At 68.7% G+C, this 230,686-nt stretch carries 198 protein-coding genes and 27 pseudogenes (2 of these 225 only partly in view); 100 read left to right on the top strand and 125 right to left on the bottom strand.

Features of this window, described 5'->3' with window-relative positions; all coding sequences use genetic code 11:
- From OG883_RS16185 to OG883_RS16210, 6 genes are all read left to right on the top strand, one after another.
- Positions 1-459: the 3' portion of an SCO2524 family protein gene (locus OG883_RS16185; protein ID WP_266540647.1), read on the top strand. The gene continues 1,383 nt to the left of window position 1, outside the view; the window shows 459 of its 1,842 coding nt (coding positions 1,384-1,842); its start codon lies beyond the left edge, outside the window; its stop codon occupies positions 457-459.
- Positions 460-462: 3 nt separating this feature from the next.
- Positions 463-1,380 carry an SCO2523 family variant P-loop protein gene (locus OG883_RS16190; protein ID WP_266540648.1) on the top strand — a complete coding sequence of 306 codons (918 nt, stop codon included), beginning with the start codon at positions 463-465 and terminating at the stop codon, positions 1,378-1,380.
- Positions 1,381-1,436: 56 nt separating this feature from the next.
- Positions 1,437-2,393, top strand: coding sequence for an SCO2522 family protein (locus OG883_RS16195; RefSeq protein ID WP_266541605.1), 957 nt, complete (start codon positions 1,437-1,439; stop codon positions 2,391-2,393).
- A 1-nt stretch (position 2,394) separates the two neighbouring features.
- Positions 2,395-3,363, top strand: coding sequence for an SCO2521 family protein (locus OG883_RS16200; protein WP_266540650.1), 969 nt, complete (start codon positions 2,395-2,397; stop codon positions 3,361-3,363).
- Between the two features lie 42 nt (positions 3,364-3,405).
- Positions 3,406-4,344: a DUF6879 family protein gene (locus tag OG883_RS16205; protein WP_266540651.1), complete on the top strand. Its 939-nt coding sequence runs from the start codon at positions 3,406-3,408 to the stop codon at positions 4,342-4,344.
- A gap of 335 nt (positions 4,345-4,679) precedes the next feature.
- Positions 4,680-6,146, top strand: coding sequence for a membrane-associated oxidoreductase (locus OG883_RS16210; protein ID WP_266541608.1), 1,467 nt, complete (start codon positions 4,680-4,682; stop codon positions 6,144-6,146).
- A gap of 346 nt (positions 6,147-6,492) precedes the next feature.
- Here OG883_RS16210 and OG883_RS16215 read toward each other — a convergent pair whose 3' ends face one another.
- Positions 6,493-7,161 (bottom strand): TetR/AcrR family transcriptional regulator, encoded by a 669-nt coding sequence (locus OG883_RS16215; protein ID WP_266540653.1) that lies wholly within the window; start codon positions 7,159-7,161, stop codon positions 6,493-6,495.
- 62 nt (positions 7,162-7,223) lie between these two features.
- Between OG883_RS16215 and OG883_RS16220 the strand changes: the two genes are divergently transcribed.
- The 9 genes from OG883_RS16220 (at position 7,224) to OG883_RS16260 (ending at position 21,308) form a co-directional block, all read left to right on the top strand.
- Complete coding sequence (locus OG883_RS16220; RefSeq protein WP_266540658.1) at positions 7,224-8,747, top strand: monooxygenase; 1,524 nt, start codon at positions 7,224-7,226, stop codon at positions 8,745-8,747.
- A 906-nt stretch (positions 8,748-9,653) separates the two neighbouring features.
- The gene (gene argG / locus OG883_RS16225; RefSeq protein WP_266540660.1) at positions 9,654-11,105 is read left to right on the top strand and encodes an argininosuccinate synthase; all 1,452 of its coding nucleotides are present in this window, start codon (positions 9,654-9,656) and stop codon (positions 11,103-11,105) included.
- A 245-nt stretch (positions 11,106-11,350) separates the two neighbouring features.
- Complete coding sequence (locus OG883_RS16230; protein WP_266540662.1) at positions 11,351-11,962, top strand: hypothetical protein; 612 nt, start codon at positions 11,351-11,353, stop codon at positions 11,960-11,962.
- Positions 11,963-12,178: 216 nt separating this feature from the next.
- A complete protein-coding gene (locus tag OG883_RS16235; RefSeq protein WP_266540664.1) occupies positions 12,179-12,391 on the top strand; it encodes a hypothetical protein in 213 nt (70 codons plus the stop codon).
- 121 nt (positions 12,392-12,512) lie between these two features.
- On the top strand, positions 12,513-14,090 hold the full coding sequence (locus tag OG883_RS16240) for a hypothetical protein (RefSeq protein WP_266540666.1): 1,578 nt from the start codon (positions 12,513-12,515) through the stop codon (positions 14,088-14,090).
- Between the two features lie 194 nt (positions 14,091-14,284).
- Complete coding sequence (locus OG883_RS16245) at positions 14,285-14,689, top strand: CU044_2847 family protein (RefSeq protein WP_266540668.1); 405 nt, start codon at positions 14,285-14,287, stop codon at positions 14,687-14,689.
- A 3-nt stretch (positions 14,690-14,692) separates the two neighbouring features.
- Positions 14,693-16,846, top strand: coding sequence for a trypsin-like peptidase domain-containing protein (locus OG883_RS16250; protein ID WP_266540669.1), 2,154 nt, complete (start codon positions 14,693-14,695; stop codon positions 16,844-16,846).
- Positions 16,843-17,793 carry a MoxR family ATPase gene (locus OG883_RS16255; RefSeq protein WP_266540671.1) on the top strand — a complete coding sequence of 317 codons (951 nt, stop codon included), beginning with the start codon at positions 16,843-16,845 and terminating at the stop codon, positions 17,791-17,793. The genes OG883_RS16250 and OG883_RS16255 overlap by 4 nt, the downstream gene beginning before the upstream one ends.
- A 2-nt stretch (positions 17,794-17,795) precedes the next feature.
- A complete protein-coding gene (locus OG883_RS16260) occupies positions 17,796-21,308 on the top strand; it encodes an SAV_2336 N-terminal domain-related protein (protein WP_266540673.1) in 3,513 nt (1,170 codons plus the stop codon).
- Between the two features lie 384 nt (positions 21,309-21,692).
- On the opposite strand, the gene OG883_RS16265 is transcribed toward OG883_RS16260, so the two are convergent.
- A complete protein-coding gene (locus OG883_RS16265) occupies positions 21,693-22,199 on the bottom strand; it encodes a GNAT family N-acetyltransferase (RefSeq protein ID WP_266540675.1) in 507 nt (168 codons plus the stop codon).
- Between the two features lie 719 nt (positions 22,200-22,918).
- On the opposite strand from OG883_RS16265, the gene OG883_RS16270 reads away from it, so the two are divergent.
- The 3 genes from OG883_RS16270 to OG883_RS16280 all read left to right on the top strand — a co-directional run bounded on the left by OG883_RS16270 (position 22,919) and on the right by OG883_RS16280 (position 28,390).
- Complete coding sequence (locus tag OG883_RS16270; protein ID WP_266540677.1) at positions 22,919-23,851, top strand: hypothetical protein; 933 nt, start codon at positions 22,919-22,921, stop codon at positions 23,849-23,851.
- Between the two features lie 2 nt (positions 23,852-23,853).
- Entirely contained in the window at positions 23,854-26,946 is a 3,093-nt protein-coding gene (locus tag OG883_RS16275; protein WP_266540679.1) for a CHAT domain-containing protein, read from the top strand.
- A gap of 514 nt (positions 26,947-27,460) precedes the next feature.
- Entirely contained in the window at positions 27,461-28,390 is a 930-nt protein-coding gene (locus OG883_RS16280; protein ID WP_266540682.1) for a DUF4344 domain-containing metallopeptidase, read from the top strand.
- 233 nt (positions 28,391-28,623) lie between these two features.
- On the opposite strand, the gene OG883_RS16285 is transcribed toward OG883_RS16280, so the two are convergent.
- Together OG883_RS16285 and OG883_RS16290 are read right to left on the bottom strand one after the other, a co-directional pair.
- Complete coding sequence (locus OG883_RS16285; protein ID WP_266540684.1) at positions 28,624-29,388, bottom strand: SDR family oxidoreductase; 765 nt, start codon at positions 29,386-29,388, stop codon at positions 28,624-28,626.
- A 382-nt stretch (positions 29,389-29,770) separates the two neighbouring features.
- Positions 29,771-30,223 (bottom strand): VOC family protein, encoded by a 453-nt coding sequence (locus tag OG883_RS16290; RefSeq protein ID WP_266540685.1) that lies wholly within the window; start codon positions 30,221-30,223, stop codon positions 29,771-29,773.
- Between the two features lie 663 nt (positions 30,224-30,886).
- On the opposite strand from OG883_RS16290, the gene OG883_RS16295 reads away from it, so the two are divergent.
- From OG883_RS16295 to aac(3), 5 genes and pseudogenes are all read left to right on the top strand, one after another.
- A complete protein-coding gene (locus tag OG883_RS16295) occupies positions 30,887-31,432 on the top strand; it encodes a hypothetical protein (RefSeq protein WP_266540688.1) in 546 nt (181 codons plus the stop codon).
- A gap of 306 nt (positions 31,433-31,738) precedes the next feature.
- A complete protein-coding gene (locus OG883_RS16300; RefSeq protein WP_266540690.1) occupies positions 31,739-33,091 on the top strand; it encodes a S1 family peptidase in 1,353 nt (450 codons plus the stop codon).
- 375 nt (positions 33,092-33,466) lie between these two features.
- Positions 33,467-33,679: a hypothetical protein gene (locus OG883_RS16305; protein WP_266540692.1), complete on the top strand. Its 213-nt coding sequence runs from the start codon at positions 33,467-33,469 to the stop codon at positions 33,677-33,679.
- Between the two features lie 211 nt (positions 33,680-33,890).
- Positions 33,891-34,776 (top strand): annotated as a pseudogene (locus tag OG883_RS16310) (IS5 family transposase).
- A 62-nt stretch (positions 34,777-34,838) separates the two neighbouring features.
- The gene (gene aac(3) / locus OG883_RS16315) at positions 34,839-35,693 is read left to right on the top strand and encodes an aminoglycoside 3-N-acetyltransferase (protein WP_266540694.1); all 855 of its coding nucleotides are present in this window, start codon (positions 34,839-34,841) and stop codon (positions 35,691-35,693) included.
- A gap of 224 nt (positions 35,694-35,917) precedes the next feature.
- Here aac(3) and OG883_RS16320 read toward each other — a convergent pair whose 3' ends face one another.
- Entirely contained in the window at positions 35,918-36,553 is a 636-nt protein-coding gene (locus OG883_RS16320) for a Ku protein (RefSeq protein ID WP_323180911.1), read from the bottom strand.
- Positions 36,554-36,625: 72 nt separating this feature from the next.
- Here OG883_RS16320 and OG883_RS16325 point away from each other — a divergent pair, with 72 nt between their 5' ends.
- On the top strand, positions 36,626-37,240 hold the full coding sequence (locus tag OG883_RS16325; RefSeq protein ID WP_266540698.1) for a dihydrofolate reductase family protein: 615 nt from the start codon (positions 36,626-36,628) through the stop codon (positions 37,238-37,240).
- A gap of 130 nt (positions 37,241-37,370) precedes the next feature.
- Positions 37,371-37,828, top strand: a pseudogene (locus OG883_RS16330) (class I SAM-dependent methyltransferase); the annotation flags it as partial.
- Between the two features lie 321 nt (positions 37,829-38,149).
- Here the strand turns inward: OG883_RS16330 and OG883_RS16335 are convergent.
- From OG883_RS16335 to OG883_RS16355, 5 genes are all read right to left on the bottom strand, one after another.
- Positions 38,150-38,692, bottom strand: a complete 543-nt coding sequence (locus tag OG883_RS16335; protein ID WP_266540700.1) for a DUF6368 family protein — start codon at positions 38,690-38,692, stop codon at positions 38,150-38,152.
- A 206-nt stretch (positions 38,693-38,898) separates the two neighbouring features.
- Positions 38,899-39,570 carry a hypothetical protein gene (locus OG883_RS16340; protein WP_266540702.1) on the bottom strand — a complete coding sequence of 224 codons (672 nt, stop codon included), beginning with the start codon at positions 39,568-39,570 and terminating at the stop codon, positions 38,899-38,901.
- Positions 39,571-39,827: 257 nt separating this feature from the next.
- Positions 39,828-40,334 carry a DinB family protein gene (locus tag OG883_RS16345; RefSeq protein ID WP_266540704.1) on the bottom strand — a complete coding sequence of 169 codons (507 nt, stop codon included), beginning with the start codon at positions 40,332-40,334 and terminating at the stop codon, positions 39,828-39,830.
- Between the two features lie 249 nt (positions 40,335-40,583).
- Positions 40,584-41,141 (bottom strand): N-acetyltransferase, encoded by a 558-nt coding sequence (locus OG883_RS16350; RefSeq protein WP_266540706.1) that lies wholly within the window; start codon positions 41,139-41,141, stop codon positions 40,584-40,586.
- Between the two features lie 439 nt (positions 41,142-41,580).
- Complete coding sequence (locus OG883_RS16355) at positions 41,581-41,907, bottom strand: GYD domain-containing protein (RefSeq protein ID WP_266540708.1); 327 nt, start codon at positions 41,905-41,907, stop codon at positions 41,581-41,583.
- Between the two features lie 716 nt (positions 41,908-42,623).
- Between OG883_RS16355 and OG883_RS16360 the strand changes: the two genes are divergently transcribed.
- Positions 42,624-43,655 carry a hypothetical protein gene (locus tag OG883_RS16360; RefSeq protein WP_266541611.1) on the top strand — a complete coding sequence of 344 codons (1,032 nt, stop codon included), beginning with the start codon at positions 42,624-42,626 and terminating at the stop codon, positions 43,653-43,655.
- A gap of 65 nt (positions 43,656-43,720) precedes the next feature.
- Here OG883_RS16360 and OG883_RS16365 read toward each other — a convergent pair whose 3' ends face one another.
- Positions 43,721-44,800 (bottom strand): IS110 family transposase, encoded by a 1,080-nt coding sequence (locus tag OG883_RS16365; RefSeq protein ID WP_266538647.1) that lies wholly within the window; start codon positions 44,798-44,800, stop codon positions 43,721-43,723.
- A 776-nt stretch (positions 44,801-45,576) separates the two neighbouring features.
- On the opposite strand from OG883_RS16365, the pseudogene OG883_RS16370 reads away from it, so the two are divergent.
- A pseudogene (locus OG883_RS16370) lies at positions 45,577-45,759 on the top strand (ankyrin repeat domain-containing protein); the annotation flags it as partial.
- On the opposite strand, the pseudogene OG883_RS16375 reads toward OG883_RS16370, so the two are convergent.
- The 3 genes and pseudogenes from OG883_RS16375 to OG883_RS16385 form a co-directional block, all read right to left on the bottom strand.
- Positions 45,731-45,937 (bottom strand): annotated as a pseudogene (locus OG883_RS16375) (transposase); the annotation flags it as partial. The pseudogenes OG883_RS16370 and OG883_RS16375 sit on opposite strands and share 29 nt — an antisense overlap.
- 418 nt (positions 45,938-46,355) lie before the next feature.
- A complete protein-coding gene (locus OG883_RS16380) occupies positions 46,356-47,594 on the bottom strand; it encodes a glycosyltransferase (protein ID WP_266540710.1) in 1,239 nt (412 codons plus the stop codon).
- A gap of 240 nt (positions 47,595-47,834) precedes the next feature.
- A pseudogene (locus tag OG883_RS16385) lies at positions 47,835-48,032 on the bottom strand (transposase); the annotation flags it as partial.
- A 578-nt stretch (positions 48,033-48,610) separates the two neighbouring features.
- Here OG883_RS16385 and OG883_RS16390 point away from each other — a divergent pair.
- The 4 genes and pseudogenes from OG883_RS16390 to OG883_RS16405 form a co-directional block, all read left to right on the top strand.
- The gene (locus OG883_RS16390; protein WP_266540712.1) at positions 48,611-49,162 is read left to right on the top strand and encodes an AAA family ATPase; all 552 of its coding nucleotides are present in this window, start codon (positions 48,611-48,613) and stop codon (positions 49,160-49,162) included.
- Between the two features lie 952 nt (positions 49,163-50,114).
- Entirely contained in the window at positions 50,115-51,194 is a 1,080-nt protein-coding gene (locus OG883_RS16395; protein WP_266541613.1) for a PP2C family protein-serine/threonine phosphatase, read from the top strand.
- A gap of 123 nt (positions 51,195-51,317) precedes the next feature.
- Positions 51,318-51,959, top strand: coding sequence for a maleylpyruvate isomerase N-terminal domain-containing protein (locus OG883_RS16400; RefSeq protein ID WP_266540713.1), 642 nt, complete (start codon positions 51,318-51,320; stop codon positions 51,957-51,959).
- A gap of 135 nt (positions 51,960-52,094) precedes the next feature.
- A pseudogene (locus OG883_RS16405) lies at positions 52,095-52,339 on the top strand (IS5/IS1182 family transposase); the annotation flags it as partial.
- Positions 52,340-52,428: 89 nt separating this feature from the next.
- On the opposite strand, the gene OG883_RS16410 reads toward OG883_RS16405, so the two are convergent.
- The 4 genes and pseudogenes from OG883_RS16410 to OG883_RS46780 all read right to left on the bottom strand — a co-directional run.
- On the bottom strand, positions 52,429-53,148 hold the full coding sequence (locus OG883_RS16410; RefSeq protein ID WP_266540715.1) for a spermidine synthase: 720 nt from the start codon (positions 53,146-53,148) through the stop codon (positions 52,429-52,431).
- Between the two features lie 504 nt (positions 53,149-53,652).
- Positions 53,653-54,414: pseudogene (locus OG883_RS16415) on the bottom strand (class I SAM-dependent methyltransferase); the annotation flags it as partial.
- 620 nt (positions 54,415-55,034) lie between these two features.
- Entirely contained in the window at positions 55,035-55,316 is a 282-nt protein-coding gene (locus OG883_RS16425; RefSeq protein WP_266540717.1) for a hypothetical protein, read from the bottom strand.
- 117 nt (positions 55,317-55,433) lie between these two features.
- Positions 55,434-55,622, bottom strand: a pseudogene (locus OG883_RS46780) (IS630 family transposase); the annotation flags it as partial.
- Between the two features lie 177 nt (positions 55,623-55,799).
- Here OG883_RS46780 and OG883_RS16430 point away from each other — a divergent pair.
- The 3 genes and pseudogenes from OG883_RS16430 to OG883_RS16440 all read left to right on the top strand — a co-directional run bounded on the left by OG883_RS16430 (position 55,800) and on the right by OG883_RS16440 (position 56,590).
- Positions 55,800-56,042, top strand: coding sequence for a hypothetical protein (locus tag OG883_RS16430; protein WP_189304925.1), 243 nt, complete (start codon positions 55,800-55,802; stop codon positions 56,040-56,042).
- 2 nt (positions 56,043-56,044) lie between these two features.
- Positions 56,045-56,233 (top strand): annotated as a pseudogene (locus OG883_RS16435) (Clp protease N-terminal domain-containing protein); the annotation flags it as partial.
- 186 nt (positions 56,234-56,419) lie between these two features.
- A complete protein-coding gene (locus OG883_RS16440; RefSeq protein WP_266541616.1) occupies positions 56,420-56,590 on the top strand; it encodes a Clp protease N-terminal domain-containing protein in 171 nt (56 codons plus the stop codon).
- Positions 56,591-56,716: 126 nt separating this feature from the next.
- Here the strand turns inward: OG883_RS16440 and OG883_RS16445 are convergent.
- A pseudogene (locus OG883_RS16445) lies at positions 56,717-56,884 on the bottom strand (transposase); the annotation flags it as partial.
- A 60-nt stretch (positions 56,885-56,944) separates the two neighbouring features.
- Between OG883_RS16445 and OG883_RS16450 the strand changes: the two are divergent.
- Complete coding sequence (locus OG883_RS16450) at positions 56,945-57,283, top strand: YciI family protein (protein ID WP_266540722.1); 339 nt, start codon at positions 56,945-56,947, stop codon at positions 57,281-57,283.
- Between the two features lie 90 nt (positions 57,284-57,373).
- Here the strand turns inward: OG883_RS16450 and OG883_RS16455 are convergent, their stop codons facing one another.
- Positions 57,374-57,685, bottom strand: coding sequence for a hypothetical protein (locus OG883_RS16455; protein ID WP_266540725.1), 312 nt, complete (start codon positions 57,683-57,685; stop codon positions 57,374-57,376).
- A gap of 161 nt (positions 57,686-57,846) precedes the next feature.
- Positions 57,847-58,803, bottom strand: a complete 957-nt coding sequence (locus OG883_RS16460) for an EamA family transporter (protein ID WP_266540728.1) — start codon at positions 58,801-58,803, stop codon at positions 57,847-57,849.
- 78 nt (positions 58,804-58,881) lie between these two features.
- Here OG883_RS16460 and OG883_RS16465 point away from each other — a divergent pair, with 78 nt between their 5' ends.
- A complete protein-coding gene (locus OG883_RS16465; protein WP_266540730.1) occupies positions 58,882-59,772 on the top strand; it encodes a LysR family transcriptional regulator in 891 nt (296 codons plus the stop codon).
- A gap of 129 nt (positions 59,773-59,901) precedes the next feature.
- Here the strand turns inward: OG883_RS16465 and OG883_RS16470 are convergent, their stop codons facing one another.
- The 4 genes from OG883_RS16470 to OG883_RS16485 all read right to left on the bottom strand — a co-directional run bounded on the left by OG883_RS16470 (position 59,902) and on the right by OG883_RS16485 (position 64,457).
- The gene (locus OG883_RS16470) at positions 59,902-60,465 is read right to left on the bottom strand and encodes a hypothetical protein (RefSeq protein WP_266540733.1); all 564 of its coding nucleotides are present in this window, start codon (positions 60,463-60,465) and stop codon (positions 59,902-59,904) included.
- Between the two features lie 636 nt (positions 60,466-61,101).
- A complete protein-coding gene (locus OG883_RS16475; protein ID WP_266540735.1) occupies positions 61,102-62,439 on the bottom strand; it encodes a calcium-binding protein in 1,338 nt (445 codons plus the stop codon).
- 1,101 nt (positions 62,440-63,540) lie between these two features.
- The gene (locus OG883_RS16480) at positions 63,541-64,110 is read right to left on the bottom strand and encodes a hypothetical protein (protein ID WP_266540738.1); all 570 of its coding nucleotides are present in this window, start codon (positions 64,108-64,110) and stop codon (positions 63,541-63,543) included.
- A 53-nt stretch (positions 64,111-64,163) separates the two neighbouring features.
- A complete protein-coding gene (locus tag OG883_RS16485) occupies positions 64,164-64,457 on the bottom strand; it encodes a hypothetical protein (RefSeq protein WP_266540741.1) in 294 nt (97 codons plus the stop codon).
- Between the two features lie 511 nt (positions 64,458-64,968).
- Between OG883_RS16485 and OG883_RS16490 the strand changes: the two genes are divergently transcribed.
- Together OG883_RS16490 and OG883_RS16495 are read left to right on the top strand one after the other, a co-directional pair.
- Positions 64,969-66,858 (top strand): NAD-binding lipoprotein, encoded by a 1,890-nt coding sequence (locus OG883_RS16490; protein WP_266541621.1) that lies wholly within the window; start codon positions 64,969-64,971, stop codon positions 66,856-66,858.
- 317 nt (positions 66,859-67,175) lie between these two features.
- Positions 67,176-67,365, top strand: a pseudogene (locus OG883_RS16495) (hypothetical protein); the annotation flags it as partial.
- 269 nt (positions 67,366-67,634) lie between these two features.
- Here the strand turns inward: OG883_RS16495 and OG883_RS16500 are convergent.
- The 3 genes from OG883_RS16500 to OG883_RS16510 all read right to left on the bottom strand — a co-directional run bounded on the left by OG883_RS16500 (position 67,635) and on the right by OG883_RS16510 (position 71,798).
- Positions 67,635-69,320, bottom strand: coding sequence for a ribonuclease J (locus OG883_RS16500; RefSeq protein ID WP_266540744.1), 1,686 nt, complete (start codon positions 69,318-69,320; stop codon positions 67,635-67,637).
- A 243-nt stretch (positions 69,321-69,563) separates the two neighbouring features.
- The gene (locus OG883_RS16505) at positions 69,564-70,247 is read right to left on the bottom strand and encodes a hypothetical protein (protein WP_266540747.1); all 684 of its coding nucleotides are present in this window, start codon (positions 70,245-70,247) and stop codon (positions 69,564-69,566) included.
- Positions 70,248-71,144: 897 nt separating this feature from the next.
- The gene (locus tag OG883_RS16510) at positions 71,145-71,798 is read right to left on the bottom strand and encodes a hypothetical protein (protein WP_266540748.1); all 654 of its coding nucleotides are present in this window, start codon (positions 71,796-71,798) and stop codon (positions 71,145-71,147) included.
- Positions 71,799-72,207: 409 nt separating this feature from the next.
- On the opposite strand from OG883_RS16510, the gene OG883_RS16515 reads away from it, so the two are divergent.
- Positions 72,208-72,699 (top strand): hypothetical protein, encoded by a 492-nt coding sequence (locus tag OG883_RS16515; protein ID WP_266540750.1) that lies wholly within the window; start codon positions 72,208-72,210, stop codon positions 72,697-72,699.
- Positions 72,700-72,965: 266 nt separating this feature from the next.
- Here OG883_RS16515 and OG883_RS16520 read toward each other — a convergent pair whose 3' ends face one another.
- Positions 72,966-73,073 (bottom strand): helicase, encoded by a 108-nt coding sequence (locus OG883_RS16520; protein ID WP_266540752.1) that lies wholly within the window; start codon positions 73,071-73,073, stop codon positions 72,966-72,968.
- A 313-nt stretch (positions 73,074-73,386) separates the two neighbouring features.
- On the opposite strand from OG883_RS16520, the gene OG883_RS16525 reads away from it, so the two are divergent.
- Positions 73,387-74,457 carry a helix-turn-helix domain-containing protein gene (locus OG883_RS16525; RefSeq protein WP_266540755.1) on the top strand — a complete coding sequence of 357 codons (1,071 nt, stop codon included), beginning with the start codon at positions 73,387-73,389 and terminating at the stop codon, positions 74,455-74,457.
- Positions 74,458-74,687: 230 nt separating this feature from the next.
- Complete coding sequence (locus tag OG883_RS16530) at positions 74,688-75,248, top strand: hypothetical protein (RefSeq protein ID WP_266540758.1); 561 nt, start codon at positions 74,688-74,690, stop codon at positions 75,246-75,248.
- A gap of 254 nt (positions 75,249-75,502) precedes the next feature.
- Here OG883_RS16530 and OG883_RS16535 read toward each other — a convergent pair whose 3' ends face one another.
- The 13 genes from OG883_RS16535 to OG883_RS16595 form a co-directional block, all read right to left on the bottom strand.
- A complete protein-coding gene (locus OG883_RS16535; RefSeq protein ID WP_266540760.1) occupies positions 75,503-76,135 on the bottom strand; it encodes a DUF6193 family natural product biosynthesis protein in 633 nt (210 codons plus the stop codon).
- A 377-nt stretch (positions 76,136-76,512) separates the two neighbouring features.
- The gene (locus OG883_RS16540; protein WP_266540763.1) at positions 76,513-77,406 is read right to left on the bottom strand and encodes a hypothetical protein; all 894 of its coding nucleotides are present in this window, start codon (positions 77,404-77,406) and stop codon (positions 76,513-76,515) included.
- Positions 77,407-77,892: 486 nt separating this feature from the next.
- Positions 77,893-78,078 (bottom strand): DUF1737 domain-containing protein, encoded by a 186-nt coding sequence (locus OG883_RS16545; RefSeq protein WP_266540765.1) that lies wholly within the window; start codon positions 78,076-78,078, stop codon positions 77,893-77,895.
- A gap of 227 nt (positions 78,079-78,305) precedes the next feature.
- Positions 78,306-80,699, bottom strand: coding sequence for a glycoside hydrolase family 65 protein (locus tag OG883_RS16550; protein WP_266540767.1), 2,394 nt, complete (start codon positions 80,697-80,699; stop codon positions 78,306-78,308).
- Positions 80,696-81,439 (bottom strand): HAD family phosphatase, encoded by a 744-nt coding sequence (locus tag OG883_RS16555; protein WP_266540770.1) that lies wholly within the window; start codon positions 81,437-81,439, stop codon positions 80,696-80,698. The genes OG883_RS16550 and OG883_RS16555 overlap by 4 nt, the downstream gene beginning before the upstream one ends.
- 152 nt (positions 81,440-81,591) lie before the next feature.
- The gene (gene zwf / locus OG883_RS16560; RefSeq protein WP_266540772.1) at positions 81,592-83,049 is read right to left on the bottom strand and encodes a glucose-6-phosphate dehydrogenase; all 1,458 of its coding nucleotides are present in this window, start codon (positions 83,047-83,049) and stop codon (positions 81,592-81,594) included.
- Positions 83,050-83,052: 3 nt separating this feature from the next.
- Positions 83,053-84,066: a phosphogluconate dehydrogenase (NAD(+)-dependent, decarboxylating) gene (gene gnd / locus OG883_RS16565; RefSeq protein WP_266541623.1), complete on the bottom strand. Its 1,014-nt coding sequence runs from the start codon at positions 84,064-84,066 to the stop codon at positions 83,053-83,055.
- A gap of 94 nt (positions 84,067-84,160) precedes the next feature.
- Complete coding sequence (gene tkt / locus OG883_RS16570; protein ID WP_266540775.1) at positions 84,161-86,224, bottom strand: transketolase; 2,064 nt, start codon at positions 86,222-86,224, stop codon at positions 84,161-84,163.
- Between the two features lie 158 nt (positions 86,225-86,382).
- The gene (locus tag OG883_RS16575) at positions 86,383-87,267 is read right to left on the bottom strand and encodes a universal stress protein (RefSeq protein ID WP_266540778.1); all 885 of its coding nucleotides are present in this window, start codon (positions 87,265-87,267) and stop codon (positions 86,383-86,385) included.
- Positions 87,268-88,353: 1,086 nt separating this feature from the next.
- The gene (locus OG883_RS16580; protein ID WP_266540781.1) at positions 88,354-90,522 is read right to left on the bottom strand and encodes a permease; all 2,169 of its coding nucleotides are present in this window, start codon (positions 90,520-90,522) and stop codon (positions 88,354-88,356) included.
- Positions 90,522-91,205 (bottom strand): ABC transporter ATP-binding protein, encoded by a 684-nt coding sequence (locus OG883_RS16585; protein ID WP_266540784.1) that lies wholly within the window; start codon positions 91,203-91,205, stop codon positions 90,522-90,524. The genes OG883_RS16580 and OG883_RS16585 overlap by 1 nt, the downstream gene beginning before the upstream one ends.
- Before the next feature lie 85 nt (positions 91,206-91,290).
- The gene (locus tag OG883_RS16590) at positions 91,291-91,638 is read right to left on the bottom strand and encodes a hypothetical protein (protein ID WP_266540787.1); all 348 of its coding nucleotides are present in this window, start codon (positions 91,636-91,638) and stop codon (positions 91,291-91,293) included.
- Between the two features lie 593 nt (positions 91,639-92,231).
- On the bottom strand, positions 92,232-92,357 hold the full coding sequence (locus OG883_RS16595; RefSeq protein ID WP_266540788.1) for a hypothetical protein: 126 nt from the start codon (positions 92,355-92,357) through the stop codon (positions 92,232-92,234).
- Positions 92,358-92,766: 409 nt separating this feature from the next.
- Between OG883_RS16595 and OG883_RS16600 the strand changes: the two genes are divergently transcribed.
- From OG883_RS16600 to OG883_RS16620, 5 genes are all read left to right on the top strand, one after another.
- Positions 92,767-93,492, top strand: a complete 726-nt coding sequence (locus OG883_RS16600) for a ferritin-like domain-containing protein (RefSeq protein WP_266540791.1) — start codon at positions 92,767-92,769, stop codon at positions 93,490-93,492.
- A gap of 44 nt (positions 93,493-93,536) precedes the next feature.
- Positions 93,537-94,205, top strand: coding sequence for a Tn3 family transposase (locus tag OG883_RS16605; RefSeq protein WP_266540793.1), 669 nt, complete (start codon positions 93,537-93,539; stop codon positions 94,203-94,205).
- Between the two features lie 92 nt (positions 94,206-94,297).
- Positions 94,298-95,719, top strand: coding sequence for a hypothetical protein (locus OG883_RS16610; protein ID WP_266540796.1), 1,422 nt, complete (start codon positions 94,298-94,300; stop codon positions 95,717-95,719).
- A gap of 105 nt (positions 95,720-95,824) precedes the next feature.
- Positions 95,825-96,076 carry a hypothetical protein gene (locus OG883_RS16615; RefSeq protein ID WP_266540798.1) on the top strand — a complete coding sequence of 84 codons (252 nt, stop codon included), beginning with the start codon at positions 95,825-95,827 and terminating at the stop codon, positions 96,074-96,076.
- Positions 96,076-97,614: a hypothetical protein gene (locus OG883_RS16620; protein ID WP_266540801.1), complete on the top strand. Its 1,539-nt coding sequence runs from the start codon at positions 96,076-96,078 to the stop codon at positions 97,612-97,614. The genes OG883_RS16615 and OG883_RS16620 overlap by 1 nt, the downstream gene beginning before the upstream one ends.
- Positions 97,615-97,632: 18 nt before the next feature.
- On the opposite strand, the gene OG883_RS16625 is transcribed toward OG883_RS16620, so the two are convergent.
- The 4 genes and pseudogenes from OG883_RS16625 to OG883_RS16640 all read right to left on the bottom strand — a co-directional run bounded on the left by OG883_RS16625 (position 97,633) and on the right by OG883_RS16640 (position 99,815).
- Entirely contained in the window at positions 97,633-98,358 is a 726-nt protein-coding gene (locus tag OG883_RS16625) for a DUF2625 domain-containing protein (RefSeq protein ID WP_266540804.1), read from the bottom strand.
- A 263-nt stretch (positions 98,359-98,621) separates the two neighbouring features.
- Positions 98,622-98,858, bottom strand: a pseudogene (locus OG883_RS16630) (IS701 family transposase); the annotation flags it as partial.
- A gap of 95 nt (positions 98,859-98,953) precedes the next feature.
- Complete coding sequence (locus OG883_RS16635) at positions 98,954-99,274, bottom strand: hypothetical protein (protein ID WP_323180926.1); 321 nt, start codon at positions 99,272-99,274, stop codon at positions 98,954-98,956.
- A 175-nt stretch (positions 99,275-99,449) separates the two neighbouring features.
- Positions 99,450-99,815, bottom strand: a complete 366-nt coding sequence (locus OG883_RS16640) for a hypothetical protein (protein WP_266540809.1) — start codon at positions 99,813-99,815, stop codon at positions 99,450-99,452.
- Positions 99,816-100,157: 342 nt separating this feature from the next.
- Between OG883_RS16640 and OG883_RS16645 the strand changes: the two genes are divergently transcribed.
- From OG883_RS16645 to OG883_RS16655, 3 genes are all read left to right on the top strand, one after another.
- The gene (locus tag OG883_RS16645; protein WP_266540811.1) at positions 100,158-100,355 is read left to right on the top strand and encodes a hypothetical protein; all 198 of its coding nucleotides are present in this window, start codon (positions 100,158-100,160) and stop codon (positions 100,353-100,355) included.
- 155 nt (positions 100,356-100,510) lie between these two features.
- A complete protein-coding gene (locus OG883_RS16650; protein ID WP_266540814.1) occupies positions 100,511-102,061 on the top strand; it encodes a serine/threonine-protein kinase in 1,551 nt (516 codons plus the stop codon).
- Positions 102,062-102,660: 599 nt separating this feature from the next.
- Entirely contained in the window at positions 102,661-103,056 is a 396-nt protein-coding gene (locus OG883_RS16655) for an HAD hydrolase-like protein (RefSeq protein ID WP_266541626.1), read from the top strand.
- A 198-nt stretch (positions 103,057-103,254) separates the two neighbouring features.
- Here OG883_RS16655 and OG883_RS16660 read toward each other — a convergent pair whose 3' ends face one another.
- Positions 103,255-104,148, bottom strand: a complete 894-nt coding sequence (locus OG883_RS16660; RefSeq protein ID WP_266540817.1) for an NAD(P)-dependent oxidoreductase — start codon at positions 104,146-104,148, stop codon at positions 103,255-103,257.
- A gap of 257 nt (positions 104,149-104,405) precedes the next feature.
- Between OG883_RS16660 and OG883_RS16665 the strand changes: the two genes are divergently transcribed.
- From OG883_RS16665 to OG883_RS16680, 4 genes and pseudogenes are all read left to right on the top strand, one after another.
- Positions 104,406-104,582 carry a hypothetical protein gene (locus tag OG883_RS16665; protein WP_266540820.1) on the top strand — a complete coding sequence of 59 codons (177 nt, stop codon included), beginning with the start codon at positions 104,406-104,408 and terminating at the stop codon, positions 104,580-104,582.
- 826 nt (positions 104,583-105,408) lie between these two features.
- Positions 105,409-106,692: a phosphatase PAP2 family protein gene (locus OG883_RS16670; RefSeq protein WP_266541629.1), complete on the top strand. Its 1,284-nt coding sequence runs from the start codon at positions 105,409-105,411 to the stop codon at positions 106,690-106,692.
- 87 nt (positions 106,693-106,779) lie between these two features.
- Positions 106,780-106,923, top strand: a pseudogene (locus OG883_RS16675) (transposase); the annotation flags it as partial.
- 203 nt (positions 106,924-107,126) lie between these two features.
- Complete coding sequence (locus tag OG883_RS16680) at positions 107,127-108,518, top strand: DUF1996 domain-containing protein (RefSeq protein WP_266540821.1); 1,392 nt, start codon at positions 107,127-107,129, stop codon at positions 108,516-108,518.
- A gap of 358 nt (positions 108,519-108,876) precedes the next feature.
- On the opposite strand, the gene OG883_RS16685 is transcribed toward OG883_RS16680, so the two are convergent.
- A complete protein-coding gene (locus OG883_RS16685) occupies positions 108,877-110,109 on the bottom strand; it encodes an FAD-dependent oxidoreductase (RefSeq protein WP_266540824.1) in 1,233 nt (410 codons plus the stop codon).
- A gap of 105 nt (positions 110,110-110,214) precedes the next feature.
- Between OG883_RS16685 and OG883_RS16690 the strand changes: the two genes are divergently transcribed.
- Positions 110,215-111,435: a cytochrome P450 gene (locus OG883_RS16690; protein ID WP_266540827.1), complete on the top strand. Its 1,221-nt coding sequence runs from the start codon at positions 110,215-110,217 to the stop codon at positions 111,433-111,435.
- Here the strand turns inward: OG883_RS16690 and OG883_RS16695 are convergent.
- The 3 genes from OG883_RS16695 to OG883_RS16700 all read right to left on the bottom strand — a co-directional run bounded on the left by OG883_RS16695 (position 111,432) and on the right by OG883_RS16700 (position 113,411).
- Positions 111,432-111,707 (bottom strand): hypothetical protein, encoded by a 276-nt coding sequence (locus tag OG883_RS16695; protein WP_266540830.1) that lies wholly within the window; start codon positions 111,705-111,707, stop codon positions 111,432-111,434. The two genes, OG883_RS16690 and OG883_RS16695, sit on opposite strands and share 4 nt — an antisense overlap.
- Positions 111,708-111,723: 16 nt before the next feature.
- Positions 111,724-111,999, bottom strand: coding sequence for a transposase (locus OG883_RS47015; RefSeq protein ID WP_353963136.1), 276 nt, complete (start codon positions 111,997-111,999; stop codon positions 111,724-111,726).
- A gap of 467 nt (positions 112,000-112,466) precedes the next feature.
- Complete coding sequence (locus tag OG883_RS16700) at positions 112,467-113,411, bottom strand: AraC family transcriptional regulator (protein ID WP_266540832.1); 945 nt, start codon at positions 113,409-113,411, stop codon at positions 112,467-112,469.
- Between the two features lie 182 nt (positions 113,412-113,593).
- Here OG883_RS16700 and OG883_RS16705 point away from each other — a divergent pair, with 182 nt between their 5' ends.
- Positions 113,594-114,193 (top strand): DUF1772 domain-containing protein, encoded by a 600-nt coding sequence (locus tag OG883_RS16705; RefSeq protein WP_266540835.1) that lies wholly within the window; start codon positions 113,594-113,596, stop codon positions 114,191-114,193.
- Positions 114,194-114,352: 159 nt separating this feature from the next.
- Positions 114,353-114,487, top strand: a pseudogene (locus OG883_RS16710) (ParA family protein); the annotation flags it as partial.
- On the opposite strand, the gene OG883_RS16715 reads toward OG883_RS16710, so the two are convergent.
- Positions 114,434-115,027 (bottom strand): Ku protein, encoded by a 594-nt coding sequence (locus tag OG883_RS16715; protein WP_266540838.1) that lies wholly within the window; start codon positions 115,025-115,027, stop codon positions 114,434-114,436. The pseudogene OG883_RS16710 and the gene OG883_RS16715 sit on opposite strands and share 54 nt — an antisense overlap.
- A gap of 53 nt (positions 115,028-115,080) precedes the next feature.
- Here OG883_RS16715 and OG883_RS16720 point away from each other — a divergent pair, with 53 nt between their 5' ends.
- From OG883_RS16720 to OG883_RS16730, 3 genes are all read left to right on the top strand, one after another.
- On the top strand, positions 115,081-115,572 hold the full coding sequence (locus tag OG883_RS16720) for a hypothetical protein (protein ID WP_266540840.1): 492 nt from the start codon (positions 115,081-115,083) through the stop codon (positions 115,570-115,572).
- Positions 115,573-116,090: 518 nt separating this feature from the next.
- Positions 116,091-117,203: an ABC transporter substrate-binding protein gene (locus OG883_RS16725; protein ID WP_266540843.1), complete on the top strand. Its 1,113-nt coding sequence runs from the start codon at positions 116,091-116,093 to the stop codon at positions 117,201-117,203.
- A 332-nt stretch (positions 117,204-117,535) separates the two neighbouring features.
- The gene (locus OG883_RS16730; protein WP_266540847.1) at positions 117,536-117,970 is read left to right on the top strand and encodes a VOC family protein; all 435 of its coding nucleotides are present in this window, start codon (positions 117,536-117,538) and stop codon (positions 117,968-117,970) included.
- Positions 117,971-118,039: 69 nt separating this feature from the next.
- Here OG883_RS16730 and OG883_RS16735 read toward each other — a convergent pair.
- Positions 118,040-118,809: pseudogene (locus OG883_RS16735) on the bottom strand (transposase).
- 55 nt (positions 118,810-118,864) lie between these two features.
- Between OG883_RS16735 and OG883_RS16740 the strand changes: the two are divergent.
- Positions 118,865-119,563 (top strand): hypothetical protein, encoded by a 699-nt coding sequence (locus OG883_RS16740; RefSeq protein WP_266540850.1) that lies wholly within the window; start codon positions 118,865-118,867, stop codon positions 119,561-119,563.
- A gap of 214 nt (positions 119,564-119,777) precedes the next feature.
- Positions 119,778-120,311 (top strand): kinase, encoded by a 534-nt coding sequence (locus OG883_RS16745; protein WP_266540853.1) that lies wholly within the window; start codon positions 119,778-119,780, stop codon positions 120,309-120,311.
- Between the two features lie 226 nt (positions 120,312-120,537).
- Here OG883_RS16745 and OG883_RS16750 read toward each other — a convergent pair whose 3' ends face one another.
- A complete protein-coding gene (locus tag OG883_RS16750; protein WP_266540856.1) occupies positions 120,538-120,813 on the bottom strand; it encodes a helix-turn-helix domain-containing protein in 276 nt (91 codons plus the stop codon).
- Positions 120,814-120,872: 59 nt separating this feature from the next.
- Between OG883_RS16750 and map the strand changes: the two genes are divergently transcribed.
- Positions 120,873-121,640: a type I methionyl aminopeptidase gene (gene map, locus OG883_RS16755; RefSeq protein WP_266540858.1), complete on the top strand. Its 768-nt coding sequence runs from the start codon at positions 120,873-120,875 to the stop codon at positions 121,638-121,640.
- Here the strand turns inward: map and OG883_RS16760 are convergent.
- Together OG883_RS16760 and OG883_RS16765 are read right to left on the bottom strand one after the other, a co-directional pair.
- Positions 121,523-122,089: a gamma carbonic anhydrase family protein gene (locus tag OG883_RS16760; RefSeq protein ID WP_266540861.1), complete on the bottom strand. Its 567-nt coding sequence runs from the start codon at positions 122,087-122,089 to the stop codon at positions 121,523-121,525. The two genes, map and OG883_RS16760, sit on opposite strands and share 118 nt — an antisense overlap.
- Positions 122,090-122,188: 99 nt before the next feature.
- Positions 122,189-123,172, bottom strand: coding sequence for an aldo/keto reductase (locus tag OG883_RS16765; protein WP_266540870.1), 984 nt, complete (start codon positions 123,170-123,172; stop codon positions 122,189-122,191).
- A 105-nt stretch (positions 123,173-123,277) separates the two neighbouring features.
- On the opposite strand from OG883_RS16765, the gene OG883_RS16770 reads away from it, so the two are divergent.
- From OG883_RS16770 to OG883_RS16780, 3 genes are all read left to right on the top strand, one after another.
- Positions 123,278-123,898, top strand: a complete 621-nt coding sequence (locus OG883_RS16770) for a TetR family transcriptional regulator (RefSeq protein WP_266540873.1) — start codon at positions 123,278-123,280, stop codon at positions 123,896-123,898.
- A 215-nt stretch (positions 123,899-124,113) separates the two neighbouring features.
- Complete coding sequence (locus tag OG883_RS16775) at positions 124,114-124,389, top strand: hypothetical protein (protein ID WP_266540875.1); 276 nt, start codon at positions 124,114-124,116, stop codon at positions 124,387-124,389.
- Between the two features lie 690 nt (positions 124,390-125,079).
- Positions 125,080-126,648 carry an FAD-dependent monooxygenase gene (locus OG883_RS16780; protein ID WP_266540877.1) on the top strand — a complete coding sequence of 523 codons (1,569 nt, stop codon included), beginning with the start codon at positions 125,080-125,082 and terminating at the stop codon, positions 126,646-126,648.
- 657 nt (positions 126,649-127,305) lie between these two features.
- On the opposite strand, the gene OG883_RS16785 is transcribed toward OG883_RS16780, so the two are convergent.
- Together OG883_RS16785 and OG883_RS16790 are read right to left on the bottom strand one after the other, a co-directional pair.
- Positions 127,306-127,779: a GNAT family N-acetyltransferase gene (locus tag OG883_RS16785; protein WP_266541631.1), complete on the bottom strand. Its 474-nt coding sequence runs from the start codon at positions 127,777-127,779 to the stop codon at positions 127,306-127,308.
- A gap of 123 nt (positions 127,780-127,902) precedes the next feature.
- Positions 127,903-128,219: pseudogene (locus OG883_RS16790) on the bottom strand (transposase); the annotation flags it as partial.
- Positions 128,220-128,504: 285 nt separating this feature from the next.
- Between OG883_RS16790 and OG883_RS16795 the strand changes: the two are divergent.
- The 3 genes from OG883_RS16795 (at position 128,505) to OG883_RS16800 (ending at position 131,379) form a co-directional block, all read left to right on the top strand.
- Entirely contained in the window at positions 128,505-129,707 is a 1,203-nt protein-coding gene (locus OG883_RS16795; protein ID WP_266537911.1) for an IS110 family transposase, read from the top strand.
- A 237-nt stretch (positions 129,708-129,944) separates the two neighbouring features.
- Positions 129,945-130,334: a transposase gene (locus OG883_RS47020; RefSeq protein ID WP_353963134.1), complete on the top strand. Its 390-nt coding sequence runs from the start codon at positions 129,945-129,947 to the stop codon at positions 130,332-130,334.
- 364 nt (positions 130,335-130,698) lie between these two features.
- On the top strand, positions 130,699-131,379 hold the full coding sequence (locus OG883_RS16800; protein WP_266540879.1) for a phosphatase PAP2 family protein: 681 nt from the start codon (positions 130,699-130,701) through the stop codon (positions 131,377-131,379).
- A 7-nt stretch (positions 131,380-131,386) separates the two neighbouring features.
- Here the strand turns inward: OG883_RS16800 and OG883_RS16805 are convergent, their stop codons facing one another.
- The 24 genes from OG883_RS16805 to kdpB all read right to left on the bottom strand — a co-directional run bounded on the left by OG883_RS16805 (position 131,387) and on the right by kdpB (position 164,459).
- On the bottom strand, positions 131,387-132,712 hold the full coding sequence (locus OG883_RS16805) for a glutamate-1-semialdehyde 2,1-aminomutase (RefSeq protein WP_266540882.1): 1,326 nt from the start codon (positions 132,710-132,712) through the stop codon (positions 131,387-131,389).
- Between the two features lie 7 nt (positions 132,713-132,719).
- On the bottom strand, positions 132,720-133,271 hold the full coding sequence (gene rfbC, locus OG883_RS16810; protein WP_266540885.1) for a dTDP-4-dehydrorhamnose 3,5-epimerase: 552 nt from the start codon (positions 133,269-133,271) through the stop codon (positions 132,720-132,722).
- Complete coding sequence (locus tag OG883_RS16815) at positions 133,268-134,515, bottom strand: polysaccharide pyruvyl transferase family protein (protein WP_266540888.1); 1,248 nt, start codon at positions 134,513-134,515, stop codon at positions 133,268-133,270. Before OG883_RS16815 ends, rfbC begins: the two co-directional genes overlap by 4 nt.
- A complete protein-coding gene (locus tag OG883_RS16820) occupies positions 134,512-135,459 on the bottom strand; it encodes a glycosyltransferase family 2 protein (protein ID WP_266540891.1) in 948 nt (315 codons plus the stop codon). The genes OG883_RS16815 and OG883_RS16820 overlap by 4 nt, the downstream gene beginning before the upstream one ends.
- Positions 135,456-136,754 (bottom strand): hypothetical protein, encoded by a 1,299-nt coding sequence (locus tag OG883_RS16825; protein WP_266540894.1) that lies wholly within the window; start codon positions 136,752-136,754, stop codon positions 135,456-135,458. Before OG883_RS16825 ends, OG883_RS16820 begins: the two co-directional genes overlap by 4 nt.
- Complete coding sequence (locus tag OG883_RS16830) at positions 136,751-138,025, bottom strand: DUF4910 domain-containing protein (RefSeq protein WP_266540897.1); 1,275 nt, start codon at positions 138,023-138,025, stop codon at positions 136,751-136,753. The genes OG883_RS16825 and OG883_RS16830 overlap by 4 nt, the downstream gene beginning before the upstream one ends.
- Positions 138,022-139,056 carry an NAD(P)-dependent oxidoreductase gene (locus OG883_RS16835; protein ID WP_266540900.1) on the bottom strand — a complete coding sequence of 345 codons (1,035 nt, stop codon included), beginning with the start codon at positions 139,054-139,056 and terminating at the stop codon, positions 138,022-138,024. The genes OG883_RS16830 and OG883_RS16835 overlap by 4 nt, the downstream gene beginning before the upstream one ends.
- Before the next feature lie 3 nt (positions 139,057-139,059).
- Positions 139,060-139,707, bottom strand: a complete 648-nt coding sequence (locus tag OG883_RS16840; RefSeq protein ID WP_266540903.1) for a PIG-L deacetylase family protein — start codon at positions 139,705-139,707, stop codon at positions 139,060-139,062.
- Positions 139,704-140,513: a glucose-1-phosphate cytidylyltransferase gene (locus OG883_RS16845; RefSeq protein ID WP_266540906.1), complete on the bottom strand. Its 810-nt coding sequence runs from the start codon at positions 140,511-140,513 to the stop codon at positions 139,704-139,706. Before OG883_RS16845 ends, OG883_RS16840 begins: the two co-directional genes overlap by 4 nt.
- Positions 140,510-141,745, bottom strand: a complete 1,236-nt coding sequence (locus tag OG883_RS16850) for a class I SAM-dependent methyltransferase (protein WP_266540909.1) — start codon at positions 141,743-141,745, stop codon at positions 140,510-140,512. Before OG883_RS16850 ends, OG883_RS16845 begins: the two co-directional genes overlap by 4 nt.
- Positions 141,742-143,013, bottom strand: a complete 1,272-nt coding sequence (locus tag OG883_RS16855) for a glycosyltransferase (protein WP_266541634.1) — start codon at positions 143,011-143,013, stop codon at positions 141,742-141,744. The genes OG883_RS16850 and OG883_RS16855 overlap by 4 nt, the downstream gene beginning before the upstream one ends.
- 11 nt (positions 143,014-143,024) lie before the next feature.
- Complete coding sequence (locus OG883_RS16860; protein WP_266540912.1) at positions 143,025-144,266, bottom strand: O-antigen ligase domain-containing protein; 1,242 nt, start codon at positions 144,264-144,266, stop codon at positions 143,025-143,027.
- 1 nt (position 144,267) lies between these two features.
- Positions 144,268-145,788, bottom strand: a complete 1,521-nt coding sequence (locus OG883_RS16865; RefSeq protein WP_266540916.1) for a right-handed parallel beta-helix repeat-containing protein — start codon at positions 145,786-145,788, stop codon at positions 144,268-144,270.
- A 9-nt stretch (positions 145,789-145,797) separates the two neighbouring features.
- Positions 145,798-147,777: an alginate lyase family protein gene (locus tag OG883_RS16870; protein ID WP_266540919.1), complete on the bottom strand. Its 1,980-nt coding sequence runs from the start codon at positions 147,775-147,777 to the stop codon at positions 145,798-145,800.
- Positions 147,774-149,960 (bottom strand): bi-domain-containing oxidoreductase, encoded by a 2,187-nt coding sequence (locus tag OG883_RS16875; protein ID WP_266540920.1) that lies wholly within the window; start codon positions 149,958-149,960, stop codon positions 147,774-147,776. The genes OG883_RS16870 and OG883_RS16875 overlap by 4 nt, the downstream gene beginning before the upstream one ends.
- A gap of 25 nt (positions 149,961-149,985) precedes the next feature.
- Positions 149,986-151,914: an asparagine synthase (glutamine-hydrolyzing) gene (asnB, locus tag OG883_RS16880; protein ID WP_266540923.1), complete on the bottom strand. Its 1,929-nt coding sequence runs from the start codon at positions 151,912-151,914 to the stop codon at positions 149,986-149,988.
- 3 nt (positions 151,915-151,917) lie between these two features.
- Positions 151,918-153,438, bottom strand: coding sequence for a Wzz/FepE/Etk N-terminal domain-containing protein (locus tag OG883_RS16885; protein ID WP_266540925.1), 1,521 nt, complete (start codon positions 153,436-153,438; stop codon positions 151,918-151,920).
- Positions 153,435-154,802 carry a Wzz/FepE/Etk N-terminal domain-containing protein gene (locus OG883_RS16890; RefSeq protein WP_266540927.1) on the bottom strand — a complete coding sequence of 456 codons (1,368 nt, stop codon included), beginning with the start codon at positions 154,800-154,802 and terminating at the stop codon, positions 153,435-153,437. Before OG883_RS16890 ends, OG883_RS16885 begins: the two co-directional genes overlap by 4 nt.
- Entirely contained in the window at positions 154,799-156,064 is a 1,266-nt protein-coding gene (locus tag OG883_RS16895; protein ID WP_266540929.1) for a glycosyltransferase family 4 protein, read from the bottom strand. Before OG883_RS16895 ends, OG883_RS16890 begins: the two co-directional genes overlap by 4 nt.
- On the bottom strand, positions 156,054-157,370 hold the full coding sequence (locus tag OG883_RS16900) for a nucleotide sugar dehydrogenase (RefSeq protein WP_266540932.1): 1,317 nt from the start codon (positions 157,368-157,370) through the stop codon (positions 156,054-156,056). Before OG883_RS16900 ends, OG883_RS16895 begins: the two co-directional genes overlap by 11 nt.
- An 82-nt stretch (positions 157,371-157,452) precedes the next feature.
- Entirely contained in the window at positions 157,453-158,931 is a 1,479-nt protein-coding gene (locus OG883_RS16905) for a sugar transferase (protein WP_266540935.1), read from the bottom strand.
- 1,281 nt (positions 158,932-160,212) lie between these two features.
- Positions 160,213-160,998 carry a GNAT family N-acetyltransferase gene (locus tag OG883_RS16910; protein ID WP_266540938.1) on the bottom strand — a complete coding sequence of 262 codons (786 nt, stop codon included), beginning with the start codon at positions 160,996-160,998 and terminating at the stop codon, positions 160,213-160,215.
- Positions 160,999-161,166: 168 nt separating this feature from the next.
- A complete protein-coding gene (locus OG883_RS16915) occupies positions 161,167-161,976 on the bottom strand; it encodes an SDR family NAD(P)-dependent oxidoreductase (RefSeq protein ID WP_266540941.1) in 810 nt (269 codons plus the stop codon).
- A 323-nt stretch (positions 161,977-162,299) separates the two neighbouring features.
- Entirely contained in the window at positions 162,300-164,459 is a 2,160-nt protein-coding gene (gene kdpB, locus OG883_RS16920) for a potassium-transporting ATPase subunit KdpB (protein WP_266540943.1), read from the bottom strand.
- Between the two features lie 1,854 nt (positions 164,460-166,313).
- On the opposite strand from kdpB, the gene OG883_RS16925 reads away from it, so the two are divergent.
- Together OG883_RS16925 and OG883_RS16930 are read left to right on the top strand one after the other, a co-directional pair.
- Positions 166,314-167,687, top strand: coding sequence for a DUF2079 domain-containing protein (locus tag OG883_RS16925; RefSeq protein ID WP_266541637.1), 1,374 nt, complete (start codon positions 166,314-166,316; stop codon positions 167,685-167,687).
- Positions 167,688-167,828: 141 nt separating this feature from the next.
- A complete protein-coding gene (locus OG883_RS16930) occupies positions 167,829-168,458 on the top strand; it encodes a peptidylprolyl isomerase (RefSeq protein WP_266540946.1) in 630 nt (209 codons plus the stop codon).
- A gap of 194 nt (positions 168,459-168,652) precedes the next feature.
- Here OG883_RS16930 and OG883_RS16935 read toward each other — a convergent pair whose 3' ends face one another.
- Positions 168,653-169,057: a GtrA family protein gene (locus OG883_RS16935; RefSeq protein ID WP_266540949.1), complete on the bottom strand. Its 405-nt coding sequence runs from the start codon at positions 169,055-169,057 to the stop codon at positions 168,653-168,655.
- A complete protein-coding gene (locus OG883_RS16940) occupies positions 169,054-170,043 on the bottom strand; it encodes a glycosyltransferase family 2 protein (protein WP_266540951.1) in 990 nt (329 codons plus the stop codon). Before OG883_RS16940 ends, OG883_RS16935 begins: the two co-directional genes overlap by 4 nt.
- 451 nt (positions 170,044-170,494) lie before the next feature.
- Here OG883_RS16940 and OG883_RS16945 point away from each other — a divergent pair, with 451 nt between their 5' ends.
- The 3 genes and pseudogenes from OG883_RS16945 to OG883_RS16955 all read left to right on the top strand — a co-directional run.
- On the top strand, positions 170,495-171,325 hold the full coding sequence (locus OG883_RS16945; protein ID WP_266540954.1) for a class I SAM-dependent methyltransferase: 831 nt from the start codon (positions 170,495-170,497) through the stop codon (positions 171,323-171,325).
- 396 nt (positions 171,326-171,721) lie between these two features.
- A complete protein-coding gene (locus tag OG883_RS16950) occupies positions 171,722-172,021 on the top strand; it encodes a hypothetical protein (protein WP_266540957.1) in 300 nt (99 codons plus the stop codon).
- A 125-nt stretch (positions 172,022-172,146) separates the two neighbouring features.
- Positions 172,147-172,248, top strand: a pseudogene (locus OG883_RS16955) (transcriptional regulator); the annotation flags it as partial.
- A gap of 430 nt (positions 172,249-172,678) precedes the next feature.
- Here the strand turns inward: OG883_RS16955 and OG883_RS16960 are convergent.
- The 4 genes and pseudogenes from OG883_RS16960 to OG883_RS16975 form a co-directional block, all read right to left on the bottom strand.
- On the bottom strand, positions 172,679-173,827 hold the full coding sequence (locus tag OG883_RS16960) for a DUF475 domain-containing protein (protein WP_266540960.1): 1,149 nt from the start codon (positions 173,825-173,827) through the stop codon (positions 172,679-172,681).
- A 48-nt stretch (positions 173,828-173,875) separates the two neighbouring features.
- Positions 173,876-174,316 (bottom strand): annotated as a pseudogene (locus tag OG883_RS16965) (TerD family protein); the annotation flags it as partial.
- 240 nt (positions 174,317-174,556) lie between these two features.
- Positions 174,557-174,664: pseudogene (locus tag OG883_RS16970) on the bottom strand (aldo/keto reductase); the annotation flags it as partial.
- A 138-nt stretch (positions 174,665-174,802) separates the two neighbouring features.
- The gene (locus tag OG883_RS16975) at positions 174,803-175,228 is read right to left on the bottom strand and encodes a VOC family protein (protein WP_266540962.1); all 426 of its coding nucleotides are present in this window, start codon (positions 175,226-175,228) and stop codon (positions 174,803-174,805) included.
- 139 nt (positions 175,229-175,367) lie between these two features.
- Between OG883_RS16975 and OG883_RS16980 the strand changes: the two genes are divergently transcribed.
- Complete coding sequence (locus OG883_RS16980) at positions 175,368-176,468, top strand: YafY family protein (protein ID WP_266540965.1); 1,101 nt, start codon at positions 175,368-175,370, stop codon at positions 176,466-176,468.
- Positions 176,469-176,929: 461 nt separating this feature from the next.
- On the opposite strand, the pseudogene OG883_RS16985 reads toward OG883_RS16980, so the two are convergent.
- Both OG883_RS16985 and OG883_RS16990 read right to left on the bottom strand, forming a co-directional pair.
- Positions 176,930-177,485 (bottom strand): annotated as a pseudogene (locus OG883_RS16985) (GNAT family N-acetyltransferase).
- A gap of 443 nt (positions 177,486-177,928) precedes the next feature.
- Complete coding sequence (locus tag OG883_RS16990; RefSeq protein ID WP_257548903.1) at positions 177,929-178,057, bottom strand: hypothetical protein; 129 nt, start codon at positions 178,055-178,057, stop codon at positions 177,929-177,931.
- Between the two features lie 5 nt (positions 178,058-178,062).
- On the opposite strand from OG883_RS16990, the gene OG883_RS16995 reads away from it, so the two are divergent.
- Together OG883_RS16995 and OG883_RS17000 are read left to right on the top strand one after the other, a co-directional pair.
- A complete protein-coding gene (locus tag OG883_RS16995; protein WP_266540970.1) occupies positions 178,063-178,647 on the top strand; it encodes a DinB family protein in 585 nt (194 codons plus the stop codon).
- 59 nt (positions 178,648-178,706) lie between these two features.
- Positions 178,707-179,509 (top strand): IS5 family transposase gene (locus OG883_RS17000; protein ID WP_266541643.1). Its coding sequence is split into 2 segments (ribosomal slippage): positions 178,707-179,034 and positions 179,034-179,509, totalling 804 coding nucleotides; the frame shifts between segments, so codons are not numbered across the junction.
- A 498-nt stretch (positions 179,510-180,007) separates the two neighbouring features.
- Here OG883_RS17000 and OG883_RS17005 read toward each other — a convergent pair.
- The 6 genes from OG883_RS17005 to OG883_RS17030 all read right to left on the bottom strand — a co-directional run bounded on the left by OG883_RS17005 (position 180,008) and on the right by OG883_RS17030 (position 184,949).
- On the bottom strand, positions 180,008-180,844 hold the full coding sequence (locus OG883_RS17005; protein ID WP_266540973.1) for a RimK family alpha-L-glutamate ligase: 837 nt from the start codon (positions 180,842-180,844) through the stop codon (positions 180,008-180,010).
- The gene (locus tag OG883_RS17010; protein WP_266540976.1) at positions 180,841-181,797 is read right to left on the bottom strand and encodes a RimK family alpha-L-glutamate ligase; all 957 of its coding nucleotides are present in this window, start codon (positions 181,795-181,797) and stop codon (positions 180,841-180,843) included. Before OG883_RS17010 ends, OG883_RS17005 begins: the two co-directional genes overlap by 4 nt.
- A 329-nt stretch (positions 181,798-182,126) precedes the next feature.
- Positions 182,127-182,492 carry a hypothetical protein gene (locus OG883_RS17015; protein ID WP_266540979.1) on the bottom strand — a complete coding sequence of 122 codons (366 nt, stop codon included), beginning with the start codon at positions 182,490-182,492 and terminating at the stop codon, positions 182,127-182,129.
- 66 nt (positions 182,493-182,558) lie between these two features.
- A complete protein-coding gene (locus OG883_RS17020) occupies positions 182,559-183,380 on the bottom strand; it encodes a GAF domain-containing protein (RefSeq protein ID WP_266540982.1) in 822 nt (273 codons plus the stop codon).
- Positions 183,381-183,429: 49 nt separating this feature from the next.
- A complete protein-coding gene (locus OG883_RS17025; RefSeq protein WP_266540984.1) occupies positions 183,430-184,542 on the bottom strand; it encodes an IS630 family transposase in 1,113 nt (370 codons plus the stop codon).
- Between the two features lie 125 nt (positions 184,543-184,667).
- On the bottom strand, positions 184,668-184,949 hold the full coding sequence (locus tag OG883_RS17030) for a hypothetical protein (RefSeq protein ID WP_266540987.1): 282 nt from the start codon (positions 184,947-184,949) through the stop codon (positions 184,668-184,670).
- Positions 184,950-185,023: 74 nt separating this feature from the next.
- On the opposite strand from OG883_RS17030, the gene OG883_RS17035 reads away from it, so the two are divergent.
- Positions 185,024-185,350 carry a hypothetical protein gene (locus tag OG883_RS17035; RefSeq protein ID WP_266540989.1) on the top strand — a complete coding sequence of 109 codons (327 nt, stop codon included), beginning with the start codon at positions 185,024-185,026 and terminating at the stop codon, positions 185,348-185,350.
- 62 nt (positions 185,351-185,412) lie between these two features.
- On the opposite strand, the gene OG883_RS46785 is transcribed toward OG883_RS17035, so the two are convergent.
- Positions 185,413-185,493 (bottom strand): hypothetical protein, encoded by an 81-nt coding sequence (locus tag OG883_RS46785; protein ID WP_323180927.1) that lies wholly within the window; start codon positions 185,491-185,493, stop codon positions 185,413-185,415.
- Positions 185,494-185,914: 421 nt separating this feature from the next.
- Here OG883_RS46785 and OG883_RS17040 point away from each other — a divergent pair, with 421 nt between their 5' ends.
- The gene (locus OG883_RS17040) at positions 185,915-186,505 is read left to right on the top strand and encodes a DUF6192 family protein (protein WP_266540992.1); all 591 of its coding nucleotides are present in this window, start codon (positions 185,915-185,917) and stop codon (positions 186,503-186,505) included.
- Between the two features lie 94 nt (positions 186,506-186,599).
- Here OG883_RS17040 and OG883_RS17045 read toward each other — a convergent pair whose 3' ends face one another.
- Positions 186,600-187,304 (bottom strand): TetR/AcrR family transcriptional regulator C-terminal domain-containing protein, encoded by a 705-nt coding sequence (locus OG883_RS17045; RefSeq protein WP_266540995.1) that lies wholly within the window; start codon positions 187,302-187,304, stop codon positions 186,600-186,602.
- 119 nt (positions 187,305-187,423) lie between these two features.
- Here OG883_RS17045 and OG883_RS17050 point away from each other — a divergent pair, with 119 nt between their 5' ends.
- Positions 187,424-188,128 carry a DUF4386 domain-containing protein gene (locus OG883_RS17050; protein WP_266540998.1) on the top strand — a complete coding sequence of 235 codons (705 nt, stop codon included), beginning with the start codon at positions 187,424-187,426 and terminating at the stop codon, positions 188,126-188,128.
- Between the two features lie 337 nt (positions 188,129-188,465).
- Here the strand turns inward: OG883_RS17050 and OG883_RS17055 are convergent, their stop codons facing one another.
- Positions 188,466-189,971 carry an ISL3 family transposase gene (locus OG883_RS17055; RefSeq protein ID WP_266541646.1) on the bottom strand — a complete coding sequence of 502 codons (1,506 nt, stop codon included), beginning with the start codon at positions 189,969-189,971 and terminating at the stop codon, positions 188,466-188,468.
- A gap of 89 nt (positions 189,972-190,060) precedes the next feature.
- Between OG883_RS17055 and OG883_RS17060 the strand changes: the two are divergent.
- Positions 190,061-191,289: pseudogene (locus OG883_RS17060) on the top strand (NF041680 family putative transposase); the annotation flags it as partial.
- A 37-nt stretch (positions 191,290-191,326) separates the two neighbouring features.
- Here OG883_RS17060 and OG883_RS17065 read toward each other — a convergent pair.
- The gene (locus OG883_RS17065) at positions 191,327-192,820 is read right to left on the bottom strand and encodes a transposase (RefSeq protein ID WP_266541001.1); all 1,494 of its coding nucleotides are present in this window, start codon (positions 192,818-192,820) and stop codon (positions 191,327-191,329) included.
- Between the two features lie 139 nt (positions 192,821-192,959).
- Here OG883_RS17065 and OG883_RS46790 point away from each other — a divergent pair.
- Positions 192,960-193,127, top strand: a pseudogene (locus OG883_RS46790) (transposase); the annotation flags it as partial.
- Positions 193,128-193,150: 23 nt separating this feature from the next.
- Here the strand turns inward: OG883_RS46790 and OG883_RS17070 are convergent.
- From OG883_RS17070 to OG883_RS17080, 3 genes are all read right to left on the bottom strand, one after another.
- Positions 193,151-193,519, bottom strand: a complete 369-nt coding sequence (locus OG883_RS17070; RefSeq protein WP_266541004.1) for an RNA polymerase sigma factor — start codon at positions 193,517-193,519, stop codon at positions 193,151-193,153.
- Between the two features lie 236 nt (positions 193,520-193,755).
- The gene (locus OG883_RS17075) at positions 193,756-195,846 is read right to left on the bottom strand and encodes a hypothetical protein (RefSeq protein ID WP_266541007.1); all 2,091 of its coding nucleotides are present in this window, start codon (positions 195,844-195,846) and stop codon (positions 193,756-193,758) included.
- On the bottom strand, positions 195,843-196,277 hold the full coding sequence (locus OG883_RS17080) for a hypothetical protein (protein ID WP_266541010.1): 435 nt from the start codon (positions 196,275-196,277) through the stop codon (positions 195,843-195,845). Before OG883_RS17080 ends, OG883_RS17075 begins: the two co-directional genes overlap by 4 nt.
- Before the next feature lie 540 nt (positions 196,278-196,817).
- On the opposite strand from OG883_RS17080, the gene OG883_RS17085 reads away from it, so the two are divergent.
- On the top strand, positions 196,818-197,501 hold the full coding sequence (locus OG883_RS17085; protein WP_266541013.1) for an isochorismatase family cysteine hydrolase: 684 nt from the start codon (positions 196,818-196,820) through the stop codon (positions 197,499-197,501).
- Between the two features lie 33 nt (positions 197,502-197,534).
- Here the strand turns inward: OG883_RS17085 and OG883_RS17090 are convergent, their stop codons facing one another.
- From OG883_RS17090 to OG883_RS17100, 3 genes are all read right to left on the bottom strand, one after another.
- Positions 197,535-197,729: a hypothetical protein gene (locus tag OG883_RS17090; RefSeq protein ID WP_266541016.1), complete on the bottom strand. Its 195-nt coding sequence runs from the start codon at positions 197,727-197,729 to the stop codon at positions 197,535-197,537.
- 989 nt (positions 197,730-198,718) lie between these two features.
- Positions 198,719-199,732, bottom strand: coding sequence for an RICIN domain-containing protein (locus OG883_RS17095; protein WP_266541649.1), 1,014 nt, complete (start codon positions 199,730-199,732; stop codon positions 198,719-198,721).
- A 376-nt stretch (positions 199,733-200,108) separates the two neighbouring features.
- Entirely contained in the window at positions 200,109-201,269 is a 1,161-nt protein-coding gene (locus tag OG883_RS17100; protein ID WP_266533120.1) for an IS701 family transposase, read from the bottom strand.
- 204 nt (positions 201,270-201,473) lie between these two features.
- Here OG883_RS17100 and OG883_RS17105 point away from each other — a divergent pair.
- A pseudogene (locus tag OG883_RS17105) lies at positions 201,474-202,135 on the top strand (IS5 family transposase); the annotation flags it as partial.
- A gap of 69 nt (positions 202,136-202,204) precedes the next feature.
- Here OG883_RS17105 and OG883_RS17110 read toward each other — a convergent pair.
- Both OG883_RS17110 and OG883_RS17115 read right to left on the bottom strand, forming a co-directional pair.
- Positions 202,205-203,263 (bottom strand): integrase core domain-containing protein, encoded by a 1,059-nt coding sequence (locus OG883_RS17110; protein ID WP_266540380.1) that lies wholly within the window; start codon positions 203,261-203,263, stop codon positions 202,205-202,207.
- Positions 203,254-203,583: a hypothetical protein gene (locus OG883_RS17115; RefSeq protein ID WP_266540382.1), complete on the bottom strand. Its 330-nt coding sequence runs from the start codon at positions 203,581-203,583 to the stop codon at positions 203,254-203,256. Before OG883_RS17115 ends, OG883_RS17110 begins: the two co-directional genes overlap by 10 nt.
- A 93-nt stretch (positions 203,584-203,676) precedes the next feature.
- Here OG883_RS17115 and OG883_RS17120 point away from each other — a divergent pair.
- The 3 genes and pseudogenes from OG883_RS17120 to OG883_RS17130 all read left to right on the top strand — a co-directional run.
- Positions 203,677-203,837 (top strand): annotated as a pseudogene (locus tag OG883_RS17120) (transposase); the annotation flags it as partial.
- A gap of 3 nt (positions 203,838-203,840) precedes the next feature.
- Positions 203,841-204,935 carry a Tn3 family transposase gene (locus OG883_RS17125; protein ID WP_266541019.1) on the top strand — a complete coding sequence of 365 codons (1,095 nt, stop codon included), beginning with the start codon at positions 203,841-203,843 and terminating at the stop codon, positions 204,933-204,935.
- The gene (locus tag OG883_RS17130; RefSeq protein WP_266541658.1) at positions 204,862-205,428 is read left to right on the top strand and encodes a Tn3 family transposase; all 567 of its coding nucleotides are present in this window, start codon (positions 204,862-204,864) and stop codon (positions 205,426-205,428) included. The genes OG883_RS17125 and OG883_RS17130 overlap by 74 nt, the downstream gene beginning before the upstream one ends.
- A gap of 170 nt (positions 205,429-205,598) precedes the next feature.
- Here OG883_RS17130 and OG883_RS17135 read toward each other — a convergent pair whose 3' ends face one another.
- Positions 205,599-206,231 carry an NADPH-dependent F420 reductase gene (locus OG883_RS17135; protein ID WP_266541022.1) on the bottom strand — a complete coding sequence of 211 codons (633 nt, stop codon included), beginning with the start codon at positions 206,229-206,231 and terminating at the stop codon, positions 205,599-205,601.
- 48 nt (positions 206,232-206,279) lie between these two features.
- Positions 206,280-207,071 (bottom strand): inositol monophosphatase family protein, encoded by a 792-nt coding sequence (locus tag OG883_RS17140; RefSeq protein ID WP_266541025.1) that lies wholly within the window; start codon positions 207,069-207,071, stop codon positions 206,280-206,282.
- Between the two features lie 116 nt (positions 207,072-207,187).
- On the opposite strand from OG883_RS17140, the gene OG883_RS17145 reads away from it, so the two are divergent.
- Entirely contained in the window at positions 207,188-208,099 is a 912-nt protein-coding gene (locus tag OG883_RS17145; protein WP_266541028.1) for a LysR family transcriptional regulator, read from the top strand.
- A gap of 133 nt (positions 208,100-208,232) precedes the next feature.
- On the opposite strand, the gene OG883_RS17150 is transcribed toward OG883_RS17145, so the two are convergent.
- On the bottom strand, positions 208,233-209,441 hold the full coding sequence (locus OG883_RS17150) for an IS110 family transposase (protein WP_266534610.1): 1,209 nt from the start codon (positions 209,439-209,441) through the stop codon (positions 208,233-208,235).
- A gap of 469 nt (positions 209,442-209,910) precedes the next feature.
- Positions 209,911-210,504, bottom strand: a complete 594-nt coding sequence (locus OG883_RS17155; protein WP_266541031.1) for a TetR/AcrR family transcriptional regulator — start codon at positions 210,502-210,504, stop codon at positions 209,911-209,913.
- A gap of 111 nt (positions 210,505-210,615) precedes the next feature.
- On the opposite strand from OG883_RS17155, the gene OG883_RS17160 reads away from it, so the two are divergent.
- Positions 210,616-211,626, top strand: coding sequence for an NADP-dependent oxidoreductase (locus OG883_RS17160; protein WP_266541661.1), 1,011 nt, complete (start codon positions 210,616-210,618; stop codon positions 211,624-211,626).
- A 581-nt stretch (positions 211,627-212,207) separates the two neighbouring features.
- A complete protein-coding gene (locus OG883_RS17165; protein ID WP_266541036.1) occupies positions 212,208-212,810 on the top strand; it encodes a hypothetical protein in 603 nt (200 codons plus the stop codon).
- 390 nt (positions 212,811-213,200) lie between these two features.
- On the opposite strand, the pseudogene OG883_RS17170 reads toward OG883_RS17165, so the two are convergent.
- The 7 genes and pseudogenes from OG883_RS17170 to OG883_RS17195 form a co-directional block, all read right to left on the bottom strand.
- A pseudogene (locus OG883_RS17170) lies at positions 213,201-213,317 on the bottom strand (hypothetical protein); the annotation flags it as partial.
- 232 nt (positions 213,318-213,549) lie between these two features.
- A complete protein-coding gene (locus OG883_RS17175; protein WP_266541044.1) occupies positions 213,550-213,699 on the bottom strand; it encodes a hypothetical protein in 150 nt (49 codons plus the stop codon).
- A 153-nt stretch (positions 213,700-213,852) separates the two neighbouring features.
- Positions 213,853-214,461 carry a peptidase gene (locus tag OG883_RS17180; RefSeq protein ID WP_266541047.1) on the bottom strand — a complete coding sequence of 203 codons (609 nt, stop codon included), beginning with the start codon at positions 214,459-214,461 and terminating at the stop codon, positions 213,853-213,855.
- Between the two features lie 654 nt (positions 214,462-215,115).
- Entirely contained in the window at positions 215,116-215,916 is an 801-nt protein-coding gene (locus tag OG883_RS17185; protein ID WP_266541052.1) for a GNAT family N-acetyltransferase, read from the bottom strand.
- Positions 215,917-216,124: 208 nt separating this feature from the next.
- Complete coding sequence (locus OG883_RS47025; RefSeq protein ID WP_353963137.1) at positions 216,125-216,259, bottom strand: helix-turn-helix domain-containing protein; 135 nt, start codon at positions 216,257-216,259, stop codon at positions 216,125-216,127.
- Positions 216,238-216,603, bottom strand: a complete 366-nt coding sequence (locus OG883_RS17190) for a recombinase family protein (RefSeq protein ID WP_266541054.1) — start codon at positions 216,601-216,603, stop codon at positions 216,238-216,240. The genes OG883_RS47025 and OG883_RS17190 overlap by 22 nt, the downstream gene beginning before the upstream one ends.
- On the bottom strand, positions 216,600-217,352 hold the full coding sequence (locus OG883_RS17195; RefSeq protein ID WP_266541056.1) for a DNA-binding domain-containing protein: 753 nt from the start codon (positions 217,350-217,352) through the stop codon (positions 216,600-216,602). The genes OG883_RS17190 and OG883_RS17195 overlap by 4 nt, the downstream gene beginning before the upstream one ends.
- Positions 217,353-217,757: 405 nt before the next feature.
- Between OG883_RS17195 and OG883_RS47030 the strand changes: the two are divergent.
- From OG883_RS47030 to OG883_RS17220, 6 genes and pseudogenes are all read left to right on the top strand, one after another.
- Positions 217,758-218,030: pseudogene (locus OG883_RS47030) on the top strand (recombinase family protein); the annotation flags it as partial.
- The gene (locus OG883_RS17200; RefSeq protein ID WP_266541664.1) at positions 218,008-218,364 is read left to right on the top strand and encodes a recombinase family protein; all 357 of its coding nucleotides are present in this window, start codon (positions 218,008-218,010) and stop codon (positions 218,362-218,364) included. The pseudogene OG883_RS47030 and the gene OG883_RS17200, both read left to right, overlap by 23 nt.
- Positions 218,365-218,619: 255 nt before the next feature.
- Entirely contained in the window at positions 218,620-218,829 is a 210-nt protein-coding gene (locus OG883_RS17205) for a hypothetical protein (RefSeq protein WP_266541058.1), read from the top strand.
- Positions 218,830-218,927: 98 nt separating this feature from the next.
- Positions 218,928-219,347: a hypothetical protein gene (locus OG883_RS17210; protein WP_266541068.1), complete on the top strand. Its 420-nt coding sequence runs from the start codon at positions 218,928-218,930 to the stop codon at positions 219,345-219,347.
- A 53-nt stretch (positions 219,348-219,400) separates the two neighbouring features.
- On the top strand, positions 219,401-219,658 hold the full coding sequence (locus OG883_RS17215; protein ID WP_266541071.1) for a hypothetical protein: 258 nt from the start codon (positions 219,401-219,403) through the stop codon (positions 219,656-219,658).
- Positions 219,659-220,121: 463 nt separating this feature from the next.
- Positions 220,122-220,574, top strand: a pseudogene (locus OG883_RS17220) (IS701 family transposase); the annotation flags it as partial.
- 319 nt (positions 220,575-220,893) lie between these two features.
- Here the strand turns inward: OG883_RS17220 and OG883_RS17225 are convergent.
- Positions 220,894-222,267 (bottom strand): cytochrome P450, encoded by a 1,374-nt coding sequence (locus tag OG883_RS17225; protein WP_323180913.1) that lies wholly within the window; start codon positions 222,265-222,267, stop codon positions 220,894-220,896.
- Positions 222,268-222,558: 291 nt separating this feature from the next.
- On the opposite strand from OG883_RS17225, the gene OG883_RS17230 reads away from it, so the two are divergent.
- Complete coding sequence (locus OG883_RS17230; protein ID WP_266541074.1) at positions 222,559-223,854, top strand: cytochrome P450; 1,296 nt, start codon at positions 222,559-222,561, stop codon at positions 223,852-223,854.
- A gap of 98 nt (positions 223,855-223,952) precedes the next feature.
- On the opposite strand, the gene OG883_RS17235 is transcribed toward OG883_RS17230, so the two are convergent.
- Entirely contained in the window at positions 223,953-224,240 is a 288-nt protein-coding gene (locus OG883_RS17235) for a hypothetical protein (protein ID WP_266541076.1), read from the bottom strand.
- A 302-nt stretch (positions 224,241-224,542) separates the two neighbouring features.
- Positions 224,543-224,986: a hypothetical protein gene (locus tag OG883_RS17240; protein ID WP_266541079.1), complete on the bottom strand. Its 444-nt coding sequence runs from the start codon at positions 224,984-224,986 to the stop codon at positions 224,543-224,545.
- A 249-nt stretch (positions 224,987-225,235) separates the two neighbouring features.
- Between OG883_RS17240 and OG883_RS17245 the strand changes: the two genes are divergently transcribed.
- A complete protein-coding gene (locus OG883_RS17245) occupies positions 225,236-226,348 on the top strand; it encodes a selina-4(15),7(11)-diene synthase (RefSeq protein ID WP_266541081.1) in 1,113 nt (370 codons plus the stop codon).
- A 314-nt stretch (positions 226,349-226,662) separates the two neighbouring features.
- On the opposite strand, the gene OG883_RS17250 is transcribed toward OG883_RS17245, so the two are convergent.
- Both OG883_RS17250 and OG883_RS17255 read right to left on the bottom strand, forming a co-directional pair.
- Positions 226,663-227,295, bottom strand: coding sequence for a hypothetical protein (locus OG883_RS17250; protein ID WP_266541083.1), 633 nt, complete (start codon positions 227,293-227,295; stop codon positions 226,663-226,665).
- A gap of 16 nt (positions 227,296-227,311) precedes the next feature.
- Positions 227,312-227,482: a hypothetical protein gene (locus OG883_RS17255; protein ID WP_266541085.1), complete on the bottom strand. Its 171-nt coding sequence runs from the start codon at positions 227,480-227,482 to the stop codon at positions 227,312-227,314.
- Between the two features lie 583 nt (positions 227,483-228,065).
- On the opposite strand from OG883_RS17255, the gene OG883_RS17260 reads away from it, so the two are divergent.
- Entirely contained in the window at positions 228,066-228,293 is a 228-nt protein-coding gene (locus OG883_RS17260; protein WP_266541088.1) for a hypothetical protein, read from the top strand.
- Here the strand turns inward: OG883_RS17260 and OG883_RS17265 are convergent.
- Entirely contained in the window at positions 228,284-228,742 is a 459-nt protein-coding gene (locus OG883_RS17265) for a hypothetical protein (protein ID WP_266541091.1), read from the bottom strand. The two genes, OG883_RS17260 and OG883_RS17265, sit on opposite strands and share 10 nt — an antisense overlap.
- A 336-nt stretch (positions 228,743-229,078) precedes the next feature.
- On the opposite strand from OG883_RS17265, the gene OG883_RS17270 reads away from it, so the two are divergent.
- Together OG883_RS17270 and OG883_RS17275 are read left to right on the top strand one after the other, a co-directional pair.
- A complete protein-coding gene (locus tag OG883_RS17270) occupies positions 229,079-229,459 on the top strand; it encodes an SH3 domain-containing protein (protein ID WP_266541093.1) in 381 nt (126 codons plus the stop codon).
- A gap of 265 nt (positions 229,460-229,724) precedes the next feature.
- Positions 229,725-230,686: the 5' end (the start) of a hypothetical protein gene (locus OG883_RS17275; RefSeq protein WP_266541095.1), read on the top strand. The gene runs 3,412 nt beyond the window's last position; 962 of the gene's 4,374 nt are visible here — the first part of the coding sequence; it begins with the start codon at positions 229,725-229,727; the stop codon falls past the right edge of the window.

Raw genomic sequence — 230,686 nt, forward strand, 5'->3', positions numbered from 1 at the left:
CTGCTCCGCCTCGCCGAACGGATCTTCGACCACGTCTGGATCCGCCGGATCAGGAACGGCGACGGCGCCGGCCTGTGGGACCACATCCAGGCCGCCTATCCCGAGGCGCCGCCCAACGAGGGCCCGCTGTCGTGGAGCATCACCGAGCGCGTCACTGAGTGCATGGTCGCCGCGCGCCAGCTCTACACCCAGCCGCCGATCCGCAGCGCCGAACTGGCCACCCTCGCCGCCGCCCTGCTGAGCGAGGCCACGCACCTCCTCGGCAACGAACAACTGGAACCCACCTCCCAGGCCGACGGCTCCCACGGCATCGCACTCAAGAGCGTCGAGGTCAAACTCCGCCGTGCCCGGCTCCTTCTCGACGACCAGCCCGGTACGGCCGTCGCGCTGACCCTGGACGTGCTCGGCGAACTGGACACCCTGGCGCTGGCCAGGCATACCGCCTCCCGGGGAGTGTGAACGGTGCTCGTCTTCGCCGCTTCCGACAAGGGAGGCACCGGCCGCTCCGTCACCAGCGCCAATGTCGCCTACCGCAGGGCGCTCGCCGGAGACGATGTCTGCTACCTGGACTTCGACTTCGGATCACCCACCGCCGCCGCGGTCTTCGACGTTCCGAGCGCGCTGCGCGGCATCGAGCAGGGCGGTCTCCACTCGTACCTCCAGGGCAAGGCCACCGAGCCGGTACGGATCGACGTATGGGCCGAGACCGAGCACGAGGTGCTGCGCTACCGGCCGACCGGCTCGGGCAGTCTGGTGCTCCTCCCCGGCGACCGCAGCGGGGGCGAATTCGCCGTCGGCAAGGACGCGTTGAGTCGGTGCGTCGACCTGTTCCTGCGGCTGAACAGCGAGTTTGACCTGGTCGTGGTCGATCTGAGCGCGGGCCGCAGTTATGCGACGGACATGGTGCTCGAAGCCACCTCACGGCCGGAACTGCGGGACGTCGACGCCCGCTGGCTCGTCTACCACCGCTGGACCCGGCAGCATGTGATCGCCGCCGCCGGGCTGGTGTTCGGTACGCGGGGCATCATCGCCGGCGGCGTGGCCCGCGGACATGACGAGGACCGGCTGCGGGGCAGTATCCGCTTCGTACGGGCCGCGGTGCCCGACCCCGAGTCGGCACTGTGGTCCCAGGTGCCGCCCGCGCAGTCCGCGTGGATGCGCAAGTGCGACCAGGACCTCAACAAGCTCGCGGCCGAACTGGACATCGGCTTCAGCCGGGTGCTGGGGGCCGTGCCGCTGGAGCCCGTGCTCCAGTGGCGCGAGCAGCTGATCACCGACGAGGACGTCCTCGCCAGCCGGGTCGCGAACATGGAGACCCGGCAGGCACTCGAAGACCTCGCGACCCGGCTGACCGACGACGACGCGTGGGGGCAGCGATGACGGACACCACGGGCAAAGCCGTGCCGAGTGCCGGTCCGGACGCCCTCTCCGGAGGCATGTCCGCAGCGGTGTTCCGGGAGACCGCCGCGGAACCGCGCACGCAGTCCGTGCCGCTCGCCCATGTCTCCCTCGAACTCGGCCACCTCTACATGGAGGACTTCGAAGCCGGCCCGGAGCGGCTGCGCGAGCACTTCGCCCGGGTACGGCCCTGGGCAGACGCGGTACGCGCGTCCGCCGCGGTGGGCGGCCGGCAGCCCAGGATCAGCACGTGCTTCCTGATCGACGACTACTTCACCCGCTTCTCCTCGCCCGCCGAACTCGTACCGACCCTGCTCGCGGAGGCCGAGAAGGCCGGGCTGACGATCGACTACCTGGCCCGTGAGTCCGGCTGCGCCGTCGCCGACGGTATCGGCGTCGCCGAAGCCGTGGAGCACCGTCTCGTCGAGTCACCGCCCACCGGCAGCGACGGCTCCCGGCCGCCGGCCGGGGAGACCGGCTGGCTCGCCAACGGCGAACGCGGCCCGGACGCCGGGACCTTGGAGGCCATGGCCCAGGTCCCGTCCTGGCGGCCCCCCGCCGAGACCGCGGCCCGCCGCCACTCCGTCTTCGTGGACGTGGAGCTGTGGGACAACCGGAACGACCGCCGCACCTGGTCCTGCCCCTTCCTCGCCGCCGTCTGGCAGCTGGCGCGGCTCGGCCTGCTGCGGCACCACGGCGAGCCCGTGCTGCGGCCCCGGCCCTGGTCCGGAGGTGCGTTCCCGAGCCAGTGGGACGACTTGCCGTCGCTCGTCCAGCTCAACGCCACGGCGGCACCCTTCTCCGCGTACCGCACCGCCTCCGTACTGCCGTCCCGGTTCCTGCCCGTCGAGCACGCCGTCCGGGTCATCCTCGACCAGGTCGACGCCGACCCGGGCGCGCTGCGTCAGGTCGCCGAGCGCTCCGCCCGCGAGGGCATGGCGGTCCCGGACGAGATCGCGGACCGTGCCTCCTACGTCTTCTACGCAGGACCCTGACATGACTGTCCCGGGGGACACCATGGAGTTGGTACTGGCCTGCGGGGAGGTGCGGACCTGTCTGCTCCAGCACTCACAGTCGCTGCCCGGCCGCGCCGCCGCCGACCTGCTGCGGTTGCGCGCCGACGAACGGGTCCGGGTCTCCGAACGCCCCAATCCCTACGCCGTCTCGGCGGACGTGCTCACCGGCGTGGACTGCCGGCTGCCCACCACCTCCGGTGCCAGGATCCGGGCCGTCGGGACCGTCTCGGCCCGTGCCGTGCTCACCGGGGGCCGCGTCCTTCAGTCCGGCGCCCTCTTCCGGTCCCCGGCCTCCGGACCCGACCAGCGGCAGCCATGGGGCCACTACCTGGCCCGGCCGGGAGTGGTCGAACCCTTCGGGAAGCTGTCCGACCGGGCGGTCGCCGACGGATTCCTGATCCCGACCCGGCAGCCCGGCGAACTGGACGTCGGAGCGATCGCCGAACGACTGCTCGGCAAGGTCCTGAGGCATCAACTGCTCGACCAGCGGGCACCCTTCAAGTCCCAGCGCACTCGGCTGCGCTGGGTCGCGTTGGAAGCTCTGGACGGCGAGGGCCCTTCGATCGAACGCTTCACCCTTGCCGAGGACGGGCTGCGCACCTTGGAGCTGCGCCTGCCGGCGGCTACGGGACCCGCCGCCGCGGGACTCTGCGAGGACCTGGCCCTGCACGACTGGCTGCTCACGACCCTCGTACGGATGGTCGAGCGCAGCCGGCTCGGGTCGGTCGACGGACGCGACGCTGTCATAGCGCTGCGTCCGGCCGTCGATCACCTACTGCACCTGTGGATGCCGAAAGCTCGCGTGGACCGGACTCTGGGCCCGCTGTGGGAGGTGTTGGAGCGGGAACCGGGATTCACCCGGCAGTGGCAGACCCTGGTCCAGCGGATCAGGGACCAACTTGCCCTGCAGGCCATTCCCATGCAGCGCGATGCCCTGACAAGCCGCTGACGGGCGGACACGCGCACGATCCCAACGGGGGGATTCAGACATATGGACGGATCGTCGAGAACGCAAGGCTCGGGGAGCACCTCCGGACCGCTGGGCTTACCACCGTTCCTGCTGAAGACGCTGATCACGGCGCTCATCGGCGGGACGGCGTACCTCCTCACGAACATCACCGATCAGCCCGAGGTGTGGAAACTGACCGCTTCCATCTTTCTGGGAGGCGCGGCGCTGATCATCCAGTACATGATCGACTTCGAGCGGCGGCTCGGCGGGGTGGAAGGCACCCTCACCGATCACAACGCCGAGATGCGGCGGCTGGTCGCCCGCGGCTTCGCCCGTATCAACGAGGTCACCGAACTCTTCGGCCTGGTGGACCGGTCGGCGCTGCCGCCGGACGGAGTCACCCGCCTGGTACGCAGTGCGACCCAGGTCGGGTCGAGCGCTCCCGCGATCATGCAGGCCTTCGCGCGGGAGGAGATCAGCAGGCTCACCACGCTGATGGAGAACCTCAACCAGAAGCTCGTCGACTACGAGGGTGAGGACCACGACTGGATCGTGAGCCTCACCCACTGCGCCGCCACGACCATCGACGCCACCAGCACCTCCGTGGACCGCGACTTCTGGCCGAGCGAGCTGGGTCAGCGGTATCTGCGGGCGCAGCGCGACGCGGTCAAGGAGCGGCAGGTGCGGATCCGGCGGCTGTTCATTGTGGAGACGCCCGAGCAGAACAGCCCCGAACTCCAGCAGTTCTGCGACAACCAGCAGAGCCTGGGGATCGAGGTACGCGTCCTCGCGCTGTCGGAACTCTCGCCGATCGCCCGGATGGACGAGACCAACGACTTCATCGTCTTCGACGAGTCGTTGTCGTACGAGATCGGCTTCGACCTGCGCGGCGTGAACACGAAGACGATCATGGACCTGCGTGCCGACCGGGTGTCCAAGCGTGTCCAGCGATTCAAGGCGCTGTGGGAAGCCGGGGAGTAGGCCCCGGCCGTACGAGGAAGGCCCCGACCAGGAGCGCATGCTGTCGGTGAATCGGGAGGCCTGCGTGACGACGGCCTGTACGACCTCGTTGGGGTTGTGCAGGCCGTCGTCGTGTTCAGGGCCGGGGTTCGTGTCGTTGCGTGGGGTTGATCCGGCGGAAATCCCGGAGGAGCCCCGTCATCCCCGAACCGGCGGGAGCGTTGATGAGGCAACGCCTGGACACGATCGACAACCGGCAGCAGCTCGTCCGTGAGACCGCCGAGCGGCTGGGTGCGCAGATCACCCTGCTCACAACGGCAGTTGACAGCTCGAACGCAGCACGTCAGAGTCCCGGCGTGAGCGAGACCAACGATCTGACGCCTGCCGAGGTGCGTGTATGGCGGGCCTTTCCGCGAGGCGAGCCCGTGGACTTCCGCGCCGCCGAGAACGAGGATCCGGCGCTCGGCAACACGTGGGGCGCCGAGCGGACTGTACGGGCGAGTGTGCTGCGGGCGTTGCTGCTCAAGGCTCCGCAGGAGGAGGGGGAGATCGCCGCGCTCAAGATCACGGGGGCGCGGATCACCGGCGTACTGGACCTGAAGTACGCCACGATCGACGCCGCCATCCGGCTGAGCCACTGCCAATTCGACGGTGTTCCCAACCTGTACGGTGCCCAGCTGCGCCAGCTCAATCTGAGCAAGTCCGTTCTGCCGGGCTTGACCTCGGCGACCTTGCGGGTCGAGGGGGTGCTGCGGATGACGGACTGCCGTGTGCGGGGGCCGGTGCGGCTCGGCGGGGCGCAGATCTCCGGGGCGCTTTTCATGGAACGCGCGGAGTTCACGGCGCCGGACGACTCCGAGCCGGTGCTGCAGCTCAACCAGGCCGCGATCGGGGACGACGTGTGGGCGCCAGAGATGCGCGCACACGGACAGGTACGGCTCACCGGCGCCTCCGTCGCCGGGCGGATCAACGTTCAGGACGCCGAGTTCAACAAGCCCGATGGCACCGCGCTGGACGCGCAGAACCTCACCGTGGGAGCCCATGTACGGGCGCGGTGCGTACGAGCGCAGGGCCGGGTCGAGCTCCGAGGTTCGCGCATATCGGGCCGTCTCGACCTGCTCCACGCCCACCTGTCGAATCCGGGCGACACGGCACTGCGTGCGAGCAGTTGTGTCATTGGTGAACTCTGGCTGCGCAGGGGCGATCGCATCGAGGGCGCCCTGAATCTGCGGCGTTCTCACATAGAGATCCTGACCCTTGAACCGGAGATGCTGCCGGACCAGGTGCATCTCAGCAATCTCACGTACACCGTACTCACCCCGCACGAGCCGGCCGAACGCCGCCTTCCGATGCTGGAGCGGGACGGCGACCGGTATGAGCCGTACGGCTATGAGCAACTGACGGCCGCCTACCGTCACGTCGGTGACGACGACGCGGCCCGGCTCGTCCAACTCGCCAAGCAGCGCCGCCGACGCGCCACGCTCACCTGGTACGGGCGGCTGTGGGGGTACGTCCAGGACGCCACCGTCGGCTACGGCTTCCGCCCGTTGCGCGCGGCCGTCTGGCTGCTGTCCCTCATGACGATCGGATCGATCGCGTACGGCCTGGACCACCCACGCCCCATCAAGGCGGACGAGGCCCCTGACTTCAACCCGGTCTTCTACACCCTCGACCTGCTCCTGCCGGTCATCAACTTCGGCCAGGAGTCGGCGTTCGCCCCTGACGGCCGGCACCAGTGGCTGTCGTACACCCTGATCATCACCGGCTGGATCCTGGCGACGACGATCGTCACGGGCGTGACCCGTACGGTCAGCCGCCAATGACCCCCACCAGAACCCGCGAGAACCTCGCTGAACGCCCTCTGAGGACGTCCTTGCGCTGGAGGAGTTCGTCATCGTGCAGCTGGGTCGGGTGTATGGGGAGGTGAGCGAAACCGGTAAGACCTCCTTCGCGGTGCGGTCCCTGCTCACCTGGCTTTCCGCAGCGCTCACGACCGTCACGGGCAGCGCGGCAACGAACTCGGGCGTTGAGCACACCTGCGCCGTCCTCTCAGAGGGGAGCCGTTTGTGCTGGCGATTGACGATCAGCACGCCTCAGTGACCGGATCGTTGGCCTGTCAGCCCTGCGACGGGATCGCAGGAACGCCTGCTCACCCCCGGCCGACGTACGTCAGCCTTGCTGTCGCAGGTCTCGTAGTCCTTGCACGAGCAGGCGAAGACCGAACTCGAAGTGCGCAGCGAAGTCCGAGCCTGTGAGCAGGGGCAGTGTGGCCGTCAGGTGTGGGTACCCTTCGTCGGCCACGGCCTCGCGCAAGCGGTTGGCGTCCGCCGGGGCGCCGTTGTGGTGACCCAGGGCTGCTTGCTCTTCCAAGGTGTGGCCAACAGTGAAGCTGGTCACCGTCAACAGAGTGCGTGCGGCGGCGTCGTCGTCGAAGCCGGCGTCGCGCAGAACGCCGATCACGGTGTCGGCGAAGGTCAAGGTATGGGTGCCGGTCGAGTGCGTTCCGGCGAAGACGCGAGCACCATCGCGTCGCGCGAGGAGCGCCGCGCGCATTCCCCTCGCCAGGGCAGGTAGCCGACTGTCCCAGTCTCCGTCCGTGGAGCCTTCAGGGGCGAGGGCTTCGGCGAGTATCCGCTCCGCCATGGCCGTCAGCAGGTCCTGCTTGGTGGCGAAGTAGCGGTAGAGGGCGCCTGCCTGGACACCCATCGCATCGGCCAGGCGCCGCATGGTCAAGGCATCCAGTCCTGCCTCGTCGAGCAGGTCGAGGGCGGTCTCGACGGTGGCCGCGGGGTCCAGGCGTGCCGGGCGGCCTCGGGCGGGGGTTGACGGATTGCTCATGGGGCCGATTATAGTGAACAGCGTTCACGTGAACGCTGTTCACTAAATGGGAGAGGTTCGGAATGGACACCGATGTGCTGGTCGTCGGAGCTGGTCCGACAGGGCTGATGATCGCCTGCGAGCTGGCGTTGGCCGGCGTACGCACCCGGGTACTGGAGCGCCGCACCGAACGCCGACGGGACTCCCGGGCGTTGACCCTGCACCCGCGCAGCATGGAACTGATGGACATGCGCGGGCTCGCACCGCGCTTCCTCGCACTCGGCAGGCCGGTGCCCGGCTGGCACTTCGCCGGGCTCCCGACCCGGCTGGACTTCACCGCGCTGGACACGCGGCACGGCTACACTCTCTTCCTCGCCCAGGCTCACACCGAGGCATTGCTGGAGCAGCGGGCGGGTGAACTGGGTGTGGAGATCAGCCGTGGGTACGAGACCACCGATCTGCGCCAGGATGACGACGGCGTCGTGTTGCAGGCGCACGGGCCCGCCGGCGCCGAGACTCTGCGGGCACGATACGCGGTCGGGTGCGACGGCGCCCGGAGCACCGTGCGACAGGCGGCCGGTATCGCCTTCCCGGGAACGGGCGAGACACTGACGGGGGTCCTCGGAGACTTCGCCGCTGTCGGAGCGGACCCCGCCGCACTCGAGGCAGCGCGCGCCCAGGGCGTGTTGATCGCGCCTCTGGAGCACGGACTCACCCGATTCGTCTACATCGATCCTGACAGGATGCGGATCCCTTCGAAGGAGCCGGTGACGCTCGAGGAGTTCCGAACCTCACTGGAGCGGATCTGCGGCTCCGACTGCGCCGTGGCGGATCCTCAGTGGCTCTCCCGCTTCGGTAATGCGACCCGCCTCGCCGACACCTACCGTTCAGGCCGTGTCCTTGTCGCCGGGGACGCCGCGCACATCCACTTCCCCGCGGCCGGACAGGGCCTCAACACCGGCCTCCAGGACGCGATGAACCTGGGCTGGAAGCTCGCGGCCACGGCACAGGGCCGGGCCCCGGTCGGGCTGCTCGACACCTACAACACCGAACGCCGCCCCGCTGGACGGGCCGTTACCGAGAACACCGAAGTCCAGACCCTGCTGGCCGAGCTCACCCTCCTGCCGCAGTACCAGCGGCCCGCCGCCGCACTGCGCGCCCTCCTCGACCAACTTCTGCAGCTGGGGGAGGTCAACCATCTGCTCGCGGAACAGATTTCGGCGCTGGGCACCGCCTACCCGCCCGCGGAGCCCTCGGCGGACCCGCTCATAGGGCGGCGGATGCCCGACGTGGGGCTCACCGTCGCCGACTCGGAGGCGGAGCGGGTCCACGAACTGCTGGTCCGAGGCCGCTTCCTCCTGCTGGACCTCACCGGCAGCATCCCTCGTTCGCCGGCCCCTGCTCTCGGCCAGAACTCACACCTCACCGCCCATACCGTCCTGCGACATGACGAACACGCCGACCTCAACGGAGTGACGGAAATCCTCGTCCGTCCCGACGGACACATCGCCTGGGCCACCCGAACGTCCGATGCCCATACGCTCGTCTCGCAGCGGACCACAGCCCTGGCCACCTGGACCGGCGCAACGGCGGAAGCCGACGTCTGACGGCCACGAGGCGGCCCACACCACACGCAGCGCCTCCCCTTCCGACGGCGATTCATTGCCCTGGAAGCCGTCACGAGCACAGGTGATCGTGAAGACGGCTGGGCGTGCAGCCGCTGAACGCCTCTCGGCCGTCACCGCTCACACGTTTCTGGAACACCCCGACGGCATCACGATCGCTGCCCGCCGACCTCACCGGGACCCGGCTGCGCCCCCGACCGGCTACCACGCGCTATCGCCTGGGGCGGGGTCAGGCGTGCTGAGCGGCTGCGCCGCGCTCAAGCTGGGGCGTGCGGTTGCGCGGCTGCGCAGGGGGACCGCATGTGTCGCGTACTGCACGCGGAAGGGACGATGCTGTGCACCGCGGGGGAGATGGCCTGCTCCTTGTCCCACCATCGTCCCAACCGCCTCACTCGGTGCAGGCATCATCGCAGCGTGAAATGCCGGACCTCGGATGCGGTGAGGGCGACGTGCGCCTGTCCCTCACCGGGACGGCCCTCCGGCAGGACGTGGTCGCCATCGCGGCGGCAGCAACAGTGGTCCGGGGCGCTGCGACAGCGATCAGCCTCCTCCTGGGACTGCTCCACGTCTTCCCGGTCGTGGCGCATGCGGTCGACGCCCCCGCGTGGCAGACGCCATCTCCAGCAGATTGCCCCAATGCCGACGGGGCCTGCCGTCCAGGCAACGGCCGGCCTGGAGCGTCTGCCCATCATCCCTGGCCGGTCTCGGCGTCCTGGCTGCCTGGGTCGCGGCCGCCCTGCTGGTGCGCATGCGTGACGTGCGGGTCAGAGACAGGACGCCGGGGCACACCACCGAGAGCCCAGGCCGGCGACCTGGGCCCTCGGCTCCTGTGTGCACACCCACGCCCGCCGTGTTGCATGATCATGCGTTCTAGCGCATACTCTTCCTATGTCTAAGGTTCTTACCTCCCTGCCCACTGGCGAGCGCGTCGGCATCGCCTTCTCCGGCGGCCTCGACACCTCCGTCGCGGTGGCGTGGATGCGCGACAAGGGTGCCGTCCCGTGCACCTACACCGCCGACATCGGCCAGTACGACGAGCCCGACATCGCGTCGGTGCCAGGTCGTGCGGCGGCGTACGGCGCCGAGATCGCGCGCCTGGTCGACTGCCGTGCGGCACTGGTCGAGGAGGGCCTGGCCGCGCTCACGTGCGGCGCGTTCCACATCCGCTCGGGCGGGCGCTCCTACTTCAACACGACGCCGCTCGGCCGTGCCGTCACCGGCACCCTGCTGGTCCGGGCGATGCTCGAGGACGGCGTGCAGATCTGGGGCGACGGCTCGACGTTCAAAGGCAATGACATCGAGCGGTTCTACCGCTACGGCCTGCTCGCCAACCCGCACCTGCGCATCTACAAGCCGTGGCTCGACGCGGACTTCGTCTCCGAGCTCGGCGGCCGCAAGGAGATGTCGGAGTGGCTTCTCGCCCACGACCTCCCCTACCGCGACAGCACCGAAAAGGCCTACTCCACCGACGCCAACATCTGGGGCGCCACCCACGAGGCCAAGACCCTGGAGCACCTCGACACCGGCGTCGAGACCGTCGACCCGATCATGGGCGTGCGGTTTTGGGACTCCGAGGTCGAGATCGCCGCCGAGGACGTGACGATCGGCTTCGACCAGGGCCGCCCGGTGACGATCAACGGCAAGGAGTTCACCACCCCGGTCGACCTGGTGATGGAGGCGAACGCCATCGGCGGCCGCCACGGCATGGGCATGTCCGACCAGATCGAGAACCGGGTGATCGAGGCCAAGAGCCGCGGCATCTACGAGGCCCCGGGCATGGCGCTGCTGCACGCCGCGTACGAGCGCCTGGTCAACGCGATCCACAACGAGGACACCGTCGCGCAGTACCACAACGAGGGCCGGCGGCTCGGTCGCCTCATGTACGAGGGCCGCTGGCTCGACCCGCAGGCGCTGATGATCCGCGAGTCGCTGCAGCGCTGGGTGGGCTCGGCGGTCACCGGAGAAGTGACGCTACGGCTGCGCCGCGGCGAGGACTACTCGGTCATGGACACATCCGGCCCGGCATTCAGCTACCACCCGGACAAGCTGTCCATGGAGCGCACTGAGGACTCGGCGTTCGGCCCGGTGGACCGGATCGGCCAGCTCACCATGCGCAACCTCGATATCGCCGACTCCCGCGCCAAGCTGGAGCAGTACGCCGGTCTTGGCATCGTCGGCAATACGCACGCGACGCTCATCGGTGCCGCCCAGGCCGCCTCGACGGGGCTGATCGGCACGATGCCGCAAGGCGGCGCCGAGGTCATCGCCTCCCGCGGCAAGGTCGAGGGCGACGACGACCAGATGCTCGACCGCGCCGCGATGGAGTTCGGTACCGACTGACCGGGGCGGCGGGCAGCACACCCACATCGGCGAGGTGGATGCCGTCCTGCGACAGAAGCGGTAGTTGTACGAGGTTCGCCCACCGGGCCGGGGTACTTCGCCGATACCCCGCGCCCGCTGTACACCGGCGCCTCCGCCGTCCAGCCCGGATACCGGGGACGGGGGTGACGGAAGGGGCTGTGGAGTGGGGCGGGATCTGGGTCTGGACGGCTGGTGGACCAGGTCGGTGTGCGGTCCGTGGAGCGGTGGCGCCGGTCTTGTTCCTTAGCCGGCCCGTCCAGCCAAGCTCGGCGCCGCACGACACCAATGTCGTCGGCGCCGCGCGCGTCACGCACGCCTTCCTGCCGCTCCTGGAAGCCGGCGACACCCCGGTCGTCGTCAATGTCAGTAGCGGTCTGGGCTCGCTGGCGGCGACCGCCGACCCCAACCGCATCGAGTTCCATGTGGCGCTGCTGGACTACAACTCCTCCCAGACCGCCCTGGTGATGATCACCTCGCAGTACGCCAGGGCTTGTCCCGCCATCACGTTCAACGCCGTCGACCGCGGCTACACCGCCACCGACCTCAACGGCCACCAGGGCACCCAGAGCGTCGAAGAGGGCACGGACGCGATCGTTCGCATGGCCTCCATCGGCGCCGACGGCCCGACCGGCGGCTTCTTCGACAGGACCGGCCCGGGGTGTCTGGTAACCAGACCCACTCCTCCTTCGCCACCGGGGCCGGGGCGAACCTGGCTCTGTTCGAGTACATCGACGGCTTCTGCAACACCAGATGCCTCCAGCAACGCCTTGGCTTCCTCAATCCCATCGGGTTCGAGGAGAGGTAATACGCCGACCAGGCAACGGCCGAACAAGTAGACCTGAAACCCCGTCACCCTGCCCCGACCAGTGATCAGAACTTCCCACGCAGCGGGGAACCCCTCAGCCCGCGTCGGGAGCGGAGGGCAACCGCATAGGGAAGCATGGCCCAAACAGTAATGCGACAGTATGAGTTATGGCTTTAGCATTCCGCTATCTTGCTGGCTGGGTGGATAGTTGACGGGCAATGCTGGAATCCGAATAGGGAGGTTCCTCATGTCCTGTCCCCCACCCGTTGATGCGCGTAAAGCGCTGGATTTCCTGAGGACCAGTGGGCTGGTAGACCTCAGCGTTCCTCTGGAGCGCATCGTCGGCCAGGTCAGCCAGCTCGACGATGTCGCAGGCTACGTGCTGGCCTGGGAACGCTACGTTCTGGTCGTCGCCAACGAGGTAGCGGACGGTTCCGCGCCTACGCCTGCGGACCGCTGACCCACACATCAAGGTGACTGCCGGGAGGACCGAAGTGAAGACAGAGTATCCCGGCGTCCGGTCATCTCGAAGGCGCGCGGTGGAGGACCGGGCAGTCGCCTGGCTCGCTGCGCGCCGGGTCATGCTGGACCCGCGCAACGCCCGGCCGGACACAGTGCTTTTTGCCCGCAAAGCATTGATCGAGACGGCGTTCCTTGTGGGGCTTCGCGCCCGCCTTGACGAGGCTCCTCTTGCCGGCGATTTTGCGGCCATTCTGGAGCAGGTTGAGGACGTCGCCCGGCAGCCCTCCTATCGGGAACTCATCGCACGGGACGAAGCCGCCCTCCTGCTGTATGCAGGAACGTATGCTGCGCTGCGGCTCTGTGGCCGTGACGACCCTGAATTCCGGCGTATCATCCAGCAAGCCGCTGCCGGCGGGTACGCCGCGGCGTTCGAGCGGGTTCCTTACCGGCAGCTGGACCTGCTCCACACGCTGCACCTGTGCGGGATCGAGCATGGTCTGCCTGCTATGGATGACGTTCTGCCTTTCACGGTCCTGTGCCGTCGTCCGAACGTGCTCAAGATGGCCGACCGCGACATCTACGCCATCACCCACACCATCTTCTACGTCACGGACTTCGGTCGGCGCGAGCCTGTATGGCCCCGCGGATACAGCCTCGGTGAGGCTGTCGAACTCCTGGAAGCACTTCTCGTCCTCGCCGAGGCCCGTGCGAACGCCGACCTGGTCGGGGAGCTGCTGTGCTGTCTGCTCTGCCTCGGTGTCACCGACTCCGACGCAGCAGACCAGGCATGGAGGTTCCTGGAATCCGTCCAGGAGGACAACGGCCGCGTGAACGGACCCAAGGGCGTCATTCATCCCGGACTCGAGAGTGAGAACGACGACTTCCGTCACTGGGCGGAGGGATACCACACCACCATCGTCGCCGCCCTGGCCGGTTTGCTGGAACGGAGTCCCCGACGAGTCGCGAAGCCACGCCCAGGCCTGCCGGTAACGGACGTCGTACTGGTGGAGCCGCTCCGGCGCGCCGTCCTGTGGCTGTGCGACAGGAGCATGACGCAAGATCCACGTACCGGACTGCCCGGAGTCACGGCCGCCGCTGTCGGGGCTTCGGCAATCGAGGAACACCGACTTGTCCGGCCGGCGCTCGAACACTACGCAGCGAGCCTTGCTGATGCGGACCCGGAGGTCTGGCAGGAACAAGGCATGGAAATTGCAGGAGAGTTCGCCATGGCTCTCCGTACAGCTGAAGTCAGCTGTCCTTCCCTGGAAGAGTTCCTCAAAGCAACAGCCACGGTGGTCGACTCACTCGACAGCGTCCCCGCCGACGTCATGGACAACGTGCAACGACTCGTCAGCCTCGGCCTCACCCGTCCTTCACCAGGCACGGTCATCCCCGAGCAGCCCCTGACACGCGAGCACCACGCATACCCTCTTCACGCCGCCACCACCCTGTGTGAAGCCAGAGGGACTTACCACCTCGGCCAGCTCGCAGCCACCGTCCGCACCCTTGTCCATGACGGATGGCGGCAGCACCGCATCACCCGAGACGCCATCGCGTTCCTCATCGGACAACAAAGCGCTGACGGAGCCTTCGGCTATCCCGCTTGCGACGACCAGGCACAGCGGGAGAAGGCCCAGTTCTCCTGGACCCGGAGCGTGGTAACAGCCCTGGCCTCCGCGACCAGGAACGGTGAGTGACGTCGATCGGACCCAGCCCGTGGCGGCCCGGTCCGGACGTGGGCGACGGATGGTTCAGCCGCCCGACCAACGAGCGGGAACCATCAGTTTCGGCTCAACAAGCAGGTCCGGACCAAGTGGCGGGACCTGCGCGAGCGGCCGGAGAAATCCGCCGAACCGCGTACTGGTCAATGGATGATCGGCACAATGTGAGGGTGTCCACCTTTACTGAGCTCCAACTCGCCGACGGCACCGCCATCCGCTTCGAACTGGCCCCGGCGCAGGGCGCTCCGTCCGGTGCCGAGCCTGCCGACGGCCGTGCCGCCGATCCGGCGAACGAGCTGCCCGACGGCATGGGGCAGAGCGTGCCCGTGGCCCGCGGCGGGCAGACCGTCTCGGCCTTCGCCGTCGAGACGCTGCGCCGGACCCTGCAGCCGCTGAGCACCCTCCTCGAGGAGGTGCACGACGCAGTTCTCGCCGCGGAGCACCCGCCCCAGGAGGTGAACGTCTCCTTCGGCATCCAGGTAGGCCACGACCTCAAGCTCGGCATCGTCGGCGGGAACGGGCAGGCGCACATCACCGTCTCGGCGACCTGGCAGCCCGCCGCGCCCCGGACCTGACGGATGGGCTGGTTCCACGACACCCACGGGCCGGCGTCCGCGGATCCGCGTCGGTCGGTCGTCACCGTCCTGCGCGTCCACGACGGCAGGACGGCAGGGGCCGGTGTGCTGCTGGCCGCGGACCAGCTGCTGACCTGTGCCCATGTCGTCAACGACGCACTGGGCAGACCCCTGTTCGAGGCCCGGAGCCCCGGCCGCCCGGTTGAGGTGATCCTGCACGGCGCGACCAGCACCACCCGGTACGACGCCACGGTCACCCACTGGGTGCCGCCCCGCCGGATCGACGGAGCGCCGGGTGTTCGCGAACGGGAGGACCAGGAGTGGCTCGGCGACCTCGCCGTCCTGCGGATCGAGTCGCCGCCCGAGGAGCAGGCGCCGGCCCCCCGGTGGCAGCCCATGAGCGAAGGGCAGGCACTGCGCGCCTGGCACAGCACCGGGTTGCGCAGCTCGTTCGCCGACGTACGGGTCAAGTCCTGTGACGAGACCATCGGTTACCTCGACGGCGAGGCGACCGGCATGCCGATTGGCCCTGCGTACAGCGGCGGCCCCCTGTGGGAGGCCACCGGGCACGCCGTCGTGGGCATCGTCGCCGCCCACATCATGCCGCCCGTCGACCCCGCGACGGGCCGCCCCGCGGCGTACAGCACGCAGCACATCGCGCGCCGCAGCTGGGGCATCCCGTGGCAGCGCATCCAGAGCGAGTTACGGGCGGTGGGCGCCGACCGGCTGTTCGACTCGCACGAGGCGGACCCGGACGACCCTGCCCTGCTGCTCCTTGTCGACCTGCTGGAGGCCGTCATGCCCTCGCCGATGCTCAGGGGCGAGCATGCGGCGGCCGTCGCCGAGCGGTGCGGACTCGGACACAGCGGCCACGGGTCGGCACCCACCTTCGAGGAGTTCGCGGAACTGCTGGTGGTCCGCCCGCGCGCACTGGCCGCGCTGACAGAGGTACTGCGCCGGGGGGACCCCGGCGCCGCCGACCAACTGCTCGCCGCCGGGCTGCTGTCCCGGACGCCCAAGCTGCTCTCCCCGCGGGAACACCGCAAGCTGCGGGTCCTGCTGCGCGCCGTCCCCGCACCCGTCACGGCCCGGCTCCCGGAGGCCGTACGGGCGGCGCTGCCGCTGGCCGCCGAGCTCCCGTCGGACGAGACACTCGAGGGCCTCCTCGACCGGCTGGAGAGCCTGCCGGGCGACAGCCGTACCGAAGCGGGCGGGCCACGCGTTCCCGGGCTGCTGCGCGTCATGGAGTACTTCGCCGTTCTGTGCTCCGCAGCGCCCCGGGCCGGGTTTCGGATCTGGGCGGACGCGGTCGCCGGACGGCTCGGCATTCCCCGTTCCGCGCTGGCCGAGCGCCGGTCGGACGCGGAGGACTGGGCGCGGGCGCTCAGCACCCGAACGGCACCCCTGCGCGTCCTGGTGCAGGTTACCGGGGACGACAACGGCCGCTACCGGCTGCGGATGTGGTGCGACGAGGGCGCGGGGCCCCGCCGGCTGTCCGTCGAGGGCGGCGCCACCTACAGCGGAGCCGAGGCGGCGCACGAGCTGCTGAGAGTGCTCGAATCGCTGTACCGGGCCGCACCGGACGACCGCCGGCCGCTGGTCGAGGCGCTGGTGGACCGGGCCGGGCTGAACCTCCCGATCGACGAATGGGACAGCTTCGGTCCCGACGACTTGGTCCCCGGGGTCCTGGGCGCGGAGTACCCGCTCGTGGTCAACTGCCCGGAACTCTTGCGCCGCAACGAGCGTTTCCTCCCTGACTGGCGCCGAAGATGGCGACAGGTCGATTCGGGCACCTCCCTGCGGTTCAGCGACGACGCCGCGAGCCCGCGCGAGGTCTACGGCACGCTGATGGACCAGCGCGACGCCGCCCGGGTCAGCGTCGACGTACCGCCGCGGCTGCGTGACGAGATCGTCCAGGTGTGTCTGGCCGTGGGCGTGCCCGTGGTGGTGTGGGACCGGGGCGCCGACAGGGAGTCGCACGCCGTCGACCACATGACCGAGGTGACCACCCGCGACCTGCCCGAAGGGGTGCGGTCCTACCGCGCCAAGACAGTGCACCGGCCGCACGACTTTCCGGGACGGCCCGTGCTGGCCTGGGCGGACGCGGACCGGACCGTACCGCAGCTGCATCTGTCCGAACCCCAGGAGAGCCTATGAACCCCGCACCGAACGGAAGTTGGCGGATCTTCCGCGGCGACGGCCTGCAACGCCGCGTGACGATGCCACCGTCGCCCCCGTGGCGGCGGTTCACGACCCCGGAACGGGCGGCCGCACCGTTGCCGTATCTGATCTCCCCCGAGCACGCCGACGTGGTCAACGCCGCGCTGCATCTGCGCCGGCCGCTGCTGGTGACCGGACCGGCCGGCACCGGCAAGTCGTCGCTCGCCCGGGCCGTCACCCATGAGCTCGCTCTCGGCGAACTGCTGCGCTGGCCCGTCAACAGCCGCTCCGGCGTCCAGGACGCGCTCTACCAGTACGACGCCATCGGACGGTTGCGGGAGACGACCCTCAACCGGGACCGCGGCGAGACGGAACCCTCCATCGGCAGCTTCATCCGGCTGGGGCCGCTCGGCACCGCGCTGGTGCCCGCAGGGACGCCGCGGGTGCTCCTGGTCGACGAGATGGACAAGGGCGATGTGGACCTGCCCAACGACCTGCTGACGGTCTTCGAGGAGGGCGTCTTCGAGATTCCCGAGCTGGTACGGCTGCCGGCGGACACACCGGTCGTCGACGTCGTGACGGCCGATCACGAGGGGACCGTGAGCGTCGAGCGGGGACGGGTGCAGTGCACCGAGTTCCCGGTCGTCGTCATCACCAGCAACGGTGAGCGGGACTTCCCGCCCGCCTTCCTGCGCCGCTGCATCCGGCTGGACTTCCCGGTGCCGGACGAGGAGCGGCTGCGCGCGATCGTCACCGCGCACCTGGGCCCCGACGCGCTGCTCGACGTCGACGACCTGCTCCAGGCGTTCCTGCGCCGGAGGGCGCCGGGCGAGCTCGCCACCGACCAGTTGCTCAACGCCGTGTTCCTGCGGGCCGGCGGCGTGGACCTGGACGCGGAAGGGCTGCTGGACGCCGTACTGCACCAGTTGACGGGGGCCGTCTGACCATGACGGACCCGGCCCGGCGACTCGGTGCGGTCCTGCGGATCCTCAAGGGCGCGGGCCAGGACCTCGACCCGCACGAGGCACTCGACGTGCTCTGGCTGGCCCGTGTGCTGTCCGCGGACGGCGACGCCGATACGGCAGAGCTGCCACTGACCCGGACGCAGGCCACGGCCACCCCGCGCCGGGAGAGCGGCGGGCCGGGCTCCGGCCGTACGGCCGTGGCGGCCGGACGAGACGGCGGCGGGCCCGGCGGGACCCAGGAGCCCGGTGGGTCCTCGCTCGCCGACCCGGAGCTGCATGCGGCCTCACTGCGCGACCCTCTGCCGGACAGTCCGGGAGCGTACGACTCTCCAGACCCTCCCGAGCCGCCCCAGCAGGACCGCTTCCCCCCGCCCCCGAAGGAGAAGTCGGCGCTGCCGCTGCGGGTGCCCGAGGGCAAGGCCCTGCCGCTGCAACTGGAGATCGGCAGGGCCTTGCGGCGGCTGAAGGTCAAGCAGCCCAGCCGCCGACGCCAGGAGCTGGACGAGCGGGCCACGGCGGCCGCCTTGGCGGAGACGCGGCTGCCGGACGTCGTGATGCGGCCCGCCCGCGAACGGTGGCTCCATCTGGTGATGGTGGTGGACGACGGGCTGTCCATGCTGCTGTGGCACCGGCTCGCCACGGAACTGCGGACGACGATGCAGCGCCTCGGTGCGTTCCGCTCGCTCCGCGTACTCGGCATCGACACCCGCACCGGCGGTGGTACGCCACAACTGCGCGGGCGCCCCTTCGACCCGGGCAGCTCCACGATGTCGCCCTCGGTGCTCACCGACCCTTCCGGTCAGACCCTGGTCCTGGTCCTCAGTGACGGCATGGGCGCGGCCTGGCGGCGGGGCAGCATGCACGACGTACTGCTGCAGTGGGCGGCCGCCGGACCGGCGGCCGTCGTGCACGCCCTGCCGCCCACGCTGTGGGCCGGCTCCGGTATCCAGGCCGACCGCTGGCAGGCCACCACCCGGCGGCCGGGAGGCGCCAATACGTCGTGGGACATCACCGACAGGGTGCTGCCCGCAGCTCTGGTGGACTTCGCAGGGGTGCCGATTCCCGTGCTCGAACCGACCCCGGAAGCGCTGCGCGACTGGGCCGGGCTCATCACCTCACCGGGCACCACCGTGGAGTTGCCGCTGCTTTCCCGTCCTCGCGCGCACGAGGCGGTGGCGAGGCCCCGGACGGCCGGGCGCCTCCAGCACTTCCGGGACGCGGCGTCGCCCGAGGCGTACCGGTTGGCCGCGCATCTGGCCGCCGTGTCGCCCGTCTCCGTACCGGTGATGAGGCTGGTGCAGTCCGCGGTGCCCTGGCAGGCCACTACCGCGCACCTGGCGGAAGTCTTCCTGGGCGGGCTCATCCACCCGTACCCCGCGCCCACGCCCGGGCCACTGCCCGTACAGCACCGGATCTTCGACTTCACAGAGGAGTCGAAGAACGCGCTCCTCGACGCCGTTCCCAGCGCCGAACTACTGCGTACCGGCCACCGGATCGGCCGTCGCCTGGAGCAACTGGCGGGCCGCTCACCGGACTTCCCCGCATGGCTGGCCCACCCGGACGGAGCGGACACCCTGCCCTCGGCGTTCCGCTCCTTCACCGCTGTCGAGCGGCGGCTCATGGCCCGGTTCGGGGTGTCGATGGAGCTGCCCCGCTCGGCCCGGCCGGCGGCACGCCCCGACCGCGCGGCCCAGTGGAGCCCGCTCACCCCGGAGGACCCCCGGCGCCTGGGACAGTTCGACCTGCGCGGCCGCCAAGTCGGCAACCGTACGATCGTCTACCTCGGCCGCGACTCTGCCGGCAGGCAGGCCGCACTGCGTGTGGTCCGGCCCGATCAGCCCGCGTCCACCGGGCAGTTGCTCGTCACCGAGGCGGAGGCGCTGCGGCGGATGGGCGGCCGGTACGCCCCGGAGCTGCTGGCCACCGGGTTGCACGAACGTACGGCCTGGATCGCGATGGGCCTGCTGACCCCGGCCGGCCGCTCGGACGCCCCCCTGCCGCGGCTGAGCGACCTGGTCGGCCCCGATGTGCCGTACGGCAGCGGGTACCTCGACATCATCACCAGCCTCACCCTCGGCTGGCAGCTGGCGAGCGCCCTCAACATATGCCATCTGATGGGACTGGCACCGGCCGATCTCTCCGCCGACTCGGTGTTCGTCCTGAGCCGCCGCTCAGTTGTCCTGGGCGGTCTGTCGGACTGCGCCGTGGACGGGGAGTACGCAGGGCAGGGGCCCCTGCCGACACCGGCCGGCAATGTTGCGTCCCTCGGCCGGCTGCTCCAACTGGTCAGCAGCAAACCGCTCGCCGCGCTGCCCGGCGCGCCGGAGGGGATGCACCTGTGGCAGGGGGACACCTGGCAGCCGCTGCGCGAGCTGGTGCTGAGCTGTCTCGCCCCGGATGCCGAACAGCGGCCCACCCCGAGCGAGGTGGCGGACGTGCTGGCCCGGTACGTGGCGATCGCGCGCGCCCTACAGGGCGGGGCACCGGCATCGTCCGCCCCCCGCCCGGCCGGCGGGAGCACGGCGGCCCCGCCGCGCCCGCCGCTCGCGACGGCGGCCCAGGCCCCGTCCGGTACCGTCCGGCCCGGCCCCGAGCCGTCGCAGTCAGTGCAGGGCGTCCCGACCGCTCAGCCCCGGCCCCCCGCGCCGCGCATCGGCCGGCGGACCATGCTGCGGGGCATCGGGCTGGGCCGGGCCGCCCACCATCACCTCGTCTCCCTCGCCCGGCGCCCCCTCACGTACAGCCGCCGCATCACTCTCACCGGCGTCCAACCGAGCTGTGGCCGGGCCACCACGACCTTGACGCTGGGAGCAGTCCTCGCTGCGTTGCGCGGGGAGCCGGTGCTGGCGCTCGACGGCGCCCCGGCTGGAGGGGACCTTCATCACCGGCTCGGGCTCGACCAGCGGCGGGCGCTGACGAGCAGCGGCCGTTCGCCACTGCGCGAGGTGATGACGCTGCCAGTGGACGCGCCGCACGACGCCATCCGGCGGTTGGCGAGCACCACCCCGTCCGGTCTGGAGGTCCTCACACACGGCGCGATCCACTCCGCCCAGAGCCCGGCGTACGGCGACGAGTACCGGCGGCTCATGGCGATGACGGCGCCGCACTATCCGGCCGTGCTGACCGACTGGGCCGGGCTCCGGCTGGATCCGACCGCCGATGTCGTACTGGATCTGACCGATGTCCTGATCGTCTGCTGCACCACGTCGGAGGAGTCGGTCGAAACCACCAAGCGGCTCCTCGACCGGCTGCGCAACGCGGGCCGGGGGGCTCTGGCGGACAACGCGATCGTGGTGGCCACACGGCTCGGCGGGGTCCTCAGGGACGCGCACATCCGCGACCGCTTCGGCGACCGGCCGGGTCGTTGCCTGACCGTGCCCTTCGACAGCCATCTGGCCGGCGACCGGGAGATCCGTCTCGACCGGATCAAGCCCCACGCCGCGGAGGTGTTCGTGGAGCTCGCGGCGCGGGTCACCGACGATCCGAGCGGGTGACCTCGATGGCATCTCTGCGCCATGCCCGTCGGGCGGTGACAGCCCATACCGTACGGGTGAGATGGCCGCGGGCTCCGGCAGGCGCGGGGCGCGGCGGCCGGGGGTGAGCGAGCCGAGGATGCCCGGCAGGGTCCTGAACGCCTTTGTCCGTGTGGAGCGCGCTGTGTTCACCCCGCCCGTCCCTGAATCTGCGTGGGCCCTGATGAAATTCCGCTTCCCATGAGCGAAGGGCTCAACCAAGGTCCTGGCCGATCGTCTGGGCGTCTCCCGCCCCGCACGGCCGGCTCCGTTCACTTCCCGGAGCAGGTGTTTGTCCGTGACGTCCGCACCAGTGGTCGGAGGCCAACCGCTCCCCGGATCACGGAAGATGACAGCGCTTCTCTGTCACAGGGCTCGGCGCATGCAGGCCCGCGGCCACCTGTCCAAGCCGTGTGCCGCTTCGCGCTCGCGGATCTCCCGCAGGCCAGGAGTAAGCATGGTTTCGTTCATGGGCCGGAAACCGCAGCGCGCGTAATAGGGGGCATTCCACGGGACTTCGGTGAACGTGGTGAGAGTCAGGGCGGGTATCCCGTTGCCTGCGCCGTGAACCGCCAGATGTTCCAGCAGGGACCTTCCGATACCGCGGCGTGCACTGTCCGGGTGCACTGAGACCTGCTCGACGTGGAGGTTGCCGTCGACGAGGTCGGCGATCAGGTAGGCGATGGGGGCATGGGCGTCGTTGGCCGCGACCCAGGCCAGTCCGGCCTTCTGGTATCGGGCGAGTTCGCCGAGCGGGAGCGGCTCGTCGTCGGCGATCTCCGGCATGCCGATGTCTCGGAAGCACCGCCCGGCGGCCCTCTCGATGTCCTGGAGGAAGAGCAGCTCGTCCGGCTGCACTGCTCGAATATGCATGAACACATTGTCCAAGGCCGGCCGGCTGGTGCCACCGGTTTCGACTTCTACGCGGTACTTGGTGCGATCTTCTTGAGCGGATGGATGCTGCTCGGAAGTGTCTGGTGGGAACTGCGTGTCGGGGATCGCCCGCGCGAGGCGAATGTGCGTACGCTCTGCGGCCTGCCTCCTGTCTCATTCCAAGATGTACCGTCGCTTGGGCTTTGTGCCGGCGGGAAGTGCCGTACGCCTGGGCGCACTTGGCGTTGGGGGACACCCGGGACATGAGCGAGCGCCGACTTGGGCCTTCCGCCCACTAGAGGCGCACATGCGAGATATCGTCGCCGCGCAAGAGGCCTGTTGTGCCGAGGCCTTGAGCCGAGATGTCGTTCCTGACGAATTGACCGGTTCTTCCTGGGGGTGGGGTGCATGGACGCGCAGGAGCGTGCAGCGCTTGGCTGGCTGTGTGCAGAGTTACCCGAACTGTCGGACGAATGTGCCCGCCAGCCCGCAGCCCAGCAGGCCCTGTTGGAGCGCATTGAGCAGCGGGCTCGGAACCGCCGGCCTCTGGCGGAACTGTTCGCGGAACTGCTCGGACGGGATCCCGAGAGCGTCCGCGGCCTTCTCGGCTCCGGCCTGCCGGGACAAGGGACGGGGCGAGCCAACGAGGAACGGTTCGGCTGCCCGGACGGCGCCTGCGACCGGAGAGCCGGCACGACCCCGGCCGGGCCACTGCCCCGGTGCCACGTGACTGGTACGCCGATGCGGCGGGTCTGACGGACATGACCGGGTTCTTCCAGGCGCTCGCCTCCCAACTGGCCGCGAAGTGGGTGTCGCTCCTGCTGCTACCCGGGGCTCTGTTCACCGCGACCGCCTGGATCGCCGCGCACCTCGGCCACGCGCACGCCCTGGACGTCGGCCGACTCGACGACACGGTGTCCGTCAACTACCGGTCGCTGTCCCACGGCAGTACCGGCGCCCAGATCCTCACCGTGATCGTGTTCCTGCTGGCGGCCACCGGCGTCGGTCTCGTCGTACAGGCCTTGGCCGGACCGACCAGGGCGCTATGGCTGGGCCGCTGGCCCGGCTGGGCAGCGGCTCGGCTCGTTCGGCACCGGCGGAACCGGTGGAACTCGCTTGTACAACGACGTCGCAGCGCGGCGGGAATCACCGACGCCGTCGCGCGGCAGGCGGCGGTTGACGCGGCAGCGGCTCGAATCAACCGCATGGCATTGGCCGAGCCGGGTCGGCCGACGTGGATGGGTGACCGCATCCACGCCGTCGAACAGGTCAGCTTCGACCGGTACGGGCTGGACTTGACGTTCTGCTGGTCGCGGCTGTGGCTGGTGTTGCCGGACTCGGTCCGGACGGAGATCACCGTCGCCAACAGTGCCTTTGCCGGCGCAGTCGCCGTGGGTGCCTGGACCGTGCCCTACCTGGGGCTGGCGTGCGTATGGTGGCCGGCTGCGGTGGTCGCCGTCTTCGTGGGAGTCACCGGTTGGGCGCGCGGGCGGAGTGCGGTCGCCGACCTGGGTGCCCTCGCCGAGGCCGCCGTCGACCTGCACGGCCGGAGCCTGGCGCAGGCACTCGGCGTGGGCGGGACTGATGCGACGATGCCGCTGGACACCACAGAGGGCAAGGCCGTGACGGACATCGTGCGCAAGGGACGGTGACCGTGCCCCGTCTGCAGGAGCTGATAACCGCCTGGTCCGAGACCGGGGACGAGTCGGCGCTCCTCGAAGCCACTGCCCTGGCCCGGGATCAGTTCGAGACGGAGTCGACGGCCGACCACCGGATCATCTATGGGCAGTTGCTCATTGCGAGGTACCTGGTCGCCGCCAAACGGACGCCGTCCGACAACGTCCGGGACGAAGCGATGCAGGTCCTGGTGACAGGGGCTGCGGACCAGGTGGATCCGCTCGACTCGCTGGCGATCGGTCTGCCACCGGCCGGCCGGGAAACGCCCCGCGATCGGTTCCTCACCACGGCCATCGACGTGCTGGGACCCGACGACGCCGATATTCACCCGGTCCAGGCCGCTGTGCTCGCCTCTGCGCACAGGACGCGTTACGAGGACAGGAACGACCCGGAGGCGCTGCGGCGCAGCCTCGCCGTGCACGAGCGGCTGCTCGCGGACTTCCCCCAGGATCCCGAGCTGCAGTACGGGGTGGCGAGGGACCTGCTCGCGCTCGACGCGTGGACGAACGACTCAGCCGCGCTGAAGCGGGCGGTGACGCTGTCCTACGGGGCCGCGGCCAGTGATGACGACCTCGACCCGGACGTCCGCGTGCTGTTCCTGATCACGTTGACCACTGCATACCGGACCAGCTACGACCGGACGTCCGATCCGGAAGACCTCGCGAGGGCCCAGGACATCATGGCCAGGGTCGTCGCAGCGATCGGCGCAGGGCAGGTGCTCAGCGGCGTGTGCGCGCACCTGCTGGGCACGCTGCTCGTCCGGCGGCACCGGAGGTCCGGTGAGGCCGGGGCGCTGCACGCCGCGATCGTCTGCCTGCGCACGGCAGCCGACGAGGAGGACACGCCGGAGCACTTGGCCGACCTCGCCGACGCGCTGCTGCTGCGGTCGTCGTCGGAGGCGGACGACTCCTCACGCGCCGAGGCGTCCACGGCCACCCACCGCTGCGCCGGACTCACCGGAGCGCAGCAGGCCGACGCTCATCTCGCGCTGTTCGCCCACGGCTGCTCCCTGCTCGCCGCCTACGAGAACGCGGCGGGCGGGACGCCGATTATCGAGACCGCAGTGCTCTTCCTCCGCCTTGCCCTGGGCCGGCTGCCCACCGAGCACCCTGCCAGGGCCGAGTACACCGGGAGACTGGCCGAGGCGTGGCTGTTGAAGTACGACGTCACGCAGACCGATCGCGACCTGGCCGGCGCCCTGGAGGCGACCGCGGCCGCAGCACGGCTGACCCCACGCGACCACCCCGACCGACCACGACGCCTGGACCGGTTCGGTCAAGGCCTGGTCATGTGCTTCTTCGTCACCCACGACGAGGCGTACCTGACGAAGGCAGTTCGGCTCCTCAACGACGCGTGGGAACTCCTGCCGGAGGAGCACCCCTACCGATGCGAGGTGCTGTTCGACCTGGCCCGGACGACGCTACTCCTCGCCGACCACCTCGATGACGACGAACTGCGCGAAGGCGCCCAGGGCATGCTGCGCAAGGTGGTGCTGTCCCACCTCGCAGTGGCGCCGGTGCAGTTGGAGGCGAGCCTCGCCTGGGGCGACTTGGCCGCCGCCCGGAGGAAGTGGCCCGAAGCATCGGTGGCCTACCAGAACGGCATCATGGCCCTTCGCGAGCTGATGATCCTGCAGCTCACCCGGGACGTCCAGGAGACCCGGGCCGCCCAGTTCGCGGGGCTGGCCGGAGATGCGGCGGCCAGCGCACTGCACGCCGGCGCAGTGGGTTTCGCCACGCTGGCGCTGGAGACAGGCCGCGGTGTCATGCTGGGGCGCCAACTGGACCTCACCGCACAACAGAACCTGTTGGCAACCGGCGATCCCCGACAAGCGGCCCGCATGACCGAGCTGCTGCACGAGCGGCGGGAGGCCGCGGCAGTGCTGGACCAGATGCACGCTCGGGGCCGATTCCTGCCCCACCGCGCCGCCGACGCAGCCCGCCGGCTCCGGAACGCCTCCGAACGCCTGACCGGTCTGCTGGCCGAGCAGCGGGACCTGATCACCGGAGACCTCGGCCGCGTGTGGTCGGTCGAGCAGATGATCGCGGCGGCGGAGCAGGGACCACTGGTCCTGGTGAACATCAACCGGTACCGCTCCGACGCAATCATCGTCCGGTCCACCGGGATCACGGTGCTGCCTCTCACGAGCGAGGAGTGCACCCTTGAGAAGGCAGCGTCGTGGGCCGAGGAGCTGACCGGGGCAAGCAGTGGATCGTTGACCGCAAGCCTCAAGCTGCGCCGTGTCGTGCCGCAGATCCAGGCGTGGCTGTGGACGGCTGTGGCGGGACCGGTCCTCGACGAGCTCGGGTATCCGCAGTTACCCGGGGATCTCACCGCGCGGCCGAGGGTCTGGTGGCTGCCCAGTGGCCCGCTGGCGCTGTTGCCGCTCCACGCAGCCGGCCTGCCCGGCGGTCCCAACGCGCTGGACGCAGTGGTGTCGTCGTACACGCCCACGTTCCGATCGCTGCGCGACGCCCGCCGTCCGGGCGGCGGCGGGCGGGTCCAAGCCACCGTGGGAATGCGGCACACCCAAGGCGCCCAGGAGCTGCCGAACACGGTCGCAGAGGCGGAGGCAGTGCAGGCCGGCCAACCGGGCGACCCGCTGGTCGACTCCGACGCCACAGCCGACCGGGTACTCACTGCGTTCTCGGAGTCGACGTGGATCCACCTGGCCTGCCACGGGCTCGTCGATGCGGGCACGCCATCGATGAGTGGTCTGGTGCTCCACGACCGGGTCCTGACAGTGGGAGAGATCGTGCAGGTGCGGTACGAGAAGGCGGCGCTGGCGTATCTGTCGGCGTGCTCGACGGCACGGTCGAGTACGGCACACGCGGACGAGGCGATCCACCTGACGTCGGCTTTCCAGGTGGCGGGCTTCCGGCATGTGATCGGTACGCTGTGGCCGGTGCGCGACGAGGTCGCCGCCGAAGCCGCCCGGCTCTTCTACACCGTCCTGGGCGACGAAGCCCACCACGCGGCCGAGGCCCTGCACCGTGTCACCCGCCGGCTGCGCATGGTCCACCCGGACTCCCCGGAGATCTGGTCGATGCTGGTCCACGGCGGAGCATGATCACCCGGAAACGCCCTGCTGACTGCTGGTTTCAGAATGACTCGTGGTGTCTGCGGGTCCAGGCGAGTTTGGCCTCGTCAGCCCCGGTCTTGCCGTAGACCGGGTGAGCAGCGCCGAGCCCGCATGGGGGACCAAACCTTCGCCGTCCGCCGTGACTTCTACGGTGAATGAGCGGCCATCGCGCTGCATCTTCAAGGTGAATCCTCCTGGGTTCGATCTTCGATCTGGACAACCGAAGAATTGCTGTTCGGGTGGACGAAACGGCGCCTCGGGAGACCCGGGGCGCTTCACCTTGGTGCAAGATCACGGCCAGCCCGAACAAAAGGAACGAAAACCGCCGTAATGGATCATTGCGGACACCGGGTCCGTCGATCATAATCCGCGTGTCAGGTCGAGTCCTGCCTCCGGCATCGGGAAGTGGCTCCGGAGACCACGACAGTGCAACCGCCCGCCCCAACGCCTTGACCAAGGAAAAGAGCTGACCAGGGTGCTGAGCAGTGGTGGGTACTCGGCCGTGTTGAGGACTGCTTTCGCGGGGGCGCTGCTCGTCGCCGGCTTCGCAGTCGTCTCGTGCGGCGGCGACGGCAACAAGGCTGGCGCGAACGGCAAGGTCACGGTCGTCTACGAGGACAATGCGATCAAGCAGGAGGACCGGCAGGCCGTAGCGGTGATCCGGAAGTCCCGCGTGCTCGAGCAGGTCGCCGACTGGGTGAACAAGTCGGTCGCCCTCCCGCATGACCTGGTCGTGAAAGTCACCGGCAAGGTCCCACCGGGGGTTACGGATGCGGTCACCCAGCCGGACGGCAGGACGATCTTTGTGCCCCCGGCGTTCCTGACCCAGATCGAAGGGGTCCTCAGCAACGTGGTCAAGACCGTCGAGCGTCCCGCCCTGTTCCCCGAGGCCATGTTCAACGCCGACGACCTGACCGCGCTGTCGACCCAGTTCATCTTCGGCCACGAGATGGGCCACACTCTGCAGCGTCAGCTTCTGCTTCCGAACCTCGGCCTCGAGGAGGTCGCCGCCGACGGGTTCGCGTCGTTCTACACCGTCAACGAGGTTGGACCGGGTCCGTCGCTGGCAGCCGCAATCCTTTTCGACGAGATCGCCCGCGAGGAGGGCAAGCTGACGCTGGAGGGGCTCTCGAGCGATCACCCCGTCACTCAGCAACGGGTCTTCAACTTCCTTTGCTACCTAGAGGGGAGCGACCCGAAGAGGTTCTACGAGCCCCTGGTCGGTGCCGGCTATCTGCCGAAAACCCGCGCTCCGTTGTGTCCGCAGGCCTGGGCGATGCTGGACTTCGGCTGGTGGACCCAACTCCAGCCACATTTCAGTGGGGCATTCAAGGATCAGGGTGACAAGACGCAGGAGAACGCACGCGACCAGCTGATCGCGGAGACGAAGGCCTTCGAGAAGCAGCTCGACAAACTCCGCAGCGGGCAATGAGCATTCAGGGCCATCGGTCGCATCTCCGGCCGTCCCTCAGCCCGATCGTGCAGCAAGTGCCGCGGAGGCAGGTCGCGTAGGTAGGAGGACACGTGTGTCGCTGGAAGATGCGGCGGTGACTCCACGGAACCCTTGGCCGCGGCGGCGCCCTGGGCTACCTGGCCGCGCGGGTTCACTGCCGGTACTGGCGCCCGCGCGGGCCGCGCGAGCTCGGCGGGCTGCCGGCCGCCCACTCAACCGGAGTGCCTGTCGCCTGTGACGGAGGGACACATGGACTCGAAGTGGAAGGCGTTGATGTAACAGTCGCGTGGCTGCTGGATAGCGAAGGTGATGCAATTGAGCAGTGACTGCGCGGCGAGAGGGTCCTGAGGGCCACGTGGTGTCGTGTCCCATTCCGGGGAAAGGGGGTCGCGGCTGCTGTCGAAGTCCGGCGGGAACAGAGAGATCACGCGTACGCCCTGGGGGCGCAGCCGACGCGAGAGGGCTTCGGTGAAGCCCCGCTGGGCGTGCTTGGCTGCGTAGTAGGCCTCATGTGCCAGGGGGTGCTGGGCGCCCGGCACACCACAGTCGGAGACCATCGTGACCACGTCGGGGCCGTCGGAGGCCAGCAGCAGCGGCAGGAGGTTCTTCGTCACCAGGATGGTGCCGGTGCCGCCCGAGGCGAGGGTATCGGCGACGTCCTCGTCGGATGCCGACAGGAAGTCCGGGCCTTCCAGCCAGCGGGCACCGTTGTTGACGAGGACGTCGATGAGATCGGTGCGTTGGCCAACCGCCTTGGCGAACTCGCGGATCGAGGCGGGGTCGGACAGGTCACAGGCGAAGGCGTGCACCCGGCCGTGCCCGCGGTCGAGGATCTCGCCGCGGGTGCGCTCGGCTGCTTCCAGTGTGCGTGCGGCGAGGAAGACTTCGGCTCCGAGGCCGGCGAAGTGATGGGCGAGGGCCCGGCCGAAGTCGCGGCCAGCACCGGTTATGACCACACGGCGGTCGGTGAGGTTCATGTCGTTCTTTCGATCAAGTGAACGGCCAGGTGAGGCAGCGTTAGGAGGTTAGTCCAGGAGCAAGTCGGGCTCTGACGTCGGGGGATCGGAGCCATGTCCAGGGCAGTTGCGGTTCCCCGATGTCGGCGCTCGCAGCAGCCATCGAAGGTGCAGGCGGCCAGTTTCGAGAGCGCCGATTGGCCAACAGGCTCCCACCGATCAGCGCGGGACCGGCCCCAGATGAAGTACGCACTGGTCAGAGGCTGTGACCGCGCTTCAGCGAACCCTCCGCTCAGCAACGTGTTGGCGGCCATGTGCAGTCTGCGTGCCTACGTGCCTGCATCGGTCTCAGGTCGGCAGCGGTGTCAACGATCCCATTCCTCGCAGCGGGCCGGAGCCGGAGCTACGCCACGCAGAACTCGTTGCCCTCAGGGTCCTGCATGATCCACCAGTGCCCGGCCGGCCCCTTGTTCACTTCGCGGATGCGGGTTGCCCCCAGGTCTTCGAGTCGTGTCATCAGCTTGTCGAGCCCACCGGGCTCACTGTGGACGTCCAGGTGCAGACGGTTCTTGCCCGACTTGCCCTCGGGTACCTCCTGGAAGAGCAGGCGGCGGCCATGGCCGATGCCGCTGATCTCGTCGTACGGGTCCTCGGGATGGCGGATTGCGGCGTAGCCGCGGAACGTCTTGCGGCCGTTGTGCTCAGCGACCGCGTCCTCGCTGATGTGTCCGGCGGTCAGCAGGCGCTCGATGAGGGAACTTGGGTCTTCCACCTCGTAGTCCAGCGCCGCGGCCCAGAAGTCCGCGAGGGCGGGTGCGTTCGTGCTGTCGATGACGAGCTTCCAGTGCAATGCCATGTAACCACTGTCTCTCATAAGCGGTCATCTGTGAGAGTTCTGCGAGAACCCCGGTGATCCGTTTCCGCAGGTGGCCGCTCACAAGAGTCTCCTCAGGTCGGACTTCCGCACCAGCATCCTGCGCCGCCACCTGGGCTCCGCCGTCACTGCCGCCCTCCAGAGCCCAAGCGGGAGGGAAGCGTGAAACGCAAGGTTGTGCGCCGTTACCGGAACCCCGGCCTGGGGGACGCACGCGGACCTTCCTGCCGACCTCTCAGCACCGCAAGCCGGCCCCTATGCCGCGGCTGAGTTCACCCTGAAGGACCTTCGCCCTTGACGTCGGCCAGTCACCCGCGACTGGCCGACGGACACCGTTCGCTGAGGGTGCAAGCTTGGGCACTGCCCGGATTCGTGACACGAGCGGGGTGTGCTGGTCGGGGTAGCCGAACCGTATCTCCGGGCCGTAGCGTCTGCCCGTCTCAGGAGAAGCAGATCAGGGGGGCAGCAGCAGTGTGGACGAGGTGCTGGAAGGTGGCGAGTGCGGGGGTGGCTGCCGGGGTGTTCGTCGTCTCCGGGTGTTCGGCACAGGATTCGGTCGATGACGCAAAGGGGACCGATGCGGCATCGGCGTTCGTGGAGCCGTCGCCGTCGCCGTCGGGGCCTCGGCCGCTGACGACCGCACAGGTGAAGTCACTCCTGCTACGGGAGAAGGACGTGCCGCAGGCTGACAGCGTGACCGTGCAGGGCCCGGTTCCCAAGTACGATCCGCGGGTTGTGGTAGCGAGCCCGGACTGCCAGAAGGTGTTCGACGCGCTCGTCGCACACGATGCGTCCACGTCCGTGATCCAGGACTTCTGGTGGAAGAACAACCGCTGGGGCGCCCGGACCTGGCTGGCCTCGTACAGCGGCGCCGAGGCGCCAGAGCAGTTCCAGAGACTCAAGGAAGGACTCAAGACCTGCAAGGCCCTTCTCGGGGAAACCCCCGAGGGGAAGCTCAATTCCCGTATCACCGTGGCGAAGGCCCCCGCGATCGGTGACGAGGCCGTCGCCTTCGACCTGAGCATGAACGGCCCAGATCGCACGGTGCTGATCGACCACCACATCCTGGTGCGTGTGGGCAGCCTCACTGTGGACTTCAGCGACCGCGGCGTGCAGCGCACACCCAGGTTCCCGCTCGACGTGGTGGTCGACGAGCAGCTCGACCGGCTCACGCAAGGGCCGAGCACCTGACGCGCCACTGGCCCAGCTCCCGGCAGCGTGGACGTTACGGGCCTGGACTGCGAAGCGCGGCGCCGCCGAACCACCGCGCACCGCACGGAATGTGACGGCGGTGCGCACGGCCCCGACCCTGCTCCGGATTCCACGCGCACCCGGGCTTTCACGGATGCACGCGAAGGCAACGAACTGTGCGCTGACGGCCAACGACTCTCGGCACGGTGCAGGCCAGACTCCTGGAGCTGGCTCGTGGGCTGCCCGTCGGCGGGCTGCCCGGCCAGGCGCCTGTCAGCGCTCGAAACCGGCCCGAGGGGGGCACACATGAAGCGTGCAGGGAAATGCTGGTCCATATCCGCGGCACTCGCCGCGGCCACGTCACTCAGCCTGACCGTGGGCGCCCCAGCGGCCTCGGGGGCCCTGGGGAACTCGGGGACGCCGGGCGACGTGCGTGTCGCGCAGCGGAACGTCCAGCCGGGCGACTCGGCGCGGGACCGTCGCATACACGAGAACCAGGTCGCACTGAATCAACTCGCCAACCGCTTGGTGCCTGTTCCGGAGGACCGGAGACGCTACGTACCCGGATTCGCCGGTATTGTCCTGGATGCCGAGAAGGCTACTCTGGTCGTGTACTGGAAGGGCAGGGTCCCCGCGAGAATCTCGCGTATTCTCGCCAGCGCTCCCCGTGGCGTGGCGGCTCGCCTGGGCTCGGCGAAGTATTCGAAGGGCGAACTCAGCCGGGCGAGGGACACGCTCCTCGCGCGGGAAGACGCACGGAGCTCCACCTCGCTGGCCGCCCAAGGCCTGTCTGTGGGCGCGGTGTCCGTCCTGGCGGACGGGAGCGGGCTCGAAGCGCAGTACGAGAGGACCGCTGCGCGGCGGCCGTCGTCGACCGAGACCGGTACACCGTCCCAGACGGCGCTCGAAAGAGACATCCGCACGGCAACGGGAGTTCCCGTCGACCTGACGCTCAGCGCCGCCCCGAGGGCCGCCAACAGAGTCGACGACTCCTCTCCCTGGTACGGCGGCGGGCTCCTCACCAATCCCAACAGCAAGTCGTGCACGGCTGGTTTCGGCGCGACCTCGCCGGCGGGGAACCTGCTCATAACGGCGGCCCACTGCGGAGCCTCCGGGCAGTATTCCGACGGCGTGGGGGAAACCATCGGGCCCGTCCAAGCGGTGAAGGGCTCCCTCGACACCACGGTCATCCGTGTCACGAACGGCACCTCCTCCTGGCGCTACTTCGACGGCCCCTGGGACACCCAGGCGAGCAAGTACATCGACGGGTCCGCGACGAACTGGACGGGCGACTACGTCTGTGGCTCCGGTGCGGCGACCGGAATCCGCTGCAACCTGAAGATCATCAATGACGACACCTACACCATCCAGGACGGCGTCCGCATCTCCCCGGTGGTCCAGGCCGAGCGCAGTTTCCCCGCGGACATCGCCCTCGGCAAGGGAGACAGCGGCGGCCCCGTCGTCGCCTCCACGGACGGCAAGTACGGCGAGAACATGACGGCACGCGGCCTCATCAGCGGAGGGTCCAACGAGATCCCCTGCCCCGTCGGGGGAACGAGCGCGCCGACCACCTGCTACGCCACGCTGTGGTACGTGCCGATCCGGCCCATCCTCAGTCACTTCGGCTTGACGTTGCGTACCGACACGTCCCGTCCTTAGCGGCTCCTCGCGCCCCTACTCGGAAGCGGGCGGCCACGGCTCGGCTCGTACCCATGAGCAGGTGCCTAGGTGAGAGGTGAGAGGTGAGAGGTGAGCGAGGGCATGGGCACTGGGCGGTCACCGGTGGGCAGCCACGGACTGGGCGTCGGCTGTCGCTCCCGCTCCTTGCCCGTCGCCCCGGCGTGGCGCCACGCGCTGGGCATCACGCCGGGCGTGCAGTGGATTTGGTGCTCGTTCTGCACCCCTCGCAACCAGGTTCTTCAGTGTGACGGCGGTCCGGGAGGGCAGCCGGGGCGGCCGGTTGCGTACTGTCCGTCGGCCAACATGTACCCATATGCTCCTGCCTTGGCCTGCCCGCCCGTTTCAGGAGGTGTCGTGCCACGCAATATGATGTTCTGCTACACCTGCGACTCTGACGAACTGCATCGTCCTCTCACTGCCCTGGAGAAGACCTGGCTCAAGGAGCGCACGAGCCGGAAGAACGTCGAGGGGTTCTTCATGTGCAAGGCGCCGGACTGCCGGAATGTGCGCGCCGGGTTCAACAAGCGCCCCTTCGACCCCGTCATCCGTGTTCCCCTGCCCGAGTGATCCATTGCGGGGGCAGCAGCGCCCTGCAGCAGACACCTTTCTGTTGCACGGCGCTGCTGCGTCTGCTGCACGGTCGCGACGCGGCCTACTGCACGAGCAGCAGCCGTGTGCCGTCTGGGGCGGGCCACGGTGTGTCGTCGCTTGTTGGCAGTAGGCCGTGTCTCTTCGATCAGGGAGCTCGTTGTTCTGCTCATGATGAGTCGGGGGGGATCTGACTGACGACGAGTGGGCTGTGCTGGAGCCTCTGCTACCGGTGAGCAATAACCGGTCTGGCCGGTGGCGGGACCACCGCCAGGTAATCAACGGGTTCATTCACCGGCTGAGCACCGGCGTGCAGTGGCGCGAGCTGCCTGAACGCTTCGGCCCGTGGAAGACCGTCCACAAACGCCACCTGCTGTGGTCGGCCGACGGCACCTGGGAGAGGCTCCTCCAGCACGTCCAGGCTGTCGCCGACGCCGAGGGCGACATCGACTGGAACATCAACGTTGCTCCACAGTCGCGCGCGCCCACCAGCCCGCCGCCGGCGCGCCCAAAAGGGGCCCCAAAAAGATCGGTTCAGCCCCGGACGGCGGCGGCGAGCCTGCGCGACGTGCTGGAGGAGGTGGTGCGGCAGGCGAGGCCCTTGGCCGGTCCCGTGGCGGGCTTACCAGCAAAATCCATATCGCCGGGGTCGCTGCCGCCCGTTGTCCCTGCTCATCACGCCGGGCCAGCGGGCGGACTGCACACAGTTCGAGCCGATCATGGACAAGATCCGCGTCCCCCGCAGGAGATCTGGTCGCCCGCGCCGCACGCCGGACAGCGTCGGAGCAGACAAGGCGTACAGCAACCGCAAGATCCGCAGCTACCTCCGCAAGCGTGGGATCCGGCATGTGATCCCGGAGAAGAAGGACCACAAGGCCGCCCGCCTGCGCCGGGGTTCACACGGCGGACGGCCTCCGGGATTCGACAAGGCGCGGTACAAAGATCGCAACATGGTGGAACGGGCCATCGGAAAGCTAAAACAGTTCAGAGCCGTGGCCGCCCGTTATGACAAGCGCGGATACGTCTGCCTTGGCACCGTGACTGCCGCTGCCCTCCTCATCTGGCTCCGATCATGACCCTCGCGGTGGGACGTTAATCAGTTGTCGTCAGCCCATGGGCGACGGATACCGTCGCGTTCATGGACGAACAGGCCCTGCTCAAGCGCTCCGATGGCCCAGTCACCCGCAGTCGGCTCATCCATGACCTGACCGCGCTCGGCCTCACCGACGGCGACATCGTGATGTTCCACACGCGGATGTCCGCCCTCGGGTACGTGGCAGGCGGCCCTCAGACGGTCATCGGTGCCCTCCGCGATGTCGTGGGAGAGCAGGGAACCTTGATGGTGACCTGCGGCTGGAACGACGCCCCGCCCTATGACTTCACCGACTGGCCGCAAGCCTGGCAGGACGCCCTGCGCGCAGGGCACCCCGCATACGACCTCGAACTCAGCGAGGCAGACCACAACAACGGACGGCTCCCAGAAGCACTGCGCCGCTGGCCAAGCGCTGTACGCAGCCGACACCCCGACGCCAGCTTCGCCGCACTCGGTGCGGCGGCAACCATGCTGATGGCCGACCATCCCTGGGACGACCCGCACGGCCCCGACAGCCCGCTGGCCCGGCTGGTCACGATGGGCGGCCGGGTTCTTCTCCTGGGCGCCCCGCTGGACTCCCTCACGCTCCTGCATCAGGCCGAGGCGCTCGCCGAAGCCCCCGGCAAGCGATTCGTAGACTATGAGCAGCCGATCCTCGTTGATGGGGAGCGGGTCTGGCGGCGTTTCCACGACATCGACTCGGAAGACGGGGCCTTTGACTACTCCTCTGTAGTGCCTGAGAGACAGGACCCCTTCGAGGCCATCGCCCAGGACATGCTCGCCGCCGGAATCGGCAGCATGGGCATGATCGGCGCCGCCGAAAGTTACTTGTTCGAAGCTGGCGAAGTCGTGAACTTCGGCATCACCTGGATCGAAGAGAAACTGGGCAAATCCCGGTAACCCGGCCAACGACAGACTGTTCACTCGGCTCTGCCCGTGATCGACGAGACAGGACCTGGGAGCAGCAGCCCACAGACCGGCGAGCAGCACCACATCCACCGGCGGCGGGGTCTGCGGATGCTCGGCCAGCTCCCGGGCGTCGGCCTTTGCCTCGACCAGTTGCTCCAGGGCGTGCGCGTACTCGGCGTGCAGCTCGCGCGTCTCGATGCCGACAAGTTCCCTGATCAAGACCTCGGCCGGCTCCAGTTCCCGGTCCGTACCGGCACGGAGGGGGCAAGGTCGCCCGGTTCACACAGCCCGTCCTCCCAGAGCAGGGTCTGCAGAACGGGCACTCTGTGCCGTGGCCGCAACAGCGCCAGGCCTTCGCGACTCCTGATGGCGATCTTGGCCACGCCCACGCAGCCGGTACGGGCGAGGACCTCAACGAGCAGGGCGTACGGACGGTGGGCACGCGGGCCGACGGGCACCGTGTAGTACGGCTTGCCGTACGTGATCGGGGCGATGTTCTGTCCGGGGACGAAGCCGAGTACCTCGAAGGCACGTTTCGTCGGGAGCGGAAGGTGGGCCAGGTCCTCTTCCGTGAGCGGCACCATGTGGCCGTCCGGGAGCGCGAAGCCGCGGCCGACTTCCTCGTACGGGATTTCTCCGAACTGGGCCGTGTTTGAGATGTGGTCACAGTGGCTGCCGTATGAGGGTGAGTTGGACGGGGGCTTTCGTAGCGGACAGCGAGCCTGTCGTACCTCGTGGCGACCCCGCGGGCCTGCTTCAGCAGGCCGATCCGGCACTCGATCTTGCGTCGGCGTTTGTAGAGCTCGCGGCCGAAGCCGGGCGGGCGGAGACTGCCGCATGTCGCTGGGCATGTCGAATGCGCCGGTTCCCGATCGACGCGAGAGTGAAGGCACCACATCCCAGGACTTCAGGAGCACCCCATCGTGACCGTAACCGCGGATTTGGCCATTTCCCTCGACGGCTACATCGCCGGCACCAACGTCGCCATCGACAACCCGGGAGGCGACGGCGCCGAGCCGCTCTTCGAGTGGATCCACAACCTGGCGAGCTGGCGGGAGCGCCAGGGGATGACCGGCGGGGAGGAGAACCGCGACTCCGAGCTGATGCGCGAGTGGTTCGACGCCACCGGAGCGGTGGTCATGGGCCGGATGATGTACGACACGGGCGAGGAGTTCTGGGGCGACAACCCGCCGTTCCGGGTCCCGGTCTTCGTGCTCACCCACCGCCCCCGGCCGTCCCTGGTCAAGGAGGGCGGCACCACCTTCACCTTCGTCACCGACGGTATCCACAGCGCCCTCGACCAGGCGAAGGCCGCCGCCGGGGACAGGAACGTCGACATCGCGGGCGGGGCGAGCACGGTGCAGCAGTACCTCAGGGAGGGGCTCATCGACGAGCTGCAGCTGCACGTGGTGCCCGCGCTCCTCGGAGCGGGGCTGCGGCTCTTCGAGGGACACGGCGCCGGGCGGTGGGACCTCGAGCCGGTCAGGGTGGTCGGCACGCCCCTCGCCACCCACCTGAAGTACCGCTTCCTGAAGTGACCCGGCACGGGTAGAGCTCGGCCCCGGCAGCCCGCTACTGCTGCCGGGGCCGAGGGCTTTCGGCGGTCCAGGTGTACTGACCGATGGGGCAGTCGTCAGCGCGACAGGGGAGACTCTGGTGTCGTCGCTTGTGACTGAATCCTCCCCGCACCTCTGTGCGACAGCGGATGCCTACGATGCCGTCGCAGTCCGCTACGCCGAATTCGCCCGCAATGAGCTTGACGCTCTTCCGCTGGATCGCGCGGTGCTCGCTGCGTTCGCCGAGCTCGCGCGGACCACCGGTGCCGGGCCGGTTGCCGGGCCCGTTGCCGAGCTGGGGTGCGGCGCTGGACGTGTGACCGCGCACCTGCGGGACCGGGGCTGGATGTCTTCGGCGTCGACCTGTCGCCGGTGATGATCGATCTCACCCGCGAGGCATACCAAGACCTGCGGTTCGAGGTCGGATCCATGGACGCCCTGGACCTGGCCGACGGCAACCTGAACGGCATCGTGTTCTGGTATTCGGTCATTCACACCCCACCGCAGGACATGTCCTCGTACTTCGCCGAATTCCGGCGGGTACTCGCGTCGCGGGGCCGCGTCGTAGTTCAACGGCCGACACGGGCGGTGCAGAGTCCAGCAGAGTGGCTGCCTGGGACCACGGGGACTCCCTTTCGCCAGGCTTCCTCCAGATTGAGCGCAGCCAGACAAATGCGTCGGGTGTGGCGGGCAGTTCCTGGTAGTCGCGTGTGCCCTCGCGGATCACGCCGACGGTCTGCCGGCCAACGATCGCATCGCCTTGGCGAGAGGTGAGCAGCTCTTCCGCGCGGGCGCCGGCAGCTCGCCTTCAACGCGGGAAGTGGCATGGGTTCGCCGCCCACACGTTACGCAAGCGGGTACTACTCGCCTGAGCGGCTGAACGAGTTCCAGCTATTTCAGGAGCCGGAAACCAGGCTGCTGGACCCACGCTCTGAGGAACTCCGCCGAGCCGTACGCGGCAGGCCATGGATCGGTCGTCGTTGCGACGATGCCCGGAAGGCCGGCCACGATGGGCACCTGGTCCTCCCGTAGTTCGGCGTTGGCAACGCCACCGATCACGTCCATGACGGCGGCGGTCAACAGAGCCGTGACGACGTGGTCGACTGGGCTGCTGCAGAACGCGATGACGTCGACGGCGTGGGTCGGGGTGAAGCCGACGAGAGGTTCCTGGTCGACTTCGTCGGCGCGCTCGGCGTCGAAAATGGCTTCGTCGCCGATGCCGGGCCCCATGAGAGAGACAAGGACGGGTCGACGTCCGTCGACGCCTCCGGTGTTCGTGATGCCGAGGCTCTCTGCGTGAACGTGCAGGTCGTACTCGCCGACCCGCTTCTCCTCAAACCGTGCCGAGGTGCAAGCCAGAGAGTTGCGGAGCCGCTGGATCGCCGCGCGGGGGACGGCCTCCGCCAACTCGATCACCAATACCGGTCCACTCATGGCTCGGAGCCTGGCCAGCCGGGACTGTAACCCCCAACCGAATACTCAGCGTGCCGGCGCCACAGAAGTTGAGCCAGAACCCGACTTCCGGCAGCGGATGTTCAGCACTTCGGGAGGCGCTCAATCTGGGCCGTGCTCGATGCTCACCAGAATGGACAGCACCCGGCCGGCGGCTCTCCTGCCGGGCACCCGTCTCAGCGCCGGAGTCACCAGTCGACGTGTGCGGTGACCCATCTGACCAGACCGTCTTCGTCGTCCGCAGGGGGCAGGCGGGGACCGCAGGCGAGTGGGGTGCAGGACAGCTGCAGGTGGGTGAGGAAGCCGTAGGGGCCGTTGTCGGCCGCCGGTCCGAGTACCAGGGCGTGGGTGGGGGTGCGCCAGATGCGGTGCGTCAGCGCGGGACCGGTGACCACGGCTACGGACGACAGAATCGTCCGCTCAGGGGCTGTGCCCAGGTGTTCGGTCACCGCCTGCGCTGCCTGCGCGAGCACGGCCTCGCAGTCCTGGTCGGTGCATGGTCTGCGGCCACTCCAGCCGGGCAGCTGCTGCCAGTCGTCCATGAGGTCGTACAGCCACGGTCCATTGGTCATGCTCTCGTCGTCCGGGTCGAGGGGGTACAGCTCGCCGAAGACGAGGAAGCGCCGGGCGTCCGGGTGCCCGAACGGGTTGCCGCCGTCGCTGCACAGCACGTGTCCGTATCCGGTGCGGAAGGAGTCGCAGACCAGTTCGTGATCCCAGCTCCATCCGCGTTGTTGCAGCTCCGCGTCCATGGCATCGACGTCGTCGGGGACCTGCGGTACGGCCGGCAGGGCGACGAGCTCGGCAACGGCCGCAGCGGTCAACGGTCGGTGGGCGAGGGCATGTACGGGTATCGGCATACAGATCACTCTAGAAGCGGCCGATGCTGTCGAGACTCCTGAACATTGCGTCCTGGCCGCGGTGAGCAATACAGCTGGGGCGTGCATCGGAAGCAGATCTTGGATCTCCAGAGGCACCGGGCAGTCGCCCCCCGCTACGAGAAGCTCGCCGTCCCCTATGAGGCGACCACCCTCGTCGCGGCCATCAACGAGTGGCTGTAGCCCCCCACGTACGCGCATCTTGTGCAACGCCGGCGCTCAAGCACAAGCGCACGGAGTCACCTGCCGACGGAACCGTCAGCCTGTTCCCGGAGGATGTCGGCATGGCCCGCATGGCGGGCGGTCTCTTCAATCATATGTACCAGCACCCAACGCATCGATCGCATAGCCTCGGCTTTGCCGGCCGCCCGAGCGCACGGACGGTTCAAGTCGTCACAACCCTCGATGATTTCGTTGGATCGCTCGATGGCGCCGCGATAGGCGGCAAGAAGACTCTCAGCGCTGTCACCCTCGGCGAGCTCCATGCCGAAGTCCGGATGCGCGACGTCGGCGCCCTCGAAGGCCCAGACGAACCAGTAGAGCTCCGCCGAAGTCAGGTGTTTGACCAGGCCGAAGACGCTGGTGCCAGAGGGCACTCCAGAAGTACGTCCTTGCTCGTCGTCAAGGCCCTGCGTCTTAGCAGCCACCGCATCCCGGACGTAGTTCAGGAACGCGAGCAGAGTCGACTTCTCATCGGAGTCATTGCCGGGTGGACCTACGTCGCGGCGCGGTTGAGTGTCTGTCACCGAGGCACCCTAGCTTGATCCACTTCCGAAACACACCCTGGAACGGGTCGGCTTCGACGCCGTGATCACACAGTCGTTGTGTGATCATCCACTGCTTCAGGTGCTCCCTGCCCGAACGCGAGGCGGCAGCGTTCAACCTGCTCGGCCACCTGCTCCACGAACCAGCACATGATCTTGTAGGGGATGACGTGCTCGTCTTGGCTGTGGATGTGGACGGCTGGCTCCAGGCTACGAGTTCACAGACTGCTTTCAGCGCAGATCGAGCAGCATCACGTCATGGAGCTCCGCGCCCTCGCCCCATGGCCGCGCCTCGCCGATCTTGCGGTATCCCCACGCCCGGTAAGCGGCCGACGCCGCCTTGCTCGCCGGGTGGACGTTCAACAGCACCCGCTCGGCTCCGATGCCGTCGAGCAGCGTCTTGTGCAGACGCCGCGCAACACCCTGTCCGCGCCACGGTCCGCGCACGGCTAGTTCCATGAGCCCGAAGGTGCGGTGCCCGTCCTCGCGCCGCATGTCGTCGGGCACGGGCTCGGTCAGTTCGTCCCACCACACCGTATCGGGCCCGAGCGGGTAGCCGTACGCCATGCCGATCGGCTCGCCCTCCGAGGTACGGGCCAAGACAGCGCGAAAGGTGCGGTTGCGAGCCTGTACGGGGAAGCGGCGGAAGGCGGCGGCGATGTCGTCCTCGGTCTCGTTGTACGGAGGCTCCGCGAACGCTTCGGCGTAGATCAGCTTGAACGCGTCCTCGGCCTGCACTGCGGCCGATCCATCCATGCGCCCTATCGCGATGATCCCTTGCTGCGTCATGTGGTTCCCCCTCGAACGGTCACGCAAATGCGCTCGGCGCGCACTCGCGGCCGCTGAAACTCCCGGATCTTACCCACCAAGGGCAGTGAGACGGTGCTGGGCCAGTATGGGCAGACGGTTGAGGAAGGACAGACGTCGATCACTCGGCTGATCGTCGGCAGGACGCAACCGGCGCCGGGACGGCCTCGCTCAGCTCTACACACCAGCCGTCGTCCGGCAAGGCGTAGTGGCACTGGATGGCGCAGTGGCGGCCTGCATGAACGCGCAGCTCAGGCATGTCCGCAGGCTGCCACAGCTGCCCCGTCGGAGTCTCGCGAGTATCCGCTCAGCACTTGATGCGCGCCCAACCGCCATGGGCGGGACAAGCCTTAGGTCTGCGAGCATGGGGCGGAGGCGGGTAGCGAATGGCCGATCCACAGATTCCAGGCATTGCTCACCGCTACACGCCAGGAGCCCGGTACTGGACTCGCTCGGCTGTGCGCAGGGCATCCACCGTTTCATCGACGGTCAGGAGAACGGTCGTCTCGAACGAGCTAAGCGCGCCGCCTCCACTAATCGCCAGTGCAACTGCGGCCATGGACACGTTGTCCGGAGCTTCCCACAGGTTATAGCCGTCGTGCGTGCCAAAGGCATACCAGAAGCCATGGAGCTTCCCACCGACGGACTCGATGTACGACTGAGCTGCCTTTGCGCGGTCCTCGGGGTGGCCGATCAGCCTCGCCCAAGTCTCCGGTGTGTAGCTGAACCTCGATAGATAGAGCGGCATTGTGTCTCCCTTTCGTTTCATCAAGGGATGCCCCCGCTGGGCGGGAGAAGCGCCGGAGCGTCCCGCGCGTCCCCCGAACGGCCGGGGACGATGACCGGCGTGGCCCACTGTCGACAGGTGAGTGGGGCCGCCCCGGCAGTGTGAAGGGGCTTTGGGCGGGAGCTGTGATGGGGCGAGAGATCGGGGGCCCGTACCTCCACACCATGGTCCACGTACGCAGCCACACCGGATCATTGCTGAGCTGGCTGACGGCCTCCACGGGGACGGCGTACGGCAGGGAGAGCTCGTCCATGGCGCAAGCGCGCGACCAGACGGGACTGGCGTCGTGTACGGCAACGCCATCCGAGGAGTCCATGCCTCCGGGACACCGCAGCCGCGTCGCTCTACCACGGGAGATCACCGGAATCCGTCCAATGGCCTCGGTAGGCGCCACCCTGCCCGCGCACACGCTCAACTGGCCAACTGGAACGCTCAGTCACACGGCTGTGACTGAGCGCTTCACTTGGCGGACGAGCGCTGGGTTTGGGGGGTGAGCGTCTGAGTTGGCAGGCAGGGTGACGGCGCGCGAACCCGCGTCAGTTGATCGACCCGCGCGTGGCGTGCAACCTTTTATGGGGTTGATCAGTCTTCTCAGCGACCACCGTCGTGGTCGCGCCTACGAGGAGATCGTCATTTCCGCCATACGCAAGACTCTGACCGCCACTGCCGTCGCCACTGTGGTCCTGGCCGGCTCCGCCGCCTGCGGCACGGTGGAAAACCTGTCCGCCGGGCAGAAGCTCGACCGGGCCTTCGACAAGCTCGGCAAGGAGCACTCGCTCTCCTTCGAGCTCGACCTGGACGCCGACGCCAAGACACTGAAGGCGCTGGATGCCGACGCGGAGCCTGGCGAGGAGATTCCGGACGAGGTCGCCGAGTTGCTCAGTGGTGGGCGGATCTCCGTCTCCATGCAGTCCAAGAAGCCTTTGGCCGAGTCCGGCGACAAGGACATCACCGGCATGGCCATGAAGTTCAGCAGCCCGGACGGTGACCTGTTCGAGTACCGGCTCGTCGGCAAGTACACGTATTTCCGCGCCGACGTGGACGGCTTCGAGAAGATGACCGGCAGCCCCATGCCGTCCGCCGACGACCTGCCCGAGAGCGCTGGAGCCTTCAAGAAGCTGCTTGAGGGCGAATGGGTCAAGGTCGCGACGAAGGACCTTGAGAAAACCCGCGACGAGATGGACGAAATGCAGGGCCCGGAGGGTGGGAAGCCGTCGGCGGAACCCACGCTCGACGCCAAGACGCAGAAGAAGCTCATGAAGGCCCTCCGGGAGGTCATCGCTCGCAAGGTCGACTTCCAGACCGCCGACGGGAAGGACGGCACCGAGCGCATCACCGCCACCGCTCCCTTCCGCACCCTGCTCGCCGAGCTGATCGACGAGATCCGCCCGCTGTCGAAGGACCTGCCGCCGGGTGTCGAGCTGCCAACGGACAAGGACCTCAAGGAGGCGCCGAACAAGAAGGTCACGGCCCACTTCACGCTCCGCAACGGTGCGCTGACCGAGGTGTCCGTGGATCTTGCCAAGCTGGCGGAAGACGCGAAGGTGAAGAAGCTCGCACTTGTGCTGCGCATGGGCAAGGGCGAAGAGGCCACGGCTCCGGCCGGAGCTACCGAGGTGAAGATGGACGAGCTGATGGAGAGCTTCGTCGGGGGAGCCTCGGACGCGGCCTTTGAGGATGAGGAGTTCCCGGAGGATGCACAGGGGTGACGCCCGGCGGCAGGTGGAGCCAGTGCCGCCTGTGTCGGCGTCGGAGGAGGATGCTCTTATGGATGTCAAGCGGCGGTTGTGAGGTGACTCGGGGCCGCTGCTGTGGCGTTGGTGGTGGTCAGGACGTGGAAGATCTCGCGGGCGATGAACCGCTTGAGGCAGCGGATGATCTCCTTCTTCGAGAGGCCTTCTTTGGTGCGTCGTTCCATGTAGGTGCGGGTGCGCTGGTCCCAGCGCAGCCGGCAGAGAACGATTCGGTAGAGGGCGGCGTTCGCGGCGCGGTCGCCGCCCCGGTTGAGGCGGTGGCGGTGGGTGCGGCCGGATGAGGCCGGCAGTGGGGCGACGCCGCAGAGCATCGCGAACGCGGCCTCGGAGCGGAGCCGGCCGGGGTTGTCGCCCGCGGTGACCAGCAGTTGGCCCGCGACGTCCGGGCCGACGCCGTTGAGCTCGCTCAGGACCGGGTTGATCTCCTGGGTGAGTGGGGCTATGAGCTCGTCCAGTTCGTCGATCTCCTGGCCCAGGTCGCGGTGGCGGCGGGCGAGGGAGCGCAGGGCGATCTTCGTCGCGGTGACCGGGTCGCCCGCCTGGCCGGGGCTGGGGCGGAATGCCGCGCAGATGGTCAGCAGGTCCTTGTCCTTCAGGTGCCGCAGCATGGTGCGGACCCCTTCCGGTGCGGTGATGATCAGGGTCTTGATCTGCCGGGTGACGTCGGCCCTTTGCTGGACCGCGCTGCGGCGGGCGACCCGCAGGGCCCGCAGGGCCTCGACGCGGCCGTCACGAAACTTCGGGGTGCCGGTGCGGCGTTCGGCCAGCGCGGCCCGGGCCGCTGCCTCGGCGTCGACCGGGTCGGACTTGCCCTGCCAGCGACGGGTCTTGCGGTCCGGGCGGTCGATCTCGACCACCGTCACGTCGTGTTCACGCAGGTGGCGGGACAGGCCCGCGCCGTAGGCTCCGGTGCCCTCAACTCCGACCAGGACCAGGACGCCGAAGGAGCGGAGCCAGGTCAGGAGCTTGCGGTATCCGAGCGCGGAGGCGGGGAACTGGGCCGAGCCCAGGACCCGGCCGGCCGCGTCGACCGCGGCCGCGGTGTGGGTGTCCTTGTGGGTGTCGACGCCGCCGGTGACCTCGACCTCATGCTGTGCCATCGTGGATCGTGCCGTCCTCTCCATTCGACCGGGCAGGATGGCACCCGTCGGCCGGGAGGGCGGACAAGACAGTGATGGGGCCTCTGGCCAGGCTCTTATGAAGTCACGCCCCCCGGTCCGGCGGATGCACGCGAGCGCCCCCCGGCCGGAGCCGACAAATCCCGTTGAGGACCCGAAGTCAGTCAGTCGGTGGGTCAGACCCCGCCGGGGAACGCTCACGTACATCCTCACTGTCAGTCGGGCATACCGGCCGAACCTGCGGTACGACCACGTTCCGTGAGGATGCTGGGCCGGTGAGGTGGAGGCCGGCGTGGGCAGAGGGGTTCGAACAGTGCCGAGGTTCCTGAACGAGCGACTCGGTGATCGCATCGCCTTCCCAGCGCCGTCCGGCCCCTGAACCGAACGCCCACAAGGCCCCTGACCGGCCCGTGCCGGCGGCCACTTCGCCAACTCAGACGCTCATCCCCGCCAAGCGAAGCGCTCCACCGCCAAGTGAATCGCTCAGTCACACGAGGTGTGACTGAGCGTTTCAGTTGCCCTTACGTTCCTGGGACAGCATGGTCGGAGCCAGCCCCTGCTTGCGGGCCGCTTCTTCGTGCGTTTTCTGCGCGTTGCTGCTGGGGGCCGCCGCGCTCTGGTTCTCCACCACCGGTCTGCCGGTCCTCGGCCCGGTGACGGCCGTGGTCGTGCCGCGTTGCTGCCCCGCGAGGGGGGCAGTCTGGCAAGGGCACGCGGATGACAGGGTCCAAGGAGCGCCTGTTGAAACCGGCCTGCAGATCCAGAGCGGCCAGCCGTTGCCTGTGCATACCACTGCTGTGCTGCTGGCCTTCGGGGCTGACCCGGAGCTCGCAGATCCAGAGGGTCACACCCCCATGGTCGTGGCCGATCATTACGGCCACGACCTGGCGGTGAAGCTACTGCGGGCCCACATCAGCGGGCGAGCCGCCGGTAACAGATGAGGGTGCACGCGATGCTCGTGAAGGCGAGGAAGTGCTCGGCCTTGCGCTCGTATCGACGGTGGAGACGGCGGCGGCCGGCGAGCCAGGACATGGTGCGTTCGATGGTCCAACGGTGACGTCCCAACCGCTGCGAGGTCTCAACTCCCTTGCGGGCGATGCGGTGCCGGATGCCTCGGCTGCATCCGCGTCAACGCCGTCGCGCCGGGTTCGACCCGCACCCGGATCGCCGACAACGCCTTCGAGCGGTTCCCCGAGGTCATCCCGGCCTCGCGGCGAAGACCGCGCTCGGCCGGGTCGGCCAACCCGACGACATCGGCATGGTGATCGCCACCCTGCTCTCCGAGGAGAGCCGCTAAATCACCGCACAGAACATTGAGGTGGCCGGCGGCTGCAACCTCTAAGCACCCCTGACGGAATGATCCTGGAGGCCGGTGTTCTTGCTCGCTGGTGCGTACGACGTCGGGCTGCTGCCGCGGAACTCGCGGAGTATGCCGGTCTCTTCGGGTCTCTTCGGGCACGCCGAGTCGGCGGTGCAACCCGGCGCCGGGCACCGGCTGGACCCGGCGCCGGGCACCGGCTGGACGATCCCGTGTGGTTCACGTGGACATGGGCGGCCCTTCTTGGCTGACGGCGGCGAGCAGCAGTTTCGCGGCCACCGTTGTCCCGTCGGTGCGGATCGTGCCGGCCACGGCGGTTGCTCGTGCGCGGGTCTCGGGGGTCAGGGCCGTCTTGAGTGCGGCTGACAGGGACTCGGTGGTCGGGGTCGGACCGTCGTGTGCCGCGCCGATGCCCAGGTCGGCCACCCGGCCGGCCCAGTACGGCTGGTCTCCTCCCTGGGGTACCACCACCTGAGGCGCGCCGGCCCGGGTGGCGGTCGTCGTGGTGCCCGCGCTGCCGTGGTGTACGGCGGCGGCCACCCGGCGGAACAGTGCCTGATGGTTGACCTCGCCGACGGTGAAGCAGTCGTCCTGGTCGTCGATCAGGGGCAGGTCGGCCCAGCCGCGGGAGACGACGGCGCGGCGCCCGTGCGCGCGGATCGCCTCGATGGTCACCCGGGCGACGTCCTTCGGGGCGCTCATGGGCGTGCTGCCGAAGCCCACGTACACGGGTGGTGTGCCGGCGTCCAGGAACGCCACCAGCTCGGCCTGGAGCGGGCGTTCGTCGGTCAGGGTCCACGCGCCGGTCTGCACCACGTCGAGGTCCGTCGGCTGCCACGGGGCCAGGATCGGGTCCGTGGCCAGCCACGGGTGGTCGGTGAAGGCGTAGTCGCGGATGTTGTCCACCGGTGGCAGGCCGACCGATGCCCGGTGGGTGTTGAGCACCTCGCCGAACATCGCGTTCGCGATCTGGGCGTCCTGGTCCCACAGTGCCTGGTTGTCGGTCGCCTCCGGTGGCAGCGGCTGCCCGCGCCGCACGGGCGGTCGGCGGTACGGCGACGGCAGGCTGACCGGCTGGTGGCTCGCGTGCACGTAGCGGATGCCCAGTTTCTCGGCCACCGACCGCGCGCCGGCCGTGACCGGCAACGGGCCGGTCGCCACCAGCGCATCACATCCCTCAGCCGCCGCGGCGACCGTGTCGAACTGTGCGGCCATCAACTCGGCCGCACGCTGCGCCAGGCCCACCACCGACCCCGGCGTCACCGAGGTCACCAGCGGGCGCACCGGCCGGCCGGTCGGCACCACCTCCACGCCGACCTCGGCCAGCCGCTCCGTGAACTCCTCGTCCGGCGGCGCGCACACCCGCACCTCCGCGCCCAGTTCCCGCAACCGCACCGCGAGTCCCGCTATCGGTTCGACGCTCCCGCGCGACCCGTACGTCGAAAACAACACACGCATTTCGTGACTCTCATTTCCGCAGGTTCTGGCTTCGGTGGGCGATTCTGCGGTATCACCCGGGTCTTGCCGCAAGCCCCCCGGTGCGCTATATGTTGATCATGCAAAAGGAGTGAGTGCCCTCCTTTGCCTTCACGTCCGCTGTGGAACGACAGCTTCCTCGCGATGCGGCGGTGCGCCGCGTACGGCGGTAGTGTCGCCCAGGAGGGACCTCCCATGCGTCGCACGCCGTCTCAGGAGCCCCTATCGCAGTGAGTTCAGGCGTCGCCGGCAGATCAGTGCGCATCCCAGGTTGAGGAACGCTTCGTGGATGTCGTCGCGTCTCTCCCAGCGGATTCGCAGGCGTCGGAACCAGTGCCGGTGAGCGAACGCCCGCTCCACAACCCAGCGTTGCGTGCCCAGGCCGGAACCGTGCTCGGTGCCCCTGCGGGCGATCAGTGGCACCGGGGCCCGGGCGCGCTCCGCGACCCTGGTGCCCAACTCCCCATTGGTGCCCGCGATACACGGATCATAGAATCAATCACTCCTGTCTCCGCGCAAGAGCATCGCGATCACCGCGCTCTTCTTCACCCTCCGCGGCCTCGAGCTGCACCCGTTCACGAGAACCCGCCGCTCGGCGGTCAGGCCCCCGCCTTGTGCGTACCGCATACCACCGGCATACCGCAGGGGTCACCAAACCGTCACTACCCGACGCCTATCCGGAACCCCGGGTAGGGGTGTCCTGTGGCCGGTGACGGTCGATGGGTTGCCGTGGTGGCTGTATTACACGGTTCATTGGACGGATCAAAATGGGATGCTCAACCGTTCGGCCACGTCTATACGGCTCCTCGCAGAGGCTGATCTCGGCTGGCTCCGGCAGTGTGATCTGGCCCGCATGTCCGCGGGTTTCGACCTCACTTAGCGATCATTCGGGCATGATCTGTCAGTGCGATTTGGGCCCCACCTGGGCGTCGCTGTGTGCTGTCTGGACATGGCCGTGCCCGGGGCGCGGGCGCCCGACGACGGGGTGGGAGAAGCGTGTGATCGTCTGGGTGAACGGTGCGTTCGGCAGCGGGAAAAGCACTCTGGTGAATGAACTGCGTATGCGCTGGCCCGAGGCGTTGGTCTATGACCCGGAGCTTGTCGGGTACGCGTTGCGCGAGATCGTGGAGGTGCCGACCGGTGATTTCCAGGATCTGCGGCTGTGGCGGAGACAGGTAGCGGACCTGGCCGTGGGTCTGGTCGAGGAGTATCAACGCCCCATCCTGGTCCCCATGACGTTGGTCAACCGCGGGTATGTCTGCGAGATCTTCGGTGCACTGAAGGACGCGAACATCGTCGTCCACCACTTCTTCCTCAAAGTCTCTGCAGAAGTCTTGGTAAAGAGGATCGACGGACGAAGCTTCACCCCCGGTGATCACGCCACGGATGAGCGGGTCCGGCAGTGGTGCAAGGCCAGGATCGAGACGTGCACGGCCGCAGTCGACACCTTACCCAGTGACACCGTGTTCTTGGACGGTGAGCTGACTCCGGGGGAGCTGGCCGACAACGTGCTTGCCCGCGTCCGTACGGGTAGTCCGCCCTGCGCTTGAGGAGCACTTCAGTCGGCGGGCTCGTGCTCCAGACCCGCGATCCGCGGATCGATGGCGTACGGCACGACAAGAACGGCGTCGTGGAGGGTGCATGGCCGGTATGGGCGTCAACTTGCCGATGCTGCTGTGGGCACCGCGCCGGTGGTGATTCAGCTGATGGTCCGCAGGTTCAAGTGCCGCAGTTCCGGATCCCGAACGAGATGCGTTGGCGCTACGCGCCTTCTGGACACACCCCCTGTCGCGAATGGGGGACAGAGGGCGCGACCTCCGTCGGCTGGTGTTGAACCCCGCCACGTCGCTACGCGACCTTCTCTGATGCGAAGCGGCATCGCGCCCTGTGAGGGGATAGCCGTAATCGCTTCAGCGAGCTGCTCACACAGCAATCGACCCACATGTCTGGGCCCGGCCGCAGTGGTGGCCGTGTCCTGGACGTCCTGCTTCTGTCCGCTCTTGCCCGTGCCAGGTGCCTCCACGACTCAATCCGATGGTGCGTAGGTCAACGTGGCGCTGCCGCCGTGTCACCTGGCAGCTGCTCTCCGGGGCCGTCAGGGCGAGGGCGACGTTCGTCATCGCATGGCCTCGCTGCGAGACCGACCACCGCTCGGTACGTATCGCGTGACCGACGATTCACCGATCGTGTCGAACGGATGTGCCGAAGCGGCATCGTAACCACGGACATCTCAAGATCACGCCGCCCCGACCTGGCCCGCGAAGCCCGGCCCGGTGAAGCCCGATGGCCGGCGGATGAGGGGAAGAAGTCCAGGTGAACCGCCCTTCGTCGCGGGTGGGAGCGTGCCTGCAACGAGCACATCTGGCCCACAAGGCGTATATGTGAAGCCATTGGAAGACAAACATGGTGCGGTAAGGCAAACCGTGCGGTGGCTCCGTTCCTTCCGGGTCGTGAGCGCGGCCTGGCAGCAGGAGAAGCACTGTGAAAGTCCTGCAACCCACGCTGGCGAAGGTGCCGTGGATGCTCGCGGCGCTGGCCCTCGTGGCTGGCGTCCTGCTGAACCTTTTCGCGCCCGAGCCGTACACGGGACTCCCGCTGCTGGCCGCCGCACCGCTCGTCGCGGGCGCCACGCTCTCCTTCCGCTCCGCGCTCGCCGTCGTGTGTGTCACGTGCGTGGTCTCGGTGGCGGTGGATATCGAACGCGGACGTCCGGCGACGCCATTGCTTGTCGATCTGTCCGTGGTCGGCCTGATCGGCGTGCTGGCTCTCGCGGTCAACCGGCTCATTGCGCGGCAAGGGCGCGATCTGGCGCTGGCCAGGGATGTCGCGGAGGCGGTCCAGCGGGCGGTGCTCCCGGACCCGCCGAGGGAGGTCGGGCCGCTGACCGTGGCTGCGGGGTATACGGCGGCGCAGGCCGAGGCGCGGATCGGCGGTGATCTCTTCGCGGTGCAGGAGACGCCGTTCGGGGTGCGGATGATCATCGGAGATGTGCGGGGCAAAGGTATTGCGGCTGTCGCGGCCGTGGCGGTCGCGATCGGAACGTTCCGTCAGGAGGCCGAGTACGCTCCCACCTTGGACACGCTGGGTCAGCGGATGGACGAGGCGCTGGCCAGGGCAGCAGCCCAGAGCGGCCCGGTGATCTCCACGGAGGGCTTCACCACCGCTGTGCTGGCCGAGGTCTCCGCCGACGGCGAGGTGCTGAGCCTGGTGAACCGCGGGCATCCGGCCCCGTACCTGGTTCACGACGGACGGCTCGTACGGCTCGACCCGACCGCCCCACAGCTGCCCCTCGGGGTGGGGCTGGGCGATATCACTCCTGTCGGCTCCGTGCCCGTCGATGTGGTGCGGCTGCCCCCGGGGGCCTCGCTGCTGCTGGTGACTGACGGTGTCACCGAGGCGCGGGACAAGCGGGGGACCTTCTATGATCCGGTCTTCTCAGGGCGCATGCGCAGGCGGTTCAGAAACCCCGATGAACTGGTGGATGCCCTCACCAAAGACGTCGGCCGCTGGACCGAGGGTGAGCACGAGGACGACATGGCCATCCTGGTGGTCACCCGGAGCCGCCCTCCCCGCGTCGCCTGATCGAGAAGCAAGCCTCCATGGCCGGAGCGGCCTGGGCGGAAGCCTATGCCCATATGTTGGACTAGTTGGTCACTATGTGGACGCCTTGGCTGCTGTGATCTTCGTGCGGGGACGATGCCTGGCATGACTGCGGAGATACGGAAGGCGTACCTACTGGCTGCCGAACGGGTTGTGCAGCTCCTGGCGACGGAAGAGGTGGCGCACTGTTGGGAGAAAGAGTCCGTGCTGCCGGGGATGTCGGTGGGCGGACTGGCTGGTCACCTTGCGCGCAGCGTTCTGCAGGTCGAGTGGTTCCTTGATGGTCAGGTGGTCGGTGCGGAGCCGGTGTCACCGGTGCGCTACTACGCCAGGCTCGTCGGCACCTCCGTGCCCGACTCCGCGCTCAACGTCGGCGTGCGTGCACGGAGCGAGGAAACGGCCGCAGCCGGCTCCACCATCGTTGCCGAGCAGGCGCAGGCTGCGTGGCAACGGCTGGCGCAGCGGTTGGACAAGGAGCCGGCCGATCGACGAGTGGCCATCCTCCACCGACCAGGAGAGGAAATGCTGCTCGACGGCTACCTCCAGACCCGCTGTGTCGAACTGGCAGTTCACCTCGATGACTTGGCTTTGAGCGTGGGCGCTCGTTGCCAGGCGCCCGAAGCCGCACTCGCTGTCGCGGTTGACGTGCTTGTCGCAGCTGCCCGCGACCGGCATGGCGATCAGGCCGTGTTGCATGCGCTGGCCAGACGCGAACGTGATGTCGACCAGGTCTTGCGTGTGCTGTAGGCGGCCTCACCCTCAATTGGGCAAGAAGTCCGAGAGGGCCCATCGGAAGCGACGGGCCCTCAGGGGCAGCCTGACTCTGCTCGCCGAACGTCTTCAGTCGGCAATGGCAGTCGTTCTGATCGTTGCGCTCCGGTGTTGGAGATTCCCCTGACCGCCGGCAACCGGCACGACGTCACTCAGCTGATCCCCGCTCCTTGACGCCGTCCCACGCATCCGGGGTCGGCGCGGGCGCCCGCGCCACCGGCCGCACCGACTCTTCGCGGACCGAGCGGATGTTCGCGTGGCGGCACCGGCTCAAACGGCTACGGATCCGGTACGAGATTCGCGTCGATCTCCACCAAGGGCTCCTCGAACTCGCCTGCGCCATCATCTGCTTGAGGTTCCGTCGGCCGCATGGTCGTTGCGGTAGGCCGCCTCTTCAAGCGCAGGCTGACGTTACAGCGAGGCTCAGGATCTGGGCAGCGGCTTCCTATGGGGCAGGGGCCGTCCTCGCCAGGTAGACGGTGTTGGCCGACTCGCACTCCTGCAACGGATTGTCAAAGGTCACAACCTCGGCCTTCGCCTCGGCGAAGCTCTGGGTGAGCGCCGCCGTGAACTCCTCGTCCGGGGGTTCGTTCGACCAGAGCGCGAACACCCCACCAGGGACGAGCCGTTGCCCGAGGCGCTGCAACCCCGCAGGTTCGTAGAACTCGGCGTTGCCGGGATGCAGCAGATGGCTCGGCGAATGGTCGATGTCGACGACGATCGCATGGAACCGCCGGCCGGGGTCGGCCGGGTCGAGCCCGCCGGGGGACCGAAGCATCGCGAAGAAGTCGCCGTGGACCAGCCTGCATCGGGGATCTGATGCAACGCCGGAAGGTAGCAATTCCCGCTGATGCCATTCGATCACCTCGCTGAGCGCATCGACGACGATCAGTGAGCGGACGTCCGGGTTCTCCAGTACCGCCTGCGCGGTACAGCCGAGACCGAGCCCACCCACAACCACGTCAAGAGCCGAGTCCGTCAGCTCCGCGAGAGCCAGCCGCCCCAACTCCACTTCGGCCACAGTGAACAGACTTGACATCAGGAACTCGTCGTTGAGCTTGATCTCATAGACGTCCTTGCCGACTCCGGGGTACCACCGCCGACGAAGGGCGAGCTCCCCCAACGGCGTAAGGCGCCAGTCGAGCTCCTGGAACCGGGCACTCATCCGATCTTCCCTCATCTCTTCAGCCGCCGCCGCAGACTATAGACAGCCCTGGCCGGTGCCGTTCACCCTTGGTAGCACCTGAAGTGCCCGCAGTGTGCTGCACGTCGATAGGAGCAGTGACATCGCAGCGGGATGTCTGCGAGCGGCTCGCTGCGCTCCGGCGGTCCACCTGGACCTGCGGCATCGCCGACGGCAAAGGCCCGCAGCTATCGAGGAAGAGGCCGCAGAGCCGCACGTTGACCTTCGACTGACGGGTGACTCCCGGTTTCGGTGTCCCGGGTCTGGAGGGTGCGGGTCTGGCGTCGCACGCACACGACTCTCGCGCTTGTCCTTGGCTGTCTCGTCCAGGGTGTATGCGAAGTCCGCGGCCAGTCTGCGGCTATAGCCGTTTTGAGCAGACGCGTCCGGGCTCACCGTTGTCCTGGTTGCGGAGAGTGCCGCAGAAGGGGGCGTCCCGAGCGGTCAGCTTGCCGTGGAGTCGGGCGAACTCGGCGGCCAAGTCCCTCAGGTGGCATCGGTTCGCGCCGCAGTGACCGCCACCGTGGCGTAGCGCATCGTGAAGCTGCCTCCCACCGCGTCGATGGCGGTGCCGATGCCCGCCAGTACCTCCTCCAGCTTGGCCGGCGGGAGCTGGGTGTGTCCGCCGGTAGTGGGCAGCTGGTCCAGCCACTCGTCCCGGGTGTAGGACCGCTCCCAGTCGAATCGCCACTGCTCCGGCTCGCTGAACGCGCCCACCTCTCGGATGCCGTTGGCTGCCCGGGTGCACAGCGCCGAGTACCCGTCCGAGCCGGTCGTCCATTGGCGGGAAGCAAGCGAGTGGGGCATCACCCGGCGGTAGACCGCGGAGAAGGCTGCGGCCACGCCGGGCGAAGGCCGGCCCGCGTTCCAGAACACGGCCAGCCGGCCAGCAGGCCGCAGCGCCTCGGCCGCCTTCGCCGCTCCCGCAACCGGATCCACCCAATGCCAGGTCTGCCCGGAGACGACCGCATCGAATTCCCGGCCGGCCGGATCCCAGGCTTCGAACGCCGCCACCTCGACCTCGAGCCCGCGCTGTCGCGCCCACTCGGCCAACCGCGCGTCGACGTCGACCCCGAGCGCCCTGCAGCCGGCTGCTTGGAACTGCCGGGCTGCGATGCCGGTACCGATGCCGACGTCGAGAAAGTCGGGCCCGGGGCTTTCGGCGACGATCCGCTCCACCATCGCCTCGGGATAGCGGGGCCTGGCCCGGTCGTAGCGTTCAGGGTCCGAGCCGAACGCCGACTGGAGTTGAGGCGATTTCGCGGGCTGTACGAGTCCGGTGCGACGAGCTTGCGGGAGATCGCGAGGGAGACGGGACTGAACCGGCGCACGGTCGTCGAGTGCCTGCCGGGCCAGACGCCAGTCGCGCCGCCGAAGCAGGCGAACGGGCGGCCCCGTCGGCGGGTGGTGGACGAGGTTGCGCCGCGTATCGACGCGTGCGTTCGCCGTCAGGGTCCGGGCTGGGATGGATGCCGGCCGCACCCGCCTGTCACGCCGGCCGAGTTGAGGGAAGCCGTCGCTGATCGCCCCCCGGTCCGTTGCTGCGGAGGTCCGCGCAGAGCCGAGTTCATCCCCACCTGGCCCGGGACTCGCCACACCCCGCGGGTGCCGGAGAAGACCACGCGCGGTCCAGTTCTTCCGGAGCTGCGCGCGATCGGCTCGTTCGTGGCCGTGATGTCCAGTGTCCGTGGGCCGGGGGCAGATGATCAGCGTTCACACGTCACCTCAGAGTCGGCTGTCCCGGTCGTCGTGAGGGAGGGCGGGCGGTCTGGGCTGGCGTAGGTGACGATATCCGCGTGGGGTGGGGGCGGTCAGGCCCATCAACTGTGCTCAAGCCTTGGCGAGTGCGCAGGAATGGCACGCGGCGCTCACGGCCGGCCTCCGGCGGTGATCTCGTCGCGGATCAGGTTGCGGTGCTCCTCGTACACGAGCCGCGCGTCGTCGCTGGCGATCGCGTCGGTGTCGAGGCCGCAGGCGCACGTGACGATGGTGAGATCCGAAAGAGCCCGCAGGGTGTGCCCCTCAGGACCGGTCCAGCTCTCGCCCTCTACGTTCTTGAAGCGCAGACGGTGGCGGTGCACGGGCGGGCGCGGCTCGCTCGGAGTGAACGTCGCGTTGCTGTTGTCGAGGGTGAACCGGTTCTCGCTCATGTCGTCCATCATCCCTTCTTCGGCCGGCCCGGCGCTCGGGTAGTGGCCGCTCCACGTTCATCCTCTGGCTCCACGAACCCCGACATGATCACTTGTCAGACAGAACCTGGTGCCGCGTCAGGCAACGTTTGCCCTGTCGATGACGACGCGTAGGCGCCGGTCGTCGGCGTGGCGGTTCCGCCAGATGATGTAGCGGCGGATCATGTTCCCCCGCTCCTTGTGGTCGGCGTGGTCGGTGCCGTCGAGGGTGAAGCAGCGCAGGGCCGTGAACTGAGCCTCGATGCGGTTCAGTCAGGAGGAGTTCGTCGTCATCGATCTCACGCGCCCGTACTCGTTCTGCCACCGGCACAGGTTCCCGCATCCACCGACCAGGTCCGTCGCTCCAGGCGTGTTCGCCCTCGGCAAAGGCAGTCGTGGGGTGGTCCAGTCGGCCCTTGTCAGGGTTTCTTGACATCCGTGCTCCGTCAGGGCAGCCTGACATGCATGGGAGCTGAGGACACTCCGGCCTCGCTGGCCGGACAAGTCACCAACAAGGACCCCGCTGTGGGACTGCAGGCCGTCGTCGCACTGCGCCGTCTCCTGGAAGAGCTCGAGCGGGTTCACGTCGACAACGCCCGCGACCAGGGCTGGTCGTGGCAGAGCATCGCCACGTCGCTGAACGTCAGCAGACAGTCGGTGCATGAGAAGCATGCGAGCAGGCGCAAAGCCACCGGCAAGGAGGAGTAGAGGTGTTCGAGTTTTTCACCGACCGCGCGAGGCGCGCCGTGGTGCTGTCCCAGGACGAGGCGATCGCTCTCGGACATGACTTCATCGGTACGGAGCACATCCTGCTCGGCCTGGTCGGCACCGACCAGAGCACGGCTGGGGACGTGTTGCGCGAGCAGGGTGTCGAGCTGACGCGGGCCAGGGAGGAGACCGTACGGATCCTGCAGGCCGCCGGAATCGTCGCCGCCGGCGGACAACCCGCGAAGGACGCTCTGTCGTCCATCGGCATCGACGTCGAGGAGATCCAGCGCCGGGCCGACGACACCTTCGGCCCCGGCGCCTTCCAGTACCCGAGGCCCGCCTACACCCCGGATGCCAAGAAAGCCCTCGAATACACCCTGCGCGAGGCGCACGCAGTGGGCCACGAGAGGTTCGGCACCGAACACATCCTGCTCGGCTTGCTGGCAGCGGGAGAAGGCCGCGGCCTCGAGGTGCTGGCGGCCCTGGAGGTAGACCCCGCCGGCCTGCGTGAGGCGGTACTCGCCCGGGTGGCCAGGGAGGCCTCGTAGCGGCGACCGGGACATGCGGGCGCCGCCCGGCCCGGAAAGGCCGGGCGGCGTTGCGTGCCGTCCTGCGAGCGAACCGCCCCCGGACCGCTCATCCTCTGGCGAAACCACTGTGTCGACGACCAGCACCTACGCGTGGTCGTCGACAGGGCAAACGTTGCCTGATTCGGCACTGGGGCGTGTTTCGCCCTCGCGCTGGTAACGGCGGAACACCCGATACAGGCTCGACCACGGCCCATACCGTTCGGGCACGTCTCGCCACGGGCACCCCGCCCGGACACGGTGCCGGATCCCGCCGACCTGCCGACGCTAGGGTGAGAGGCGGCCGAAGGAGGCCAACGGCCAAGGGAGCCATGTATGACGCGGTACCTGATCTCGTTCGATGACGGCGCGATGACCTTCCCCGAGGAGGAGTTGCCCGAGGTGGCCGAGGCCTCGCACGAGGTGGTGCGGGAGGCTCAGGACGCCGCTGTGTGGGTCTTCGGTGGTGGACTGGAAAGGCAGCAGGCGAGCGTCGTGGCCACCGACGGGACCGTCACCGACGGCCCGTACCCGGAGACCAAGGCGGTCCTCGGCGGGTTCTCGATCATCGATGTGCCCTCACGTGAGGACGCGCTGGAGTGGGCTGCCAAAATCGCTGCCGCGTGCCGCTGTGCGCAAGAGGTCCGGGAGATCATGCCCGACCCGACCGTCTGATCGAAGACGACCCGCCGCGGCTGGGGCCTGTGGGCGACGCAGTCGAAGCGTTGCTGCCGGGCGCAGGGTGCGGTCGTCCGGCGCGGAACCTTACGACGAACGCCTCCTCCCAGGACCGACACTCCCCCCGGCTTCCGAAAACAGGACCTTAAGCTGCGCGGCGCTGGCAGCGGCGATGGTGCGCCATTCCTGCGGCACGTACTCCGGGCTGTCGACAACGATCCGGTCGGGGCGTCCGGGGATCTGTAAGGGGGCGGCACCACCGACAACGAGGATGCGCGTCCGGGCTGTTGCGGCCGCGTCGAGCAGCGCCTTCGTGGTCAGGACGAGGGTGTGTTCGTGCCCAGGGGCAGGACGGGTCGCAGCCACGATCGCGTCGGTGCCGTTGAACAGTCTGCTCATGTGGTCGGGTCGTCCGCGTCGCCCTCGACAGCGGTCACTCCGGGCGGCAGGGCGGCTGGCCGCTCTTTCCGGAATACCGCGATGAGGTCAATGTCCCCGGCTTGCGGCTTCGTTGACGACGCGCGAGCCGACCATGCCTGCGGCTCCGACGACGGTGATCTTCATCGAGGTGTCCCTTCCGGTGTGGGTGTTGAAACAGAGTCGCGTGAGCGGGTGGGCGAAGGAAGTTGTCCCGCGACGATCGCGGCGAGTGAGAGTCCGAACCCCACGAATTGGATCGGGCCGAGTGTCTGGCCGAGCAGGATGGCGCCGAGAACGGCGGCTACCAGCGGCGAGAGCAGGCCGAGCACCGCGACCGAGGTGACGGCCAATGTGGTGACGCCGCGGAACCACAGGACGTAGGCGATCAGACCGCCAATCAGGCCTAGCCAGAGGTAGCCGAGGGCGGCGGTCGGGTTGATCGCGGGAGGTGGCCCCTCGACAAGGAATGTGACGGGCACCAGGAACAGACCCCCTGCGGTGAGTTGCCAGCCGGCGAAAGCGGTGGGACTGACCTCGGCGGGCCGTCCCCAGCGTTTGGTGAGCGTCACGCCGAGAGCCATCGTGGCCGCGCCGGCAAGGCCTGCCACGATGCCGACGGTGTCGAGTGCCGCATTCGGCCCGATCACCACCAGGCCGACGCCCCCGACGCCTATCACGCCCCAGGTGAGGCGCCAGGCGGACGGGCTCTCGTGGAGGACTGCCACGGCCAGGACGGCGACTATGAGTGGCTGGGCCGCCGCCACGGTGGCGGCTACGCCTCCTGGCAGGCGTTCGGCCGCGGTGAACAACAGCGGGAAGAACAGTCCGATGTTCAGCACGCCGAGCACCGCGGCTTTCCCCCACCAGGCTCCGCGCGGAAGCGTCCGGGTGATCGCCAGCGCGATCAGGCCGGCGGGCAACGCACGCAGGAGTCCCGCGAACAGTGGGTGTCCCTGCGGGAGAAGCTCGGTGGTGACGACATAGGTCGTGCCCCACGCCAAGGGAGCGAGCGCCGTCAGGGCAGTGCGAGGCAGATTTTCACGGGGAGCACCTCTGCCGGCTCCGTTGGAACCCCTCGGTGCTGCTGGACTTGTCATGCTCGCAGTCTCACGTGGCGCGATCAATGAGTCCAATACATGTTTGTCAGTTCATTGATCTCGATACAAGATGGATCCATGGAGCTCCAGCAGATGCGCTACGTCGTCGCCGTCGCCGAGACGAACAGCTTCACCCGGGCCGCCGAACGATGTCTGGTTGTCCAGTCCGCCCTCAGTCACCAAATCGCACGCCTGGAAAGGGAACTTGGCGCGAGGCTCTTCGAGCGCACCAGCCGCCGGGTGCGGCTGACGCCGGCCGGTGAAGCGTTTCTCCCGGCCGCCCGCCAGTGTCTGGACGCCGCCGAACGCGCTGCCGCCGAGGTCGCCGCGGCTGTCGGAGAGGTACGCGGACGGCTCGCCGTGGGCCTGATCCCCACTGTTGCCGCGGTCGATATCCCGGGTGCGCTGCGTGACTTCCGCCAGCAGTACCCGCACGTGCGCATCAGCCTGCGTGTGGGCGCGAGCGAGGACCTCGTAGAGCAGGTCAAGCAAGGAGCCATCGATGTGGCTTTCCTTGGGCTGCCGACCACAGCGCGACCCCAAGGTGTCGCCGCCCACGAACTCGCCCGTGACCGCCTTGTCGCCGTGGTCGCGCCGGACCATCCACTCGCCGACGAACCAGCGGTCGACCTCCGCAGGCTTTCTTCCGAGGTATTCGTGGACCTTCCGGCCGGGACAGCCGGACGTGTCCAATCCGACCAAGCCTTCTCAGCCGCTGGTCTCGGTCGTGACGTCGCCTTCGAAGTGACCACCGCAGACTACATCGCACGACTCGTCGGGCAGGGCCTCGCCGTGGCCATGCTCCCCTCCGCATACGCGCCTCAGCTCGCCGGCGTCATCACCATCGAGGTCGCCGACGCGCCGGCCCGCGTCGAGTACGTCATCTGGAGCCGCTTCAGCCGCACGCCGGCGGCGACCGCCTTCCTTGCCGTTCTTGACATCCCGGCACAAGATCGACACGACTCGTGAAGCGCCTCGGATCGTCCGCCGCGAGCGGGCCATGACATTCGCGGACGCGGTGGCCACGAAGCCGTGGTCGGGGTGAGTGCCGAAGCCGAAGTGGTGCTCGGACAGAGGCGAATCCTTGCCTGTGCGGGGTCAGCAGCGCGCAGGTGCCTGGCTGGCGCGGGCAGGGCCGGCAGGGCCGCGGCACGTCCTTGCTCCCGTACGGACAGGGCACAGTGGGGGCTCTCGCCGAGCCGAGCACGATCCATGGAAGCTTCGCGGAGTTCGTCGGCGAACACGGCGCGCTGGTCTTCGCTGTAGCGGTAGATGAGGCTGGTCTCGCCGGGGGGCGTAGGGCGTGTCTTCAAGGAGGGCGCGCATGGTGGTGATGCCGATGCCGGCGGCGATCAGGAGCATGCGGGGCTGGGTGCGCCGGCGGGCGGTGAGGGTGCCGTACGGGCTTTCGATGAGGATGCGGGTGCCGGGGATGAGGCGGGCGGCGCGTTCGCTGCCGTCGCCGGCGGCCTTGATGGTGATGCGCAGCCGCTCGGGGGTGGGGGCGGCGGAGAGGGTGTAGGGGTTGCCGCGGGACCAGCCGGGCCTGTCGAGGAAGCGCCAGATGAAGAACTGGCCCGACGCGGTCTTCATCTTGTCCAGGCGGTATCCCTTGGCGGTGATGGAGACGACGCCGGGCGCTTCGGTGGTCACCGATTCCACGGGCAGGCGGTGGTAAAGGGACCGCCAGGCCGGGAGGGCGATGCGGTAGAGGAGGGTGACGGCGAACGCGAAGCCGTACAGGCACCACCGGTAGACGCGGGTTCAGGTCTCGTGGAAGTCGGTGCCGTTGGCGAAGGTGTGCGGGAACGTCGCGGCGATCCGGCGTATGAGTACGGGTGGGTCAGGTGCCGGGACTCGTAGCGCAGGCGGCGTCGGGCGGCACGGACCGAGGTGACCACCACCATGATCAGCAGGATGGTGCCGACGGTGACGAACAGCATCCACGAGTCGGTGATGAACACCGCACCAGCACGTCCAGCATCGCCGCCGGTTCGCGCACAGCGCGTTCGACGGCGAACAGGACGACGTGGGCCGTCATCAGCCAGAAAGAAGTGCTTCACAGCCATCTGTGCGGGACTCCATAGCCACCCGAACCATCAAGATCCAAGTGTTTCTGGTGTCCAAAACCCGGGGTCAGGGCCCGACCGCGGCTGCGATCGGTCTTGACCGCGGAGTTGCGCTGCCAATGGCGGTTACCTGCAAACACTGCCGTCAAGGCAAAAGCCGGAGGCCCTGTGGATCACTCCACAGGGCCTCCGGCCTGATACGCACTCGGCAGGATTCGAACCTGCAACGTTAGTTGCAGCCGGGGCCGGTGGTGGGGTTGGTGCAGGCGTTGCGGCCGGGGCCGCCGTCGTTGGTGTTGGTGCCGGGGCCGCCATTGAGAGCGTCGTCGCCGGGGCCGCCGGACAGGGAGTCGTTGCCGGAGTCGCCGGACAGCGCGTCGTTCCCGTTGCCGCCGATGAGGGTGTCGTTGCCGTTCCAGCCGGCGAGGCTGTCGTTGCCGTCGCCGCCCTCGACGCGGTCGTTGCCGTCCCAGCCGGACAGGGCGTCGTTCCCGTTGCCGCCGCAGATCAGGTCGTTGCCGCCGCGGCCATCGACCACATCGTTGCCGGCGAGAGCGAAGATCACGTCGTCGCCGGGGGTGCCGATCAGGACGTTGGTGCCGTTGGTGCCGGTGATGGTGGGCGTGGCGGTCGCGCAGGTCGCGGCGACTGGCGGCTCATAGGTGATCGTCACCTGGGCCGCTCCCGCGGCAGGTCCGGAGGTAGCTCCCGACGGGACGAAGTTCGACCCACCGCCGCCGCCACCGGGCCCGTAGCTCGGAGGGTCTCCTCCGAGCGTGTCGCAGCCTCCGCCTCCGCCACCGCCGAACCAGCCGCCGCCACCACCGCCGGCCCCGTAATTACCGCCTCCGCCGCTGCCGCCGGCACCGCCTGTGCCCGCAGCGGCAGCTGTACCACCTACAGGGCATACGGCTCCGGCTGTGCCGCCGGTCGTCTGGGTGCCGCCACCACCGCCTTTGCCGCTGTTCTCTCTGTCGCCGCCGGGCTCCCCGGTGTCTCCGGCGTCTCCGCCGGTGGCCTCAGGGTTGGTGAATGGGCCGAAGGCGCTTCCGCCGCCGCCTCCGCCGCCCGCGACGATGAGGCGGGGGTCGGTGCCGGGAAGGCCGGTCAGGACACAGCTGACGTTGGCCGAGCTGCAGGTACGGACGTCGCTGGAACCGCCGCCGGCACCGCCCGAAGCAAGGTCTCCGACGCCGCCGGGGCCCCCGCCCGTGCCGACGTTGACATACAGGGTGGTGGTGGCTGGCGGCACGGTGACGGTGCCGGTGACGGTGGCGCCGTTCCCGCCTTGGCCGCCGGCAGGCCCGTTCTGGCCTGCGGCGCCCGTGGCGGTGATGGTCAGTTGGGTAACACCGGCCGGGACGGTGAAGGGCTGGTTGGCGCCGGCGTTGAAGGTGACGGTCACCGGTGCCGCCGCCGCGGGCGTGGCCGTGGGCACCACCAGCGCCGCCGACAGCGCCACCGTGGTGAGCAGTAGTGCAGTACGCCGCGCCGGGTGCCGCAGCCGCTCACCCCCGGCTCCGGCACCACGTCGTTGGATTACCGCATGTTGCGGGATCAGTCTCACGATCGGGACTCCTCGACAAGGGCCGCGGCACTGTGGCGCGGCAAGGACGTCGGTTGATTCTCCGGCCCCTGCCGGGGACCGCCCGACGATCAAGCCACACCCGCCCGGAGCGGCCCCCCAGACACACCGTCATAGCGCGCCGCGATCCACCGACCAGCGGCACGGCCCCGAACCGGCGCACGCGATGGCTCAGCCAGGCGGGGAAACTTGAGCGCTGGTGGTCGCTCTCAAGGTCCATCCGAAGATCGCGCGGCACATCTGCGGCACTCGCAGATCGCCGTGACGATGGAGGTTTGTGCCGCAGCGAGCGGACGAGCAGGTGCGTGCTGCGATCAGCGAGCTGTCGGAGGTGATGGGCGGCACCGATTGACACACCGGACCGCTACCCACAGCGCCGGTAATCCCCGAGGGCTGTCACAGCCGAACGGGAGTCCTGGGAACGGTTCGGCCGAACCGTTTCCCGTTACGTGCCTTGCTTGCCTGCACCACTGACCATGCTCCTGAGCTGTACAGGAACCCTTCGTCCCCTAGATGATCGTGGCGGCCGGTGCGGACGACTACGTCGTCAAACCGTTCGCCGTCCGTGACCGTGTCCGGGGCCGCTCCCGCCTCCAGCAGCGTGGTCACGGCCTCCGCGTCTCCCCGCCGGACCGCCGCTACGAGCTCTGTACCGTCCAAATTCTGCTGTACCCCGATCTCGTACTGGATCGCCGGCCCGAACCATCAGGGCCCGCAGCGCAGTATCGAACGCCAACGCCCCCTCGTCGACCTGCTCCTGCCGGTCGGCGAGCAGATGAGCCTGGACCAGGTGAGGGCAGTCGGCGGGGTCCTACGCCGTGGCGTCGTCCACAAAGTCGCCGGCGAACGAGGGCCCGACGTCGGCGCCGCCGCGAGGAACCGCCCGGCTACCACTCATGAGCACGCCAGTTGGCGAAAGCCGCCAACCAGCCGAGGGCTCGTCAGCCGCCGGATCGCGGTGGCGCCAGGCCGTGAGCCGCCGGTGGAGGCGGTGCTGGTCGGCGAGGCAGAAGGAGGCCAGGAGGGCCGCGAGGACTATGAAGGTGACGACACACCGGTCATGTCAGGGCGGCCCGACGCACGTCAGACACCCGGAATACCTCCCGCGTTGGGGCAGCCCATGGCGAGGGCGTACCGCCGTGAGAGGTCCTGGAGGACCCTGATGTTCGCCTCTTTGGGGCTCTGGTCGCGCGGCCGGGACCCATAGACGAGGCGCGCGTAGACGATCGGCGTTCCGACTCCCGGCACCTCGCAGGCGAACCACAGCTCGGCACTGCCGGAGTCGCCGTATGCCCGCAGCCCGACCGGAAGGCGTGCCAGTGCGACGTCCTCGGGTTGAGGCAGCGGAAGCCTCTCGACCTCTTCGAACAACACGGTCATTTTCGACGGGCTCTCGTCGGGGTCGGCCACGTCCGGCTCAATCACGCATTCGGTCAGCTCGCTCCCACCTCGCCGGTCGGGATCGTGCAGGAGATCCTTGAGCGTCTTCGCCGTTCCGTAGGAGCGATACTCGAATCGCTGTGTCTCCGAGACCTGCTCCAACGCCTTTGCAGCCTTGGGCGACAAGCGGCCGCACACCTCCGTGGCCGGCACCGTCTGCTTGACCGTCTCTTCCTTGTCGCCGCCACATGCCGCGAGCGTCAGCACGAGCATCAGCCCTCCCGCGAGCGCCGAGCCGCGGCGCCTTCGCGCCAGCCACCTCATCGTCATCCCTTCGGATTCGGGGTGACCCCCGTGATCGCATTGGCGCCATCGTTGTACTGGCCCTCTACACAACTGCGGATCTTCCTCGCCCACTCCGTGCCCTCAAGGTTGTTGACCGCGATATACGCATCCATAGGCGTCGCCGCACGCGCCTGGCCCAGACTCGTGAACTCCTCCAGCTTCATGAGTTGCTGCACAGAGAAATCTGGGCCGTTCTTCTCCAGCTCTCGATGGAGATCGATGCCGAACCGCTTCATGCCTGCGCCGCCGACCGCACCCGCCACCTGGGGAACCACGGAGGCCGGCACCGCGGCACTACCGGGGGCGGCACCCGCGAAGGGAAGGGCCGCCTGGCGAGACGATCCAGCTGTCGAGCACTCAGGGCGATGCTCCGTGAGCCGCAGTGCGAGGTCGGACTGGTGCAGCCACTCGGCCTTTCGCCCAACGGCACTCTCCTCACAGCGGCGACCGTATCCATGGATGATGAGGAGGACGACCAAGACCACGCACTTGGGCTGTGGGACACCATAGCGTGGGCACCGAAGACCGGCTCCAGGCCGTGGTGGTGAGGTCGTACCCGGCGGTCAGCCGGATCTCGACGGCGTTCCGGGCGACGACCTCCCGGCTGTCCCAGTCGCCCCGATCGACGGGCTGCAGAAGCGCCGTCGGCCGTTCTCCATGGGATGAACCCTGCCCGGATCACCACGCGTCAGGGTGGCAGCCCCCCACGCTGTTGGTGTGCGTAAGACGATCAGCGACTCCGGTCGGCAGCAGGCGGCGGACTGCGTGCGGGCGGACAGAACGAGGGTGGCTTCGCGACAGGCTTCCGTCGGGCAGCGGGCACGGTACTGGTTCGACAACACGCTCTCGGGCGGTACGTCCGTCCTCGTCGGGTGGCTCGCCGCGGCCTGCCTGGCCGTCGTGTTGCCGGCGAGTGCGGTGCTGGTGTGGACGGACCGCCAGACTCCCGCCACTCTGTCGGGGAAGCTCGCGGCGGTGTGGAAGAGTGCCGGTCAGACGCTGCGACTGGGCGGGGAGGTCGGCCCTCCGCTACGGATGGTGCTGTCAGTGCTGCTCGCCCTCGTCGCCCTCCTGTACGTCTCCACCCTGGTGAGCCTGATCACGACGGGGATGAGCGAGAAGCTGCTCGCGCTGCGGCGGGGTCGTTCCGCCGTGCTGGAGGAGGGGCACGCGGTGGTGCTCGGCTGGTCCGAGCAGGTGGCCACCGTCGTGTCGGAACTGGTCACCGCCAACGCCAATCGGCGCTGCGCCACCGTCGCCGTCCTGGCGGACCAGGACAAGACCGGGATGGAGGAAGCGCTGGAGACCAGGGTGGGCGCCACGGGCCGCACCCGGCTGATCTGCCGGAGTGGGTCCCCCACCGACCCGGCCGACCTCGCTCGGGTGAGCCCGGGCACCGCCGACGCCATCTTGGTGCTGCCCTGCGAAAGGCCGCCGGAGGACGGGGAGATCGTCAAGACCTTGCTGGCCCTGCGCGCGGCGGTCGGCGACGACGGCCGGGCCCGGGTCGTCGCGGCGGTCCGCGACGACCGGTACCGGCTCGCCGCCACACTCGCGGCAGGGCCGGGTGGGGTCGTGCTGGAGATCGACGACATCACCGCCCGGCTTGTCGTGCAGGCCGCCCGGCAGCCCGGACTCTCTGTCGTGCACCAGGACCTGCTTGACTTCGCAGGCGACGAGTTCTACACGGTCGCGGAGCCAACGCTGACCGGCCGCACCTTCGGCGAAGCGCTCCTGGCTCACGCCACCTCCAGCGTGGTCGGACTCGTCCGGGGCGGCGCTGTGGCGCTGAACCCACCGTCCGGCACGGTGATCCTGCCCGGGGACCTGCTGGTTGTCATCGCCCAGGACGACGACACGACGGTCCTCTCCGCTGTGCCCCCGTCTGTGGACCATACGGTGATCGTGGAACGTCCGCCGGTCACCGCCCGCCCCGAGCGCGTGCTCCTGCTGGGCTGGAACCGCCGCGCCCCGCGCATCGTCGGCCAGCTCGCCAGCTACACCGTGCCGGGCTCGGTCCTCGACGTCGTGGCTGAGGGCGGATACGCGACAGCCGCGGCCGTGCGGGCCGCCGATGCCGCGGCCGGTGACACCTTGGCGGTTGTCCTGCGGCACGGTGAGCCCACCCGTCCCGAGACGCTGAACGAGGTGGACGCTGCCTCGTACGACAGTGTCATCGTCCTCGGGCCCGACCGGGGGCAGGGCGACGACGAGCCGGACGACCGGGCGCTCGTCACCTTGCTGCTGCTGCGTGCCTTGGAGCAGGCGTCCGGGCGTGAGATTCCCGTGGTCACCGAGATGACCGACGACCGCAACCGGGTCCTCGCCCCGGTCAGGCCCGGGGCCGACTTCATTGTGAGCGGCAAGCTGATCGGCCAGTTGATGGCCCAGATCTCGCAGAACTGGCATCTTGCGGAACTTTTCGAGGAGCTGTTCTCGCCGGACGGCAACGGAATCCGTCTGCGGCCCGCAGCCCACTACGTGCGCCCGGAATGCGACGCCACCTTCGCCACGGTCGTGGAGTCGGCGAGGCGCCGCGGCGAGTGCGCCATCGGGTACCGGAGCCCCGCCCATGCGGGAACGCAGGCCGACCACGGGATCCGGATCAACCCCCACAAGGCGACCGTCCGACGGTGGACCGATCGGGACGAGGTCATCGTGATCGCCGGGGAATGACCTCGCAGGTCCACCGCCCGCGTCGCCCCGGGTTGACAGCTCTCCATTCATCAGGGAGTCCCTGGGTGATTTCGCGATCATTGCGTGCGCGGCCCGCTGGGAAGGGCACATGACGCAAGATTACGAAGTGGTACCCGTCGGTGCGCCCCTGTCGCGGCGTCAATTCGCCACGACAGCCGGGATGATCGCCGCGGACACGGCCCTCGCCGGGACCGTTGGCACCACGTTCGCCGCCACCGCCGCGGCCGCTTCCTGTGCTTCGCCCCGCGGCCGCCCGCGTGCCCGACTACGAGCGCTGCCCGGCCGTGGCCGAGGCCGACGAGCTCACCAGTGTCGGCCCCGACGGCAAGCGGGTCGACAAGCCGCTGCCCGAGCGTGTCCAGGGGTGGGCCCGGGCATCCAGCGCGTCGGCGACTGGTCCCCATGTTCCGGTCCCTCACCGAGCACGCCGGCCTTGACGAACGCACCGTCGAGTTCGTCGGCACCATGGAGAACCAGACGTCGCGGGGGAGAGGCGGGAGCCCCTTGCCGGGGCCGCCCCTGGGGCCCCGGCCGGTGAAGCAGCGATGCGTCTACGGACGCGGGCGCAGTGGGAGCGGATCGGCCTGCCGGAGGGCCGCGGCCGACGACAGAAGGAGGCCCAGCACGCCGATGGAGAGAGTGGCCGCGCCGGAAGTAGCCCCGTGGACAGAGGAACTGATGATCATTAAGTCAACCCAGAAAGGAGGCGGCCGACTCGCAGTGCTGTCTGAGCCGGCCGGCCGGCCGTATCCGTATCAGGCGTCGATGATGACCGGGATGATAAGGGGCTTGCGGCGGTGCGTACGGAACGCCCACGACGCCACGGCCCTGGCGATCAGCTGCTCCAGCTGGTGCGCTTCCCCGACGCCTTCCAGTGCCGCCTTGGCCAGGACCTTTTCGATCACCGGGATGACCGGCTCGAAGGTGGTGTCGTCGTGGACGAAGCCGCGGGCCAGGAAGTCGGGGGCCTCGGCGAGGCCGCCCGTGTTGGCGTCGACGATGGCCACGACGGTGACGACGCCTTCCTCCGCGAGGGTGAGGCGGTCCTTCAAGGACGCCTCGGTGGCGCCGCCGACCTCCATGCCGTCCACGTAGACGTAGCCCGCGGGTACCTTGCCGGTGATGGAGGCGCGTCCGTCGACGAGGTCGACAACGACACCGTCCTCGGCGATGACCACCCGCTCGGGGTCGACTCCGGTGCGGATGGCCAGGTCGCCGTTGGCCCGCAGATGGCGCCATTCACCGTGCACGGGCATGACGTGCCGGGGTTTGACGATGTTGTAGCAGTACACGAGTTCACCCGCGCTTGCGTGACCTGAGACGTGCACCTTGGCGTTGCCCTTGTGTACGACGTTCGCGCCCCACCGGGTCAGCCCGTTGATCACCCGGTAGATGGCGTTCTCATTGCCAGGAATGAGGGAACTGGCGAGCAGAACGGTGTCCCCCTTCCCGATCCGGATCACGTGGTCACGGTTGGCCATCCGCGACAGGGCGGCCATCGGCTCGCCCTGCGAACCGGTGCACACCAGGGTGATCTGGTGATCAGGGAGCTTCTCCAGTTCCTTGGTGCTGACCACCAGCCCGGAGGGAATCTTCAGATATCCCAGCTCGCGGGCGATACCCATGTTGCGGACCATGGACCGGCCGACGAAGGCGACCTTGCGGCCGTACTGATGCGCTGCGTCCAGCACCTGCTGGATGCGGTGCACATGGCTGGCGAAGCTGGAGACGATGACCCGCCGCGGGGCGGTGCGCAGGACCTGCTCGATAGCAGGATTCAGCTCGCGCTCGGAGGTGGTGAATCCCGGCACTTCGGCGTTGGTGGAGTCGGTGAGGAACAGGTCGACGCCCTCCTCGCCGAGCCGGGCGAACGCCCGCAGGTCGGTGATCCGGTCGTCCAGGGGGAACTGGTCCATCTTGAAGTCACCGGTGTGCAGCACCAGCCCGGCGCCGGTGCGGATGGCGACCGCGAGACTGTCCGGGATCGAGTGATTGACCGCAACGAACTCACAGTCGAAGGGACCGAACTCCCGGCGGTCGCCCTCACGCACCCGCACCGTACGCGGCCTGATGCCGTGCTCCTTGAGCTTGGCCTCCAGGAACGCCAGCGTCAGTTTCGAGCCGACGACGGGAATGTCACGCCGCTCTCGCAGCAGGTACGGCACGCCTCCGATGTGGTCCTCGTGGCCATGGGTCAGCACCACGGCCACGACATCGTCCAGGCGGTCCCGAATCGAGGTGAAGTCCGGCAGGATCACATCCACGCCGGGCTGGGTCTCCTCAGGAAACAGGACGCCGCAGTCGACGATCAGCAGCTTGCCGGCGTGCTCGAAGACGGTCATGTTGCGGCCGATCTCGCCCAGGCCACCCAGCGCGACGACCCGCAGCCCTCCTTCGGGCAGCGGAGGGGCGGCATTCAGTTCGGGATGCGGATGACTCATACCTTGACGTTACCGGAGAGTCTCCTGTGGTGATCCTTCGCGGGTCCTCCAGCGGGTTCACCTGCATGTTGCTCGCTCCACCATCCGACCTCATCGGAATGAGCTGATCCGAAAGAAACGCCCTACTGGGATCAGCCGGAGGATGGCCGGAGTACGCCGCCCCGCCCGTAGGGCCTGACCGCCTGACCATCGGGGCGCAGCCCGGCCGGCTGCGTCCCTCTGCGCCGTGCCGGGGGTGGGAGGTCATGTCGTCTCGGTGCTCTCCATGACTGCCTCGATGTCGTGGTCGGCTGTGGTGTCCGGGGTGCCTGTGCTGATTCCGAGGACGAATGAGGTGCGATTGTCGTTCACGGTGGTGAGGGTCATCGTCAGGTGCGCGGTGCCGCCCTTGTCTTCTTTGACGTTGAGCATCACCGTGTGTGCCGGGTGGCCGCTGACCGTTGTGGGCCGGGACTCCTCGAGCGCCACCGCTTGGTCGGGGAAGAAGAATTCCGCGTTCGACCTGGCCGCGAACTCCGCTTGCTGTCGCAGGTCGGAGGGGGGTATCACCTGCCGGGACCGGCCGGCGAGAACCGTCTTGCCCGCCTCGCTGTCCTGACCCGTCCTGCTGGTGATCTGTGAGGAAAAGCCGCTGATCAGGTCCTTGTCCTTCGTCTCGTCGTGCTCCCACCCTTCCGGTATCGCGTACGACAATCCGGCCCTGGTGTCGGTCACCCGCGGCCGGCCGGCCAGTGGGGAGCTATCGTCGTCGCGGCTCAGCCACCACGTTATGGCGGCCCCGGCGGCCAGCAGCAGGGCCAGCGTCACCACCATGGCGACGATCAGCACCCGCCGTGGGCGCCGTGGTGCCGGAAGCGGGTGCTGCGCGTTGCCGGGGTTGGGGTCGGACGGGTTGTACGGGTGGCTGGTGAGCGGTGGTGTCGTCATGCGTACAGCCTTCCGGGCCGGCCCGGTTCCGGCATGAGTGCTCCTACTCAGATCCTGGGCAGGATTGCCGTCGGCGTGCCGGTGAGGGAGCGGTCGAGGACGTCTTGCTGTCCGGCCGTGGGAGGAGCCTGACGGAGCGTCGGCGGCCGGCAGGGGGCGGCCTGACTGCAACCGTCCGGCATCTGCCCCGGCTGTGTCCGACGCTCCGCCGGGCCGTCCGCCAGCTGTGCCATGTACGCGGTGCTGTTCCGCTCGTCCGCGTGTGTCCACCTGGGGTACGTCGTGATCGGAACCCAACTCCCGGGCGAAACAAGATGGTTCACCCTGGAGGAGTGCCGACTCGGACTCGGGGGCCTGTCCACCCCTGCCGTCGACGATGTGCGCCGACTGCGCACGGCCCCCGTCGGCCGATCATCGCCCTGGCCGCCCCGTCCCCGGGCGCGGCCCACTGCGACCGTGCCGGTGGGCGCGCCGCAGGCTCAGGACGACTGCGGCGAAGCATTCGGCGCTCGCCAACAGGCGGTCAGTAGCGGCAGCAGTACCAGCGAGCTGCGGCACTGCCTCAACCGGGCCGAGACCGCCGCCGGCAGCGGTGCCACCATCGGCGAGGCTGCCCTGCTGCGCGCGACGAGCGACACGCATCTGCGCATGGAACGCGGCGTCGGTGTCAGGGCGCCGACGACCCCGACCCCCGCCGACGCGGGGCGAGCATGCGGGCGTGCCTCTGTCCCGGCAACTCCCTACCCCGCGCCCCGAATCGAGCGGAGCGGTCACGACAGGCTGCTCAGGCCGTCGGTGACCTCCTCAACTCCGCAACCGGCGCCGCGACCACCTCACCCTCACTTCGCAGAAGCGTCTGGTGGCACAGCTGACCGCCAAGGCGGAGGAAGCCGGGCGTCAGCCCTTGATGGAGAAGAAGATCGTGTCCTGGGTATACCAGTCGAGGTTCTTCGTAGCGTACTCCCACTCGTTGTGCTCGAAGTCCAGCTTCTCGATGAGAACTTGGGTGTCGTACGTGAAACCGTCGTCCATCCGGTCCAGGACCGCGCGATAAGCGTCCGCGGCGGGTTTGGCCTTCTCCAGCGGGAACATGCCGATGTGCGGGCCGTCCACGGGATACGGGATGTGGAAGGGGATCTCATCGGGTGCCCCGGCAAACAGGTAGTCGTGCGGCAGGAGATCGGCGCTCACGCCCAGGCGGCGCAATTCGTCGTCCAGCAGGCTGAAGAAGGTGCTGGGCTTGGAGTACACGCCCAGGTCGGTGGGGTCGGAGCCATTGCGGTCGATGATGTGCTGGAGAGCGCTGTAGTACGCGGCGGCCGCGTACTCGGCGTCTGAGCCGGCGTGGCCGGCTATGAGGTGGTCCAGCGCGTCCGGGATGGACAGGCCCCAGTCGATGCCCTGGTGGTCGAGGCTGAGTTGGCTGGCCTGCGCGAGCTCGCGCATGACGCCGAGGTTGCGCTGCTGGTCAGATGTGAGGTTCCCGGCGGCCCCGAGGAACGCGACGACGTCGGCTTTGTCGGCGGTGTTGAACGAGATGATTCGACTCATGATCGCCATGCTGTCAGCCACCACTGACATCGGACTCGGCAGGCAGGGATTCTCGCACAGCTCTGAACTTGCCACTTAACCTCAGCCCCCTGAGTTCCCACCGTCAGTGACAGCACCGCAGACGTCTTTCGGCCGGGCTCTGGCTGACCGGCCCCTCCCGCCGCACCTTCAAGCGCGACGAAGGGGACCGGGCCCGACGGGTCAAGGAGCTGGGCCGGCTGCCGTGCTGGCGTACCGAGGACGCCTGCGCGGCGCGGATGACACTTCCGTCACAGCTGGTCAACGCCGTGATGCGGCGGCTACTTCATTGCGGTGAATGCCCGGGGGATCGCGGTTGGCGTCATCGTGCTGGTAGCAGTTTGTCCGATGACGGGGCGCGTCCAGCGCCCAGACGGAAGGACCCAAGCACATGATGCGCACCGCACTTGGCACGCTCGCCGCAGTCACAGCCCTCGGCATCGGCCTGGCCACCCCAGCTGTCGCGGCCCCGGTGCCGGTGACGGCACTGAACTGTGACGGCGACACCTACAAGTGCACAGCCAACCTCAAGTTCGGTGACGACAGGTGGAAGGCCGACTGGAGCGTCAACGTCTTCCATCCGGCTGCCAGGGCCGGGGAGCGTGCAGTCGCGGCTCCTGTCCCGGCGACGGGGCTGACCTGTGACGGAGACACCGGCACGTGTCAGGCCAACCTCACCTTCGGTGACGGAAAGTGGAAGGCCCGATGGAGCGCCAGGGTCTTCCACTCGGCAGCCGCGGCCGGGGAGCGCGCGGTCGCGGCTCCGGTCCCGGTGACCGCTCTGGCCTGCGACGGGGACACCTACAAGTGCACCGCGAACCTGAAGTTCGGTGACGGCAAGTGGAAGGCGGAGTGGGCCGCCACCATCTTCCACCAGGCGTGAGGCCGGCCCTCCTGCCACCCGGGCCGGGCCGGGTCTGGTCGGCCTGAGCTGACATGAGCGGGTGGGGGTCGGTATCCGGCACCCGCCCGCTCTTCAGGTCCGGCCCCGGCCTCACAACCGCCGGCGTGTCTGGCTGTACGGGGCCTTGCCCGAAGCCGAAGGCCGTACGGGGAACGACCTCGAAGGCCCGGCCACGCGCCCACGGGGTCTCTCTGTGCACAGGGCGACCGGTTCAACGGCCGGCTGCCGCCCGGTCCCGGCACGCGTCACGCCCATTCCACGCCCAGCTCCGCGAGCGCTACCCGTTGGTCCTGGGTGAGCTTGTCCCTGCGGCTTCTGGTCTTGAACAGCCGTACGTCAAGCCGATGTTCCATGGGCTCCTTCTGGCCCTCGATGACTAACGGTCCATGGTGCCCGCGCGGTACCGATACGTCGGCGCCCTCCCGCGTGATGTACCGAGCCAGGGCCGCCACGCCCCGATGGAAGGCCGCCGACGCCCGGACCGGACCTGCCAGCCGCGCTCTTCTTGGCAGGGGCCGCAGGGGCCGCAGGGCCGCTCAGCCAGTGGATCCGCGTGCCTCAACCGGCCATAAATGGAACGGGTCAAGCCAGGGGCTGGAGTGCGGCTGCGGTGTCGCCCCGAGCGGTCGCAAGCTGATGCGCAGGGGCGATCGCCGAGAGGACGACATGGCCTACGCGGAGCTCGACACGGCCGGACTGCCGCCGGAGCACAGATTCGAATGGTGGCGCGAGGCAGTGGGACAGGGAGTGGCACCCACTCGGATCAGCAGCGACTGCGGTCCGGATTTCGCCGGCAGCGCCGGATTCCTGACGCTCGGCCCTGTCCAGGTGACCACCATGGCGTTCTCCCCGCTGAAGTCGGAACGCCCCGCACAGCTCGTCCGGCGCTCCGACCCGCAAACCTTCGAGCTCACCCTGATCCTTGAGGGCGCGATGCGCGTCGCCCAGAATCGTCGCGAAACGCATCTCTCCGCCGGTGACTTCGCGATGTGGACCTCCTCCCGCCCCTACAGCGGTCGTGCCATGGAGAGCCCGGAGGGCGGAGTGTCCCGCGCCGTCATCCTGCACCTGCCGCACGCACTCGTTCCCCTCCCGCAGAACAGGATCGGGGAATTGTTCGCCCGCGGGTTGCCTGCAGCGTCAGGGGTGGGCCGCATTCTCGCCCAGTACCTCGGATCCCTCGTCCAGGAAGGACCTGGCCTGGACGAGTCGAGCAGCGAACGGCTCGGTGCGCTGAGCCTCGACTTGGCAACGGGCTTCCTGGCCGAGCGGATCGGCGCGCAGGAGCGACTCCCACCGGAGACGCGGCACCAGCTCCTGCTGGCCGCCATCGACACCTTCATCGACGACAACCTCTCCGACCCCCGGCTCAACCCCGATGCCGTCGCCGCGCGACACAACATCTCCGTTCGGCTCCTGCACCAGCTCTTCCGCAGCCGGCCGGAGACGGTGTCCGCCAGCATCCGGCGTCGACGGCTCGAGCGATGCCACGCTGACCTTGCCGCGCCGGCGCTCCGCACGCTGCCGGTACGCGCCGTCGCGGCGAGGTGGGGTCTGGTCGACGCGGCGGTATTCAGTCGCGCATTCCATGCGGCCTACGCCATCACGCCCGGAGAGCACCGCAACGCCACGCTGCGCGCCACGGGCGCGCTCCGGGCGGATGGTCAGGACCCGGCTCCCGACGGTGGACATCGACCCGCCGACCACCCACGCCCGCCCCGTGACATCGGCTGCTGAAGTGCGCCCCCGGGGCCGAGCGCGCCGGACTCCTGATGCCGTCGGCATCAGGAGTACCACTCCTGCGCGCACAGCCAACGGTTCATGCACAAGGGGCGAATGACGACCGCGACGTGCCGGGACACACTGACGGAACACGAAGTCTTGACCGTGCCCCGTCAAGATTCTCTGTCCCGGGCGTGTTCGCGGCCCCGGCGCTGACCACTGCCGGGGCCAGGAGGAAAGCAAAGGTGAGCATGAAGGCATGGCGCAGCACTCTCATCGTCGTCGCTGCCGCGGCGCTGGCAGCCGGGTCCCTCACCGGAACAGCGAGCGGCACGACGGCCGCAGGCCCCGTCGCCAAGAGCCCTACCGACACCGTGGCATCCGGATCGGGGAACGCCGCCCCGCCCCGTCCCGGGGGCCACATCGCCTACAACCCGAAGGCGAAGCCGGGTTCCTGGGAGAACCCGATCATCGCGGAGGAGCGGAGCGGTCTTGCCGCCGGCTGCGGCGACGTGGGCCTGTACTGGTGCAAGGCGTGGTCGGCAGGCCCCGGCTGGTTCAAGCTCGGCACGGCACTTGGCTCCGACCACCATGAGTGGGCCTTCACCCAGGGTTCCTCCAAGCACTACTACGAGGTCTACATGGACCACAGTTGGGATGGTGGCCATCAGTGGGACGGCCGGCAGAACGTCGTCACCAATGAGCTCAGATGGTCTGACGCGATCTTCGACGGCCCGCCCTGGACGACGCGCGCCTGCCTGTGGGACATGACCGACGCGATCCTCTACTGCGGCAGTTGGCACTGACACAGGCCGCCGACCGCCGGTAGTCCTGGTCTCCCGTGCCCGTTCCACGGCTCCGCCGTTTCGTAGGGGCGGAAGCCGAACGAACCGATGAAGAGCGGTCCACGGCCTTCACGCCGTGGACCGCTGCGCGGCCTCTGTGCCCATCCCACGCCGAGTTCGGCCGGGGCGGCCCACTGTGGGTCGGTGAGCTTGTCGCGGCGGCGGTCGCTTTGAAGCAGGAACAGAACCAGCTTCGTCGGATTGTCGCCCGAAGCTCAGCCGGTCTCCTGAGCATGCGTGGGCTGGTCGTCCGGATCGAGGCCTTCTGGGAGTCGGTCAACGGCGATGGAGATCGCTTCGGCAGGTGTGGGGACCTGGGTCAGTGCCGGGCCGTTCCACCATTCCCTGATGGTGTAGTCGCCTCCCCGCGAAGCCGCCAAGGAGGCGAAGCTCGGGGCGAAGGGATACGGGGTGGCGGAGAAACTCAGCGCCCAGTGGCTGGTGTACGGGTAAAGCTTGCTCAGCTTCGGTTCGGAGTAGGCTGCTTCGACGAGTGCCTGGTATTCAGGCCAGTCGGAGTGCTGGGCGTCCTTGAGCATGAACTGCCACTCTGAGGCGATGACGTCAGAGTGGTTGCCGTCCGGCACCTCAAAACGTCCGGTCAGAAGGTCGAAGCTCGCGGCTTGGTCGATCTCACTGAGAGAGGCCCCTTCAGCCCAGGCGTGCACTACCGCTGGGACGTGGTTGAGATCGTCCGTGACTCCCGAAACCAGTATCCCGTTGTTCGCGGAACCGCTCATCCACCAGCGCCGTTCGAAGTGCCATGCGACCACGAACAGCGCTTCGCGGTGCGGGAGGATGCTGGGCGCTGTGGTGTGACGCAGCGGATCAGACGTGGTAGCGATCATGCTGAGGGATAGACCTTGATCGGCCGCCTTGGCTTGGAGCGCTGCGGCGAGACTCCCTTCCTCGGCCACGTCCGGGTACAAGACGGCTGGGTCTGGCTCTTCCCTCATCCTTGGCTCCGATCAGGTGACGGGCGCGGGCAAGCCTCCCACAGGCAGCGCGGGCAAGCCCAAGGCGACCCTGGGCAAGCCCGCGTCGGCCGACCGGCGATCCCCCGCCCGTGATCCGAGAAACCTTGGAGGGTTCGACACCGCGCCGGGCCGCCCTGCCCGCCGACCGGCACCGCTCCAAACGACCCCGCTCAGCCACCCAGTAGCCTCAACTGACGCGATGCCGACCGGCGGATCTCTAGCGATCTCTCCGTCGGTACTGGTCGGGCTCAGCTCCAGCTCGGCGAGGGCTCGTTCGGCTGGCCGTACGGCACTGGTCGGCCCGTGTACGCGTCGAGCAGGACGCGGTCGTGCACGGGTCGATCCAGCTTCACTGTCACGTGCTTCCCCTTCGCCTGCGTGGTGCAGTCACCTGTCTTCGGGTTTTTGACGGAGGCTGACAGCACTACGCTGCCGCGTGTTTCCAGGACATCCACGGCGGGGCCGTCGTCGCATGCCCCGTGGATGGCGTTCACGGTTACGGATCGCCGGTCTCCGTCAATCTGGACAAGCCGGTCGAGCGGAGCCAACTGGCCGGCGGGGAAGTCGCGGGCCGGTTGGATCGGTGGTCGGGGCAGCTTCGACGGACTGGCGGCGGCGCGCTTGAGGGGGGCGGTGTAGCCCTGCAGCGTGAAGAACCAGGCTGGGACCGTTGCAGGTCCGCGGCTGGTGGCCAGGCTCATCTCACCCAGCTTTGCCCCGGTCACAGTGAGGTGCGGTATTCCGTCGACCCGGGCGCGGGCCAGGGTCATGTAGGCGGTCTGTGCCCCCATCAACGGCCGTGACAGTGTCTTACCACTCGCCCAAGCCACCAGGCCGCCCTTCGGCCGAGTGGTGGGCAACTTGCCTCGCAGGACGAAGTTCTGGGCCTGGTAGGCGCGCTTGTCGGCCTGGCTTCGCAGGCCGCCTCGCGGCAGTTGGACCGCCTCTTCCATGGGGTAGTAGCCGGCCCGCCACGCGTCAGCTGCCGGTGAACCGTCCCAAGCTGCGGCGACCTGCCGGGCACGGTTTACAGCCATATCCTCCGTGCCGGCCTCCTTCTCGCTGCCGCAACCGGAGATGGCGCCCGCGGACAGGGCCAGCAGAGTAAGCAGAAAAGCGGCACGCGATGTCCTGAGCCGCATGTGATCTCCCGGAAGGACGGTGACGTGGCGGGATGTGCTGTTCTTCCGACGCGGCCGGCCCAGGACAGGTTTCATCCGTTGAGGCAGCTGCGCGGGCGCGGCGTCAGTAGATGTGCAGGCTGCGTTCGTTCAGCACGTCTTCGACCCTTTTGACACTTGGCCGGCGCCGCAGCGTGCGGCAGTTGGTGGCGCAGGTACACGAGCGTGACCAGGAGTCGGTCGGTGAACACCGGGCGTTGCCTGGGCCCAGCTCCGGCGGCGCGCCGCCGGTCCCCGCCAGGACGCTCACGCCGGCGCCGACTCGCGGGCGGCCTGCCACTTGGGGGCGAGTCCGTCGAGCAATTCGCCGAAGAGTGCGTGGGAAACGCCGGACAGGGCAGGATGCGAACAGGCCGCACGTGCCCAGGTAAGCCTCACAACTCACCCAACCCGTGCGGCCCTTCTCACCTCACCGGCCGATCACGACCACCGCTGCTCACAAAGTTGCTACGGCAGTGTCGGCCAGACCAGCGCCTGGGCAACGATGACGTTCTCACCGTTGAAGGTGACGGCGGGGCCTTCGTGCAGTTCGTAGCCAAGACCCATCGCTTCGCTCACACGTTGGCAGAACGCGGCGTTGTCCGGGCCGGTCAAGACTCGGTAGATAGGCAATCCGTCTGGTGGTGTGCTCATGAGGAGAAGGATCTCAAACTCACCCGCCTACCGAGCCGCCGGGCCGGCATGTTCCGAACTCAATTGCTGCCAAGGTCGTTAGCGCTCAATTCCCATAGGTCCCTTCCAGATCGACGCGCAGCGGGCACCGCACGCGATAACCGGACTGCGCGGGGCGGATGGTGGGCTTCAGGTCCCGTGGGGCGATCTGGTTCACATGGCGCTGGAGCGGACGGCGGGCCGGCAGGTCAGCCGACCGCCTCCCCGCCGGTCATCGCCGCGCCGCCCCGGTCGGCAGGGCGACGGCCCCTGGGCTGCTGCGGTTCCGGTTGTACGGGCACCGGCGGCAGGGGACGCTCCACGGGCCGGGACACCGTGACGGTGAGCGGCTCGCCGTGGTGCAGAATCTTCAGCGGATCCCCCTCCACCAGGGTGTAGACGGCTGCGGAGCTGCGGATGTCCACATGCAGCCTGCGCCCCTGCACCAGCACGGTGAACCGAAGGCCGGAGAGACGCTCGGGCAGCCGCGGGGCGAACCCCAGACCGCCCGCACCGCTCGCCCCGTCGTACTGGCGCATTCCTCCGAGCCCGAGCACCAGCGCCATCCAGGTGCCCGCAAGGGAGGCGATGTGCAGACCGTCGCGGGTGTTGTGTTCCAGGTTCTCCAGGTCCATCAGGGCCGCCTCGCCCAGATAGGCATAGGCCAGCCGGAGGTGTCCCGTCTCGGCGGCCATGACGGCCTGGCAGCACGCCGACAGCGAGGAGTCCCGTACGGTCAGCTGCTCGTAGTAGGCGAAGTTGCGGGCCTTCTCCTCGGCGGTGAAGGCGTCGCCGCAGGTCAGCATGGCGAGGACCAGGTCCGCCTGTTTCACGACCTGCTTGCGGTAGAGGTCGAAGTACGGGAAATGCAGCATCAGCGGGTACTGCTCCGGGGAGGTGTTGTCGAAGTCCCACCGCTGGAAGCCCGTGAACCCGGCCGACTGCTCGTGCACATCGAGCGTGTCGTTGTACGGCACGGCGATCCGGGCGGCGGCGTCCCGCCATGCGGCGGTCTCCTCGTCGTCGACCCCCAGTTCCTCCGCGCGTTCGACGTGGCGCACCGCCGTCTCCGCGGCGGCCACCAGATTCCGGCGCGCCATCAGGTTGGTGTAGAGGTTGTCGCGGGCGATGGCGCTGTACTCGTCGGGGCCCGTGACGCCGTCGATATGGAAGACGCCCTCCGCGTCGTGGTGGCCGAGCGAGTGCCAGAGCCGCGCGGTGTGCACCAGCAGCTCCAGTCCCGGCCCCCGTTCGAACGCCTCGTCGCCGGTGGCGGTCACGTACCGGAGCACGGCGTTGGCGATGTCGGCGTTGACATGAAAGGCGGCCGTGCCCGCCGGCCAGTACGCCGAGCATTCCGCGCCGGTGATGGTCCGCCACGGGAACGCCGCTCCGGCCAGCCCGAGCTGATGGGCGCGGTCCCGGGCCGCGGGCAGGGTCGCGTGCCGCCAGCGCAGGACCGGGGCGACGGACTGGGGGGCCGTGTAGGTGAGCACCGGGAGGACGAATGACTCCACGTCCCAGAACGAGTGCCCGTCGTAGCCCGTCCCCGTCAGCCCCTTGGCGGGGATCGCCCGTTCCTCGCCGCGGGCCGCGGCCTGCAGCACATGGAACAACCCGAAGCGCACGGCCTGCTGGATCTCCGCGTCCCCGTCCACCTCGACGTCCGCGCCGGACCAGAAGTTGTCCAGATAGGCCCGCTGCTCGGCCAGCAGCCCGTCCCAGCCGGTGCTGCGGGCGGCGGCGACCGCGCCGTCGACCTGATCGTGGACGGCGGGCAGCGACCTCTCCGCGGACCACCCGTACGCCACGAACTTCACCAGCCGCAGCCGCTCGCCGGGCGCCAGGGCGGCGGTGACCGTGAGCCTGCTGACGTCGGGCTCGCTCTGGGCCGACCAGGCCGTACCCTCGGGGCCCTCGACGATGTGGTCGGCCGCGGCCGCCACCCGCTGGCCGCTCTTCCTGGTGCGGTGCACCAGACGCAGCCGCGTGTCCTGGGCGAAGTCCTCCTCCGCCTCGAGCGGGGACTCGACCGCGGCCGCGACCCGCGGGTCGCCGGTGTCGTGCGGCATCTGCTCGTTGGCGACCAGCTCGGACTGGACGGCCACGGTGGCCCCGGCGTCCAGCGGCTCCACCTCGTACGCGATCGCCGCGATGGCGCGCTGGGTGAACGACACCAGCCGGTACGAGGTGATGCGGACGGCGCGGCCGCCCGGGGAGGTCCATTCCGCGGTGCGGCGGAGGACTCCTGTACGGAAGTCCAGCACCCGCTCGTGTGCCGTGAGTTCGCCATACCGCAGGTCATAGGGGTGGTCGTCCACCAGCAGCCGGATGATCTTCCCGTCGGTGACGTTGATCATCGTCTGACCGGACTCCGGATAGCCGTAGCCGGCCTCGGCGTACGGCAGCGGATGCAGTTCGTGGACACCGTTGAGGTAGGCGCCGGGGAGCCCGTGCGGTTCGCCCTCGTCGAGATTGCCGCGCCATCCGATGTGGCCGTTGGCAAGCGCGAACACGGACTCGCTCTGGGCGAGGACGTCGAGGTTCAGCTCCGTCTCGCGCAGGCACCACGGTTCGACCACATAGCTGGGATGGGTGATCATCGTGACTCCAGCAGTTCGGCGAGATCGTTCACGACGATGTCCGCGCCGTGCCGCCGGAGCTCCGCGGCCTGCCCGGTCCTGTCGATGCCCACGACAAGGCCGAACCCCCCTGCCCGGCCGGCCTCCACGCCCGCCAGGGCGTCCTCGAAGACCGCCGCGGTACCCGGTTCGGCGCTCAGGGCACGGGCGGCGGCCAGATAGGTGTCCGGTTGCGGCTTGCCCCGCAAACGCTGCTCCCTGGCGACGATCCCGTCGATGCGCTCCTCGAAGAGATCCTCGATGCCCGCCGCGGCCAGCACATCGCGGCAGTTGGCGCTCGAGGAGACCACGGCACGCCGCAGACCCGCGTCCCTGGCGGCGCTCACATACGCCACCGAGCCCTCGTAGGCCTCCACACCCTCCTCGCGGATCTTGCGGAGCACCAGCGCGTTCTTACGGGTGCCCAGGCCGTTCACCGTCTCCCTGTCCGGCCCGTCGTCGGGCGCACCCTCGGGCAGCCGGATCCCCCGCGAGGCGAGGAAGGTGCGCACCCCGTCCTCGCGCGGCCGGCCGTCCACGTACTCGTCGTATTCGTGCACTGCGTCGAATGGCTCGAAGGGAACCTCCTCACGTTCGGCGCGCCGGCGGAGGTAGTCGTCGAACATCTCCTTCCATGCCGCCGCGTGCACCTTCGCGGTGCGCGTGAGGACGCCGTCGAGGTCGAACAGGCAAGTGCGTACGTGATCCGGAAGCCCCAGCATGTCGTCGAGGCTAGAAGGGTGAGGCGGTCGCGGAGGGCGGCAGGTGCCGCGCGCCGCGCCGCGCGTAGCCCGTGGGGATGATGTGCCGGTGTCATCCGGAGCAGCCGCGGGCGCGGCCGGGCACCGGGCCCGGCCGCGGGGTCGCTCGCGTGTCAGTGAGCGTCCGGCAGGCCCCACCGGTAGGGCGCGATGAGCCGGTCGACCGACTCGGGGCCCCAGGAGCCCGGTGCGTAGGGCTCGACCGGCGGCGGGTTCTCCAGAAGCGGGGCGGATGCCTCCCAGAGCCGCTCGATCCCGTCGGAGCGGGTGAACAGGGACTGGTCCCCGAGCATCGCGTCCAGGATGAGGCGCTCGTATCCCTCCAGCGCGTACATCGCGTTGACGGAGTCGGCGTAGTTGAAGACCATCTCGGCCTCGCTCAGGCGCATGGCGGGTCCTGGCTCCTTCACCAGGAAACGGGCGGCGATCCGGCCGGGGTCATCGAAATCGATCACCAGTTCATTGTTCCGGGATTCCGTGCCGCACTGCGCGGCCAGGGGGAACATGCGAAGCGCTGGTTCCCGGAAGCCGAGCGTCACGACGTGGCGTCCCTGACCGAGCGCCTTTCCCGAGCGCAGGTAGAAGGGCACTCCGGCCCACCGCCAGTTGTCCAGTTCGACGCGCAGCGCGACGAAGGTCTCGGTGTCCGACCGGGGGTCGACGCCCGGCTCCTCGAGATAGCCCTCGTACTGGCCGCGGACGACCTGTGCCGGATCCAGCGGCCGCATGCTCTCGAAGACCTTCTCCTTCTCGTCCCGCAGGGGCTTCGCCGCAAGGGCGGTCGGGGGTTCCATCGCCACGAACCCCATGAGCTGGAAGAGGTGAGTGACGATCATGTCCCGGAAGGTGCCGGTCCCTTCGAAGAACTGTGCGCGGCCCTCGATGCCGATCTTCTCCGGCACGTCGATCTGCACATGGCTGATGTGGTCGCGGTTCCACACGGGCTCGAGGAGGCCGTTGGCGAAGCGGAGGGCGAGGATGTTGTCGACGGACTCCTTGCCCAGGAAGTGGTCGATGCGGAAGACGCGGGACTCGTCGAAGACCGCGTGGATCGTCGCGTTGAGGGCCTGGGCCGAGGGGAGGTCCGTGCCGAAGGGTTTCTCCACGATGACACGGGCGTTGTCGGCGAGGCCGGTCGTGCCGAGCAGCTCCACGACGGAGCCGAAGGCCTTGGGCGGCACGGCGAGGTGGAACAGGCGCCGGGGGTTGCCGCCGACGGCCCGCTCGGCCTCCCGTACGGCTTCCAGGAGCGGCTCGGGGGCGTCGGGGTCGGCCGCACCGAAGGACAGCGCGTCCTCGAACTCCTGCCACGCCTTGCCCTCGGGCTTCGACCTGCCGAACTCGGCGACCGCCTCCCGCGCCCGCTTGCGGAATTCGTCGTCGCTGAGCGCGACCTGGGAGGGCGCCGAGCCGATGACACGGAAGCGGGGCGGCATCAGCCCCGCCTTGGCCAGGTGGAAAAGCCCCGGCAGGAGCTTGCGCCGGGCCAGGTCACCGGTCGCGCCGAAGATCACGACGACGTGGTCCTCCGGGACCGGGGGACGGCTTTCCGGCTGGGAAGGACCGGCCACGGTTCACCCCGCCTTCTCGGCGTGACCGCCGAACTCGCCGCGCATCGCGGACAGCAGCTTGTCGGTGAACTCGCCCAGCCCGCGCGATTCGTACCGCTGCGTCAGCGCAGAGGTGATGACCGGGGCGGGCACGCTCTCGTCGACCGCCGCCAGGACAGTCCAGCGGCCTTCCCCCGAGTCCGAGACGCGGCCGGTGAACGTGTCGAGCTCGGGCGAGCGCGCCAGCGCGTCGGCGACCAGGTCGACAAGCCATGAACTGATGACCGAGCCCCGGCGCCACACCTCGGCGACCTCGGCGACGTCGATCTCGTACTGGTAGGCCTCCGGCTCGCGCAGCGGAGCGGTCTCGGCGTCGACGGCCCTGCGGCGCAGGCCCGCGTCCGCGTGCTTGATGATGCTGAGCCCCTCGGAAACGGCGGCCATCATCCCGTACTCGACTCCGTTGTGCACCATCTTCACGAAGTGGCCCGCGCCGCTCGGGCCGCAGTGCAGATAGCCCTCGGGCGCGGTCCCGTCGGCGCGGGTCCTGCCCGGGGTGGGCTCGACGCTCCCGGCGCCTGGAGCAATGGTGCGGAAGATCGGGTTCAGCCGTGTGACCGCGTCGTCCTCGCCGCCGATCATCAGGCAGTAGCCCCTTTCGAGGCCCCAGACGCCGCCCGAGGTCCCGCAGTCGACGTAGTGGATTCCGCGGGGAGCGAGCTGCTTCGCCCGGGCGATGTCGTCCCGGTAGTACGAGTTGCCGCCGTCGACGACGGTGTCATCGGGGTCCAGCAGCGTGGCCAGCTGGTCCAGTGTCGGCTGCACCACCCCGGCGGGGAGCATCAGCCAGGCGTTCCTGGGTTTTTCCAGCTTGTCGACGAAGTCATGGAGCGAGGTGGCGGCCGTCGCCCCCTCCTTCTCCAGCTCCTGCAGGGCCTCCCGGTCGAGGTCGTAGACGACGCATCGGTGGCCGTCACGCATCAGCCGGCGCACGAGATTGGCGCCCATCCGGCCGAGCCCGATCATGCCGAGCTGCATGGGTGTGTCAGTGGTCATGTCCGGCTTCCCGTTCTTCAGAGCGCGGTAGTGACGGATGAGGGCGTTGGCGGGCGGCTCGTGGCCGAGGTCCGGCTCATGTACTCGCCTCCTGCCGGGACTCCACCAGCTCCCGTGCGATCTCGGCCACCCGCTGCGGGGTGAACCCGAACTTCGTGAGCAGTTGTTTCAGGGGAGCCGAGGCACCGTAGGTGTGCATGCCGACGAGAGCGCCCCCGTCTCCCACGTAGCGGTCCCAGCCGAACGTCGATGCCTGCTCGATGCCGACCCGTGCGGTCACCGCCGGTGGCAGGACCTGGTCGCGGTACTCCCGCGGCTGACGGTCGAACAGTTCCCAGCACGGCATGCTGACCACCCGGGCCCCGATGCCGTCGGCTGCGAGTTCGTCCCGGGCGGCCAGCGCCAGGGACACTTCGGATCCGGTGGCGAGCAGGATCACCTGTGGCTCGCCGGAGGGCGGGTCCGCCAGCACATAGGCACCGTGTGCGACACCCGAGGCGGCGGCCAGCCGCGTTCGGTCGAGTGTGGGCAGCGCCTGGCGGGAGAGGACCAGTGCCGCCGGCTCGTGGCGCAGGCCGGCGACCAACCGCCAGGTCTCGACGACTTCGCCCGCGTCGCCGGGGCGGAACACCAGCAGTCCCGGCATCGCGCGAAGGCCTGCAAGCTGTTCGACCGGCTGGTGGGTGGGTCCGTCCTCGCCGACGCCGATGGAGTCGTGCGTGAAGATGTGGACGACCGGGATCTCCATCAGCGCGGACAGCCGGATGGCTGCCTTGGCGTAGTCGGAGAAGATGAGGAATCCCGACCAGTACGGCCGCAACTTGGTCAGGGCCATACCGTTGGCGACGGCCGCCGCGGCGTGCTCCCGGATGCCGAGGTGGAGGTTGCGCCCGGACGGGCTCTCCGGCTGGAAGTCTCCCGCGCCGTCGAAGGTGAGATGGGTCTTGGTCGACGGCGCGAGGTCGGCGGAGCCGCCGAGGAGCCAGGGAATGCTCTGCGCGAGGGCGTTGAGCACCTGGGCCGAGGAGTCCCTGGTGGCCAGACCCTTGGGGTCGGCGGGGAAGTCGGGAAGCTTGCTGTCCCATCCCTCCGGGAGTTCACGTCGCTGCATGCGTTCCAGCTCGTCGGCGAGTTCGGGCCAGGCGGCACGGTATGCGTCGAACCGTTTCTCCCAGGCGGTGCGCAGTTGTGCACCACGCGCACCGATGCCCTGGCCGAACCAGTCACGGACCTCCTCGGGAATCCAGAACTGCTCGTCCTCGGGCATGCCGAGGAAGCGCTTGGTCGCCCGGACGCCGTCCGGTCCGAACGGTGCTCCGTGGGCCTTCGGTGAGTCCTCGACGGGTGAGCCGTAGCCGATGTGGCTGTGGACCAGGACCAGGGTGGGGCGCTCGGTCTCGGCCAGGAAGGTGTGGAAGGCGCGGGCGACGGCGTCGAGGTCGTTGGCGTCGGCGACGGTGGTCACGTTCCAGCCGTACGCGAGGAACCGGGCGGCGACGTCCTCGGTGAAGGCGATGCTGGTGTGGCCCTCGATGGTGACTCGGTTCGAGTCGTAGATCCAGCACAGGTTGGACAGCCGTTGATGCCCTGCGAGCGAGGCGGCCTCCGAGGCGACGCCCTCCATCATGCAGCCGTCCCCGGCGAGCGCGTACACGTCGAAGTCGAAGAGGGGGAAGTCATCCCGGTTGTACCGCGCGGCGAGCCACCTGCCGGCCATCGCCATCCCGACGGAGTCCGCCACCCCCTGGCCGAGCGGCCCGGTCGTGGCCTCGACACCGCTCGTCCAGCGGTACTCGGGGTGACCGGGGCAGCGGGAGCCGAGCTGACGGAACGACTTCAGGTCGTCGAGCGTCACCGCCGGCCGTCCCAGTACCTCGTAGTCCGGGTCGACGGCACGGACGCCGGTCAGATGGAGCAGGGACCACAGCAGCGTCGAGGCGTGCCCCTCGGAGAGCACGAAGCGGTCGCGGTTGGGCCAGATCGGGTCCTGGGGATCGAACCGCAGGAACCGCTGCCACAGGGTGTAGGCGACGGGCGCGATCCCCATGGGCGTGCCCGGGTGGCCGGACTGGGCCTTCTGGACAGCGTCCATGCAGAGACCGCGGATGGTGTTCACCGACAGCGTGTCCAGGTCGGTCATGCGCGTTCCCCCTTCACAGTGGGCTCAGGTCGGTCCGTCGCCCGGCGCGCCGGGTGACGGCAGTCCGGCGTTGGGTGGGCCGCGCAGCGTTGGCGATCCTGCTCGGAGGATGCCGGGAGCGCCCGCTGCGATGCCTCACCCGCGACGGTTGACATGCGTCAGGCGTGCGGAACGACGGCGACGGGACAGCGAGCGTGGTGGATCACCGCGTGGGTGACCGAACCGATGTGCGCGCCCGATGCCGCCCTGCGCCGGCCGACGACAACAAGTCCCGCATCGGACGCGGCCTCGACGAGGTGGCCGGCCGCCCGCCCGGGAGCGGCCTCCTCGGACACCTTCACACCCGGGAACCTCTCCCGATAGGGGTGCACCGCGCCCGACAGCGCCGACTCCCGCTCCGCCTTGGTCCCCGGGTCGGGGCCGCCGTGCCCGGCAGCCGCGGCATGGCGGTGAAGGCCCGGAAAGTGCCAGGTGTGCACGATGTGCAACGGGACGGCGTGTCGTGCCGCGAAGCCGAACGCGAAGTCGAGAAGTTCGTCCTTCACATCGCGTACGTCCAGACCGAGGACCACTTTTCGGCGTCCATCGCCACCGGGGGCGCCGGCGCTTGCCTCACGCTCGCCGTAATCCGGCCGTACGAGCACCACCGGGTGCTTCGCCTCCGCCACGACCTCCTGTCCCACCGAGCCGACGATGAAGCCGCCGACGGTGCCGAGTCCTGGCGACCCCAGGACGAGCAGGTCCGCGCCGGAGCCTGCGGCCAGCAGCGCCCTGGCTGGGGCGTCCTCGACCTCCTCCGTGGCCATGGCGACCCCCGACTGGCGCGCCCGGACGCGCTCCTCCATCGCGCCCAGCAGACTCTGCTCCCGGTCGGTCCGGGTCTCGCGGGACGGCTTCACGGCCTGGAGCTGGTGCTCCTGCCACTGCGAGGCGTTCACCAGCCGGAGGCCGGTGCCGCGCGCCGCAGCCTCGTCCGCGGCCCAGTCCACTGCCGCCAGGCTCTCGTCGGAGTCGTCCACTCCCACAACGACGGGTCGGGACATGCTGCTCTCCTTGCCTCGGGCTCTTGCGGGGGCCGTCACGAGGGCCGTCACGAGGGCCGTCACGGGCATCCGCGTAAGCGGGCGCCTGATCAAGAAATTACCCATACATCGGAAATGCCGCGATTCAGGGCATCGCGGACAGTGGGCTGTGCCCTCCGCGGGCGGCAGGCACCGGTGGTCCGTGCGCGGCCGGCCGGCCCGGTCCCGTACGGACGAGGCCGGAGTCCCCGCCCCGGACGGGAGGGAGTCCCGCGGGATCCCGATGAGCATCTCAGAGCACTCGTCCGCAAGCGGCTTCGATGGAGGTGCTCCTGACCTGCCAGAACGAGGGCTCGCGGCTCAGCGTTCTTCGCCTCGTTGGTTGGGACGTGGTGCGCGCGCATGAGAGGTCCTGCCAGGCGGTCGGCCGGTCCGTCGGCGGCTGGGTTCGAGTTCCCGTACGGCGCCCCCGGTTGAGGGTGGAGTCGCGGCACCCTCTGTGTCGTCCGCCATCAGAACGTCAGTGGGATCTGCCACTTGATGTGAGTTGTTCTGCATGGGGCCGTCAGTAGACAGAGATGCCTTACTCGGAGTCCATGATGCGGCGGTTGTACTGGACGTCGTCGGCGAGGGCTGCGGTGTCGTCGCATGGTGGCGAGGAATCCGGGGTCGATCAATCCGGCGACCGTGGATCCTTTGCCATCGGTGCGGAGGACCTTGCAGCCGCGGCACGCCTCGTAGAGCACGCGGGCGTCGGCCTCACCCAGGATGTCGCGCTGACGGCCGGTGGTGGGAACCCGCGCGACGTCCGGCCTCGCCGGTCTTCTACGCCGTCCGCTCCGCCGGGGTCAGGGTCCGTGGTGAACGCCCGGTACGGCGTCCGCTCCGGAACGGTCCCGGCGGGCGCCCACCTCTCGGCGAGGAGGTCGGGCACGAGCGTCCCGGCCGTCGTGCCACCTCCGTCCGTCACCGCGCGTCGGGCACGGACCACCGGGGAACTTTCGGCGCCGGGGGAGACGGCTGCCGCACGAAGCCCTCTAGCGTGGAGCACCGGGCTTCCTGCACGCTCTCTCGTCTCGGCGAGAGCCGGTCGTGGTGTGTTTGCGTTCAGTCGGCTGTGGGCCGCCACTGGTCGGCCTCCCGGGCTGCCGCGCGTGCGCCGAGGAGTCCGACGGTGAGGGAAACCGCAGCACACGCTGTGATGCCGACTCCAAGAACCGTCCAGGATACGGAGCCCTCCTGTACCAGGGCGATGAAGAACACCGAGTGCCATGCGGTCACGGCCCCGGTGACCACGGTGGAGATGAGCAGAGGGACGGTCAGGTGCCATGCGGTCACGGACCGGAACACCCGGCGGTGGCCGGTCAGGACGGAGAGCGGGGCGAGAGCGTGGCGGATCCGGACGAACTCGGCCGCCGCGCTCACCGCACCGGCCATGAGAATGAACAGGATGCCGGTTACTCCGAACAGCTGGATCCAGTTCGGCAGGCGAGACCGCGAGGACCCCAGCCAGTTTCCGCCCAAAGCCTCGACCTGCACCGAAGGATTGGGAAGCGTGTACGCGGCCTGCTTCACCGCAGAGAGGTGCCCCGGTGCGGGGGTTACGACGAGGAGGGACTGTGTGCCGTCCGGCTTCACGCTTAGCCGGGGGGCCTGTGTGAACCTGAGATCGCCGTACCAGCGGCGCATCTCTTCCACCTTGGCCGACTGGGCACTGCTCCCCGCCGCTGCTCCCGTGTCACCGCCACAGGTCACGTGCAGTGCACGCAGGTCGCGACAGGATCCTCTGATGGTCACCCAGGGGTCTCTGGACCCGCCCGGATCGTGAAAGGTACGGCTCAGCAGTATCGAACCGGACGGGAGGGACGAGCGGAACCGGTCCGTCTGCGACGCGGTCATAGTGCCGGCGGTCACCTCGATCACCGTGTCCTTGATGCGCTGGTGCGTGGCGACTGCTGCGTGCGAATGCACTCCGAGCCTGCTGGTCCACACCTGCATCTGGGCGACGATCCCGATACCGATCACCATGGCCAGAGCGAGGCGAACGATCACGCCGGGATGCGCGTGCGTCCACCGTCCGCCGATCATGCGGCCCGCATGTCCTCGGCGCCTTCCGTTGTCGGCGAGCCAGGAGCCCAAGTGGCGGGTGAGGAGAGCCACGACGGAGGACAGAAAGGCCCACATCACGACGGTCCCGCAGGTGAACACGACGAGTTGTGCCTTCCGGGGCACGTACTGGCTCGTCAGGACCAGTGCGACGCCGACACCACAGACGACCAGGCGCCACGCGGGAACACGGGAGGTGAAGGAGGCGGGGCGGGTGGACGTGCCGTCCCGGGTAATGCGGTGTGTGCCCACCACGATGCCCAGCACGACCAACAGAGATACCGCCGCCGATGCCATGGCGGTCGGCCATGCCGCCCACACATCACGGTGGTCGAGGATGTATCCGGTAGGCACAAGGCGGGTGTCCCGTACGGAGGCAACGGCATACGGGACGAAAGCGGTGAGGGTCCCCAGTACTGCGGGGATCGCGGCTTCACCGACGTTGACGATCATCCGGTGCCGCCATGTCCCCCCCAGGGCTTGCAGCAGGCTGCTGCGCCCGTCACGGGTGCGGGAGCCGACCCGCGCGGCGACCACAGTCAGGGCGAGGGCGGGCAGTCCGGTCAGCGCCCACAGAGCAAGGACGGGGGAGGTCACAGGCGGCTGGTCGGCCATCTCTCCCGTCGCTCCGCCGCCGCTTCCGAAGGCGGACACCTCCATCCACCTGGAATCGTCCTTCGGTGGCGTGTCCTCCACCCGGACATATGCGATCCGCTCAGAGGGAGTGACCAACCCGTCGGTGGTGATGGTTCCGGCGAACCGTCCGTACCGCTTCAGGATTCCCTCTCCGCGTCCGGTCCTGACGAGTTCGGGAGAGAGGAGGACCTCGCCCGGGTCCGGCCAGCGGGCAACACCGGCAGGAAGAGGAGCCTCGGGTGTGAGGGGGTGGACGAACACGACGGATACGGGCCTGGTGCCGACAGAGTCGATTCCCTCCCGGTACAGCAGCGCGGCGTCCTTGCTGAAAGTGATCACCGGCCCTCTGGCGTCCGCTCTGGTCTCACGGCCGTGATACGTCGCAACAGTGGCCACGGTCGCCAGGGTGACGAAGGCGACTGCGGCCGCGGCGCCGAACAGACCCCACCAGCGCAGGCGGTCGCCGGGAGTGGAGCGGCCCGCGGCGAGACCGATCCTGAACAACTTTCCCGCGGTTCGGACCCTTTCCTTCATCAGAGGGCTCCTGATTCGGCCAGGATCCCGCCGAGGAGCTCGTGTTGGCGGTCGGCTCGACCGGCCACCGTCAGGTCGTGCGTGACCAACAGCAGTGCGCAGCCCCGGTCACGGGCGGTCGTGAAGAGCAGACGGGCGACTCCCTCTTTGGCGTCGGGGTCGAGGGCGCCGGTGGGCTCGTCGGCGAGGAGGACGTCGGGCTCGGTGATCAGGGCGCGGGCGACGGCAGTGCGCTGGCGTTCGCCGCCGGAGAGCATGCCGGTGGGGGTGGAGCCGGCGGGGACGCCGAGCTCGTCGAGGAGTTCCTCCGCACGTCGGTAGGCGTCCTGGTGGCGGCCTCCGTCGAGCAGGACCGGCAGAGCGACGTTCTCCACCGGACTGAGTTCAGGGAGGAGTTCACCGAACTGGAACACCATGCCCAGAGTCTTCCGACGTACCTGCGCAAGCTGCGCGGACCCGAGCCCGGTGATCTCCCGGCCCCCGGCGGTGACGGTGCCTGCCTGCGGTTTGATCAGGCCGAGGATGCACATGAGCAGCGTCGACTTGCCGGACCCGCTGGGGCCGGTCACCGCGACCGACTCGCTGGGGGCCACGGACAGCTCCACACTGTCGAGGAGAGTTCGCCCCTCGACCCGATAGCAGAGGCCGCTCACGCGGAGCCCCGGCGAATCGCTTTGTTTCACAGAATTTTGCCTCGTGTCAGAGAAATGGGGACGCCGCGCCGGCCCAGGACGGGTCGGCGCGGCAAAGTAGCCGTGGAGAGCAGGCTTACGGGATGACCCAGCCCGAGCAGTCGTCCGGCGACCCGTAGTTCTCGTCGCACGCCTTGAACTTGTAGATTCTGGACCCGTCGCCGGAGTAGGACTTGGTCCCCGGGCCGCTGTGGTTCCACAGGGTCCGCTTCGTCTCCGAACTGGACGTCCGGTAGTACTCGGCCTTCGCCGGGTCCCCGTCACTGCTGTTGTCCTTGACGGCTATCTTCCCACTGTCACCGCCGTCAGCCGGAGACCAGGCATGGGCGCCGCCGCCGTAGGCGTCAGCGGCAACGGCAGTGGCCGTAGGAACCGCGAGCGCCACGGTGAGCAGCGCGGCAGCGACGAACTTCGTCCTCGTCATTCGTGTGCACTCCTTCAGATGATGATGTCGAAAGGGACACGGGCACAGCAGAGAGGCATCGGAGGCGTGGCCGCCGGTCGGTGCACAGCTCTGCTCTGGTGCGTCTCAGCCAGGGCCCCAGCGTGACGTGGCGATCACCGTAGGCAAGCGAGGTGCATGCAGCAAGAGTTGGTTTATCAGGGGCTCAAAACCGACCACGGTGAACCAACCCCGCCTTTTGACCGGCGTGGTGTGCCCAAGCGCTGCATATGCCGCTGGTGACTGCTGGGGCTCCGGGAAGGGAGGGAAAAACACCGACTCAATTCTCAGCGAAGGTCCGACCTGAATTCGATCTTCGGAATCAGGGCTTCCGTGTCGGCCAGCGAAACCGCCTCGCGCACCGGGCCAATCTGCGCCCGGAGCGATGCTTCCGCGTAGCGGCGGCGTCAGGTCACGGACGCAGTGGTCCACATCGGACGCGAGTGCCGCACGGCGGAAAGCGCCGGCAGGTGACGGCCCTCGATGCCGTTCAAGGCAGACTCACCTGCCAGGACCTGTCCCGCCACGATGGTCATGGCAGTCAGGCGGGAACATGGCCCGGGTCCGGGCACACATCACTTCGGGTGCCGGTCCTTCGTGGATGCGCTCGTGGGGTAGGGCGGAGGGTGGTCGCATCCGGTGGGGATGCACCCCTCGAGCGCGCCGCGCTGGAACGCGGTGGTGTCCGGTCGCTGTTTCATGGCGGAGCCACGACACCAGGGCAGTTCCCGGTGCGCCCGGGAATCAGCGTTACTCAGGAGAGTGTCACTGCCGACGTTTCCTCGGCAACGGTCTCATGGACGGAATTGAACCAACGGCGCTTTAGGAGTTCGATCCGCGGAGTGAGTGTGCTGCTCGTATTCGTGCTCTGAGGCGGTCGCCGGCCCATCTTTGACCACCAGGATCTGTGAATGTCCGAGGCTGGTGATGTTGACCTGCCATGTCGGTAGTGGCTGCTCGCGAGGTGGCTGACGGCATTCTCGCCGGGTGTGCGTGCATGTGAACATGCGCAGCCCACCTCTCCAGGACGACGGTGGAACGGTTCAGCAGCCGCTCGCGTCACCTTGTCTGGGGCACGGCGGAGGTGCCCCGAGGCAGAGGGGAGAGCGGGTGGGTGCGGGCGGGTTCGCCAAGTGGGTACGGCGCTTCGAGGACGAACGCGAGCGCAGGCGTGCCCAGGACGATCCGAACTGGGACCAGGGCGCAACCCTGCATCCGGCTGTGTGGGCAGGCATCCAGCGCTTCCAGGTGGGAGAGGACGGTGACGGTGCCAACCTCGTCACCAAGGCGGACGAGGCCGGGGACCGCGACTACGCGCGGGCGGTCCGGCTCTTCGTCGCCGAGGAACAGAACCACGCCCGTCTACTCGCCCGGCTGCTGGCCGCGGGCGGCATGCCGACGTTGACCAGCCACTGGAGCGACACAGTTTTCGTGCGGTTGCGGCGCCTCATGGGCCTGCGTATGGAGCTGCTGGTGCTGATGATCGCTGAGGTGGTGGCGCTCCGCTACTACCGGGCCTTGCGCGACGGCACAGACGACTCGCTCACTTCGGACGTGGCGGGCCGAATCCTGGCTGACGAGCAGTGCCACGTGCCATTCCACTGCGAACGATTGCACGCCTCCTTCGCGGAGCTGCCCCGCCTACTGCGCCGTCCGGTGATGGGTATCTGGCGGCTCCTCCTGTTCGCTGTGTCCCTCGCCGTCGCAGCGGACCACGGTCGGGGACTGCACAGGTTGGGCGTCGGGCGCCTGAGTTTCGTGGCCGACGTCATGGCTTCCTCCGACGCGGTGGCCTCGGTGGTGCTGGTGCCTGGCCGGCCCTCGGAGGCGCGCTGACGCGGCCGATCCGCTGGGAGCTGATCGCCCAGCAGTAGGACCGGATGGTCAAGTACGCCACCGCGCTCCGCACGATCTTCGCGTGCGATTACCTGGCCAGCCCCGGCTTTCGCCGGGAGATCCACGGCGGGCTCCGGGTCGTGGAGAACGGGAACTCGGCGAACACCGTGCTGCACTACGGCAAGGACGGCGCTCGGGCCGGCCCGGACAAGGAGCACGCCGAGACGTCGATGCTCGCACTGCATCTGCTCCAGTCCGCGCTCGTGTACGTCAAAACGCTGCTGCTTCAGCAGGTCCTCGCCGAACCAGCCTGGGCGAAGAAACTCACAGACGAGGACCGGCGTGGGCTGACCGCGCTGTTCTGGTCGAACAGCAACTCGTACGGCACCATCCGACTGGAGATGGACAAGCAGCCCGGCCTGGTACTGCCGGCCGCCGTACCTTGCTCCCGGAGCGCCGGAGCGCCGGAGCGCCGGAGCGCCGGAGCGCCGGAGCGCCGGAGCGCCGGAGCGCCGGAGCGCCGGAGCGCCGGAGCGCCGGAGCGCCGGAGCGCCGGAGCGCCGGGGCCCGGACAGGTTCGGCCTCCCGCGCGTGATCCTGCGGGAGGCCGTAGAACCGTCCGGCTGCGGCTACGCAGCGGTCCGTGTCCAGGATTCGGGGTCGAGCCCCGCACCCGCCTCAACTGCTGGGCCGGGTCGACGGTGCATTGCTGATAACGTGCCGTCCTGATCACGAGACTTGTACATACCGTCCACCGGGGGAGACGGCTGAGTTGCCTCATCGCCCATGCATTGAGAGGGCTTGAATGAGGATCGGGAAGAAGGTCACGGTCGCGCTGCTGGCGGGCGCGCTGGTCGGCACAGTGTCGGGCTGCAGCTCCGGCAGCCCCAAGGACGACGCGCCCGGGACTGCGGCCAAGAAACCCACCGACGTCGCCCTGACGAGCGAGATCACGCCTCCCCCTGGCTTCGCGAGCGAGAAGGGATGGGAGGTCAGGGCCGACTGGATGCCCGAAGGACAGCCCTTCCCCTACGCAGTCTCGGCCAAGGGCGACACCATCGCTTACCTGGACAAGACCACGCAGGGCTACGTGCTGAAGGTCCGCGAGGCGATGTCCGGCCGTCTGCTGTCGACGAGCAAGCCCTGGAAGGCACCGGAGCTCACCGAGGAACAGACCGAGGACCCGTCCGGACTGCTGACGGTCCCTCGCGTATCCCTCATTACAGGCGGCGAGCGCGAGTACTTCGCGGTATGGGCGTACGGCAAGAAGAGCAAGGACCAGCTGCACAACACCAAGGAGGTCATCTCCGCGGCCTTCTACCCGGCCGACGCATCCGGGGACATCGGCCCGTCCGGCACCGCGGATGTCGGGGCGTCGGCCGAGGACTCCGCCACCGACGTCAACGTGTTCCCGGGAGCAGGGGGGCTGGTGGTCATCCCGAGGTCCGAAGACGCCGTGCTGCTGTCGCCCGAAGGCAAGGTCACCCACGGCATCGCCAAGGTGAAGCTCGGGGGGAAGCCCTCTGACCTGGACATCAACATAGCCATCCCGAGCCCGGACGGCCTCGTGACCAACGGCAAACTGGAGCAGGGCGGCAGTGCCTCCGGCGGCTTCGGCATCGACGGCGGCTGGCACAGCACAACGGTGATTCCGCCCGGTGCCAGCGCGGTGCTCAAGGGGGAATCTGCCAGTACAGGCCCCTGGGAGACGCCCAACGGCCGGATCAACAGCGCTACGGGCAACCACCTGATCGCCGGCTGGTACACCACCGCGGACAGCCCGATGTCCGCCGTACACGATCTGGCGACCGGCAAGCTCCGGGCGACTGCCTCGTGCGAGATCCACGGCACCCCGTATGACCTGCGCGCGCCTGAGCAGGCCGATCCGTACGAGACTCCGGCGTCCCTGTCGCCCAACGGCCAGTACCTGGTCAAGGACCGCAGCGTCTTCAACCTGAAGACGGGTAAGGGCCATTGCATCGGAGGTGGGGAAGACGCCAAGAGGATCACCCTCATCTCCGTCGGCGACGACGGCACGGCCTACGGTCTGACCGAACGCTCGGGCCCCGAGGGGAACATGCCCGTCTCCGTTTCCGCCGAGACCGGGGCCGCGGAACCGCTGCCGGTGGCGACTACGACGCCGGACGCCGTTGCCAAGGGCGCGGGCGTGTTCATCACCTACGGCAGTCAGTACATACGCCTGATCGTTCTCAACGCTCGGAACTGAGTGCCGAATCAAGAGCAGTTCCGTGTGTCCGAGTGCCGGCAACGACGGCGGGCTCAAGTGGTCAGTGACCACGAACCCGCAGGTGGGCACTGTCGACAACTAGCGTTGGGAGAAGGCTCCGGCCGACAGCTTCCGACGTATGCTCATCGGCTACGCGCGGGTCTCGACCGCCGACCAGAACCCCGACGCCGCTCCGCCCGGCTCGGCGCAGTCGGCCAGCTGCCGCGGCCGTCCGCGGTACTGCTGCGCGACACGGCCGCCCGGCTGACGCGGGCGACGCTGCGTTCCATGACGCAGGTGCTCGGCTGGACCGCGCCCGGTGACCGGGTGACCGCGACGGAGAGCGAGAGCCACTGATGCCGGACTGGACGTATCACCCGCTGCGTGGCTCGGCCGCTGCCGTCCTCGGCCGGCGCCGTTCGCAGCGAACCGCACTGCGGCTGCTGGCCTCGATCGGCTCCCGTCCCGCCGGCGCGCGGCTGATCGCCCTGGGGTTCGGCCACCGTCATCCGCCAAAGCGGCTCGCCGGCGAGATCGCCGGCGTGCCCGTGACCGTCCGCCTTGGCATATCCGTCCCGCCCTCGCTGGCCCGCGAAGCGGTACGCGCCATGCCCTCCCTCGGGGCTGGTGTCGTCGAGGTGGCGCCCGTCTCGGCGGCCGACGCGGAGACCGTACGCGAGGCCGCTGCCGGCCGCTCGATCCCGCTGGTTGTCCGCGCCTGCGACCCGGAGGCCGAGGCCGCCCTCAAGCCCCATGTCGACGGGTTCACCAGCAGCGGCGACCCGCATGTGGTCCATGTGTCAGACCCGTCGGTCACCGCCGCGGCCGCCGTGCTCGAGGAGCCAGGCGCTGTCGTGCTAGCCCGGCCCGGGGTGCTCGTCGCGTCCGGACCCGGCTGGTTCTCGCGGGTCACCGAGGCAGCCACGCCCACCGCGCCCGCTCCGGTGCTACGGGATGTCGGCCGCGATCCCCGCCGCTGGCCCGCCTGGTGGTGGGCGCTGCTGGTCGGGCTCGGTATGACGGGCGCCGGACTCGGCGCCGCTGCGATCACGCTCGGGCCGGTGCTGCTCTGGTACGACCGTGACTACCTCGGCATGACGCTGCACGAACTGCATGCCGCCAACCACCACCTCGTGCACTTCCTCCAGCACGACCGGATCACCATGGCCGGCACGATGGTAGCGATCGGCGCCCTCTACACCGGCCTCGCCGTGGGCGGGATCAGACGCGGCTGGCCCTGGGCCCGCGAGGTGTATCTGCTCTCGGGGGCGATTGGCTTCCCCACCTTGTTCTACTTCCTGGCCACCGGCTTCGTGGAACCCCTGCACACGGCCACCACCATCGTGTTGTTCCCGATGTTCGTGGCCGCGGTCCGTCGGATCCCGCACGCACCGCGGTGGCGCCTGGCGCCCGAGGGGCCAGAGCCGGAGCGCCGACGGGCGCTGGTAGGCCAGCTGCTGCTGATCGTCACAGGAGCGGGGCTGTTTGTCGGCGGAGCGGTGATCTCGGTGGTCGGCCTGACCGGTGTCTTCGTGCCGACCGACCTGGCTTTCCTAGGCACCAGCACGCAGATGCTGGAAACCGTGAATCCCCGGCTTGTGCCGTTCGTTGCCCACGACCGCGCGGGGTTCGGCGGTGCCCTGATGGCCGCCGCGGTGGCCATCATTCTGCTCAGCGCGTGGGGCTGGCGGCGGGGTGAGGCCTGGGTGTTCTGGACCCTGGCCGCGGCGGCGGCCGCCGGCTTCCTGCCGGCTGCCGTGGTGCACGGCGCGATCCACTACACGGACTTCATCCACCTCGCGCCGGTCTACTTCGGCATCGCCATGACCGGCACCGGCCTGCTGCTCGCGCGTGGGTACCTCTGCGCCAAGGCGTCGGCGAGGCCGAAGGACTGACGGGCCGCCCGGGCGAGTTCACACGACGCCGAGAAAGCCCGGATCAACTCCATCGAACTGTCGGCATGAGTCCCGGGCGACACCGAGCAACTCCATGATCGGCACGGCGCGACGACTGGTCGCGGACATGTCCTGACGTGCCTCGGCGGACCACAACGGCGGAAAAATTGATACGGCCTGATCGCTGTTCAGTGCCCGGACCTCGTCCCTCCAGCCTGGCCAGCGAAGATCGGCGTAGAACTCGTCGAGTGCCCCGGACACCAGCCAGGTCATCCACGCCGAGTGGCCGACGCCCAGAGTCTCCCAGCGAAGGGAATCCGGGGCGAAGTAGACAATCTCTCCAGGGGTACCGGGACGGCCGGCGCTGGCGGGGTCCCCGCCGTTGAGAGCGAAGACGCCGCCCAGCACGTCGTACGCCACCACCAGGCCGGTATCCGCCTGCCACGCCGGGTCGAACGCTCCAGGGAGCCGATTGACCCGAGCCAGACTCGGCATCCCTGCCGCCCCGCCCAGGGGGCTGCCGAGGACCCGCAGCCATCCGTTGTCCACCAGCAGACCGCCGCAGTGCAGCACTACCGCGCCCAGGTACGACCTGGCCGTCACCTGCAATTGGAGGAGCGATGCCTTACCCAGCTCGGTATCGGGCGGAAGCACGTCGATGGGCACGGGCCCGGCACCGAGGGCCTCCCTCAGCTCCGGCCAGGCCGGTTCCTCGGCATCGATCAGCTGGCTCAATTCACGCATGCCCGCATCGTCGCACCCACACCTAGCGCCCCGACCGGCAGGTCATCTCGACGAACCACCCGCCTGTCGAGATGAACTCTTACTACTCCAACGCGGTTTCGTGATCTGTCCAGTGGGTTCGTCGGCAGACCGTCCTTGGTAGTGGCTGCGTCGGGCTGTTGTCTGGTGGCGTCTGCGTCAGTTGGACCAGTGCAGCAGCCTGGCCATGGACATGGCCGGTGGGATGAGGACGGCGGTGAGCAGGTGGCGGATGTCCGGAACGGTCAACGTGATCGGGTCGCGGCTACGGGCGGGTGGTGCGGATCGGCGGCCCGGCGGGGGGCCGCGCCGGCTGCGACAGCAGCCAGGAAGGCCAGGGCGAGCATGGCGAGTGTGATGTGGCGGTGCCATGAGGTCCAGTGCCTGACCTGGTAGTGGTCGAGGCCGCCCTGGCTCTTGGCGGCCTGGAAGCACTCCTCGACGCTCCAGCGGACGCCGGCGACGCGGACCAGCTCCGACAGGGCACCTTGGTGGGTGACCCCAATGATCACGCGGTGGCCGTACCTGTTCCCAGCCCTGCTCCTGCGTCGCTTCGGGCGCGATGCGACGCCGTGTCCTATGCGGTGCCGGGACCGTCGAGGAAGCGGACCAGCACGGCGGCCTCCGCGCGGAGCTGCGCGACTCGGTCAGCCTGCGCGGGCGCAGTCAACTGCGCTGCGACCTCCAGCCGCTCGGCGGCCTCGGCCCGCACGACATCCACCACACTGCGCTCGCTCAGCTCACGCCGTGCTGCTTCGGTGGCGCCGACACCAACCGGCGACTGCTCAAGGGCCACGCCTCGGAGCTCAGCTTCGTCCACGGGCACCGCCTCAGCGTTGTCCAGCGCAGCAAGCGTTGTGCGCAGGGCGCTCACTGCGGCCTTGTCACGGGCGCGCATCGCTTCCGGCAGTGCTTGACGCATACGAAGACGTAGAGACATGCCGATGAGCTTATGGCGGCGCCCCGGGACCCACAACGCGATATACGTGCAGCACCAGACTTCCGCCGACTGAGGCGCTACACCCCCGACAAAATCGCGAAGTCAGACTGGAGTATGAGGGAGACTTTCGGCCTCAGGAAACCCGTTTGATCGTCCAGGTGTTGGGGTCATGGCTGGGCACTGCTGAGTACTGGCAGGCGCCGCTGTAGAAGCGGTTCACCTGCACCCAGCCCGCCGGGGGCAGTGTGGAGGCGCAGGCGTTCACGGTGGAGCCGATGGGCATGCCGGAGACCTGCTGGATCTTCTTCATATTGGGGTTGAACGTGGTGCCGCACGCCCAGCTGTTCCACCACTGCACATCGACCCAGCCGGACGGCGTCAAGGAGCTCGAGCACATGGTCGCGGTGTCGCCGGGGGAGGCCGAGGCCGATGGCCCGGGGAGCGCGACGCATGCGGCAGCGGTCAGCAGGGCCAGCGAGGCCGAACGGAGACGGACCATGGTGGTACCTCCAGATTCATCGATCCCTATGCGTGAACTCCACAATCCATACCGTTCCTCCATATGTGAAAGTAGTCAGTTATCGGACTGAGCTCATCGTGACCGAAAAATGGGTGCCGCCCACGATCGCTGGCTCTACCTCCTCCGCGCCGGGTGTGTCGCCTCACGAGTTATGCGTGTTCTGCGAGATGGGCACCCCTCCTCGGCTGCAGAGATGCAACGGGACTGTTGAACAACTGGCTTCGTTCTACCCGGATGACGGCAGGGTCGAAGCGGTCGCTGTGCCCGGATCGCCGATCGTCCGATCGTGGTGGCGGCGGCGGATCCGGGAGAGATTTGCGTATGGGTGCTGTCTGGGACGTCGTAGGCGGTCCGGTGGGCCAGGGCGCCGCCGTGTCCGTAGTGTGGTTCACGCGCATCGCGCGGGCCCGCCCCGGCGTCACGGTGGGGTGGCAGTGGCAGCGGGCCTGGGTGGAGGTCTTCTTGTCCGCTCTGATGACGTACTCGTCCGCGCTGAGCGGTCCATCTCTCGACCGGTGACGGGTTCTCAGGCTGCCGGGAGTTATGGCTGGGTGGCCTGTTGTGGGTGTGGCAGGTGATGCTTGGTGTGGATGTTACGGATGCGGCGCTCGGTCGGGCTGGTCCGGTGGCTGAACCTGGTTGGCAGTGTGCAGGTGTGAGGGGGCGGCGGGGGCGTGGAGTTGCTGGACGTGTCGGATCCGGGGGCTATTGGTGGTTATCCACTGCTGGCGCGGCTCGGTGAGGGTGGCATGGGGCAGGTGTATCTGTCCCGGACTGTGGCGGGGCGTCCGCTGGCGTTGAAGACGGTGCGTGCCGAGTTCGGACGGGAGCCGGGGTTCGAGCAGCGGTTCGCGCGTGAAATCCGTAACAGCGACCGGGTGCGCTCCCCTTGGACCACTGCGGTAGTGGACTACAGCCCGGTGGGGCAGCGCCCGCAGTGGCTCGCCACGGAGTACGTGGCCGCGCCGTCCCTGGCGGAGTGGGTGCAGCACGGCCGGCTGCCCGAGCGGTCCGTGCTGGCTCTGGCGGCCGAGCTGTGCGGGGCGCTGGGGGCGGTACACGGGGCGGGGCTGGCCCACCGGGATGTCAAGCCGTCCAATGTGCTGTTGGGCCGCCGTAGTCCTTTGCTCATCGACTTCGGCATCGCGCGCGCCATGGAGGACTCGCGTCACACGAGGACCGGCGGTGTGATCGGTTCTCCTGGTTACCTGGCGCCGGAGCAGGCGGGTGCCGGGGGATCGGGTGCGCCGGGTGATGTCTTTTCCCTCGCTGCGGTGCTGGTGTACGCGGCGACGGGACTGGGCCCCTTTTCCCACCCGGACGAGGAGGTCTCGGCCGCGGTGTTGCTCTATCGCATCGTGCACGAGGAGCCGAACCTCGACGGCGTTCCGGCGGTCCTGGTCTCGCTGTTGCGGTCCTGCCTGGCCAAAGACCCCCGGAAGCGGCCTACGGTCGCCGCCGTCGGCGCGCTGCTGGAACGCCTGGGGGGCCGGACCGGTACCTGGCCTCAGCTGCTGCCTGAGGCGCTGGAGAGGGATCTCGCCATGCGGGAGGAGGAGGCGCACGCGTTGGTCTCCGCAGCAGGGCAACCGTTGCCTGTGGCAGCTGTGCCACGTAAGCCTGAAGATCGGCCGACTTCTGACGGCGCAGGGACCGCCGATCCGCCGACTGCCGGATTCCTGCGACGGTGGCGTTCGGGCCGTACCGGCTGGGCGGTCGCAGGGACCGCTACTGCGGCCCTGATCGCTGCGGCGGGCATGCTCGTCGTGCAGCATCTCTCCGGCAATGACGCGTCCGGCGAGACACCTTCGCCGTCACCCACCGTCGCTTCGCTTCCCGCTTCGTGGGCCGGTACATGGGTCCGCGCCGGCCCGGGCACCCCAACTGCCGACGGCGTCACCCAGGCCCGGACCGACCGGTTCGGCGTCACTCTGACCCTCCACCCGGCACTGCGGGGTGAGCTGGCCGGCAAGCAGGTCAGCAAGGTGACCGAAGTGGGGACCGGCCGTGAGCTGGGGTGCACCGAGGCCCTGCAACTGCGTGAGGTACGCAGGGCATCGATGGTCTTCGAGGCGGTCACCAGCCACCCCACCGACCAATCGGCCGCCGTCTCCTGCCCCAAGGGCAATATCTACGTCGTCACGATGACCGGCCACGACACCCTGGGCCTGGGCGACGAAGGTGCCCAGTCCGCCGGGGCGCCGTCCACCCTCACCCGGCGCTGACGGACGCGCCCGCCGACCAGGCGGTGCCATGTCCTAGCCGGGGCCTGCCGTCAAGTGATCTTGCGGCTGAGATCACGGCCGAGTGATACGTCGCCATGAACTGTCCGATGTGGAGTGGGAGTTTGTCCGTTCGCTGCTCCCGGTTCGGAGCGGGACGGGAAGCGGCTGGACGACCGGACGGTCCTCAGCGGGATCGTGTGGTGGCGTATCTGCCCGCGGGTGGAACGGGAATCTCCGGTCAGCCAGATCGGTTGGTCCATGAACAACGCTGTTTCGGCACGCCGTAGCGGCTGATGAAATAGTGACCTTCTGCATGGAGAGTCCGTTGAGCGGTCTTGATCCTAAGTTCATCACATTCGACATGTACGGAACCCTGACTGACTTCGCCATCGGATCCGCCGCCAGAGAGGTGATCAAGGACGTAGCCCCGCCTGAGGGGCTGGACACTTTCCTCCACCGGTTCAGCTGCTACCAGCTCGATGAAGCGATGGGCGATTGGCGACCTTACGATGACGTGATTTCTCGATCCTTCGAGCGGGCTTGCAAGAGCACCGGAGTCGAGTTCCGGCCGAGCGATCCCGCCAAGATTTTCGCGGCCGATCCCAGAATGGGGGCCCCACCCCGACGTCCCAGAGCCTCTCGCGAAGCTCGCTGAGCATTTCCCTCTCGCAATCATCTCCAACGCGGCAGACAGACACGCAGATCAGAACGTTGCGAAGCTCGGCGCATCGTTCCACGCGGTGTACACAGCGGAGATGTCGCAGGCCTACAAGCCAAGACTGCGCGCATTCGAGTTCATGTACGAACAGCTGGGCTGCCGGCCCGAGGAGACGATGCACGTGTCGTCCAGCCCACGCTACGACCTGCAGTCAGCAACCGACCTTGGCGTGAGGGACACGGTGTATCTCAACAGAGGAAACGAGCCGTCAGCGCCGTTCTATCACGCCTACGAGGTCACGTCCCTCGCTGGTGTGGTGGACATTCTGGGCATCTGAAACTCGATGACACCCGCGCGCTGATCGCGGTGTCCGCTTGCCAGCAACCGGTGCCAGGCCGACCAGGACCCGAGTACGTGGGTGCCACCCGTTGAGCTTGTCGTTCAACCTCCGGCAACCGCGTCCTGTGGGCGCGCATGTGTCGTCAACTGGCACCAGCCGCGTCTTCGTTCAGCAGACAGCGTCGTCCACCCGTACTCACTGCTTCCTGAAGTGCTCGATCAGACGCGAGTAGCTGTCATTGGCATGGCCGTCTCCCACGGCCTTGTTCACGAGGCCGAGGGTATAGCCGGGGAATTCGACGTCGATGTTCCGCGCCCTGCTCTCGCGGACCAGGTCCTCGACCGAGGGCCGGTGGTGCTGGAGCGCTCCGTACTGCGTCGCGTACTCACCACGGTCGACCTCGTCGGCGATCACCGGGAAGGACGCCAGTAGTGCGGTAACGGACGGGCCGGCGTCGTCCAGGAACCGCTTCACCTCGATGCCCTCGCTGGACAGCAGAGCGGCCGCGTGCAGGAATCCGTTGAGCGCGCCCCACATGGTGCCGTGCACGGCCATTCCGTACAGGGCCGGTACACCGGCGTCGGCCGAGATCAGCGTTCCCCGGCCACCGATGAGCTGGAGCGTTGGATGAAAGTGGTTGAACACGGCGTCGGAACCGCCATAGAAAATCACCGTCTCCGTTCCTCCGATGCCCGGAGCGATCGTCATGATCTGCCCATGGAGATACTGCGCGCCCTGGTCCCTGACCCACTCGGCCACGGCCCTGGCCTCTGCGGATGTCCCATCCGTGAGGTTGAGCACGGAGCGGCCGGAAAGCGCGTCGCCCGACGATTCCAGAACCTCGCGAGCCGTCGCGTTGCCCTTCACGCTGACGACCACAAGAGGACTGGCGGCAACGGCGTCGCGGACAGTTGCGGACCGCTCAGCCCCCCTGGCGACCAGGGTGTCGGCCTTCTCCGGCGTACGGTTCCACACGGTGGTCGGGTGCCTGCCATCCAGGAAGGCGCCGGCGAGTGCGAAGCCCATCTCGCCCAGACCGATCACGGTCACGGCCGGCTGGGCATCGGTTCGTTCTGAGGCAGTGTTCATCACAGTCGCTCTCTCCCAGGTTGCAGTGGTTCAGCCCATCCAGGGCCGCCACTGGTGCTGCGCGAAACGTCACGCTAGAACCTGAACCGAAGTTGAGGTCAAGGTCATCCGCGATTCGCGACGGTCGAGGATCGGAAACGGCATCTGAGCCTGCTCTGCCTGCGAGGCACGCACCCCGTGCAGTTCGGACAGCGGCTGCTGGCGACGCGGGAGTGCGCCTGGCCTTCGCGGTCCTCGGCCGGGAGCGGCGGGGGCTGATGCGTGAACCGCCACACCAGGCACTGACTGTTCCGCTCGGGATTCCGGAGCAGACCGCCCCCGGCCGGAGCCGCCAGGTTGTCCGCAAACGTCTCGCCGCCCTCCGGGCAGGCATCGCCGAACCGGTCCGGGCCGACATCCCCAGCCCCCGCAAGATCACCTTTTTTCTGAAGTAGTGCCAGCGATCTGCCACCTCCAGCGCGTTGGGGACGGCCTGTCTGATGGCCTTGGTGAATGCCATGAGGCGGTCTCGGCACACGATCTCGGCGCCGGGGTGCTTCTGGAGCCAGGCGGCGACCGTGCCAGTCCCCGATCAGGCGACACGTCCACCGACCTGGAAGTCTCGATGTCGACGAGGACGGTGCCGTAGGTCCGGCCCCTCCGGAAAAGCGAACTCGTCGATTCCGAGTATCCGTGGTGCCTGGGCCGGCACGGGCCGAGTGGCCAACTGCCCCAAGAGGGTCGTCCGCCGGCCGTGGAGTCGCAGCTTCGTGCAGAGGCGTTTGCCCGGGTGGCCGCCTGAACTCGGCGACAGCAGCATCTCAGCACGCTCTGACACTCCGGAGCAGTGGCTATCCGGCGACGCCCGGAGTCTGGGACTGTTCTGCGGACGTCGGAACGGCAGTCAGAACCCCGTAGTTGGCCAGTCTGAGCACTCTCGTTGGCGACTATCCGCTGTCGGCGTCGCTCGCGCTGCTCTCGACATCGCCACTGTCGCCGTCAAGCCCGCCCCGGCACCCGCCCTCCCGTCCACCGAGCCGCCCCAATCCGGGGCCGCGCGGCGTTTCATGTCCGCCGTGGCCGCGGGCAAAGGGGAGCCGATCGCTGTATTCGACGTACCCGTGATGAGCGAAACTCATCCGCTCCGCTAACATGTTCGAGCTCACAACGATCACGTTGAAATATGACAAACGGGCTGAAAAATTGATATCTAGGATAACGCGAGGGCCTTCGCGAATAGACGGCAGCCTTCGGTTGGCTGCATGGCGTCAACCACGCGTCATGCTGTGGGTCGCGGTGAGTGTGGTGGCCCTCGGATTCCTCATTGCACTGGAGATCGCCGCGCGCCGGTACGGCGTGCCGGGGCCGATGACCAACCAGGTGCGAGAGGTGATACTCGCCCCCAAGTCAGGGCCGCTGCTGTACGCCGGTATGGCGTTGATGATGGTGGTGCTCACCTGGCGGCAGCGGTTCGTCGCGGTCGGCGCCGCCATCGGCATCGACGTCGTCTTCTGGCTCGTGCGGTGGGCTGTCGACGCCGAGATGATGGCCGGCAACGGCGCGTTGTGGGTGGTCCTGGCCCATGCCGTCATCGCTGTCACGCGCCGCACCGGCCGGGACCGTGTCCTGCTGCTGAAAGGCGTCGGACTGGGCCTGCTGCTGGTGACCGGCCGCAAGACCGGCGACACCTGGCTGCTGATCACGTCGAAGACCCGTCCGATGGTGCTCGACCAGTATGTGGCAGCCGCCGATCACGCGTTGGGCAGTCCGTCGTGGCTGGTGGGCCGGATCGTCGAGGCAACCGGCCCGCTCGGCGCCCACGTTCTCGACTGGGTCTACGTTCAGCTGGGGGTGGCCGCGGTCCTCGTCGCGCTGTACCAGCTGCGCAATGTGGCGGCCGAGCGCAGCTTCCCGGGCCATCATCTGGTGCGCACCTTTCTGGTCATCGGCCTGCTCGGCCCGGGCATCTACATGATCTACCCGGTGGTCGGACCCGTCTTTGCCTACGGTGCCGACGGGGGGCACTGGGCGGTGACCAACCTGTGGCCGGACACACCGCCGCCGGTCACTACCCCGCACCCGATGCCCTTCGACGAGATCACCCCGCGCAATTGCATGCCCAGTCTGCACACGGCGTGGGCTACCGCGATCTTCATTCATTCCCGCAAGGGCCCGCGGGCTCTGCGATTCGCAGGCGCGTTCTGGCTGATCGCCACGCTCGGCGCAACGCTGGGGTTCGGCTACCACTACGGCGCGGACATCGTTGCCGGTGTGGTGTTCACGCTCACGATCGAGACGGCGTTGCGCTCCCTCGACCGCGGGTGGGACCGGCCGGGAATCCAGCTGGTCGTCTACGGCGCCGCGGTCTTCGCTGCGCTCTTGGCGTCGTATCGCTATCTGTCGATGGAGATGGCCGAATATCCGTGGGTGTTCGGTCCGCTGCTCATTCTGGCGATGACCTCAGTGCTCTACGGCTACGTACGGACCACCACGCTGTGGGATCGGAAGGCCGCGTCGGCGCATCTGCCGGAACCGCGACGCGAACCGCAGCCCGAACTGGTTTGAGTCATGTTGTAGCGGGTCGTGGGCTGAGCGCCTCCCGGGTGGGCCGGCAGTGTGGTTGGTTCTGACCGGTTAGTGATCACTGATGCGATGTGGGACCGGATCGAGCCGCTGATGCCGGCCGATCCGGTCCGCGGACGACGGTGGGCCGACCACCGCAGGACCCTTGAGACCGTCGCGTGGAAGTACCGCACCTGCTCGCCCTGGAGGGATCTGCCCGACGAGCTCGGGTCGTGCTTTCCCGGCATCAGCTGTCGTTCGCGGGCCCCGGCAAGATCCGGAGTACACGCCCCCAGGTCTTACGAGACTGTGACACCCCTAGGACTCACGGGGTGGACGGGACTGATGTGCTGCCAGAGTGTGCCGCCAACGAGGGCCCGCCGTCAGGGACTTGATCCGGACGTGCGGTCGGATTCAGCAGAAAGCGAGCACACTCCATGAATCAGCGGCACAAGATGAACCGCACCAGGCGAAAGGCGCTCCTCGCAGTGGCCGGTCTGGTGCTGGGAGGCGGCGGCCTGGCGGTCGTCAACGCCGGGGCCAATGCCAGCAGCCCCGGCGGACAGACGGCCGCAGCGGTCGCCTGTCCGTCGGTGGAGGAGCGGCTGCCGGACGTTTCCGCGGGGGCTCGTGCCGAGGTGCGTCGGGACCTGAGCCTCATGCGGCAGGACATCGTGGCGGCCGACGCCCGGCTGGCCTCCGGCAAGGGCGTGTCGTCCCGTTCCGTCCTCGGACGGCTGTGGTCCAAACGCTCGGCCGCTCTGGAGCGGATCGAGATCGCCGTCGAGCGGGGCGGAAGCGCGCGTCCGCAGAACCTGCAGAGCCTCTCGCTCTGCACCGTCCAGGACGGGAAAACTGCCGAGGTGAAGGCTCAGGGCGGCCAGCAGCAGGGGGCGGGACAGCCCCCTGCCGGCGCGCCGGGGGCCGGGCAGCCACCCGCGGGCGGGCCGTCGCCCGAGGACTTCGTTGACATCACCACCGTCCCGCCGAACGTCCAGAAGGCGCGGGCCGGCCGTTCCGCCTCGACGGGCACATTCCGGTCCAGGTGCGGTGTGAACGCCCAGGGGCTATTCAACTCCGACAATGTCATCGTGGCTCCCGGGGTGGCCAACGGCGCCCACCACACCCACGACTACGTGGGCGCGGTCGGTGTCGACGGATTCACCACCAACGAGTCGCTGGCCGCCTCACGGACGACCTGCACCAACGGCGACCGATCGACGTACTACTGGCCTGTGCTGCGGGACCGCAGCGGCGTCCAGGAGTCGGACGCCGACAAACAGGGCGGAGGCGCCGAGGGCAACATCGGCGCGATCCTCACCCCCGCGACCGTCTCATTGCAGTTCGTCGGCAACCCCCGGTCCAAGGTGACGGCCATGCCGCGGTTCCTTCGCATCATCACGGGCGACGCCAAGGCCAACGCGAACGGCGGAGCCAACGCGAACGCCCGCTTCACCTGCACCGGCTTGGAGAACCGCGTCGAGCTGAAGGACAAGTACCCGATCTGCCCGCAGGGCAGCAAGCTGATGCGGGTGTCCAAGTTCCAGAGCTGCTGGGACGGCAAGAACACCGACAGCGCCAACCACCGCTCCCACGTCGCCTTCGCCGACGCCCGGGGCACGTGCCCCGCCGGGTTCCGGCCGATCCCGCAGCTGGTGCAGCGCGTCACCTACAACGGCCTCGCCGGCTCCACGGGTTTCGCGATCGACAGCTTCCCCGAGTCGCTCCACAAGCCCGTCACCGACCACGGTGACTTCATCAACGCCATGCCGGACGCGCTGATGAAACAGGCCGTCAGCTGCATCAACACCGGCCGCCGCTGCGGCTGACCGCTTCCACACCCAGGCCCGGCAGCGAGCAGCACGCTGCCGGGCGACCCGCACCTCGGACCGCGTCGCACCCCGGCCATTCACCGGACGCTCGCCTACGCCGCACCGTAACTGCGCTGCCGGAGGATCCGGTGGGGTCGCACGCGGAGTACGTCTGGCAGATCTCGGAGCGTTTGGCGAATGTCGAGGATGCGGCTATGCGTGCTGAGCGGATTGGGGCCGGAGTAGTCATCTGGTAGAGCGACGCAACCTGGTCCTGACTGGCGACAACGCAGCCGGGCGCACCCCCGGCGAAGCTCTGGGGGAGTGCGTGCCAGGGCACGCGAGCCCGGCAAGATCCGGAGGCTCTGGCCGCCGCTCACCGCAGCGACGCGGTCGGCGGGCGCTCGCGGACGGCGCCGTAGGCGAGGAAGTACGCCGGCACCCGGTTCAGCCACCGCGAGGTGGTGAGCAGCTCGGTCAGCCGCTGCGCCCGCCTGGGGTTCCCGAACGGCGGGCGGCCCGCCAGCACCGGTTCGATGACGCGCGCGTGGGCGGTCCGTTGCAGCGCCTGCGTCACGACCGTGGTCGGCCTGCGGCGGCGCTGGACGGCGCGTACGTCCCGGAGCCCGACCGCGCCCCGGCGCAGCGGTTCGACGAGATAACGGGCGGCGGCCACGGCGTCCTCGACGGCGAGGTTGATGCCGATGCCGAAGACCGGCGACATCGCGTGGGCCGCGTCGCCGATGCACAGCACCCCCGGGCGGTGCCAGCGCCGGAGGCGGTCGAGTCGTACGTCGAGGAGCTTCACGTCGTCCCACGACCGCAGCGAGTCCACCCGGTCCGCCAGCCACGGGACGGCGGCCGTGAACTCGGCCATGAACTGCTCCAGTCCGGCGGCGCGGCGCTCGGCGTCGGTCCCCTTGGGGATCAGACCGGCGCACTGCCAGTAGTCCCCGCGGTCGATCATGGCGCAGAAGAACCGATCGCCGACGCCTCCCACCAGCCCGTGCGGGTCGCCGTCGCGCCGCGGCAGCCGGAACCACCAGGCGTCCATCGGGCAGGTGAATCTCCGCAGCCCCAGTTCGGGCAGCGACCGGGCCAGCGAACCCCGGCCGTCGCAGGCCACCGTGAGGGTGGCCCGCAGTTCGCCGGTGCGGCCGTCGGAGGTGCGGTAGCGCACCCCGGTGACCCGGCCGCGCTCCTGCAGGAAGGCGGTCGCCTCGGTGTTCATCCGCACGGAGAAGGACGGCTCCCGCGCGGCCTCGTCCACCAGCAGGTTCAGCAGGTCCCACTGCGGCACCATCGCGACATAGTTGTACGGGCCCCGCAGTGCGCCGATGTCTCCGACGGTGACCAGCGAACGGTCCGGTCCGAGCGGCAGCTGGACCGTCGTCACCCGCCGCTGCGGCAGCCGCGCGAACCGCTCGGCCAGGCCCAGTTCGTCCAGCAGTGCCAGGGTGGACGGATGCACGGTGTCGCCGCGGAAGTCGCGCAGGAAGTCGCCGTGCTTCTCCAGGACCGTGACCGCCACGCCGGCTCGGGCCAGGAGCAGGCCGAGGACCATTCCGGCGGGGCCGCCACCCACCACACAGCACGTGGTCCGCTCCATCGCGCCCCTCCCTTCGGTGAAACCCCGGGATCTACCACACTGGAACTACTGGGACATATACCCTCTAATTCGCCGCGCTGATCGCGAGGTACTCCGGGAGGCATCATGAGCCAGCAGCCGGTCCTTCTGCCCTACGCCGACCCGGCCTTCGTGGCGGACCCCTTCCCGCTCTACCGACAGCTGCGCGAGGACGGCCCCGTACGCCGCGCCGTCATCGCAGGCGGCCTGGAAGCCTGGCTGGTCACGCGGCACGAGGACGGCCTCGCGGCCCTCTCCGACGCGCGGCTGAGCAGCGACGTCCGCGACGCGTCGGACACCCGTCTCCTGCGGCAGCTGCCCGAGACGGAGCGCGAGTCCATGCTGAGCAACATGCTCCGCTCCGACCCGCCCGACCACACCCGCCTGCGCCGACTGGTCTCGAAGGCGTTCACCGCGCGCAGGGTGGCCAAGCTGCGACCCCGCATCCAGGAGATCACCGACGCGCTCCTCGACGCGGTCGTGCCGGCCGGCCGCGCCGACCTCGTCGAGGACTTCGCGCTGCCGCTCCCCGTCACGGTGATCAGTGAACTGCTCGGGGTGCCCGTGGCGGACCGGCACGAGTTCCAGCGGTGGACCGACGACATGATCATGCGGGGGGCCGAACCGCCGGATCCGGCGGTGGTGAACGCGGCATGGCAGGAGATGCGCTCGTACCTGACGAAGCTGCTGGAGGCCAAACGGGATCGGCCCGGGGACGACCTGCTCAGCGCGCTGATCACCGCCCGGGACGAGGAGCAGCAGCTGGACGAGGACGAGCTGATCGCCATGGCGTTCCTGCTGCTGGTCGCCGGATACATCACCACGGTAAACCTGATCGGCGGCGGCATCGCCGCGCTGCTCGCCCACCCCGACCAGATGGCGCTGCTGCGGGCCGATCCGGAGCTGTTGCCGGGAGCGATCGAGGAGTTCCTCCGCTACGACGGACCGGTCAGCCCCGGCATCGCCCGGTTCGCGCGCGAGGACGTCACCATCGCCGGCGTGACCGTCCCGAACGGTGCGACCGTGCTGGTCGCCTCGGCCATCGCCGACCGCGACCCGGAGCGGTTCGCCGACCCCGACCGCCTGGACATCACCCGGCGGGACAACGCCCACCTTGCGTTCGGGCACGGTATCCACTACTGCCTGGGGGCGCCGCTTGCCCGGCTTGAGGGCCAGATCGCCATCGGGGCCGCCCTGCGCCGCCTTCCCGGCCTCTCCCTGGTTGTACCCCTGGGCGAGCTCCGGTGGCGGCCCGGCGGACTGCGAGGTCCCGAGCACCTGCCGGTCACGTTCACGCCCGGCGGCTAGAGGTGCTTGGTTAGGTTGGTGGCTGTCTGCTTCTTGGGGTGGGTAGGGGCGTCCGCAGGTGGTGCAGGTTCCGGCCCAGCATCGGTGTGGTGGCGGGCAGGTTGGAGGTCCAGTAGCCGGTCGGGGCCTGCTCGCCGGCGGGCCGTTCCACCAGCACCGTCCGGACCGGCAGGACCGTCCCATTCGTAGTGACCGCCGCCTGCTTCCTGGGCGGTACGCAGCGACTGCTTGCCCGCCGGCCGCACCCGCAGCACCGCGAACCGTGACGTCATCGGCCCCTTGCTGCCTTCACGTCAGGTGACTTCGGTGAAGTGGGAGACCGGTGCTTCGGTGGCGAGGCGGGGCAGGGACTGCGGCGGGGTGCGGTAGCGGGCAATGTGGGCGGCGCGAGCCGGCCATAGGCCGGTTGGTGCGGCTCGGCCGCCTCAGGGTGGGCGACCTCCCCGTCAGTGCCGCCACACAGGACAGTCCCCGCTCCTCCAGGATGAGGCGGAGGGGCGTACCCGTGCCGTATCTCGCGTCGGCCACCACCACCCGAGGGGTCAGCTGCCAGTCGGCGGGCATGTCCAGCAGGCCAAGGGCCAGACCCGCCACTTCTCCTGGCGTCCGCCCCAGTCGGGCACTCCGGCCGCCCGGCGGCGGTCCGGGTCATCGCTCCGTTCCCGGGGCGGATTCAGCTGCCGGTTCAGCGGGCAGGAGGCGGTGTCGGTGGCCAGCGGTCCGTGGTGGGGGCGCCGTTTACGAGCGGCGAAGGAGGTTCCTCGCAGTTCAGCGTGACGTCCGGGGAGTTGGCTTGTTCTGTGCGAGAGCCGGGGCGTGCGTCGGCGGCTGGAGCGTGGCGACGTCGGGGTGAGCCGTCTCGATGGCTTGGGGTACGTCTCGTGTTGGGTGTGCTCGGTGAGAGTGTGCCAGTCGGCGGATGGCGAGCCTGTTGGCCAGGCCCCGGGTCTTGCCCGTGGTGGGCGGGGCACGGTACTCGACGGCGGCACGATGACATGGGGGTCCCTGGTGCCTGGTCTGTGGGTTGCGGCTTATGCGGGTATCGCGCGTTGCTGTCGATAGGTGAGCGGGCTGACGCCGTAGTCACGCTTGAAGGCGGTGCTGAAGGTGAACGGGCTGGTGTAGCCGACCTGGGCGGCCACGCGGAAGATTGGCACGTTGTCTTGTCGCAGTTGGTCGGCGGCGAGGGCCAGGCGCCAGGAGGTGAGGTAGGCCATGGGCGTTTCGCCTACGGAGGCTACGAACCTGCGGGAGAAACCGGCGCGGGACATCCCGACTTGCTTGGCCAGGGATGCGACGGTCCAGGGTTGGGCGGTCTGGTCGTGCATCAGGTCCAGTGCGGCGCCGACGATCGGGTCTGTGCCGGCGCGGAGCCATCCGGGCGGGTCAGCGTCCGGGGAGTTGGCCCAATGGCGTATCGCGGTGACCGTGAGGCCGTCCAGCAGCCGGTCCAGCAGGCTGGCCTGACCGATTCCCTCGCCGTGGATCTCCTCAGCAAGGACGTCGATGAGTCCGGGGCGGTGGTCGGCGGCCCGCATCAGCAAGGCCGGCGGTAGCGCTCCGAGGAGTCGGGAACCGATCTCGCTGACACTCTGGTAGGTACCGACGAGCATGGCGTCGCGGCCCCTCGCGGCGTTCCCCCAGGTGCGTACCCCCCGATGAGTGGGAAGCTCCAGGTTCGCGCCGGCCGGTGTCTCGCACCGGCCGCCGGGGTGGATTACGGCCTGCGGTGGGCGGGCCATCGCGTCGGCGAACAGGTACGGGTCGGGTCGGGCGATCAGCAGCAGGTCACCCGCGCACAACTGCACCGGGTCGCCTGTGTCGGGTATGTAGCAGGCCGATCCGGCTGTCATCGCTACCACGGACAGTGGTGCCTCGTCCTGCACCCGCACGGCCCAGGGCGGTGTCATCGTCACCCGGAGCAGGAAGGCGCCCTGTGCGCGTGGGGCGTCCAGCAGGGCGGTCAGCGGATCCATGAACCTCACGGTAGACGAATTCACATGGATGTGCGGCTTTCAATCATGGATGGTCTCGCCACATCCTGCTTTTCTGAACGTATGACCACTACACCGAACACAGGCGAGTTCGCAGCCTCCGTCCGCCCGTCCGCCGTGTCGGGCCTCTGGAGACGTGAGGAATCCCCGAAGGAGATGTCGTCATGACCGGGCAGCAGCGCAGCGGGAACAGCGTCTTCAGGACCGTGGTCCTGATCATGGCCACGATGACGACCGGGCTGTTGGCGGGCTTCTTCGTGAACTGGTCGAACACGGTCATGCCCGGTCTGAGTAACGTCGATGACCGCACCTTCGTCGCGGCCTTCCGGGCGCTCGACGCAGCGATCACCAACCCGCTGTTCCTCGGTGTGGGGTTCATGGGCACGCTGCTGTTCACGGGGCTGTCCGTGGCTCTCCATCTCCGCGTGGAGCAGCGGCCGGTGCTGATGTGGGCCGGGGCGGCACTGGTGTGCTGCCTGGTGGTATACGCGATCACGTTCGGTGTCCATGAGCCCCTCAACGAGAAAATCCGGACGGCCACGGAGCCCGGCAGCAACGCCGATCTCGCTGCGGTACGCGCCCAGCTCGATGAAACGATGTGGACGGCCTGGAACACCGTGCGGGCTGTCGCGGCAACGATCGGGTTCGGCTGCCTCACCTGGGCACTCGTGATCCATCGCGGACTCGGCCAGGCCACCGGCCGACCGACAGAGCGGCCAGCGACCAGTTCGGGCCAGCCACGTTGGGACACCCGCCACCGATAAAACAGACCCTCATGTTGGTGGTCGGGCGGTCACCCGCAACCGCCCGACAGCCGCTCTCGAGCCACACCACACCCCGATGCCACGCGCCGAAGCGGCGGATCCTGCTGGTGACCTATGGCGTAGCGGTTGCCAGGTCCAACGGGTCGACATCCCAGCCCCCCCCGCGTCCTCGCCATCGTGGGTGACCTCAAGGAGCAACGCGAAGCCGTACGGATGCGCCGGCCCTCGTTGGCGTACGCCTCACACAGTGATCAGGCGGAACTCATGCGGCAGATCGCAAGGGAGATTTGGTGAACTCGAGGAGGACCAGCTCGGAGCATCCTCTTCGTTCGCCCGAGCGGTCGTCTTCGTCGCTGACCGTTTCTTGGGCATCTCGTGGACGGTGGCGTGCTCGCCGGTCTCCCCGCGTGATGCGCGCGCTGCCTTCACCGACTCGTTCAGCGCTGCCATGAGATCGACCACCGGCGCCCGCGGTGCCTGCTCCTCCACTGCCGGGGCAGGTCGCTTGCCTTCGAGCTTGGCGCTGATGACCTCCTCGAGGGCCTCGGTGTAGTGGTCGGTGAGGCCACTGAGGTCGTCGGTGGTGAGGGTGGCGGTCAGATCGAGCGCACTCTGGAGCTCGTCATCGGGCACGCTCTCTTCCTGCGGAGCAACGGCGGCGGGGGAGCGGACCTCGTCGGCGGCCAGCAGCTGGTGGAGGACGAGGACGCCGTCTTTCACCCGCAGGAACCCGCGCCGCTCGCGGTCGCGGAGCGAGTACCGGGCGATCGCAGTTTTGGCGTTGTGCTCCAGCGTCCGCTGCGATGCGTACCGCCCCCCGGGACAGGTACACACGGGGGATGCGGCAGATTAGGCGGCGGTACGTATCGGACGGACGGTTGGAAGGGATGGCGATGATTCTGGAGCTGCTGCCGGAGGTGGGAGTTGCCACGCTCAGGCTCGGCATGTCGGCCGACGAGGCGGTCGGTGCCGCGCGCGAACTCGCCTTCGCCCCGTCCGACCCGGACTACGGCGACGCGCCTGGACAGGTGCCCTGCGAGCACGGGGAGTCCCGGACGGAGTTCACTCTCGGCTTCACCAAGGGCGCGCTGACCGACATCCATGTGCACCGGTTCCGAATCGAGGACGCGGATGTGACGGTCGTCCTCGACGGGCTCGACGTCTTTCGAACTCCCAGCGACGAGCTGCTGGAGCGCCTTGAGGAACGGGGCTGCGCGGTCGAGCAGAACGATGACGGAGTGGACACCCTTCCCGACCTCAAGGTGATCCTGTCGAACGAGAGCAGCTATGAGTACCCGATGGACGAGGAGGGGGACCCGATCTACTTCGACTACGCCCTCGTCACCTCGGTGGACTTCCGGGGGCCGCGCGGGGACTGACTCCGGCGTCCGTCGACCGGGCCGGTCGTCCTCGGCCTGCTCGCACTCCGCTGGTCGGTGATGCCACGCACCCGGCGGGCTGCTCGCGCGGCCGCGCACGGTGGGCGTACACCCGCATCAATGCCGCCGTCGCCCTTCTCGAACATCTCGCCACGCTCGACACCACCCAGCGCGAGGTCGATCGGTGGCTCGCCGCCGGCCCCAGCACCCGTTATGAGTTGCGGGACTTCCTCGTATGGACGGCCCGACGCAGCCACAGCGAAGACCCATGGTTCGATGCCATCGACCGGCTCCCCGTCGCCGAGGAACACCGCGCCGGCTACAAGGATTCTCGAAGCCTGGCAGCTCGGCGAACAAATAATCGGTTGCCTGTTGGCGATGGTGGTGGATGCAATGTCCGGCATGGTCACCCAGGTGCGCCCGCCACGGCGAGATGAGATGAACGCGTACTACCGGGCCGTGCCACTCTGCGATCCGGGCATACGGCAACCGAATCGTCACACGGGAGACGCCAACGCATGAATACGCCACCATCGCCACATGGAGCGGAGCGGACTGACGGATCATCCGTCCAGATCGGCGCTCTCGTTCCGCTGACTCGGCCTGGCTGGGTAGAGGCAGGCCAACACTTGCTGGCTGGACTCGAGCTGGCCGTTCGCGAAGTCAATGACGCCGGCGGGATCGTCGGAAGACCACTCGAGCTGGTGGTCCGAGACACCGCGGCTGATCCACAGAGGGCCGCGGCGGCCGTAGATGAATTGGCTCGCCTGGGCGTGGCTGCCTTGGCGGGGGAGTATCACAGCGTCGTCGCTCGCGCCGCTGCCGCCAGGGCCGACGCCCTCGGCCTGCCGTTCCTCTGCTCGTCAGCGGTTCTCGACGCGCTCACCGAACAGCCGACGGAATGGGTCGCGCGCCTCGCCCCGGCGCAGTCCCACGGCTGGCAGATCTACGCAGACTTCCTCCTCAGCGCGGGCTACAGTCGAATCGCCGTAGCAGCCGAGTCGAGTGTCTACTGGGCATCTGGTGCCCGCATTCTGCGGGACTACCTCGCTCCACGCGGCGGCACCGTCATCGAACTCGACGTGCGCGCGCTCGCCCCCACGGCCGTATGCGACGAACTCGTCGACAATCGCGCGGCAGCCCTCCTTCTTCTGGTCGGCCACCCGGAGCCGGCGGTGTCGATCGTCAAGTCTGTCCGCCGCGACCAGCGCCTCGCCGAGATCATGATTGGTGCCCCGGCCGGGCAACCGGAGTTTGCCGAATGGGCGACGTTGCTGGGCGACGACAGCGCCGCGATCCCGTTCTTGCGCTACCTGCCCGAGCGCCTCAGCCCACTCGGTGCACGAGTCGAGACGGCCCTCCGCGAGCGGCTAGCCGAAGCGCCCTCCTTCGTCGCGTTCGAGGGCTACGACACCATCGCCGTCCTCGCCGATGTGCTGCGTTCTCACGGCGGGGAGCGGGCGCGCACTGCCGAACCCTGGCCGCGCGTTGCAGTCGAAGGCACCCGCGGGCAGATCCAGTTCTCCCGCACGCCGGGCATCAGCGTTTGGCAATGGGCTTGGACGCCAATCCAAGTCGTTGATCGAGATCCGGCGGAACCCGATCGCTTTCGGATCCTTCACGCCAGCTGAGAGAGCACGGAGGTCCGACTGCCCAGATCTGTCCGAACCTGAGGCTGTCTACTTAATACGGGCTCTCAGCTTCGCGGCGGGGCCCGACCGCATTCTGAGACTCTCGCGCGGCAGCCGGCACCAAGGGATGTCCCGCAACTGTCTTGGCATGAAGGTTGGTTGTCAGGACTGGATCCTGGGGACCACTGAGGCGCTCCGTCGCCACGGTCGCGTCGTTCTCGCGGACTGTCCGGTTTGGTCACCTGGTGTCCAAGGTGACCCAGGGCGCGACGGGTGGCGGGCGGATCCGTCTGGGGAAATGAGCGGCAGAGTCCGCCTGCTATGGTGCGCCGATGTCAGCGATCAAGAAGTTCCAAGTCACCTTTGACTGCGCAGAACCTGAGCGCCTCGCTCGTTTCTGGTGTGAGGTGTTGGGGTACGTCGTACCGTCGCCGCCAGAGGGGTTTGCCACTTGGGATGATTTCAAGCTTTCGCAGCCACCTGAGCAGCGGGATTCATGGTTCGCCTGCATAGATCCCTCAGGTGTGGGCCCGCGACTGTACTTCCAGCGCGTCCCCGAAGGCAGGATCGTCAAGAATCGGGTGCATCTCGACGTCCGGGTCGGCACCGGGCTCGTGGGGGACGAGCGCCTCGCCACGCTCGAAGCCGAGTGCGCACGACTGGTCGCGCTCGGCGCCACCCACGTGCAAACGCTGTATGCCGATGAGGAAAACGAGTCGTGCATCCCCATGCTGGACATCGAGGGCAACGAATTCTGTATCGACTGAGCATTCTCCGAGCCGGGGAGGCGGGGAGCCGCCTCCCCGGGGCCTCTCTGGTCTCGTATGGGGCGGGAGTTACCCCGTGAGGGCGAGGTTGTGTAGCCGGGCGATGCCGAGCATGGCGGTGTGAACGCCGTCGCCTTTCAGACGGCAGTCGCGAAGGATCTTCCAGGTCTTCATCCGCGCGAAGGCGTGCTCGACGCGGGCCCGGACCTTGCGGTGGGAGGGGTTGTGCTCCTCTTTCCCAGCTGGCAGTTCGGTCTGGCCGCGTTCACGGCGGTGCGGGATGAGCAGGCCGGTGCCCCGATAGCCGCCGTCCGCGATGACCGTGGCCCGGCCGACGGCGGCCTTCGCGCCGGACTCCTCCCATGCCTTGCAGTCGTTGCGGTTGCCCGTGACCGGTCGGCCGACGGCGACGACAAGTCGGGTATCGGCGTCGATGACGACCTGGTGGTTGGTGGAGTACCGATAGTTCTTCGACTGCGTGGCGACGGCATGGTCCCCGGTCGGGACCAGCGTGCCGTCCACGATGAGGACGGTGTTCTTGGCGAACCGTTTGCGGGCTGGAGCGCGAGCATCGGCCCGAGGTGATCGATGATGCGGTCCGCCGCCGACTTGGACACCCCGAACAGCGGGGCGAGCTGGCGCATCGTCAAGTTTGTTCGCCAGTACGCCGCGACCAGCAGTGTCCGGTCCTCCAGCGGAATGCCCCACGGTCGGCCCTTGCGGACCACATCCGCACCCTCGCGCCGCAACAGCCCCACCAGCTTGCCGAACAGGCGAGGGCTCAGCCCGGTGAACGGGGCTATCCAAGACGGCTCCGACGCCGTGATCACACCAGCCACATCAAGACCATCTCATCCGCGACCAGCTGTCACAGGACGCTATGAGGCTGAGTAAATGTTCGAACGCAATACGAGGAGGATGCGGACGGTGCTGCCTGCTTACGCGGTCGAGGTTGGAACCGAACCGCTGGTCCGTCCGGCGCGGAACTCGGTGGGAGGCTGGCCCTTCCTCGACCAGGCCCAGGACTGGCCCGAGTGCTTCTGTGGTGAGCGGATGGCACTGTTCTTCCAGTTCGACATCCCTTGGGACCTGGAGCCTTTCGGCGGAGACCACCTCCTTGTCTTTCACTGCCGTGCGCACAACGACGCATCCGACCCCCAGCTTGCTGATGGCCGGCTCGTACCGAAGTACTGGGACGCTCCGCAGCCGCCCTACCCGGCTCCGTTCTGGCGTGTACTGATTCAGAGCCCCGCGGCGCTGCCGGCCCCGGAAGCCGAACCGTCCTTGTGCGCGCTGCCGCTGGCTCTGCGGCCTTTCGTGGATACCCCCGTCGGGGCCCAGACTTTCAAGGTGGGCGGTACCCCGTCCTGGGCGCAGGATCCCGAGTACTACAGGTGCGCATGCGGCGCGGACCTGGTGTATGTCTGCCAGATTCCCGAGGGCAGGGACTTCGCTGTCCACCCCGGCCAGCCAGAACAGCCCTACAGCGTCAGGGCCGACACCTACTGGCTGTTCCTGGGCAACGAGGTCTACCTGCTGGCGTGCCCGGCCCGCTGCGATCCGGCGGCCATCTGGCCGGTCAACCAGCACTGACGCCTCAGCATCACCGCCCCTGCCCCACCCCAGCGGTGCCCAGTAACCACCACCGCGAGCAGGCAGCCACCGCTCCGGAGATCATTTACGGACGGTTCTTAGGTGGGCCCCGCTGCCGTTCTCCGGTCAGTTCCACCCGTCCGGGCGTCGATTTCGGCGGCGCCCGGGATCGCGCCTGGCGGTGTCACTGGACGTCGGTAGCGTGACCGCCGTGATGGTGGGCACCGAAGACACGAGACTGGTCGTGCTGCGCGGCAACAGCGCCGCGGGCAAGTCGTCCGTCGCGGCCGGCGTCCGCGACAGGTTCGGCCGCGGCCTGGCCCTGGTCGGCCAGGACAACCTGCGCCGGATCGTGCTGCGCGAGCGGGACCGGCCCGGCGCGGTGAACATCGGCCTGATCGACCTGACCGCCCGCTACGTCCTGGACGCCGGGTACCACGTGGTGGTCGAAGGGATCCTGTATGCCGACCACTACGGCGAGATGCTTGCCCGGCTGCGCGCCGACCACCGTGGCCCGACCCACGGCTACTACCTGCACGTGCCGTTCGAGCAGACCCTCGCCCGCCACGCCACCAAGCCGATCGCGCACGAGGTCAGCGAGCCGCAGCTGCGGGACTGGTACCGGGAACTCGACTTGCTGCCCGGTGGCATCGAGACCGTGATCAAGGCCGACAGCACCCTCGCGGAGACGGTCGACCGCATCATGCTCGACACCGGCCTGGCCGGCCTTCCGGCGCTGGAGCACTGAAAGCAGGAGACCCCGGGCCATGAGTCCCGGGGTCTCTCTGTGCTTCGTGTGTCCGGCCCGGCTCTGTTCACGAGAAAGGGTTCTGGCTCAACTTCCGTGCAGCGGCCACTCTCCGCCACTGTCCTGTGTCACTGAAGATTGATCCTTGTCAGCGGAGTTTGATCACCCGCAAGTTCGTGCCACCGAAGGTTGGTTGAGCGATACAGGGTGCGGCGCCGCCCACTCCTCAAGCCGAGAGCGCCGGTTCCTGCCAGTCCGGGTCATGCGCGCACGCGGCCGCCAACTCGTCCAGAGACACGTGCAGCGCGGCGGCCAGGGCCGCGATGGTGAAGAAGGCGGGGATCGGGGTCCGGCCGGTTTCGATCTTGAGCAGGGTCTCCGCGGAACCTCCCGCCGCGGCCGCCACCTCCGCCATGCTGCGGCTGCCGCGCGCTCGACGCAGCAGCGCGCCGAACCGCTCGCCGCGTTTCCGTTCCCACCGTGCCAGAGGAGTCCTCACCATGGCCGTGATATTAATACCGGTATAAGTATTGGATCGACGTTCTGCTGGGAGTCAAACACATGGTGGAGATCAAGACCGATGCCGCATTGGACGCGATGCGGGAAGCCGGACGTGTGGTGGCCCGCGCCCTGGCCGCGGTCCGAGAAGCAGCCGGCGTGGGGGTGTCCCTGCAAGAACTAGACGAAGCGGCCCGGTCAGTGCTGGCCGAGGCCGGAGCCGGCTCCCCGTTCCTCGGATACCGGCCGTCCTTCGCCCCGGTCGCTTTCCCGGCCGTGATCTGCACGTCCGTCAACGACGCCGTGTCGCACGGCATCCCCACCGGCTACCGGCTGCGCGACGGCGACCTGGTGAGCATCGACTGCGGCGCCCAGCTCGACGGCTGGACAGGCGACGCGGCCATCACCTTCACCGTCGGAACGCCACGCCCCGGCGACCTCGATCTGATCGACGCCACCCAGCAAGCCCTCGACGCCGGCATTGCCGCCGCCCAGGTGAGCAGTCGCATCGGCGACATCTCCCACGCCATCGACACCGTCGCCCGCAAGGCGGGCTGTGGCATGCCCGCCGACTTCGGCGGCCACGGCATCGGCCGCCGCATGCACGAAGACCCTCATGTCCCCAACCGCGGCCGCCCCGGCCGTGGCTTCCCCCTCCGTCACGGCCTGGTCCTCGCCATCGAACCCATGCTCATGGCCGGCGGGCAGAACACCTACCGCACCGATATCGATGGCTGGACCCTGCGCACCACCGATGGCAGCAGGGCCGCCCACATCGAGCACACCGTCGCCATCACCGACCAGGGCCCCCGCATCCTGACCCTGCCCTGACGTTCTCCCGGACGCTGCCGGATCCGGGCCATTCGATGCCCGACGGCACGCCCCATCCGTTGCGCTCCCGTCGCGCGGAGGTCGCATCCCGCCGGGCAGGCGGGGGCGGGAACACCGGTCCAGCGCGATGACGCGGCCGGCACCGTCGTGTCGGCGGGCAGCGCGGTGCGCAGGTGCACGATGCCGTTGATCCGCACCTCGGAGCGGGTCCCGATCAGTGCCCCGTTGAAGACGCGGCTGCCGGTGGCCAGGAAGACCTCGTCCTCGACCCGGCAGCCGGTCAGGTAGGAGGTGGGGCCCACCAGGACCTGCGGTACCAGAATCAGCGGATCCCGTCGGGTACCACGCAGGACCGCGTTCTCCATCACGATGCTGTCCTCGCCCAGCTCCACTGGCCCGCCCTCGGCGGTGAGCACCGCACCGAACAGCACCCGGCACCCGGCCGCCACTCGCACCTCCCCGCACAGCGTGGCGGTCGGAGCAACATAGGCCGTGGGGTGGACCGTCGGCGAACGACCCTCATGAGCGAGATGCCGCCTCCGGTGCGGTCACCCGTTGAGGGACTGCATCAGCTCGGGCGCGTAGCGGTCGCCCGCGGCGACACCTCGCGGCGCCACGGCCTCGATGGCCGCGAGATCCTCGTCGGTGAACGTCACGTCCGGGGCAGCGGCGTTCTCCTCCAGGTAGTGGCGGCGCTTGGTGCCGGGGATCGGAACGGCTCCCTGTCGCAGTACCCAGGCCAGTGCCAGCTGGGAGGGGGTGACCGACTTCTCCTGAGCCAGACGCCGGACCTCGCCGACGACGGCGAGGTTGCGGGCGAAGTTGTCACCCTGGAAGCGTGGGTCGGTACGGCGGAAGTCGTCGGCGGTGAAGTCGTCGGGCGTGGTGATGGCGCCGGACAGGAAGCCGCGGCCGAGGGGTGAGTACGCGACAAGGCCGATGCCGAGTTCGTCCAGGGTGGCCTTCACATCGTCACCTTCGATGCCCCGCTCGAAGAGCGAGTACTCGGTCTGCACCGCGGTCAGCGGATGGACGCCGTGCGCGCGCCGGATGGTCGCGGCCGCCGCTTCGCTGATACCGAGATAGCGGACCTTGCCGGCCGTGACGAGTTCCGCCATGGCCCCGATGCTCTCCTCGATGGGCACGTCCGGGTCGACGCGGTGCAGGTAGTACAGGTCGATGTAGTCGGTTCCCAGGTGACGCAGGGACCGGTCGGCGGCCCGGTGGATGTACTCGCGCCGCCCGTTGTGGCCGATCATGGAACCGTCGTCGGTGAACTCGATTCCGGTCTTGGTGGCGATCACAGCCTTCTCGCGGCGGCCGGAGAGCGCCTTTCCGATCAGCTGCTCGTTGACGAACGGGCCGTATCCCTCAGCCGTGTCCAGCAGGGTGATGCCGAGTTCCAGCGCGCGGTCGATCGTGGCCAGCGACTCGGTCTCGTCGGTCGCGCCGTAGAAGGCGCTCATCCCCATGCAGCCGAGGCCTTCGGCTCCGACGACCAGACCCTGCGACCCGAGTTCCCGCTGTTCCATGACTCTCTCCTCAGTGCGTAAGTAAGTAACTAACTCGTTAGTTCCACTCTGCACGGCGGATGCCGGGATGTCAATAACTGGATAGTTACTCTGTAGGCTGCCGACATGGCACGGGACTCCAGCGCGACCAAGGCACGTCTGCTCGACGCGGCATTCAACGAGTTCGCCGCGTACGGCATCGCCGGGGCCAGGGTCGACCGCATCGCCGAGGCCGCAGGCGCGAACAAGCGGCTCATCTACGTCTACTTCGGCAACAAGGAACAGCTCTTCGACGTGGTCCTGCAGCAGGCCCTGGAACTCGGCGCGGAGTCGGTGCCGTTCGAGGCCACGGATCTTCCCGGATACGCGGGGGCCATCTTCGACCACCTGGTGGCGCAGCCCGCGCTGATGCGGCTCGTCACCTGGAAGCAGCTGGAGCGGCCCGGCGCCACGGCCACCACGGCCGAGGCATATCGCGGCAAGATCGCCACGGTGGCCGCCGCTCAGCGGGAGGGCCGCATCGGCCCGGGCTTCGAGCCCGCCGATGTTCTGACCCTCGTCCTGGCCCTGGCCCAGGCCTGGTTCGCCGCCCCCGGCGGCCCGGCCACCGATGTCGACGGCACCCCCTGGGGGGACGAGCGCAGGGCGCGACACCGCACCGCCGTCGTGGAGGCCGTGGCCCGCATCATCGCACCGGGCAATGACGGGGAGCCGGCACCCGAGGCGGCAGCCCGGCGGAGCCCCTGACGCGCTCGGGGTCCGGATCACCCCGCTCGCCCCTCACGCCGGAACCTCTCTCAGAGCTCCGCCCCTCCCGCAGCGGCCGCCGCCCGACGGGACCCCGCAGGAGCGGGGAGCAGGCGGACGCCTATGAGCCGGCGCAGAGGGGCGGACCACTTCGGCGTGCGGCTGCCGGAAGGCGGGCTGGTGACGACGTGGGGTCGGCCGCGGCTTGGCCGCTGATGACCGCCGCCGCCCTTACTCTGCTCATGTGGTGGGGCGACATCGGGCATGGACGAGCTGAGCACCGGCGCCGGGGCCTATTGCCGGTCGCCGCGACCGTGGCCTACCTCGCCTTCCAGGCGGCACGCTCGATCCGGTCGGATCAGCAAGCGATCGCCAAGAGCGCCCACGAGCTCTCTTCCGCCGCCGTCCGGTCAGGCAGCCAGTCCGAGCTGTACCGCGCGGCGCACAACTTCGGCACCACCTTGCTGTCGGCATACAGCCCTAACACCTGAGGCCTTCCGCCGCGCGGTAGTCGGGCTCGCCCGCCAGGTCTGCCGAGAAGCGGAAGCCGACGGCTTGAAGCCCACGACCTTGCAGCTCGTCCAGAAGTCGCCTGCGTGGAGGCGTAGGCCGGTCGACGCCGAGGCCGCCCTGACCGCGCCCGTCCTCCACTGTCCCGCGACGACATCCCCGGCAGGCGTGCCCGCGGCAGCGGTGCCTGGCTGCAGACGGTCGCCGACCGCCTCATGAACGGCGTTGAGACCCGTACGACTTCGACGAGCGCCTGGAGGCCGACAACCTCAGCGGCACCGCCTCCCAGGTCCGTGACGCCTTGCGATGGCTGTAACCGGCATCGCCTGGAGAGAGGGGAGATCCCATGGCGCATCGTCTGACCCGCAAGCGACTGGCCGCCCTGCGTGCCGCTGCCGCGCACCCGATGGGCAACATCAGCCGCCGTATTGAGCACCGCGTCCTGCGGCCGTCCGTCAAGCCATGCCCATACCGGCGCCGCTTAGCGGTGGCCGCCGGGGACTTCCCCCGTGCAGGTGACCGGCGGGGGGCGCGTGAGGTAGCCGGGGAGGAGCGCGGACGGCCCGCTTCCCGTCCCTCTTCGCGGGGCCGGCCCCTTGACATCACAGCGCCTGTTGTGGCTGGTCAGGGCGGTGAAAGGGCCTTTTTGACCCTCGGTCATAGTGGTCGCCATGGACTATGACGTAGTGGTGGCCGGAGGCGGCCCGGTCGGACTGATGCTGGCCTGCGAGCTCCGGCTCGGAGGCGCGCGGGTGGCCGTCCTGGAGCGCCTCACCGAAGTGGACCCGACGATCAAGGGCGGGGCGATCACCACGCCCAGCGCCGAGGCGCTCTACCGCCGGGGCATGCTGCCCGCGCTGGCCGAGGTGCAGCGGCAGGCGATGGACCGCTTCCAGGCGTTCATGCGCGAGCGGAACGGCGGGGACGGGGGCGAGGCTGCAGGCCAAGGGCTCGGGTTCGTCGGGCACTTCGCCGGGATCATGCTGCGCGCCGACCTGGTCGACCGTACGGAGCCGGGCTTCGGCGACGCCGGACCCGCCGCCGAGATCGGTCTCGTGGCGCAGCAGGACATCGAGCGGCTGCTCGGCGGGCGGGCACGCGAGCTCGGCGTCGACGTGTGCCGGGGAGTGGAGCTGACCGGCTTCGACGCGGACGACGGGGCCGTCACCGTGCGGACGAGCGGCGGGGCGATACGCGCCGGCTGGCTCGTGGGCTGCGACGGCGGCCGCAGCACGGTCCGCAAGCTCGCGGGGTTCGAATTTCCCGGTACGGACCCGGAGATCACCTGTCACCAGGCGGTCGTGGAGATGACCGGCGCCGAGGACCTGAAGGTCGGCTGGGCCGCCACGGACACCGGGGTGTTCGCCCACGGGCCGATGCCGGGCCGCGTCGTCACCGTGGAGTTCGACGGCCCGCCGGCCGACCGGGACGCTCCGGTCACCACCGAGGACCTCCAGGCGCGGCTGCGCCGCGTATCCGGCGTGGACGTCACGATCACCGGGGTGCGGACCGCGACCCGCTTCACCGACCATGCCCGTCAGGTCACCGAGTACCGCAAGGGCCGGGTGCTGCTGGCGGGCGACGCGGCGCACGTGCACTCCGCGTTCGGGAGTCAGGGGCTGAGCCTGGGTATCGGGGACGCGATGAACCTCGGCTGGAAGCTCGCCGCGGTGATCGGCGGCCGGGCGCCGGAAGGGCTGCTGGACACGTACACCTCCGAGCGGCACCCGGTCGGCGCGTGGGTCCTGGACTGGACCCGGTCCCAGGTTGCGGCCATGCGCCCGGACCCGCAGTCGCGGGCCCTGCGCGAGATCCTCACCGATCTGGCGGAGACGGTCACGGGCACCACGTACCTCACCGCGCGGCTCAACGGTGCCGGGGTGCGGTACGAGCTGACGGGCGAGCACCCGCTGACCGGCCGCAGCGCCCCGGACCTCGAACTCACCGACGGCGGCCGCCTCGCGGACCACCTCCACGGCGGCCGGGCGCTCCTGCTCGACCTCACCGACGCCCCGGAGCTCCGGGCTCTCGCCGCGGGGTATGCCGGCCGCGTCGACACCCTGACGGCTGGCTGCCCGTCCCGCCCGGAACTGGCGGCGGTCCTCGTCCGTCCGGACGGCTTCACGGCCTGGGCGGCCGACGCGGGGGCGCAGGCGCAGGCGCCGACGTCGACGGCCGGGCTGGCGGAGGCGCTGGAGGAGTGGTTCGGAGTGCCGGAGGGCGCGGTGGCGCCGGGCTGATCCGCCGCTCCGGGCGGGGGCGTGAACTGTGCCCCCTGCCCGCTGTGTTCGTGGTCTTCCACGATGGCCCGGGAATCCGGCCGCCGGGCATCGTGGGAGCCTCGTCGGGCAGCACCGGCAAGGCACCCGCGCCGGCCGGGGTGCGAGTGTGGACCGGCGCCGCCGATCGTCTTGCCCCGCTTGCGGGCGGAGTCGTGGCCTTCGAGGGCGCTGTCGCGGACGTACTCGTGTTTCATCGTCCCCCGGCGAATAGCGCAAGCTCGGAGCACTGCCTTTTCACCAGTGCACCCGCAACACCGCCGAGGCGGTCATCGGCGCAGTCACTGTGCGGAGTGGCACGCGATTACCGGGGCTGCGGCCGACAGGGTGAGCCGTCGGTGACGTGGTTCGACACGGACGAGAACACAGAACTCCCCCTGGCTGAGGACTTCAAAGCGTCCGTGGAGCGGCTCACCTGTGCTGGGAATCTCGGTGCCGACAGCCCGAACGAGACTTCCACCACACCGGGCTGGGGCGGGGGAGTCCAGCAGCATCGATCCCGGATGCGGGCGCAAAGGACATCGAGGCGGCGGCGAGCGACGGCTAGCACTGCCTGCTTGTGGCACCTGCCCTCGGCTCGCTTGCGGTCGTTAGGGCGTGTATCGGAAGTGGATCTCATCAGGTGTCGAGTGGAAGTTCCAGCAGTTCCTCTGGGGGCTGGAAGCCGAAGCGCTGATAGAGCGGGGTGCTGCGCTCTGACGGCCAGACGATCAAGCCTTCGAGGCCAGCACTGCGTGAATGCTGCTTCAGCGCCTCAAGGAGCGCCGAGCCAGCTCCTTTGTTCCGTTGTGACGGCAGGACGAAGAAGTTCGTGACATAGCCGACAGGGTTGTTGTCCTCGTAGGGCTCCGGCATCCGCTCCACCAGACAGAGGAAGACATGACCGCAGATTTCGTCTTCGGTCTCCGCGACCCAGGCCAACCAGTGGCCATCCCTGAGCCGGTCGCGGATCCAGTGCTTTGCCTCTTCCAGGGGCCGCACCGGAGCCGGTGGCCGCCCTTCGTGGTCCTCTTGCTTGAACGCCCAGCGCATTTCGGCCAGGCGGCCCGCATCGGCGGGTCGGGCCGGGCGCACGGTGAAGTCTTTGGTCATGGGGCGAGTTTCTCGGTCGCACCGCGGTGGGGCGAATTCATTTTCCGTGCCGGTCACAGCCATTCGTTGATGGCCGCGATGAGGACGGTGGCTTCGTAGCGGACGGCGCTTGTCGAACTTCGGCGGGCGGCCGCCGCGGGCACCGAGCTTCTTGCGGTTGCGGGCGTGGTCAGCCTTGTCCGGGATGGTGCAGCGGATCCGGCGTCTGCGCAGGTAGGCATGGTTCTTGCGGGAGGCGTACGCCTTGTCGGCCCGTACCCGGTCGGGGCGGGTGCGGGGTCTGCCCGGTGCCAGACGACGTACCTGGATCTGCTCCAGTACGGGCTCAAACGCTGGGAGTCCCCACGCCGCCGGGCTGTGATCACGATCGACATCGGCTTCTGGCCCTGCTCGACGGCCAGGTGCAGCTTGGTGGTCAGGCCGCCGCGTGAGCGTCCGAGTCCGTTGTCGGCCGGCTCCGTGTCGACACTGTCGGGCGGCTCTACCTGCGCATCCCCGTTACCTTCTTCGTGGCCTCGCAATGAGGCTCCCGGCCTTCGGCCCCGGTATGACTTGCGCCCCCAGTCGACATGATCGAAAAGGTGGTGTCGCCGGGTGCCGGAGGCATTGGCAGACCGCTGATTAGAGGCACGAGCGCCCCTTGGGCAGTCTCTTCGTAACGTGGATGCCGGCACGCTGATGCCGCAGGTGAGGCCGGGGAGGACGCGAGCACGGGAGCGAAGGGCATGACGGACGAGACTGGCATCGACGTCTATCTGGGCCTGGACGTCGGCAAGGGCGATCACCACGCCACCGCCGTGAGCCGGGCGGGGAAGAAGGTGTTCGACAAGCCGCTGCCCAACAGTGAGCCGAAACTGCGGGAGCTGTTCGACAAGCTCCGGGCCAAGCACGGCACGGTGCTGGTGGTCGTCGACCAGCCGGCTTCCATCGGGGCCCTGCCGCTGGCGGTCGCGCGGGACACGGGCTGCCAGGTCGCCTACCTGCCCGGTCTCACAATGCGACGGATCGCCGATCTTTACCCCGGTGAGGCCAAGACCGATGCCCGCGACGCGTTCATCATCGCGGACGCCGCCAGAGCGATGCCCCACACCCTGAGGACCATCGATCCCGCCGACGAGACCGTCGCCGAACTCGCGATGATCGCCGGGTTCGACGACGATCTCGCGGGCGAGTCCACCCGGATCGCCAACCGGCTCCGCGGCCTCCTCACCCAGATCCACCCGTCGCTCGAACGGGTCCTGGGCCCGCGCATCCAGCACCCGGCCGTGCTCAGACTGCTCGACCAGTTCGGCTCACCCGCCCAGATCCGCAAAGCCGGACGCCGTCGCCTCGTGACCTTGATACGTCCCAAAGCGCCGCGGATGGCGGAGCGGCTGGTCGAGGACGTCTTCACCGCACTCGACGAACAGACCGTCGTCGTTCCGGGCACCGAGGCTGCCGCGCTGATCGTCCCCAGCCTTGCGAGTTCGCTCCAGTCCGTTCTTGACCAGCGCAAACTCCTCGCCGCGAGGATCGAGGAACTCCTGGAGGCCCACCCTCTTTCCCAGGTCCTGATCTCGATGCCCGGCATCGGGATCAGGACCGCGGCCCGCATCCTCGTCGACGTCGGAGACGGCAGCGGCTTCGCCACCGCCGGCCATCTCGCTGCCTACGCCGGCCTCGCTCCCGTGACCCGGAACTCCGGCTCCTCCATCCGCGGCGAACACCCCTCCCGGCGAGGCAACAAACAGCTCAAGAGAGCCTTCTACCTCGCCGCGTTCGCCTCACTCTCCCAGCCCGAGTCACGCGCCTACTACGACCGCAAACGCAGGGAGGGGAAGCACCACATCGCCGCCCTCATCGCGCTCGCCCGACGACGCATCGACGTCCTCTTCGCCATGCTCCGAGACGGCACCTTCTACCAACCACCCACAGCGGCTACGGCTTGACGAAAACCATAGAGGCACCTTATCCGGTGAGTGCTTCGGCTTCCATGGTCCCCCGGATTAGCCAACCGCACACCGCGTCCGTAGGGCCCGTCCGACCAAGGCGTTCAATGCCTGCCCTTTCCAACGTGATCATTCGTCGTCAGCAGTTGCTGGGATCAGCGGCGCACCCGGCACGTCGCGGTCTGCCATAGAGGATGTCTCACGTGGTGAGTGGCGGGTGCGGCATGATGTTGCGCTGTGGCTGTTGATCTGTCCCGTCGGCTTGTCCCGGACGGGTTGTGGGAGTTGGCGGCACCGCTGTTGCCGAGGTTCACATCCCGTCCGCAGAGCGGCGGTACGAAGCCGGTGGACGAGCGGGCGGTGTTCGCGGCGGTGGTGTACGTGCTGACCAGCGGTTGCGCGGGGCGGCATCTTCCGCCGACTTTCGGCGTCTCCCCGGCCACAGTGCACCGCATTCGCGGAGTGTTGACCCGCGGACTGTCCGACGGCGGTTTGCCGCGACCGCATTGTTGGGCAGTGTTGCCGCGCGCAGCCCGTACATCTGATGTCCCGGTCATGTCGGCGGGCGGCAGTGGGCAGTTCTCGTGGGCGCGGCATCGCGGTAGCGACGGGGGCGACATGGCGTAGGCACCGACGGGGGGAGGCGCATCGCATCTGTCGGATGGTCTGCGACGGTGTGCGGCGGGTAGTGCACGCGCTCATCGGCCCGCGGTGGTGGCCGCGACCATGCCGTTTCGGACCTGCCCGCGGGAGCCGAGGTACTGACGGGACACATAGGCCGTGGCGTGCCCGGACCTACGGCCACCGGAGTCGTCCGGGAACAACGCCCCGCGTCGTGGGGCGCGGGTCGGAAACAGGAAGGCGCTGATTCATGGCTGTCCACCGGTCCGATGAAGGGCCGCACCCTCACCCTGCCTCAAGAAATCAAGACCCGGAACACCATCCACCGATCACGGCAAACCACCGCAGGTCGACCGGACGCGGTGGGCGTGTGACCGGCCGGCCGGCGCCCGCGGTGCTGCCCCCGTCGCTGCGCTCGTGGCTCGGGTTGATCGCGGCCCTCGCCGCGCTGGTGGTCGTCGTGCTCGGGGTCCTGTCCGCCGGCCACAGCGAGCCCGGCAGCGTGGACGTGTGGATCCAGCCGGCGGTGGACGGTGTGCGGTCGCCGTGGCGGAACATCGCTCTGGCCACGGACTTCTGGGGGGAGCCCGCCGGAGCGGCGGCGCTGGTCGTGGCCGCCGTGACGGGCTGCCTGCTGCTGCGGCGTCCTCGCGCGGCGGTGCTCGTCGTTGCCGGCGCCGGCCTGACCGTGGGGACGACGACGCTGCTCAAGCCCCTGGTGGGACGCACCATCCACGGCGGGTACCTGTCCTACCCGAGCGGGCACACCGCCTTCTTCACCGCGCTCGCCCTCGTGGTGGCGCTGCTCGCGACCGGCCGGCTCAGCCTCGGCAGGACGGCGCGCACGTCAGTCGTGCTCGCCGCGGCGCTGGTTGCCGGCGCGGCCATGGGCTGGGCGCAGGTCGCCCTGGGCGCGCACTACCCGACCGACGTCCTCGGCGGCTGGTGCACCGCGCTGGCGGTGACACCGGCGACCGCGTGGCTGGTCGACCGGATAGCCGACCGGCTGGTCGATCGGATGGCCGACGCCGGTCGGCGGGAGCGTCGCTGACGTCACGTCACGCCAAGCGGCGGAATACGGGCTTCACCGGTCGCTCGGCCAGCCAGGGGGTGGGGTCAGCGGCGTCCAGTGCCTTCCGGTACACCGCACATGCCTGGGCCACCGCGTCGACGGTGTGATCGATGTCGGCGTCGCTGAGCGCGCTGCTCACCACGAACGACGGGGCCAGCACCCCGCCCGCGAGAAGACGGCGCAGGAAGAGGGTGCGGTACTGCTGCGACGGCTGCCCGTTCTCGTCGAGGGTGGCGAAGACCAGATTGCTGGCCCGGCCCCGGACGACGACATGGTCGCCGACGCCCATACCGGCCGCGGCGTCGCGGACTCCGGCGGCCAACCGTTCGCCGAGGGCGTGCAGTTGCGCGGTGATGCCCTCCTCGACGTAGGTGGTCTGCACGGCCATCGCGGCGGCCAGGGAGTGCGTTTCCGCGCCGTGCGTGGTGGACAGCAGGAACACCCGGTCGTCCAAGTGGCGCAGCCCGCCCCGCTCCATCAGCTCGCGGCGTCCGGCCAGTGCGGAGATGGCGAATCCGTTGCCCAGCGCCTTGCCGAAGGTGGAGAGGTCCGGGACGACGCCGTACAGGCCTTGGGCGCCCGCCTCGGACCAGCGGAAGCCGCTGATCATCTCGTCGAAGACCAGTACGCAGCCGTGCCGGTCGGCCAGTTCGCGCAGGCCGGTCAGATAGCCGGGCGGCGGCTCGGTATGGCCGGCGGGTTCGAGGATCAGACAGGCGACCTCGTCCTGGTACCGGGTGAGCAGCTCCTCCGTCGCGGCGAGGTCCCCGTAGGGGAACGCCACGGTGAGGTCGGTAATCGCCGCCGGAATACCGGCGGACATCGGTGTGGAGCCGATGAACCAGTCGTCGACGGAGAAGAACGGCTGGTCGCCGCAGATGGCCACCCGCGGGCGCCCGGTGGCGGCGCGGGCGAGGCGCACCGCGGCGGTGGTGGCGTCGGAGCCGTTCTTCGCGAACTTCACCATCTCGGCGGTCGGCACCGTGGCCAGGAAGCGTTCCGCGGCATCGGCCTCCACGATCGACGGCCGGACGAAGTTGCTGCCGCGGTCGAGTTCCCGCCGCACCGCCTCGGTCACGCGCGGGTGGGCGTGGCCGAGGCTGACCGACCGCAGGCCGGAGCCGTACTCGATGTAGCGGTTGCCGTCGACGTCCCACACATGGGCACCGCGGCCGTGGCTGATGACGGGAGCCAGGTTCTCGGGGTACTGGTCGTCGCCCTTGGCGTAGGTGTGCGCACCCCCGGGGATCATGGCGTGCAGGCGTTCGTTCGCCGCCTGTGACCGGGGCAGTTGGAACTCTTCGGTGTCCACGCCGACCTCAACTCTCTCTGTGCTTCAGGACCTCGGCGAGGCCCGGCGCCTCCCGGTCCCGCTGGGACATCGATGTGACCGGCAGCGGCCAGGGGATGGCGAGCTCCGGGTCGTCGAAGGCGATCGTCACGTCCTCGGCCGGATCGTGGGGGCGGTCTATCCGGTACGAGGTGTCGGCGGTTTCGGTCAGCGCCTGGAAGCCGTGCGCGCACCCCGCCGGGATGTACAGGGTCGTCTGCGTATCGCCGGACAGCTCGAAGGAGGCGTGGTTGCGGTAGGTCGGTGAGTCCGGCCGCAGGTCCACGACGACGTCGAAGATCTGCCCGTACGAGCACCGCACCAGCTTGGCCTCGCCGGCGCCTGAGCGCAGGTGCAGACCGCGCAGCACGCCTCGGACCGAGCGGGACACGCTGTCCTGGACGAAGGCGTTCGGATCGAGGCCCACCGAGCGGACCACGTCGGCGTCGAAGGTGCGGCAGAAGAAGCCGCGCTCGTCGGCGTACGACGTCGGCTCGAAGAGGTACGCGCCGGCGATCGCCGGGACGTCGGTCGCCTTCATGGTGTCTCCTGCCGGGTGCGGGCGTGTCCGTGGCCGGTCGCCGGGAACAGGGCGGCGGTCAACGCGGTGAACTGGTCCTCGAGTTGGCGGGCGGCGACCTGGTTCCGCTCGGCGAGGATGTGCCGCAGCACCGCCGATTGCTTCTCGAGCTCCCGGAACTGCTCCAGCAGCCGGTCGGCGTCCACCTCGCGAGCCGGGTGGCAGTACGCGTCCAACCCCATCCGATCCATGAGCGCGTCGCTCTTCGCCGCATAACTCAGTGCGAGCGTCGGGGTGCCGGCCTTCAGCGCGCAGATCAGGTTGTGGTACCGGGTCGCCACCACGGTGTCGGCAGCCGCCGTCTCTTTCATCAGGTCGGCCAGCGAGGCCGCCTCGGCAGCGGTGACCAGCGGCGAGTCCACCGCGTCGAGGATCGCGGCGACCACCGGCGCATCGCACTCGTCGCCGGTGAGCAGCCGGACCGGCCTGCCGTCCTCGACCAGCGCGCGGACGAAGCGGGTCGTCCCGTCGAGGTAGCGCCGGTGGATCTCCTCGGCCCGGGCGCGGTCGTCGTTGCCCCCGTGGAAGGCCATGACGCCGACGCAGACCGGGCCCGGCGGGACTGAGAGCTTGTCGGGTCCGCCCGCCCGCGGCGTCGGCAGGGCGAATGCGAGGTCCGGGTAGACCTCGTCGCGCGCGGTGTCCACGCCCATCGCCCGCATCGCGTCGCGGGACAGGGCGTCCCGGTACGACCGGTACGTGGCCAGCCGCGCCGACCAGCGCACCAGGGCCCGGGTGGGCCGGTTGCCGATCGCGGCGGCGCCGACGCCGACCAGCGCGACCCGGGTGCCGAACAGCCGGCCGGTCGCGCAGAGCAGGAACAGCGAGTACGGGAAGCCCCACGGCCGCAGCGGCAGCGTGGCCTCCAGGACTCCCATGCCCGGCACGATCACCACGTCGTGCCGGCGCACCCAGGCAGCGGTGCGGACGGCGTCGACGAGTTTGCCCAGACCCTTCGCCGCGATCGCGCCCGCACGCGACGCGGTCCGGTACTCCCCGCGGTACCAGTGCAGCCGCGTCGCGGGGATCCCGTACCGGGCCGCGACGACCTCGGGTCCGCCGCACAGCGCGTCCACGACCGCCTCCGGGTGCTCTGCGCGGAGGTACCCGAGCACGGCCTCGAGCGACCCGTCGTTGCCGAGGTTGCCGGAGCCGAGCAGGCCGAACACCCCGACGCGCACCGGAGTTTCGTCTCGGGACGTCACGCCTGCCTCCCCTCACGGCCGGCGACGAGGGCGTCGACGGACACGGTGAGCCGGTTCGGGTCGACCGGTGCACGGTCCTCGACCCGCTCGCCGGCGCCGGGCCGGACCCGGCTGGTCATCCACGCGGCCAGGTGGCGGTAGCAGGCACGCTGGTCGGTAGCGGACAACGGTGCCCGCCGGATCGCAGCGACGAAGCCCCAGACGTACTCGGCGAGCAGCCGGGGCGTCGGGTGCAGCGCGCCTGCCCGCCGCGGGTCCAGATTGACGCAGCGGGAGCGCTTGGACGGGTTCGCCCGCTCGGCGCGGGTGGGGTGGTCGCGGCGGAAGTACAGCAGCTCCGGCACCTGGTGGAAGGGTCCGTTCAGGACGATCTCGGCGACGAACGTCCGGTCCGCGTGGTGGTAGCTGTTGTGCGGCCTCACTCGCCGCAGCATGTCGGCACGCATCACCCCGTAGAAGTCGTCGCCACCGGGTTCGAACAGGAAACTGCGGAAGCGCTCGGGCGCGTGCGGCGAGGCGGTGGCGAGCCCGTACGCGTAGGGGACCTTCAGCTGTCCTTCGCCGTCGATGACCGCCTGGTCGGAGTGCGCGAGGATCACGTCCGGCCGCTCGTCCAGCGCCTCCACGCACCGTCGCAGCAGGTCGCGGGCGTAAAGGTCGTCGTGCGAGGCCCACTTGAACAACTCGCCGCGGCACTCGGTGAAGACGTAGTTGTGGTTCGGCGCGGCGCCGATGTTCCGCGGCAGCCGGATGTACCGGATGCGCGAGTCCTGCGCGGCGTACGTGCGGCAGATGTCCTCGGTCCCGTCGGTCGACGCGTTGTCGGAGATGACCAGCTCGAAGTCCTCGTAGGTCTGACCGAGCAGGGCGTCGAGCGATTCGGCGAGGTACTCCTCGCCGTTGTACACGGGCAGGCCGATGCTCAGCCTGGGGTGCGCGGTCATGGCGTCCTCGCTTCGGGGATGGTGTCCTGGTGGTGTTCGCGCAGGGCGGAGCGCAACTGGAGCCACCACACGGCGGAGCCGGCGAGCGTCGCGGCGGCGACGCCCCAGGCCGAGCCGACCGTGCCGCCCAGGGCGGCTCCGCCCAGCCCGCCCGCCACGTAGCAGGCGGAGGCGAACAGTTGGCAGCGCAGACTGCGCCGGGCCGCGGCGAGCGCGCGCAGCCCCGCCGCCGCGCCGGTGCCGAGCCCGGCCCATGCGACGCCGAGGGTGACCGGCACGATGAGCTGGGAGGCGGAGTGCCAGACGTCGCCGAGCACGAGTTCGCCGAGCCGGTCCGGCATCAGGAGCAGCGCCCCGCCCCAGAGCAGCGCGGCGGCGGCCTGCCCGCCTCCCAGCAGGAGGCAGAACCTGCCGAGGCGGTGCGGGGACCGCCGCAGCACCCGTGCCGCCTCCGCGACCGTGACGAGCGAGAGGCCCATCAGCACGGCGAGGAACGGGCCGAGGAGGAGTTCGGCGCCCCGGACCGCACCCACCGCGCCGACCCCGACGATCACGCCGAGCCCGTACGCACGCAGCTGGCCGGCGCCGCTGAGGCTGACGTTCTCGACGAGGTACCGGTAGCCGAGGTCGCGTTGCTCGCGGAGCCACGCGCGTGCCTGGGTCGTCCGCGGCCGGATGCCGGACTGGAGGTATCCGTACCCCGCGGCCACCGTGGCGGACGCGCCCCAGGCGAGCACGAAGGCGGCCACGCTGCCCACGCGGGCCGCCACGACCAGGGCCGGGACGAGCGCGACGCCCCACACGAGGTCGTTGACGAAGGCCTTCCGCCCGAGGCCGGCTGCGAAGAACGAGTACCGCCAGGCGTCCTGCAGCAGCAGCCCCGGCAGCATGACGCCGAGACAGGCGAACGCGGGTCCCACGCGGCCGCCGAGAGCGACGCCGATCACCAGACACACCGCACCGAGGGCGGCACCGACGCCGAGCGCGGTACCCGACGACCGGGCCACCGCCCCGCGCCAGGATGCGTCCGACACGCCGCTGAAGCGCACGACGAGCGGATCGGTGGCAAGGCCGCGGGAGACGTTGAGCACCACGCCGTACGTCACCCAGGCGAGGCTGAACACGCCGAACGCTGTCACCCCCAGCGAGCGCGCCACGTAGATCCCCACCGCGAAGTTGCTGATGCTGGAGGCCGCCTGGTCGGCCAGTCCCCAGGACAGCCGGCCGGCGAAGGCCCGCCGGGCGGATCCGGCCGTTGCCGTTGCCTTCTCCTCCTCGGTGGTCATCTGCGTCATGCCTTGATCAGACCGGCGCCGTGCAGGGCGTCGGCCGCGGCGGCGACGGTGTCGAACGGCAGCCCGGACCGCTCGGTGACGTCCAGCAGACTGTGCTCGCCGTCGGAGAGGCTGAGCACCCAGAGCATGGCCATCTGAGCATGCTTCGCGTCGCTGCGGCCGCCGAGTGAGTCGTACAACCCACGCCGCCCCAGCTGTGGTTCGCCGTAGGGGCTGAGGTTGACGTACCGCCGGTTGCGGTCCAGCACGGCGAATGCCTCGCGGCAGACGGCGAGCGTGTCCGCCATCGCCTCCGGGGAGACGAAGTCCGGGTTGTCCGCCGAGGTGTGGTACTCGGGGTAGCCGGCGTACGGGGTCCGGCTGAGCGAGCCCACGCCGAGATCGAACCCGGGCGAGCAGAACTGCCGCTCGTCGTAGCCGTACGGAGTGAACTCGTTGACGCTGTGCGGGCGTTCGGAGGCGGCCAGCACGTGCCGCATCACCCGGTCGATCTCCGCGTCGCCGCGCCTGCTCTGCTTGTACGTCAGTTGGCCCGAGTCGCCGGCGCAGGCCAGCACGAGCCCGTGCTTGACCCGCTCGATCCGCTCCGCGTTGCGGGCCAGCCAGGTGATCGCCCCGATGGTGCCGGGCGCGTAGATGAACCGGTAGGTGTAGTACGGCGCCTCCTGCGCCAGCGCGCGGGCCAGGAACGTCGCCACCGCGATGCCCGCCAGGTTGTCGTTGGCCAGCGACGGGTGGCAGACGTGGCAGGAGACGATCACCTCGTCGGGGACCTGACCGGGGACCACGTGCTCGGCGTAGGTGAGGTGGCCGTCCGCGAGTGTGGAGTCGATGCGCACCTCGTAGTCGCCGTCGGGCAGCGCGTCCAAGGTCTCCTGGGCCAGGCAGAACCCCCATTCCGGCGTGTAGTAGCTGGTGCGGTACGGCACCCAGCTCGGGTGGTCCGGCAGGGTGTGCAGGTGCGTCCGAAGCTCGGTCAGCGGCATGGTCGCCGACACCGGCACGCTGTAGCCCAGCACGTGCAGGCTGGACGCGGCGAAGTCGACGACCCGGTTGCCGGCGGTGTCGGCGATGTACGCGTCGCGGATGTTCCACTCCTGCGGCACCGTCCAGTCGAGCACTTGCGTCCCGGTCGGCACCTCGTGCATCTGTAGCGGGACGTATTCGCCGACGATCTCCAGGGTGGCGCGCACGCCGTCGCCGGTGATGCTCCGGCAGAGCGGGTACAGCCGCTCCACCAGAGCATGCATCTGCTCGCCGGCCGTGGTCATCGGCGCCACCGCAGGGTGTCGTCGACGGCACCGGCCTCGGACGCCTCGCGCAGCACGGCGAGGCGAGTGAAGCGTCGCTCGAAGTCCTCCCGGGTCAGCCCGTGTTTCCGGTAGCCGTCGGCGAGTTCGAGCGCGCCCTGCTTCACTGTCCACTCGCAGTCGAAGCCGGGTATCGCGGCGCGGAACCGGGAGAAGTCCACGCGGTACGAGCGCGGATCGGCACCGTTCTCCCCGGTGATCTTCACCTGTGCGCCGGAGACCGCCTCGGCGACCTGCTCGGCGATCTCGGCGACCGTGACGTTGTTGACCTCGCTGCCGATGTTGAAGGCCCGGTCGTGCACTGCTTCGCGCGGCGCGGTCAGCGCGGCCGCGAAGGCCCGTGCGATGTCGGCGGCGTGGACCAGCGGACGCCAGGGGGTGCCGTCGGAGAGCACCAGCACCTCGCCGGACAGGAGGGCGTGGCCCACCAGGTTGTTCAGCACGATGTCGGCGCGCAGCCGGGGTGAGTAGCCGAAGGCGGTGGCGTTGCGCATGAACACCGGGCTGAAGTCGCCGTCGGACAACGCGTGCAGGTCGTCCTCCACCCGCACCTTGGACTCCGCGTACGGCGTCACCGGGCGCAGCGGCGCGTCCTCGGTGACCAAGTTCGACAAGTCGGGGTCGCCGGAGGCGCCGTAGACCGAGCAGGTCGACGCGTAAAGGAAGCGCCGCACTCCGGCGTCGCGGGCCAGCCGGGCCAGCCGCACGGACGCGTGGTGGTTGATGTCGTAGGTGAGCTCCGGCGCCAGTGATCCCAGCGGGTCGTTGGACAGCGCGGCCAGGTGGATCACGGCGTCCATCCCCGCCACGTGTTCGGCCGTGACGTCGCGCAGGTCCACCCGATGTCCCGGCGGGTCCGCGGGCGGCGGGCCGAGGACGCAGTCGGCGAACAGGCCGGCGTCAAGACCGACGACCTCGTGCCCGGCGGCCGCGAGGACCGGGGCCATCACGGTGCCCAGGTAGCCCTGGTGTCCGGTCAGCAGTACGCGCAAGGTTCATTCCCCCAGATCGAGAGTGAGTTTGGTGACGGCGAACGCCTCGGCGTAGCGCGCGTGGCATTCGATGCCGCGGATCCGCGCAAGACCGAGGAAGGCCTCCCGGTCGTACCAGGGTCGGTGCCGCTGCGAGGGGTAGTGCTCCTGCAGCAGCCGCACCTTTTGTTCGGCGGTCTCCGGCGACAGCGGCTGGTACGCCGCCGGACGGCCGAGATCGCCGTCCCACTTGACGATCTCGTAGCCGAGCACGAGGTGGTCGCGGTATGCGGTGGTCACCAGCTTCGCCAGGCTGCGGTGATCCTGGTGCGCGTCGTCGGTACGCGGGGCCAGCACGAGATCCGGCTCGGTCTGCTCGCGCAGTTCCTCGACCGCGGCCTTGGCCTCGTCCCAGTGCGCGGGCATCCGGCCGTCCGGCAGCTTGTGCACGGTCAGCCGCAGGTCGGCGCCCGGGCAGAAGGCGGCGAGCGCGGCCTGCTCCTCCTGCTCCCGCTCGCTGCCACCGCCGGAGAGCACAGTTGCGTCGATACGGATACCCGGCCGCGCGAGGCACATCGTCAGCAGCGTGCCGCCGGCGCCGATGGCGATGTCGTCGCAGTGCGCGCCCACCGCGACGATCCGGTCCGGGCGTCCGGCGCTGAGCCGGATCATGTGGTCCTCATCCCGGCCTTCGCCTCCGCGCCGTCCCGTTCCCACACGGCCCACGGGCGGTCGCCCCGGGCGTAGGCGGCGTCGAGCGCGGCCCGCTCCTTCACGGTGTCGGTCGGTTTCCAGAAGCCGCGGTGCTGGTGCGCCACCAACCGTCCGTGCTTGGCCAGTTGGGCACATCCGTCGGCGACCAGGTCCCCGTTCTCCGGGATGTGGTCGAAGACCTCCTGGCGGAGCACGAAGTAGCCGCCGTTCTCCCACAGCGGCATGTCGCTCACCGCGGTGATGCCTCCCACCAGGCCGTCCTCGCCCAGGTCCACGCAGTGGAACGAGGACTGCGGCGGCACCACCATCATCGACGCACCGGCGTCGCGCCGGGCGAACCGGTCGATCATCTCCGGCAGCGGGGCGTCGGTGAGCACGTCGGCGTAGTTGGCGAGGAACATCTCGTCGCCGTCCAGGTGGTGTCGCACCCGGCGCAGCCGCTCCCCGATCGGTGACTCGACGCCGGTCTGTGCGAACGTGATCGTCCAGTCCGAGATGTCGGTGGACAGCAGCTCGGTTCGCCCACCTTTCAGCACGAAGTCGTTGGACGTCGTCTCCTCGTAGTTGAGGAAGAAGTCCTTGATGTGGTGGGCCCCGTACCCGAGGCACAGGATGAACTCCGTGTGCCCGAAGTGCGCGTAGTACCGCATGACGTGCCAGATCAGGGGCCGCGGGCCGACCATCGCCATCGGCTTGGGCACGTCGTCGGGGGTTCCGTTGCGCATCCGCATCCCGTAACCGCCGCAGAACAGAACGACCTTCACGACGTGACCTCGACAATGCTCAGTTCCGGGATGGGGAAGACCAGCCGGCCGCCCCAGTCACCGATGAAGGACAACTGCTCGACCAGCTCGGCCCGCAGGTTCCACGGGAGGACGAGGACGTAGTCCGGTCTGTCGGCGGCTATCTGCTCGGGCGGCAGGATCGGAATGCGGGTGCCCGGGGTGAACCTGCCGTGCTTGTAGGGGTTGCGGTCGACCGTGTACGGGAGCAGGTCGGGCCGGATGCCGCAGTGGTTGAGCAGGGTGTTGCCCTTGCCCGGGGCGCCGTAGCCGACGACCGTCTCGCCGCGCTCGGCCGCCTCGATGAGGAACCGCAGCAGATCCCGGCGCACCTTGGCCACCCGAGCGGAGAACTCGCTGTACCCGGACAGTTCCTGCAGCCCGGCGGCCTTCTCCCGGTCCAGCACGTCGGCCACCCGCTGCGTCGGCTCGCCGGCCACCTCGGCCGGCCGGGCCCACAGTCGGATGGAGCCGCCGTGCGTGGGCAGCAGCTCGACATCCACGAGCGTGAGTCCGCCGCTCGCCAGCGCCCGGATCGCGGACGCGACCGTGTAGTACTGGAAGTGCTCGTGGTAGATCGTGTCGTACTGGTTCTCCTCGATCAGGGTCAGCAGGTGCTGCACCTCGATGGAGACCCAGCCGTCGTCGGCGACCAGGGCGCGCAGCCCCTGGGTGAACCCGACCACGTCGGGGATGTGCGCGTACACGTTGTTGGCCACGACCAGGTCCGCCGGGCCGTGCTCGGCGCGGACGGCCGAGCCGGTGGCCGGGTCCAGGAACTCCGTGAGCGTGGGCACGCCCGCGTCCCGCGCCGCGGCGCCGACGTTCACCGACGGCTCGATGCCCAGGCAGCGGATCCCCCGGTCCACCATGTGCCTGAGCAGGTACCCGTCGTTGCTCGCGACCTCGACCACGAAGGCGTCGGGGCCGAGACCCAGCCGCTGTACGGCGTCGGCGACGAACGTGCGCGCGTGCTCCACCCAGGACGTCGAGTAGGAGGAGAAGTACGCGTACTGCGTGAACGTCTCCTCCGGCGTGATCAGCGGCGGGATCTGCGCGAGCCAGCAGTCGGTGCAGACCCGCAGGTGCAGCGGGTACGCCGGTTCCGGCTGGTCCAGTTGGTCCGCGGCGAGAAAACTCTCGCACGGCGGGGTCGCCCCCAGATCGACGACGCTCGCCAGCGTCGCCGAGCCGCAGAGTCGGCATCGTGTCATCTACTGCCCCCATCCCTGCTCGCGCGGGTGCCCCGCCGCGAGCCAGTGCTTCCGTTTCCTGTCGGCGAGCTGTCCCCGCCGCCGGACCGACCCGCGATCGCGGTGCGGTATCCCTCCACCAGGCGCTCCAGCCCGACGGATGGGCTGAAACCCTGCTCGTAACGGCGCCGGGCCGCCTGGCCCATCTCCCGGTTGCGGGCCGGTTCGGTCGCGATCCGGCGTATGCAGGACGCGAGCGAGGCGGGCTCGCCCGGCCGGTGCAGCAGCCCGGTCACGCCGTCCTCGACGAGTTCGACGAAGGCGCCGTGACCGGCGGCGACGGTCGGGACCCCGGCCGCCATCGCCTCCACGACCACCAGGCCGAACGCCTCCAGCCACGTCGAGGGAGCCACCACGGCGACCGACCGCGCGACGGCCTGACGGCACTGAGCCGGGTCGTACAGGCCGACGTACCGCACGTCGTCCCGGCCCGCCGCCCAGGCGGTCACCTCCGGCTCCAGTGGCCCCGCGCCGGCGATCACGAGCGGTACGCCCACACCGCCGTCCGCGGCGATCTCGTCCCACGCGGCCATGAGCAGCCGTACGCCCTTGGCCTCCGCGAGTCGGCCGAGATAGAGCACATGCTCGCCGGCGCCCGCTCGGCAAGTGCCCGGGTCGGGAACGAAGTTGTGCTTCACCGCCAGCCGGTCGGGTGGCATACCCGACCGCACCAGCACGTCGCGCTGTGCCGCGGAGATGCAGAAGAACCGCTCCACGCCGGACCACCACCGCCGCCGGTTGACCGACATGCTGACCGCGAGCGGCACCGTCGCCAGCCGGGAACTCCGGTAGCAGCCGTGCCGGACGGCGGGCAGCGGCGCCGACCCGACGCACTCGGCGCACGGCCGGCCGTCCCGCTGCAGCGTGCCGGGAAGGCAGACCTGGGTGTAGTTGTGCAGCGTGGCGACGGCGGGCACGCCGGCGTCGGCGCAGGCGGCCAGCACCGCGGGCGACAGGAGCGGGAAGACGTTGTGGACGTGCACCACGTCCGGCCGCTCGGTGCGAAGCCGGGCGGCGAGCTCCGCGCGGACCGCAGGGTTCCACGGCACAAGCAGCGGCACCGCGGCCTTGGCAAGCAGGGACCGGGCGGCGATGTCGTCGCTGCGCCGCTCGAACACCTCGACCCGGTGGCCGGCCTCGCGCAGCAGCTCCACCTCCTGGTCGACGACCTTGTTCTCCCCGCTCGGCTGCGCCGAGGCGTAGCGGTTGTGTACTACTAGAACGTGAATGCCGTGCATGGTCAGGTCACCTCCGATCTCCGGGCCCATCCCGGTATGCGTCGTCGAGGGACTTCGGGCGTCGAGAGGGGAGTGGCCGCGGCAGGTGCCGCCAGCAGCGATGCGGCCACGGTCAGATGCAGCAGATACGGCGAGGCGTCGCCAAGCCCGGCCTCGGTGTACGACGCGATCGCGCAGTAGCTGATCAGGAAGATCGCGCAGGCCCTCGGCAGCGACGGTGGCCGCAACAACGCGACGCCGCCCAGCACGATGATGATCGCCGCCACCAAGGCGGTGCCGGTCAGACCCTGCTCCTGGTAAACGGCCAGCCAGCTGTTGTCGATCGGCAGCCCGCCGAACGACTTGTCGCCCAGGCCCATGCCGAACAGCTGCTCCGAGGTCGTCCGGGGCGCTGCCAGCAGGGCATCCCAGACCTTGGCCCGACCGGTGAGGTTGGAGAAGTTCTCCTGGCTCTGCCCGCGCAGGAACCACGCCTGCAGCGCGGAGCTGAACCCCACCGCGGCCACCGTGGCGCACAGCACCGTCCAGGTGAAGAACCGGCGGGCGGCGGCGCTGGTCAGGATGAGCGAGCCGATCGCCAACGCCAGCCCGATGAGCAGGCCGAGCGTGGCCGTCCGGGTATGGGTCAACGCGAGCAGGACGAGTGACGGCACGATGACTACCGCCGCGCTGGCCCTGTCGGTCCGGCGCCCCAGTACGAGCAGCACGGTGAGCCCGATGATCACTGCGGCGTACTGTCCGATCTGCGGCGGGGTGAGCGGCCACAACGCGCCGACCAGCCGCCCGCCGTAGAGCTCGGGCATGGCGGCGCCCGGTGAGATGACCAGGCCGGCGGCCACCGACCCGAGCACCGCGAAGTACATCCGGATGTGGTGCCGGACGAACGTCGGGCTGCCGTCCCACCAGCGGCTGAGCAGCCACAGCGTGCCGATGAAGAGAGCCAGCCGGGCGCAGCGGAACAGCGCGCCGAACCCGGACTCCAGGTTCGCGCTGGAGATCATGCTCGGCACCAGCAGCAGGGTGAGCAGGAGCACGAAGGCGCTGGGTCGGATGCGCAGCTGGAGATTGACTGCGAGCGCCAGCGCGAACGCGGCGCCCAGCGCGCCCATGGTGACCATCTGGATGAGGGAGCGGGGCAGCGGGATGATGGTCTCCGCCCCGGCGGAGCCGAGCGTGTTGAGGATCAGCAGCCCCCAGACTGTCCCGACGATCTTCGACGTGTGGTCTGTGTGGTCTGGGCTCATCTCAACCACCGTCCCGTGCGCGGAAGGTGCTGCCCGCGTCCTGCTGGTACGGCGTGCCCTGCCACTGCCCGGAGTCGAGTATCCGGCTAGGGTCGTGGGCGACGAATTTCCATGGTCCGAGGTAGACGTTGTCGTGCCAGCGGTTGTGCTGCTTGCGGGTGATCGCCTCGGCCACCCGCTCGCCCTGGTACGGCGACCAGTCCGGATAGGTGCCGTAGTTGGCCAGCACGGCCATTCGGTCGCACTTCACCGTGCAGTCGACGACGGACGTGTCCAGCACGAAGCGGTTGCTGTGGATGTCCACCCGCTGCGTCTTCCACCGGCAGTCGGCGTAGAGCGGTGCGGTGGCGATCGCCGGCTGTGCGCAGCGGTCGGTGTTCTTCACCAGCAACGTGCAGTCACCGGACGAGGTGTTGGCCGGGCTGTTGCAGAACCGGTCGGCGTTTTCCCACAGGGTGATCCCGGACCAGTTGTTCTCCAGCACGTTCCGGTAGATCTCGATCTTGTCGGTGCGGGCCCGGATGCGTGGTTCGCCGCCGGACTCGGACAGGTAGATGGTCGCGAACGGGAAGCTGTCGCCGCGGTCGGCGTACCTGCGGCCCTCGACCCAGTTGTTCCGCCGGATCGTGTTTTTCCGGATGACCGCGTTGTAGCTGGTCTCGTAGATCAGCGCGGCACCGTCGTTGGCCTCGAGCACGTTGTTCTCGATGCGGAAGTCGTTGTTGTTGGTGTCCGCCCATAACCCTGTTCCGCGGTTGTCGTGCACCCAGTTGCCGCGTATGTCGGCGCCGTTGACGGCCCAGAACTTCACGCCTCCGGTGCAGCCGCAGCCCGGCCGCCGCCGTTCCCAGTCGCCGGTGTTGTTGCCCACGATCTCGTTGCCCTCGACCACCAGGCCGCGGATAGGGTCGCCGGCCTTGTACGCGTTCATGCCGTACTGTCCGTTGCCGCGCAGGCAGCTGGCGCGGACCTGCTGGCGGGCACCGGCCATCAGCCCGGCGCCGGAGTTGTTCTGGATCGTCGCGTGCTCGATCACCCACCCGTCGGCCGAGTCATGGTTGACCACGCCCTCGTTGTGCGGCGCGACGAAACGCTGCACGGTCAGGTGGCGGATGGTGACGTTGCGGGCAGTACCGCCGAACGCGTACTGGTTGGTCTTCCGGCCGTCGAGCACCGCGCCTGGCGCGCCGAGGTAGCTGTTCCCCTTCTTGGGGATGACCTGGGCGTAACGGTCCGATGCGAGCCTGTGCGTCCCCGGTCGAAGCCAGAACGTGGTGTTCGGGGGGCTGCTCTTGGTCTTCGCAGCCAGGTCACCGACCACTGCGGGGTCGACCGTCACCGCACCCGCCGGTGCCTTCGCCGGCCCGGCCGCGGGCTTGGCGCACACCCGGGCCACGGACGTGGATCGTGCAACGGTCGGCTTCGCCGGGGCGTCCGGTGTACTCACGCAGCCGGTCGCCGCCAGCAGGACCAGCACCAGCGGCGCCGTCGGCAACGCCCAGTGCCGCCTCTTGATCACCACGCGTTCTCCCTAGCCTCGGAACCTGAGTACGGTGGTGAACTCCCCTGACAACGCAGTGCCGTCGGCGAAGCCGGTGCCGACCAGCGTTGTGGTGGGTTCCTTGCGCCCGAAGCCGGCGGAGTACCAGCCCAGCGGCGGGTCACTCTCGCCACGATGCGCCCGCCAGCACAGCTGCCCGGGCAGGTCGAGCACCGCGGAGCGGTCCTCGCCGTCCCGCGTCCAGGTGAGCACTGCCCGGTTCCCCACCAGGTCCGCGGAGATCGCCGGGCCGAGGTGGAACGCCAGGTGCACGGCCCGGCGCGGGCTGTGTTGGCCGCGGATCTCGTCAACCACCCTCAGCTCCTGGCTCTCGGCCGTCAGCTCCACCCGGCGGCGGTGTACGGAGCGCTGATAGCCGTCGTGCTCGGCACACCAGCGGGCCGTCCCCCCGTCGGAGGTACCGGATGTGTCCGCGGCCAGGACGCGGCTGCGGGCATGCCGGGTCCACAGGAACGGGCCGCCGGAGACGGACTGGTCACCGCCATCCAATTGCAGGGTGTTGTGGCCGAGGGTCGACCGGAAGTACTGCCGCCACTCGGGCTGCCCGTGGTAGCAGAACGTCCCCGGGTCGGCGAGCACGTCGACCCCGTCGTGCCGGACCTCCACGGACAGCGCGTCCGCGTGGGCATGTGCGGCGATGGACAGGAAGCCGTGCGGACCACCGTCGCAGCGGCACCAGATCTCCGCCGGACCGCGCAGGATGGTCATGCCCGCGTCGGCGAAGTGGGCCGGTCGGCTTGCCGGGCGGGTCACGGCCGGTGCCGTTGGCCGGATGAGCGCGGCCAGCAGCGGGGTGCGCACATCGGTGCCGGTCACCGCCGGCCACCAGGCGAGCCGACCGAACACGGCGTCGCCGGTGGCCAGCAGCGAGGCCCAGCGGTCTGTGCCCGCGCCGTCCAGGACCAGACCGTGCCCGTCGTCCGCGTCCCCCTGGCGCGGCGGCCGTAGCCGGCCGTCCACGATGGCCGCGAGCGCGTCGGTCATCCGCAGCAGTACCAGCCGGATCGACGCGGGGACCGGCACGCCGGCGGCATCCGCCTCGGCCACCGCGGCCAGGCCGAGCTCCAGCACCAGTCCGTGATACTCGGTGGCCAGCTCGCGGTTGAGGCCGGAGTCGTAGGTGTTGCTTCGCAGGTGCCGCTCCAGCGACCGCAGCGCGCCGGCTCGCCAACGCGCCGAGGAGGGAAACCACCCGAACGCGCAGGCTGCGGCGAACTGCCCGGCGGCCTCGGCGATGATGTGGTTGTTCGCCGAAGACCCCCGGCTGGGGAAGGCGGCCAGCCAGCGCTGGTGGTGCCAGATCTGGTTCAGCGCCACCGGGTTGCCCTCGAACAGCCCGGCCGCGCCCGGCCAGCCGTCGAGCAGCCGGCGGATCCACACCCAGGACAGCAGCCGGATGCCCAGCTCGATGCCGCTGATCCAGTGCACGCCGCGCAGCGGTGGGTTGGCCGTCCACCACGACCGCAGGTGCTCGGCCACGCGCTCCGCGTACCGCTCGTTCCCGGTGATCGCGTAGGCGGCGGCGAGTACGGTGAGGTACTGATGCCGGGACAGCTCCCAGATCTGCTTGATGTCCCCGACCGCGGCCTCGTTCCGGTACGGCACGTCGAAGGCGTAGCCCCACGGAGCCCGGCGCCCGGTCTTCGGGTCGCACCACCAGTCCGGGTCGTCCAGGTCGTCGCGGACCACCCCGAAATACTCGGCGTGCCCGTACATCAGCCGGTCCGCCTCGGCGATGAGACGTTTCGCGGCGTCCGGAGGTATTGCGGCGATCGTCCCGGCGGGCAGTACCGCGGTGAACCGGGCGCCGGTCACGCTCGGGCAGTTGGGCCGCGCCGACCGCCACCGCCGCCTGCGCACCGCGTCGCCCGCCCGGCCGCCGATCTCCCGCGGTCCCATCCGGGACAGCCGCCGCAGGTACCAGCCCGGACTCCCCGAGCTCACAGTCATCGCGCCCTCGCCAGAGTCACCGGCGCGCCGCCGACCAGGCCGGCCTGCACGGCGAGGGTGGCCGATGTGGTGGCGACCAGCGACTCCAGCGGCACCGGCATCGGCCCTCCGGTCCGCACGGCCTTGATGAACGCGGCCAGCTCCGCGGACTGGCCCTTGTCCCGGGCCTTGGGCAGCCGCGAACTGACCCACCGCTTGCGGCGGCCGTCGTAAACAGAGGCACGGACGAAGTCGTCGAGCCGCAGCACCTTGCCGTCCGCGACAAGGTCCAGCGTCTCCTTGGGGAAGCCGGCCGCGCCGGTGGTGACGTAGCTGATGGTGGCAGTGGACCCGTCCGGGTAGCGCAGCACGACTTGCAGGTCCTCGTTGCCGGACGTGGCGACCGCATACACCGAGACCGGGTCGGCCTCGAGCAGCCAGCTCGCCGTGTCGATGAAGTGTCCGCCCTCGCCGGCGAACCGCGAGCCCTCGGTGCCCTGTTGGAGGTACCAGCTGCCGTGCTGCAGCCGGCCCGCGTTGACCAGGTAGCGGAGGCTCGCCGGACCGGTCCGGGCGCCGAACCGCTTCCTGGCCTCCTGCAACAGCGGCGCGAACCGGCGGTTGAAGCCCACCTGCAGTCGGTCGTTGCCGGACTCCTCCACAGCTGCGAGCACGCCGGCCAGGTCGTCCTCGGTGAGCGCCAACGGCTTCTCCACGAACACCGTCTTGCCGGCCAGCAGTGCCTTTCGGGTCAGTTCGGCGTGCGAGCTGTGCCGGGTGACCACGAACACCGCGTCGATGGACGGGTCACCGAGCACGGCGTCGAGGTCGGTGGTCGCCTCGGCGAAGCCGAACTTCCGCTTGGCGTTGGCCGCGGACAGCGCCGTCGTGGTGACGACTGTCGACAACGTGACGCCGTCGCGCTCTGCTAGGTGCGGCAGCAGCATCGACGTCGCGTAGTTTCCCGCGCCGACGAACGCCAGCCGCACCGACGCCTTGCCAGACCGGGCCGGGGTGGACGCTTTGCCGCTGCGTCGCACCGCAGGCACGGCCACCGCCGGAGCCTCCGCTTCCTCCTTCTGTTCGGGGTACCGGAACAGCACAGCCACGGCCTTCAGGTCGCCGTCCTTCAAGCGCTGGTACGTCTCGACGGCGTCATCGAAGTCGGCGATGTGGGAGACCAGGGGCTCCACGTCGACACTGCCGCGGGCGAGGAGATCGAGGAAGCACGCCAGGTTGCGGCGCTCGGTCCAGCGCACGTAGCCGATCGGGTAGTCCCGCCCCTCGAGCTCGTACTCCGGGTCGTAGCGCCCGGGGCCGTACGAGCGCGAGAACCGGACGTCGAGCTCCTTCTCGTAGTACGCGTTCCACGGCAGGTCCAGGCGGCACTTGCCGATGTCGACGACGCGGCCGCGGTCCCGGCAGAGCCGGGCGGCCAGCTCGACGGGCTGGTTGCTGCCGCCGCCGGCGGCCAGGTACACCTGGTCCACGCCGTGACCGCCGGTGAGTTCGGCGACGGCGGCTTCCACGGCGGCGGACGCGGGATCGCCGCAGGCCGCGGCGCCCAGGCGCTCGGCGAGCTCGCAGCGCACCGGGTCGGGGTCGACCCCGACGACGCGGACCCCCGAGGCGGCGAGGAGCTGCACCACCAGCTGCCCGATCAGCCCGAGGCCGATGACCAGCGCCACTTCGCCGAGCTGTGGCTCGCCCCGGCGGACGCCCTGCAACGCGATCGACCCGACGGTGCCGAAGGCCGCATGCCGCGGCGCGAGTCCGTCCGGCACCCGGGCGTAGAGGTTCTTCGGCACCCAGTTCAGCTCGGCATGCAACGCGTGCTCGTTGCCGGCGCAGGCCACGAGGTCACCGACCGCCACATCGTCGATCCCGGTGCCGACCTGCTCGACCACCCCGCACAGCGAGTAGCCCAGCGGCGTGTAGGAGTCCAGCTTGCCCATCACCTTGCGGTAGGTGGCGGGCACCCCGTTGGTGGCCACACTCTGCATGACCTTGGCCACCTGATCCGGACGGGAGCGGGCCTTGCCCAGCATCGACATGCCGGCCTCGGACACCTTCATGAGCTCGGTCCCGGTGGATATCAGCGAGTAGGCGGTGCGGACCAGCACACCGCCCGGCTTGCACCCCGGCACCGGCACGTCGAGCACCGCCAGCTCGCCGCTCTTGTAGTTCTGAACAACCTGCTTCACCCGAGCTCCTCTTGTTTCTACGTTGTCAAGCCGCTTGGCTCTGGCCTGAGCCAGAGGTCGCGTCGCGATACCAGTACTCGAGCGTCAGCACATGCCACAGATGCTTGGAGAAGTCCCGCTGCCCGGCGGCGTCCTCGGCGACCATGCGCGCCAGCGCGTCGCGGCGCAGAAACCCGGAGTTGACGAGCACGCCGTCGTTGACCACCTCGCGCACCAGCGGTGCCAGGTCCCGGCTCATCCAGGCGCGCAGCGGGGCGCTGAACAGGCCCTTGGGCCGGTACACGATCTCCCGGGGAAGGATCGAGGTGGCCGCCTCCTTGAGGACGGCCTTGCCCTGTCGTCCGACGATCTTGCGATCGCCGGGCACGGCGAACGCCGCCTTGACCACCTCGACGTCCACGTACGGCACCCGCACCTCGGTCGAGGCGGCCATGCTGGAGCGGTCCGTGTACGTGAGGTTCAGGCCCGGCAGGAACATCCGGGCGTCGCTCAGGCACATGCGGTTGACGAAGTCGTCGAGTTCGTTGTCCTGGTAGATGTCCGCGTGCTCGGTCAACACGTCGTCGACCGTTCCGGCCAGGTCCGGATTGACCAGGGCGAGCAGTTCGTCCTGGTCGTACATGGTGTAGCTGCGCCGGAACGCGGTCTCCTCCGGCAGGTCGGCGAAGGAGAGGAACCGTTTCGCGAACCGCACCGACCGGTACCCCCGGCGGGCCGTGGCGACCGGCAGCCGGTCCACGGCCGCGGACAGGCCGCGCCGCAAGGGCCGCGGGACGCGCTGGTAGCGCAGCGCAAGGAGGTTGGCCAGGTGCTTGCGGTAACCGGCGAACAGCTCGTCGGCGCCCATCCCCGAGAGCATCACCTTGACCCCGGCCTCCCGGGCGGCCTCGCAGATGAGGAACGTGTTGATCGCGGCGGGGTCGCCGATCGGCTCGTCCAGGTGGTACGTCATCTGTGGCAGCAGGTCGAGCACATTCGGAGCGATCTCGATCTCATGCAGGTCGACGCCGAACCGCTCGGCCACCTGCCGGGCATAGCGAAGGTCGTCCGGCATGGCCTCGAACTTGGCGTCCTCGGCGCGGAACCCGATCGTGTAAGCCGAGATCCCGGGATGGTCGCGGGCCGCCAGCGCGGTCAGGTAGCTGGAGTCGAGACCGCCGGAGAGGAAGGTCGCCACGGGTACGTCGGAGAGCAGGTGACGTCGAGTCGACTCCTCGACGATGGCGGCCAGGTCTGGCTGCTCGCCGCTCCGGGCCCGCTCCCGGCCCTCGGCGGCGACGTCCTTCAGATGCCAGTACCGGCCGCGCTCCACCCGGCCGTCGGGCCGGCACCGGAGCCAGCTCCCCGGCGGCAGTTTCTCCGCTTCGCGGAACGCGCACCGTGAGTCCGGCACCCAGTAGTACAGCAGCGAGGCCACCAGCGCCGCATCGTCGACCTGCAGCGATCCGCCGGTGGCGGCGGCGAGCGCCTTGAGCTCGGAGGCGAACACCAGGCCCGCACCGCGCCGGAGCAGGAACAGCGGCTTGATGCCGAGCTGGTCGCGGGCGAGCACCAGTTCACCGGTTCGCTCGTCGAAGATCCCGAACGCGAACATGCCGCGCAGCCGGGGCAGGCAGTCCGTGCCCCAGCGCCGCCAGGCCTCAAGCAGCACCTCGGTGTCGGAGGTACCGCGAAAGCTCACCCCAGCGGCTGCCAGCTCGGCACGCAACTCCGGCGCGTTGTACAGCTCGCCGTTGTATGTGAGGGCGAGGCCGCCCGAGACCATCGGCTGGGCGCCGGTCTCGGACAGGTCGATGATGGCCAGCCGACGGTGCCCGAGCTGCACTTCGCCGTCACCGACGGGGTGGCTGTACCGGCCCGCCCCGTCCGGACCGCGGTGGGCGAGGGTATCGGTGAGCCGGTCGGTCACGACCTTCCCGTCCGGCCATTGGTAAGTCCCTGCGATGCCACACATGTCCTACCGCGCTTCCTGGTCGTTGTCCGGGACCTGTGCGGCCCACATCGGCAGCCGCTCCGTCCGCCGCCGGCCCGTCCCGTTCTGCCGGGCCGGCCGCTCGTTTCGGCCGCGCAGCGCGGTGTGCAGCCCGTCCCACAGCGTGCCGTCGGTCCGGTCACGTGGATCGGGGTCGATCAGCACCACACCGATCACCGGAATGCGCTGGTCCGCGAGCTGCCGCGCCACGGTGTGCAGCCATGCGGCGCTGCCGTGCCCGGCACGCACGACGAGCACGGTCCGGGTGCCGAGGTACTGGAGGTCGGTCCACGCCGCGCCGGGCGCCACGGAGCCGACGCCCAGCCGGCGCTCGTGACGCGACACGGCCGCGGCACGCTCGCCGCTGACCACGGTTGGGTCTCCTGGCTTCGGGCGGCGGCCTGCGAGCTGCGGGCCGGGCAGACCATCGACGACGACCACTGGCCCCTCCGCCGCCAGCGCCCTGGCGACGTCCAGGGCGATCACGCTCGTCCTGCGCGCACAGCCCAGTTCCAGCAGCGACACCGGCTCCGAGGAGTCGCGCACGGTGCGGGCCAGGGTCCGGGTGAGCCTTATCCGTGCCGCCCGGGTCCGTCGGCGCTGCCACAGCCTGCCGGACCGGCGGGGCAGTTCCGCGATGACCGAGGCGCCCAGGTTCGCCGCGATGTCCCGGCGCAACACGGGGCGGTCCGCCACTACCGTGCCGACCGCGGCCAGCGCGAGCCCGAGGACGAGCCCGAGGACGAGCCCGATCGCGGCGTTGGTGACAGCGGCCCTGGGCAGGGAGTGTCGCACCGCGCGCGGGGCGTCCACGATCTGCGTGCCGGCGATGACCTTGGGCGTGCCGGTGCGCGCCTCCGCGGCGCGCTGGTCGAAATCGGCGATCCGTGAAGTGAGCGCGGCCCGGCGGGCGAAGAGCGACTCCATGCTCGCCGACGCCTTCGGGTCGCTCTCCGGCGATCTGTCTCTGATCGCCTTGTTGACCTGGCCGAGTTCCTTCTGCATGCGGTCACGCTGGTCGAGCAGGGCCTTGGCCTCGGCCGTCGCGGCCTCCCGCATCCGCCTCACATGGTCCGCGACGAACGCGTCGGCCAGCGCCTTGGCCCGGGCCACCGCTTCCGCGTCGCTGTCACCAGTCACATCGATCTGCAGCAGGTTGTTGGTCAAGCCGGTACCCCGGTAGTCCCGCATGAAGTCTTCCGTGTCTTCCGGGGACTTGAGGGACTGCAGGGCCTTGTCGGCGATCCGCGTGGTCCCCAGCAGCTCGACGTCGGTGCGGATCAGCGTTCCGGTGTCGTTCGGCTGGTCCTCCTTGTGCGCGACCAGCACCTTGGTCACCGCGGTCGGCGGCGGCGGCCGCAGGACCGCCACCGCCGCGCCGACCAGCAGCCCCAGCAGCGCCACGGAGTACCAGAGGCGGCGGCGCCTGCGCACCGCCACCACCAGCGCCTGCAGGTCCAGCAGCGGAGTGGCGGCCGACGACGCCGCAGTCTTGCTCGTCGTCACACTGAACCTCCCGTCGCGTGGCCGCGAACCGCGAGCGCCACAGTGGCCTCGTCCGCAGGACGGCCGGCAGTCCGCGTCGGACGGGCTCGGACCGTGCCGGCGACGACGATGCCGACGACCTCATGCCCTGCGTCCGCACACGCCTCGGCGATGTCGGCGAGCTCCTCTGCGGTCCAGTTGCCCGCGCTGAGCACGACCAGGGCACCGGACTCGGTGTCGCGGTCCGGCACCAGCGGCCGGGACACGGAAACCCCCACCACCCGCAGCACCGGGTCGTTCTTGGCCTCGGCGACGAGCTGCCCGGCGGCCCTGCGGGCGATCTCGTCGCCGTCCGGTACGACAACCAGCAGCCGCCGGGGGGTCGGCAGCTGGTCCCGGAGGCGAGCGCACACCCGCCGGTAGCGGATCTGTCTGCCGGCCTCGCCGCCGGACGGCTGCGGGGTCGGTATGTCCCACCGGGCGTCGACGTCCAGCAGCCAGCGGATCCAGGCCCGCGGGTCACGGCCTTGTGGCCGGTGCGCGGGCCGTTCACCAGGCACGTCGACGGTACCCAGCAGCGCCGAGCCCAGCGCCGCGGCAATCTCCGGTTCGGTGCGCAGTCGGCGATTCACCCGTGCGGCGGCGAGATGGCCGATGACCGCGAGCAGGAAGAACAGCAGCGCCCCGGCGACGAGGAGCTGCATCCTCGTCGGAGCTGCCTCGCCGGTCGGCCGGGCCGCCGGCCCCATGACGACCATGTTGGCCTTGTTGGTCGCCGGGTCGGCCTCGTCCAGCTTCTTCATGGCCTCCTGCAGCGCGCTGCGCAGCTGCTCGAGCTCGGTGCGGGCCTGCACGCTCTCCACGGTCTGCCCCGGATCGGCCGCATTGGCCAGCTCGGTGATGCGGCGGTTGGTCTGCGTCACCTTCTGCCGCAGTGCCTCGGGCCCCGCCGCCGCGTCGGGGTCGGTGCTGTCGCCTGCGAGCCGCGCGGCGAATGTGACGAATTGTTGAGCCACCTGGTCGGAGAGCTGCTGCGCGCGCTCCGGGGTGTCGGCTGTACCCGAGATCTTGATGATGTTCCCGTCGGCGGCCTTGGCGCTCACTCGATCCCGCAGCTCGCCGCCGCTGACGCCCGTCCAGTCGAGCGTGGCGGCCGCGCGGTCGACCACCGCCGAACTGGTCGCGATGTCCACCTGAGTCAGCAGCCCGCGCTCGTCCCACTGCCCGGGCAGCAGTACCGATGCCGACGCCGTGTAACGCGGCGGGATCAGCACCGAGGTGCCGTAGCCGACGAGCGCGCCCACCACGGTGAGGACGGCGAGAAGCCGCCACCGCCGACGGAGAATCCGCCCGATCGTGACCAGGCGGATCGTGTCATCGCTCAACGGCGCGGCCTCTTCCCTGTGCGGACCGGGTCGCCCGCCGACACCGGAGTGTGGTCACGGCACGCAGCGGCGTAGGCGGCGAGCAGCGATCGCTGGGAGTTTCGCCAGGAAAGCTGTCCGCTGATCCGCTCCTGGCCGATCTTGCCCATCCGGGCCCGCTTCTCCGGATCGTCGAGGAGCAGCGTGATGAGCTTGGCGAACTCGGCCTCGTCGTTGGCGGGAGCGTAGACGGCGGCGTCACCGGCGGAGACTCGCGCCTCCCGGAGGTCGAACGAGACGATCGGCCGGCCCATCACCATGTATTCCAGGACCTTGTTCATGGTCGACACGTCGTTGAGCGGATTGCGCGGGTCGGGGGACAGGCACACATCCGCGGTGGACAGGTAGCGCACCAGGTCGGCGTCCGGGATGCGACCGGTGAACTGCACCTGATCCGAGAGCCCGAGCCGCCGGGACAGCTCCACCATTGCGTCGAAGGCGTCGCCGGCGCCGACGAACACCGCGTGCCAGTCGGTCCGCCCGAACTCGTCGCGCAGCTTCGCAAGGGCCCGCAAGGCGTAGTCGACACCGTCCTGCGGACCCATGACACCGAGATAGCACAGCAGATGAGGCTTGCCGCTCTTCAACTCCGGCTCGGGCGGCACCGGCTGGAACCGGTCGGTGTCGGGCGCGCTGCGCACCACGAAGACGTCCTCCGGCCGCCGACCGCCACGGCGCAGCGCGACGTCCCGGTAGCTCTCGTTCGTGGCGAGCACGACGTCCGCGGCCCGGTAGGTCCGCCGTTCCAGCGCGCACACGGCGCGGTACAGCAGATCCTTGCCGCGGTCGAACCGGGAGAGGTACAGCTCGGGCACCAGGTCGTGCTGGTCGAAGACGAACCGCGCGCCGCGCCGCTTCAGCCACAGTGCCGGCAGGAACAACAGGTCGGGCGGGTTGCAGGCGTGGACCACGTCGACCGGGCCGACCTTGCGGGCCAGCCGAACCGTATGCCACAACGCCGATCCGTACTCCCGCAGGTAGCCGGCCGGCCCTCCGGTGGCAGCGCGCAACGGGTAGCGGTGGATCCGCACCCCGTCGATCTCCGCCTCCGCCTCCGTGTCCCGCTTTTCCCCCCGGGGACAGATGACGTGCACCTCCCAGCCCGCGTCGCGCAGTGTCGTGCACTCCTGCCACACCCGCCGGTCGAACGGCACCGACAGGTTCTCTACGAGGATCAGCGCGCGCCGGGACGGCCCGGCGCCGCTGGTTGTGTCACCAAGCAAGGCCCACGTACCCAGGTTCGGCCCGGCGCGCCTCGGCGTCGGGAAGGTGGATGAGGTCGACGATCACCGGGCCGTCGCCATGGGGCAGCGCCGACAGCACGGCCGGATCCCTGCTCCCGACGAGGCACACCTCGGCATGCTCGAGCACCTCGTCGACGGACTCTGCAAGCAGCTGCGCGAGGTGCGGCAGCCGGGTCTCGATGTACTCGCGGTTCGCGCCGAGCAGCCGGGAGAGGTTCACGTTGGGGTCGTAGATCCGCAGGTCGTAACCCTTGCCGAAGAGCCTCTCCGCCAGCTCGACGAGCGGGCTCTCGCGGAGGTCGTCGGTGCCGGGTTTGAAGGACAACCCGAACAGGCCCACCCGACGCTTTCCAGTGCGCTCGACCAGTTCCACCGCGCGCTGCAGATGGTCGGAGTTGGAGGGCAGCACGTGGGCGAGGATGGGCACCGAGACGTCCGCCCGCCGCGCCGCGTGGACCAGGCTGCGCAAGTCCTTGGGCAGGCAGGAGCCGCCGAAGGCGAAGCCGGGCCGCAGGTAGGCGGAGCTGATGTTCAGCTTGCGGTCGGCCAGGAACACGTCCATCACCTGGTGCGAGTCCACCCCGAGCGCCTGGCACACCGCGCCCAGCTCATTCGCGAAGCCGATCTTGAGGCCGTGGAACGCGTTGTCCGCATACTTGATCGCCTCGGCCGTCGGGATCGGCACCCGGAACACCTCGCCGGGCAATCCGTCGTACAGCGCCGCCACCACGTCGCCGCTTGCCGGGTCGAGCTCGCCGATGACGGTCTTGGGCGGGTCGAAGAAGTCCCGCACGCTGGTGCCCTCGCGCAGGAATTCCGGGTTGACCGCGACGCCCAGGTCCACCCCGGCCGTGCCGCCGACGTACTTCTCCAGGATCGGTACCAGCAGGTTCAGGCAGGTGCCCGGGAGCATGGTGCTGCGGAACACGACGGTCTGCCGCCCACCCCGCTCGGCCAGCACGGCGCCGATCTGCTCGGTGACCCGCTCCAGATACGTGGTGCACAGGCTGCCGTTGGGCTCCGACGGCGTGCCCACGCAGACCAGTGAAATCTCGCTGCCCATGATCGCCTCGCGGACGTCGCCGGTAGCGCGTAACGCTCCGGTCCGCACGACCTCGGCGATGAGCTCGCCGATCCGCTCCTCGACCACCGGGGCCTTGCCGTCGTTGACCAGGTCGACCTTCACCTGGTTCACGTCCACCCCGATGACCTCGTGACCCATGCTGGCCAGGCACGCGGCCGACACACAGCCCACGTAGCCGAGCCCGAAAACGCTGACCTTCATGACCCGTCCCTCTCCCCAGGCAGGCCCTTTTGGCCTGCGGTCCGCGCGCCGGCCGGCCAGTTGAGCCGCAGCCCCCCGCGCATCAATAGGCCCCCTGCCCATGGAGCACCGCACGCAGCGTCTTCCACAAGATCACTGTGTCCAGGGCGAGCGACCAGTCCTCCACGTACCGCAGGTCGAGCCGGACTGCCTCCTCCCACGACAGGTCGCTGCGTCCGCTGATCTGCCACAGGCCGGTGAGCCCGGGCTTGACCAGCAGCCGCCGCAGGATGTCCGGGCCGTACGCAGCGGACTCCTCCGGCAGCGGAGGCCGCGGGCCGACGAGCGACATCGATCCGGTGAGTACGTTGAAGAGCTGCGGGAGTTCGTCGATCGAGTACCGGCGCAGCACTGCTCCCACCCGGGTCACCCGCGGATCCCGGCGGAGCTTGAACAGCAGGCCGGCGCCCTCGTTGCGGTCGGCCAGCGCGGCACGTGCCCCGTCAGCCCCGGCGACCATGGTGCGGAACTTGAGAATGGTGAACTCGCGGCAGTCCTTGCCGACTCTGCGCTGGCGGTAGAACGCCCCACCCCGACTGTCCACCAGCACGAGCAGCCCGACGAGCACCATCAGCGGCGCGAACAGCATCAGCAGGATCGCCGCGCCCATCCGATCGACGACCTCTTTGATCGCCCGGCGACCCCCGGTGAAGGTCGGCATACTGACCCGCAGCATCGGGATCCCGAGCACCGCATCGACGTGCAGCCGCGGGCCGGCCACCTCCATCAGCACGGGGGCCACGACCATCTCGGCATCGCTGCCTTCGAGATTCCAGGCCAGCCGCTGCAGCCGCTCCGGTGACCAGTGCGCGTCCGGCGTGACCGCGACGACACGGTAGCCGTCGCGGCGCACGTGGCCCGCGACGTCCGTCAGTCGGCCGACGACCGGCACTCCGTCCAGTTGGTCACCGTCGAGCCCGAGACCGTCCGTCGTGCACACCGCATCCACCCGCCAGCCGAGGTGCGGGAACTTGCGGGTTCGGGTGATCAGGTCGCGCAAGGTGGCCGGGCTCCCGGCAGCGAGCACCGGTCTCAGGCACTGTCCTTCGTTCCGCTGTTTGTGCAGCCCGAGGCGGAGCAGATACCGCGCGGTCATGGTGACGAGCGCGATCGCGGGGATCGCGACGAAGATCCAGAGCTTGATGTTGCGCGAGGTGAGGGCGATCCCGCCGAGCGCCAGTACGACGGTCGCCGTGAACAGTGAGCGTCCGAGCCGGCGGAATTCCTCGGCGCCCTGGCCGAGCACGGCCGGAGCCCACGACCGGCTCACCGCAAGCGCTCCCAGCACCAGCAGCTCAGTGCCGAATGCGAGAATTCCCCACTTCTCATGCCAGTTGGCCGCGTCCCGGGCCCCGAAGAAGTTGCCGATCGCCGCCACCACCAAGGCGGTGACCACGGTATCGCTGGTGATCACGGTACGGCGGTACCGCTGCTCCCAGTCGTTCACGGGCTGGCTGATTGCCCCATTCCCCAGACGCCCGCGCGCCGACGGAATAGGGCCGACTAATCCCCCCTGCCGCACAGAACCCCCCCGGTCCCCAGTGGTTCGACGTGTTCGCCTAACACTGTTCCTCCCCCCGGGAGGCCCCCGCCCCCCGCACGCTTCCGCCCCTCGGGAGGCCCATCGCCCCCCGCGCCGCGCTGTTCCTCCTTGCGGTAGGCCCCCGCCTCCCGCGCATGACATCCCGGCTACTTCAGCGCTACTTGAACAACCCGCCCTGGCGGCAGCGGACTCGCATGTCCTGCCAGACTCTCGAGGTGCGCGGGAACCCGTAGAAACCTCGGGTGCTCCCCACACCCGAAGCCCCCTCTCTCGGGCTCCAAGAATTGATCACCCCCACGTCTGGCACCGGGGACGCGACTGCTGGCTTTCCGTAGTGCCGGACTTAAAGATCATTATTGGTCGCCTCGTGCCCCCCGAGCAGTTGAAGCACGGTCAATCTAGACCAACGGGGCCTGTATGTAGAGGGGATGTGTGTAACTTGTGCTCAAGCTTTGAGGCTGGACCCACCGACCGGTGCCGTGACGTCATCGCGCGCTCCAGAGGCGCACGACTTGAGCGTGTCGGTGTTCGGCGACATGTTCAAGGGCGCGCAACCGCCTCAAGGTCCGGGTGTGGGCCGCGATGGCGGCCCAGGCGCTGATGGAGGGGTCGCGTCAAGAACGGCCGGTGCTCGAAGTGCGGGGCAAGCTTGATCAATATTTGTGACGCTAAACAGGGCATGAATGAACTGGGGGTTTATCCCGCGGGGATCAGTTGCACATCTTTCCGATGACGTATCACGTGGAGCGCGTCGCGATCCTTGAACCCATTACAAAGGGCCCCTGACCTGCCGGTCAGGGCAGTGTGCATTATGTGCGCTGTGTGCGCTGTGTGCGTTACGGGCGATATCTTGACGCTCGTGATGCACGTTGACGCACGCCGTCAGCGATGCCTGACGAGTCGTCAGTCATGGAAGGGTGCCTCTCGCAGCAGGTTGTGAACCTGCTGCGAGAGGCACCCTTTTTGATTCCATCTCCCGAACGACCCCGACCTGCGGAAACGTGCATTCTTCGGCTCCTGACCTGCGGTGGAGCGTCTTTCATAGCCTTTCAGCGTCATGCCGTGTTGCACAGCCGATTCTCCCCACGCACTCCCCAGTGCCGTGGCAATCTCGCCAGATTCTCCCAGTGAGCCCTGTTGGGAGATGCCGCTGAGCGTGATCTCGGCGTGTTTCAGCGGTCGGCAGCGGCGGGACCACCGTGCAGTGGATCGTGAACGACTCGTCGTCGAAATTCAGTTCGCGTACCACGGGCTCGGAGCTCATGCCGGGATTCTGCCGCCCGGCAGGCTCCGGGCTGCGGGATTCCCGGTGCGGTAGTGGACGTACTCGCGCTCCAGCCGGAAGCCCGCCGTCCAGGCCAGCAGGCGGCTGGGACGGTTGTGGCGCGAGCAGGACCAGCTCGCGGTTCGGCCGCGGGAGGCGATGTCCACGCAGAGAGCGGTGACGCAGGACAGGGCCAGGTGTCGGCGGCGATGGTCCGGGGCGGTGGTGCAGGCGATGTCCTCGTACGCGCTGCCGAGGAAGTACGTGCAGGCCACGGCGAGGGCCGTGCCCTTGTGGAAGGCGGCCCAGCCGAGCCCGGAGGCGGCGAGGCCGGCAGGACCGCCCCAGCTGCCGTGAATCCAGGCCGTGTCCGAGCCGAGGGCGGCCAGCGCCGGGGTGTCCTCCGGATGCAGTCGACGCACCGTCACGCCCCGCGGCGGGCGGGGTGCGGGCGCGGGTGCGCGGTGCACGTAGACCATGCGCTCCCACGGGTCGATCCGGTCGAAGGCGGCACCGAGGACGGGCAGGAAGCGGGAGGGTGCCTCGATGTAACTGCCGGAAAGCGGGGACAGGGATTCCGGGGACAGGGCGCGCGGATCGCCGCGCAGCAGTGCATGGTCCCCGCAGGCCACGGCGACAGCCTGTGGCTGGACGGCGCGGTCCGCCCACCAGTGTCCGGTTCCGGTGGTCAGGACGTGTTCGGCCAGCGCCGCGGGGCCGGTTGCCCCGGCGGGAAACCAGCGGGTGAGGGCGGGGAGATGGGGCGGCAGAAGCTGGATCACGGGCAGGACACCACCTGAATCGGGTGCGGGGGCGGCCCTGACGGGGGCCGCCCCCGCGGCGATAAGGAAGGCAAAGGAGTCAGCGCCGGCCTGCCTTGCGGCCGTGGTTGGCCTTCTTCTTGCGGCGGGCCTTCTTCTTGCGTGCGCGCAGGGACATGCCTGTTTCCTTCAGGTGTTCTGGCGGACGAGCAGGGAAGCGAGCTTGTTGAGGCGCTTGACGGTGCGCGGCTCAGTGGCGGACGGGGCCGGGTCGACGCGCTTGTCGCGGTCGTAGTAGGCGCCGTTGACGATTTCGGTGGCCGGGTCGCACAGCCGTACCACGTGGGCGGCGCCCTCGGCCGGGGTGGCGCCGTGGTGGGCGTAGAGCGGGAGCAGGGCGGTCTCGCAGATGCCGGGGTGGACGGAGACGGCGGTGACGCGCGGGTCGGCGGCGAAGACGGTGAGCGCCAGCTGTGCCTGTGCGTAGGCGGCGAGCCGGGAGTAGCTGCGGGCTCGGTTGGGGTCGTTCCACTGGATGGAGGCGGTGCGGTGCAGCGAGGAGGAGACGCTCACGACGCGGCCGCCGGGCTCGCTGGTGAGGGCGGGCTCCAGCAGGCCCGTGAGCAGGTAGTGGGCGAGGAAGTTGACCTGGAAGGCGATCTCGTTGCCGTCCGCGGTGACGGTGTGCCGCTCGGGAGCGGCCATGCCCGCGTTGTTGACCAGTACGTCGAGGTGCGGGTGCTCCTCGACGATCCGGTGGGCGAGGTGCTCGACCTCCTCCAGGCGGGTGAAGTCGGCGGCAAATGCGCACAGGAGGGGCGCGTCGATCCCGGCGGTGGCGATGAGCTTGTCGGTCGCGGCCTGCGCCTCCTCGGCGGTGCGGCCGTGGACGAGGACGGTGGCGCCGCGCTCGGCGAGTTGCCGCGCGGTCTCCCAGCCGATGCCTGAGGTGGCTCCGGTGACCAGAACGGTCCGTCCGGACAGGGATGCAGAAGGCATGATCAATTCCTGGAAACGGGCGCGGCGAGCAGCCCCGGAATCCCCGGACAGGGGGACGCTGGGACATCTGCCGTGCGAAGGGGTGGTGAGTGCGTACGTACGGCTCGTCAGCGAGCGGGGCGTACGCGTGAGAAAACGGCCGCCGTCAGACGGCGGCAGGCGAGTGCGTCACCGCACCGGCAGGTGAGCTGCGCGCAGGGCCGGCGGCACCGTACTCGGTGGCCGGTCGTCATGGCGCAGGCTGCTGTTCACATCGTCCATCCAACTGGCCTGCAGGCATGGACTCAAGGGCCGCGGACGGTCTTTGACGGGGCTCTGACGTCTCAGCCCAGACCTGGAATCGTCGAGACGAGCAGGTCGATCAGCTTGATGCCCAGGAACGGCAGGACGAGGCCGCCCAGGCCGTAGACGGCGAGGTTGCGGCGCAGCAGGTCGTGCGCAGATGCCGGGGTGTAGCGCACTCCGCGCAGGGCGAGCGGTATCAGCGTGACGATGATCAGGGCGTTGAAGATGATCGCGGAGGTGATCGCGGAGGTCGGGCTGTGCAGGCCCATGATGTTCAGTGCTTCGAGGCCCGGATAGGCGCCGGTGAACATCGCGGGGATGATCGCGAAGTACTTCGCGACGTCGTTGGTGATCGAGAAGGTGGTCAACGCGCCTCGGGTGATGAGGAGTTGCTTGCCGATCTCCACGATGTCGATCAGCTTGGTGGGGTTGGAGTCCAGGTCCACCATGTTCCCGGCCTCCTTGGCGGCCGAGGTACCGGTGTTCATGGCCACGCCGACGTCCGCCTGCGCCAGCGCGGGCGCGTCGTTGGTGCCGTCACCGGTCATCGCGACGAGCTTGCCGCCCTCCTGCTCCTGCTTGATCAGCGCCAGTTTGTCCTCGGGGGTGGCCTCGGCGAGGAAGTCGTCGACACCGGCCTCCTGCGCGATGGCACGCGCGGTCAGCGGGTTGTCGCCGGTGATCATCACCGTACGGATGCCCATCCTCCGCAGCTCCGCGAACCGTTCGCGGATGCCGTCCTTGACGACATCCTTGAGATGGATGATGCCGAGCATCCGAGGACCGTCCCAGTCGTGGACGGCGACCAGCAGTGGCGTACCACCGCTCGCGGCGATCGAGTCGGCCCACATGCCGGCCTGGGGCGGGACGACTCCGCCGCGCAACTCCACCCAGTTGATCACCTGGGCAGCCGCGCCCTTGCGGATGAAGCAGGCCGCTCCGTTGTCCCAGCGCAGATCGATCCCGCTCATCCGGGTCTGGGCGCTGAACTCCACGAACAGGGCGTTGCTGAGCTCCCCCTCGGCCGGAGCCCGCAGCCCGTATTTCTCCTTCGCCAGGACGACGACGGAGCGGCCCTCCGGTGTCTGGTCGGCGAGTGAGGAGAGCTGAGCGGCGTCCGCGAGGATCAGCTCGTCGACACCGGGCAGCGGGACGAAGCCGGCAGCCTCGCGGTTGCCGAGGGTGATGGTGCCGGTCTTGTCGAGGAGGAGGGTGTTGACGTCGCCCGCGGCCTCGACCGCGCGGCCGGACATCGCGAGCACATTGCGCTGGACGAGCCGGTCCATGCCGGCAATGCCGATCGCCGAGAGAAGCGCGCCGATGGTGGTGGGGATCAGGGTTACCAGGAGGGCGACGAGCACGGTCGTCGACTGGGCGGCATTGGCGTACGCGGCCATCGGCTGGAGCGCCACGACCACCAGGACGAAGACGATGGTCAGCGCGGCCAACAGGATGTTGAGGGCGATCTCGTTCGGGGTCTTCTGCCGCCGCGCGCCTTCGACGAGGGCGATCATCCGGTCGATGAAGGAGTGGCCGGGGCGCGAGGTGACGCGTACGACGATCCGGTCGGAGAGCACCGTCGTACCGCCCGTGACTCCGCTGCGGTCGCCGCCCGACTCCCGGATGACGGGGGCCGATTCACCGGTGATGGCGGACTCGTCGACCGCCGCGATGCCGTCGACGACATCACCGTCGGCCGGGATCAGCTCGCCCGCCTCGACCAGGACGAAGTCGAAGAGATGAAGGTCGGTCGCGGCGACGGCCTCGGTCTCGGCACGGGCCAGATTCGTCCCGTACTGCCAGTGGCGCAGCCGCAGTGCGACGGTGTCCGTGCGCGCCTTGCGCAGCGACTCGGCCTGTGCCTTGCCCCGGCCCTCCGCCACTGCCTCCGCGAGATTGGCGAAGATCACCGTCAGCCAGAGCCAGACACTGATCACCCACGTGAACACGGACGGGTGGAACAGCGCGGACAGCGTGGTGAGCACCGATCCCGCGGCGACGACAAACAGCACGGGGTTCTTCACCAGGGCCCGCGGATGCAGCTTGCGCAGCGCCTCCGGAAAGGACTTCACCAGCTGTACGGGATCGAAGAGGCCACCCGGCCGGGTGCGCCGGTGGGGCGGCCGAGGATTCGGCCCACTCCCTGGAGTCCGGCCCCTCGGAGCCGTCGGGGCCTGCTGAGGGGCAGCGGGAAGCATCGTGGAAGACCTTCTGATGGGACCGGACACCCGCAGAGCGGAGACCGGGAAGCGGACAAGGATGAGAAGCACTGGGCCTTGCCGGAGCCGGAGCCGGGGCCCCGGCTCCGGCAAGGCTGCGTGCGGATGCGGCGCGGGTAGACGCCCCCGCGTGCCCGCCGCCGAAGGCGCGACCGGGGATGAACCCGGGGTGCTGTCATGCCACTGACGTCCACGACCTTGAACGGCAACAGGAAATCTAGGTTCCGCGCGGCCATCAACTCGCCTATTTCCTAGGGAATTTACGGCCCTCTGACAGTCCATGACTGCAGGTGTCAAGTACTTGTCAAGAAGTACCGAAAGGGCGTCAGGGGGCCATCAAGCAATGCCATTCGGCCACCGGAACCGGCTGAGACTGACCGGCACGGGGGAAACGGACGACCGTCCGTGGTGTGAGCTTGGAGGGCGCGTGACCATCACCGCCGGTACCGCGCGCTGTCCGGAAGCGGGGGCTCGGGCTGAAGCCGAAACGCGCCACATTCCGGTCGTTCGACATGAGGGGCGTCCCGGCCCGCGGCCATAAGGGAGGCAGCGGCCGGGCCGCCCCCGCATCGCCACCCTCAAGGCCCGGCTGCAGCGCCGCTGGGAGACGCTGCCGGCCCGGCTGCGCCTGCTACGGACCGCAGCAGCGAATCCGCCCCGTCGCCGGAGTCGCCCGAGGGCAGGTTCGATGCCGCATCCGCGTCGAGGAGGCGTGCCCGGTCCGGATCGGCCCCGTACCGGGCGAACACCTCCTCGGAGTCCGGACCTCGGGTGCAAGTGACGCACACCCAGGCGGTCGCCCAGTCGAGAGAACCTGAGTTCGCGTCCCTCCAGTCAAAGGAAGTCGACATGAGCACGAATGCCAGGCACAGCAGAACGAAAAGTAGGGGTCGGATCGTCCTTGCCTCCGCCGTGGCGTGCGTGGTCGCCGTGACAGTCGTCCCGGCCGCGGTCGCGGGCCCCGAACCTTCCCTGGCCGGGGCCGAACTCACGGAATCACTCTGGCGGGACTGGAAGGCCTGCAAGATCGCTGACCAGAAGAAGCGGAAGGAGCGCACCAAGACGGACAAGAGAAACCGTAGGCAGATAGCCAAATGGCGGGGAACTGCGCACCGTGCCGGCCGTCGACCGCAACGGGGATTTCAAGGTCTTCGAGGGCGTGAAGCAAAGCGGTGACGACAGCGGGGCCTTCAACTGCACCCCGTCACTTTGCACGCAAACGGCTAGCTGGTCCTACACCTCCGGGTCCACGGATCAGTTCGGCGTGTCCCTGACTGCGGGTGTTGAGTTCGGTGGTGGAGCACCGCCGGCCTGACAGGTTGCTCCGCCGAAGCCGGGGTTGAAGGGGAACGCCTCGTTGATGGTGAATTACAACCGTTCCTGGACCAGGAGCACGTTACCCTCAGCCTCAACCGAGTCAGAGCCACCACCCAGTCCTCCCTCGCCCGCAACAACGCCTGGCGATCATGAACCCTGAGAACACCTCAGTGGGCCCTCGGACCCCATCTCCGCGGCAACTGAACAATTTCTCTCCCGGGTTGGAAACGGCTCAATATGACAGTTCGCCGGGCACAGTCGGGGCACTAGAGGTGTCACTGGAGGTCTGCACCGTGTGCTGTGCGCCATTGAGGCGAAATTCGAGGACATTCGATGCCATCAGGACGTGAGCCACGGAACCAGCTGGCATGTTGATGGCCTCACCGCTACACGGAAAGGCATGCCATGGCGCCGCTATCCGTACTCAGTCTCAGGTGGCCGCAAAGCAATCCGTCTGAGGCAAGGAGCGCGACGGGCAGTCCAAACGATGATAGCCAGCCCGGGCTCGTGTGGTGGATGTGGACTTTGTCTGGTGGCCTATTCTTCGTCTACACAACCCTTTCTCTACGCCTCCATGCCCGCCTCGACACCACTGCATTTGACCTTTCCATCTTTGAACAGGTTGTTCGCTCGTACGCGTCTGGACACCTGCCAATTGCCGAGATCAATGGACCTGATTTTCCTGCTTTGGGGGATCACTTCTCTCCCATTTTGGCTGTTCTCGCACCCCTCTATTGGCTGTGGCGGTCACCCGCTGTTCTGCTCATTGCCCAGGCCGCGCTGATTGCCGCAAGTTCCCTACCGCTGATGCTCTGGGCGCGTAGGTCCCTAGGCTCCGGTCCTGCCGTCGCTATCGGATTCTGCTATGGAACTTCTTGGGGTATTGCCAGCGCGATCGGTTTTGACTTTCATGAAGTGGCCTTTGCGGTACCGCTGATTGCCTCCTCTGCGGCTGCGCTCGGGAACGGGCGACTTCGGGCCGCCGCTATTTGGGCGCTGCCATTGGTGTTGGTCAAGGAAGACCTGGGCCTGACGGTGGCCGTTATTGGGATCCTCATTGCATGGCGGGGTGACCGCCGTCTCGGATTTTCTGTTTCCGTGATTGGATTTGGCTCATCCTTGGTGGAAATGTTGGTTGTCCTGCCTCTCCTCAGTACTGCAGGGGGCTTCGGTCGTTTGAAGTGGCTGCAAGAAGAGGGAGGTGGCGGACCGGGGGGAGTGGGCAATCTGATCCACCATTTCACGATCGGTGTCATTACCCCGGAAGTGAAGGTGACATCGCTCGTTCTCGTGTTGGCGCCTGTCCTGTTTCTATGCCTGCGGTCTCCACTCATGTTGATTGCGCTGCCGACTTTCCTTTGGCGCTTCGCTTCCAGCTATCCTGGACACTGGGGGACCAGCTATCACTATTCGCTGATTCTGATGCCCATTGTATTCTCGGCATTCATCGATTGCCTGGCTCGCCGCAACTCGAATAAGAACAGCATCCGAAGGTATGTCGCTGGTTGCGTCGGCTTCACTCTGTTGCTGATTCCCCAGTTTCCGTTGTGGCAGTTGTTCCAACCTGCGATGTGGAAAACTGACCCGCGGGTCCTCGTCGCGCACCGCCTCATGGATCAAATCCCCGACGGCGCCACTGTCCAGGCGACCAACAAACTCGTACCTCAAATTGCCGGACGTACAGGCGCTAGCGTCTTTGGATGGACAAGTCGCCCCCATCCTCAGTGGATTTTGGTGGATACTCAGCAAAGCGAAAGATGGCCGCTGTCTGTCGATCAGGAGCAGAATCTCCTCACCACGGCACGCCTCACTGGGGGATACCGAACCGTCGCGGAGGAGAATGGGTTCGTTCTCCTAAAGCTCAGGGGCCCGAGTTCTAGGTCAAAATGATCTGATGCCCGGGTGGCAATCATGGCCCAGTAGTTGCTACAGGAGATCCACGTGCCAGAAAGTGTTCGACAGACAACAGATCTCGACGTTCCCCGGATGAAATTGCGTTTGGTCCGTCTTTCAAGAACTACGCTCGCAGTCTTGCTCGGTACGTCGGTACTGGCAGTGGCCTCAATCCTTCTGACTGGAGAGGATTCTCAAGCTGAAACTGGAATGACATGTTCCTACCTTCCCGGCGACAGAAGCAAGGGCGGAGAGATCCCTTCATTCGATGCGAAAAAAGCCGCACGGCCCTACACGGTCAAACTGGTCACCAACATGGGAACTGTCACATTTGATGCACTAACAGGGAGTGCACCCTGCGCCACTTACTCGTTCGCCTACCTTGCACGCAAGGGATACTTTGACAACAGTTCGTGCAATCGAGTAACCACTCACGGAATCTTCGTCCTGGAGTGTGGGGATCCCGTAGGCACAGAAAAGGATGATCCAGGATACTATTATAAGGACCAGAATATCGCCGGCACGACCTACCCGGCAGGCAGCATCGCCGTCTCTAAGATTCAGCCAGGGCGAAACGGAAGCAGGTTCTTTTTGAGCTACAACGACCCCCAGGTTCCCATGCACTCGAGCTGGACCCGGTTTGGCCGGGTGAACAGCGGGCTGGATGTCCTGCAGGCGATTGGCAGAACAGGGACTCAGAACGGAACATCGGACGGCATGCCCAAAAAACCCGTCGTCATTGAATCGGTGCACGTACAAGAAGAATGAATATCGCGACAAGCGGTGATGCGGCACTCAAGGCCAGGTGCCTACGTCGAAGCTGCTGAGTGGTTTCCAACCTATGCGCTGTTGGTCAGGATGCGGCCGCTGGTAGGTGGCACCCCGAGCAAGGTTCGGCAAGACACCCGCCTCGCAGGCTGCCCCCATCATGCATCTGACCAGCGTAAATTCGGCCCACGGCCTTATGCGCTGGGCTGGGCAATGTCTGGCTTGCTGCCAGTGGTGATGGCCCAGCGGGCGATCGCAAATGACACAGGCATTACCAGCACGCTGACGACGAGCGCCGAGGATCGTTCGTCCATGCGCAGGCGGCCCACGGCGAGATAAAGCAGAAGGCTGCTTCCCGCGAGGTTAGCCACGCCGGACAGGGGAAAGCGGAAGAAGGCCTGCCAAGTGGGACGCTTTCGCATCGTGACGTACGAGTTGAGCAGGAACGATCCAGTGAGGCTCACTACATATGCCAGGATATGGGCGGCCAGATAAGGCATGGAGAGTTCCAGTACAGCGTACACGCCGAAGTAGACGGCGGTGTTGGCGAGGCCGATTCCGGCGAAGACTGTAAACTGGCGAATGGTAGTACGCTTCATTGTTTTGTCTGTGCTGTCGCGCTGGTGAAGGGCAGTGTGTGGCGAAGCTGCAGGGAAGCCGTTTCACTTGTTTCACGCACCACGTAATGTGGGCGACGCTTCGCCTCGTGGTAGATGCGGCCCACGTACTCCCCGATGACCCCGAGTACGGCCAGCTGGATGCCACTAAGCGCGACGATAGCGGCCATGAGTGTAGCGTACCCGGGGGTTTCGACGCCGTTCACAACCGCCCGGATGACGATCCATGCTGTATAGATGAGAGCTGAGAGCAACAACCACATACCCGTATGGATCGCGAGTCGCAAGGGGCGGCTGTTAAAGGATAGAATCCCATCGATTCCATAGTCGATGAGCCGCCGGTTTCCCCACTTTGAACGCCCGGCCGCCCGGCAGACGTTGTGGTAGGTGAAGGACACCGTTTCAAAGCCGACCCACGAGAAGAGCCCTTTCGAGAAGCGCTTACTCTCCTGGAGCGACAGCACGGCATCCACCGCGCGCCGCGACAGCAAACGGAAGTCGCCCGCCCCGTCCATGACTTCAACATCCATAAAACGGCGAACGAGACGGTAGTAAGCCCGGCTGACCGCAGTCCGTACGATGCCTTCACCCACACGGTCGCGACGTGCGACCACCTGATCGTAGCCGCGTCGATACAGCTCCACCATGCGGTGTACGAGATTCGGGGGATGCTGCAGATCGGCATCCATGAGGATGACCGCAGTCCCCCGAGACATGCGCAAGCCAGCGAGGAGCGCGGCCTCCTTCCCAAAGTTCCGGCTGAACGATGTGTAACGAACCTGCGGTGCGGAGACGGCCAGCTCCCTCAGCCTCTCGGCGGTACCGTCACGGCTGCCGTCGTCGACGTAGCAGATCTCATAGGGCTCACCGATCAGCTCAAGCTCCGCAGTCAAGGCGGCGTGAAAAGTTCCGACCACTTCAGCCTCGTCGTAGCACGGTACGACGACCGAAATCCCGATCTCTTGCATGTACGCAGTGGAACACGACCAGAAGTGGCGCACCACCGTACGTACTCCCTCAGAGTGGCCGGACTGGGCTCTGCCGATTGCGATTAGTCTGAACGGAGTCTTCGAGTTGCCGTAGCAGAACGTGGCCTTGACGGTTTGAAAGCGTCAGATACGTCGCGGCTACCTTCATCCCCCTGGAGACCCTATGGCTTCCCAAGAGACTCAGATCACCTTCGCGGAGCGTCTCAGTGAGATGGCAGCATCTCGAATGCGCTACCAATCCGAAATCGATAGCGGAGTGGAACGTTTTCTTGAGCCCAGGAGCACCGAATGCCCATGGTGTGGTTCGGTCGCGCTGGCAGTGCTCTTGCAGAGCCCAGACGTGGTCCAGATGAAGCCGGGAAGATTCACACTCGAAAAGTGTGGAGGGTGTGGCCACGTGTTTCAGAATCCGAGGCTTACCCCAGAGGGGTTGGAATTCTACTACCGGGACTGCTACGACGGCTACCAGGAGGAACTTCGGGAGAGAATGTTCAAGCTGCAAACCGCCACATACAGGGGGCGGATTGCATTTGTCGACCGTTACCTCTCGCCCAGTACGCCCAAGGCGTGGCTGGACGTGGGGGCGGGACACGGACACTTTTGCAGGTCGGCCCGCCGGAATTGGCCTGATGCCGTCTTCGACGGCCTGGATTTTGGAGACGGGGTCGAGAAGGGTGTACGTCGAGGTTGGATTCACCACTCTCATCGTGGGCTGTTTCCGGAATTGGCCACCGAACTGTCCGGCCGCTACGACATGGTGAGCATGCACCACTACTTGGAGCACACTGTCTCCCCTTTTGCGGAATTGGACGCGGCAGCCCGAGTGCTGCCTCCCGGTGGGCTTCTCCTGATCGAGGTTCCAGACCCTGAGTGGCCGCTGAGTCGCGTTCTGGGCCGGCGCTGGAATCCGTGGTGCCAACCGCAGCATCTGCACATGTTCCCGATCGCCAACCTGAAGGAGGCGCTAAGGAACAGGGGACTCGACCCGGTGGCCGAGGAACGAGGTGTCGCACACCAGGCGGGAGCAGATCTCATGATGGCTACCATGCGTTTCTGGGACGCTCTCATGCCCGACCCCGACGCTCCCTGGCTACGGCACCGCGGCACGGGTTACCGGGCGGCTCGGAAGGCATCCATGGTGGCCAAGGTCCCGTCACTAGCCGTGGCAGGATTCCTCGATCTGCTGATCACATTGGCGGCTCGGTCGGTGAACCGTGGTAACGCCTACCGGCTACTGGCACGGAAGGCTTCGTCCACTTGACCGGCCCTGAAGGACCGGGTTTGGAGGTAGCGCCCAACCGGCGCGCGGTGGCGAACTGGCCGCAGGTGGCGCCGGGGCGCAGGCCGGCTTGGTGGAGGTCTCTTACGTGCCGCTTTCGGCGCAGGGTGACCGGGCCGAAGGCGAGCGGGTGATGGGCGAAGGCTTCGGCGAGCAGCAGGTTGGCGCGAGTTGACCGCCTGCGTCCCGGCGCCTGGCATCGGACAGCCGCCGCCCGTACCTGCCGGAGGCTGGACCGTCGCGACCTGCGGCGCACTCGTGCCGCGCCTGCTGCTCTACGTCCAACTGGCCTGGGCTCAGCCTGCTCGGCGAACACACATGGTTGGACCCCCAGCCCCGCACCGGCACCCCGCCCCGGGTCGAAGCCGCACGCTGCCTGTGCCTGTACCCCGCAGCCGTATCCTCGAGTGGATCGCCGCCGCCATCTGGCTCCCCTACGCCGATCTCCACTACGCCCACTCCGCTCACCCGGCCGTGCGCTGGAGCTACCTCCCCGCCCTCGAACGCCGCATCGACCCACCGCACTTCACCCCCGCCGCACTTCTCCTCGGCAAGGGATCCGACGCCCGCCGACACCTGCACGCCCTGACCCGGACCACACAACAAGGCCTCAGCATGACCACCGGCACTGCCCCCAGCTCGGGCACCGCATTTACTTTGTGGCAAATGCCAACGTAAGACTCCGTTTCGGCTGCTCCACGAACACCCGGGCACGGCAGGCGATCAACAAGCCGTGGCCCATGGCAACCTGCGTTTGAGCAAGCTGACTTGGAGCCGTAGGCACATCGCACGGGGCGGCGAATATCAAGCCCACCGTCAAGAGACGCCGCCTGGGCGCCGAGCTTCGCCGGCTCCGCTTGGCCAGTGGGCTGAAGAGCACAGAAGTGGCGGAGCGGCTCATGGTCTATCACCCAGTACCTCCGCTATCGCCACCGGCGGTGGCCGCACACCATCAACCCCCACCTGATCATCTCCGAGCACGCCGCGTAGAACGAGAGGCCCGTCAGCTTCCACTGGCTCAGCGATCAGTTCCTCGAGACCGGCGTGACGCTCAACCAAATCCGGATGGACCGCCAGCTCGAAGAGGCCCTCACCCGCGGACCGGATGCCCTCCACCTGGCCGCCGTGTTCGGCATCAGCGAAGGCGCCGCAATGCGCTAAGCCAACGCCGCCAAGGCATTCCTCGAGTCCGCACTCGAGCAGGGGCGGTTACCCTTGCCGACCTGGCCTTGATCATCGATCAACACCAACTGCCTCTGATCTTCGGCGGGTTGGGTTTCGCGGAGGACACCGTCCGCCTGGCGGCGGCCCTGCGGCCCGCGCTGGCGGCCCGGCTCAGACGCCGGAGGAGACCTCAGCCTTCTCGTTGGACCCCGTGTCCTTTCCCTCGGCCGCCGCTAGCCTGCGGTTGCGCTGGACCGAGGAGAAGAAGGACCAGGCGATCAGGACGACGCCGACGAGGCCCGTGATGACCTCGTGGATCTCGTACCGGATGGTGACGAGCAGGATTACGGCGAGGGCGCCGATCGCGTAGTGCGCGCCGTGCTCCAGGTAGACGTAGTCGTCGAGGGTGCCCTTGCGGACCAGGTAGACCGTGAGCGAGCGGACGTACATCGCGCCGATGCCGAGGCCGAGCGACATCAGGACGATGTCGTTGGTGATCGCGAAGGCGGCGATGACGCCGTCGAAGGAGAAGGACGCGTCCAGGACCTCCAGGTAGAGGAACATGAAGAACGCGGCCTTGCCGGCCATCACGACCGCCGGGACCTTCTTGCCGCTCCTCTTGGCCTCTTCCTCGGCCTCGTGCTCGCGCTCCTCCTCTTCCTCGAGCTTGTTCTCGAAGTAGCCGGAGAGGCCGCCGACGATCAGGTAGGTGATCAAGCCCGCGATGCCGGCGATCAGGACGGTCTCCGCCTTGTCCGCATGGATGCCGCCGTGCTGGTGGGCGTTGGTGGCGAAGGTCATCGCGGAGACGAGCAGCACGATGAGGGCGGTGCAGACGGAGAGCATGTCGACCTTGCCGAGCTTGGCGAGCGGACGCTCGAGCCAGCCGAGCCACTTGATGTCCCGGTCCTCGAAGATGAAGTCGAGGAAGATCATCAACAGGAACATGCCACCGAAGGCGGCGATCGACGGGTGGGCGTCGGTCACCAGCTGCTGGTACTTGTCCTTGTCGTCGAGTGCGAGCCGTACCGCTTCGATCGGACCGATCTTGGCGCTGATGGCGACGATCACGACCGGGAAGACCAGGCGCATGCCGAAGACCGCGATCAGGACGCCGATGGTGAGGAAGATCTTCTGCCAGAAGGCATTCATCTTCTTCAGGATCCCGGCGTTGACCACGGCGTTGTCGAAGGACACCGGGATCTCGAGGATGGACAGGATCGCCACGATCCCGAAGCCGGTCCACCCCCCGTATAACACCGCCGCGACCAGGCCGAGCGCGGTGACCGCGAACGACCAGCCGAACGTTTTCAGAAGCACTGGCTACCCAATCGTTTTGTACGGGGCTCCCCCGCGCCGTATCTGGCTTTACGAAACATTGACCCCGAAGTCTAGATCGATGCCTCGCAGCCCTGACACATACCCCGGGCCAACGGCGCGGAACTTCCACTCACCGGTGTGCCGGTAGACCTCGCCGAAGATCATCGCCGTCTCCGTGGACGCGTCTTCGCTGAGGTCATAGCGGGCGAGCTCCTGGCCGTCGGCCTGGTTCACCACGCGGATGAACGCGTTGCTGACCTGACCGAAAGCCTGCCCGCGGTTGTCGGCGTCGTGGATCGAGACCGAGAAGACGATCTTGTCGCAGGTGGCGGGCACCTTGGAGAGGTCGATGAGGACCGACTCGTCGTCCCCCTCGCCGGTGAGGTTGTCGCCGGTGTGCTCCACCGAGCCGTCGGGGCTCTTCAGGCTGTTGCAGAAGACGAACCACTCGTCGCCGAGCACCCGGCCCGAGTTGCACATCAAGGCGCTGGTGGTGTCCCGCAGTACGTCTTGTGGGATACCTCGCGTGTTCCCTGGTGCCCCGCCGATCGCCCCTCGCGCTCACCGCCGTTCACGCCGCCCGCCCCACGGCTCTGAGCGAACTCCTCGTCGATGAAGCCGGGTTGGCAGATCGCAGGATCACCATCGGCGGCCATCCCCGACGGCTCGATGACCTGACCGCGAGGTCATCACCCAGTACCTCCGCTATCGCCACCGGCGGTGGCCGCTCCGGACGCAGTTGTCGTGGTCAGGGTTTCCGACCTGGTCGGACATCGTGGTGCCCAGGCAGTAGGGGCTGACCTGGATTCCGGTCCGGCCCAGCGCGCGCATCCTCACTGGTACATCCTTGCCTTCGCCTCGCGTGGTGGTTGGGTAGGCCGTCCTCGTACGCCGACCTCGTAGGCCGTCGTCGTACGCCGTCGTCGGAGCGGGGGCCGGGCGGCGGATGTCCGCCACCGGGCCGGCTCCTGGTGGTCAGGACGCCTCGTACTCGCTGACGACGTCCACGACCCAGGTGACGCCGAACCGGTCCGTCAGCATGCCGTAGACGGGTGCCCACTGCGCGGGGCCCAGCGGCTGCAGGACGGTCGGGCCGCCGGAAAGCTTCTCCCAGTACGCGGTGACCTCCCCGGTCGTCTCCCCGCGCAGCGAGACGAAGAACGCATTCTCGCCCCGGTTCCACGGCAGGCGCGAGGGAACGTCGCAGGCCATCACGCGAAACCCGCTGCCGGCGGCCACCTGGCCCCACATCACCTGGTCGGCCTCGGACGGCTCCTGGACGTTGCCGGCGTCCTTGTACGTGACCATGGCCACGTCCCCGCCGAACACCGACTGGTAGAACGTCAGTGCCTCCCGGGCGTCGCCTCGGAAGTTCAGGTGGGTCACAGCGTTGACGGACATGGTCGCTCCTTGTCTCTCGCGGGAGCGAGGTACCCCCGCCTGGCGATCACGAGGACCGGCTCGCCCGGCCCCGCTCGATCACCACCGTCGCAGCAGAAGCGGACAGGAAATGTCCGCCACTCGAGGCAACATGGGGAACATGCAGAAGACCTCAGCGCGACTGCTGTCGTTGCTCTCACTGCTCCAGGCACGCCGGGACTGGCCGGGGGCGCTACTGGCCGAGCGGCTGGACATCAGCCCGCGCACCGTGCGCCGCGATGTCGACCGCCTGCGCGAGCTGGGCTACCCCATCGTGGCCACCAAGGGCCCCGACGGCGGCTACCGGCTCGACGCCGGCCCGGAGTTGCCCCCATTGCTGTTCGACGATGAGCAGGCCGTCGCCCTCGCTGTCGCCCTCCAGAGCGCCATCACCACCGGTGCCGGCATCGAGGAGGCCGCGGCGCGCGCGCTCACCACCGTCCGGCAGGTCATGCCCGCACGGCTGCGCCACCGCATCGACTCCCTCCGGATCACCGCCGTCGAGCGGCCCGCGACCCGGCCGGCCCCACAGGCCGACAGCGACGTGCTGATGACGCTCAGCGCCGCCGTCCATGCCCGCGAAGTCCTGCGCTTCGACTATGCATCCCCACTGCGAGGCGACGACCGCGCCGAACCCCCTGCGCGCCGGGTGCAGCCCCATCACCTCGTCACCTGGGGCGGGCGCTGGTACCTCGTCGCCTGGGACCTCGACCGCGAGGACTGGCGCACCTTCCGCGTCGATCGGATCATCCCGCGCACCCCCGCGGGGCCCCGCTTCACCCCGCGCGAACTGCCCGGAGGTGACGTGGCCGCCTTCGTGGCCGGCAGGTTCCGGGGCTCCGACGTCTCGGGCGACTGGCCCTGCCGCGGCGAGGTGATCCTCGACCTGCCCGCCGCCGACGTCTCCCGCTACACCCGCGACGGAGTGGTCGAGGAACTCGGCCCGGACCGCTGCCGTCTCGTCCTGGGCTCGTGGTCATGGCCCGGCCTGGCCGCCACCATCGGCCGGTTCGACGCCGACATCGAGGTCGTCGGCCCGGCCGAGCTCAAGGACGCCTTCGCGTGCCTGGCCCGCCGCTACGCCAACGCCGCAGCCACAGGAGCTCGACCGCCATCCCCTGGACGCACAACTCCTGCCGCCAAAGCAGGTGGAACAGCACGGGCAGCGTCGCGAGCCGGTCACCAGCCGCATCGACCCCAGGCGACAGCGGCCCGGTCGTGAGAAGACCTCCAGCAGCCGGACGTCCACCTCACGTTCGCCAGAGGCTCCGCCTCCGGCACCCCACCGCTCGAAGCCCCACCCGACGCTTCGGCATCGTGCGGCGCGATCCGATCGTTGGGGCGGACGTCAAACGCCCGTACCCTTCAAGCAGGCTCGATCGGGCATGAGCGGTAGCCCGGGACACCGGTACTGCCGCTCGTCCTCGCTGCTAATTAAGAGCTGCGATCAGGATCGCTACAGTACGGGCGTGCAGGTGGGCACCCGGTCGGGCTGTGAACTCCGCGTCCAGCCAGGAAGGCCGGATGTGACCCTAGCCAACCTGCCCCTCACGGGGCTCCAGAGGACTCCGTCGGCCGGCCTTCCTGGCACCCGTAATGTGGGATATGCGGCAGGTTCCTCCGCGGGGGCAGGGAGGGGTTGTCGAGCGGTGGGCCCGTGGATCCGCGCTGTCGAGCAAGAGATCAAGCGGGCGGCGTGACCGAAGACCACACGCCGAACCGCTGCTCGGCGCCGTACGCCTCGAATCGCTCCAGCTCGGTGAACCCGAGCTTCGCCGCGAGGCGCATCGAGCGGGCGTTGGCGGTCTGGGTGTAGAGCACCACCGGCTCACCGGGAAGCGCGCCGGCGAACCAGTCGAGTGCCGCTGCGCACGCCTCGGTGGCGTACCCGCGTCCCCACGCCTCCGGCAGGAACAGGTAGCCGAGCTCGGTCTCCCCGGCCTCCCGGCGGTTACCTGGACGCTCGGGGTCTTGCGGGTCGAGCTGGATTGTGCCGATCGTCGCTCCGTCGAGCTCGACCACGAAGAAGCCAGGGCGCCGCCCGGGTATCGGGCACCGTGCGTTCGAGCTCGGCACGCAGTCGAGGGCCACCGAGGTAAGTGCCCACCTCCGGCGAGGCGTTCAGCTCGATGACCGCCACGCGGTCCCGGGCCTCGGACTCGCGGAGTACGAGCCGCTCGGTCTTGATCGGGGCAGGTGGCCAGGCGAGGGCTCTGTGGTCGGCTCTGTGGTCGGTCATGCCGGCCAACCTCACCAGCAGGCTCAGAAGCGATCAATGCTCGCCGACCGATCAACCCACCGGCCCGGGGCCTCACCCTCACCAACGGAGCCGGGCCCGACAAGCCACACATCCCTCCTCACCGATTGGTGTCCACTCCTTGCCCCACCCTGCGCTCACGCGCTCAAACCCACGTCCCCGACCTCGATATCCCGACCACACACCCGCAAGTTCACCGCGCTGCGCCTTCAGAAATCGCGAACTTGCGGCGGAGCTGCTGATGAGGAGTGGCGACTAGATCGCTCGTACGGACATATCGGCGCGTGTCCCTACGGTCTGATGATCGTTGTATCTGCGGCCTGGAAGGCTGGATGCGACTTTCAAACGCCTGCCCGTCAAGGGGCTCATCGAGACTGCGTCGGCCGGCCTTCAGGTCACCTTCACTAACTGATGAAGAGGTTGTCTCACGTGGCAAGTTTCGCGAGCTTCTTGTAGCAGGTCAGGGCGGCGGCCATGGCCAGGCCTCGGCTCTGCCAGTCGTTGCGGACCACGTACGGGATCTTGAGACCACGAGCAGCCCATGGCAGGCTCATGCCGCATGATCGATGAATTCGCGAAAGACAACCTGCACGGGAGACTGCGGCGGGACCGCAAGGCGCTGCTCTGGAAACTCGACGGCTTGTCCGAATACGACGCCCGCCGACCTTTGACAGCGACCGGGACCAACCTCCTCGGCCTGGTCAAACACGTGGCCACCGTCGAGGCCAGGTACTTCGGCGAGGTCTTCGACCGCCCTTCCCCGGAACCGCTGCCCCGGTGGCAGGACTCCAACGGCAGCGATCTGTGGGCGACCGAGGACGAGACCCGCGATCAGATCATCGGGTTCTACCGGCGCACGTGGGAACACTCGGACGCGACGATCAACGAGCTTCCCCTCGACGCCCCCGGCCACGTGCCGTGGTGGACGGAGCCTTATCCCAACACGAACCTGTTCGCCATCATGGTCCATGTCCTCGGCGAGTCCATCCGGCATGCCGGGCACGCCGATATCCTGCGCGAGGGCCTCGACGGCCGGACCGGGCTGCGCGCCGAACACGAGAAGCAGATCGACGAGGAAGCCCGTGCAGCCTACTGCGCGAAGATCGAGAAGGCCGCCAGGTCGGCCGCACCAATCAAGGCTTAGAGGTTGTCTCACGTGACTTGATGTTCGTGCGGCATGATGCCGGTCGTGGGTGCTGATCTATCGAAGCGTCTGTTCCTGATGAACTCTGGGAGCTGGCCGCCCCGTTGCTGCCGTCGTTCGCTGCTCGTCCGCAAGGTGGTGGGACCGCTCCGTGTGACGAGCGGGCCGTGTTCACGGCAGTGGTGTACGCGCTGACCAGCGGCTGTGCCTGGCGGCATCTGCCGCCGACGTTCGGCACGTCGCCCGCCACCGCGCATCGCCGCTTCACGGTATGGACCGAGGCCGGCCTGTGGCGTCGGCTGCACCGGGCGGTGCTGGACGAACTCGGGGCCCGGGGCGAGGTGGACTGGACCTCGGCGATCGTCGACGCGGCCTCCGTTCGCGCCAAAAGGGGGGATCGCTGACCGGGCCGAACCCGGTCGATCGCGGCAAGAAGGGCAGCAAGCTGCACGTGCTGTCCGACGCCCAGGGCATCCCGCTCGCCGTCGCCGTGTCCGGCGCGAACATGCACGACAGCCTCGCCCTCAAGCCGCTCATCCGCGGCATACCCGCCGTCCGGTCCCGCCGGGGACCACGACGGCGCCGACCCGTCAAACTCCGCGCGGACAAGGCGTACTTCTCCGCCGAGCACCTGGCCTGGCTGCGCGAGCGCGGGCTCGTCGCGCGCATCGCGCGGCCCGGCATCGAGTCCGGCGAACGCCTCGGTCGGCACCGCTGGAAGATCGAACGGTCGATCGCCTGGCTCTTCGGCTACCGCCGCCTCACCGTCCGATACGAACGAAAGGGCTCGCACTTCCTCGCCTTCCTCGGCCTGGCCGCCGCCCTGACCTGCTACAAGAAGCTCGCGAAACTTGCCACGTGAGACACCCTCTAAGAGTCTCGCTTGGATGACAGGGGACAGGTGTCCCGCCCGGCCCCGTCACTTTCGTGCGGCGCCCTGTGTCGGCACGGTCACGTGTGACGGGGCAGACGCTCCCTTTGACGGCCATTCTGCTGGCCTACCGTAATGACGCGGAGTCCCGGGCCCTGATGGAAGCCGGCGCCCTCGAATCCCCCTGGCCGACTCGCTGATACACACCTCCCGCACCCCGCAGAGGTGCCAGTCACAGGATCGACCCGGCTTGTGATCTCCACCTGGGTGAGCTCGTGGGGGATGATCCGGGTAGGGACCCGTACCTCCTCATCCCGAGCCTCAGGCAACCTTCTCACTGATCTGGTCCATGAACAGTCCCATGGCTTTGAGCTTCGCGTCCGCACCGTGCCGCTGCTGCCCCGCCACATCCGGTGCACCGGTGCTCGGTCAGCCCTCGCAGGGCATCCAGCGCGGTGTCTACGATGGGTCATGAAGCGTCGGGCTGCCCTACTTGGCGCGGGCCTGAGTCATCCGCCGCGTGCCTGCAGTCGATGACTGGTTGGTTCTGCACAGGGTCAGTGCTGCCAGGGCCTCCGGAGCGCCGGACTGACCCCGGACGCCGGGAAAGGCGTTGATGTCAACGATCAGCGGGGCGCCGTCGCCCGTGTCGATGATGTCCACGCCGTAGACGTCGAGTTCGAAGACCTCGCCGACCCGGCGCACCAATGCGGGCCAGCCAGGCGGCAGGTTATCGGGGGTGAGTGGCAGTGTGGGGCCGCGCCCCTCGGGGGAGAGTTCGGAACGGCGCAGGGCGGCGAAGAGCTGGTCTCCGACCGCCCATAGTTTGTGGTCCCAGCCGCTGTTCGGTGTGAACTCCTGCACTATGACCGGCTCCTGCGGGCATGTGGCGGCAAGCTCCTGCAGTTGTATGCCGTTGTCGAGGCGGGCCACCAGGTCGTGCTTTCGGCTGTGGCGGCTCTTGACTACCACTGGGCCGGGGAGCCGTGGGCCGGATGCCAGTTGCGCGAGTGTGGTGAAGGTGCGGGTGCTCGCGAACGGGAGGCCGGCCCGCCGGGCCTGCTCCGCCATCGCTGTACGGTCCTGGCACAGTGCGGTCGCCGCAGCCGAGTTCACCACCGGGGCGCCGCGCTGCTCCAGGTCGCGGGCGAGGAACAGGGCACGTGGCGTACGCGACTTCAGCAGATAGACGTCGGCGAGCGGCGCGGGGACTTTCCCCACCGTTTTCGGGTCCAGCGTCTCAACTTGATGCTCGGGGGTGAGCAGGGCGGCGGTGGCGGCCAGCAGCGGATGGCCTGGCTCAGGCGTGATCAGGCCAATCCTCAAAGGCTCTCGCCCGCCGCCGCAGGAACCTGGACCATAGCCGGGACCTGCACAGGGTGCCGGCAGGGCGTCAACGACGACTCGTCGACCGCGCCGTGCTGTTGCGGCGGACGGGTAGCGGGCAGCGTGGCTGCGCCGGACGCGCTGCCTGTGCGGGCCAGCCCGAGCACGGCTCGTGCCACCCTCGCCGCCGCGTCCGGGACCTGACGGAAGCTCGGGAAGTCGTTCACATCGACGACCACAGGGCCGTCCGGACCCAGCAGTACGTCCACGCCGTACAGGTCGAGGCCGTAGACCGCCCCGACCTGGGCGGCTATCGCGGCCACCTCGGCCGACAGCGGCACGCGGCGTTCGGGCACCGAGCGGTCCGGGTGGAGTGGGGAGCGGCGCTCGGTCGCGTACAGCTCGCCGCCGACGCAGTACACCTTGATGTCGATGCCCGAGTTGGTCACATACGGCTGGGCGATGAGCATGCCCTCCCTCTCCAGTTCGGGGACCATCGCGGCGAGCCGATCCGGCGACGGCACCAGGTACACGGCCCGTCCCGAGCTGCCGTCGGCGGGCTTGATCACCAGCGGGTACTCCGACGCCGGTATCTCCGCCAGCAGCTCCGGCCGCGCAGCCGCGTAGGTCGGCGGCAGAGGAAGACCACGGCTGCGACCGATCGCCGCGGCCAGTGCCTTGTCCCGTACACCTCGTATCGACCGGGCGTCGTTGACGGTCGTCATCCCGGTCGAGGCCGCGGCTTCGAGCAAGGTGAGCCCCGGGCCGCCGGAGACCGTCTTGAGGACCCACGCGTCATGGGTACCCGCCCGCACGGCCTCGGTCATGCGCAGCAGGGAACCGCCCGGCCGCAGCACGTCCACCTGGTGCCCCCAAGAGGTCAGTTGACGGATCACCTCAATTGGCATGCCGTCATGGCGGTAGTGCTCCTCCACCAGGAAGCAGAGCCTCATCGACCTTCCCCGTAACCCCCGGACGTCCGCCGAGCCCATCCGGCGAGTTGTGACGTCACAGGATGTCATGAACCGCGATGCGGGTCGGACAGGCCTGCCTCGATGGTGCCCGTCCGATCTCGGAGGGGCACAGGTCCTCGGCGATGCCGCCTCGGCGCCTTCCTTGACCAGCTCTTGTCGTAGGACGTCCCGTAGGTGAAGGCGATCTCCAGCTCCAGGCAATCAGGCGACGCCTGTGATCAGGGCGGAGTGTGGTTCGAGCTCGGCACAGGAGATGATCACCGCGACGAGGAGCGCGTACGGCAAGAGCATATGGGTGGGGCTGACCGTCACCCGGGTACGCCGCTACCGCTGGTGCCCGGACCCGATCCCGATCCCGGTCCAGGGGTCTCGGGCTCCGGGCGGAGGACCCGCGGTGCGAAGTGAAGGGCCAGGACGAGCGCCGGTACCAACATGGCCACCGGCAGGAGACTCCACCATCCAAACCCCATGGTGAACAGGGCGACGGCGATGACGCCGAACACGAGCGACGCGACGACGGTGATGCCCAGGTTCGACAGGTTCCGCTCGCGGGGCCGGGCCAGCTCGGCCTCGACATTACGGCGTGCCTCGTCGAGGGCGGCACGGTGCGTGTACTCGTGCTCCACCAGCAGCCCCCAGTCCTCGGCACTGACGCCCTCCATGGACTCGGGCATGTGAGGTTCGCCGGATCGTCTGCGCGGCCGACGCCGACGGTTCCACCGTGCCATCGAAAGCCTCCTTTACCTCAATGCGTAGGAAGCCGCGAGGATGTTGGCCAGTGACTCCATGAGCGTGACATGCGGATCGATGAAGTCCGAGAAGCTGGGTGCGTCGACGGAGAGTATGCCTATCTCCTCGGTCCCGTGGATGACTGGGACGGCGATCACCGCTTCGTATCCCGTGCCGACCGGGATCAGATAGGAGTGCTTCTCCTGGTCGCCGTCGATTCTGAAGGTCTTGCCGCCTCCGCCGAGGATTGCGTTCTTCATGTGCGCCGCGCCGACCGGGTCGATGACTGCCCTGGGCGTTCGGTACCCGGGGAAGGTGTCCTCCAGAGTGAAGCCGCCCGTGGCGGCGTCGTACAGGTAGAAGCTGCACCGGGCCCGCGGGATGAAGCCCGGCCCAACCGGCGGAGCGGTGAGGGAGACCGCTCCGGCCAGGACGCGATCGAGGACTTCCTTACGCTTCTGCTGGAGGTCGGAGACCGTCTGCGCGGGCACGGAGGACGGCAGCGGGGCCGCGGTCGCGTAGAGCGCAGTCAGCGCCTTGACCGTGTCACTCAGGGGACGCAGGGTCGTCGAGTACAGCTTCGTCATGTCCGCCTCCGCCCGGATGGCGCGATCCTCGGCCCGCTTCTTGCCCTTCTCCACCAGGCGCTTCTCGAAGTGGGTGATCAGGACGACGCCGAAGGCAGAGACGCCGGCTATGAGAGCCCAGAGTCTCTTGTCAGCCCCTTGGGTCCCATCCGCCCACACGGAGACGACGGCAACGGCCACACCGAGGACCGCAGAGAAGAGGAGGAACAGGTAGTGAATGCCCCGTTCGGCCAACCATCGTTTCATCCGTACGTGCAACTCCGCGCTCGTCTAGTGTCTCGTGATTCTGTTCATGTCAGTTCGAGTTGTTATTGACGAGTTTCTTCACGTTGGTCGCGACGAGTCGGACCTTCGCGAGGACCTCGCCGGAGGTCGCGGTCCAGGTGAACGGTTTCGCTGTCGTGTTCCAGGAGTTGATGTAGTCGCGGATCTGTTTGATCAGGACGTTGACGCTGGAGAACGTGCCGCGGCGGATGGATTGCCGGGTGAGGATTCCGAACCAGATCTCGATCTGGTTCAGCCACGAAGAACCGACGGGAGTGAAATGGAAGTGGACTTGCCGGTTCTTGACCAGCCACTCCTTGACCTCGGGTGTGGTGTGCGTCGAGAGGTTGTCCAGGACGACATGGATGTCCTTCCCGGCGTACGGTTTCACCGCCTTCTTCAAGAAGGCCAGGAAATCCTTGCCGTTCCGGGTCGGCCTGCACTCGCCGAGCACTTCACCGGTGGTCACGTTCAGGGCGGCGAACAGGTTCGTGGTGCCGTGCCGGACGTAGTCGGCGGTGCGCTGCTCGCTCGCCGCGAAGGCGACCGGCAGCACCGGCTGGGTCCGGTCCAGAGCCTGGATCTGCGTCTTCTCGTCGATCGAGAGGACCACCGCGCCACCCGGCGGAGCCAGATACAGGCCGATCACATCGGCCACTTTCTCCGCGAACGCGGGGTCTTTGGAAATCTTGAAGGTACCCAACCGGTGCGGCTTCAGGCTCTCCTCCCGCCAGACGCGCGCAATGTAGTGCCAGGACACGGTGATGTTCTCGGCCCGCTCCAGATACTTCGCCAACTCCCGCGTGGACCAGTGCGAAAGCCCCGTACGGTCCGGCGGCGTCATGCGCGTCAGCGCAATCACCCGGGCCCGCACCCGCGCCGGCACCTGCTCCCGCGCGCCACCAGGACGCTCACCTTCCAGCCCGGCCAGGCCCTGCTCGGCATAGCGGATCTTCCAGCGGTCCACGGTCGGCAGCGACACCCCGAGCAGCTCGGCAATGTCCTTGCGCCGACGCCCCTCACTCGACCACAGCACGATCCGGCCCCGCGTTGCCATGTCCGCAGGAACATCCCGACTGTTCACCAACTCCCGCAACTCGGCGGCCTGTTCCACGGAGAGCTCCACACCAGAAGACCCTGCCATACAAGATCAAGTAACGCTGACGGAATCACGAGACACTAGGGCATGCGTCCGTAGAATTCCATACTTCACGACAGACCGCCCGGAGTTGACGGTCTCAGTGACTCAGTGACTCAGTGACGTTGACGTCAGTGGCTTAGTGATGCAAACGTGCACCGCCGGATCAGCGCCTGAGGGGCGGTGTGCATCGGCTCGGGCCGACGATGCTGCCACAGCCGGTAGAAGCGGCCGTCGGCGTCGTTGAAGCCCAGGCGCTGGTCGCCGTGCCCGGACGCTGTCTGCGGATCAAGGACAACGTCATCGTCCTCCCACGCGATGCGCTGGCCGGACGAGATCCGCTCGCCGCAGGAGCTGACGCCGAAACCGGCCGACGTGGACGACGGCGAGATCGACGCCGCGATCCAGCTCATGGAGAGGCCGAGGGAAAGAAGCCCCCAAGGCCGAAGGCGAGCAGGAGCCCGGCGGGGGACTGGTCGTCGACCTGATGGCCGCGCTGAACGCGTCGGTGGAAGCCGCCCGGGAAGCACGCGGCGAAGGCGAGCACGCCACCGTGCACGAGATGCCGAAGAAGACATCCGGGAGGAAGACGACCGCGGCCACCAAGAGCACGGCCAAGAAAACAAGCGCCAAGAAGACGTCCGCACACCACGGCCGAGGCCGGCACGGTCACGCGATGGTTCTGTCACTCCCCAAGTCACCCGTACCGCCCAGCGGCACCGAACGCGGGCGCCACCGCCGTGACGCCGCTCCCGCTCCTGACGCGCGGGCACTGGCGGGAAAGTGGGGGCGGCACGGATCACCGTGGCGGTGAGCCGGGCATGCGAAGACGCGCGTACAGCCGGGCCCTCACGCCCGCCTCACCCGGCACCCGCCTCACCCGGCACCCGCCTCACCCGGCACCCGCCGCACCGGGCCCGCCCCGGAGGTCTCCCACCACTGGTCCAGCTCGGCCATCGCCGCGACGGCGGTATCGCTTCATCCGCAGCAGTGATATCCAGGACCACCAGACCCGGCTCGGACACATGCAGCTCATCAATGCGCTCCATACCCGGCCACGACGCCTCGGCAAGCGCCAGCGGTTCGCCGCCACACACAGATCACCCACACGAGCGGCGCCCGGCCGCCACGTCATCACCGCGCAGGAGTGGAGAGGACGAGCCGGCACCGACGGGACCGCCTACCGCCAGGCCCACCAGCGGGCCCTCGCGTGGCGAGCAGGGGCAGGGTGGCGAGGGTCACGGTCACAGACGCCGGAGGTCTGGACGTCGACCACATGGTTCCGCCCGCCGAGGTCCACGACTCCAAGTAGGCGGAGTTGGGATGGACGCATCATTCCGCGATTCCACTGACGGCTCTGTGCAGTCTGGGAACGGGGGTGTCGCTCGTCCAGGTGATCGTGGCTGAGCTGCGGAAACTGGTCGAGACGGCCAGCCGAGCTCAGTTCACGAGCGGCGACTACGCACTCAAGGTCGAGCCGATGCGCGAGCACGGAGGTGCGTCGCCGACGGACGAGTTGTTCACGGTCAAGGCCTCGCTGTTCCGTCCGTCCGAGGACATCGGGATGTCGTGCTCGTCGGTGAAGCAGGCCCGGTGGACCGCCTCGAAGTGGCCGAAGGACCGCCGGGTGTCGGGGGTGTCCTTCACCGCCCACAACATCCTCGCGTCCCTCGCCGACGACGAGGAACGGTGGGCCACGATCCTGACCCCGCCGCCGGACAAGTCCCGATGGACTCCGGACGAGGCGAGACGCCGGACGGGCCGTCAGGTCGCCAAGCCCGTCACTCCGCAGGAGAAGGTCAGCGCGATTCACACCCTCGCCCAGGACGAGAAGGTCTCTGAACCGTTTCGGCCGGAGCCGGCGCTGGCCGAGGGCCGATACGAGGCCGCCCTCAAAGGCGAATGCAAGATCTGGCGAACGCCCGCCGCCGGGCGTGGGCTGCACCGGCAGCCGGTGCCCGGGAGCTGAGTGTTGCCGGCTCCGCGTGGGAACGGCGCCGAGCGCACGCGGGCCCGCGCGCAACACTGCCCCGGCTCGGCTGGGTTTCCTTCCCCCTTCGACGCTAGATCAGCCCCCCGCACCCGCTACGCCTCCGCGCGGACGTCCAGCCCTGGCGGCGGAGGCTTTCGAAGCCGTCCAGGAGGAGGTCCAGGGCGAATTCGAACTCGAACTGGTCGTCGCAGCCGCCACCGACCGTGGAACCCCCGTCGTGTGCGGCCGTTGCGGCCAGTTCCGCGATGTGCGGGTAGCGCGCCGCCAGCCCGGGGTCCGGCGGGCCGGAGGGGCCCGAGGTGTCGAACAGTTCCTGGCTGAAGCCGAGCAGGCGGCTGCCCATCGCGTGCATGACGTGGTGCGTGAGGTCGGCGGAGAGGCCGCCGTCCCGGAAGCTGCCGGCCATCGAGTCCAGGTACGCCAGCACGGCCGGGGTGGGGCCGGTCCGCGACTCGATGACCCGGGCCGCCCAGGGGTGGCGCAGCAGGACCCGCCGGGCCGAGAGGATCCGCCCGCGGACCACGCGCTGCCAGTCGGGGCCCGCGGTCGGCGGGTCGATCTCGCCGACGACGGCGTCGGCCATGCCGTCGAGCAGCTCCTCCTTGTTGGCCACGTGCTTGTAGAGGGCCATCGGTACGACATCCAGCTCCTGCGCGAGCCTGCGCATGCTGAGCGCGTCGATGCCGGTGGCATCGGCGAGCGCGACGGCGGCGCGCAGGACGCGGTCCCTGTTCAGGGGGATCCGTTGCGTGTGCGTGGCTTCCTGCCGGGTCATTCCGGTTCGGCCCCTTCCCTCCTCGACAGCGCCCTCTCCTTGACGAGTGTACGTCGTACACCTATGATCGCTGCCAGGTGTACGGCGTACACCACCATCGAGCGAGGGGTACCGAGAAGATGAGTCCGGACCGGAGAACCGCGGTGGCCGCCGGGTCGCTGTTCCTGCTGACCGAGGCCGCCGCGATAGCCGGGGCGGTTCTGTACCGCCCCCTGCTGGGCGCGGCGGACGGCCGGCTCGCGCAGGGCGCTGACACACGGGCGCTGCTCGGGGTGCTCTGCGAGGTGGTGCTGGTGGTGGCGGTGGCCGGTACCGGGGCGGCGCTGTTCCCCGTCCTGCGGCGCCACGGCGAGGGGCTCGCGCTCGGGTACGCCTTCGGGCGGCTGCTGGAGGCGGCCGTCATCGCCCTCGGGATCGTCGCCGTCCTGGCGCTCGTCACCCTGCGGCGGGACGCGGGGGCGGCGGACGGCGCCGACGTCGCGCTGGCGGCCGTGCACGACTGGACGTTCCTGCTCGGGCCCAACATCGCCCTCGGCCTGAACACCGTCCTGCTTGCGTACCTGGCGTACCGCGCACGGCTCGTGCCGCGCTTCATCGCCGTGCTCGGGCTGGTCGGCGGGCCGCTGATCTGCGCCTCGGCCGTCGCCGTGATGTTCGGGGCCTACGCGCAGCTCTCCGTGGCGGGGGCGGCCGCCGCGCTCCCGGTGTTCGCCTGGGAGCTGGGGCTGGCCGGGTGGCTGATCGTCAGGGGGTTCGGGCCCGGCTCAGGCGCCGCGTCCCGGGCAGACGGAGAAGTGGCTGACCCGGCCGGTGTCCGTCGGTGAGGCCGACCCGAGCTTGACGGCGGTGCAGTCCGCTACGAAGCGACCGTGCTGATCGCAGCCATCAACGAATGGCTGTGACCAGCACTTTCGCAACAGACCCTAACTTGATCTTTAACGTCCGGCGTCGAATGGTGCGTCGAACTTGATCACTCGGTTCGGTAACCGGCGTACACGGAGGCGGCCTTCGTCTGAACATGTGCTCCGACCAAGGAACACACACGTCCAGCACGAAGGCCGTGAGGATGAGTCTGCTGCATCGCGATGCCCGGCGAGAGCCGTTGGCGGAACTGTCATGCTTCCGGCCCTGTCTCACATTCGGTGGTGACGAAGGGTGAGATCATCCGAGGAGGATGCGGTGGCGGAGGAGGGTGAAGCCTGCCCGGCCGTGCATCTGCCGCGCGATCAGTTTGGTCTTGGTGTTGACGCCCTCGGTGGGTCCGTTGCTGTACGGGAGTGTGAACGCGGCGATCACAGCGTCGCGGTCTCGTTCCAGACCTCGGGTGAAGGCGTGCAGATGCGGCAGATCGGCTGTGCGGACCTGGGTGATCCAGAGTTCGAGCGCGTCGGCATTTCCTGGGTGAGGCTTCAGGAGCTGGGCGAAGGTCCGGATACAGGCGGACAGTTGAGTCGTTTCGGGGCAGGCGGCCGTGAGCCGGGCCAGGAGGTGTCGGTGCTCGGCCTTGAGGTTGTCGGGCCTGGTGAGCAGCATTCGGGCGAATCTGCGCGGCGAGATGTGGCTGCGGTCGGCGTCCGCGCGGCCTTGGTTGATGTACTTGTGCAGAAGGTTGAGACAGCCCGTGAACCCGAGGGCTTTGATCTCTTCGAAGAGGTGCAGGACGGGGACGGCGGGGTCCTCAGCCCGGCGTTTGCGCAGGTGCTCGCGGTAGGGATCGACGAGACTGGCACGGTACTTGGGGACGCGGAGCATCCGTTCGGGCTGGTCGGCGCGGGCGTAGCGTTTGACGGTGTTCAGGGCCAGTTGCAGTCGGCGGGCGCATTCGAGCAGGCCCACGCCCGCCTCGAGCAGGTCGTGGACCTGGTGCCAGCGTTCCAGGGTCGTCTGTGCACGCGGCCCCGCATACAGGGGCGCGTCCGGCACGGTAGCCCAGCAGCTGCTGTGGGCCTTGACCTCGCTCAGGGCGGCTTCGCACAGGTTGTGCCACAGGTGCCAGCGATCACCAACTTGCACCGCGTCGGGCAGGGCGCGGCGGATAGCCTCGGCGTAGGTCGCGGAGCCGTCACGGCACACGACCTCGATGCCCGGATGCTCACGCAGCCAGGCTTCCAGGGTGTCGGCCGTGCGGTCGGGCAGCACGTCGATCCGTTCATGGGTCTCGGCGTCGATCACCACGGTGGCATAGCGGTGCCGCCGGCGCAGGGCGAAGTCGTCGACCCCGATCACGCGGGGCGCCCGCCCGGTGGGCAACGGGATGCGCAACAGGGCGCGCAGGGCAGTGTGACGCGACAGTCCCATGGCAAGTATCGCCAGCAGCCGTGCCCCCGCCCGGCCTGCTAACTCCTTGACCACAGCCTTGATTTGCCTGGTCAGACGGGTCGTGCGTCGCTGGTAACGCTCCAGCACCCCGGGCACCTGCTCGCGGAAGGTCTGCCGGCAGCCGCGCGTGGGACATACCAAGCGTCGCACCCGCACCCGCACCACCACCCGCCGTCCGTCGACCGGCACGTCGGCCACCGTCCGCAGGTGAGATCCGTGCACCCGCCCCGACGACGCGCCGCACACCGGACAGACCGCGGTGCCCTGCGGAGTCCGTGCCCGCACCAGAATCCGCTCGCCCTCGTCGGTCACCTCCTCGATGACCAGCGGCGACAGCCCCGAAAACACCACATCCACAAGCTCGTTGACATTCCGCACGTCATGTCAACGACAAGCCAGCACGCTCTGTCACCACCGAATGTGAGACAGGGCCATGCTTCCGGGGCGAGTTCTACTCCTGTCTCACCGCTCGTTCGGACGCGTTGTTCGAGCTGGCTGACGCGGTTCTGTGCGGTGACGGGCCGGTGAGGTCTCTGGCCGAGCTGTCGCTGGTGGGCGAGCATCGCCGCGGTCATGGCGGGCTCTACGCGGCTGTGGCTCATGGACGGGTCGATACCGGCCGGCTGCGGCGGGCACTGGCTGCAGTGCCATTGCCGCGGGCCGACGACGGCCGACTGGTCCTGGCCGTCGACGTCACCTGCTGGCTGCGGCCCGACGCACACACCTCACCGCAGCGGATCCTGTGTCACACCTACGGACGGGGCAAAGACCAGCACATCCCTGTCCCCGGCTGGCCGTACTCGATCATCTGCGCGCTCGAGCCAGGCCGCAGCTCGTGGACCGCACCCTTGGACGCGCTCCGCCTGGCGCCTGGCGACGATGCTGCCACCGTCACCTCCCGACAGCTTCGCGATCTCCTTGAGCGACTGATCACCGCGGAACAGTGGCAGACCGGGGACCCGGACATCCTCATCATCGCGGACGCCGGATACGACGCACCACGCCTCGCGTTCCTGCTCAGGGACCTGCCGGTCCAGGTGCTGGCCCGGATGCGCTCGGACCGCGTCCTGCGCAGGGCTGTCCCGCCCGGCAGCCGCACACGCAGGGCCGCCCTCCCCGGCATGGACGTGAGTTCGTGTTCGGGCAGCCCGAGACCTGGGGCACCCCGGACACCGAAACCGTCACTGACACCCGCCTTTACGGCACTGCCATCGCCCGCTCCTGGGACCGGCTCCATCCCAAGCTGACCCACCGCTCCTCGTGGGCCGCGGCGGACGGCACCCTCCCGATCGTGGAGGGGACGGTGATCCGCCTGGACATCGACCACCTGCCCAGCGGAGCAACCCCGAGGCCGGTCTGGCTGTGGTGGTCAGGCACCGACGCCACCCCAACAGATGCCGATCGCCTCTGGCAGGCATACCTGCGGCGCTTCGACATTGAGCACACCTTCCGCCTGTTCAAACAGACTCTCGGCTGGACCTGCCCGAAGATCCGCACTCCAGAGGCGGCGGACCGCTGGACCTGGCTGATCCTCGCTGCCTACACCCAACTGCGTCTCGCCCGTCCGCTTGCCGCCGACCTGCGTCGCCCCTGGGAGAAGCCGAGTTCCCCGGACAGACTCACCCCCGCCCGTGTCCGCCGCGACTTCCGGCACATCCGCCCGAAGACCGAGAGGCTGTCGCACGGCTCCTGCCCGGTGAAGGTCAAGAGTGCTTCTTGGGCGTGTGGTTGATGAGCTTGTTGAGGTTGTGCACCGTGCCGAGGAGCTTGATCTCGGCGTCCACCGCCTGGCGGCCGCGGTAGTTGAGGTGCCGTCCGAAGCGTTGGAAGATCTGGGCGAATCCCGGCTCGACCAGGGCACTGCGTTGACGGTACTGGGCCCGTCCTGTTGGGGTGGCGAGGCGGGCCGCCATGTCCTGCTGGCCGGCAGGGGCCTGCTGACGTTTCGCGGGAAAGCCTGCCTGGTCGGCATCGCTGGTGACCGAGACCAGTAGCGGGAGGTCGGCGAGGGCCTCGAAGGACGCGGCGGAAGCGTACCCGCTGTCGGCGAGCCAGAGTTGGATGTCGCCGGGGAGCCGTGCGGCCTGGTGATTGTGCTGGGTCTTCTTCACCATCGGAACGAGGGCCGTCCTGTCCGAGGGATTGTCGTGCGCTTCGATGGCCAGCAAGAATTGACGGCGGGCGCACACGATCTGGATGTTGTATCCCTGCAGGTAGCCGCCGCGTTTGCCGGGAATCAGCCGGGAGTCGGGATCGCTCAGGCAGGAACGGGACTCCGGGGAGGGGGCCGGTCGGGGTGTGCGGGCCCGCTCCAGCCAGGCCCGCATCTTCACCAGTCGCGTTCGCTGGCGAACGAGGACGGTCTTGTGCTCCATCGGGACCGGCGGCCGTCCGTTCGCTCCACGACGTCCTGCCGCCCGGTCCTCTCGGACGCGGAGCTCGTACTTCTTCAGCTTCTCCTGGTGAGCCTCGGTCTCGGCGGCCAGGCGCTTCTCCGCGCGGGCCACCATCCGCTCGGCGGCTTCGACCTTGATCCGGATCTCGGTGGGTGAAGGCATAGCCCGTTCATGCAGTCTGTCCCTGGCCAAGTGGGCCCGGGTGAGCCGGTCGCACAGCCGGGACAGGCGAGGCCAGTTGTCGCACGCGTCCTCGCCATCTCCCTGTGCTGCCGAGTCATCGGCCTCGACGCTCAGCGCGTGGTCGACTACATCCTCCATCAACGCGTGGATCTCTTTCTCGTACTGGGAGATGGTCTCCTCCAGGCGCTGGAGCCGCTGGTTGGCGTCGCGTGAGGCGTTCGCCTCCATCGGTGAGCCGTCCACGGCCACCGCCGAAAGATCGACCAGGCCACGTCGGCCGCACAGCGACAACACCTGCACGAACAGTGAGTTCAAGGCGGCACGGTGGCGTCGTACGAACCGCGCGACGGTGGAGTGGTCCACTCGGCGGTTCGCGGTGATGATTCGGCAGCCCACGTCGTCCCAGCAAGCCTGCTCGATGCGACGGGAGGAACGCACTCCCTTGCTGTAGCAGTACAGGAGCAGCGCAATCAGGCTCGCGGGAGGGTAGGCCACCCCGCCCCGCCCGTCGTCACGGTAGCTGTTCTCGAACGCCGACAGGTCAAGTAGCTCGACGACGTCGAGCACCTTCCAGCACAGGTGCTCGGGCGGCAGCCACTCCCGGACATCCCGCGGCATCTCAAGATCACGTTCACGGTCGCACGACCAGAAGTTCCGCCCCACCAGCCAAGATTCCGACGCCTCCTGGATCCTCGGAACCGAACAACGAATCGCTCTTGACCTTCACCGGGCAGGAGCCGTGCGACAGCCTCCCGACTGCCCAGCCAGAGCACCGAAACCAACCCGAGCCGGCCCCGGACGACCACCAGGCCGCAAGAACACTCGCCCCACCCCACGCCACGACGTGCACACACCACGCAAGACGCAGCCAGCGAAAGGGTCAACGAAGAAGTCAACTACCCCACGGCCCCACCGCACAGGTTAAAGATCAAGCTAACGGACGTCAGGTCACCTATCCTCGACGGCGAGCGACTTCTGCAAGCGGGCGCGAGCTCGGAAGAGATGGACGTGGACGGTGCTTGCAGCAACACCGAGAAGATCGCCAATCTCGTCTGCGTGATGGCCAGTTGCCGTGAGTAGGAGAACTGATCGCTGCCGGGCCGGCATTCTGGCGACAGCCGACTTGATCAACTCCATCAGGTTGATGGAGTCGTAGTCTTCCTCCGCTTCCGGAGCAAGTCCCTCAAGCATCTCGCGATCAACGGAGGCCTCATAGGTCCGACTGCGCAGCACGTCAACGGCAAGACTGCGGGCCACCTTCGTGACGTAGGCACGGGGTGCGATCGGGGGCTGCAGAAACGAATCCACCAGCCTCATCCCCCTCACCGTGGCAGAGATCCGAAGGCTCCTGGCAACTCTCCTCCCCACCCCAGGACCACCCCGCGACGCCTGCGCCCACGCGCTGATGTGGTCCCACTGGCGCAGACGCCACCAAGCCACCGCCAAACGCAGCCACTACCGAAGAAGAACCAGCCCAGGACACGAAATCCCGCTGGAGTACCAAGTCCGGATTAGAGACGGTGGTCCTGGAGAGGGACCGGGCGCCGAGTTGATCACTCCCGCGCAGCCAGGCGCTTCTGCAGACGGGCGTGGCGGAACTGGTAGACGGGCCCGGTGGCACGGAGGAGGTTGCGGCGGCGCGCGTCTTCGAGGAAGCCCATCAGACGTACCGGGGTGCCTTCCTCTGTCGAGAGCTGTACGGCGGTGAGGGCGGTGGCGACGGCGAGGTTGCCGACCGGTCCGGTCATGACGCCGACCACCAGCGCCGTCGAGACCCCACTCACCAAACCGGTCCCGAGCCCGACCCACCAGGCGAGGAGAGGCGCTGTGAGCAGTGCCGCCGCGAGTCCGGTGAGCAGGCCGAGGACCAGACGCAGTCCGATGTGGTGCCGCCAGGCCTCGCGCGGACCGATCGAGCGGGTGTCCGCCACGGGAGGGCGGCTGTAGAACTCCCGCACATCGTCGTACCAGGAGCCCGCCCCGGCGGACAGGAACGGTGTCCCGGCCACGATCCGGTACCCGCGGCCCGTCACCAGCGCCCCAGTGAACCCCAGCGGCAGTGTGGTGAGGTAGCAGAGCCAGGCGGGTGGCGTGTTGTTGCCCGGGAGCAGTGGACTGGTCAGGGTCGCCAAGGTGCCCGTCGCTAGCCATTCCACCACCCCCGACACCACCGCTCCGCGAGTGAAGATGTCCCGCCAACCTGCGCTCTCCAGCGTGTCCCGCCATCCCGCGCTTTCCAGCCGCTGCGGATCGCTGAGCTCCGTGAAGCGGTCGCCGGCCGCCCACCCTCCAACGAGTGCGGAGGGGATGCCGATCAGCCAGGTGTACACGGAGTGCGTCAGCATCCAGACCAGGACGATGCTGGGCACCCCGCATACCACTGTGACCGCCGCCCATACGGCGAGCGCCCGCGGACGGGGGTGCGTCCAGCCGGGGATGTGCCACCACGGCAGGTCGTAGCTGTTGTCCTGGCTGAGCCGCCGGGCGATGTACCGCAGGGTCCGCTCGGCGGTCTCGGGGGACCACCGGGGGCGGTCTCCCGGCCGTGGGGTGTAGGCGGCGACGACGGCGCAGTCGAGCAGGTGGTCCTCGATCGCCTCGCGGGTGGCGAACCGGCTGTCGTCGAGCAGTTCGTCGACCGGGCCGCCGTCGGCGTAGACGTCGCGCACCAAGGTGACTGCCAGCGGACTGGCCAGTGCCTTGGCCACCGCGCTCTCGGGTTCGTGCAGAAGGCGCTCGGTGAGTGCTCGCCACGCGGGTGGTGGCTGCTCGCGAAACTTGTCGAGCAGATACTCGGCTGCGTCGGACGGGACGAGGGGCAGGATCTCCAGAGCCACCGCACCGCCCAAGCCCGCCCACTTCGCCGTCAGCACGGCCTCCTTGGCCCGGGAGATCAGGATCAGCCGGAACGGCGCCTGCTCCAGCGCGCTCACCATGGCATTCCGCAGCTTGCCGCCGACCTCGTCCAGACCGTCCAGGAACAGCGCGATTCGGCCCGACTTGAGCAGTCGCCGGGCCCGCTCGCGCCCGCCCCGACCCTGGAACAGGGTGTATTGGCGGGAGAGCCAGCCCGCCGCCCACTCCGTCGGGCTCTCCCGGGCCGGATCCCAGCCGTCTAAGGTCAGCAGTACCGGAACCGGAATGCGTGCCTTGTCCTGCGGGGCGGCATCAGCGCGGTGCCGCAGCGCGTCGAGGAGCAACAGCGCCGCGGCAGCCGACTTGCCCGCCGCGGGCGACCCCACGAGGAATATCCGGCCCGAGGCCAGCCCGCCGTACACCGCGTGCAGCTCGTCGAGGCCGCCGCCCCGGCGCAGCTGCTCGCGGGTGACCGCCGCCAGGCCCGGCAGCGGGGCGAACCGGGCCCTTCTCCCTTCGGCGGTCGCACCGGCGACCCGGTCCGTGACCTTCCGGTTGGTCACCCGCCAGCGCACCGGCAGCGGAGCGGGCACCAATAGCCGTCGCCACTGCGCCTCCTCGTCCCACTGGGCGCCCACCACCCTGGCCAGCTCGTTGGCCGAGGCCTCGAGCGGTGAGGGGGGAACGGCATAATGGTTCACGTTCAGGGTGCTGTGTGCACCGGTCTGGAAGGCGACGGGCCCGTGGAAGGAGTTGCCGGTCACCTCACCGGGTCCGTGACCGCTCACCCCGCCGTCCCGAAGTGGTTGTCCTGACGGCTGTGGCTGCCGGTCTGGAAGGCCACGGGCCCGTGGAAGGTATTGCCCGAGACGGCCACTCCGGCGACACCGTCGCCGAACTCCTCCTTCAGGGACCGCAGTTCGGCCATGGACCGCTCCCGGTCCGCCTCTTCCAGGCTCTCCAGCAGTGAAGAGAACTCGCCCTGCCACAACCGAGCGTGCCTATCGCGCACTTGCTCCCGCTCATCCTCGTCCGCGGCGTCCAGAACGGCGGCGGTACGGTCCAGCCGGTCCAGCGCCTCGTCCTCGCGGCCCGGATCACCCCGGCCTACCAGCCGGGCGCACCGCGTCCGGAACCAAGCCCAAAGATCCGAGCCGGCGGCCTCCACCACCGCTGTTCCTCCTGCCGCAGCAGCCGCCACCATCGCCTCGGTGAGCATCGCCCATCCCCCCAAGTCCGTACGAATCAGGATCGGGACCCTAGCGCGACGCGCACTCGAACCAGACGGTTTTGCCGATTCCGGTCACAGCGACCACGCTGCACGTGTCGACCACCGCGTCCAGGAGCGCGAGACCGCGACTGTGCGATCTCTCGGTTTGGTGTCGGTAGTGGTCGGGGGGCGTGGTTGCTGGGTTTTTCTGCTGGTCAGGTGGGCTTTTGATGGTGGGCTTTCACTGACGTGTGGTGAGAGACAAGGGGACGGTTTTGCTGTCATAAGGCGCTATCTCATGGTGGGTGATGCTGTCTCAGGTTCGAGAGTTCTTATGCGCTGAGATGGTGGGGGCGGGGCTGATCGCGGGGTGGAGCCTCGGGATCGGGTGTCGGGGGGTGCCCCTATCTCTTTGGTCAAGGGAAACGGGGCTGTGTTGGGTCGGGGGGCCGGTCAGCATGGCGGTGACCTCGTTCCTGGACCTGGACATCGGGCGCTCCGGCACCAACCGCCGACTGCACCCGGACCACGACTGACAGGAGCCCCGTTGTGCCCGACACCGAGACGCGCATCCATGCGTGGCGCATCGACGACCGGGAGTACCAGCGCCAGAAGGAACGACGCGGCCGCCGGTTCGCCTACACGAGCCTCGAGCCCGCTCGCACGGCGCTGGTCGTGATCGACATGGTGCCGTTCTTCGTCGACGCCAACCCCTACGCCCGCGGCATCGTCCCGAACATCCAACGCCTCGCCGATCGCCTTCGAAGCGCCGGCGGAACGGTCGCCTGGGTCCTGCCCGCGCGCACCGAACGCACTGAAGTCGGCGACGAATTCCACGGCCCCGAAGCGGCCGAGATGTTCCGCAACTCCGGCGGCACCGGCCCGCTGCCGGACCGGCTCTGGCGCGGCTTCACCCTCGGCGCCGACGACCTGCTAGAGGAGAAGTCCGCACCCAGCGCCTTCTTCCCCGGCCGCTGCCCACTGCCCGAGCTGCTCCGGGAACGCGGGGTCAACACGGTTCTGATCACCGGCACAGTCACCAACGTGTGCTGCGAGTCTTCAGCCCGCGACGCCTGGACCCTCGGCTACCGGGTCATCATGGTCGCCGATGCGAACGCCACCGGCCGCGACCAAGACCACAACGCCACTCTGCACACGATCTACCGGTCCTTCGGTGACGTCCGGCCAACCGCAGATGTTCTCGCGCTGATTGACGACCGACTGACTGCCTGAGCGCTCGTGTGGCACAGCATTCGCACGAGGCTGTCAGCCGTCGCCGCAGAGCGCCCGCATCACCTCGTTCCACTGCTCGGGCCGGGCCGCCTCACAGTTGCGGCAGTGGCGTCCGTTGACGCGCTCTCGCTGGACGAAGCCGGACTGAGCGGAGCGGACTTGGACCACGTTCAGGAGGAGCGGCGTGGGGCAGAGGGGACACGGGGCTCCATACCTGTTGATCATCATGGGCGGAGCTGTGCACACACGCGACGGCTTACCGTCTCGGGCTGCCGGGACGGCCCGCCCGGCGGGAAGCACCCTGGATCGAGCTCTTCCGCAGGTCGCGGGCGGGGTTCCATGGCCGGATGCTCAGCGTCGCGAAGGTCGCCCCGGGTGCCGGGTGACAGTACTTTCCCTGTCAAGTTGTTCTGTTCAGCTATGCGGGTTGCCGGGGATGCCCGGAGTGAGGGCGAGGCCGCGCCGGTGCGAGTGCCTGTTTACAGTGACCGTCGAAGCGCGTGGCCGAACGGGCGACAGAAGAGTGGTGCCAAGACCTCTGGCGACGTGCTGGCTCTGCTGGATCGCGGTACCGACCGGTGATCAAGCGGGGGTCATGACGGTGCTGGGGCTCACCCGACCGAGCCCCGTGGCGTTCGCGGAAGCCGAGGCGATCATCGACGAGGATGGCCACGGAGAGGCAGACGGCAATCCCGACGGACTGGCTCGGGTGTACGTGAGCCCCGAAGTCGACGTGTGGACGCTGGTCATCGGACCGTGGTGCGATCCGTGCGACGGTGAGCGCAGCAAGGAGGTGCTGCGTCTGTGTACCGAACTGAGCGCGCGGCACGTCCGGGCGCAGGCGTACTACTACTACGGTGCGCAGGGCGATGGTGGGTCTTCGCCACCGATCCCGGAGGCCTTCAACCCACCCCCGTTCACAACCGGTGACGATGCCGGACACCGCCTGAGGTCAGACCCCGCTCAAGTTCGAAGACCCGCACAGCCGCGGCGCTGGGCACCAGTCCCCTCGCGTTGACGGAAGATACGCAGGTGCGCGGTACTGGCGCTCTCGCCCTCACACCGCACGACCAGGGCTCCACTCCGACTCGGCTGCCCAGCGGCGCTGAGTCTGGCCCCTCCATTTGATGGCATCTGGGCGTCCGAGTTATGGAACACCAGTGAGACGGACCGCGCGGCCATCGGTGTTCCATAACCCGTGCCAGGGTGCCGACCACTCACCCGCGGGCGAAGTTCTGCGTCCAGTAGACGCGGGAGTTGTGGCCGTTCACCTTGCCCACACCGAGCACCTTGTAGTTGCAGTCGAGGATCGCATGGCGGTGCCCCCAATTGGATGCCTCATCGTGGTTCAGCCAGTTGTCCATCGCCTGCGCATAGGTCTGGTTGGTGCCGTAGCTCCAGTGCTCGGGACGTTGCGCAGGAGTAAAGCCGGCCGCTCTGACCCGGTCTGCGGGCATTGTGTTGTCCGAGCCTATATGCCCGCGCCTGGGGTCGTTCCTGGGATACGCGTCGATGAGTTTCGAGTAGTTGGCAGCCAGGTCCTCGCTGTGTTTGCGCGCAACCTCGCTAAGTCGTGGGTCGAGACGCACACTCGGATCCCCGCACGTACTGCGTCGTGCCTGAACGATCTGGTCGACCATCTGTTTTGCCTCGGAAGGCATCGGCGGAAGGATAACGGGCTCGTCGCCAGTTCTCCATGCCTGGTTGACCCACCAAGGGTCATCCGTGTCCCGTGCGCACGTCCATTGCTGTAGGCCTGCGCCTTGTCTGGGCGGACTGGGAAAATCAGCGTTTCCCGCATCGAGGCACTTTCCGCTGTGTTTCGAGACGATCAGGTATCCCACAGCGTCTTCCGGGCAACCGCCGCTGCCAGGGGGACATGACTTCGGACTCCCTATGTCCACGAACTCCCAGAGCTGGTTGGTGCCGCCATGACAGTCCCATTGAAAGACCTGTGCTCCGTCAGTTTTGGACCACCCGGAGACGTCCAGGCACTTCCCGGAATGCCGCGCGACGATCTTGTACCCTCGCCCGCCGCCCGCATCCACGAAGTCGAACTGCTGGTTCCTCGCGGAACTGTTCTGTGGCCAGAGGACGACCGCCTGGCCGTTGGCCAGCCCTCCGGCCACGACGTCCGCCGCCAACCCGGAACCCTGGTTGTAGATACTGATTCCGCTTCCTTGGGCGTTGGCCGAGCCAGGCTTTGGAAGGCCGAGCCCCACAAGGAGCACAGTCAGCAAGACCAGCCGGATCGTATTCCTCACTGGAAATGTGCGGATTTTCCACATTGATGCATTCATTAGTGCACACAAGAGCATCCGGGGGTCGCTCAATCAGCGTAGGCCGACGGAGCCAGGAGGGCCACTCGAGCACAAGGTCACCCGCCACCGATAAAGAGGGCAAAACACCGCCTCTGGGCTTAGTACTGCAACGGTCTTTGCTCTGATGGTTTGTTGGCTTCTGGTGGTGTGTGGCCGCGTCGTTTGTAGTGGCTGATGCGGGCTTGGTGTTGTCGTCTGCGGCGCCAGTGTGACCAGTGCAGGACGTGGTCGGTGCTTGGGCGGGGTCGAGTGAGGCGGGTGATCAGGCGTCTGAGTTCGGGGAGGGTCAGGGGTATGAGCTGGGAGGATCCGTTTCTGCTTTCCCGGTGTCGAGTTCACGGGCCCGCAGGACGGTGAGGCAGGCGTGTGCGGCCATGGCCAGGGTGATGTGGCGGTGCCAGCCGTCGTAGCGGCGGACCTGGTAGTCGTCCAGGCCGCACTCCTGCTTCGCGGTCTGGAAGCACTCCTCGACCGCCCACCGGCTGCCCGCGATGCGGATCAGCTCGTCGAGTGTGGTGTCGGCCGGGCAGTAGGCGATGTAGTAGGAGATCTCCTCGGGCCGGCGGACACTTCGGCGGGCGATCACCCAGTGACGACGGTCCTCGCGGTGCCAGGGACGGACCTCGACCCTCGCCCAGTCGTAGACCCTCGGGCCGTGGGCGCCGTTGCCGCAGGAACGGCGCTTCCACTTCTGCCGGGACAGCCCGGGAAACAGATCGTGAACGGGGTGGTCCATGGCCCAGCGGGTGACGACGGTGTCATGCCGGGTGGTGGCCATCACGTGGAAGACATCCGCCCGCTCCAGCTCAGAACGCCAGCCCTTGGAGAAGCCGTAGGCGGCGTCGGCGGTCACCCACCGGAACGGGATCCGGTCCGTGATCGCCCGGCGGACCATGGCCTTGGCCATCACCACTTTCGTCTCGAAGGCGACCGTGTCGTCGATGCCCGCGGCCCGGCACCGGTCGCGGTCATCGGTCCATGAGGTGGGCAGATAGAGGCGGCGGTCGATCAATGTGCGGCCGCGTCCGCCGGCATAGGCGAGGAAGACCCCGATCTGGGAGTTCTCCGTCCGGCCGGCGGTTCCGGAGTATTGGCGCTGGACCCCGGCCGAGCGGATGCCCTTCTTCAGGAACCCGGTGTCGTCCACGATCAGCACCGCATCCGGATCGCCGAGGTGCTCGACGACGTAGTCCCGCACGTCGTCCAGGACTTCGTCCGCGCTCCAGTCGATCCGGTTCAGCAGCCGGTGGATCCGGTCCGGGCCGCCATGCCCGGCCTCCTCGGCAAGCGTCCAGCCGTTCTTCCGCTCCAGCGGAGCTATCAGCCCCCGCATATAGGCGAGAGCCGACTCCCGCGGCTCCGACCTGGAGAAACGGTGCACGAACCGCTCGTGCAAGGCCTTCAGTTCACCGGCCCACGACCGGGCATCAGCAAGTTCCCCACCCATGACCTGATAAACGACCGACCTGCCCAACCGTCACGGCAAGCACCGTTGCAGTATTAGGTTCTGTCTGGCGAGTCATGAACGGAGCCAGAGGCCGAATGGCCGCAACAGGATCAGATGCACCTCGAGGTCTGCGGGCACTTCCTTGTCGAACTTGGCCAGGAACTTAGGTCGTGTCCTACATGGTTGTTGGTCCTTGAGAAGTACATGGGGAGCGTTGGGTGGGGTTGGATCGTTCCGGATGGGCTGTGGGAGATCGCGAAGCCGTTGTTGCCACCGGTCCGCGTGAGGCCGCAGGGTGGCGGGGTCGCGAACAGCGATGACGAGGCAGTCTTCGCAGCGGTCATCTACGTGCTGGTCAGCGGCTGTGCCTGGCGGGCGCTGCCGCCCTGTTTCGGGGCGTCGAAGTCGACTGTGCATCGCCGGTTCCTGATCTGGTCGCGGGCCGGCGTGTGGGGCCGACTGCACCAGAAGGTGCTCCAACTCCTGGTCGAACAAGGGTTGGTGGATCTTTCCCGCGCGGTCCTCGACTCGGCCCATGTCCGCGCTGAAAAGGGGGCGAACTTGCAGGTCCGAGTCCCGTGGACCGGGGTAGGCCCGGTTCCAAAATGCACGTCCTGTCCGACGCGGACGGACTGCCCCTACGCGTCGGACTCTCCGCGGCCAACACCCACGACAGCCAGGCACTGAAGCCGATGCTGTCCCATTTCCACATGGGACACGAATCCCACGCAGCCGACTCCAAGCCCCAACGCCTCCACGCCGACAAGGCCTACGACATCCCTCACCTGCGGAAATGGCTGTGGGGCAAACACATCGGTGTCCGCATCGCCCGCAAGGGCATCGACTCCAGCAAACGTCTCGCGAGGTGTGTCTGAGTCTTTGAGCCAAGGTCAGGGTTAAATACCCAACCAGGACGTGACGGATATTGAGGATTCTCAGTTCTGTTTCCGACGGTAGGCGATGCGGTGTTCGCGTGCCTGCTGGAGACCGTGGGCGCGGGCCGTTCGGATGGCGTCGGCGCGTCCGGTGTGCTCGTCGTCGGGGGTGACGTAGCCGAGCCCGGCGTGCAGGCGCACGGTGTTGTACTCGGTGTGGACCGCGTCGAGTTCGGCCTCGAGTTCGAAGGGGTCGCGGATCTTGGTCAGGTGTGGCCACTCGCCCTTGACGTGGCTGAACAGTGATTCGATCCAGGCCTGGTCGTTGGGGGTGTGAGGGCGTCCGAAGTGCTGGCCGATCAGGCAGGCGGCCATGAAGGTGCGGGTATCCGCGGAGCGCATCTGGGGGCCGTTGTCCGAGACCGCCAGCAGGACGGGCTGTTCGTCGGGCGGTGGCCCGGGGGCGGTGAGTTCGGCACGCATCCGGCGCTCGGCGAGGTGCCCGAGGTCCTCGGAATGCAGCGCGGACAGGAACGCGGTCTCGACCTGGAGGGAGGACTCCTGGGCGGAGACCAACGTGGTGATCCACTTGCGGCTCACCAGGTCCATGATTGCGAGAGCGCACCTGCGTGCTGCCGTGAAGTGCGTGAAGTCGTAGATCCAGATTGATCTCGGGCGCCAGAGCGCCCAGTCGGGAAACGGTTTCTTCTCGCGGTGTTCGCGTACCGGGCCGCCGGGCAGGCGGATGCCCTGGTCGTCCAGGACCCGCAGCACGGTGGATTCCGAGACGTGGACCCAGCCCAGGCGGGAGCCGCGGTGGGCGAGTTTGCGGTGCGAGCGGTCCGTGCCGCCCCACTCCTCGGCGAGTTTGACGATTGCCTCGCGCTCGAAGTCCAGCAGCGCGTGCACCGCAACGTTCGGGCCGGCCGGGCTGTCCTCGAGCCGTCCCGCCACGCGGCGCTGCTGCCAGCGCAGCACCCGCATATGGTCGACGCCCAGTGTGTCGGCGGCATGGCGCACCGACCAGCCGGCCCGCCCTGCATGGTCGACCAGCTCCAGAAGCCCGGCCTTGATCTCCGCGTGCACGCGTGGCGCGACGGGGCCGGCGCTCAGGCCCATCGTGCTTTTCCCTGCTGCAGATGGAGCGCGACTGCCTGCTCCGTGATGGTGGCCCGCAGCCGTTCCACCTCCGCGCGGGCCTCGGCCAGCGCGGCTTGCTCGACGGTCATGCCGGGCCGGCCCGGCACCGCGGCGGCGAACCCGTCGAGCACGCTCTGCTTCGCACACCGCAGCACTGCGATCACGGTGGAGCGGTCCACGCCCCAGCGTTCCGCGGCCTCGCGCTGCGTGTGCTGACCGGTGAGCACCGCCACGAACATCTCGTACTTCTCCGACGGGGCCAGCCGCTTACGCGGCTTCCGGGGAGTAACTCCTGCCATGATCGAAAACCTTCCAGATCAAGGCCCGAAGGCCAGAGACCTGGCTGGGTGTTTCCTCACGATCTTGGCTCATTCACTCAGACGCATACCGGTCTCGGGCGCCGAAGGTGGGTCATCGAGCGGACCATGTCCTGGCTGACCGGCTACCGCAGACTCAACCACCGCTACGAACGACAACCCGCCAACTACCTGGCCTTTCTCGGCTGGCAGCCGCCATCTGCTGCTACAAACGCTTTCGCAACCTCACCATGTAGGACATGGTCTTAGTCCGGAAAAGCATCCCGTACGAGCTGTGCGTGCTGGTGGCGCTGCGGGATGCGGTGCGGCGCCGGGAGATCTGGGTGGTGGGGGCGAACCGGTGGCGTATCCCGGAGGACGACCTGCCGGCGGACTTCGAGGACAACCGGGACGTGCACTACGCCGCGCTGGGCCAGCCGCAGGACGCCGGGGAGTTCATCGCCGCCCTGCAAGGCAGGCTCCGCACCTCGCTCGACCGCTTCGAGCAGGCGCTCGCGGCGGGCACGAGAGGTGGGGTGGCGATCGTCAAGAAGCACGGCGAGCCGTGGATCAGGGTCTCCCCGCGCGGCAAACAGGAGGAGCCCGAGAGCCTGGTGGCCATCAAGGATGAGATCGAGCGGCGCTGGGGCACCATCGACCTGCTGGACATCCTGAAGTACGCCGAGTTCGAGACGGACTTCATCGCCGAGTTCACCTCGGTCGCCACCAGAGAGATGCTGTCGAAGGACGTGCTGCGGCGGCGCCTGGTGCTGGTCCTGTTCGGGCTGGGCACGAACATGGGGATCAAGCGGGTCGCGGTGACCGGCAGGCACGGCGAGAGCGAGGCTACGCTGCGCAGGGTGCGGCACCTGTTCGTCAACCGGGCCAACATGCGCGCGGCCCTGCGGAAGCGGGTGAACGCCACCTTCGCCGTCCGGGACGAGATGTGGTGGGGCACCGGCACCGCGTGCGCCTCCGACAGCCGCAAGTTCGGCGCCTGGTCCTCCAACCTGATGACCGAGTGGCACCAGCGCTACCGGGGCCCCGGCGTGATGATCTACTGGCACGTCGAACGGAAATCCGTCTGCATCTACTCCCAGCTCAAGTCCTGTTCGGCCTCCGAGGTCGCCTCGATGATCGAGGGCGTGCTGCGGCACTGCACCGACATGGTCGTCGACCGGCAGTACACCGACACCCACGGCGCGTCCATCGTCGGCTTCGCCTTCGCCCACATGCTCGACTTCAAGCTGACCAAGGCTGAAGAACATCGGCTCCGCGAAGCTGTACCGGCCGGCCGCCAGGGAGGACGAAAACTGGCCGAACCTGGGCGAGGTGCTCTCCACCAAGACGATTGACTGGGACCTGATCGCCCAGCAGTACGACCAGATCGTGAAGTACACCACCGCCCTGCGCCTGGGCACCGCGGAAACCGAGCAGGTCCTGCGCCGGTTCACCCGCGGCGGCCCCAAGCACCCGACGTACCGGGCGATCGAAGAACTGGGGCGGGCGGTGCGTACCTCGTTCGTCTGCGGCTTCCTCGCGGACGTCGAGATGCGCCAGGAGATCCACGAGGGGTTGCAGGTGGTGGAGAACTGGAACTCTGCGAACAAGGACCTCTTCTATGGCAAGGACGGGGACCTGGCCGGTGCGGACAAGGAGTCCCAGGAGGTCAGCATGCTCGCGCTGTTCCTGCTCCAGTCCACGGTGGTGCACGTCAACACGCTGCTGATGCAGGAGGTCCTGGCCGATCCGAAGTGGGCGGACAGCTCACCGACGCGGACCGCAGGGCACTGTCGCCGCTGTTCTGGACCCATGTCAATCCGTACGGCCGGTTCGAGCTGGACATGAACAGCCGCCTCGACCTGGACCTTTCCATCCGGGCTGCGACGGTGCCCGGGCGCGCGTACCCCGCAGGGGGAGGCGGCCGCAGCCCCGGCATAGCACCGTGACACCCGGGCTGCGGGCCTGGCCGCGGACATGGCGCGGCGCGCAGTTGTTTCAGTCCGGGAGGGGTGCGGTCAGCGGGCGAGGGAGACGGCGAAGGGCTTGAAGCCGTGTCGGCGCAGGATGTGGGGCACGGCCAGGATCATGGCCTCGGTGGCGCGGGCTGTGGTGATGTCGCCGAGGTTCTCGATCCATGCGGGCTGCCAGCCCAGGTCGCCGAGCAGGCCGGTGACGGTCTTCTTCGCGTTCTCGTCGTCGCCCGAGACATAGACGGTGGGTGGGGTGGCCAGGGTTTCGGGAGCGGTCATGACCATGAACAGCATGGTGTTGAGGGTCTTGACCACATGGGTGTCGGGGAGTGCGGCCTGGAGCTTTTCGGCGAGGCTGCTGCCGGGATAGCACAGGTTGCCGGGCAGGCCGTCATCGGCGTCGCGGGTGGCGTTGGAGACATCGATGAGGATTTTTCCGGAGAGCTCGGTGCGCAGGTCGGTGAGGCGGTCCAGGGAGCTGTCGCCGGGCGTCGCGTTGATCACGATGTCCGCGGTGCGGGCGGTGATGCGCTGGTCGGCGAAGGCGAACCCGGCGGCGCGGGCGGCGGTGTCTTCTGGGCTCCGGCCACCGAGGGTGACGTGGTGTCCGGCCGCGGAGAGCTTGCTGGCGAGATTGGCGCCGACGCGGCCGGTGCCCAGGATGCCGATGCTGGTCATGAGGTGATGCTCCTTGCGGTATCGGGTGGGAAGAGCGGAGGCGTCCGGTCAGGCGATCGGCGAGAGGACCTTGAGGGCGGCGGCCAGGAAGTCGCGGCTGCCCGTGTTCCAGGGTTCGCCCGCCAGGTCGGTGACGGTGCCTCCCGCCTCGGAGACCAGCAGGGCGCCGGCGACCAGGCCGGAGCGGACGTCGGAGAACTGCCAGAACGCGTCCATGCGTCCGGCGGCGACGTGGATGAGCTGCATCGTGGCGGGAACGGACACGCGCACGACCAGGCCGTTGATGAGCATGGCGGTGACGGAGTCACCGATCCGCCGGAAGGTGCGCTCGTCCTCGCCGGGCTTGGCCTGACCGGTGCCGGTGAGCGCGGCGCCCATATCGGTCTTGGCGGACACCTTCAGGGGTCGGTCGTTGAGGCGGGCACCGCCGCCGGCGACGGCGGTGTAAGTGTCGCCGGTCAGAGGCAGGTGGACGACGGTGAGCACCGGCCTGTTGTCGCGGACCAGGGTGGCGGTGACGGCCCAGTCCTCCATGGCGTGGACGTGGTTGATGTTGCCCTCGGCGGGGTCGACGACCCACCACTCCCCGGGCGGGAGCGCGCCGCCGGCCAGCTCGTCCTCGGCCCACTGCGACCCTCGCCGGGCCCGCAGCAGCGGTTCCCGCAGCACGTCCAGCACCGCGTCGTCGTTGGCGTGGATCTCATCGACGACCTCGTCCAGACTCACGCCTCGGGCGTGCGTGGTGTAGCGGCCGCGCAGCGTGAGGCCGGCGGTCTTCACCGCAGCTGTCACATCGGACATGAGCGTCGTGTCGGCGTCGAAAGGCATGACTGTGCTCATGGTGGGCTCCCTGGGGTCGGTCGATGCGGGGCGGTTTGTCTCGCCCCCGCAGTTCGAAAGTAGGCCGCCTTACGATTAACAACAAGTGCATGCATGTCACTTGTAGAGTTACTTTCATGCAACTGGATCTGAACCTGCTCACGGCCCTGGACGCGCTGCTGGAAGAGGGCAGTGTCGCCGGCGCCGCAGCCCGCCTCCACGTCACCGCACCGGCGATGAGCCGCTCCCTGGGCCGCATCCGCAAGGTCACCGGTGACCAGATCCTGGTCCGCACCGGCCGCAGCATGGTCCCCACCACCCGCGCGCTGGCCATGCGCGCCGAGGTTCACGCCCTCGTGCAGCAGGCCCACCACCTCCTGTCCGCGCAGCAAGAACTCGACCTGGCAGCTCTGGACCGGGTGTTCACCGTGCGCTGGCACGACGCCCTGACCGCAGCCTGCGGCACCGCCCTGACCACGGCCGTCCACCACCAGGCCCCCGGCGTCCGGCTGCGCCTGTCCGCCGAACCCGGCACGGACACCCCCGAGCTGCGCCGGGGAGAGGTCGACCTCGAATCCAGCTCCAGTCAGCCGACATTCCCCGACATCCGCCACCGCCTCGTCGGCAGGGACCGGCTGGTCGTCGCCGTCCGACCAGGCCACCCGCTCGCCGAGGGTCGGCTGAGCCCTGAGCGTTACGCAGCCGCCGAACACCTCACCGTTTCGCGGCGTGGAAGCTTGCGCGACCCGATCGACGACGCCCTGACCACGCGCGGCCTCGAACGACGCGTCGTCGCCGCCGGGCCCACCGCCGCCTTCGCGCTGCAACTCGCGCTCGCCAGCGACCTGGTGGTCACCCTTCCCGACGCGGTCACCCGCGCGACCCGGGACCAACTCGGCCTGGTCGCGCTGCCGCCACCACTCCAGTTGCCCGATGTCTCGTTGTACCTGCTGTGGCACCAGCGCTATGACGAAGACCGCGCCCACATCTGGCTGCGCGACCTGGCCACCGAAACCGTCCAGGCACTGTTTGCACCACCAAATACCTGATCATCGCACCAGCCAACCCAGCCGGGAGTGACGCCGAGGTGAGCTCAGAAGCCGCCAATTGTTGATCTTGAGGCGTCAGCGCATCCGTCGGGCGGGGGGGGTGCCTCTATGTCCTTCGTCAAGCCTGAGCAGGTCATGCGGTGGCTGTCTCGGGGGTGCGGGATTCGTAGAAGGTGCCGTCGCGGAGCATGGCGAACAGCACGCTGATGCGGTGGCGGGCGAGGCGGAGCAAGGCCTGTGTGTGGGTCTTGCCGCGGGCTCTTTGCCGTTCGTAGTAGGTGCGGGAGGCGGGGTCGTGCAGGGCGGCGAACGCGGAGAGGAACATGGCCCGTTTCAGGAGCCGGTTGCCTGTTCTGGGGGCGTGTTCGCCGTGGATGGAGGATCCGGAGGACCTCGTTGCCGGGGCGAGGCCGGCGTAGGAGGCAAGGTGGGCGGCAGTGGGGAACGAGGTGCCGTCGCCGATGGTGACCAGCAAGGTGGCGGCGGTCCTGACACCGACTCCGGGCATCGAGGTCAGGACCTGGGAAAGAGGGTGCGACTCAAGCAGCTCGCCGATCTGGGCTTCCAGAGCGCGTCGTTGTTCGTGGACGGCGGCCAGCGAGCGGGCCAGCGAGGGCACGACCACGTCCAGGGTGCCGGTGCCCGGGACCACGACGGTCTGTTCGTCGAGCGCGTCGAAGATGTCGTCCACCAGGCGTTCGGCCATGCGCGGGGCCTTGGGCCGTATCAGGTTCACGAGCCTGCGGCGTCCGGCCTTACGCAGGGCGGCGGGCGAGCCGAAGCGTTCCAGCAGGTGCGTCACAGCCTGGTGGTCCAGGCGGGGCCCCAGTACTCGCTCCAGGCTCGGGTGGAACTGGGTGAGCAGGCCGCGGAGCCGGTTGCTGGTGCGGGTAGCCTCGGCGGCGAGGTCCTGGTCGAAGCCGGTCAGGACGGTAAGCTGGGCCGCGGTCTCGTCGGCCAGTTCCAGGGCCCGCAGGGTGTGAGGCATGGTGCGGGCGGCGTCCGCGATCACGTGCGCGTCGCGGGCATCGGTCTTGGCCTCACCGGGATACAAATCGGCGATCCGCCGCATCGCCAGCCCTGGCAGGTAGGCCACGTGGCAGCCGGCGTCCCGGGCCACCGCGAGCGGCAGGGCGCCGATCGATGCGGGCTGGTCCACGATGACCAGCACGCGGCCGAACCTGGCCGTGAGCTTGTCGAACACGGCCCGCAGTTTCGGCTCGCTGTTGGGCAGCCGCTTGTCGTAGACGGTCTTGCCGCCCGCTGTCAGGCCGTGGCCGTGGTGGTCGCCCTTGCCGACGTCCAGGCCGAGGAAGACCGCGATTTCACCGGTGTCGAGCACCGCACCCCCCGAGGGTGGTCGTTCCGTCCCGGCCTCACCCACCGGCACCGAGCGCGCGCATCCACGTTACGCAGACCTGCCACCCTTCAACGGCCGGGCGTTGCGCTCGGCCGGGTGACGGTCGGGCCTCTCATCAGCGGTCAGACGGTGCCCCGGACCCGGTGACACCACCCCCCAGGTCATCGCTTCGACAGGGGGCAACAGTCATGCCGGGCCCGGAGGCCAGGAGCCCCGTTTCAGGGCCACGAAGAAAGTAACGGGGGCGTTCGGCGCCGTGCCGGGCGACCGCGTCGACGCCGGGGCGCGCGTACCGCTCCAGGGAGCGGACGGAGGCATGGCGGGAGCGGGCCCACAGTATCGGGGTGGAGGTGCCGCCCTCGGCGTCGTATGTCAGGGTGCTGTGGCGGATCCGGTGGAGTGTGCAGCCGTCACGCGCGGCCGAGTTCGCTGGTCCGCGTGCGCGACGATTTTAGCTACGGGTCTGAGGACGGCGTTCCCCCTCGGCATGGCTGCTCCCTGCACTCGTCAGAATTGCGTTCGCGACAACATCGAAGAGGTGGTCGGCGCGTGGCGCGAGCGAGGGTTGATCGCCGAGCCAAGCGAGCATGGCTATCAGCGCGAACAAATCGGTGCCATCGATATCGCTCCGCGCCATGCCCGCGGCCTGGGCGCGGGTGAGGAGCCGTGCACCGGCTGCGCGCAGGGTGACGCACGAAGCGTGGAGTGCGGATTCGGTGTCCTCGATGGCGGCTGTCATCAGCAGGGTCACGCCCCGGTACTCGGTTGTCCACGCGACGCAGTCGCGTAGCCACGAAACGAGAGCGTCTTCGGGCGAGCTCGACGTCTCGAGCGCGCCTGCCTTTGCCGTCAGTTCGTCGAAGCTCGTGCGGAGCAGGGCATCGAGCAGCGCCTCGCGCGTCGGGAAGTGACGCAGCAGTGTCGCGAGCCCGACGTCGGCCCTGCGGGCGATGTCGCGCAGTGATACGTCGACGCCTTGCTCGGTGATGGCGGTGCCCGCTTCTGCGAGCAGGTGGTCGCGGTTCTTCCTGGCGTCGGCCCGCATCTCTCCCTCTTGACTATCCGGATCAGTGGTCCATATATTCGGATCAGTGGTCCGTTTATGTGGATCGCTGATCCGAATAAGCGTATCCCGCAGCGCGGGCAGGAGAAAACGATGCCGACACACACGATGAGGGCGGTCCGGCTCCATGAGCACGGCGGCCCTGAGGTTCTGCGTTACGGCAAGGTGCCGATTCCCGAGCCGGGGCCGGGCGAGGTGCTCGTCCGTGTGCACGCGGCCGGCATCAATCCTCCGGACTGGTACCTGCGCGGTGGGCTGACCAGGATGCCCGGGCAGACGGAATCGACGGTCAGCCTGCCGGTGATTCCGGGGACGGACGTGTCGGGCGTCGTCGAGGCCGTCGCCGCGGGCGTAGACGGCCTCGTCGTAGGTGATGAAGTCTTCGGTCTTCTGCGTTTTCCCAGCTTCGACGGCAGCGCATATGCCGAGTACGTGGCCGCGCCCGCGTCGGACCTCGCACGCAAGCCGGCCGGCATCGACCACGTGCACGCCGCCGGGGCGCCCATGGCCGGGCTGACGGCGTGGCAGTTCCTGATCGAGGTCGGACACGATCACCCCTCGCCCTTCCAGGAGGCACGGCATCGCCCGACGGCACTCGACGCCGACACGACGGTGCTCATCAACGGCGCCGCGGGCGGCGTGGGGCACCTCGCGCTGCAGCTGGCGAAGTGGAGGGGTGCACGTGTCATCGCCGTGGCATCGGGCGCGCATGAATCGTTCCTGAGCGAGCTCGGCGCCGACCGGTTCATCGACTACACCAAGAATCGTCCTGAGGAACTCGTGCGCGACGCCGACCTCGTTCTCGACACCGTCGGCGGCCCCGGCAGCAAGCGTTTCCTGCGTACACTCAAGCGCGGCGGCGCCCAGTTCCCTGTGCTCCCCGGGGACTTCGACGAGGAAGAGACCGCGAAGCTGGCCGTCACTGTCTCGACCGCACAGGTCCGCTCGAACGGCGCGCAGCTTGCCGAACTGGGACGCCTGCTCGACGCGGGCACGGTCCGCGTCGCGATCGACAGCACGTTTGCGCTCGCGGATGCCCGAGCCGCGCACGAACGCGCCGCCCAAGGGCACATCCAGGGCAAGATCGTGCTCACGGTCGCTTAGGGGCGAGCCGTTTCACCGCATCCGCCGCTCGAATGCGGGGCACCGATGGCGGTCGAGACGCCGATGCGGAGAGCTTGGGGCGCGTCTGGCGACCAGGCGGGCCGCGATGCTCGCTGCGGCGAACCGAGCCGCCCCGTGCAGTCGGCTCGGTTCGCCGCAGGAGATCGCCGAGACGGTCGCATTCCTGATGCCGGCGGAACGGCGACACTGAGGCATCGGTTCAGGGCGACTGTGATGCATCGGAGCCCCGAGCGGCCACCCCATCAAGCTCAACGACGCCCCTCACGCCATCGTTTCCAGATCTCATCCTGCTGAGCCGGCGCGAACCCGTAGTCACGCACCTGTGCCTCCACATCACCTGATCATCCGTGGGTGGTGCGTTGATCACTTGAGCTCGCCATCGTTTGCCGACACCGCGGGTTACTGGAGAAATCCGCTCGCGCTGGCGCCGGCGGTGTCGTCCTGTGGTCGCCCCCGGCTTCCGTCGCACGGATGAGCGCCGGTCAACCCGGCGGCGGACGCTGAGCACCCACCCCGCACGCGAAGATCGGCAACGTCGGATCTCGTCGGGGAGGGCACACATGACCACGCATGCCAAGGCCACAGCAGCAACGGCAGCCGAGATGTCAGTCGGCACGCCGGCCGGCCGCAAGCCCGTTCCCCGCTGGGCGGTCCGGGTGGCCCATGCCATCCCGCTGTGTGTCCTGCCGTCTGGGTTGTGGCGTCTCGCGCTGGTGCTGGGCCTGGCCGGCTACGACGCGGACTACCACTGGGCGGTGTGGGAACGCCCGTACGTGATCGGGCTGTCCGTGGTCTCTGAAGGACTCGCGCTGCTCGCACTCGGGCTGGTGCGGCCGTGGGGCGAAGTCGTCCCGCGTTGGGTGCCGGGGCTGCGCGGTAGACGGATTCCGATCCTGGCGGGGGTCATTCCGGCCGCACTCGGGGCAACGCTGATCATGATGTTCTGCGCATACGGCGTGCTGAACCAAATCTTCGGTTTCGTGGAGCCGATGAACGAGAACGGCGACGGTTTCCCCACCAGCGGTCCGGCCGCCTGGGCGCTGTGGACGATGTACGCCCCGCTCCTCGCCTGGGGCCCGCTCCTGGCGATCCTCACCCTCGCGTACTACCGACGCCGCCGAGCGAACGACGCATCGGCTGCCGCTCGGCCCGAAGCCGGATAGCCGGTCCGATCGGGCCTGCCGTTGCGCAGGCCGCCCGCGAGCCGGCGAACAAGGAGGACAGGGGTGAGGTGTGAAACGTCGGCGGGTACTGCGGGTGAGTGGCAGACGATCACGATGGCGCCTTCCTTGGAGCGTTCGGACAGCGAAGGAAGAGCCAGTGGTGCGCCGCCCTTCCCCCGTGGGGCGGCGCCGGGACCGATCATTGCTGCACAGCCCGGCTGCGGGCTCGTCCGTACCAGCGGTCCGCTCCCCGTGCGCCCTCAGGACCCGCTGGGACCACGCCACGGGCGCGAATGAGGGTGCGCCGTCGCCCGCCGCACTGCCGTCCCGGTAGAGCACGTCCCGCTCCACCACCTCCAACAGTGCGTGCCCCAGCGCCTCATTGCGCGTGTTGCCGCACGCCAGGCCGGTGCTGGTGGCACGCAGCAGATCCGGGCTCCACTCGGGCCGCTGTACTCGGCGGCGGACCAGATCGATCGGCAGCAGTACTTTCTCGCCGCCGAACAGGCCGGTTGCGGGCGTTCACTCCCACACCAGCTGGCCAGGGTGCTTGCGGGGTACGGGGCGGTCAGCGACAGTGCAGCCACGGGGCAGTTGGGTGCGACCTCGGCGGTCGGGCAGCGGGCCGCGACGGGCCTGATGGTAAGTCTGGCCAGTTAACCCGCAGACCCGCGCCCGCCGAGTTGGCGGAAAACCACGGCCGGTGGGGGCTTACCAGAGCCAGCCCCCACCGGATCGGTCACTGCTCCCCGTAGGCCTTGGCGGCGTAGTCGTCGTACAGGTCCTGGTGCCACTGCTCGGCGGTCAGCTCCGCGTCGGGGGTGGTGGCGTCCTGGGGGGAGTGGTGTCGGTCATGAGGTCCTCCCGGGTTCGTGGCGCCCTCGGGCATCAGGAAACGGTGGCGATCCCAAGCCTCAGCCACGGCGCCACCCCTCAGGACGACAGCCCGCACCGGGCCACCAAACTCAGCGACGTCAGGGCTGACTCCAACCCCCGGGCGTTTACCCGGTCGACTCAACGAGGTAGGGCGGCGCCAGCAGTGTCAGGTCAGGGATACCCCGCGGCCGCCGAAGAACTCGGCGAACTCGGCTACGGGCAGGTTCGCGGTACGGGCCTGCTCGGTGTGCCCGGACGGGTTACGGAAGTGCACCCTGTCGCCCTGGCGGCCGGTGACGAGCACGAGGTGCCCGCCCTTGCCGGGGGCGGGGTTCTCGGGGCGGCGGATCTCCTTGTGCACGGAGGCCATCACCAGCCGCTCCCGGTCGAGCAGTGCGAGGAGGTCGGGCACGGTCAGGGTCGGGTGCACCTCGGCGCCCAGGGGGTGGACGTCCTCTACGTACTGAACGAACGGGGCGTAGATCAGGCCGCGGATCCCTCCGGTGTCCGCGTCCTCGGTGTACGCCCCGTACTTCCGGGCACCGTCGAGGAGCTCGAACATGGTGGGTGCGTCGCCGGTACGGGCGAGGAGCGCCATCCGCAGGCAGGCGATGCCGCACATATGGCCGCACCACCGGCTGTAGGTGTCGAGGTCGGGGGCGCCGGACTCGGCCCAGCGGGGATCGGATCCGCGGGCGCGGCCCTCGTAGGCGAAGGCAGCGATCAGGTCCGGACTGGCGTACTGCGTGACGGTGGGGAACTGGTGGTCACACACGTGAGGGTTCCTTCCGGTGAGCGGCCTGGCTGATCAGCCGATGGAAGGTGGGCAGGTCCACGCCGCCGCCAGAGATCACCACCCCGATCATCCCCGACTCATGAGGGACGAGGCCGCCGAGGACGGCCGCCAGGGCGCAGGCGCCACTGGGTTCGGCACGACCTTGAGGTGCCGGAACGCGAACGCCACACGTGATCTACGAGTCGCGTCTGAGCTTGCGCGGTTGCTCTTCGCCGACTTCGACCTTCGGTACGCGGCATCGTGGCCCAGCCGCTCCTGTTGCTCAGAGGGCCGAGGGCGTTGTGGTGCTCCCTACCTGACGATCGCGATCCCGACTACCACCACCGCCAGGATCAGCCACAGCGGCATCTTCGGCGACGTGAACCTGCCCCGGTTGTCCCGCGGCTGCGGCCGCCGGCGTTTTGCCATCCGCCCCCTCTCGTTTCGGTCCCGTAGATACCGGATCTACTGCGGCGGAGCCTCTACCGTGATCATCGCGACCTGCGGCGGGCCATTCCGGCCGCCGGGGCGAGGTGTACGCATTTACTGCGGCAGCGCCGGGAGGGCGGGGTAGGCGTGACGATCGATGTCAGTATTCGAAGTCGGCTTCGCGGATGTCCGCAGTCCCATGCACTGAGGTCTTGTGGCTGATCATTACTCCGCCAGTAGATTCTTTTGGAAGATCGTGGAGCTGTGCCGGACTCCCATACCCACGCTCAGGTACAAGTTGAGTGCACCGGTTCCTGAGTGCGTCCCGAGGGTGCACGCCTGCCGTCCCTGCTGATGGAAGCTGCGGAACGTGGTGCGGAGCAGGAGACGGGCGATGCCCCGGTTGCGGTGATCTCGGCGGACCGCGACTTGCTCGATGTAGCCCTCGCCGGTGTCTGGGAGATCCAGTGAGAGCGCAACGCCGACCAGTTGGCCATCGGCGAACGCCAGCGCTGACATCGCGGGGGCGAAGGTGGGGCGTTCGACGGTGTGCCGGGCCCACTCCTGGTAGGTCTTGCGCCGCTGCTGCCATTCGTCGAAGGCATCCTCGACAACTTGGTGTGCGTCGTGCTTGTCGCCAGGGCCCAACGGCCGGACCGTGATGCCTGCGGGAGGCTCGGGCACGGTCGGTTCCTCCGGCATGAGGAACTCCAGCAGCCATTCGGTCACCACCGGCTCGTATCCGCGCGAGCGCAGCAGTGCGACAGCGTTTCTGTCGTTGTCCGGGACGGTCTGGACGATTCGCGTGCTCCCCGTCTGCCGGCCGCGGGCCTCGGCCCAGTCGAGGAGGGCACTACCCAGGCCGCGGCCGCGGTGCTCGGGGTGGACGTCCACCTCCGAGCGCCTGTTCACCCAGGCCCGAGCGGCCAGCTGCCCTGCCCGGTCGTGGATCAGTCGGGTATCCAACTCTGGGGCCAGACCTGGTCTGGCCAAGTCGGCGGCGATGCGGCCGAGATCGGTATGCACCTGCCCGTAGAGCTCCCGCTCGCAGGCCGTGACCAAGCGATGGATATCGCCGAGGTCGTCGGCAGTATTCGGGCGCGCTCGGTATCCAGGCGGCAACCCCAGCATGAGATCTGACAACTGTGGACACTCCTCCCCGGGCGGCAGTACCGGAGGTCGATCCCGCCTCATAGCCCAGTGACCAGCGTAAGAAAGAGGTTCGACACGGTCATCACGATCCCTCGGTCGAGGCGGCGGGGTTCACTTCCGTCAGATAGCGGTGCAGGGAGGTCTTGGGTATGCCGGTCTTGGTCGCGATCTCGCCGAGGCTGCTGCCTTGCTGCTTCAGCAGCCGCGCGTACTCGATCTCGCCGGCGGGGTGGGCGACGCGGGTCGGTCGATGCGGCGGCCGGCTGCTTCGGCGACGGCGCGTGCGTGGGCGGCGCGTTCTGCGGTGAAGGTGCGCTCCATCTCGGCGAACAGGGCCAGCAACAGGAAGGCGATGCGGCCCAAGCCCTCGTCGACGGTGTTGATCGGCAGGGGGTCGGCCAGCGAACGGACCCCGATCCGCTTCTCGTTGAGCTCGTAGACGAGGTTGAGGACTTCGCGCAGGTTCCTTCCGAGCCTGTCGAGCGTGTAGACCACGATCGTGTCTCCGGGCCGGGCGTAGGCGGCGTTGTCCACATACAGCTCGCGCGGCTTGCCGCTCATCGGCCACACCGCGTCCACCCCAGCCGCTCCAGCCACGGCCGCTTGTCGGTGGCCGCATGCGCCACGCACAGCCCCACCGAGGTCGCTGACGGCGCCTCCAGTGTCACCACCAGGCCCACCACACACCGGCTGACCACGTCGATTGCCACCGTCAGATACGGCCGACCGATCGGCAGCCGGTGCTGCTCGTCGGCCACGATCACATCCACCGGCGTGTGGTCGACCTGAACCTGCTCCAACACCTCGGTGACCGCAGGCGGCACGCCGCACGCCGACCGCAGCCGGCGGGCCGCCTCGCGGCCCTCCCGTGCCCCTACCGGGGTCGCCGGGTCCAGCCGCGCGATCCGGTGCATCACCGTTCCGCGTGAGGGGACCCGCAGGCCGCGAGCCCGGCACTGGCGCGTGATCTCGCGGTAGACCGCCGCCACGGTTCGGCGCTGCCGCGTCAGGTACCGGGTGCGCAGAACCTCTCGAACGATCGCCTCGACCTCATCGGACAGCCGCCCACCACCGCGCCCACCGCTGGAGCGCCCCGGCAGCAGATCCGATACCCCCCTTCGCCCGCCTGCCCGCCACCGCCCGACCAGCACGTACACCTGGCGCCGGGAGACCTGAAGCATCGCGGCGGCATCATCCGCGTCCGTCATCCCCACCGGGTCCTTTTCGGCAAGCGGCCCTATCGCTTCGGCCTGCCGCACCGCGGCATCCCACAGCTCGTCTGGCGCGGTCAGCACCCCGCGCTCGGCCACCGGTGCATCGACCACCCGGAAGCCCCCCGTCACGCACACGACTACGGCCAAGTCGACCGTAGAGCAGGGGACTTCGGGCTGACCGGTGAGTTCGCACTTCGCTGCACGCGACGGCGAACCCCCAGCTCATCCGTGCACGTGACTACGGACATCCACAGGGAGGGGAACACGTGAACGGCGACCTGGACGAGATCGCCCGCGCTGAGCTCGTTGAGCGCGAACCGTGCCCGCGCTGCGGGGCGGTGCCCGGATCGGCGTGCCGGGCCAACTCCGGCGTCGTCGCCGTCGTCTATCACACCGGCCGCTACGCGAAGATCCCTGGACTGAAGTCCGGACCCGCGATCCGCATCCCCGCCGCCCGCGGCCCCGGCCGGCCCCGAGCTCGACCCCCGCCTGCTCGCCGCACTGGAGCGCACCGGCGACCGAGTCGGCTACGCCCGGGTGTCCAGCAAGGGCCAGGACCTCGCTGGGCAGGTCCGAGCCCTCAAGGCGGCCGAGTGCGTGCGCATCTACGTCGAGAAGGTCGGCACCTGGGAGAAGATCCGGCCCGAGTACAACGCGGCCCTCGCCGACCTCCGCCCGGCCGACACCCTCACCGTCGCCATGCTCGACCGCCTCGGCCGCAACATGGTCGAGCTGATCACCAGCGCGCAGGATCTCGCCGAGCGCGGGCACCGCCTGGAGATCCGCACCGGCCCCCTCGCGGGTACCTACGGGCAAGGTCGTCTTCGTCGTCTTCGCCGCGATGGCCGAGGTCGAGCGGGAGTTCATCCACGAACGGGCCCTCGTCGGCCTGGACACCGCCGCGGCGAACGGCAAGCACGGCGGCCGCCCGCCGGCCGTCGACGGCGACATGCTCGCCGTCGCCCTGCGGCGCCGCGACGCGCAGGAGTCGGTCACCGCCATCGCCGCGCACCTCGGCATCGGCCGGCCCGCCCTCTACCAGACCCTCGCCGCGTACGACGAAGCCAGCGCCGCCACGTCCGAAGCACGCCGGCCCGATGAGGAATGAGCCCATGAGCGACCAGCCCGCCAGCACCTGCCCCGCCTGCGAGGACAAGACGTGAGCGTGGACCGGGCGGCAGCCTGGCTACGACCACATCCACCGGGTCACGCCTCTCCCCGACGACGCCAGGGACATCGACACCCAGTTCGTCATGCGCGGCTTCGCCGTGGGGTTCGCGCGGGCAGGCGGCGGCGGGGGCCGCAGACCGGGGTCTTCTTCGAGCACCTGGAGCCCGCGCTCGTCTTCGGCCGGGCCGGACGGATGTCCATCCACGACATCTCTGGTTACGGCGGCTACCAGGCAGCCCACGAGACCCGCTTCGACTTCGAAACGGAAGAGCCGGTCACCACGCTCTACGTCAGCGGCCGTGCACTGGAGCGTGAAGCCGGGGAGGACAAGCACTTCGCCCAGTGGGTGCGCGGCGTCCAGCTCGACTCCGCGTACTACGAGCCTCCAGCGTCATTCCGCTGACCGCACGCCACCCCGGCCGCGGGCTGCTCGATGCCACCCAGGACGACCTGGGGTGCGGCTGGGCTTGGGAGCACGTCCACCGGGTCACGCCCCGCGCGGTGCTGCACTGCATCTACTGCGAGCACCGGATGCACGCCAAGCGGTCCATCGCCGGTCTGCGGTACTTCGCCCACGACCTCGACGGTGCCGAGTGCTCCCTTGGCCTGGAGACCATGGAGCACCGACTTCTCAAGCTCCAGCTCGCCAGCGCGATCCGCGCGGCCGGCCACCAGGCCGAACTCGAAGTACCCGGCCCCGACGGACGATGGCGTGCCGATGTCCTGGCCACCACCGGCTCCGGCCGACGGATGGCGTGGCAGGCGCAGATGTCCTCCATCACCACCGTCGACGCGCGCCGCCGCACAGCCAACCTCGAAGCCGACGCCGTCACCGGTGCTGGGTCGTCGTGGAAGCCCACCGCCCGCGGATCGGCGGGCGACGACGCGCGCCCCCGGCCCCCCCGCCTGCGGTGTTCGTGAACTTTCCGGACATCACCATCATCAACGCGGCCGTGGATGGCTAGTCTTCCTGCATGATCCTGGTCTCTTGGTACATCAACGGCTCTACTGGCCACCGCTTGGCGGCCGGCGTCGCGGAGGCCCGCAACGCCGTGTCCGTGGCCCTGGACACAGAGTCCGCAACAGCTGAGGTGGCCGCAGAAGACCCGCTCGAAGCTCTGGCCCTATTCCTGGCAAGCGATGCACGCACCCTCTTGGACGAATCCGGACTGGCTGCATTCCGGGCAGACGAACCCGGCCTGAACCTGCTCGTGAGCCTCGCCCGCCTGTAACACAGGTGTCCTGCTGCGTCCGGGACGGCCGGCCCCTCGCACGGGGTCGGGGCCGATGCGCGCGGCCGGGCACCGGCCGTCGGCGGCGTCGTCCATGCGCCCCAGTGTCCTCGGGTCGCGCGGTCCTGGGATCATCTCCCCTTAACCGGAGCCAGGACCCGCCGCCGCCTTCCTCGCGCGCGAGCGCGCACGCGCAAGCCTTGGAGCCGATTGGGCGGGTCGCGGCCCGTGCGCGACAAGGCCGCCTTGTCGCACGGGTGTTCGCGCCATATGCCGCCGAGTAGCCACGCCACGGAGCTCTGAAAGTCACAGCCCAACCACGGCCGACCGGCCCGGCACCGGAACGGCGACAGCCCCGACGCCGGGCGCGGAGTCAGGGCTGCCACCCACACAAGTCCCGTCGTGGGGGCGTCAGGACAAGTGAACGAGTCGCAATTACCAACGTTTCGCGTGCCGAAAGGTCATGCGCCGGACCCTGGAGGAAGCCGGGGTGGGTTACGTCCTGGCCGTGCCGAAATCCCAGCACGTCCATGCGGTGGGCCGCATCGACTTCGCAATTGCCCAGGCCCCGGAGAAGGCGTGGGAGCGACTGTCATGCGGGGACGGCGCGAAAGGCCCTCGCCTGTACGACTGGGCCGCTGCCCTTCTGCCGGCCATCTGGGACTTCGACGGCGACCGCCCGACCCACCAGCGGTGGGTCCTGGCCCGCCGCAGCCTGTCCCGGCCCGACGAGATCGCCTACGCGCCCAACACCACGCCTGTCGAGAAACTGGTCCGTATCGTCGGCAGCCGCTGGGCGATCGAGGAAGCCTTCCAGGCTGCCAAGAACGAGTGCGGTCTCGACCAGTACGAGGTCCGCCGCTATCCGGGCTGGTACCGGCACACCACCCTGGCCATGCTCGCCCACGCGTTCCTGGCCGCCGTCACGGCCCAGAGTACCGAAAGGGGGGTGGCAGAAACGACGCCACCAGCACCGTTCCACTCACCGTGGCAGAGATCCGGCGGCTCCTGGACACTCTGCTTCCCCAGCTCTCACCCCACAACGACCCAACCGCTCACGCCCTCAACTGGTCTCACTGGCGAAGACGGCACCAAGCCACCGACCGCCGCTGCCACTATCGAAGAAAGACCAGCTCAGGCAACGATTTCTCACTGGAGTGCTAGCGCCCACAGTCCCGCACGAGGGTGCTCATGCTTCTCCAAGGGTTCGATGCGGTGGTCGGTGCGGAACTGGTTCAGTCTCTCCGCGGCTGAACTGTCACAGGGATGCTGTCGGCGTGGACCACTGCTGAAGCGACTTCCTTGGTCCGATGGCCGGGCTTCGGGGTGAACTGCCACTGGGCGAGCAGCGTGGCAATGGCGATGATGGCCTCTGTCCAGGCGAACTGGTCCCCGATGCACTTGCGGTTGCCGGCGCCGAAGGGCACGAACGCCTCACGCGGGATGGTGTCCCGGCGCTCGGGGAGCCAGCGGCCGGGATCGAAGGTGTCGGCGTTCACGTAGACCGTCGGATCGCGGTGGATGGCGTAGAGGCTGAAGCCGACCTCCGTGCCGGCGGGGAATTCGGTGTCGCCGAGCACTACCGGCTCGGTGGTGCGGCGCATCAGGAAGGGGACCCCGTGCAATCTGATGGCCTCGTCCAGCACGCGGCGGATCCCCTCCAGACGGGGCACGTCCGCGATGGTGACGGGCCGGTCGCCGACGACCTCCCGGATCTCGGAGACCAGCTGCTTCTCCACCTCGGGGTGGTTCGCCACTTCATGAAAGGTCCAGGCGAGCGTGGCGGCGGTGGTCTCGACTCCTGCATACAGAATGGTGCTGAGTTCGTCGCGGACCTCGACGTCGGAGAGTGTCTTTCCGTTGTCCGCGTCCTGGGCAGCGAGCAGCATCGACAGCAGGTCGCCCCGCTCGGTGTCTCCCGAGCGTCGGGCGTTGGCCACCACTTCATCGATCACCACGCGCAGCGCCTTGCTCGCCGCATCGAAGTCGCGGTTGGCACGGATCGGCAGCCGGTCCAGGAGCTTGGGTGACCCTGCCCGTATCAGCAGGTTCTTCATCACGACGGGCAGGTTGACGCGAATGGCTTCGACTGCCGGCAGCCCGATGTCCGCCGAGAACAGGGTCGATGTAAGCGTGTCGATCGAGTATTTGGCCATCGCATGCTGGAGGTCGATCACCTGCCCGGGTTTCCAGGAGTCGGCCAGCTCACGGGCGTGGCGGTTCATGATCTCGGAGTAGGCCGCGATGCGGTCCTTGGAGAACATCGGCTGGATCAGCCGCCGGTGCGCGCGGTGCACCTCGCCGTTCGCGTTGGCCAGGCCGTTGCCGGCGAGCGGCCGCAGCCGGTCGAAGAAGCGCCCCTTCTCGAAGCTGCGTGCCTGCCTCACGGTCACCTCGTGGACCAGCTCGGCCGACGTGAGCACGTACGTGGGCATCGTCCCGAAATCGATACGGACCAGGTCACCGTGCTGCCGCAGCGACTTCACGAAGCCGAGGGGATCACGCCACAAGGCCAGAGCGTGACCCAGAAGCGGAACCGCTCCAGGAGCGTGTGGAACCGTCTGCAAACCAGCTGACACCGGGAACCCTTTTCTCTCTAGGTCGTGCACCTGCCGAAAATGGGGAAGATCCCATCACCAGGTGGGCCCTCAGTGTGAGGCCTCAGATCGTCAAATGATCTTATCCAGGACTGAGTTCGGCACAAGGCCGTCTGCTTGGGCGGTATGGACCACAGATATGCTGCGTGCGCTCCTCTACGCCATCTGTGCGCGACATCCCCCGCGCCGCTGCTTCCCGGAGGCCTTGTGACCACCCCGTACCCAGACTCGTCAGGCATCTCGGCCGCGGCGCTACCGCTTCCGGGGTGCCCGGCACACGCACTCGGTTCTGGGGTGCGACGGATGTACGGACCGGAAGCGGAGGAGCCGTACGCGTTCTACGCCAAGCTGCGTCAGGAGCACGGCTCGGTGGCGCCCGTGCTGCTTCCCGGTGACGTACCGGCCTGGCTGGTACTGGGACACCGGGAGAACCTGGAGGTCATGCGGTCGCCCTCCCTGTACTGCAACGACTCCCGCATATGGAACATCCGGTTGCAGCCCGACTCCCCACTGCTGCCGATGACCGCATGGCAACCGATGCTGGCTTTCGCCGACGCCGCGGAGCACGCACGACTGCGGGCGGCAGTGACAGAGGGCCTAGCACAGTTCAACCGGCACGGAATGCGGCGCTACGTCGTGCGCTACACGCACCGGCTGGTTGACAACTTCGCCAGCGCCGGCAGGGCCGACCTGGTGGCGGACTTCGCCGAGAAGCTGCCGATCCTCGTCATGGCCCGGCAGTTCGGCGTGCCCGAGCAGGACGCGCTGCCGCTGGGTGCAGCCGTGCGTGACATGGTCAAGGGCACCGAAACGGCGCTTCAGAGCAACCAGTTCGTCGTGGGTGTCATGCAGGAGCTCGTCAAGCGGAAGAAGGAGCGGCCCGGCGAGGACTTCGCCAGCTGGCTGCTGCGCCACGAGTCGGCTCTCACGGACGACGAGGTGATGGAGCACCTGCGGCATGCCATCGTCGCTGCGACCGAGAACACCACCAACCTGATCGCGAACACGCTGCGGATGGTGATGACCGACCGGCGCTTCCGCTCGAGCCTGTCCGGAGGTGCGATGACCCTGCCGGACGCTCTGGACCAGGTGATGTGGGATGCGCCGCCGCTCACCGTGGTGCCCACCCGATGGGCGACCGGCGACACACGGCTCGGCACCCAGGAGATCAAGGCAGGCGACTTGGTGATGCTGGGCCTGGCGGCCGGCAACGTCGATCCCGAGATCCGGCCGGACCTGTCCAGGCCCGTGCACGGCAACCGCTCACACCTTGCCTTCAGCAGCGGGCCGCACGAGTGCCCCGGCCAGGACATCGGGCGGGCCATCGCAGACACGGGCATCGACACGCTGCTCGCCCGACTGCCCGATGTCCAGCTCTCCGTGCTCGAGGACGAGTTGTACGTGACCGGTTCCCTGGTCTCCTCCCGCCTGAACAACCTGCCCACGCGCTTCACGCCCCAGCGGCCGAAGAAGGACAGTGCCGGCGGCCCGTCCTCGCCATCCTCCGCCCAGCCGCTGCCAGCTGCCGCGCATTCGGTCGCTCCCGCGCCCGCGCCGGTCGCGGTCCGCAAGCCGTGGTGGCGCAGGCTCTTTGGCTGACGCCAGAAACAGCCGTGGGGTCCGGATCACGTGATCCGGACCCCACGGGGGGATGCGGAAACCGCCGCTCGCCCGGGCTATTCAGCGGCCCACGCCGCTCAGGCAGTCACGGCTGCGTCCTGGTCCACCGACAGTGCACCGGTCGGCGTTCCGTCCCCGCCGTGCAGATCGATCGGCAGGGACTGGTACCCCTGGAGTGAGATCGACGTCAGGCGGGCAGGCTCGGAGGCCAGCCTGAGGTCGAGGTAGCGGCGCAAGAGTGCACGAAGCGCGATCTCCGTTTCCATCTTGGCCAGCCGCGCTCCCAGGCAGTAGCGCGTCGGGCCCATGCCGGATGGCAGGGCTACATCGGCGGACTGGTGGTGAAGGTGGGCGCCGGCAACCAAGCAATGTCGTCGCCTGTGTACCTCATGCGCACTGGTGAGAAAACAGCTGGCAGAGACTGCGGGCAGCTCACGCCGAGTACCGGCTCCCACAGCACCTCAGCCAGTGGCATCCGAAGCCGCACGTCCGGCAGGCGCGACAGGATCCGTTCAACCGCCGTCGCCACCAGGAGGCCCACCACCCTCTGGGCGCCAATCGGGAGGGCGTGCTGGACAGCCGCGGCGTCTCCCGGTGCCGGTTCGGTGGCACGGCCGCCGGGCGAGGGAATGCAGCGGCTCAACTCGAGGATGGTCCTCGCAGCGGCTCAACTCGAGGATGGTCCTCGACGTGGCGGTGGCGGTGATGCCCAGGGGAGCCGGTGCACCTGGCTGGGCATGCCCGCGTGCTGGTCGGGCGGGGCGTGGTGAAGCATCCACGAGACAAGGTCGGGGCCCGCTGCCCGGGCCTTCTCGGCAACCAGCTGCTCGCAGACGCTCTTTATCGCCTCGTGGGCGCGCTTTGGACGCGAGGAGCGGCCCATGAGTGCTGGTAGCGACTGCCCAATGTCTGCGGCGTAGCGCTCGTCCATGCCGAGCACCCCCGCAGTGACGTGGACCGGTACCGGGCGGGCGTATCGCAGGACCAGGTCCTCTTGCCCGGCCGGGGCGAATTCGTCGACGAATTCGTCGACGATCTGCACCACGTACGAACCGGTGGCTGGGCCGAGCTCACGCAGTGCCTGCTCGACGTAGCTGGGCCAGATGCTCATGCTCTCCACGTCCATAGGGAAGTTGCATGGCAATTCGTGCAAGAAGTGGCGCAAGGGGGCGAAGGCACGCTCGACGACTCAACGTCGGTTGCCAGCTTGGCTCTTGCGACGGCCGGCAGCCCTTGGAGTGCCGACTTCCGCTCAGTACTATGCCCTCTAGTTGATCACTCACCGTGCAGTTCCGGCCATGGTCTGTACACGCCCTCCCCAGAGTGCTCGCGCGCGCCATCAACTGAAAGGGAATCACGAGTGAGGCCTGCACTGGCAGTTCCCCCCATATACGCTCCCATCCCTCCCGCCGTGCACCCGAACCACGCAGCAATCGACGCCCGGACCGCAGCCTGGGCCGACACCTTCAACATCGGATCACCCGACTGGCGAAGCCGCCTCGTCACCCAGGACATCGGCGTGTTCGCCGCTCGCATCCTTCCTGAGGGCCAGGAGGAGGTCGTCTCCCTTCTCTCCGACTTCGTCATCTGGCTCTTCGGCGTGGACGACGGCTACTGCGAGGAAGGCAGTCTCGGCGACAAGCCGGGCCAGCTGGCGGCGGCCCTCCAGCGGCTGCTGCGCATTGCGCAGAACCCCGAGGTTCCCATGCTCATGGACGATCCCCTCGCCGAGGGGCTGAGGGACCTCACGCTGCGGGTCTCCCGCTGCGGAACCGCTCTCCAGGCCGGGCGCTGGGTGGACACTCTGCGCGAATACTTCTTCGCCGTGGTGTGGGAGGCCGAGAACCGGGCCGCGGGCCGGGTCCCTGGGCTGAACGACTACGCGCTGATGCGCCTTTACGACGGCGCGACATCCGTGGTGCAGCCGTTCCTGGAGATGGGCTACGGATTCGAGCTCCTGCCGCACGAGCGGGACAGCATGGCAGTGCGGGCCGCCTCCGAGATGACGTCGTTCATCACCACGTGGGACAACGACATCTACTCCCACCACAAGGAGAGCCGCGGAACGAACTACTACGTCAACGTCATCCGGGTGTTGGAGCACGAGTACGCATTGAGCCCGGACCAGGCTCTGACCAGGGCAATAGCCCAACGCGACAGGGTGATGTGCCTCTTTCTGAGCCTGCGTGCGAAACTGGACGACGAGGGAAGCCCCCAGTTGCGGCAATACCTGAGTAACCTCGGCTCCTTCATCCGGGCGACCCAGGACTGGAGCGTCAGCTCACTGCGCTACACCACGCCCGACGACCCGGCCACCCTTTCCTCGTCGTTCTCCGACCAGCCGACCGACGACAGCTCCGACCCGCTGGACATCCCGTCGATTTCCTGGTGGTGGGACCTGGTGCCTGCCTCCAGGACGGCGCCCCTGGAGCACTCCCGCGCTCCGCGGAGGCCTCGACGCGCGCCGCAGTAGCAGCCCAGACAGACCCCAGGCCGCCAACTCGTGGCATGTGCGAGCGGCAGCCGATCTGGCACACGTGGGCCCCCAGACGACACGCGTCGGTCCGGGGGCCCACGATGTATCTACCGGCTCAGGCCGTGACGGTGACCTCCTTGACGCGGGCCCGGTCGTCGGCGTGGGAAGAACCGGGAGCTGCTGGAGCCCGTACAGCGAGATGGACCCCACCGTGGGAATGGCATGGCCGTAGTCCAGGCCGAGGGCCTCGCGGTATGCCTTGAAACGGGAGTTGATGCGCTGGCAGCCGATCCGCAGGCCCGTTCGGACGGTCAGGCGGCCGGATTGCCGTCGGTCCCGAACTGGGACCGGACCTCGGTGAACCACTCGTCCAGGACGTCAGGGGCCCAGTCGAACACCGTCAGCACCCCGCGGCGCGTGGGCGACGAGCCCTTTTTGGCCTTGCCGAACCGCACCTGGCACCGTTCGTACTCGCCGAACTCGACCCCGTGCGGGTTCCGGCCGAAGTCGGCGGCGTCCAGCATCCGTGTCTCGTTGCGTCGGGTTCCGTAGGCGTAGGCGGTCTTGAACACGGTGGCGTCGCGGAACGCGGGCAGCCAGCCCTTGCGCCCCAGCGAGCGGATGCGAGCGACCTCGTCGTCGCAGGGGGCGAAGAAGGCGTGCAGTTCAGCTTTGGTGAACGCCCGCTTCTTCGGGTCGGACTCGTTGTCCTGGGCGTGCATCGCGGTGTTCCACTCGTGCACCACCTGGACCGGGTGAGCGCCGAAGTGTTCCTCGCAGGTAGCGGTCCATTCATAGAGGGGGTCGGTCGCGAAGTGGCAGAAGGACCGGACCGCCTCGGAGTACGAACGGATCGTCGAGCGCTTCAGATCGCGCAGTGAGCGCAGGTCTCCGAGCCACTCGTCGACCATCGCCGGCGTCCAGTTCCACGGGTAGGTTTTCACGTACGTGGTGAACACCTCACCGTGTTCTCCCGGCCTCCACGGTCGTGCGGGCCAGGTTCCGTGCCAGCTGCTGATTGGCGAACCCGGTCAGCATCGCCGTGAAGACCTGTTCCTCCGGCCGCAGCAATGCGACCCCATCGACCAGGAGCAGTCTCGCCATCCCCGGCACCGACGCGTCGAGCCCCATTGTTCCGCCACCCTCCGTCACCCGCGTTGGATGCGAGAAAACCGCATCCGATGCGAGTCGGTGGACGATCCGCAGGTCAGTCATCCAGCCGGACGAGTGACATGGCTGGCGATCACGTGCCGCGACCCGCTACCGTCGCTTGCCGCGTTCGGGCTTCAACTTCCCTGGTGACGCACGAGAATCCGGCGCGTGCCGAAGTCGAATCGCAGACCGTCGAGAGTTCGCATCCAATGCAATTGGCGGCACTTGTCTCGGCGGTACAGCCGATGGCGGTAGCGGTGGCTCCGTTTCGGGGCCTACTCATCGGACTTCTGTTGTCTGACGGGTCGTCAGGATGGCCGCAGTAAATGCCGATTTCACTGCGGCGGAGCCTCTACGGTGATCACCGCGACCTGCGCCCGACCCTCCGGTCGCCGCAGGTGAGGTGTACGCATTTACTGCGGCAGCGCCGGGAGGTTGGGGAGGCCGTGACGAAGCCGCGAACGCGGCGGCATCGAGCCGCCGCGTTCGCGAACGCCAGCGCCCGCCCCACTCACGGCCGTGCGGCGGCCGACCGTAGCCACCGCCCAAGGAGCAACGCACCATGTCCCGACTGATAGCCGTCGACCCGATCGGATGCGGCTGCACCGAATGCATGGCCGGCGGGTACGTCCCCCTGAACCGCGCCAACGCCGCCCACGTCGCCGCTCTGCTCACCGGCCGGCTCCGCAACCACACTGGCGCCACGTTCCAGGTCAGCGCCGACTACGAGCTGGAGCCCGGAGCCAACCTCCTCACGGCCGCCCCGCCCGGGGCGGCGCGTCACTTGTAGAAGAGCGGACCGCAGTCCAGGGAGCTGTCGGGGAAACCGAAGTAGGTGCCGCAGATCCGGTAGTACGAGTCGTAGTTCGTGCCGACCATGTTGGACCAGTCCGTCTCGCCTCCGTTCACCGACACGGAGCGCTGCTCCTGTACGGAGATGTCGCCCCCGCCGTCGAGGAGAACACGCTGGATCACCCCTCTGGCGCCCGCGGCGCCGGCGCCGGAGGTGCGGACCCAGCCCGCGTGACAAGCGGGCGACCACCGGAGCTGATAGAAACCGCCCTTCAGGCCGAAAGACTGCAAGTTGTACGAGCCCGACTCGCAGCCCGTTCCTTGGGGCCCTTTGTTCGAGCAGGAACCGCCGTAGCACGAGGCCGCGTACGCCGACGGCGTGGTGACCACGGAATAGCCGAACAGTGCCGCTGCCGCGACCGCGAGAGAAACAAACCTCTTCAGCACAGTGTCTCCTACAGTGCAATGAGTCCATGTCGCTGCTTCCGCCCCGAAACTCGCGCGGCGCCGAATGTCCGTCAAGGCAGGGAGGGAAAAGCGCAGGTGCCGGACGGACAATGCGCGTTGTCCGGTGGACAACGTGCATTGTGCGACGCGGACGGCCGGCGCGGGCGCCGCGTGCGAACGGTCCGGCGTTGTCCACGGACAACGCCCATTGTCCGCCGGTGAACTGGGCTTTCGCGCCTGCTGGTTGCCGGACAATCCGGGCTCCCCCAAGGTGGCGCCCAGGCGCCGGACATGACGTCGCCGGCGGCAATGGAACTCGGACATCAGGGAGACCTCATGAGGTTGAAGACGACTCCGGGCGCGGCCGTCGCGGCGGTCGCCGTCCTGGCCGCTCTCGCCACCCCGCTCGCGTTCTCCCAGAGCGCGGCGGCCACCGTCCGCGCGGAGTGCGGCCGTACACCCGCCGACATCGACGGCGGCGGCTGGTACGCCACGGCGAGCGGGGCGACCAACATGCGCACCGGCGCCAGTATCTCGTGCGGCATCCGCGGTGTGACCTACAGCGGGCAGGCGCTGGACTACCACTGCTTCGACTTCCCGCTGGCCGACGACGACTGGTCGTGGACGTATGCCCGCAATGTCAGCACGGGTGTGGAGGGGTGGATCCGCAACGACCTCCTCACTGATCGCGGCAGCCGGCTGAGGTGTGCGGGGTAGCGAAAACCTCCGGGGCCAGGCGGTCGACGCGTAGGCGGAGAACGGGCGTTGCGGGCCTGCTCACGGCGGGGTCCTCGCCGGAACCGGCCGGCCCTCGCAGTGCCGCCGCCGACGCGTTCCGGCGGCGGCGGTCCCCCGTGCGCCCACAGGCGTCACCCGCCCGGCCGGGCGCTCTCGACCGTACTCCGCCCTCGCCGGGAGTCGCTTCCGTCCGGCCACCACCGCGCCGACCTCGCGTCGGCGACCTGTCCATGAGGAGGAGAACATGCACATCCGACGAAGAAGAAGACGTGGACATCACGGCAGACGGGTCGCCGCGCTGTCGGCGGCGGTCGCCGTACTCACCACGCTGGGAGCCGCCTCCAGCGCCCCTGCCCGCCCGGACCCCACCCCGGCCGCTTCCGTCTCGCCCTGGTCCTCGGCCGAACCGGCCGAACCGGCCGAACCGGCCGAACCGGCCGAACCGGCCGCCGTGGAGCGGGCCGCCGTCGCCACGGAGCGCCGCACGGAGTTGCTGGGTAAGGACTGGCGGACCTCGCGGGACCGCGCCTGGACGACGATGGGCGACGCCGACGGGTTCCACGTCACGGTGGCCGACGCCGCCGACGGATACACCTGGCGTACCGCAGCGACCCTCTCCGAGCCGGGATTCGACGCCGACCAGTGGGCGGGCAACGCCTGTCTGACGGCCTCCGGGCGCCGGGCCGTGGTGGTGTACGGGCCGCGCTCGTTCCTCAACGAGCCCGAGCTGTTCGACCGCGGTGGCTTCGCCGCCGTCGTCGACCTCGACACCGGCCGCACGACCAAGCTACCGGCCCAGGCGTCCCTCGCCTACTACAGTCCCGGCTGCGGCGCCGGTGAGACCGCGGTCCTGACCCGGCACGGTGGCAGCCGGACCGCCGAAACCAGACTGGTCACGGTGGACGCCGCCCGGGGCACCCTGTCCGGGCCCGTCACCGTGCCCGGACAGCTCACCTCCGCCGTTCCCTACGGGGGTGGGATCGCCGCCGCCGACAACGGCCGCCTGGTGCGGGTGGCGGCGGACGGCGGCCGTACCACGCTCGCTCCAGCGCGGGGGGTCCCCTTCCAGGTCAAGGCCGCGAGCGACGGTGGCCTCGTCTTCATGGACAAGAAGGGGGACCGCGGGTTCGTACGGTGGGTGGCGGGGGCCGCCGGTCCGGCGCCCGGCCCGGCCGAAGCGGTGACGCTGGCCGACGGCCCGCTGAC

The organism is Streptomyces sp. NBC_01142, assembly GCF_026341125.1.
In the GTDB taxonomy this organism is placed as follows: Bacteria; Actinomycetota; Actinomycetes; order Streptomycetales; family Streptomycetaceae; genus Streptomyces.

Excerpts from the sequence above, each read along its gene's own strand:
- OG883_RS16195 (WP_266541605.1), top strand. The coding sequence starts at position 1,437 with ATGTCCGCAGCGGTGTTCCGGGAGACCGCCGCGGAACCGCGCACGCAG.
- OG883_RS16200 (WP_266540650.1), top strand. The coding sequence starts at position 2,395 with ATGACTGTCCCGGGGGACACCATGGAGTTGGTACTGGCCTGCGGGGAG.
- OG883_RS16205 (WP_266540651.1), top strand. The coding sequence starts at position 3,406 with ATGGACGGATCGTCGAGAACGCAAGGCTCGGGGAGCACCTCCGGACCG.
- OG883_RS16215 (WP_266540653.1), bottom strand. The coding sequence starts at position 7,161 with ATGAGCAATCCGTCAACCCCCGCCCGAGGCCGCCCGGCACGCCTGGAC.
- OG883_RS16220 (WP_266540658.1), top strand. The coding sequence starts at position 7,224 with ATGGACACCGATGTGCTGGTCGTCGGAGCTGGTCCGACAGGGCTGATG.
- argG (WP_266540660.1), top strand. The coding sequence starts at position 9,654 with ATGTCTAAGGTTCTTACCTCCCTGCCCACTGGCGAGCGCGTCGGCATC.
- OG883_RS16235 (WP_266540664.1), top strand. The coding sequence starts at position 12,179 with ATGTCCTGTCCCCCACCCGTTGATGCGCGTAAAGCGCTGGATTTCCTG.
- OG883_RS16240 (WP_266540666.1), top strand. The coding sequence starts at position 12,513 with ATGCTGGACCCGCGCAACGCCCGGCCGGACACAGTGCTTTTTGCCCGC.
- OG883_RS16250 (WP_266540669.1), top strand. The coding sequence starts at position 14,693 with ATGGGCTGGTTCCACGACACCCACGGGCCGGCGTCCGCGGATCCGCGT.
- OG883_RS16255 (WP_266540671.1), top strand. The coding sequence starts at position 16,843 with ATGAACCCCGCACCGAACGGAAGTTGGCGGATCTTCCGCGGCGACGGC.
- OG883_RS16260 (WP_266540673.1), top strand. The coding sequence starts at position 17,796 with ATGACGGACCCGGCCCGGCGACTCGGTGCGGTCCTGCGGATCCTCAAG.
- OG883_RS16265 (WP_266540675.1), bottom strand. The coding sequence starts at position 22,199 with ATGCATATTCGAGCAGTGCAGCCGGACGAGCTGCTCTTCCTCCAGGAC.
- OG883_RS16285 (WP_266540684.1), bottom strand. The coding sequence starts at position 29,388 with ATGAACCTCACCGACCGCCGTGTGGTCATAACCGGTGCTGGCCGCGAC.
- OG883_RS16290 (WP_266540685.1), bottom strand. The coding sequence starts at position 30,223 with ATGGCATTGCACTGGAAGCTCGTCATCGACAGCACGAACGCACCCGCC.
- OG883_RS16300 (WP_266540690.1), top strand. The coding sequence starts at position 31,739 with ATGAAGCGTGCAGGGAAATGCTGGTCCATATCCGCGGCACTCGCCGCG.
- OG883_RS16320 (WP_323180911.1), bottom strand. The coding sequence starts at position 36,553 with ATGCCCAGCGACATGCGGCAGTCTCCGCCCGCCCGGCTTCGGCCGCGA.
- OG883_RS16335 (WP_266540700.1), bottom strand. The coding sequence starts at position 38,692 with ATGAGTGGACCGGTATTGGTGATCGAGTTGGCGGAGGCCGTCCCCCGC.
- OG883_RS16340 (WP_266540702.1), bottom strand. The coding sequence starts at position 39,570 with ATGCCGATACCCGTACATGCCCTCGCCCACCGACCGTTGACCGCTGCG.
- OG883_RS16350 (WP_266540706.1), bottom strand. The coding sequence starts at position 41,141 with ATGACGCAGCAAGGGATCATCGCGATAGGGCGCATGGATGGATCGGCC.
- OG883_RS16355 (WP_266540708.1), bottom strand. The coding sequence starts at position 41,907 with ATGCCGCTCTATCTATCGAGGTTCAGCTACACACCGGAGACTTGGGCG.
- OG883_RS16365 (WP_266538647.1), bottom strand. The coding sequence starts at position 44,800 with ATGGCACAGCATGAGGTCGAGGTCACCGGCGGCGTCGACACCCACAAG.
- OG883_RS16380 (WP_266540710.1), bottom strand. The coding sequence starts at position 47,594 with ATGCGTGTGTTGTTTTCGACGTACGGGTCGCGCGGGAGCGTCGAACCG.
- OG883_RS16400 (WP_266540713.1), top strand. The coding sequence starts at position 51,318 with ATGACTGCGGAGATACGGAAGGCGTACCTACTGGCTGCCGAACGGGTT.
- OG883_RS16410 (WP_266540715.1), bottom strand. The coding sequence starts at position 53,148 with ATGAGTGCCCGGTTCCAGGAGCTCGACTGGCGCCTTACGCCGTTGGGG.
- OG883_RS16425 (WP_266540717.1), bottom strand. The coding sequence starts at position 55,316 with ATGAGCGAGAACCGGTTCACCCTCGACAACAGCAACGCGACGTTCACT.
- OG883_RS16430 (WP_189304925.1), top strand. The coding sequence starts at position 55,800 with ATGGGAGCTGAGGACACTCCGGCCTCGCTGGCCGGACAAGTCACCAAC.
- OG883_RS16450 (WP_266540722.1), top strand. The coding sequence starts at position 56,945 with ATGACGCGGTACCTGATCTCGTTCGATGACGGCGCGATGACCTTCCCC.
- OG883_RS16455 (WP_266540725.1), bottom strand. The coding sequence starts at position 57,685 with ATGAGCAGACTGTTCAACGGCACCGACGCGATCGTGGCTGCGACCCGT.
- OG883_RS16460 (WP_266540728.1), bottom strand. The coding sequence starts at position 58,803 with ATGACAAGTCCAGCAGCACCGAGGGGTTCCAACGGAGCCGGCAGAGGT.
- OG883_RS16465 (WP_266540730.1), top strand. The coding sequence starts at position 58,882 with ATGGAGCTCCAGCAGATGCGCTACGTCGTCGCCGTCGCCGAGACGAAC.
- OG883_RS16480 (WP_266540738.1), bottom strand. The coding sequence starts at position 64,110 with ATGCTCGTGCTGACGCTCGCGGCATGTGGCGGCGACAAGGAAGAGACG.
- OG883_RS16500 (WP_266540744.1), bottom strand. The coding sequence starts at position 69,320 with ATGAGTCATCCGCATCCCGAACTGAATGCCGCCCCTCCGCTGCCCGAA.
- OG883_RS16505 (WP_266540747.1), bottom strand. The coding sequence starts at position 70,247 with ATGACGACACCACCGCTCACCAGCCACCCGTACAACCCGTCCGACCCC.
- OG883_RS16510 (WP_266540748.1), bottom strand. The coding sequence starts at position 71,798 with ATGAGTCGAATCATCTCGTTCAACACCGCCGACAAAGCCGACGTCGTC.
- OG883_RS16515 (WP_266540750.1), top strand. The coding sequence starts at position 72,208 with ATGATGCGCACCGCACTTGGCACGCTCGCCGCAGTCACAGCCCTCGGC.
- OG883_RS16520 (WP_266540752.1), bottom strand. The coding sequence starts at position 73,073 with ATGGAACATCGGCTTGACGTACGGCTGTTCAAGACCAGAAGCCGCAGG.
- OG883_RS16525 (WP_266540755.1), top strand. The coding sequence starts at position 73,387 with ATGGCCTACGCGGAGCTCGACACGGCCGGACTGCCGCCGGAGCACAGA.
- OG883_RS16535 (WP_266540760.1), bottom strand. The coding sequence starts at position 76,135 with ATGATCGCTACCACGTCTGATCCGCTGCGTCACACCACAGCGCCCAGC.
- OG883_RS16540 (WP_266540763.1), bottom strand. The coding sequence starts at position 77,406 with ATGCGGCTCAGGACATCGCGTGCCGCTTTTCTGCTTACTCTGCTGGCC.
- OG883_RS16545 (WP_266540765.1), bottom strand. The coding sequence starts at position 78,078 with ATGAGCACACCACCAGACGGATTGCCTATCTACCGAGTCTTGACCGGC.
- OG883_RS16550 (WP_266540767.1), bottom strand. The coding sequence starts at position 80,699 with ATGATCACCCATCCCAGCTATGTGGTCGAACCGTGGTGCCTGCGCGAG.
- OG883_RS16555 (WP_266540770.1), bottom strand. The coding sequence starts at position 81,439 with ATGCTGGGGCTTCCGGATCACGTACGCACTTGCCTGTTCGACCTCGAC.
- gnd (WP_266541623.1), bottom strand. The coding sequence starts at position 84,066 with ATGCAGCTCGGCATGATCGGGCTCGGCCGGATGGGCGCCAATCTCGTG.
- tkt (WP_266540775.1), bottom strand. The coding sequence starts at position 86,224 with ATGACCGACCTGGACACGCTGTCGGTGAACACCATCCGCGGTCTCTGC.
- OG883_RS16575 (WP_266540778.1), bottom strand. The coding sequence starts at position 87,267 with ATGTCCCGACCCGTCGTTGTGGGAGTGGACGACTCCGACGAGAGCCTG.
- OG883_RS16580 (WP_266540781.1), bottom strand. The coding sequence starts at position 90,522 with ATGAAGGAAAGGGTCCGAACCGCGGGAAAGTTGTTCAGGATCGGTCTC.
- OG883_RS16590 (WP_266540787.1), bottom strand. The coding sequence starts at position 91,638 with ATGACGAGGACGAAGTTCGTCGCTGCCGCGCTGCTCACCGTGGCGCTC.
- OG883_RS16595 (WP_266540788.1), bottom strand. The coding sequence starts at position 92,357 with ATGAAACAGCGACCGGACACCACCGCGTTCCAGCGCGGCGCGCTCGAG.
- OG883_RS16605 (WP_266540793.1), top strand. The coding sequence starts at position 93,537 with ATGGTCAAGTACGCCACCGCGCTCCGCACGATCTTCGCGTGCGATTAC.
- OG883_RS16610 (WP_266540796.1), top strand. The coding sequence starts at position 94,298 with ATGAGGATCGGGAAGAAGGTCACGGTCGCGCTGCTGGCGGGCGCGCTG.
- OG883_RS16620 (WP_266540801.1), top strand. The coding sequence starts at position 96,076 with ATGCCGGACTGGACGTATCACCCGCTGCGTGGCTCGGCCGCTGCCGTC.
- OG883_RS16625 (WP_266540804.1), bottom strand. The coding sequence starts at position 98,358 with ATGCGTGAATTGAGCCAGCTGATCGATGCCGAGGAACCGGCCTGGCCG.
- OG883_RS16635 (WP_323180926.1), bottom strand. The coding sequence starts at position 99,274 with ATGCGCGCCCGTGACAAGGCCGCAGTGAGCGCCCTGCGCACAACGCTT.
- OG883_RS16640 (WP_266540809.1), bottom strand. The coding sequence starts at position 99,815 with ATGGTCCGTCTCCGTTCGGCCTCGCTGGCCCTGCTGACCGCTGCCGCA.
- OG883_RS16645 (WP_266540811.1), top strand. The coding sequence starts at position 100,158 with ATGGGTGCTGTCTGGGACGTCGTAGGCGGTCCGGTGGGCCAGGGCGCC.
- OG883_RS16660 (WP_266540817.1), bottom strand. The coding sequence starts at position 104,148 with ATGAACACTGCCTCAGAACGAACCGATGCCCAGCCGGCCGTGACCGTG.
- OG883_RS16665 (WP_266540820.1), top strand. The coding sequence starts at position 104,406 with ATGCGTGAACCGCCACACCAGGCACTGACTGTTCCGCTCGGGATTCCG.
- OG883_RS16670 (WP_266541629.1), top strand. The coding sequence starts at position 105,409 with ATGCTGTGGGTCGCGGTGAGTGTGGTGGCCCTCGGATTCCTCATTGCA.
- OG883_RS16680 (WP_266540821.1), top strand. The coding sequence starts at position 107,127 with ATGAATCAGCGGCACAAGATGAACCGCACCAGGCGAAAGGCGCTCCTC.
- OG883_RS16685 (WP_266540824.1), bottom strand. The coding sequence starts at position 110,109 with ATGGAGCGGACCACGTGCTGTGTGGTGGGTGGCGGCCCCGCCGGAATG.
- OG883_RS16690 (WP_266540827.1), top strand. The coding sequence starts at position 110,215 with ATGAGCCAGCAGCCGGTCCTTCTGCCCTACGCCGACCCGGCCTTCGTG.
- OG883_RS16695 (WP_266540830.1), bottom strand. The coding sequence starts at position 111,707 with ATGACGTCACGGTTCGCGGTGCTGCGGGTGCGGCCGGCGGGCAAGCAG.
- OG883_RS47015 (WP_353963136.1), bottom strand. The coding sequence starts at position 111,999 with ATGCCCGCCGACTGGCAGCTGACCCCTCGGGTGGTGGTGGCCGACGCG.
- OG883_RS16700 (WP_266540832.1), bottom strand. The coding sequence starts at position 113,411 with ATGGATCCGCTGACCGCCCTGCTGGACGCCCCACGCGCACAGGGCGCC.
- OG883_RS16705 (WP_266540835.1), top strand. The coding sequence starts at position 113,594 with ATGACCGGGCAGCAGCGCAGCGGGAACAGCGTCTTCAGGACCGTGGTC.
- OG883_RS16720 (WP_266540840.1), top strand. The coding sequence starts at position 115,081 with ATGGCGATGATTCTGGAGCTGCTGCCGGAGGTGGGAGTTGCCACGCTC.
- OG883_RS16725 (WP_266540843.1), top strand. The coding sequence starts at position 116,091 with ATGAATACGCCACCATCGCCACATGGAGCGGAGCGGACTGACGGATCA.
- OG883_RS16730 (WP_266540847.1), top strand. The coding sequence starts at position 117,536 with ATGTCAGCGATCAAGAAGTTCCAAGTCACCTTTGACTGCGCAGAACCT.
- OG883_RS16740 (WP_266540850.1), top strand. The coding sequence starts at position 118,865 with ATGTTCGAACGCAATACGAGGAGGATGCGGACGGTGCTGCCTGCTTAC.
- OG883_RS16745 (WP_266540853.1), top strand. The coding sequence starts at position 119,778 with ATGGTGGGCACCGAAGACACGAGACTGGTCGTGCTGCGCGGCAACAGC.
- OG883_RS16750 (WP_266540856.1), bottom strand. The coding sequence starts at position 120,813 with ATGGTGAGGACTCCTCTGGCACGGTGGGAACGGAAACGCGGCGAGCGG.
- map (WP_266540858.1), top strand. The coding sequence starts at position 120,873 with ATGGTGGAGATCAAGACCGATGCCGCATTGGACGCGATGCGGGAAGCC.
- OG883_RS16765 (WP_266540870.1), bottom strand. The coding sequence starts at position 123,172 with ATGGAACAGCGGGAACTCGGGTCGCAGGGTCTGGTCGTCGGAGCCGAA.
- OG883_RS16770 (WP_266540873.1), top strand. The coding sequence starts at position 123,278 with ATGGCACGGGACTCCAGCGCGACCAAGGCACGTCTGCTCGACGCGGCA.
- OG883_RS16775 (WP_266540875.1), top strand. The coding sequence starts at position 124,114 with ATGACCGCCGCCGCCCTTACTCTGCTCATGTGGTGGGGCGACATCGGG.
- OG883_RS16780 (WP_266540877.1), top strand. The coding sequence starts at position 125,080 with ATGGACTATGACGTAGTGGTGGCCGGAGGCGGCCCGGTCGGACTGATG.
- OG883_RS16785 (WP_266541631.1), bottom strand. The coding sequence starts at position 127,779 with ATGACCAAAGACTTCACCGTGCGCCCGGCCCGACCCGCCGATGCGGGC.
- OG883_RS16795 (WP_266537911.1), top strand. The coding sequence starts at position 128,505 with ATGACGGACGAGACTGGCATCGACGTCTATCTGGGCCTGGACGTCGGC.
- rfbC (WP_266540885.1), bottom strand. The coding sequence starts at position 133,271 with ATGAAGGCGACCGACGTCCCGGCGATCGCCGGCGCGTACCTCTTCGAG.
- OG883_RS16820 (WP_266540891.1), bottom strand. The coding sequence starts at position 135,459 with ATGACCGCGCACCCCAGGCTGAGCATCGGCCTGCCCGTGTACAACGGC.
- OG883_RS16825 (WP_266540894.1), bottom strand. The coding sequence starts at position 136,754 with ATGACGCAGATGACCACCGAGGAGGAGAAGGCAACGGCAACGGCCGGA.
- OG883_RS16830 (WP_266540897.1), bottom strand. The coding sequence starts at position 138,025 with ATGACCACGGCCGGCGAGCAGATGCATGCTCTGGTGGAGCGGCTGTAC.
- OG883_RS16840 (WP_266540903.1), bottom strand. The coding sequence starts at position 139,707 with ATGATCCGGCTCAGCGCCGGACGCCCGGACCGGATCGTCGCGGTGGGC.
- OG883_RS16850 (WP_266540909.1), bottom strand. The coding sequence starts at position 141,745 with ATGACACGATGCCGACTCTGCGGCTCGGCGACGCTGGCGAGCGTCGTC.
- OG883_RS16860 (WP_266540912.1), bottom strand. The coding sequence starts at position 144,266 with ATGAGCCCAGACCACACAGACCACACGTCGAAGATCGTCGGGACAGTC.
- OG883_RS16870 (WP_266540919.1), bottom strand. The coding sequence starts at position 147,777 with ATGACTGTGAGCTCGGGGAGTCCGGGCTGGTACCTGCGGCGGCTGTCC.
- asnB (WP_266540923.1), bottom strand. The coding sequence starts at position 151,914 with ATGTGTGGCATCGCAGGGACTTACCAATGGCCGGACGGGAAGGTCGTG.
- OG883_RS16900 (WP_266540932.1), bottom strand. The coding sequence starts at position 157,370 with ATGAAGGTCAGCGTTTTCGGGCTCGGCTACGTGGGCTGTGTGTCGGCC.
- OG883_RS16915 (WP_266540941.1), bottom strand. The coding sequence starts at position 161,976 with ATGCCTTCTGCATCCCTGTCCGGACGGACCGTTCTGGTCACCGGAGCC.
- kdpB (WP_266540943.1), bottom strand. The coding sequence starts at position 164,459 with ATGCTTCCCGCTGCCCCTCAGCAGGCCCCGACGGCTCCGAGGGGCCGG.
- OG883_RS16925 (WP_266541637.1), top strand. The coding sequence starts at position 166,314 with ATGTGGACTTTGTCTGGTGGCCTATTCTTCGTCTACACAACCCTTTCT.
- OG883_RS16935 (WP_266540949.1), bottom strand. The coding sequence starts at position 169,057 with ATGAAGCGTACTACCATTCGCCAGTTTACAGTCTTCGCCGGAATCGGC.
- OG883_RS16940 (WP_266540951.1), bottom strand. The coding sequence starts at position 170,043 with ATGCAAGAGATCGGGATTTCGGTCGTCGTACCGTGCTACGACGAGGCT.
- OG883_RS16975 (WP_266540962.1), bottom strand. The coding sequence starts at position 175,228 with ATGTCCGTCAACGCTGTGACCCACCTGAACTTCCGAGGCGACGCCCGG.
- OG883_RS16980 (WP_266540965.1), top strand. The coding sequence starts at position 175,368 with ATGCAGAAGACCTCAGCGCGACTGCTGTCGTTGCTCTCACTGCTCCAG.
- OG883_RS16990 (WP_257548903.1), bottom strand. The coding sequence starts at position 178,057 with ATGAGCCTGCCATGGGCTGCTCGTGGTCTCAAGATCCCGTACGTGGTC.
- OG883_RS16995 (WP_266540970.1), top strand. The coding sequence starts at position 178,063 with ATGATCGATGAATTCGCGAAAGACAACCTGCACGGGAGACTGCGGCGG.
- OG883_RS17010 (WP_266540976.1), bottom strand. The coding sequence starts at position 181,797 with ATGAGGCTCTGCTTCCTGGTGGAGGAGCACTACCGCCATGACGGCATG.
- OG883_RS17015 (WP_266540979.1), bottom strand. The coding sequence starts at position 182,492 with ATGCCCGAGTCCATGGAGGGCGTCAGTGCCGAGGACTGGGGGCTGCTG.
- OG883_RS17020 (WP_266540982.1), bottom strand. The coding sequence starts at position 183,380 with ATGAAACGATGGTTGGCCGAACGGGGCATTCACTACCTGTTCCTCCTC.
- OG883_RS17025 (WP_266540984.1), bottom strand. The coding sequence starts at position 184,542 with ATGGCAGGGTCTTCTGGTGTGGAGCTCTCCGTGGAACAGGCCGCCGAG.
- OG883_RS17030 (WP_266540987.1), bottom strand. The coding sequence starts at position 184,949 with ATGAGCTGGATCGCGGCGTCGATCTCGCCGTCGTCCACGTCGGCCGGT.
- OG883_RS17035 (WP_266540989.1), top strand. The coding sequence starts at position 185,024 with ATGGCCGCGCTGAACGCGTCGGTGGAAGCCGCCCGGGAAGCACGCGGC.
- OG883_RS46785 (WP_323180927.1), bottom strand. The coding sequence starts at position 185,493 with ATGGCCGAGCTGGACCAGTGGTGGGAGACCTCCGGGGCGGGCCCGGTG.
- OG883_RS17045 (WP_266540995.1), bottom strand. The coding sequence starts at position 187,304 with ATGACCCGGCAGGAAGCCACGCACACGCAACGGATCCCCCTGAACAGG.
- OG883_RS17050 (WP_266540998.1), top strand. The coding sequence starts at position 187,424 with ATGAGTCCGGACCGGAGAACCGCGGTGGCCGCCGGGTCGCTGTTCCTG.
- OG883_RS17065 (WP_266541001.1), bottom strand. The coding sequence starts at position 192,820 with ATGCCGCGGGATGTCCGGGAGTGGCTGCCGCCCGAGCACCTGTGCTGG.
- OG883_RS17070 (WP_266541004.1), bottom strand. The coding sequence starts at position 193,519 with ATGAGGCTGGTGGATTCGTTTCTGCAGCCCCCGATCGCACCCCGTGCC.
- OG883_RS17080 (WP_266541010.1), bottom strand. The coding sequence starts at position 196,277 with ATGCTCACCGAGGCGATGGTGGCGGCTGCTGCGGCAGGAGGAACAGCG.
- OG883_RS17090 (WP_266541016.1), bottom strand. The coding sequence starts at position 197,729 with ATGATGATCAACAGGTATGGAGCCCCGTGTCCCCTCTGCCCCACGCCG.
- OG883_RS17100 (WP_266533120.1), bottom strand. The coding sequence starts at position 201,269 with ATGGGTGGGGAACTTGCTGATGCCCGGTCGTGGGCCGGTGAACTGAAG.
- OG883_RS17110 (WP_266540380.1), bottom strand. The coding sequence starts at position 203,263 with ATGGGCCTGAGCGCCGGCCCCGTCGCGCCACGCGTGCACGCGGAGATC.
- OG883_RS17115 (WP_266540382.1), bottom strand. The coding sequence starts at position 203,583 with ATGGCAGGAGTTACTCCCCGGAAGCCGCGTAAGCGGCTGGCCCCGTCG.
- OG883_RS17125 (WP_266541019.1), top strand. The coding sequence starts at position 203,841 with ATGGTCTTAGTCCGGAAAAGCATCCCGTACGAGCTGTGCGTGCTGGTG.
- OG883_RS17135 (WP_266541022.1), bottom strand. The coding sequence starts at position 206,231 with ATGACCAGCATCGGCATCCTGGGCACCGGCCGCGTCGGCGCCAATCTC.
- OG883_RS17140 (WP_266541025.1), bottom strand. The coding sequence starts at position 207,071 with ATGAGCACAGTCATGCCTTTCGACGCCGACACGACGCTCATGTCCGAT.
- OG883_RS17145 (WP_266541028.1), top strand. The coding sequence starts at position 207,188 with ATGCAACTGGATCTGAACCTGCTCACGGCCCTGGACGCGCTGCTGGAA.
- OG883_RS17155 (WP_266541031.1), bottom strand. The coding sequence starts at position 210,504 with ATGCGGGCCGACGCCAGGAAGAACCGCGACCACCTGCTCGCAGAAGCG.
- OG883_RS17160 (WP_266541661.1), top strand. The coding sequence starts at position 210,616 with ATGCCGACACACACGATGAGGGCGGTCCGGCTCCATGAGCACGGCGGC.
- OG883_RS17165 (WP_266541036.1), top strand. The coding sequence starts at position 212,208 with ATGACCACGCATGCCAAGGCCACAGCAGCAACGGCAGCCGAGATGTCA.
- OG883_RS17175 (WP_266541044.1), bottom strand. The coding sequence starts at position 213,699 with ATGCCCGAGGGCGCCACGAACCCGGGAGGACCTCATGACCGACACCAC.
- OG883_RS17190 (WP_266541054.1), bottom strand. The coding sequence starts at position 216,603 with ATGAGCGGCAAGCCGCGCGAGCTGTATGTGGACAACGCCGCCTACGCC.
- OG883_RS17205 (WP_266541058.1), top strand. The coding sequence starts at position 218,620 with ATGTCCATCCACGACATCTCTGGTTACGGCGGCTACCAGGCAGCCCAC.
- OG883_RS17215 (WP_266541071.1), top strand. The coding sequence starts at position 219,401 with ATGATCCTGGTCTCTTGGTACATCAACGGCTCTACTGGCCACCGCTTG.
- OG883_RS17230 (WP_266541074.1), top strand. The coding sequence starts at position 222,559 with ATGTACGGACCGGAAGCGGAGGAGCCGTACGCGTTCTACGCCAAGCTG.
- OG883_RS17240 (WP_266541079.1), bottom strand. The coding sequence starts at position 224,986 with ATGAGCATCTGGCCCAGCTACGTCGAGCAGGCACTGCGTGAGCTCGGC.
- OG883_RS17255 (WP_266541085.1), bottom strand. The coding sequence starts at position 227,482 with ATGGGGCTCGACGCGTCGGTGCCGGGGATGGCGAGACTGCTCCTGGTC.
- OG883_RS17260 (WP_266541088.1), top strand. The coding sequence starts at position 228,066 with ATGTCCCGACTGATAGCCGTCGACCCGATCGGATGCGGCTGCACCGAA.
- OG883_RS17270 (WP_266541093.1), top strand. The coding sequence starts at position 229,079 with ATGAGGTTGAAGACGACTCCGGGCGCGGCCGTCGCGGCGGTCGCCGTC.